At 65.5% G+C, this 225,539-nt stretch carries 214 protein-coding genes, 1 tRNA gene, 1 other RNA gene and 1 pseudogene (1 of these 217 running past the window's edge); 83 read left to right on the top strand and 134 right to left on the bottom strand.

The window, feature by feature from the left end; genetic code table 11:
* Positions 1–90: 90 nt before the first annotated feature.
* The 8 genes from E2I15_RS34315 to soxX all read right to left on the bottom strand — a co-directional run bounded on the left by E2I15_RS34315 (position 91) and on the right by soxX (position 6,112).
* Complete coding sequence (locus tag E2I15_RS34315; protein ID WP_137481432.1) at positions 91–1,131, bottom strand: MBL fold metallo-hydrolase; 1,041 nt, start codon at positions 1,129–1,131, stop codon at positions 91–93.
* 386 nt (positions 1,132–1,517) lie between these two features.
* Complete coding sequence (locus E2I15_RS34320; RefSeq protein ID WP_137481430.1) at positions 1,518–1,973, bottom strand: DsrE family protein; 456 nt, start codon at positions 1,971–1,973, stop codon at positions 1,518–1,520.
* The gene (gene soxB, locus E2I15_RS34325; protein WP_137481428.1) at positions 1,970–3,718 is read right to left on the bottom strand and encodes a thiosulfohydrolase SoxB; all 1,749 of its coding nucleotides are present in this window, start codon (positions 3,716–3,718) and stop codon (positions 1,970–1,972) included. Before soxB ends, E2I15_RS34320 begins: the two co-directional genes overlap by 4 nt.
* 34 nt (positions 3,719–3,752) lie before the next feature.
* Positions 3,753–4,067 carry a hypothetical protein gene (locus E2I15_RS34330; RefSeq protein ID WP_137481426.1) on the bottom strand — a complete coding sequence of 105 codons (315 nt, stop codon included), beginning with the start codon at positions 4,065–4,067 and terminating at the stop codon, positions 3,753–3,755.
* Positions 4,064–4,921, bottom strand: coding sequence for a sulfur oxidation c-type cytochrome SoxA (gene soxA / locus E2I15_RS34335; protein WP_137481424.1), 858 nt, complete (start codon positions 4,919–4,921; stop codon positions 4,064–4,066). Before soxA ends, E2I15_RS34330 begins: the two co-directional genes overlap by 4 nt.
* Complete coding sequence (gene soxZ, locus E2I15_RS34340; RefSeq protein ID WP_137481422.1) at positions 4,918–5,229, bottom strand: thiosulfate oxidation carrier complex protein SoxZ; 312 nt, start codon at positions 5,227–5,229, stop codon at positions 4,918–4,920. Before soxZ ends, soxA begins: the two co-directional genes overlap by 4 nt.
* Positions 5,230–5,300: 71 nt before the next feature.
* A complete protein-coding gene (gene soxY, locus E2I15_RS34345) occupies positions 5,301–5,795 on the bottom strand; it encodes a thiosulfate oxidation carrier protein SoxY (protein ID WP_137481420.1) in 495 nt (164 codons plus the stop codon).
* 32 nt (positions 5,796–5,827) lie between these two features.
* Entirely contained in the window at positions 5,828–6,112 is a 285-nt protein-coding gene (gene soxX / locus E2I15_RS34350) for a sulfur oxidation c-type cytochrome SoxX (protein WP_246668232.1), read from the bottom strand.
* Positions 6,113–6,526: 414 nt separating this feature from the next.
* On the opposite strand from soxX, the gene E2I15_RS34355 reads away from it, so the two are divergent.
* Positions 6,527–7,201, top strand: coding sequence for a DUF938 domain-containing protein (locus E2I15_RS34355; RefSeq protein ID WP_137481416.1), 675 nt, complete (start codon positions 6,527–6,529; stop codon positions 7,199–7,201).
* Between the two features lie 6 nt (positions 7,202–7,207).
* Here E2I15_RS34355 and E2I15_RS34360 read toward each other — a convergent pair whose 3' ends face one another.
* Positions 7,208–8,080, bottom strand: a complete 873-nt coding sequence (locus E2I15_RS34360; protein ID WP_137481414.1) for a protein-L-isoaspartate O-methyltransferase family protein — start codon at positions 8,078–8,080, stop codon at positions 7,208–7,210.
* An 87-nt stretch (positions 8,081–8,167) separates the two neighbouring features.
* On the opposite strand from E2I15_RS34360, the gene E2I15_RS34365 reads away from it, so the two are divergent.
* The 3 genes from E2I15_RS34365 (at position 8,168) to E2I15_RS34375 (ending at position 11,586) form a co-directional block, all read left to right on the top strand.
* The gene (locus tag E2I15_RS34365; RefSeq protein ID WP_137481413.1) at positions 8,168–8,659 is read left to right on the top strand and encodes a type II toxin-antitoxin system HicB family antitoxin; all 492 of its coding nucleotides are present in this window, start codon (positions 8,168–8,170) and stop codon (positions 8,657–8,659) included.
* A 293-nt stretch (positions 8,660–8,952) separates the two neighbouring features.
* A complete protein-coding gene (locus tag E2I15_RS34370; RefSeq protein ID WP_137481411.1) occupies positions 8,953–10,197 on the top strand; it encodes an MFS transporter in 1,245 nt (414 codons plus the stop codon).
* A gap of 171 nt (positions 10,198–10,368) precedes the next feature.
* A complete protein-coding gene (locus E2I15_RS34375; protein WP_137481409.1) occupies positions 10,369–11,586 on the top strand; it encodes an MFS transporter in 1,218 nt (405 codons plus the stop codon).
* Between the two features lie 268 nt (positions 11,587–11,854).
* Here the strand turns inward: E2I15_RS34375 and E2I15_RS34380 are convergent, their stop codons facing one another.
* On the bottom strand, positions 11,855–12,295 hold the full coding sequence (locus tag E2I15_RS34380; protein ID WP_137481407.1) for a helix-turn-helix domain-containing protein: 441 nt from the start codon (positions 12,293–12,295) through the stop codon (positions 11,855–11,857).
* A gap of 82 nt (positions 12,296–12,377) precedes the next feature.
* Here E2I15_RS34380 and E2I15_RS34385 point away from each other — a divergent pair, with 82 nt between their 5' ends.
* Both E2I15_RS34385 and E2I15_RS34390 read left to right on the top strand, forming a co-directional pair.
* Positions 12,378–13,241, top strand: coding sequence for a class I SAM-dependent methyltransferase (locus tag E2I15_RS34385; RefSeq protein ID WP_137481405.1), 864 nt, complete (start codon positions 12,378–12,380; stop codon positions 13,239–13,241).
* Positions 13,234–13,737 (top strand): DUF2938 domain-containing protein, encoded by a 504-nt coding sequence (locus tag E2I15_RS34390; protein WP_137481403.1) that lies wholly within the window; start codon positions 13,234–13,236, stop codon positions 13,735–13,737. Before E2I15_RS34385 ends, E2I15_RS34390 begins: the two co-directional genes overlap by 8 nt.
* 105 nt (positions 13,738–13,842) lie before the next feature.
* On the opposite strand, the gene E2I15_RS34395 is transcribed toward E2I15_RS34390, so the two are convergent.
* On the bottom strand, positions 13,843–14,337 hold the full coding sequence (locus E2I15_RS34395) for a VOC family protein (RefSeq protein WP_137481401.1): 495 nt from the start codon (positions 14,335–14,337) through the stop codon (positions 13,843–13,845).
* A gap of 134 nt (positions 14,338–14,471) precedes the next feature.
* Positions 14,472–15,017, bottom strand: a complete 546-nt coding sequence (locus E2I15_RS34400; RefSeq protein WP_137481399.1) for a carboxymuconolactone decarboxylase family protein — start codon at positions 15,015–15,017, stop codon at positions 14,472–14,474.
* 169 nt (positions 15,018–15,186) lie between these two features.
* Between E2I15_RS34400 and E2I15_RS34405 the strand changes: the two genes are divergently transcribed.
* A complete protein-coding gene (locus tag E2I15_RS34405) occupies positions 15,187–16,371 on the top strand; it encodes an acyl-CoA dehydrogenase family protein (protein ID WP_137481397.1) in 1,185 nt (394 codons plus the stop codon).
* 149 nt (positions 16,372–16,520) lie between these two features.
* A complete protein-coding gene (locus tag E2I15_RS34410; RefSeq protein WP_137481395.1) occupies positions 16,521–17,660 on the top strand; it encodes an acyl-CoA dehydrogenase family protein in 1,140 nt (379 codons plus the stop codon).
* 178 nt (positions 17,661–17,838) lie between these two features.
* Here the strand turns inward: E2I15_RS34410 and E2I15_RS34415 are convergent, their stop codons facing one another.
* The 9 genes from E2I15_RS34415 to E2I15_RS34455 all read right to left on the bottom strand — a co-directional run bounded on the left by E2I15_RS34415 (position 17,839) and on the right by E2I15_RS34455 (position 26,143).
* A complete protein-coding gene (locus tag E2I15_RS34415; RefSeq protein WP_137481393.1) occupies positions 17,839–18,876 on the bottom strand; it encodes an amino acid ABC transporter substrate-binding protein in 1,038 nt (345 codons plus the stop codon).
* 60 nt (positions 18,877–18,936) lie between these two features.
* The gene (locus tag E2I15_RS34420; RefSeq protein WP_137481391.1) at positions 18,937–19,530 is read right to left on the bottom strand and encodes a L,D-transpeptidase; all 594 of its coding nucleotides are present in this window, start codon (positions 19,528–19,530) and stop codon (positions 18,937–18,939) included.
* A 169-nt stretch (positions 19,531–19,699) separates the two neighbouring features.
* Positions 19,700–19,828: a hypothetical protein gene (locus E2I15_RS34425; protein ID WP_016848058.1), complete on the bottom strand. Its 129-nt coding sequence runs from the start codon at positions 19,826–19,828 to the stop codon at positions 19,700–19,702.
* Positions 19,829–19,917: 89 nt separating this feature from the next.
* Entirely contained in the window at positions 19,918–20,919 is a 1,002-nt protein-coding gene (gene cydB, locus E2I15_RS34430) for a cytochrome d ubiquinol oxidase subunit II (RefSeq protein WP_137481389.1), read from the bottom strand.
* Positions 20,916–22,322 carry a cytochrome ubiquinol oxidase subunit I gene (locus E2I15_RS34435; protein WP_137481387.1) on the bottom strand — a complete coding sequence of 469 codons (1,407 nt, stop codon included), beginning with the start codon at positions 22,320–22,322 and terminating at the stop codon, positions 20,916–20,918. Before E2I15_RS34435 ends, cydB begins: the two co-directional genes overlap by 4 nt.
* 191 nt (positions 22,323–22,513) lie before the next feature.
* Positions 22,514–23,092: a thioredoxin family protein gene (locus E2I15_RS34440; RefSeq protein ID WP_137481385.1), complete on the bottom strand. Its 579-nt coding sequence runs from the start codon at positions 23,090–23,092 to the stop codon at positions 22,514–22,516.
* 17 nt (positions 23,093–23,109) lie between these two features.
* The gene (locus E2I15_RS34445; protein ID WP_137481383.1) at positions 23,110–23,805 is read right to left on the bottom strand and encodes a cytochrome c biogenesis CcdA family protein; all 696 of its coding nucleotides are present in this window, start codon (positions 23,803–23,805) and stop codon (positions 23,110–23,112) included.
* A 412-nt stretch (positions 23,806–24,217) separates the two neighbouring features.
* Positions 24,218–24,829 carry a sigma-70 family RNA polymerase sigma factor gene (locus E2I15_RS34450; RefSeq protein ID WP_016848063.1) on the bottom strand — a complete coding sequence of 204 codons (612 nt, stop codon included), beginning with the start codon at positions 24,827–24,829 and terminating at the stop codon, positions 24,218–24,220.
* Positions 24,830–25,075: 246 nt separating this feature from the next.
* Complete coding sequence (locus E2I15_RS34455) at positions 25,076–26,143, bottom strand: acyltransferase family protein (RefSeq protein ID WP_137481381.1); 1,068 nt, start codon at positions 26,141–26,143, stop codon at positions 25,076–25,078.
* Positions 26,144–26,355: 212 nt separating this feature from the next.
* Between E2I15_RS34455 and hrpB the strand changes: the two genes are divergently transcribed.
* The 4 genes from hrpB to E2I15_RS34475 all read left to right on the top strand — a co-directional run bounded on the left by hrpB (position 26,356) and on the right by E2I15_RS34475 (position 32,878).
* The gene (gene hrpB, locus E2I15_RS34460) at positions 26,356–28,824 is read left to right on the top strand and encodes an ATP-dependent helicase HrpB (protein ID WP_155262734.1); all 2,469 of its coding nucleotides are present in this window, start codon (positions 26,356–26,358) and stop codon (positions 28,822–28,824) included.
* A gap of 244 nt (positions 28,825–29,068) precedes the next feature.
* Positions 29,069–30,520, top strand: coding sequence for an NCS1 family nucleobase:cation symporter-1 (locus E2I15_RS34465; protein ID WP_137481472.1), 1,452 nt, complete (start codon positions 29,069–29,071; stop codon positions 30,518–30,520).
* Positions 30,521–30,709: 189 nt separating this feature from the next.
* Positions 30,710–31,225: a TIGR02281 family clan AA aspartic protease gene (locus E2I15_RS34470; RefSeq protein WP_137481379.1), complete on the top strand. Its 516-nt coding sequence runs from the start codon at positions 30,710–30,712 to the stop codon at positions 31,223–31,225.
* A 153-nt stretch (positions 31,226–31,378) separates the two neighbouring features.
* Positions 31,379–32,878, top strand: a complete 1,500-nt coding sequence (locus tag E2I15_RS34475) for a phosphomannomutase/phosphoglucomutase (protein WP_137481377.1) — start codon at positions 31,379–31,381, stop codon at positions 32,876–32,878.
* Between the two features lie 120 nt (positions 32,879–32,998).
* Here E2I15_RS34475 and E2I15_RS34480 read toward each other — a convergent pair whose 3' ends face one another.
* The 6 genes from E2I15_RS34480 to E2I15_RS34505 form a co-directional block, all read right to left on the bottom strand.
* Positions 32,999–34,465, bottom strand: a complete 1,467-nt coding sequence (locus E2I15_RS34480) for a methyl-accepting chemotaxis protein (RefSeq protein WP_137481375.1) — start codon at positions 34,463–34,465, stop codon at positions 32,999–33,001.
* On the bottom strand, positions 34,446–34,757 hold the full coding sequence (locus tag E2I15_RS34485) for a hypothetical protein (protein ID WP_246668228.1): 312 nt from the start codon (positions 34,755–34,757) through the stop codon (positions 34,446–34,448). Before E2I15_RS34485 ends, E2I15_RS34480 begins: the two co-directional genes overlap by 20 nt.
* 164 nt (positions 34,758–34,921) lie before the next feature.
* Positions 34,922–35,422 (bottom strand): Lrp/AsnC family transcriptional regulator, encoded by a 501-nt coding sequence (locus E2I15_RS34490; RefSeq protein ID WP_016848075.1) that lies wholly within the window; start codon positions 35,420–35,422, stop codon positions 34,922–34,924.
* Between the two features lie 76 nt (positions 35,423–35,498).
* Positions 35,499–36,446 (bottom strand): sugar kinase, encoded by a 948-nt coding sequence (locus tag E2I15_RS34495; RefSeq protein ID WP_137481371.1) that lies wholly within the window; start codon positions 36,444–36,446, stop codon positions 35,499–35,501.
* 79 nt (positions 36,447–36,525) lie between these two features.
* Positions 36,526–37,476 (bottom strand): NAD(+) diphosphatase, encoded by a 951-nt coding sequence (gene nudC, locus E2I15_RS34500; protein WP_137481369.1) that lies wholly within the window; start codon positions 37,474–37,476, stop codon positions 36,526–36,528.
* 6 nt (positions 37,477–37,482) lie between these two features.
* Positions 37,483–37,902 (bottom strand): HIT domain-containing protein, encoded by a 420-nt coding sequence (locus E2I15_RS34505; RefSeq protein ID WP_028335945.1) that lies wholly within the window; start codon positions 37,900–37,902, stop codon positions 37,483–37,485.
* A 111-nt stretch (positions 37,903–38,013) separates the two neighbouring features.
* Here E2I15_RS34505 and ffs point away from each other — a divergent pair.
* The 4 genes from ffs (at position 38,014) to recR (ending at position 41,110) form a co-directional block, all read left to right on the top strand.
* Positions 38,014–38,110: signal recognition particle sRNA small type (ffs, locus tag E2I15_RS34510), an RNA gene on the top strand.
* A gap of 110 nt (positions 38,111–38,220) precedes the next feature.
* Positions 38,221–40,062 carry a DNA polymerase III subunit gamma/tau gene (locus E2I15_RS34515; RefSeq protein ID WP_137481367.1) on the top strand — a complete coding sequence of 614 codons (1,842 nt, stop codon included), beginning with the start codon at positions 38,221–38,223 and terminating at the stop codon, positions 40,060–40,062.
* 21 nt (positions 40,063–40,083) lie between these two features.
* Positions 40,084–40,404 carry a YbaB/EbfC family nucleoid-associated protein gene (locus E2I15_RS34520; protein ID WP_018269493.1) on the top strand — a complete coding sequence of 107 codons (321 nt, stop codon included), beginning with the start codon at positions 40,084–40,086 and terminating at the stop codon, positions 40,402–40,404.
* A gap of 100 nt (positions 40,405–40,504) precedes the next feature.
* Positions 40,505–41,110 (top strand): recombination mediator RecR, encoded by a 606-nt coding sequence (gene recR / locus E2I15_RS34525; protein ID WP_137481365.1) that lies wholly within the window; start codon positions 40,505–40,507, stop codon positions 41,108–41,110.
* Here the strand turns inward: recR and E2I15_RS39910 are convergent.
* Positions 41,107–41,220, bottom strand: coding sequence for a PEP-CTERM sorting domain-containing protein (locus E2I15_RS39910; RefSeq protein ID WP_137481363.1), 114 nt, complete (start codon positions 41,218–41,220; stop codon positions 41,107–41,109). The genes recR and E2I15_RS39910 overlap by 4 nt on opposite strands.
* Before the next feature lie 36 nt (positions 41,221–41,256).
* Between E2I15_RS39910 and E2I15_RS34535 the strand changes: the two genes are divergently transcribed.
* Entirely contained in the window at positions 41,257–41,700 is a 444-nt protein-coding gene (locus tag E2I15_RS34535) for a hypothetical protein (protein ID WP_246668227.1), read from the top strand.
* 21 nt (positions 41,701–41,721) lie between these two features.
* Positions 41,722–41,943 (top strand): annotated as a pseudogene (locus tag E2I15_RS38925) (IS481 family transposase); the annotation flags it as partial.
* Between the two features lie 40 nt (positions 41,944–41,983).
* Here the strand turns inward: E2I15_RS38925 and E2I15_RS34540 are convergent.
* The gene (locus E2I15_RS34540; RefSeq protein ID WP_137481361.1) at positions 41,984–43,354 is read right to left on the bottom strand and encodes an AmpG family muropeptide MFS transporter; all 1,371 of its coding nucleotides are present in this window, start codon (positions 43,352–43,354) and stop codon (positions 41,984–41,986) included.
* Between the two features lie 195 nt (positions 43,355–43,549).
* Positions 43,550–44,758, bottom strand: a complete 1,209-nt coding sequence (locus E2I15_RS34545) for a DNA recombination protein RmuC (RefSeq protein ID WP_137481360.1) — start codon at positions 44,756–44,758, stop codon at positions 43,550–43,552.
* A gap of 170 nt (positions 44,759–44,928) precedes the next feature.
* Here E2I15_RS34545 and def point away from each other — a divergent pair, with 170 nt between their 5' ends.
* From def to truA, 3 genes are all read left to right on the top strand, one after another.
* Complete coding sequence (gene def / locus E2I15_RS34550; protein WP_137481358.1) at positions 44,929–45,456, top strand: peptide deformylase; 528 nt, start codon at positions 44,929–44,931, stop codon at positions 45,454–45,456.
* A gap of 140 nt (positions 45,457–45,596) precedes the next feature.
* Complete coding sequence (fmt, locus tag E2I15_RS34555) at positions 45,597–46,532, top strand: methionyl-tRNA formyltransferase (RefSeq protein ID WP_137481356.1); 936 nt, start codon at positions 45,597–45,599, stop codon at positions 46,530–46,532.
* A gap of 108 nt (positions 46,533–46,640) precedes the next feature.
* Positions 46,641–47,378 (top strand): tRNA pseudouridine(38-40) synthase TruA, encoded by a 738-nt coding sequence (gene truA, locus E2I15_RS34560; RefSeq protein ID WP_170991671.1) that lies wholly within the window; start codon positions 46,641–46,643, stop codon positions 47,376–47,378.
* A gap of 142 nt (positions 47,379–47,520) precedes the next feature.
* On the opposite strand, the gene dapE is transcribed toward truA, so the two are convergent.
* The 11 genes from dapE to rpmH all read right to left on the bottom strand — a co-directional run bounded on the left by dapE (position 47,521) and on the right by rpmH (position 57,196).
* Positions 47,521–48,687: a succinyl-diaminopimelate desuccinylase gene (gene dapE / locus E2I15_RS34565; protein ID WP_137481353.1), complete on the bottom strand. Its 1,167-nt coding sequence runs from the start codon at positions 48,685–48,687 to the stop codon at positions 47,521–47,523.
* A 17-nt stretch (positions 48,688–48,704) separates the two neighbouring features.
* A complete protein-coding gene (locus E2I15_RS34570; protein WP_137481351.1) occupies positions 48,705–49,322 on the bottom strand; it encodes a DUF805 domain-containing protein in 618 nt (205 codons plus the stop codon).
* Between the two features lie 73 nt (positions 49,323–49,395).
* Positions 49,396–50,241: a 2,3,4,5-tetrahydropyridine-2,6-dicarboxylate N-succinyltransferase gene (gene dapD / locus E2I15_RS34575; protein ID WP_021079579.1), complete on the bottom strand. Its 846-nt coding sequence runs from the start codon at positions 50,239–50,241 to the stop codon at positions 49,396–49,398.
* A gap of 257 nt (positions 50,242–50,498) precedes the next feature.
* Complete coding sequence (locus E2I15_RS34580; RefSeq protein WP_137481349.1) at positions 50,499–51,179, bottom strand: pyrimidine 5'-nucleotidase; 681 nt, start codon at positions 51,177–51,179, stop codon at positions 50,499–50,501.
* Positions 51,180–51,369: 190 nt separating this feature from the next.
* A complete protein-coding gene (locus E2I15_RS34585) occupies positions 51,370–52,356 on the bottom strand; it encodes a DUF1036 domain-containing protein (RefSeq protein WP_137481468.1) in 987 nt (328 codons plus the stop codon).
* Positions 52,357–52,415: 59 nt separating this feature from the next.
* Positions 52,416–53,309, bottom strand: coding sequence for an acetylglutamate kinase (argB, locus tag E2I15_RS34590; protein ID WP_016848093.1), 894 nt, complete (start codon positions 53,307–53,309; stop codon positions 52,416–52,418).
* Positions 53,310–53,525: 216 nt separating this feature from the next.
* The gene (locus tag E2I15_RS34595) at positions 53,526–53,894 is read right to left on the bottom strand and encodes a DUF423 domain-containing protein (RefSeq protein ID WP_137481347.1); all 369 of its coding nucleotides are present in this window, start codon (positions 53,892–53,894) and stop codon (positions 53,526–53,528) included.
* Positions 53,894–54,544 carry a ribosome biogenesis GTP-binding protein YihA/YsxC gene (gene yihA / locus E2I15_RS34600; RefSeq protein ID WP_137481345.1) on the bottom strand — a complete coding sequence of 217 codons (651 nt, stop codon included), beginning with the start codon at positions 54,542–54,544 and terminating at the stop codon, positions 53,894–53,896. Before yihA ends, E2I15_RS34595 begins: the two co-directional genes overlap by 1 nt.
* Positions 54,545–54,719: 175 nt before the next feature.
* The gene (gene yidC, locus E2I15_RS34605) at positions 54,720–56,615 is read right to left on the bottom strand and encodes a membrane protein insertase YidC (RefSeq protein WP_137481343.1); all 1,896 of its coding nucleotides are present in this window, start codon (positions 56,613–56,615) and stop codon (positions 54,720–54,722) included.
* Positions 56,616–56,618: 3 nt separating this feature from the next.
* Entirely contained in the window at positions 56,619–57,029 is a 411-nt protein-coding gene (gene rnpA, locus E2I15_RS34610; RefSeq protein WP_137481341.1) for a ribonuclease P protein component, read from the bottom strand.
* A gap of 32 nt (positions 57,030–57,061) precedes the next feature.
* Positions 57,062–57,196: a 50S ribosomal protein L34 gene (gene rpmH / locus E2I15_RS34615; protein ID WP_008542748.1), complete on the bottom strand. Its 135-nt coding sequence runs from the start codon at positions 57,194–57,196 to the stop codon at positions 57,062–57,064.
* A gap of 363 nt (positions 57,197–57,559) precedes the next feature.
* Here rpmH and E2I15_RS34620 point away from each other — a divergent pair, with 363 nt between their 5' ends.
* Together E2I15_RS34620 and E2I15_RS34625 are read left to right on the top strand one after the other, a co-directional pair.
* A complete protein-coding gene (locus tag E2I15_RS34620; RefSeq protein ID WP_137481339.1) occupies positions 57,560–59,038 on the top strand; it encodes a sensor histidine kinase in 1,479 nt (492 codons plus the stop codon).
* A 152-nt stretch (positions 59,039–59,190) separates the two neighbouring features.
* A tRNA-Arg gene (locus E2I15_RS34625) sits at positions 59,191–59,267 on the top strand.
* A 47-nt stretch (positions 59,268–59,314) separates the two neighbouring features.
* On the opposite strand, the gene E2I15_RS34630 is transcribed toward E2I15_RS34625, so the two are convergent.
* On the bottom strand, positions 59,315–59,836 hold the full coding sequence (locus E2I15_RS34630) for a methyltransferase family protein (protein ID WP_137481466.1): 522 nt from the start codon (positions 59,834–59,836) through the stop codon (positions 59,315–59,317).
* Positions 59,837–60,436: 600 nt separating this feature from the next.
* Here E2I15_RS34630 and E2I15_RS34635 point away from each other — a divergent pair.
* The 3 genes from E2I15_RS34635 to E2I15_RS34645 are packed head-to-tail and all read left to right on the top strand — an operon-like array spanning position 60,437 to position 61,945.
* Positions 60,437–61,246: a sterol desaturase family protein gene (locus E2I15_RS34635; protein ID WP_137481337.1), complete on the top strand. Its 810-nt coding sequence runs from the start codon at positions 60,437–60,439 to the stop codon at positions 61,244–61,246.
* Complete coding sequence (locus tag E2I15_RS34640) at positions 61,233–61,520, top strand: DUF5658 family protein (RefSeq protein ID WP_244435841.1); 288 nt, start codon at positions 61,233–61,235, stop codon at positions 61,518–61,520. The genes E2I15_RS34635 and E2I15_RS34640 overlap by 14 nt, the downstream gene beginning before the upstream one ends.
* A 50-nt stretch (positions 61,521–61,570) precedes the next feature.
* Entirely contained in the window at positions 61,571–61,945 is a 375-nt protein-coding gene (locus E2I15_RS34645; protein WP_137481335.1) for a hypothetical protein, read from the top strand.
* Positions 61,946–62,061: 116 nt separating this feature from the next.
* Here the strand turns inward: E2I15_RS34645 and E2I15_RS34650 are convergent, their stop codons facing one another.
* The 6 genes from E2I15_RS34650 to E2I15_RS34675 all read right to left on the bottom strand — a co-directional run bounded on the left by E2I15_RS34650 (position 62,062) and on the right by E2I15_RS34675 (position 69,607).
* Positions 62,062–63,558: a sugar ABC transporter ATP-binding protein gene (locus tag E2I15_RS34650; RefSeq protein WP_137481333.1), complete on the bottom strand. Its 1,497-nt coding sequence runs from the start codon at positions 63,556–63,558 to the stop codon at positions 62,062–62,064.
* Positions 63,555–64,652 (bottom strand): SMP-30/gluconolactonase/LRE family protein, encoded by a 1,098-nt coding sequence (locus E2I15_RS34655; RefSeq protein WP_170991669.1) that lies wholly within the window; start codon positions 64,650–64,652, stop codon positions 63,555–63,557. The genes E2I15_RS34650 and E2I15_RS34655 overlap by 4 nt, the downstream gene beginning before the upstream one ends.
* Positions 64,649–66,772 (bottom strand): ABC transporter permease, encoded by a 2,124-nt coding sequence (locus E2I15_RS34660; protein ID WP_137481321.1) that lies wholly within the window; start codon positions 66,770–66,772, stop codon positions 64,649–64,651. Before E2I15_RS34660 ends, E2I15_RS34655 begins: the two co-directional genes overlap by 4 nt.
* Before the next feature lie 77 nt (positions 66,773–66,849).
* Positions 66,850–67,866: a sugar ABC transporter substrate-binding protein gene (locus E2I15_RS34665; protein WP_137481319.1), complete on the bottom strand. Its 1,017-nt coding sequence runs from the start codon at positions 67,864–67,866 to the stop codon at positions 66,850–66,852.
* 42 nt (positions 67,867–67,908) lie between these two features.
* The gene (locus tag E2I15_RS34670) at positions 67,909–68,880 is read right to left on the bottom strand and encodes an ABC transporter permease (protein WP_137481317.1); all 972 of its coding nucleotides are present in this window, start codon (positions 68,878–68,880) and stop codon (positions 67,909–67,911) included.
* A 19-nt stretch (positions 68,881–68,899) separates the two neighbouring features.
* Positions 68,900–69,607 (bottom strand): TetR/AcrR family transcriptional regulator, encoded by a 708-nt coding sequence (locus tag E2I15_RS34675; protein WP_155262750.1) that lies wholly within the window; start codon positions 69,605–69,607, stop codon positions 68,900–68,902.
* Between the two features lie 391 nt (positions 69,608–69,998).
* On the opposite strand from E2I15_RS34675, the gene E2I15_RS34680 reads away from it, so the two are divergent.
* Positions 69,999–70,175: an MJ0042-type zinc finger domain-containing protein gene (locus tag E2I15_RS34680; RefSeq protein WP_311986722.1), complete on the top strand. Its 177-nt coding sequence runs from the start codon at positions 69,999–70,001 to the stop codon at positions 70,173–70,175.
* Between the two features lie 93 nt (positions 70,176–70,268).
* Here the strand turns inward: E2I15_RS34680 and E2I15_RS34685 are convergent, their stop codons facing one another.
* The 5 genes from E2I15_RS34685 to E2I15_RS34705 all read right to left on the bottom strand — a co-directional run bounded on the left by E2I15_RS34685 (position 70,269) and on the right by E2I15_RS34705 (position 73,457).
* On the bottom strand, positions 70,269–71,507 hold the full coding sequence (locus E2I15_RS34685) for an MFS transporter (RefSeq protein ID WP_155262735.1): 1,239 nt from the start codon (positions 71,505–71,507) through the stop codon (positions 70,269–70,271).
* The gene (locus tag E2I15_RS34690) at positions 71,504–71,833 is read right to left on the bottom strand and encodes a hypothetical protein (RefSeq protein ID WP_016848133.1); all 330 of its coding nucleotides are present in this window, start codon (positions 71,831–71,833) and stop codon (positions 71,504–71,506) included. The genes E2I15_RS34685 and E2I15_RS34690 overlap by 4 nt, the downstream gene beginning before the upstream one ends.
* Complete coding sequence (locus E2I15_RS34695) at positions 71,820–72,422, bottom strand: isochorismatase family protein (RefSeq protein WP_137481311.1); 603 nt, start codon at positions 72,420–72,422, stop codon at positions 71,820–71,822. The genes E2I15_RS34690 and E2I15_RS34695 overlap by 14 nt, the downstream gene beginning before the upstream one ends.
* Before the next feature lie 41 nt (positions 72,423–72,463).
* Positions 72,464–72,916 carry a MarR family winged helix-turn-helix transcriptional regulator gene (locus E2I15_RS34700; protein WP_137481309.1) on the bottom strand — a complete coding sequence of 151 codons (453 nt, stop codon included), beginning with the start codon at positions 72,914–72,916 and terminating at the stop codon, positions 72,464–72,466.
* A gap of 226 nt (positions 72,917–73,142) precedes the next feature.
* Positions 73,143–73,457 carry a hypothetical protein gene (locus E2I15_RS34705; RefSeq protein WP_225161524.1) on the bottom strand — a complete coding sequence of 105 codons (315 nt, stop codon included), beginning with the start codon at positions 73,455–73,457 and terminating at the stop codon, positions 73,143–73,145.
* A 248-nt stretch (positions 73,458–73,705) separates the two neighbouring features.
* On the opposite strand from E2I15_RS34705, the gene E2I15_RS34710 reads away from it, so the two are divergent.
* The 9 genes from E2I15_RS34710 to E2I15_RS38930 all read left to right on the top strand — a co-directional run bounded on the left by E2I15_RS34710 (position 73,706) and on the right by E2I15_RS38930 (position 80,027).
* A complete protein-coding gene (locus E2I15_RS34710; protein WP_137481305.1) occupies positions 73,706–74,776 on the top strand; it encodes a sensor histidine kinase in 1,071 nt (356 codons plus the stop codon).
* A gap of 49 nt (positions 74,777–74,825) precedes the next feature.
* Positions 74,826–75,482 (top strand): response regulator transcription factor, encoded by a 657-nt coding sequence (locus E2I15_RS34715; protein ID WP_018269507.1) that lies wholly within the window; start codon positions 74,826–74,828, stop codon positions 75,480–75,482.
* A gap of 138 nt (positions 75,483–75,620) precedes the next feature.
* Positions 75,621–76,007 carry a hypothetical protein gene (locus E2I15_RS34720; RefSeq protein WP_245313978.1) on the top strand — a complete coding sequence of 129 codons (387 nt, stop codon included), beginning with the start codon at positions 75,621–75,623 and terminating at the stop codon, positions 76,005–76,007.
* Between the two features lies 1 nt (position 76,008).
* Positions 76,009–77,760, top strand: coding sequence for an OmpA family protein (locus E2I15_RS34725; RefSeq protein ID WP_170991668.1), 1,752 nt, complete (start codon positions 76,009–76,011; stop codon positions 77,758–77,760).
* Positions 77,760–78,260 carry a Rab family GTPase gene (locus E2I15_RS34730; RefSeq protein WP_137481301.1) on the top strand — a complete coding sequence of 167 codons (501 nt, stop codon included), beginning with the start codon at positions 77,760–77,762 and terminating at the stop codon, positions 78,258–78,260. Before E2I15_RS34725 ends, E2I15_RS34730 begins: the two co-directional genes overlap by 1 nt.
* A 283-nt stretch (positions 78,261–78,543) precedes the next feature.
* Positions 78,544–78,948, top strand: coding sequence for a DUF3597 domain-containing protein (locus E2I15_RS34735; protein WP_170991667.1), 405 nt, complete (start codon positions 78,544–78,546; stop codon positions 78,946–78,948).
* 78 nt (positions 78,949–79,026) lie between these two features.
* Positions 79,027–79,311, top strand: a complete 285-nt coding sequence (locus E2I15_RS34740; protein WP_137481299.1) for a hypothetical protein — start codon at positions 79,027–79,029, stop codon at positions 79,309–79,311.
* A gap of 78 nt (positions 79,312–79,389) precedes the next feature.
* On the top strand, positions 79,390–79,809 hold the full coding sequence (gene mscL / locus E2I15_RS34745) for a large conductance mechanosensitive channel protein MscL (RefSeq protein ID WP_028335905.1): 420 nt from the start codon (positions 79,390–79,392) through the stop codon (positions 79,807–79,809).
* Between the two features lie 50 nt (positions 79,810–79,859).
* On the top strand, positions 79,860–80,027 hold the full coding sequence (locus E2I15_RS38930) for a hypothetical protein (RefSeq protein WP_168857300.1): 168 nt from the start codon (positions 79,860–79,862) through the stop codon (positions 80,025–80,027).
* 45 nt (positions 80,028–80,072) lie between these two features.
* Here the strand turns inward: E2I15_RS38930 and E2I15_RS34750 are convergent, their stop codons facing one another.
* A complete protein-coding gene (locus tag E2I15_RS34750) occupies positions 80,073–80,891 on the bottom strand; it encodes a class I SAM-dependent methyltransferase (RefSeq protein WP_246668226.1) in 819 nt (272 codons plus the stop codon).
* A complete protein-coding gene (locus tag E2I15_RS34755) occupies positions 80,878–81,342 on the bottom strand; it encodes an Rrf2 family transcriptional regulator (protein ID WP_137481297.1) in 465 nt (154 codons plus the stop codon). The genes E2I15_RS34750 and E2I15_RS34755 overlap by 14 nt, the downstream gene beginning before the upstream one ends.
* Positions 81,343–81,495: 153 nt before the next feature.
* On the opposite strand from E2I15_RS34755, the gene E2I15_RS34760 reads away from it, so the two are divergent.
* Positions 81,496–83,583 carry a tetratricopeptide repeat protein gene (locus E2I15_RS34760; RefSeq protein ID WP_137481458.1) on the top strand — a complete coding sequence of 696 codons (2,088 nt, stop codon included), beginning with the start codon at positions 81,496–81,498 and terminating at the stop codon, positions 83,581–83,583.
* Between the two features lie 7 nt (positions 83,584–83,590).
* Here E2I15_RS34760 and E2I15_RS34765 read toward each other — a convergent pair whose 3' ends face one another.
* Positions 83,591–85,321 carry an ATP-dependent Clp protease adaptor ClpS gene (locus E2I15_RS34765; protein ID WP_137481295.1) on the bottom strand — a complete coding sequence of 577 codons (1,731 nt, stop codon included), beginning with the start codon at positions 85,319–85,321 and terminating at the stop codon, positions 83,591–83,593.
* Between the two features lie 315 nt (positions 85,322–85,636).
* On the opposite strand from E2I15_RS34765, the gene E2I15_RS34770 reads away from it, so the two are divergent.
* The 3 genes from E2I15_RS34770 to E2I15_RS34780 all read left to right on the top strand — a co-directional run bounded on the left by E2I15_RS34770 (position 85,637) and on the right by E2I15_RS34780 (position 90,164).
* On the top strand, positions 85,637–87,979 hold the full coding sequence (locus E2I15_RS34770) for a mechanosensitive ion channel family protein (protein WP_170991666.1): 2,343 nt from the start codon (positions 85,637–85,639) through the stop codon (positions 87,977–87,979).
* A 394-nt stretch (positions 87,980–88,373) separates the two neighbouring features.
* On the top strand, positions 88,374–89,474 hold the full coding sequence (locus tag E2I15_RS34775) for an LLM class flavin-dependent oxidoreductase (RefSeq protein WP_137481293.1): 1,101 nt from the start codon (positions 88,374–88,376) through the stop codon (positions 89,472–89,474).
* A 135-nt stretch (positions 89,475–89,609) separates the two neighbouring features.
* Positions 89,610–90,164, top strand: coding sequence for a flavin reductase family protein (locus tag E2I15_RS34780; protein WP_016847112.1), 555 nt, complete (start codon positions 89,610–89,612; stop codon positions 90,162–90,164).
* 226 nt (positions 90,165–90,390) lie between these two features.
* Here the strand turns inward: E2I15_RS34780 and E2I15_RS34785 are convergent, their stop codons facing one another.
* Positions 90,391–90,867: a hypothetical protein gene (locus E2I15_RS34785; RefSeq protein ID WP_137481292.1), complete on the bottom strand. Its 477-nt coding sequence runs from the start codon at positions 90,865–90,867 to the stop codon at positions 90,391–90,393.
* 440 nt (positions 90,868–91,307) lie between these two features.
* Between E2I15_RS34785 and E2I15_RS34790 the strand changes: the two genes are divergently transcribed.
* The gene (locus E2I15_RS34790; protein ID WP_137481290.1) at positions 91,308–92,063 is read left to right on the top strand and encodes an SDR family oxidoreductase; all 756 of its coding nucleotides are present in this window, start codon (positions 91,308–91,310) and stop codon (positions 92,061–92,063) included.
* 22 nt (positions 92,064–92,085) lie between these two features.
* Here E2I15_RS34790 and E2I15_RS34795 read toward each other — a convergent pair whose 3' ends face one another.
* From E2I15_RS34795 to radC, 5 genes are all read right to left on the bottom strand, one after another.
* Positions 92,086–92,490, bottom strand: a complete 405-nt coding sequence (locus tag E2I15_RS34795) for a hypothetical protein (protein WP_137481288.1) — start codon at positions 92,488–92,490, stop codon at positions 92,086–92,088.
* On the bottom strand, positions 92,490–94,073 hold the full coding sequence (locus tag E2I15_RS34800; RefSeq protein WP_246668225.1) for a tetratricopeptide repeat protein: 1,584 nt from the start codon (positions 94,071–94,073) through the stop codon (positions 92,490–92,492). The genes E2I15_RS34795 and E2I15_RS34800 overlap by 1 nt, the downstream gene beginning before the upstream one ends.
* Positions 94,074–94,156: 83 nt before the next feature.
* On the bottom strand, positions 94,157–96,022 hold the full coding sequence (locus E2I15_RS34805) for a sigma-54-dependent Fis family transcriptional regulator (RefSeq protein WP_137481286.1): 1,866 nt from the start codon (positions 96,020–96,022) through the stop codon (positions 94,157–94,159).
* A 163-nt stretch (positions 96,023–96,185) separates the two neighbouring features.
* The gene (gene glgX / locus E2I15_RS34810; protein ID WP_137481284.1) at positions 96,186–98,309 is read right to left on the bottom strand and encodes a glycogen debranching protein GlgX; all 2,124 of its coding nucleotides are present in this window, start codon (positions 98,307–98,309) and stop codon (positions 96,186–96,188) included.
* Between the two features lie 219 nt (positions 98,310–98,528).
* Positions 98,529–99,242 carry a RadC family protein gene (radC, locus tag E2I15_RS34815; protein ID WP_137481282.1) on the bottom strand — a complete coding sequence of 238 codons (714 nt, stop codon included), beginning with the start codon at positions 99,240–99,242 and terminating at the stop codon, positions 98,529–98,531.
* Between the two features lie 137 nt (positions 99,243–99,379).
* Between radC and E2I15_RS34820 the strand changes: the two genes are divergently transcribed.
* Entirely contained in the window at positions 99,380–100,099 is a 720-nt protein-coding gene (locus E2I15_RS34820) for a DNA-3-methyladenine glycosylase I (RefSeq protein ID WP_137481280.1), read from the top strand.
* A gap of 31 nt (positions 100,100–100,130) precedes the next feature.
* On the opposite strand, the gene map is transcribed toward E2I15_RS34820, so the two are convergent.
* Positions 100,131–100,955, bottom strand: a complete 825-nt coding sequence (map, locus tag E2I15_RS34825; RefSeq protein ID WP_137481278.1) for a type I methionyl aminopeptidase — start codon at positions 100,953–100,955, stop codon at positions 100,131–100,133.
* Between the two features lie 167 nt (positions 100,956–101,122).
* Positions 101,123–102,439, bottom strand: coding sequence for a mechanosensitive ion channel family protein (locus tag E2I15_RS34830; protein ID WP_170991665.1), 1,317 nt, complete (start codon positions 102,437–102,439; stop codon positions 101,123–101,125).
* A gap of 221 nt (positions 102,440–102,660) precedes the next feature.
* Here E2I15_RS34830 and E2I15_RS34835 point away from each other — a divergent pair, with 221 nt between their 5' ends.
* The gene (locus tag E2I15_RS34835; protein WP_137481276.1) at positions 102,661–104,454 is read left to right on the top strand and encodes a potassium/proton antiporter; all 1,794 of its coding nucleotides are present in this window, start codon (positions 102,661–102,663) and stop codon (positions 104,452–104,454) included.
* Between the two features lie 71 nt (positions 104,455–104,525).
* On the opposite strand, the gene E2I15_RS34840 is transcribed toward E2I15_RS34835, so the two are convergent.
* The 6 genes from E2I15_RS34840 to mepA form a co-directional block, all read right to left on the bottom strand.
* Complete coding sequence (locus tag E2I15_RS34840) at positions 104,526–105,761, bottom strand: hypothetical protein (RefSeq protein WP_155262736.1); 1,236 nt, start codon at positions 105,759–105,761, stop codon at positions 104,526–104,528.
* Positions 105,762–105,872: 111 nt separating this feature from the next.
* On the bottom strand, positions 105,873–106,544 hold the full coding sequence (gene modC / locus E2I15_RS34845) for a molybdenum ABC transporter ATP-binding protein (RefSeq protein WP_137481271.1): 672 nt from the start codon (positions 106,542–106,544) through the stop codon (positions 105,873–105,875).
* A gap of 2 nt (positions 106,545–106,546) precedes the next feature.
* A complete protein-coding gene (gene modB, locus E2I15_RS34850; protein WP_016843325.1) occupies positions 106,547–107,242 on the bottom strand; it encodes a molybdate ABC transporter permease subunit in 696 nt (231 codons plus the stop codon).
* 161 nt (positions 107,243–107,403) lie between these two features.
* A complete protein-coding gene (gene modA / locus E2I15_RS34855; protein ID WP_137481269.1) occupies positions 107,404–108,189 on the bottom strand; it encodes a molybdate ABC transporter substrate-binding protein in 786 nt (261 codons plus the stop codon).
* A gap of 190 nt (positions 108,190–108,379) precedes the next feature.
* Positions 108,380–108,889: a hypothetical protein gene (locus E2I15_RS34860; RefSeq protein ID WP_137481267.1), complete on the bottom strand. Its 510-nt coding sequence runs from the start codon at positions 108,887–108,889 to the stop codon at positions 108,380–108,382.
* Between the two features lie 131 nt (positions 108,890–109,020).
* Positions 109,021–109,983, bottom strand: a complete 963-nt coding sequence (gene mepA, locus E2I15_RS34865; protein WP_155262737.1) for a penicillin-insensitive murein endopeptidase — start codon at positions 109,981–109,983, stop codon at positions 109,021–109,023.
* A gap of 195 nt (positions 109,984–110,178) precedes the next feature.
* On the opposite strand from mepA, the gene E2I15_RS34870 reads away from it, so the two are divergent.
* Positions 110,179–110,616: a L,D-transpeptidase gene (locus E2I15_RS34870; RefSeq protein WP_246668224.1), complete on the top strand. Its 438-nt coding sequence runs from the start codon at positions 110,179–110,181 to the stop codon at positions 110,614–110,616.
* Between the two features lie 355 nt (positions 110,617–110,971).
* The gene (locus E2I15_RS34875; RefSeq protein WP_422109868.1) at positions 110,972–113,170 is read left to right on the top strand and encodes a sensor domain-containing protein; all 2,199 of its coding nucleotides are present in this window, start codon (positions 110,972–110,974) and stop codon (positions 113,168–113,170) included.
* Positions 113,171–113,279: 109 nt separating this feature from the next.
* Here the strand turns inward: E2I15_RS34875 and E2I15_RS34880 are convergent, their stop codons facing one another.
* The 8 genes from E2I15_RS34880 to lepA all read right to left on the bottom strand — a co-directional run bounded on the left by E2I15_RS34880 (position 113,280) and on the right by lepA (position 123,279).
* Positions 113,280–113,735: a DUF1801 domain-containing protein gene (locus E2I15_RS34880; protein WP_137481263.1), complete on the bottom strand. Its 456-nt coding sequence runs from the start codon at positions 113,733–113,735 to the stop codon at positions 113,280–113,282.
* A gap of 59 nt (positions 113,736–113,794) precedes the next feature.
* Complete coding sequence (locus tag E2I15_RS34885; protein ID WP_137481261.1) at positions 113,795–115,762, bottom strand: methyl-accepting chemotaxis protein; 1,968 nt, start codon at positions 115,760–115,762, stop codon at positions 113,795–113,797.
* A 127-nt stretch (positions 115,763–115,889) separates the two neighbouring features.
* The gene (locus tag E2I15_RS34890; RefSeq protein ID WP_137481260.1) at positions 115,890–116,807 is read right to left on the bottom strand and encodes an NADP-dependent oxidoreductase; all 918 of its coding nucleotides are present in this window, start codon (positions 116,805–116,807) and stop codon (positions 115,890–115,892) included.
* 374 nt (positions 116,808–117,181) lie between these two features.
* Positions 117,182–118,036, bottom strand: coding sequence for an SDR family NAD(P)-dependent oxidoreductase (locus tag E2I15_RS34895; protein ID WP_155262738.1), 855 nt, complete (start codon positions 118,034–118,036; stop codon positions 117,182–117,184).
* Between the two features lie 206 nt (positions 118,037–118,242).
* Positions 118,243–119,415, bottom strand: coding sequence for an acyl-CoA dehydrogenase family protein (locus tag E2I15_RS34900; protein WP_137481258.1), 1,173 nt, complete (start codon positions 119,413–119,415; stop codon positions 118,243–118,245).
* A 142-nt stretch (positions 119,416–119,557) separates the two neighbouring features.
* Positions 119,558–120,784, bottom strand: coding sequence for an MFS transporter (locus tag E2I15_RS34905; RefSeq protein WP_137481256.1), 1,227 nt, complete (start codon positions 120,782–120,784; stop codon positions 119,558–119,560).
* A gap of 250 nt (positions 120,785–121,034) precedes the next feature.
* Positions 121,035–121,367: a hypothetical protein gene (locus tag E2I15_RS34910; RefSeq protein WP_137481254.1), complete on the bottom strand. Its 333-nt coding sequence runs from the start codon at positions 121,365–121,367 to the stop codon at positions 121,035–121,037.
* A 100-nt stretch (positions 121,368–121,467) separates the two neighbouring features.
* Positions 121,468–123,279 carry a translation elongation factor 4 gene (gene lepA, locus E2I15_RS34915; RefSeq protein WP_028335871.1) on the bottom strand — a complete coding sequence of 604 codons (1,812 nt, stop codon included), beginning with the start codon at positions 123,277–123,279 and terminating at the stop codon, positions 121,468–121,470.
* A gap of 176 nt (positions 123,280–123,455) precedes the next feature.
* Here lepA and E2I15_RS39420 point away from each other — a divergent pair, with 176 nt between their 5' ends.
* Entirely contained in the window at positions 123,456–123,626 is a 171-nt protein-coding gene (locus tag E2I15_RS39420) for a M15 family metallopeptidase (protein ID WP_338134481.1), read from the top strand.
* A 215-nt stretch (positions 123,627–123,841) separates the two neighbouring features.
* The gene (locus tag E2I15_RS34925) at positions 123,842–125,455 is read left to right on the top strand and encodes a glycosyltransferase family 39 protein (protein WP_137481252.1); all 1,614 of its coding nucleotides are present in this window, start codon (positions 123,842–123,844) and stop codon (positions 125,453–125,455) included.
* Between the two features lie 148 nt (positions 125,456–125,603).
* Here E2I15_RS34925 and E2I15_RS34930 read toward each other — a convergent pair whose 3' ends face one another.
* From E2I15_RS34930 to E2I15_RS34950, 5 genes are all read right to left on the bottom strand, one after another.
* Positions 125,604–125,930 (bottom strand): HPr family phosphocarrier protein, encoded by a 327-nt coding sequence (locus E2I15_RS34930; RefSeq protein ID WP_137481250.1) that lies wholly within the window; start codon positions 125,928–125,930, stop codon positions 125,604–125,606.
* Positions 125,927–126,328 carry a PTS sugar transporter subunit IIA gene (locus E2I15_RS34935; RefSeq protein WP_021076632.1) on the bottom strand — a complete coding sequence of 134 codons (402 nt, stop codon included), beginning with the start codon at positions 126,326–126,328 and terminating at the stop codon, positions 125,927–125,929. Before E2I15_RS34935 ends, E2I15_RS34930 begins: the two co-directional genes overlap by 4 nt.
* Before the next feature lie 214 nt (positions 126,329–126,542).
* Positions 126,543–126,983 carry an HPr kinase/phosphorylase gene (locus tag E2I15_RS34940; RefSeq protein ID WP_137481248.1) on the bottom strand — a complete coding sequence of 147 codons (441 nt, stop codon included), beginning with the start codon at positions 126,981–126,983 and terminating at the stop codon, positions 126,543–126,545.
* Positions 126,980–128,788, bottom strand: a complete 1,809-nt coding sequence (locus E2I15_RS34945) for a sensor histidine kinase (RefSeq protein ID WP_137481246.1) — start codon at positions 128,786–128,788, stop codon at positions 126,980–126,982. The genes E2I15_RS34940 and E2I15_RS34945 overlap by 4 nt, the downstream gene beginning before the upstream one ends.
* 110 nt (positions 128,789–128,898) lie before the next feature.
* Entirely contained in the window at positions 128,899–129,600 is a 702-nt protein-coding gene (locus E2I15_RS34950; protein ID WP_016843287.1) for a response regulator transcription factor, read from the bottom strand.
* A 242-nt stretch (positions 129,601–129,842) separates the two neighbouring features.
* Here E2I15_RS34950 and E2I15_RS34955 point away from each other — a divergent pair, with 242 nt between their 5' ends.
* Positions 129,843–130,577 carry a HugZ family pyridoxamine 5'-phosphate oxidase gene (locus E2I15_RS34955; RefSeq protein ID WP_137481244.1) on the top strand — a complete coding sequence of 245 codons (735 nt, stop codon included), beginning with the start codon at positions 129,843–129,845 and terminating at the stop codon, positions 130,575–130,577.
* A gap of 513 nt (positions 130,578–131,090) precedes the next feature.
* Here the strand turns inward: E2I15_RS34955 and E2I15_RS34960 are convergent.
* The gene (locus tag E2I15_RS34960; protein WP_137481242.1) at positions 131,091–131,354 is read right to left on the bottom strand and encodes a hypothetical protein; all 264 of its coding nucleotides are present in this window, start codon (positions 131,352–131,354) and stop codon (positions 131,091–131,093) included.
* Positions 131,355–131,484: 130 nt separating this feature from the next.
* Between E2I15_RS34960 and E2I15_RS34965 the strand changes: the two genes are divergently transcribed.
* Positions 131,485–133,101 (top strand): phosphoenolpyruvate carboxykinase, encoded by a 1,617-nt coding sequence (locus E2I15_RS34965; RefSeq protein ID WP_137481240.1) that lies wholly within the window; start codon positions 131,485–131,487, stop codon positions 133,099–133,101.
* Positions 133,102–133,376: 275 nt separating this feature from the next.
* Here the strand turns inward: E2I15_RS34965 and rocF are convergent, their stop codons facing one another.
* The 3 genes from rocF to E2I15_RS34980 all read right to left on the bottom strand — a co-directional run bounded on the left by rocF (position 133,377) and on the right by E2I15_RS34980 (position 137,978).
* On the bottom strand, positions 133,377–134,354 hold the full coding sequence (gene rocF / locus E2I15_RS34970; protein ID WP_137481238.1) for an arginase: 978 nt from the start codon (positions 134,352–134,354) through the stop codon (positions 133,377–133,379).
* Positions 134,355–134,498: 144 nt separating this feature from the next.
* Complete coding sequence (locus E2I15_RS34975; protein ID WP_137481236.1) at positions 134,499–135,320, bottom strand: acyl-CoA thioesterase; 822 nt, start codon at positions 135,318–135,320, stop codon at positions 134,499–134,501.
* 114 nt (positions 135,321–135,434) lie between these two features.
* On the bottom strand, positions 135,435–137,978 hold the full coding sequence (locus E2I15_RS34980) for a glycogen/starch/alpha-glucan phosphorylase (RefSeq protein ID WP_422109867.1): 2,544 nt from the start codon (positions 137,976–137,978) through the stop codon (positions 135,435–135,437).
* A 269-nt stretch (positions 137,979–138,247) separates the two neighbouring features.
* On the opposite strand from E2I15_RS34980, the gene E2I15_RS34985 reads away from it, so the two are divergent.
* Positions 138,248–138,481 (top strand): hypothetical protein, encoded by a 234-nt coding sequence (locus E2I15_RS34985; RefSeq protein ID WP_137481234.1) that lies wholly within the window; start codon positions 138,248–138,250, stop codon positions 138,479–138,481.
* Positions 138,482–138,763: 282 nt separating this feature from the next.
* Here the strand turns inward: E2I15_RS34985 and E2I15_RS34990 are convergent, their stop codons facing one another.
* A complete protein-coding gene (locus E2I15_RS34990; protein WP_246668230.1) occupies positions 138,764–139,027 on the bottom strand; it encodes a GIY-YIG nuclease family protein in 264 nt (87 codons plus the stop codon).
* Positions 139,028–139,240: 213 nt separating this feature from the next.
* On the opposite strand from E2I15_RS34990, the gene E2I15_RS34995 reads away from it, so the two are divergent.
* Complete coding sequence (locus tag E2I15_RS34995; protein WP_016843277.1) at positions 139,241–139,672, top strand: hypothetical protein; 432 nt, start codon at positions 139,241–139,243, stop codon at positions 139,670–139,672.
* A gap of 21 nt (positions 139,673–139,693) precedes the next feature.
* Here E2I15_RS34995 and E2I15_RS35000 read toward each other — a convergent pair whose 3' ends face one another.
* Positions 139,694–140,491 (bottom strand): DUF2865 domain-containing protein, encoded by a 798-nt coding sequence (locus tag E2I15_RS35000; RefSeq protein ID WP_137481232.1) that lies wholly within the window; start codon positions 140,489–140,491, stop codon positions 139,694–139,696.
* 188 nt (positions 140,492–140,679) lie between these two features.
* A complete protein-coding gene (gene pyrE, locus E2I15_RS35005) occupies positions 140,680–141,243 on the bottom strand; it encodes an orotate phosphoribosyltransferase (protein ID WP_137481230.1) in 564 nt (187 codons plus the stop codon).
* Between the two features lie 214 nt (positions 141,244–141,457).
* Between pyrE and E2I15_RS35010 the strand changes: the two genes are divergently transcribed.
* A complete protein-coding gene (locus E2I15_RS35010; RefSeq protein WP_137481228.1) occupies positions 141,458–142,084 on the top strand; it encodes a glutathione S-transferase family protein in 627 nt (208 codons plus the stop codon).
* A gap of 112 nt (positions 142,085–142,196) precedes the next feature.
* Here the strand turns inward: E2I15_RS35010 and E2I15_RS35015 are convergent, their stop codons facing one another.
* The 6 genes from E2I15_RS35015 to E2I15_RS35040 all read right to left on the bottom strand — a co-directional run bounded on the left by E2I15_RS35015 (position 142,197) and on the right by E2I15_RS35040 (position 152,031).
* A complete protein-coding gene (locus E2I15_RS35015) occupies positions 142,197–142,832 on the bottom strand; it encodes a LysE family translocator (RefSeq protein ID WP_092078615.1) in 636 nt (211 codons plus the stop codon).
* A gap of 421 nt (positions 142,833–143,253) precedes the next feature.
* Positions 143,254–146,307 (bottom strand): DNA polymerase I, encoded by a 3,054-nt coding sequence (gene polA, locus E2I15_RS35020; protein WP_137481226.1) that lies wholly within the window; start codon positions 146,305–146,307, stop codon positions 143,254–143,256.
* 214 nt (positions 146,308–146,521) lie between these two features.
* Positions 146,522–147,259: a response regulator gene (locus tag E2I15_RS35025; RefSeq protein ID WP_069277603.1), complete on the bottom strand. Its 738-nt coding sequence runs from the start codon at positions 147,257–147,259 to the stop codon at positions 146,522–146,524.
* Positions 147,256–149,004, bottom strand: coding sequence for an ATP-binding response regulator (locus E2I15_RS35030; RefSeq protein WP_137481224.1), 1,749 nt, complete (start codon positions 149,002–149,004; stop codon positions 147,256–147,258). Before E2I15_RS35030 ends, E2I15_RS35025 begins: the two co-directional genes overlap by 4 nt.
* Positions 148,974–151,040, bottom strand: coding sequence for a sensor histidine kinase (locus E2I15_RS35035; protein WP_170991663.1), 2,067 nt, complete (start codon positions 151,038–151,040; stop codon positions 148,974–148,976). The genes E2I15_RS35030 and E2I15_RS35035 overlap by 31 nt, the downstream gene beginning before the upstream one ends.
* A gap of 34 nt (positions 151,041–151,074) precedes the next feature.
* Positions 151,075–152,031: a TRAP transporter substrate-binding protein gene (locus E2I15_RS35040; RefSeq protein ID WP_155262740.1), complete on the bottom strand. Its 957-nt coding sequence runs from the start codon at positions 152,029–152,031 to the stop codon at positions 151,075–151,077.
* Positions 152,032–152,259: 228 nt separating this feature from the next.
* On the opposite strand from E2I15_RS35040, the gene ugpB reads away from it, so the two are divergent.
* The 3 genes from ugpB to E2I15_RS35055 all read left to right on the top strand — a co-directional run bounded on the left by ugpB (position 152,260) and on the right by E2I15_RS35055 (position 156,285).
* Entirely contained in the window at positions 152,260–153,579 is a 1,320-nt protein-coding gene (gene ugpB / locus E2I15_RS35045; RefSeq protein ID WP_155262756.1) for a sn-glycerol-3-phosphate ABC transporter substrate-binding protein UgpB, read from the top strand.
* A gap of 191 nt (positions 153,580–153,770) precedes the next feature.
* A complete protein-coding gene (locus E2I15_RS35050; protein WP_137479768.1) occupies positions 153,771–154,910 on the top strand; it encodes an NHL repeat-containing protein in 1,140 nt (379 codons plus the stop codon).
* Positions 154,911–155,058: 148 nt separating this feature from the next.
* Positions 155,059–156,285, top strand: a complete 1,227-nt coding sequence (locus tag E2I15_RS35055; RefSeq protein WP_137479767.1) for an ABC transporter substrate-binding protein — start codon at positions 155,059–155,061, stop codon at positions 156,283–156,285.
* A gap of 194 nt (positions 156,286–156,479) precedes the next feature.
* On the opposite strand, the gene E2I15_RS35060 is transcribed toward E2I15_RS35055, so the two are convergent.
* The 10 genes from E2I15_RS35060 to E2I15_RS35105 all read right to left on the bottom strand — a co-directional run bounded on the left by E2I15_RS35060 (position 156,480) and on the right by E2I15_RS35105 (position 166,837).
* Positions 156,480–156,899: a hypothetical protein gene (locus tag E2I15_RS35060; protein ID WP_283810536.1), complete on the bottom strand. Its 420-nt coding sequence runs from the start codon at positions 156,897–156,899 to the stop codon at positions 156,480–156,482.
* A complete protein-coding gene (locus E2I15_RS35065; RefSeq protein ID WP_137479766.1) occupies positions 156,869–158,116 on the bottom strand; it encodes an MFS transporter in 1,248 nt (415 codons plus the stop codon). The genes E2I15_RS35060 and E2I15_RS35065 overlap by 31 nt, the downstream gene beginning before the upstream one ends.
* Entirely contained in the window at positions 158,113–159,495 is a 1,383-nt protein-coding gene (gene der, locus E2I15_RS35070; protein ID WP_137479765.1) for a ribosome biogenesis GTPase Der, read from the bottom strand. The genes E2I15_RS35065 and der overlap by 4 nt, the downstream gene beginning before the upstream one ends.
* Before the next feature lie 52 nt (positions 159,496–159,547).
* Positions 159,548–160,102 carry a hypothetical protein gene (locus tag E2I15_RS35075; protein ID WP_137479764.1) on the bottom strand — a complete coding sequence of 185 codons (555 nt, stop codon included), beginning with the start codon at positions 160,100–160,102 and terminating at the stop codon, positions 159,548–159,550.
* Between the two features lie 86 nt (positions 160,103–160,188).
* Positions 160,189–160,845: a tetratricopeptide repeat protein gene (locus E2I15_RS35080; RefSeq protein ID WP_016839891.1), complete on the bottom strand. Its 657-nt coding sequence runs from the start codon at positions 160,843–160,845 to the stop codon at positions 160,189–160,191.
* Between the two features lie 354 nt (positions 160,846–161,199).
* A complete protein-coding gene (locus E2I15_RS35085) occupies positions 161,200–162,810 on the bottom strand; it encodes a class I adenylate-forming enzyme family protein (protein WP_137479763.1) in 1,611 nt (536 codons plus the stop codon).
* A gap of 10 nt (positions 162,811–162,820) precedes the next feature.
* Positions 162,821–163,642, bottom strand: coding sequence for a 3-methyl-2-oxobutanoate hydroxymethyltransferase (panB, locus tag E2I15_RS35090; protein WP_137479762.1), 822 nt, complete (start codon positions 163,640–163,642; stop codon positions 162,821–162,823).
* Between the two features lie 2 nt (positions 163,643–163,644).
* Entirely contained in the window at positions 163,645–164,229 is a 585-nt protein-coding gene (locus tag E2I15_RS35095; protein WP_137479761.1) for an NnrU family protein, read from the bottom strand.
* 149 nt (positions 164,230–164,378) lie between these two features.
* Positions 164,379–164,990 (bottom strand): UCP034077 family protein, encoded by a 612-nt coding sequence (locus tag E2I15_RS35100; protein ID WP_137479760.1) that lies wholly within the window; start codon positions 164,988–164,990, stop codon positions 164,379–164,381.
* Between the two features lie 227 nt (positions 164,991–165,217).
* A complete protein-coding gene (locus E2I15_RS35105; RefSeq protein ID WP_018271257.1) occupies positions 165,218–166,837 on the bottom strand; it encodes a peptide chain release factor 3 in 1,620 nt (539 codons plus the stop codon).
* Positions 166,838–166,990: 153 nt separating this feature from the next.
* Here E2I15_RS35105 and sugE point away from each other — a divergent pair, with 153 nt between their 5' ends.
* The gene (gene sugE, locus E2I15_RS35110) at positions 166,991–167,305 is read left to right on the top strand and encodes a quaternary ammonium compound efflux SMR transporter SugE (RefSeq protein WP_137479759.1); all 315 of its coding nucleotides are present in this window, start codon (positions 166,991–166,993) and stop codon (positions 167,303–167,305) included.
* Between the two features lie 58 nt (positions 167,306–167,363).
* Here the strand turns inward: sugE and E2I15_RS35115 are convergent, their stop codons facing one another.
* The 7 genes from E2I15_RS35115 to E2I15_RS35145 form a co-directional block, all read right to left on the bottom strand.
* Positions 167,364–168,368, bottom strand: coding sequence for an inorganic phosphate transporter (locus E2I15_RS35115; RefSeq protein WP_137479758.1), 1,005 nt, complete (start codon positions 168,366–168,368; stop codon positions 167,364–167,366).
* A 13-nt stretch (positions 168,369–168,381) separates the two neighbouring features.
* Positions 168,382–169,026 (bottom strand): DUF47 domain-containing protein, encoded by a 645-nt coding sequence (locus E2I15_RS35120; RefSeq protein ID WP_057019846.1) that lies wholly within the window; start codon positions 169,024–169,026, stop codon positions 168,382–168,384.
* Between the two features lie 145 nt (positions 169,027–169,171).
* Positions 169,172–170,140, bottom strand: coding sequence for a branched-chain amino acid ABC transporter permease (locus E2I15_RS35125; protein WP_137479757.1), 969 nt, complete (start codon positions 170,138–170,140; stop codon positions 169,172–169,174).
* Between the two features lies 1 nt (position 170,141).
* Entirely contained in the window at positions 170,142–171,005 is an 864-nt protein-coding gene (locus E2I15_RS35130; protein WP_137479756.1) for a branched-chain amino acid ABC transporter permease, read from the bottom strand.
* A gap of 64 nt (positions 171,006–171,069) precedes the next feature.
* Positions 171,070–172,299, bottom strand: coding sequence for an ABC transporter substrate-binding protein (locus E2I15_RS35135; RefSeq protein ID WP_137479755.1), 1,230 nt, complete (start codon positions 172,297–172,299; stop codon positions 171,070–171,072).
* Positions 172,300–172,339: 40 nt separating this feature from the next.
* Positions 172,340–173,083, bottom strand: coding sequence for an ABC transporter ATP-binding protein (locus E2I15_RS35140; protein WP_137479754.1), 744 nt, complete (start codon positions 173,081–173,083; stop codon positions 172,340–172,342).
* Positions 173,076–173,831 carry an ABC transporter ATP-binding protein gene (locus E2I15_RS35145; RefSeq protein WP_137479753.1) on the bottom strand — a complete coding sequence of 252 codons (756 nt, stop codon included), beginning with the start codon at positions 173,829–173,831 and terminating at the stop codon, positions 173,076–173,078. The genes E2I15_RS35140 and E2I15_RS35145 overlap by 8 nt, the downstream gene beginning before the upstream one ends.
* Before the next feature lie 340 nt (positions 173,832–174,171).
* Here E2I15_RS35145 and E2I15_RS35150 point away from each other — a divergent pair, with 340 nt between their 5' ends.
* The gene (locus E2I15_RS35150; RefSeq protein WP_155262286.1) at positions 174,172–174,333 is read left to right on the top strand and encodes a hypothetical protein; all 162 of its coding nucleotides are present in this window, start codon (positions 174,172–174,174) and stop codon (positions 174,331–174,333) included.
* Between the two features lie 3 nt (positions 174,334–174,336).
* Complete coding sequence (locus tag E2I15_RS35155; protein WP_137479752.1) at positions 174,337–174,954, top strand: hypothetical protein; 618 nt, start codon at positions 174,337–174,339, stop codon at positions 174,952–174,954.
* Between the two features lie 45 nt (positions 174,955–174,999).
* On the opposite strand, the gene E2I15_RS35160 is transcribed toward E2I15_RS35155, so the two are convergent.
* From E2I15_RS35160 to E2I15_RS35170, 3 genes are all read right to left on the bottom strand, one after another.
* Positions 175,000–175,368, bottom strand: a complete 369-nt coding sequence (locus E2I15_RS35160; protein ID WP_137479751.1) for an ArsC family reductase — start codon at positions 175,366–175,368, stop codon at positions 175,000–175,002.
* A 277-nt stretch (positions 175,369–175,645) separates the two neighbouring features.
* Positions 175,646–176,155, bottom strand: a complete 510-nt coding sequence (locus tag E2I15_RS35165) for a cytochrome P460 family protein (protein WP_137479750.1) — start codon at positions 176,153–176,155, stop codon at positions 175,646–175,648.
* A 79-nt stretch (positions 176,156–176,234) separates the two neighbouring features.
* Complete coding sequence (locus tag E2I15_RS35170) at positions 176,235–177,275, bottom strand: alpha/beta fold hydrolase (protein ID WP_137479749.1); 1,041 nt, start codon at positions 177,273–177,275, stop codon at positions 176,235–176,237.
* Between the two features lie 265 nt (positions 177,276–177,540).
* Between E2I15_RS35170 and E2I15_RS35175 the strand changes: the two genes are divergently transcribed.
* From E2I15_RS35175 to E2I15_RS35185, 3 genes are all read left to right on the top strand, one after another.
* Positions 177,541–179,094 (top strand): winged helix-turn-helix domain-containing protein, encoded by a 1,554-nt coding sequence (locus E2I15_RS35175; RefSeq protein ID WP_137479748.1) that lies wholly within the window; start codon positions 177,541–177,543, stop codon positions 179,092–179,094.
* A 336-nt stretch (positions 179,095–179,430) separates the two neighbouring features.
* Positions 179,431–180,897 carry an amidase family protein gene (locus tag E2I15_RS35180; protein ID WP_137479747.1) on the top strand — a complete coding sequence of 489 codons (1,467 nt, stop codon included), beginning with the start codon at positions 179,431–179,433 and terminating at the stop codon, positions 180,895–180,897.
* A 47-nt stretch (positions 180,898–180,944) separates the two neighbouring features.
* Positions 180,945–181,526, top strand: coding sequence for a TetR/AcrR family transcriptional regulator (locus E2I15_RS35185; protein WP_137479746.1), 582 nt, complete (start codon positions 180,945–180,947; stop codon positions 181,524–181,526).
* Between the two features lie 33 nt (positions 181,527–181,559).
* On the opposite strand, the gene E2I15_RS35190 is transcribed toward E2I15_RS35185, so the two are convergent.
* Entirely contained in the window at positions 181,560–182,201 is a 642-nt protein-coding gene (locus tag E2I15_RS35190; RefSeq protein WP_137479745.1) for a glutathione S-transferase family protein, read from the bottom strand.
* Positions 182,202–182,672: 471 nt separating this feature from the next.
* Between E2I15_RS35190 and E2I15_RS35195 the strand changes: the two genes are divergently transcribed.
* Positions 182,673–183,032: a hypothetical protein gene (locus tag E2I15_RS35195; protein ID WP_137481110.1), complete on the top strand. Its 360-nt coding sequence runs from the start codon at positions 182,673–182,675 to the stop codon at positions 183,030–183,032.
* 95 nt (positions 183,033–183,127) lie between these two features.
* Here E2I15_RS35195 and E2I15_RS35200 read toward each other — a convergent pair whose 3' ends face one another.
* Positions 183,128–184,786 carry an FAD-binding dehydrogenase gene (locus tag E2I15_RS35200; protein WP_137481111.1) on the bottom strand — a complete coding sequence of 553 codons (1,659 nt, stop codon included), beginning with the start codon at positions 184,784–184,786 and terminating at the stop codon, positions 183,128–183,130.
* 278 nt (positions 184,787–185,064) lie between these two features.
* Between E2I15_RS35200 and E2I15_RS35205 the strand changes: the two genes are divergently transcribed.
* The 5 genes from E2I15_RS35205 to E2I15_RS35225 all read left to right on the top strand — a co-directional run bounded on the left by E2I15_RS35205 (position 185,065) and on the right by E2I15_RS35225 (position 189,375).
* Positions 185,065–185,532 (top strand): hypothetical protein, encoded by a 468-nt coding sequence (locus tag E2I15_RS35205; RefSeq protein ID WP_028334585.1) that lies wholly within the window; start codon positions 185,065–185,067, stop codon positions 185,530–185,532.
* Positions 185,533–185,742: 210 nt separating this feature from the next.
* A complete protein-coding gene (locus tag E2I15_RS39600) occupies positions 185,743–185,877 on the top strand; it encodes a hypothetical protein (protein WP_276486903.1) in 135 nt (44 codons plus the stop codon).
* A gap of 18 nt (positions 185,878–185,895) precedes the next feature.
* Positions 185,896–186,486, top strand: a complete 591-nt coding sequence (locus E2I15_RS35215) for an SCO family protein (protein ID WP_137481113.1) — start codon at positions 185,896–185,898, stop codon at positions 186,484–186,486.
* Positions 186,487–186,577: 91 nt separating this feature from the next.
* Positions 186,578–187,576, top strand: coding sequence for an ABC transporter substrate-binding protein (locus E2I15_RS35220; RefSeq protein WP_137481114.1), 999 nt, complete (start codon positions 186,578–186,580; stop codon positions 187,574–187,576).
* A gap of 158 nt (positions 187,577–187,734) precedes the next feature.
* Positions 187,735–189,375, top strand: a complete 1,641-nt coding sequence (locus E2I15_RS35225) for a lysine--tRNA ligase (RefSeq protein ID WP_137481116.1) — start codon at positions 187,735–187,737, stop codon at positions 189,373–189,375.
* A gap of 162 nt (positions 189,376–189,537) precedes the next feature.
* Here E2I15_RS35225 and E2I15_RS35230 read toward each other — a convergent pair whose 3' ends face one another.
* A complete protein-coding gene (locus E2I15_RS35230; protein ID WP_137481118.1) occupies positions 189,538–190,023 on the bottom strand; it encodes a cupin domain-containing protein in 486 nt (161 codons plus the stop codon).
* A 182-nt stretch (positions 190,024–190,205) separates the two neighbouring features.
* On the opposite strand from E2I15_RS35230, the gene E2I15_RS35235 reads away from it, so the two are divergent.
* Positions 190,206–190,991 carry a class II aldolase/adducin family protein gene (locus E2I15_RS35235; RefSeq protein WP_225642150.1) on the top strand — a complete coding sequence of 262 codons (786 nt, stop codon included), beginning with the start codon at positions 190,206–190,208 and terminating at the stop codon, positions 190,989–190,991.
* A gap of 179 nt (positions 190,992–191,170) precedes the next feature.
* Here E2I15_RS35235 and E2I15_RS35240 read toward each other — a convergent pair whose 3' ends face one another.
* Positions 191,171–191,824 carry a S24 family peptidase gene (locus E2I15_RS35240; protein ID WP_137481120.1) on the bottom strand — a complete coding sequence of 218 codons (654 nt, stop codon included), beginning with the start codon at positions 191,822–191,824 and terminating at the stop codon, positions 191,171–191,173.
* A 200-nt stretch (positions 191,825–192,024) separates the two neighbouring features.
* On the opposite strand from E2I15_RS35240, the gene E2I15_RS35245 reads away from it, so the two are divergent.
* Both E2I15_RS35245 and E2I15_RS35250 read left to right on the top strand, forming a co-directional pair.
* Positions 192,025–192,369 (top strand): DUF952 domain-containing protein, encoded by a 345-nt coding sequence (locus E2I15_RS35245; RefSeq protein ID WP_170991661.1) that lies wholly within the window; start codon positions 192,025–192,027, stop codon positions 192,367–192,369.
* Positions 192,366–193,463 (top strand): quinone-dependent dihydroorotate dehydrogenase, encoded by a 1,098-nt coding sequence (locus tag E2I15_RS35250; protein WP_137481122.1) that lies wholly within the window; start codon positions 192,366–192,368, stop codon positions 193,461–193,463. Before E2I15_RS35245 ends, E2I15_RS35250 begins: the two co-directional genes overlap by 4 nt.
* Positions 193,464–193,571: 108 nt before the next feature.
* Here E2I15_RS35250 and E2I15_RS35255 read toward each other — a convergent pair whose 3' ends face one another.
* The 7 genes from E2I15_RS35255 to E2I15_RS35285 form a co-directional block, all read right to left on the bottom strand.
* Positions 193,572–194,501 carry an IS3 family transposase gene (locus E2I15_RS35255; RefSeq protein WP_137484199.1) on the bottom strand — a complete coding sequence of 310 codons (930 nt, stop codon included), beginning with the start codon at positions 194,499–194,501 and terminating at the stop codon, positions 193,572–193,574.
* Positions 194,498–194,908 (bottom strand): helix-turn-helix domain-containing protein, encoded by a 411-nt coding sequence (locus E2I15_RS35260; RefSeq protein WP_137484197.1) that lies wholly within the window; start codon positions 194,906–194,908, stop codon positions 194,498–194,500. Before E2I15_RS35260 ends, E2I15_RS35255 begins: the two co-directional genes overlap by 4 nt.
* A 102-nt stretch (positions 194,909–195,010) precedes the next feature.
* On the bottom strand, positions 195,011–196,336 hold the full coding sequence (locus tag E2I15_RS35265; RefSeq protein WP_137482363.1) for an MATE family efflux transporter: 1,326 nt from the start codon (positions 196,334–196,336) through the stop codon (positions 195,011–195,013).
* A 114-nt stretch (positions 196,337–196,450) separates the two neighbouring features.
* Positions 196,451–197,185, bottom strand: a complete 735-nt coding sequence (locus E2I15_RS35270) for an MBL fold metallo-hydrolase (RefSeq protein ID WP_137482364.1) — start codon at positions 197,183–197,185, stop codon at positions 196,451–196,453.
* A gap of 22 nt (positions 197,186–197,207) precedes the next feature.
* Complete coding sequence (locus E2I15_RS35275; RefSeq protein ID WP_137482365.1) at positions 197,208–197,513, bottom strand: DUF6460 domain-containing protein; 306 nt, start codon at positions 197,511–197,513, stop codon at positions 197,208–197,210.
* Between the two features lie 191 nt (positions 197,514–197,704).
* Complete coding sequence (locus E2I15_RS35280) at positions 197,705–199,588, bottom strand: cisplatin damage response ATP-dependent DNA ligase (RefSeq protein ID WP_137482366.1); 1,884 nt, start codon at positions 199,586–199,588, stop codon at positions 197,705–197,707.
* Complete coding sequence (locus tag E2I15_RS35285; protein ID WP_137482367.1) at positions 199,585–200,643, bottom strand: ligase-associated DNA damage response exonuclease; 1,059 nt, start codon at positions 200,641–200,643, stop codon at positions 199,585–199,587. Before E2I15_RS35285 ends, E2I15_RS35280 begins: the two co-directional genes overlap by 4 nt.
* Positions 200,644–200,773: 130 nt before the next feature.
* Here E2I15_RS35285 and E2I15_RS35290 point away from each other — a divergent pair, with 130 nt between their 5' ends.
* From E2I15_RS35290 to pdeM, 4 genes are all read left to right on the top strand, one after another.
* Positions 200,774–201,700, top strand: a complete 927-nt coding sequence (locus E2I15_RS35290; RefSeq protein WP_137482368.1) for a methyltransferase domain-containing protein — start codon at positions 200,774–200,776, stop codon at positions 201,698–201,700.
* 171 nt (positions 201,701–201,871) lie between these two features.
* The gene (locus tag E2I15_RS35295) at positions 201,872–203,101 is read left to right on the top strand and encodes an ABC transporter substrate-binding protein (protein WP_137482369.1); all 1,230 of its coding nucleotides are present in this window, start codon (positions 201,872–201,874) and stop codon (positions 203,099–203,101) included.
* A gap of 110 nt (positions 203,102–203,211) precedes the next feature.
* On the top strand, positions 203,212–205,992 hold the full coding sequence (locus E2I15_RS35300; RefSeq protein WP_137482467.1) for a ligase-associated DNA damage response DEXH box helicase: 2,781 nt from the start codon (positions 203,212–203,214) through the stop codon (positions 205,990–205,992).
* Positions 205,993–206,055: 63 nt separating this feature from the next.
* Positions 206,056–206,727 (top strand): ligase-associated DNA damage response endonuclease PdeM, encoded by a 672-nt coding sequence (pdeM, locus tag E2I15_RS35305; protein ID WP_155262742.1) that lies wholly within the window; start codon positions 206,056–206,058, stop codon positions 206,725–206,727.
* A gap of 188 nt (positions 206,728–206,915) precedes the next feature.
* Here the strand turns inward: pdeM and E2I15_RS35310 are convergent, their stop codons facing one another.
* Positions 206,916–207,779: a LysR family transcriptional regulator gene (locus E2I15_RS35310; protein ID WP_137482468.1), complete on the bottom strand. Its 864-nt coding sequence runs from the start codon at positions 207,777–207,779 to the stop codon at positions 206,916–206,918.
* Positions 207,780–207,877: 98 nt separating this feature from the next.
* Between E2I15_RS35310 and E2I15_RS39915 the strand changes: the two genes are divergently transcribed.
* The 4 genes from E2I15_RS39915 to E2I15_RS35325 are packed head-to-tail and all read left to right on the top strand — an operon-like array spanning position 207,878 to position 210,949.
* Positions 207,878–208,099, top strand: a complete 222-nt coding sequence (locus tag E2I15_RS39915; RefSeq protein WP_481128106.1) for an EamA family transporter — start codon at positions 207,878–207,880, stop codon at positions 208,097–208,099.
* Between the two features lie 21 nt (positions 208,100–208,120).
* Entirely contained in the window at positions 208,121–208,804 is a 684-nt protein-coding gene (locus E2I15_RS35315; protein ID WP_481128107.1) for a DMT family transporter, read from the top strand.
* Positions 208,801–209,565 carry an MBL fold metallo-hydrolase gene (locus tag E2I15_RS35320; RefSeq protein ID WP_137482371.1) on the top strand — a complete coding sequence of 255 codons (765 nt, stop codon included), beginning with the start codon at positions 208,801–208,803 and terminating at the stop codon, positions 209,563–209,565. Before E2I15_RS35315 ends, E2I15_RS35320 begins: the two co-directional genes overlap by 4 nt.
* A 58-nt stretch (positions 209,566–209,623) precedes the next feature.
* Positions 209,624–210,949: an NRAMP family divalent metal transporter gene (locus tag E2I15_RS35325; protein ID WP_137482372.1), complete on the top strand. Its 1,326-nt coding sequence runs from the start codon at positions 209,624–209,626 to the stop codon at positions 210,947–210,949.
* A gap of 14 nt (positions 210,950–210,963) precedes the next feature.
* Here the strand turns inward: E2I15_RS35325 and E2I15_RS35330 are convergent, their stop codons facing one another.
* On the bottom strand, positions 210,964–211,548 hold the full coding sequence (locus E2I15_RS35330; protein WP_338134494.1) for an Lrp/AsnC family transcriptional regulator: 585 nt from the start codon (positions 211,546–211,548) through the stop codon (positions 210,964–210,966).
* Between the two features lie 54 nt (positions 211,549–211,602).
* Here E2I15_RS35330 and E2I15_RS35335 point away from each other — a divergent pair, with 54 nt between their 5' ends.
* Entirely contained in the window at positions 211,603–212,913 is a 1,311-nt protein-coding gene (locus E2I15_RS35335) for an aspartate aminotransferase family protein (RefSeq protein WP_170991713.1), read from the top strand.
* On the opposite strand, the gene E2I15_RS35340 is transcribed toward E2I15_RS35335, so the two are convergent.
* The 5 genes from E2I15_RS35340 to E2I15_RS35360 form a co-directional block, all read right to left on the bottom strand.
* Entirely contained in the window at positions 212,914–213,696 is a 783-nt protein-coding gene (locus E2I15_RS35340; RefSeq protein WP_137482374.1) for a TIGR02186 family protein, read from the bottom strand.
* Entirely contained in the window at positions 213,693–214,622 is a 930-nt protein-coding gene (locus E2I15_RS35345) for a sulfite exporter TauE/SafE family protein (protein ID WP_137482375.1), read from the bottom strand. Before E2I15_RS35345 ends, E2I15_RS35340 begins: the two co-directional genes overlap by 4 nt.
* Positions 214,623–214,888: 266 nt before the next feature.
* Positions 214,889–215,719 carry a COG3904 family protein gene (locus tag E2I15_RS35350; protein WP_137482376.1) on the bottom strand — a complete coding sequence of 277 codons (831 nt, stop codon included), beginning with the start codon at positions 215,717–215,719 and terminating at the stop codon, positions 214,889–214,891.
* A 114-nt stretch (positions 215,720–215,833) separates the two neighbouring features.
* Positions 215,834–219,340 carry a tetratricopeptide repeat protein gene (locus E2I15_RS35355; RefSeq protein WP_137482377.1) on the bottom strand — a complete coding sequence of 1,169 codons (3,507 nt, stop codon included), beginning with the start codon at positions 219,338–219,340 and terminating at the stop codon, positions 215,834–215,836.
* A 376-nt stretch (positions 219,341–219,716) separates the two neighbouring features.
* Positions 219,717–220,304 carry a PadR family transcriptional regulator gene (locus E2I15_RS35360; RefSeq protein WP_137482378.1) on the bottom strand — a complete coding sequence of 196 codons (588 nt, stop codon included), beginning with the start codon at positions 220,302–220,304 and terminating at the stop codon, positions 219,717–219,719.
* Between the two features lie 164 nt (positions 220,305–220,468).
* Between E2I15_RS35360 and E2I15_RS35365 the strand changes: the two genes are divergently transcribed.
* From E2I15_RS35365 to E2I15_RS35380, 4 genes are all read left to right on the top strand, one after another.
* The gene (locus tag E2I15_RS35365; RefSeq protein ID WP_137482379.1) at positions 220,469–220,885 is read left to right on the top strand and encodes a nuclear transport factor 2 family protein; all 417 of its coding nucleotides are present in this window, start codon (positions 220,469–220,471) and stop codon (positions 220,883–220,885) included.
* Positions 220,886–220,992: 107 nt separating this feature from the next.
* Positions 220,993–222,780 (top strand): acyl-CoA dehydrogenase C-terminal domain-containing protein, encoded by a 1,788-nt coding sequence (locus E2I15_RS35370; RefSeq protein ID WP_137482380.1) that lies wholly within the window; start codon positions 220,993–220,995, stop codon positions 222,778–222,780.
* Between the two features lie 117 nt (positions 222,781–222,897).
* The gene (locus E2I15_RS35375) at positions 222,898–224,106 is read left to right on the top strand and encodes an acetyl-CoA C-acetyltransferase (RefSeq protein WP_137482381.1); all 1,209 of its coding nucleotides are present in this window, start codon (positions 222,898–222,900) and stop codon (positions 224,104–224,106) included.
* A gap of 18 nt (positions 224,107–224,124) precedes the next feature.
* On the top strand, positions 224,125–225,539 hold the 5' portion of the coding sequence (locus tag E2I15_RS35380; protein ID WP_137482382.1) for a 3-hydroxyacyl-CoA dehydrogenase NAD-binding domain-containing protein. The gene runs 799 nt beyond the window's last position; the window shows 1,415 of its 2,214 coding nt (coding positions 1–1,415); the start codon lies at positions 224,125–224,127; the stop codon falls past the right edge of the window.

The raw sequence follows: 225,539 nt of genomic DNA on the forward strand, positions 1-225,539 counted from the left end.
TGATTATCGTGTCTCACATCAGGGGTGCAGTTCATTAATCCGCGGATCGGCTGATCCCGGATTGCGCGGCGCTTCGTCCGGACTACGGGGTCACCCCATCACCACGGGCCCGCCGGCCTTCTTCCAGGCGTCGATGCCGCCTTCGATATGCGCGGTGTTGATCAGTCCGGCTTTCTTCGCAGCGGCCACCGCCATCGCCGAACGCTCGCCGAAGGCGCAGAAGAACACCACGCGGCGGCCGGTTGCGGCCGCGACTTCGCGCAGCATGCCGCCGGGCTGCAGGGTGGCGCAAATCCCCGGATAGGGCGCGTGCAGCGCGCCCGCGAGCGTGCCGTGCTTGGCCCGCTCGCCGCTCTCGCGCAAATCGACCAGGAGGATATCGGGGCGGCCGAGGCTCGCGATGGCGTCGCGCGCGCTGAGGGAGAGGCCTTCCTTGGCGAGTTCGTCCTGGTGCAGGCCGACATGCATGTTGGCGGGCACCACGACATCCATCAGCTTCGGGTTCGGCAAATTGAGGTTGTTCATCAGCTCGACATAGTCGTCGATCGATTTGACCTGCAGCCGCGGATTGTAGCGCTTCTCCTCGCCGATGGTGGAGACGGTGTCGCCCTTATAGTCATGCGCAGGGAACACCATGGTCTCGTCGGGCAGCTTCAGCAGGCGGTTGAAGATCGAATCGTACTGCGCCCGCGCGCTGCCGTTCTGGAAATCGGTGCGGCCGGTGCCGCGGATCAGCAGCGTGTCGCCGGTGAAGACGCGGTCGCCCATCAGATAGCTGTAGGAATCGTCGGTGTGGCCGGGCGTGTACAGCGCCTCGAGGCAAAGGCCCTCGATCGTCACCTTGTCGCCGTCGGAGACGCGCATCGACACCACGTCGGCCTTGCTCTGCTCGCCCATGATGGTGATGCACTGGGTGCGGTCGCGCAGCTCGCCTAGGCCGGTGACGTGATCGGCGTGCAGGTGCGTATCGACGGCCTTGACCAGCCTGAGGTCGAGCTCCTGCAGCAGCTTGCAGTAGCGGTCGGCCTTCTCCAGCACCGGATCGAGGATCAATGCCTCGCCGCCGGCGCGGCTCGCGAGCAGATAGCTGTAGGTGCCGGATACGCTGTCGAAGAGCTGGCGAAAGATCATGACGGCTTACCTATTCTCCGAGCCGAGTCACATAAAGGATATTATTCCATAGATAGGGCCCGTTCAAAGCAATTCCATCCCCGTGCGACTCCCGTCCCGTCACCCCCGCGCAACGGCTTTGCCGTTGTCGCTGGAGGTGCTCGCGAAGCGAGCCTCGAAGCGTGGACGGCCCGAATCTTCCAGGAAAGGAACGGCGCCCGTGAAGACATCGGGGCCGTGCATCCTTTGAGACGCCGCTTCGCGGCTCCCCAGGATGACGGCTTCGATGGGTTTGGGCTGATGCGAGCTCTACGGCCGCACGAAACTCCGGCCCTGCTCCCGCAGCTCCATCAGTTGCACCACTCCCGATGGTACGATGGTGGCGTCGGGGACGACGGCGATTAGGGTTACGGACGGACCAGCGTGTATCCGTTCTCGGTGAGCAGCAAGATCTGCGCGACGCCGACCTGCACGGGGGTGGCGGCGGCGATATAGTCCGGCCGCTTGCCGCTGTCGCGCTCGATCGTGTCGACGGTGTTGAGGCAGATGTCGACCCGCGCGCCTTGCGCGACCAGGCTCTCGACCAGCGTGCGGTTCGGGTTGTCGGGCTTGAGCAGGTCGATGCCCGGGCCGAAGGCGACGATCTCGACCGCGACCTTGTCGGGATCGTAGTGCTTCATCAGATTGTTGGCGACGCTGATGACGAGGCCTTGCTTCCTCGGATCGTTGTCGGAGAGCTGCAGCACGACCTTGTGCTCGGCGAACGGCTTGTCCTGCAACGGCGCCAGCTGGGCGCGCGCGAGCGGTGTCGCCAGCGCGATCGCCGCAAGGCCGAGCGCAGCGATGAGCGCGCGGCGCATCATCCGTGCCTCGCGATGCCCGGGTTGTCCTCGACACCTTTCAGCGTGACGCCGGGCTCGTCGCGGTTCGGCGGCCGGCCGGAGCGCAGGTGCCTCGCGACGACATCCCAGATCGGCGCGCCGCTCTGCTGGTTGACGGAGGCCCAGCCTGCGACCTTGTAGTGCTTGCCGGCTTCGAGATGCCTGCCGTTGCCGAGCCTCAGCTCGGAAATGCGCTTGCCGACGGTCTCGCCGGGCGTGCAGGTGTAGGCGAGGCCGCCGACGCGGACCATATCGCCGCCCTGCTGATAATAGGGATCGACGTTGAACAGATTGTCGCAGACGTCTTCCAGCACATCCTTGATCTGGCTGCCGGTCATCGTGGCGACGTAGGTCTCCGGATAGGTGATCGCGGTTTCCGACAGCACGTCTTCCATGGTCAGCGGCTGGCCGGCGAGCGTGGTGATGCCCCAGCGGAAGCCCGGCGACAGCGCGATCTCGGCATCGAGCTCGTTCAGCAGCGCATCGCAGATCAACTGGTCGACGGTGCCGGAGAAATTGCCGCGGCGGTAGAGCAGCCGGTCGGCCGAGGCAAGCTTGCTGTTCCATTCGTCGGCATGCGGATCGCGCATCTTGTCGATCAGCGTCTGCATCGCAGGATCGGGCTTCAGCAGCTCGGCGAACACCGGCAGCAGCCGGTATCGAACGTTGGCGACCTTGCCCTTGGCAAGATCGAGATCGAGCACGCCGATGAACTTGCCGTTGGAGCCGGCATTGGTCACCAGCGTGACGCCGCCGGCATTGGTCACCGTGATCGGGATCGGGATCGCGTCGTGGGTGTGGCCGCCGAGAATGACGTCGATGCCGGTGACGCGGCTGGCGAGCTTGAGGTCGACATCCATGCCGTTATGCGACAGCAGGATCACCGCCTCGACCTTGTCGTTGTTGCGATGGCCGTCGACGAGCTTCTGCAGCTCCTCGTCGCGGATGCCGAACTTCCAGTCCGGCGTGAAGCGCTTCGGATGCGCGATCGGCACGTAGGGGAAGGCCTGGCCGATGATCGCAACGCGATGGCCGCCGATCTCCTTGATGAAGGACGGCTTGAACACCCGCCCCGAGGCCGGGTCGAACGCCTTGGCGTCGTTGAACGCGGCTTCCTCGGTCAGGAACACGTTCTGCGCCAGGAATTCGCCCTTGAAGCGGGAGAGGTTGTCGCGCAGCACCTGCTCGCCATAGGTGAATTCCCAGTGCCCGGTCATCGCCTCGATGCCGAGCAGATTGGCGGCCTCCACCATGTCGGCGCCGTTCATGGCGTTGGCGAGCCCTGAGCCCTGCCAGAGGTCGCCGCCGTCGAGCAGGATCGAACGCCTTTCGCCGACATCGGCGCGCAGCTTGTCGACCAGCGTCTTCAGGTGCGCGAAGCCGCCGAGCCGGCCGAAGCGGCCGGCGGCCTTCTCGAACTCGACGCAGGTGAAGGCATAGGCGTCGGCGCTGTCGGGCCGGATGCCGAAGCGGTCGAGGAACGCCTTGCCGACGAGATGGGGCGGCTGGCCGGCCATCGCGCCGACGCCGAGATTGACGCCGGGCTCGCGGAAGAACACCGGCTTCAGCTGCGCATGCGTGTCGGTCATGTGCAAGATGCGGGCGTTGCCGAACCGTTCGAGGTCGTAGACGCTGGCGGTGTCGGCGCTGCGGGCAAGGCGCGGCAGGCCGGCCGTCAGCGTTGCGGCGGCCGCAGCTTTCAGGAATTCCCGGCGGCGGATGATCATCATTCTCTCCGCGCGGCCCCTGGCCTGCGCGCTCTTAACGAACTTCCATGTCCTTCCAGCGTTCCTTTTCGCTGGTGGCCTGGAAGATCGAGGCCTTTGCCAGTACCTCGGCCTCCGTGGCCTTGGCGACTGCGGTGTCGAAATCACCAGCCTCACCGGCCTTTTTTGCGGCAGATAGCGTCGAGGCGGTGGTGGTCCACTGGTTGCGCAGGGCGCCTGCTTCCTTGTTGGCGGCCTCAGCCGCGGCATAGGCCGCCTTGTAGTCGGCCTCGGAGGCGGCGAGGGCGCCGGTCGCAGCTGCGACCAGCAGGGTCGATGCTGCGAGGACAGCTTTGATGGCCGTGCTCATGGCCGTGCTCCCGGCCCCGAAATCGGCAGGCCGTTGCTGACATAGGACAAATAGTATTCGAGGTTGCGGTACTCGTCGTCCTGCGGGTTGAGCGGCACGCCGCGGATCTGGCTGTTGCAGGTGGTGAAGCGGCGGCTGGTCGTGCCCATGCCGCTCCATTCCGAGCGGTAGATCGGCATCGCGTTCAGGATGCCGAGCGCCGGCGCCAGCACCTCGGCGCGGATCCGCTCGCCCGGGCTCTGGATGTGGCAGGTGGCGCAGGAGAAATTGAGCTGGCCGCGGCGGGTGTAGAAATATTCCTTGCCCTTCTGATAGGCCTCCAGCGCGCGCGGATCGTTCGGGATCTTGATGTCCATCGGCTTGCCGCGCGAGGTGAAGGCCATGTAGGCGGTGAGCGCTGCCATGTCGTCCTTCACATAGGAGAACGGCGCCTCGCCATTGGCTTCGCGGCAGCGGTTGAGCGCGAGCTCGAGCGTGACGACCTTGCCTTCCTTCTCGTCGAAATAAGGATAGTTCTGGCGGATGCCGATGCCCTTGTTCGGGAAGCAGTCGGCGTAGGTCTTGCCGTTCTTGAACGGCGTTGCGAACATCTCCTTGCCGGCTTCGAGCGAGAACTCGTAGGGCGGAAACTGCTCCTTCTCCTCCCACTGCCTGTGCAGGTCCTCATTCATCGAATAGGGACCGTTGACGAAATCCTCGAGCTTCAGCTTGGGGAATTTGCTGGTGAAGAATTTCTGGAACGCGGCCTTGTCGGCGGCGGGATCGACGCTGTCGGCCGCGCGCGCTGGTGCGCACGCCAGCAAGCCGAGCGCGAGCGCGGCTATCGTTGCACGGATTGCGAGGCGCCGCGTCATTGAATCTTCGCCGTGGTGGTGTCGGTCGCGCCCTTGTTGTCGACCCAGCTGACCTTCAGATCGTCGCCCTTCTTGCCGCCCTTGAAGGCGAACTTGACATAGGGGTCCTTGGAGACGCCGCCGCCCCAGTCGGCGACGAATACCGGCTTGCCGTCATATTCGAAGGTGAGCTGCTGGATGAAATGCGGCGGAATGATCTCGCCCTTGGCGTCCTTGACGAAGCCGGAATCCATCGGATGCTGGATCAGCGCCTGCACCTCGGTGGTGTCGCCGGTTGAGGTGGCGCGCACGCGAATGCTCGATGCCATCTGGTTTATCCTCATTGTTTGCGCATGATCTTGTCGGAAAACCGGTTCCCACTTTTCCGGATCATGCGTACTCAGCCGCCGCAGCCGCCGACGGTGACCTTGATTTCCTTCTTGGCGCTGTAGAGCTTGCCGCCGGCCTCGACGATCACGGTGACGTTGCTGGTCTTCGCCATCTTGATGCGGTTGGCGACGGTCGGCACCGTTCCGGCCGGAATCTTGTACGACGCCACCAGCGAGATCGGGTTCTCGCTCACCAGAAACGAGATCGAGGTGACATCGGCCAGCGTCGTGGTGGCGGAGATCGGCACCACCGCGCCGTTCTCGGCGATCTCCGGCGCGTCCATCTTGACCTTGTCCGACGGCTCGGCGGTCTTGCCATAGAGCGCCTTGATCGCGTCGGCCTCGGTCTTCTGCTTGAATGCGTCTTCGGGATATTTGTCGTTGGCGGCGGCGAGCGCCTGCGGCACGTCGAACGGAATGACGCCGAGGCCGATCAGCGCGGCGACGCCGGCGCCCTTCAGCACCATCCGGCGCGCCTTGAAAAATTCGCTGGTCGTGATGTTCATCGAAAAAATCTCCTCAAGCGACGGTCGCGGCGTCACAGCGTCTGCAGGAAGTCCACCACCGCGTCGATTTCCTTCTCGCTCAAAATCCGGTTTCGGCCGAACGGCGGCATCACCGTCTGCGGATTGCGCTTGGTCTCGTCGGTCACGATCGCGATCAGCTCGTCGCGGCTGTATTTGGCCTTCAGGCCAGTCAGCTCGGGGCCGATCGTGCCGGGCAGCTCGCCGCCCTTGATGACGTGGCAGGTCAGGCAATTGCCCTTGCCGCGGTCGAAGGCGAGCTTTTGTCCCTCGGCGGCGGATTGGGCCTGCGCGGCCATGGCGGTGCCTGCCAGCAGCGCCAGGACGAAGGCTGGCTTGGAGAAAGTGGCGATCAAGGACGTTTCCCGGGCTTCAATCTCGATGATCCCATCGCAATATAAAGAGTGGAAAGCACAAAGGCCATCGGCTGGCAACACGGAGAATAGGCGCGTTGCGGCGGGGTTAATGACAGGGCGGCGGTTCGTACGGATGATACCAGACCGTCATCCTGAGGTGCGAGCGTAGCGAGCCTCGAAGGATGAATCGGCCACCAGTCGGGCCGTCGACTCTTCGAGGCTCGCTCCGCTCGCGCCTCCAGCGACAAAGGCGGAGCCTTTGCGCGGGGGTGACGGGGAGGGAGCAACGGCGCTCTGTCGGTTCCGTTTTGCTCATCGTGGCTGCACAGTCTACATACGGCCAACAGGAGAAGCGCGGTGGCGGAATTCGTGGTGGAGTTCGGCAAGGACGGCCAGCCGGTCGAGGCCGACGGTCGGCTCGATGCGGCGGCGTTCCATCGCAACCATCAGCCGATCTGGACCGTCCTGAAGGACTACCTCGCCGGCCAGTCCGGCGACGTGCTGGAAGCCGGCAGCGGCACCGGCCAGCATGTCGTCTATTTCGCCGGTCAAACGCCCGACATCACCTGGTGGCCGAGCGACCTCCATGCGGCGCACCTGCGCAGCATCGAGGCCTGGCGCGTGCATGCCGGCCTCGCCAATATCCGGCCGCCGCAACCGATCGATCTGTCCGACCTTGCCTGGTCACCGGCGCCGTCGGACGGCAAAGGTCCGGACAGATTGCTCGCGATCTTCTGCGCCAATGTGATCCACATCGCGCCGTGGCGCGTCGCCGAGGGCCTGTTCGCCGGCGCCGCGCGGCACCTGCGCGCCGACGGCCGGCTGATCCTCTACGGCCCGTTCAAGCGCGGCGGCAAGCATACCGCGCTCAGCAATGCCGTATTCGACACGTCCTTGCGCGAACGCGACGCCGAATGGGGCGTGCGCGATATCGCCGATCTCGAGACACTGGCGGAAAGCGTCGGGCTGAAGCTTGACGGCAGCTTCGAAATGCCGGCCAACAACATGATTTTGGTTTTTGCCCGCAAGTAGCCGCGCTCAAGCGTAAGCCAGGCACCAGCCCGGCCCGCGCAGCCAGCAACGTTCGTCGGGGATCCCGGCATCGCGGTAGAGTCGCGTCACCTTCTGCCAGCCGCCGCGGGCGAAGGCTTCGGCCAACGTTTTTTCGGACGCCTCGTCCCGGCCGCCGTCGCACGGAATGATCGCGACCGGTGATATCCAGTCCGCTTGGTACTCTGCGCCCTCGCGCCGGATCCGGAACACGGCGCCGGAGCGCGCCACCTGCTCCGGCGCGCCACCCTTGAATCCCTCATCCGACGTCAGCGGCAGGATCAGGCGGCCGCCAGCGGCGAGCCCGTCGAGCCATCGTGTCGCAGGCCGGGTGCAGCCGGCGTTGACATAGATCACGTCGGCGGGCTCGAACGCGACCTGTGTGCCGTCGCCCTGGACGATCTCGACATTGGCGTAAGCGGCGAGATTGGCGCGAGCGTTTGCCGCAAGGTCCGGATCGTATTCGATGCCGCTGACGCGGCCGGACGGTCCGACCAGATGCGCGAGAATCCCCGTGCAGTAGCCGGTGCCCGTTCCGACATGCACCACGTGCTCGCCGGCGGCGGGTGCGGCCTGGTGCATGAGATAGGCATGCAGCGACGGCTGGCCGTTGTTGAGACGCCGCTCGGGGCGCAGGGCGACGAGATCGTTGGTGTAGAGATAGACCGGGTCGGCATCGGGCGTCGGCGCATAGTCGCGGCTCCACCAGCGCAGCATCATCCATGGTCCCGGCCCGACGAAGTCCTCGCGCGGAATGGCGGCGAACGCCTCCGTCAGCCGCGGATTGATGGTGTTGGCGGCGGCCAGGATCTGCCTGGCATAGGCCGCGCGGATGATGCGGAGTTCGGCTTGCGGGTCCATTGCCGCACGCTCCCCACGATGTCGGGTGTTGTGTGATTTGACACACCAGTGTGTGTGAAATAGCATACTCCGACGACGGAGGCCAGAATGAAGAGACGGCTTTATCCGGCCGTGCTGGAGCGCGGTCCGCGCGGCGCGTTCGGAGCGTGGTTTCCGGATTTTCCCGGCTGCGTTGCCGCGGGACGATCGCAGGAAGACGCGATCGAGCGCGCCGAGCACACGCTGGCGCAAACCGTCGACGGCTGGGTCGAGCAGGGCAAGCCATTGCCGGAGCCGACCCCGATCGAGCGCATCGTGGCGCCGAAGGGCTCGGACGTCGCCGCTTTCTTCATGGTCGGCGTCGATCCGCCCGACCCGTCCGAGCGCGTCAACGTCTATTTGCCGAAGAGCCTCATCACACGGATCGACAAGCATGCCGCCGGACTCGGCATGAGTCGTTCGAGCTTTTTCGGTTTCGCCGCGACGCTCGCGCTTGAATGGCACGTTCACAAGCCGCACCTCGTCGGGCCGCGCTCCAAGGTGCACAAGACCGGCGCGCTGCGCGCCGAGAAGCGGCCCGGCAAGAAGCCTGTGCGGTAGGTGGCGCGTGATGTAATATCTGTGACGTCGTCTTGGCGAAAGCCAGGACCGATTGCCACAAAAGCCGGTTGTTGCGCGCAGCTGGGGCCGCGATCCCTCTCACAACAAAACTCGGTGGCTATAGCTCTTGGCTTTCGCCAGGACGACGCCGGCGTGTGAGTATTCGGCGCGGCGATCTCGTGTGCGCCTCCTGCATGGCGTACGCCCGTTTGCGCCGGTTGATCGGCCTCGACCCGCTCTCCATAGTGCGCCCGATTGGAGGCTCCCGCCGGGGCTTCGAGGCGGGACCACCGATGATCGACGTGACAGCTGCGGAAGAGGCGAGCGATGACGCGCGGGCGCGCAGCAACGTGTGGCGGCTTGCGGCGGCGCAGGCGCTGACCGGCGCGAATTCGGCCGTGATCTTCGCCACCGGCTCGATCGTCGGCGCGACGCTGGCGCCCGACGTCTCGCTCGCGACGGTGCCGCTCTCGATGTATGTGCTCGGGCTTGCCGCCGGCACGCTGCCGACCGGCGCGATCTCGCGCGCCTATGGCAGGCGCGTCGCCTTCATCATCGGCACCTTCTGCGGCACGCTCGCCGGCGCGCTCGGCGCCTGGGCGATCCTGCACTCATCGTTCTGGCTGTTCTGCGGCGCGACCTTCCTCGGCGGGCTCTACGGCGCCGTCGCGCAGTCCTACCGCTTTGCCGCCGCCGATGGCGCGAGTGTCGCGTTCCGGCCCAAGGCGGTGTCCTGGGTGATGGCCGGCGGCGTGTTCGCCGGCGTGCTCGGGCCGCAGCTCGTGCAATGGACCATGGACATCTGGCCGCCCTATCTGTTCGCGTTCTCCTTCGTGATGCAGGCGCTGGTCGCACTGGTGGCGATGGCGGTGCTGTCGGGCGTCGACGCGCCGAAGCCTGCGGCTGCGGACCTGCCTGGCGGCCGCCCGCTGCTCGAGATCGCGAAGCAGCCGCGCTTCGTTGCCGCGGCGTTGTGCGGCGTGATCGCTTATCCGATGATGAATCTGGTGATGACCTCGGCGCCGCTCGCCATGAAGATGTGCGGGCTGTCGGTCAGCGATTCCAATTTCGGCATTCAATGGCACATCGTTGCGATGTACGGCCCGAGCTTCTTCACGGGCTCGCTGATCGCGCGGTTCGGCGCGCCCGTTATCGTCGCGCTCGGGCTAGCGCTCGAGGCGGTGGCCGCGATGATCGGACTGTCAGGCATCACTGCACCGCACTTCTGGGCGACGCTGTTCGTGCTCGGGATCGGCTGGAATTTCGCCTTTGTTGGCGCTTCCGCGCTGGTGCTGGAAACCCACCGGCCGCAGGAACGCAACAAGGTGCAGGCGTTCAACGATTTCCTCGTGTTCGGCATGATGGCGGTTGGCTCGTTCTCATCGGGCCAGTTGCTCGCGCATTACGGCTGGAACGCCGTCAACATGGTGGTGTTTCCGCCGGTGCTGCTCGGCCTTGCCGTGCTCTCGTTCGCTTCATTCGCCAAGCGACGTGCGAAATTGCGCGTGGTGGAAGAAATCCCGGACCCCAGCATCTGAACTTCCCGTTTGAGCATGGTCTTTTCGGAAAACCGCTTCGCACTTTTCCGGACCATGCTGCTGCCAATTGCTGACACTTCGATCAGTTTCGAAGTGACCGGCTTGCACGGCTCCTTACATCGTGAGAACGGATAATCCGGTCCTGACGATGTGAGAAGCAAGAGCAAGAAAATGGACGCATCTTCATCCACGCTGCCAGATGAATCCTCGCTTGGTTATGAGGGCTGGCGCATCGTCGTCGTCTGCTTCCTGCTTGCGACCTTCGGTTGGGGACTGGGCTTCTACGGCCAGAGCGTCTACGTCGCCGAGCTGCAGCGGCTGCACGGCTGGCCGGCGTCGCTGATCTCGTCGGGCACGACCTTCTTCTATCTGTTCGGCGCGGCGCTGGTTGCCTTCGTCAGCGAAGCGATCAAGGCGTTCGGCGCGCGCAGCTGCCTGATCGCCGGCACCTTCGCGATGGCGATCGCAGCCGTTGCGATCGGCGAGGTGCGCGAACCCTGGCAGCTCTACCTTGCCAATGCGCTGCTGGCGTTCGGCTGGGCCGGCACCAGCCTCGGCATCATCACCAACACGCTCGGCCTGTGGTTCGACAAGAAGCGCGGCATGGCGATCAGCCTGGCGCTGAACGGCGCGAGCTTCGGCGGCATCGTCGGCGTGCCGCTGCTGGTGGCGGGGATCGGCACCTTCGGCTTCTCCGGCGCGATGATCGCGGCCGCCCTGCTGCTGATCGTGGTGATGGTGCCGGTCATCCTGATCCTTGTCGGGCGGCCGCCGGCGCATCTGCACGCGGTCACGGCCGCGGCGGCGGCGGACGCGCCGTCGGCGACCCAGGTGCGGGCGCGAGCGCTGCGCGACATCCGTTTCCTCTCGGTCTCGATTGCCTTCGCGCTGGTGCTGTTCGCCCAGGTCGGCTTCATCGTGCATCTGATCGCCCACCTCGATCAGGTGATCGGCCGCGAGCGCGCGACGGTGGCGATGGCGCTCTTGACCGCGATGGCCGTGGTCGGCCGTGTCTCGTTCTCCTTCGTGATCGACCGGCTCAACCAGCGGCTGGCATCGGCGCTGTCCTTTGTCAGCCAGGCGATCGCGCTCGCCGTCATCATCAATGTGCACAATGACGTGGCGCAGATCGTCGCCTGCGCGCTGTTCGGCTTCTCGGTCGGCAATCTGATCACGCTGCCGGCGCTGATCGTGCAGCGCGAGTTCGATCCGCGTGCGTTCGGCGTGCTGGTCAGCCTGCTCACCGCGATCAACCAGATCACCTACGCCTTCGGCCCCGGCGTGGTCGGGCTGCTGCACGATCTCTCCGGCAGCTATTCGCTGCCGTTCTACGGCTGCATTGGCCTGGAGCTGATCGCGGCGGCGACGATCATGACGAAGGGGAAGTAGCTTTCCACCTCCCCTTGAAAAGGCGAGGTGGCTTTGCTCGCAGAGCAAAGCGGGTGGGGGTCTGCTCTCTCCACTTGCAGCAGAGCCTGCGGCCGACCCCCATCCCGACCTTCCCCCTTTCAGGGGGAGGGGAATAAAGACCTCTCGTAGCCTGTAGCCCGGATGAAGCAAAGCGTAATCCGGGGCTGCCTCAGCGAATGGTAGTCCCCGGATTTCGCGGAGCCTGTCATCGGGCGCGCGTTCGCGCGACCCGTTGGCTGCATCCGGGCTACGATCTTTTTCGCTGCGCCTTCCTCGCCTTCCTCGGCTCGCTGATCTTGCCGGCCGCCGCGACCCGGAGCAGGCGGCGGAAGGTCGGGCATTCCATGTGGCTCGGAGCCGGGCAGACGGCGGCATGGCGCAGGCCGTCGCGCATCGCGTTGAGCCTGCGGATGGTGCGGTCGAGCTCGTCGGCCTTGGCAGAAAGCATTTTCCGGTCGATGCGCGGTCTTCCATCGGGCGCGAACATCCTTGCGATCTCGTCGAGCGAGAAGCCGGAGGCGCGCCCGAGCGCGATCAGCGCCAGCCGGTCGAGCACCGCCGGATCGAACAGGCGGCGCAGCCCGCGCCGGCCATGCGAGGCGATCAGACCTTTCTCCTCATAGAAGCGCAAGGTCGAGGCGCGAACGCCCGACAGCTCCGCCACCTCCGCGATATCGATGTCCCGCATGGCCCTTGACCTCAAGTTCACTTGAACTGGCAGTATCCAGCCTATCGCTTGCCCGAGGCAAGCATCAACAAGGACGAGAATCATGGGTGTCGCACCGCAAGCCGGCGACGAGCAGGTCAAACTCTGGAACGGCGCCGCCGGCCGCGCCTGGGTCGAGACGCGCGACGTGCTCGAAGGGATGTTCAGGCCGCTTGAAGAGCTGCTCGTTCGAGCCGTGTCTGACGCCGGGGCTGGCGATGTGCTCGATATCGGTTGCGGCACGGGCGCCACGACCTTCGCCGTTGCCCGTGTGCTCGGCAGGCAAGGGCATTGCACCGGCATCGATATCTCCGAGCCGATGATCGCGGCGGCGCGCGCCCGCGCGGAGCGGGAAGGGCGGCCGGTCAGCTTCATCTGCGCCGATGCGCAGTCCTATCCGTTCGCGCCCGCGAGTTTCGACATGATCATCTCGCGCCTCGGGGTGATGTTCTTTGCCGATCCGGTGCAGGCTTTCGCCGATCTGCGCCGCGCGGCCCGGCCGGGTGCTGCGCTCCGCTTGATCGCGTGGCGCGGCGCCGCGGAAAATCCGTTCATGACGACGGCGGAACAGGCGGCGAAGCCGCTGCTGCCGGATCTTCCGGCGCGGCGTCCCGATGCGCCCGGGCAGTTCGGCTTCGCCGACCGGAAGCGGGTCGAAACGATCCTGGAGGATAGCGGCTGGGACGCGATCACGATCGATCCGGTCGATGTCGCCCTCGGCTTTCCGGCATCGCAGCTGACCCGCTATGTGAGTTGGCTCGGCCCGGTCGGGACGATGTTGCAGACGATGGAAGAGCCGCTTCGCACCCAGGTGATTGAGACCGTGCGCGGAGCCTTCGATCGTTACATCAACGGGAACGACATTTGCTTCACCGCGGCCTGCTGGATGGTCGCGGCACGAGCGCCGGCGGAGGCCGTGCATGGTTGACGCCGCGGAATTTGTCGCCAGCGCGGTGCTGATCGGGATCGGCGCAGCCGTCGTGATGGACATCTGGGGGGTGGTCCGCGCGCGCCTGCTTGGCATCCCTTCGCTGGATTATGCCCTGGTCGGCCGCTGGCTCGGCCATCTCGTATCCGGGCGCCTGCGCCACGACCGCATCGCCGCGTCACCACAGGTCGCGGGCGAACGGGTCATCGGATGGACCGCGCATTATCTGATCGGGATCGGCTTTGCCGGCGTGCTGCTTGCGATGTTCGGCCTCGATTGGGTGCGGCAGCCCAGCATCGCTCCGGCCCTGATGGTCGGGATCGGCAGCGTGGCCGCGCCGTTCCTGGTGATGCAGCCCGCGATGGGCGCCGGCATCGCCGCGAGCCGCACGCCCCGTCCATGGGCGGCGCGGCTGCAGAGCCTAGTGACGCATACCGTGTTCGGCTTTGGGCTCTATGTGGCCGGCTGGCTCGCGCACCTGTTCCTGAAACCGTAGCCCGGATGAAGCGAAGCGCAATCCGGGGACAGCGTCAACTTACTGCGCGAACCCCGGATTGCGCTGCGCTTCATCCGGGCTACAAGCTCCTTCCGGGCTACGGAATTACGCCGCCCGCTGCTCCAGCAATTCCTCAACGTCCAGCCGTCGCGTGAACATCGCGAGCTTGCCGTCCGCGCTGCGCGGCCATTCGGCCTCGGGGCGATCCCAATAGAGCTCGACGCCGTTCTCGTCGGGATCGCGCAAGTACAGCGCCTGGCTGACGCCGTGGTCGCTGGCACCGTCGAGCTGGATGCCGGCTGACAGCACCCGATGCAGCGCGTCGGCGAGCGCCGGGCGGGTCGGATAGAGGATGGCGGTGTGGAACAGGCCGGTGGTGCCCGGCGGCGGCGGATGGCCGCCCTTGCTTTCCCAGGTGTTGAGGCCGATGTGATGGTGATAGCCGCCGGCCGAGATGAAGGCCGCGTCCGTGCCCATGCGCTGCTGCAGCTCGAAGCCGAGCACGCCGCAATAGAAGCCGAGCGCCCGGTCGAGATCGGCCACCTTGAGGTGGACATGCCCGATCCGCGTGCCCGCGATGATGGGAGGATTCTGCGGCATGGTCCGGCTCCGTTCGGGTCAGCGCCCTGCATGACGGGCAAGGCTTCTGCCGTTGATATAGTCCGGATTTGCCGAGGACAGGGCGACCGATCCGGAAACGCAAGGTTTCCGGACGCGCCACGGTCGGCGGGGGCCTAGCAGAGCTCCGACAGCTCGCCGCCGGGCAGCTGGAACTCGAACGTGTTCAGCGTCATCGACACCATGGTGTAATAGCCGCAGAGGCCGATCACCTCGACCAGCCCGCGCTGGCTCAGCACCTCGACCGCCTCGTCATACAGCCCCTTCGGCAGGCCGTGACCTTCGTGCAGTGCCTTGGCGACGTCGTAGATCACCCTGGCCTTGGGATCGTCGAAGGTCGGCGTCCGGCGCACGCGAATGTCCTCGATGATCTTCGGATCGAGGCCGCCCTTCAGCGCCAGGCGCTTGTGGGCATACCATTCGTAATGCGCGGTCCAGTGCCGCGCGGTGACGAGGATCGCGATCTCCGACAGTTTTGGGGGAAAGACCGTGTCGAAGCGCAGCACCTCGCCGAGCCGCGTGGCGTGCCGTGCCATCTCCGGGCTGTTCAGCCAAGCCATCATCGGCGCCGGTGGCGCGCCGCGCTTGCCGGCGATCGACTCGTCGTAGATTTCCTTCTGGGCGGCGTTCATTTCGCTAGGCGAAAGCAGTTTCAGCCGCATGTCGGTTTCCTTTTGTTTTTCAAGCGTTACCCCATCTCGGCGATACACCCGATCGCGCGCAGTGAGTAGCGACGCCAGAGCATGGCGCGGCCGCGAGGCATATTGAATTCGGCGGCCGCGCAGGTCTAAGGTCGATTCCAATTCGACGATTTTTGACTGGAAACGCACCATGGCTGACCTCGAGAAATTCCGCGCAGAGACCCGCGCCTGGCTGGAGCAGAACTGTCCGGCGGAGATGCGCAAGCCGATGACCTCGGATGGCGACACCTTCTGGGGTGGCCGCAACACGAAATTCTCGTCTGAAGCGCAGCGCGTCTGGTTCGAGCGGATGCGCGACAAGGGCTGGACCGTGCCGCATTGGCCGAAGGAATATGGCGGCGGAGGCCTCGACGGCGAGGAGGCCAAGATCGTGCGCCAGGAGATGGCTGCGATTGGCGCGCGTCAGCCGTTGACCTCGTTCGGCATCTCGATGCTGGGACCGGCGCTGCTGAAATACGGCACCGAGGAGCAGAAGAAGGAACATCTGCCGAAGATCACCGCGGGCCTGATCCGCTGGTGCCAGGGCTATTCCGAGCCGAACGCCGGCTCCGACCTCGCCTCGCTGCAGACCCGCGCGGTTGGCGATGGCGACGACTACATCATCAACGGCCAGAAGATCTGGACGTCCTACGCCAACTACGCCGACTGGATCTTCTGCCTGGTGCGCACCGATCCGGCGGCCAAGAAGCATGACGGCATCAGTTTTATTCTCTTCGACATGACCTCGAAGGGCGTGTCCACAAAGCCGATCCTCCTGATCTCGGGCTATTCGCCGTTCTGCGAAACCTTCTTCGACAATGTCCGCGTGCCGAAGTCGCATGTCGTGGGATCAGTCAATCGCGGCTGGGATGTCGCGAAATACCTGCTGCAGCACGAGCGTGCGATGATCTCCGGTATGGGCGAGCGCGGCGTCGGCCGTCCGCTCGGCCAGATCGCCGCCGACTCGGTCGGTGCGGACGCGCAAGGCAAGCTCGATGACGCGCAGCTGCGCAGCCAGATCGCGAGCTTCGAGGTCGACGAGGCCGCGCTCGCCGCCGCCGCCGAGCGCGCGGTCGATCTCGCCAAGGCCGGACAATCGCATCCGGCGTTCTCCTCGGCGATGAAATATTACGGCACCGAGCTCAACAAGCGCCGCTACGAGATCCTGATGTCGGCCGGCGGCATCGACGCGCTGGAATGGGAGAGCGACCGCTCCAAAGGCGGCGCCCGCCCGCGCGCCTGGCTGCGCACCAAGGCCAATTCGATCGAGGGCGGCACCTCGGAGGTGATGCTCGGCATCGTCGCCAAGCGCATCCTCGATTTGCCGGGCGCGTGACGTTTTTAGTCGTCATGGCCGGGCTTGACCCGGCCATCCACGTCTTTGTCGCGGTTGTCCAAAGACGTGGATGCCCGGCACAAGGCCGGGCATGACGATACCTTGAAAATCGACTGAACGAACAACATCAGAGTTATCGGATCCATCCAATGGCCCTCGTCCTCACCGAAGAACAATCCATGCTGCGCGACAGTGCGCGCGGTCTCATCAGCGACAAGGCGCCGGTGGCGCATCTGCGCGGCCTGCGCGATGCCAAGGACGCCACCGGCTTCTCGCGCGACCTCTGGAAGACCTTTGCGGAGATGGGCTTCTCCGGCCTCCTGGTGCCGGACCAGTTCGGCGGCAGCGGGCTCGGCTGCGTCGAGGCCGGCATCGTCATGGAGGAGATCGGCCGCACCTTGATGCCGTCGCCGTTCCTCGCGACCTCGGTGCTCGCCGTCTCGGCGCTGTCGCGCGGCGGCAGCGAGGCGCAGAAGTCGCAGCATCTGCCCAAAATCGCCGACGGCTCGCTGCTGGCGGCGCTCGCGATCGACGAGGGCGCCAAGCATCGCCCGCTGCAGACGAAGTTGCAGGCCACGCGCTCCGGCAACGGCTTCAAGCTCTCGGGCGACAAGGCCTTCGTGGTCGACGGCCACACCGCCGATCTCTTGATCGTCGCCGCCCGCACGGCCGGCAACGCCGGCGACAAGAACGGGCTGACGCTGTTCCTGGTCGATCCGAAGGCCAAGGGGCTCGCGGTCGAGCGCACCGCGATGGTCGATTCGCACAACGCGGCGCGCATCGTGTTCGACAATGTCGAGGTCAACGCCGACAGCGTGCTCGGCGAGGTCGATCAGGGCTTTGGGCTGCTCGAGGGGGTGCTCAATATCGGCCGCGGCGCGGTGGCGTCCGAAATGGTCGGTCTCTCCGACGAAGTGTTCGGCCGCACCGTGGCCTATCTGAAGGAGCGCAAGCAGTTCGGCAAGGCGATCGGCGAATTCCAGGCGCTGCAGCACCGTGCCGCGCAGCTCTATATCGATATCGAGATCACCCGCGCCGCGGTGCTGAAGGCGTTGCAGGCGCTCGATACGGATGTCGACAAGGCCGCAACCGCGGTCGCGGTGGCAAAAGCCCGCGCCGGCACCACCGCGACGCTGGCCGTCCAGGAAGGCGTGCAGATGCATGGCGGCATGGGCATGACCGACCAGTTCGACATCGGCTTCTTCATGAAGCGCGCCCGGGTCTGCCAGGAGCTGTTCGGCGACAGCAATTTCCACACCGACCAGCTGGCGAGCGGCAAGGGGTACTGAGGCGCGTCGTCGTCGTCGCGCACCCTGTCATCCCCCGGCTCGATCTGGCGATCCAGTATCCCAGAGATGCCTGTGCCTTGAGCCGAGAAGCCGCGGCGTACTGGATCACCCGCTTTCGCGGGGGATGACAATTGAGAGTGCGGCGACAGCGGTGGTCTAGGCTAAGCCGCGCTGTGGATCAGCGGATCGGCGGCGCGTACTGGACGCCGCCGGCGTTCCAGAGCTGGTTCATGCCGCGCGGGATCTTCAGCTTGGAGTCGGCGCCGACGTTGCGGTCGTAGACTTCGCCGTAATTGCCGACATGGCGGATAATGCGCACCGCCCAGTCCTTGGTCAGGCCGAGATCCTCGCCATAGGCGCCCTCGGTGCCGACCAACCGCATCACCTCCGGCTTCTTCGACTTCAGCGCCTCGTCGATGTTCTTCGAGGTGATGCCGAGTTCTTCGGCGTTGATCATGGCGTACAGCGTCCACTTCACGATCATCATCCAGTCGTCGTCGCGCAAACGCACCACCGGCGCCAGCGGCTCCTTGGAGATGATGTCGGCGAGGATCGTGTGGTCGCTCGGCTTGGCGAGGTTGAGCCGCAGCGCATAGAGCTGCGAGGCGTCCGATGTCAGCGTATCGCACTGGCCGGAGTTGTAGGCCTTCACGACGTCGTCCAGCTTGTCGAACTTCATCTCCGTGTACTTCATGTTGTTGGCACGGAAATAGTCGGCGAGATTGAGCTGCGTCGTGGTGTTGGCCTGCACGCAGACCTTGCTGCCGTTCAGGTCGAGCGCGGAATCGATGTTGCGCGAGCGCGGCAGCATGAAGCCCTGGCCGTCATAATAGGCGACCGCGGGGAAATAGAGGTCGTAATTGGTCTCGCGCGACATGCTCCAGGTGGAGTTGCGCGAGAGGATGTCGACCTTGCGGTTCTGCAGCTCCTTGAACCGCTCGCTGGCGTCGAGCGGCACGAACTTCGCCTTCGACGGATCGTCGAAGATCGCCGACGCGACCGCGCGGCAGAAGTCGACGTCGAAGCCGGTCCAGTTGCCCTTGTCGTCCGGGATCGAGAAGCCCGGCAGGCCCTTGTTGACGCCGCACAGCACGTCGCCGCGACGGACGGTGCGCTTCAGCGTGCGGGTGTCGTAACGCTCATAGGTGATGGCGGCGGCCGCAACCAGCGCGGCGATCGCGAGCCCGATCGTCAGGCCGCCTCGAAATGTACGCATGGGTTCTCTCTCGCGAAGGATCGGGGGAAAAGCGGGACGGATATCGAAGCAGGCTGAAGGCTACAGTTCGGGCTTCTGCCGGATGATCACCTTGGTGCCGACGGGAACGCGATTGTAGAGATCGGCGACGTCGTTGTTGACCAGGCGGAAGCAGCCGGAGGACACGGCGGTGCCGATGGTGTCGGGCCGGTTGGTGCCGTGGATGCGGTAGACCGTGGTGCCGAGATACATCGCGCGCGCGCCGAGCGGATTGCCCGGGCCGCCCGCCATGAAGCGCGGCAGATAGGGCTGGCGCGCGATCATTTCCGGCGGCGGCACCCAGTCCGGCCACTCGGCCTTGCGGGTAATGCTCACCAGGCCCTGCCATTGAAAGCCTTCGCGGCCGACGCCGATACCGTAGCGGAGCGCACGGCCATTGCCCTGCACCAAATAAAGGTGGCGCTCGGCCGTCGCGACGATGATGGTGCCCGGCGCCTCGTTGGTCCGGTAATACACGACCTGCTTCTGCCATTCCGGGTCGAGCTCGTAGCTGTCGTCAGCAACAAGACCGGGCTCGTCGGCGTCCGGGCGGTTCTGGGCAAAACCCTGCGACGTCGACAGCACGAGCGCCCCCGTCGCGATCAACATCCAGACCAGGTGACGAAACTTCGTCATTGAAAGCTCTCCTTGTTGGCACGCGGCCAAATGGTTGCTCCACCCAAATCGCGCGAACATCAAATCTCAGTGACAGCTTGATGGCAAGTTTAGGGCGAGCCTTGATCTAGATCACTGTAATGGTTCTGTTTTTTATCGCGACGAATAGTCGACCGATGGGCCGGCCGCCTCATTTCGGCGCGATCCAGAGTCGCAAGGCGAACGAGATCAGCGCCACGGTACCGACGCCGCCGAGCCAGAGTGCCGCGAACCACAGCAGGCGCTGGCCGAGCGGCCGCTGATTCGGCGCGAGAGCCATTCCCGTTCCGATGGAATCGGAACGGGGCTCTCGATTCTCTTTTTGACGCGTTTTCTTAATCCACTTCGCTGGAGAACTCTCTGGCGGCATCAGTGGTATCCGTGGCCGGGACGCACCTTGCCGCGGAACACCCAATAGGCCCAGGCGGTGTAGCCGAGGATCAGCGGCACCAGGATCGAGACGCCGACCAGCATGAAGATCTGGCTGTTGGCAGGCGCCGCCGCCTGCCAGATCGTGATGCTCTGCGGCACGATGTACGGATACATGCTGATGCCAAGCCCGGCATAGGACAGCGCGAACAGCGCCAGCACCAGGAAGAACGGCTGGTGGTCGTTCTTGTCGCTGAGCGCGCGCAGCAGCAGCGCGGTGACGGCGGCGACCGCGATCGGCACCGGCGCGGTGAGGATGATGTTGGGCCAGGCGAACCAGCGCTGGGTATACTGCACGCTGAGGAACGGCGTCGCGATGCTGACGGCGCCGATCGCGCAGAGCATCGCGACCAACAGCATCCAGCTCAGGTGGTAGGCGCGGTCGCGCAGCTCGCCCTCGGTCTTCATCACCAGCCAGGTCGCTCCGAGCAGCGCGTAGCCGATCACCAGCGCGACGCCGGTCAGGACGCTGAACGGCGTCAGCCAATCCCACCAGCCGCCGGCGTACTGGCGTCCCTCGACATGGATGCCCTGCAGGATGGCGCCGAGCGCGATCCCCTGCGACAGCGTCGCGAGCAGCGAGCCGCCGGCGAAAGCGAGATCCCATTTGTTGCGCGCCTTCTGGGTCCGCCAGCGGAATTCGAAGGCGACGCCGCGGAACACGAGGCCGAGCAGCATCGCGATCATCGGCGTGTAGAGCGCCGGCATCAGCACGGCATAGGCCAGGGGAAACGCCGCCATCAAGCCGCCGCCGCCGAGCACCAGCCAGGTCTCGTTGCCGTCCCACACCGGCGCCACCGTATTCATGATGACGTCGCGGTCGGTCTTTTGCGGAAACAGCGGGAACAGGATGCCGAGGCCGAGATCGAAGCCGTCCATCACGACATAGACGAACACGGCAAAGGCGATGATGAAGGCCCAGATGATGGCGAGATCGATCATCGCGCGCCCTCCACGGCTGCACCTGCCGCCGGCGTGATGCCGGCCGCGCGGGCGGGAAGATCCTTCGTCGGGCCTTGCTCGCCGGGATGCGGCGGCTGCGCCATCAGCCGCAGGATGTAGATCACGCCCGCGGTGAACACGGCGAAATAGACGATGATGAAGGCGATCAGCGACGAGCCGACCGCCGGCGCTGCCAGCGGCGATACTGAGTCCGCCGTGCGCAGCAGGCCATAGACGGTGAACGGTTGCCGCCCGGTCTCGGTGGTGATCCAGCCGGCCAGCACCGCGATGAAGCCGGCGGGACCCATCAGGACGGCGAAGCGATGCAGCAGCGGCGACTGGTACATCATCCCCCGCCAGCGCATCAAGACGCTGAACAGGCCGAGCCCCATGATCAGGAAGCCGAGGCCGACCATGATGCGGAACGACCAGAAGGTGATCGGCACCGGCGGCCAGTTCTCGCGCGGCACGGTGTCGAGGCCGGCCAGCGGCGCGTCGAGCGAATGCTTCAGGATCAGCGACGACAGTTTCGGCACCTCGATCGCATACTTCACCTTCGCCTCACGCTGGTCGGGCCAGCCGAACAGGATCAGCGGCGCGCCGTCCTTGTGGCTCTGGTAATGGCCTTCCATCGCCATCACCTTGGCGGGCTGGTGCTCGAGCGTGTTGAGGCCGTGCTGGTCGCCGGCGAGGATCTGGATCGGCGCCACCAGCGTCGCCATCCACATCGCCATCGAGAACATCACGCGCGCTCCCGCCAGATGCTGGTCGCGGAGCAGATGCCAGGCACCGACCGCGCCGACCACGAGCGAGGTGGTGAGGTACGCCGCCAGCACCATGTGCACGAGGCGGTAGGGGAACGACGGATTGAAGATCACCTTGAGCCAGTCGGCGGCGACGAACTGGCCGTCGGCATTGACGGCGTGGCCGGTCGGTGTCTGCATCCAGGAATTGGCCGACAGAATCCAGAACGCCGAGATCAGCGTGCCGATCGCGACCATCAGCGTCGCCACGAAGTGCAGCCTGGGGCCGACGCGTTCGAGCCCGAACAGCATCACGCCAAGGAAGCCGGCTTCGAGGAAGAATGCGGTCAGGACCTCATAGGCCATCATCGGGCCGATCACCGGTCCGGTCTTGTCGGCAAAGGACGACCAGTTGGTGCCGAACTGGTAGGACATCACGATGCCCGAGACCACGCCCATGCCGAACGCGACCGCGAAGATCTTCAGCCAGTAATTGAACAGGTTGATGTAGACCTCGCGCCTGGTGGCAAGCCACAGCGCTTCCAGCACCGCGAGATAGCTCGCAAGCCCGATCGAGAACGCGGGAAACACGATGTGGAACGACATCGTGAAAGCGAATTGCGCGCGGGCGAGTACGACCGCATCCCAGCCTTCGAACATCAGGCACCATCCGTCGTCACAGTTGGCGTGGACCTTACCACGTCGGCTGTGACGACAAAGAGGGCGGATTGTCCGACTGAGGCGGATTGAGTTTTGGCTGGATCGGCTTGGCGCGGTCTCGGCTCACCTCTCCCCGTTGCGGAGAGGTGAGCTTTCGACGCCGTTCCAGCTCAACCTGATCTCATCAGGCTTTAGCTGTTGGCATTGAGCAGCCGCGCGACGGTGCGGTCGATCTCGTCGTATTGTCCCTCGCCGGCGTGCTGGAACACGATCTTGCCGTTCTGGTCGATGACGTATTGCGCCGGCCAATACTGGTTGCGGTAGGCGTTCCAGGTCTGCGAATTGTTGTCCTGCGCCACCGGATAGAGGATGCCGTGCCGCTTCAGCGCCGCCTGCACGTTGGAGGCCGAATGCTCGAACGGGAATTCCGGCGTGTGGACCCCGATCACGACGAGGCCGCGCTCCCGGTACTTTGAATAAAGCTGGGTGACGTGCGGCAGCGTGTTGACGCAGTTGACGCAGCCATAGGTCCAGAAATCCACCAGCACGACCTTGCCGCGCAGGTCGGCGAGCCTGAGCGGCTGCGAATTGAACCAGTTGCTGATGCCGACGAATTCGGGCGCGGTCTGGCTCTGTTCGGCGGTCATGGCGATCGCCCGCGGCACCGGCTGGGCCGGCGCGTCCCACTCGGTGCAGAGGCCGGGAATGACGGCGCCGCCGAGGCCAAGGCCCGCCACCAGAGCGGATACGGCAATCAAGCGCAGGGACATCGATATCTCCTTTGAGCTTACAGGCCGATCTGGCCGTTGGGATAGAACTGGGTCAGCCACGCCACGATCAGCGTGTCGTATTGCAGGTAGGACAGCGCGGCGAATGCGACGATCACGACGCCGAAGCCCTGCTGCAGGCGCGGCGCGATCCGCGCCATGCCGCGCACGCGCGTGGTGACGGCCTGTCCGCCATAGGCAATCGCAAGCATCGGGATCGCGGCGCCGATCGCGTAGGTGACGAGCTGAAGGCTCGCCCACGCCGTGTCCTTCGAGGTCGCGACGATGGTCAGGATCGAGCCGAGCACGGGGCCGGCGCACGGCGTCCACACCAGGCCGAGCGTAGAGCCGAGCACGAAGCCGCCGAAAAGGCTCTGCGACGGCGCCGCCTGACCGAGGCCGCCGGCCGCACCCGTGAGCCGTATCGCCAGCCACTCGAACGGCGCCGGCCAGATCATCAAGAGGCCGAAGCCCGCGAGCAGCACGGCCGCGCCGGTCCGCAGCACGTTCGGATCGAAATCGAAGGCGCGCGTGATCGCGCTCAGCAGCAGCGCCACCGCAGAGAATGACATCACGAAGCCGAGCGCGATCATCGCGGGCCGCGCCTTGCCGGTCTGGCCTATCGATACCCCAAGCAGGATCGGCAGCATCGGCAGGGTGCAAGGGGCGGCGACGGTGGCGACGCCGGCGAGCAGGGCAAGGGCAAGGCTGAGCATCGTCGTCCGTCCATCAGAAGTCCCGGCGCGCCAGAGGGCCGTGCCGGGTACGCCTGATGTTCTTCGCGAGGACGGTTTGGCCGTTACGGCGGACCGGTCGCGAGCCGCGTCACGTCTGTGTGAGACGAGGCGCGCTCGGCATCACGGTGCCGCGCCAAAAACAGAGCGACCCGGCTGGGGGGCATCCCGGCCGGGTCGTTGGAGGCTACTTGGGAGGTTAGAACGAAGAAGTATCGAAACCGGTTCAGTGAAATGGGGTTGGGATTGCGTCGTTGGATATGGGTATAGAGGTCGTGTTTTTCCGGGTGATGTCGTCGATTGTTTCAATTGTTTCGTCGCCTGGATTTTTCGGCTTCGTGGACAATTGCCTGAATCGCGCCGTCTCCAATCAAGCTGTTGAATTTGCTATCCTTTATGCGGCGACGCTGTCCACGCCTGCGCCCCGCAGGAGGTCGGCGAGCTGCTTGCGGGCATAGAACATGCGGGTCTTCACCGTGCTCTGTGGGATACCGATGATCTCGCCGGCCTCCTCGACCGACTTCTCATGGTAGTAGACTAGATTGATGATCTCGCGGTGGGCTGGCGACAGCTTGGCCACGCAGGCGCGCAGGATCTCGCTGGTGGTGGCGCGATCGAGCGAGGTTTCCGGCGTGTCGGCGCCGTCGGCGATCTCCAGCACGTCGTCCTGGTCGATGTCCTCATGCTTGCGCTGGCGCAGCGCGGTCAGCGCCTTGAAGCGGGCGATCGAGAGCAGCCAAGTCGAGACCTGCGAACGGCCCTCGAACTGGGCCGCGGTGCGCCAGACGTCCAGGAACACCTGGCTGACCAGATCCTCGGCCATGGTGGTGTCGCGCACCATGCGGAGCACGAAGCGGTAGACCCGGACGTTATGACGGGCATAGAGCGTGTGCATCGAGGTGCGGTCATTCTTGGCGATACGCGCGAGCAGCGTTTCATCCGAGGTCGCGCGAGCAGCGTCGATGTGCTTCGTGGCTGCAGCGTTGATGGCGATGACGTTCGGCATGACAGGCTCCCAGTTCGCCGTTGGGCGGCGGTTCGTTGGGAGAATTGTTAGTTACGACCCGTTTCCGGATGTCTGCGCGAAAAGCGGAAAATGGTTTCGTGAACGGGAGAATTGTTTCGTCGCCGGCCGGACGACGAAACATTCGGGACCAAAAGGCCAATAATTTCAATGTGTGGAAAATTCGAACGGCCGGATTCCCGCCGTCGGAACGAATCCGGCGGTCATGACTTCTGGCACTGTCGGGGCTTATTCGGCCGCCTGCAGGGAGGGCGTCGCCTTTTTCGGGGCAATCCAGAACGCATCGGGCCGCTCGAACAGGAAATCGGCCCGCGCCGCCAGCGCCAGCCGCCAGATCACGAGCGAACCGGCGACGCCGACCGCGGTCACGATCAGCGAGATCAGGCCGATGTCGTGGATGATGCCGAAGCGCAGCAGAAGGATGCGCGTCGCCGCCATCGGCAGGAAGAAGGCGAGATAGATCACGATCGAATGCTCGCCGCAGAAGCGCAGGAAGCCAAGCCAGTGCGCGCGAGCCAGCAGCGTACCGGTCACGATGATCGCGCAGGCGCCGGCAAAGCCGAGTGCAAGCGAGACGACCGGCCATTCGCTCACCTCGAGCGCAACCAGGCCGCCATTGATCAGCGTCCAGAGCCCAAGTCCGAACAGGGCCAGCGCAGGCCGCGCCCGCGCGCGGTCCGACAGCGCGAACACGTAATCGGCGAGAACGTAGCCGGTGTAGAAGTAGACGAAGCGGGAGCAGAATTCGTCGATCACGGTCCAGCCGGTCGCGACGTGCGCGGTCTCCAGCGCTGCCGCGATCAGCCAGATCACGAGCGGGTGGACATTGCGCGCGAGCTTGGTGACGACGAAGAAGATCGGCAGCAGATAGATGAACCACAGCGTGCCGAACGGCTCGATGAAGGACTCGAGGTATTGCAGCCCAACCTGGGCCCAGCCGGTCTCGGCGGCCAGCGACGGCGCCTTGAAGCCGAACTGGATCGTCACCCAGAGCACGTAGAAATAGGCGAAATGCATCACCTTGCGGTCGAGATAGGTGCGCCAGTCGCGATCGATCACGACCGACAGGAACAGGCCTGAGATCAGGAAGAAATCCGGCATCCGGAACGGCTTCGCGAACATCACGACATAATGCATGAAGCCGGTCTGCTCGGTGGCCTTCTCGACCCCCAGCACCGAATGCATCATCACGACCATGATGATGCAGATGCCCTTGGCATAGTCGACCCAATCGACGCGTCCGCTCGCGCGCGCGGCGGAACGATCTGTCGCAGCGGCTGTGCCGTTTGTGGTCATCTTTGTCCTGTTCCGGCGTGATCGTGCCTATCATCGGCCCGATCGGTTGCTTTCTCCTTTATTCATACAAATGATGTGCCGGCGAACCTGGGCCTTTCAGCGGGTTTCCCGTAGCCGGCGAATGGTCTAAGAGGCCGGGAAATCCAAGAGAAGAGACCGTTTGTTAACCATGGGACGCACCGGCCCGAGTGCCGCTGCGGTGATGAGAGTCCTTGCCTCGCCAATTCGATAGTCCGCTGCCGATCGACGCCGTGCTCGAGAAGCTCGACCGCACGCTCGAGGGGCACAACGCCGCAGTGCTGGTGGTGCCGCCGGGCGCCGGCAAGACCACGCGTGTGCCGCTGGCGTTGCTCGATGCACCCTGGGCCAAGGCTAAGAAGATCATCGTGCTGGAGCCGCGCCGCATCGCCGCGCGCGCCAGCGCCGAGCGGATGGCGAAGACGCTCGGCGAGCGTGCCGGCGAGACCGTCGGCTATCGCGTGCGCTTCGGCTCGAAGGTGTCGCGCGCGACGCGGATCGAGGTCGTCACCGAAGGCATCTTCTCGCGCCAGATCCTCGACGATCCCGAGCTGAACGGCGTCGCCGCGGTGCTGTTCGACGAATTCCACGAGCGCTCGCTCGATGCCGATCTCGGGCTGGCGCTGGCGCGCGACGCGCAGACCGGCCTGCGCGAGGACCTGCGGATCCTCGTGATGTCGGCGACGCTCGACGGCGCACGCGTCGGAAAACTGCTCGGCGACGCGCCGGTGGTCGAAAGCGAGGGGCGCGCCTTTCCGGTCGAGACCCGTTACGTCGGCCGCAAGGTCGACGCGCCGCTGGAGCGGCAGATGGCCGAGACGATCGCGTCCGCGCTGCGCGCCGATGCCGGCTCGGTGCTCGCCTTCCTGCCGGGCGCCGCCGAGATCCGCCGCACCCAGGCTTTTTTGGCCGAGCGCGTACACGACGCCGCGGTCGAGATCGTGCCGCTGTTCGGCGCGCTCGATGCCGCCGTGCAGGATCGCGCCATCGCGCCGGCGCCGAAGGGTAGGCGCAAGGTGGTGCTGGCGACCTCGATCGCCGAAACCTCGCTGACCATCGAGGGCGTCCGCATTGTGGTGGACTCCGGCCTCGCGCGGGTGCCGCGCTACGAGCCGGACATTGCATTGACGCGGCTCGAGACCGTGCGGGCCTCGCGCGCCGCGGTCGATCAGCGGCGCGGCCGTGCCGGCCGTATCGAGCCCGGCGTCTGCTACCGGCTCTGGGATGAGCCGCAGACGGCGTCGCTGCCGGCCTACACCGCGCCCGAAATCCTCTCCGCCGATCTGTCCTCGCTGGTGCTCGATCTCGCGCAATGGGGCGTCAGCGATCCCGCAGGCCTTGCCTTCCTCGATCCGCCGCCGGGGCCGGCGCTGAAGGAAGCCAGATCGCTGCTGTCAGAGCTCGGGGCGCTCGACGGCGATGGCCGCATTACAGAGGAAGGACAGAGCCTGCGCGCGCTGGCGCTGCCGCCGCGGCTGGCGCGCATGATCGTGGATTCCGCCCGCTTCGGTATGGGCGGGGAGGCGGCCGAGATCGCCGCGGTTCTGACCGAGCGCGGGCTCGGCGGCGACAATGTCGATCTCGACGTCAGGCTGGACCAGTTCCGCCGCGACCGTTCGCAGCGCGCATCGAGCGCCCGCAGCATGGCGGCGCGCTGGGCCGCGCAGGTGAAGTCGTCGGCCGGCGAAGCGAAGGGTCTCTCCACCGGCGTCATGCTGGCCTTCGCATTTCCGGATCGCGTCGCCAGGAACCGCGGCAATGGCAGCTTCGTGCTGGCCAATGGCCGCGGCGCCGCCGTCGAGCAGACCGCGACGCTGGCTCGGCTGCCCTATATCGCGGTTGCCGAACTGACCGGCACGGCCGCGAGCGGACGCATCCTGCTGGCGGCGCCGATCACCCCGGAGGAGATCGAGCAGCGCTTCGCCGACCAGATCGAGACCATGGAAGAGGTGACGTTCGACCGCGGCGCGATGGCGCTGCGCGCCCGCCGCAGGCGCTCGCTGCACGCGATCACGCTGTCGGAGGCACCGATGCCGCTGTCGCCCTCGGCCGAGACCGCGCGCATCTTCGCCGACGGCCTGATCGCTGCCGGGCTCGACCGGTTGCCGTGGTCGAAGCACTCCAAGCAATGGCGCGACCGCGTCATGTTCCTGCGCAAGGCCGAGGACGAGAGCTGGCCCGATCTGTCGGACGCAGCGCTCGCCGCGCGGGCGGACGACTGGCTGGTGCCGGCACTCTACGACAAGATCGCGCTGAAGGACCTGTCCGCCGGCGATCTGTCGGACGCGCTGATGGCGCTGCTGCCGTGGGAATTACGCGCGCGGCTCGATCGCGAGGCGCCGACGCATTTCGAGGCGCCGACCGGAACGCAGCTCGCGATCGATTACGAGGCCGAGCAGGGCCCCACCATTGCGGTGCGGCTGCAGGAGCTGTTCGGGCTCAACACCCATCCCTCGATCGCCAAGGGCGCGGTGCCGCTGGTTCTGGAACTGCTGTCGCCGGCGCAGCGGCCGGTGCAGGTGACGCGCGATCTGCCCGGTTTCTGGCGCGGCAGTTACGCCGCGGTGCGTTCCGACCTGCGCGGCCGCTATCCGCGCCATCCCTGGCCGGAAGATCCCGCCAGCGCGATGCCGACACGGCGGGTGAAACCGCGCGGGACCTGAAAGCCCTAGAGCAAACGGCATCTCGAGAATTGACACGAGTCCGTCATGGCCGGGCTCGTCCCGGCCATCCACGTCTTCCCCTGCTCGAGGGATGCATGGACGTGGATGCCCGGCACAAGGCCGGGCATGACGAACCGAATGTGCTTCTCGCGCTGGCGAGCGCCGGCAAACGGTGGTTAGATTTGCACGCTGGGATGGGATCACGGGCTCGCAGCTTGGGGAGGCCGCCTTGGAGATCAAGAATCTGGAGATCAAGAACGCATCGCCGTCGCTGTACAACGAAGACCTGGCGCCGGCCAGGGAACGCAACTGGGGCGCGTTCAGCATCTTCAACGTCTGGACCTCCGACGTCCACAGCCTCTGGGGCTATTATCTCGCCGCCAGCCTGTTCCTGCTCTGCGGCAGCTTCGTCAACTTCATCCTCGCAATCGGCGTCGGCTCGCTGGTGATCTTCGTGCTGATGAGCCTGATCGGCAATGCCGGCGTGAAGACCGGCGTGCCCTATCCGGTGCTGGCGCGCGCCTCGTTCGGGGTCTGGGGCGCCAACATTCCGGCGCTGGTCCGCGCCGTCGTGGCCTGCTTCTGGTACGGCGCGCAGACCGCGGCGGCCTCGGGTGCGATCGTCGCGCTGCTGACGCGCATCGACAGCTTCAAGGCGTTCCACCAGTCCAGCCATATGCTCGGCCATTCCACGCTCGAGGTGATCTGCTTCGTCGTGATCTGGGCGCTGCAACTGCTGATCATCCAGCGCGGCATGGAAACGGTGCGGCGCTTCCAGGACTGGGCGGGTCCTGCGGTATGGCTGATGATGCTGATCCTTGCGATCTATCTCTGCATCGCGGCCGGCGGCATCTCGCTCACCGCGCCGATCCCGCAGGATGTGCTGCTGGAGAAGACCAAGGAAGCCGGCGTGCCCGGCGTGCCGGGCTCTTTCCCGGCGCTCTGCGCCGTCGCCGCCACCTGGATCACCTATTTTGCCGCGCTCTATCTCAACTTCTGCGACTTCTCGCGCTACGCGCCCGACGTGAAAGCGCTGCGCAAGGGCAATATCTGGGGCCTGCCGGTCAATCTGATCCTGTTCTCGCTGGTCGCCGGCGTCACCACGATCGCAGCCTTCAACGTCTATCACGAGGTGCTGCTGCATCCCGACCAGATCTCGGCGAAGTTCGACTCTTGGTTCCTGGCGCTGCTCGCGGCGGTCACCTTCGCGGTGGCGACGCTCGGCATCAACGTGGTCGCCAATTTCGTCTCGCCGGCGTTCGATTTCTCCAACGTGTTTCCGCGCCATATCGACTTCAAGAAGGGCGGCTACATCGCGGCGCTGATCGCGCTCGCGCTGTATCCGTTCTCGCCCTGGGAGGGCAGCGCCGCCTCGTTCGTCGGACTGATCGGCGCGACCATGGGGCCGATCTTCGGGATCATGATGGTCGATTATTATTTGATCGCCAAAGGCCGCGTGAACGTGCCGGCGCTGTACCAGGAGGACGGCGAATATCGCTTCCAGAACGGCTGGAACGTCAGCGCGCTGATCGCGGCCGCGATCGGCGCCCTGTTCTCGTCGGTGCTGCCGAACTTCACTTCGATCCTGCCGGCCTGGTGGGCGGTCTATGGCTGGTTCTTCGGCGTCGGGATCGCGGGCGCGGTCTATTACGCACTGCGCGTTGCGATGCCGAGCCCGGTCGCTAGGACGGCCTGAAGGACGGTCTGAAAGACGGCGAATGGCTGCCCGGGCAGGCGGCCGATGTCATTCGGCCGCTTCTCTGGGCTCGCATTAACGCTTCGCTCATCCTTTTCGCCAAAATGGCAGGCTCGTGCCGCCGCCCTCGCTCGCGGCGGGGCGGGCGGCGTGGTGAAATTGCGTGTTCGGTTTTCCGAGTATGGTGTCATGCGTAACCTGATGATTTTCGCGGCCATCCTGATCGGGCTGGGCACCTTCATGGCCCAGATGGCCAGCAAGATGGCGCCCGCCGCCGCGACCACCACAAGGCAGACCGCTGCCCCCGCCGTCACGGTGGCGCAGGCCAATGCCGCCCGCACGCTCAGCATCGCGCCCGATCCGCGCGGTCATTTCGCGACCGACGGCCGCATCGACGGCCAGCGCATCAACTTCATGGTCGACACCGGCGCCTCCGTCGTGGCCCTGAACGAGACCTCCGCCGCGCGCTTCGGCCTGCGCCCGGTGCCGGGCGACTACACCTCGCGCGTCACCACCGCCAACGGCACCATCAAGGCGGCGCGCGCCCGCCTCGCGATGATCGAGATCGGCGGCCTCACCGTGCGCGACGTCGATGCGCTGGTGCTGCCGGACGAGGCCCTGTCGGAAAACCTGCTCGGCCTGTCCTTCCTGTCCAAGCTGAAGCGCTTCGAATACGCCAACGGCAAATTGTTGCTGGAGCAATAAATCCAGCCATTTTCGGGATAAAGGCGGTAGCCTCGTTGCCGCGATTTCTGCCGTAATTGTCGGTCACCAGCCCCAGTCTCTGCTTTCGCCCGGCCCGCGCATTCGCTAAAGGCTGCGACGATGTCTTTCTGCATACGACCATAAGGCCGATCCATGTTTCCGAAGCCGAAATCCGCGCTGGTCCCGAACACCTATGCCTTCGAATCCGAGCCGATGGTGAAGCCGACCGGGTTTCGCGAGTACGACGCGCGCTGGCTGTTCAACAAGGAAATCAACCTGATGGGCGTGCAGGCGCTGGGCATGGGGCTCGGCGCGCTGATTGCGGAGCTCGGCGTCCGCCAGGAGATCGTCACCGGTCACGATTTCCGCGGCTATTCCGCTTCGATCAAATACGCGCTGATCTCGGGCCTGATGGCGGCGGGCTGCAAGGTGCATGACATCGGGCTCGCGGTGACGCCGATGGCCTACTTCGCGCAGTTCGATCTCGACGTGCCCTGCGTCGCCATGGTCACCGCCTCGCATAACGACAATGGCTGGACCGGCGTCAAGATGGGCGCCAACCGCCCGCTCACCTTCGGCCCCGACGAGATGTCGCGGCTCAAAGAGATCGTGCTCAACGCCGAGTTCAAGAACAACGCCGGCGGCTCCTATCAATTCCACGAGAATTATCCGGCGCGCTACGTCGCCGACCTCACCAGCCGGCCGAAGCTGAAGCGCAGGCTGAAGGTCGTCGCGGCCTGCGGCAACGGCACCGCGGGCGCGTTCGCGCCGCAGGTGCTGGAGGCGATCGGCTGCGAGGTGATCCCGCTCGACGCCGAGCTCGATCACACCTTCCCGAAATACAATCCGAATCCGGAAGACATGGAGATGCTGCACGCGATCCGCGATGCGGTGCTGGCGCACAAGGCCGATGTCGGCCTCGGCTTCGACGGCGACGGCGACCGCTGCGGCGTGGTCGACAACACCGGCGAGGAGATTTTTGCCGACAAAGTCGGCGTCATGCTGGCGCGCGACATGTCGGCGATCAATGCCAACGCGCAGTTCGTCGTCGACGTGAAGTCGACCGGGCTGTTCGTGACCGATCCGGTGTTGCAGAAGCAGGGTGCAAAGACGGTCTACTGGAAGACCGGGCATTCCTACATGAAGCGGCGCACCAATGAGCTGGGCGCGCTCGCCGGCTTCGAGAAGTCGGGCCACTTCTTCTTCAACAAGCCGTTCGGCCGCGGTTATGACGACGGCCTGGTGTCGGCGATCGCGGTCTGCGAAATGCTCGATCGCGCCCCCGGCAGGTCGATGGCCGACCTGAAGGACGCGTTGCCGAAGACCTGGTCGTCGCCGACCATGTCGCCGCATTGCGCCGACGAGGCGAAGTACGGCGTCGTCGACGCCGTCGTGAAGCACTTCGAGGCGTTGCAGCAGCAGGGCGGGAAGGTCGCGGGCCAGAACATCCGCGACCTCGTCACCGTCAACGGCGTGCGCGTCACGGTCGAGGACGGCAGCTGGGGCCTGGTCCGCGCGTCCTCGAACAAGCCGGAGCTCGTGGTCGTGGTGGAAAGCCCGGTCAGCGAGCGGCGCATGCGCGACATGTTCGAGGCGATGGATGCCGTGCTGCGCACGCATCCCGAGGTCGGCGAATACAATCAGAAGATCTGAGCTGGGTGCTTGCCGATCGTCATTGCCGGGCTTGACCCGGCAATGCATCTTCGAACGACCCTTGTGAAGATCGATGGACATGCGGCTCAAGCCCGCGCGTGACCGTCGGTGTCCGCAGTTTCACGCCGCCCGCAGCGAGGCCAGGAAGCGGTCCAGCTCGGTCTTCAGCCATTCCGATTGCGACGACAGGCCGTTGGCTGCATCGAGCAGTTGTGCGGTCGCGCCGCCGGCCTGTTCGGAGGCGCGGTTGACGTTGAGGATGCCCTTGTTGACGTCCCGCGTGCGATCGGCGGCCTGCTGCAAATTGCTGGAGATCTCGCGGGTCGCCGCGCCCTGTTGATCGACGGCAGCCGCGATCTCGCCGGAGACCTGGTCGATCTCCGCGATGGTGGTGCCGATGCTCCCGATCGCGCTGACCGCCGCGCCGGTCGCGCTCTGGATGTCTTGGATCTGGGCCGAGATCTCCTCGGTCGCCCTGGCGGTCTGGTTGGCCAGTGCCTTGACCTCGCTCGCGACCACGGCGAATCCGCGGCCATGCTCGCCGGCGCGCGCCGCTTCGATGGTTGCGTTCAGGGCGAGCAGATTGGTCTGGCTGGCGATGCTCTGGATCAGCGTCACCACCTCGCCAATCTTCTGCGTGCCGGCGGCAAGGCCTTCGACGACGCTGTTGGTGCGGCGCGCCTCGTCGGCGGCCTTGGCGGCGATCCGCGCCGAGCGCGTCACCTGCTCGGCGATGCTGTTGATCGACGCCGTCAGCTCCTCGGTCGCGGACGCGACGGTTTCCACATTGCTCGACGCCAGCGTCGATGCCGAGGCGGCGGCGGTGGCCTGGCGAATGGTCTCCGCGTTGCTGCCGTTCATCGTCGTCGACAGGCCCTGCATCGCGCTCGCCGCCACCGCAACGGCCTCGACGACCTCGCCGATCTTGCGCTCGAAGCCTGAGGCGAGCTCGCGCCGCGCGACATCGCGATCATGCTTCGCTCGTTCGGCCTCGATCCGCTCGGCGTTGGCGCGCGCTTCGGCGGCGCCGGCGGCCTCGGCCTCCGCCGCCTTCCGCGCCGACGTCTCGAACAGTTCGGCAAGCGTGTGCGCGAGCCAGATCAGCACGCCGGCCTCGATCAGCAGGATCACGGCGTGGAGAACGACGCGACCGAGATCGGCGCCGCCGGGATAGATCGCGGCCGGCAGGATGAAATTCAGCGTCAGGTGGTGCAGGGCCACAGCCAAAGTGCCGGCGACGATCGGCCGATAGTCGCAATAGGCGACGAGGCACGCCAGCGCGGCGAAGAAATACATGTGCATGTCGACCTGCCAGCGGTGGCCGGCGAACTGGTAGACCAGCATCGAGACGCCGGCCATCAGGGCCACGGCAACGATCAGCTGCGTCGAAGCGCCGTTGCCCGACATGCGCCACGATATCGTCGCGGCGAGCGCCATTGCGACCATGAAGCCGGCCGGGATCAGCCAGTCGGTGTGCAGCGTCATGCCGACGATGACTGCGATCGGAACGTGCAGCCACAGCACCACGAGCAGGATCTTGCTGGCCGTCTCGCGCAGGGCGGCCATGTCATCGCCTTCGAAGGTCATCCCCAGCCCCCAGATCGTCATCCGCCCCGAAGCAGCCGGCGATCGCCTGCGGATCCATGGTCAGCAAGGCGCCGGCCTCGTACAGCCGGCTCAGCCCGCCACTTGGGTCAGGTCGCACCACCAGCAGGGCCGGGATCGCGGTCATCCGAACGATCGACGCATTGGCGGATGCGGCGGCCATCAGCGCGCGCTCGGCGCGCCACCATGGCGGAAAGGCCACGGCCACCACGTCGCTGCCCGCACGCACCTTTAGCGACAGCACTGCGACCACGATCCAGCTCGCAATCAGCAATGCAGCCGCGCCCAGCCAGGCAGGCGGTCGTTTCGCTGGGATGATCTCCCCCGGCTCCATCGCAGCAGAATACCGCTGCCGGCGCTAACTTCAGGTAAATGCAGAACCAGCGAACTACCTGAGAGCGTATCGATCGACGTCTCGTGCGGGATGTGCGGCGGCGCTTACGCCGCGGGCACCGGCAGCGCCGTCACCGACTTGATCTTCTCCATCGCGAAGCGCGAGGTGACGTTCTTCAGCGGCACGGCGCTGATCAGCTTCTTGTAGAACACGTCGTAGGCCTGCATGTCCGCGACCACGACGCGCAGCATGTAGTCGACGTCGCCGGCCATCCGGTAGAACTCCATCACCTCGGGCATGGCGCTGACGGCGTCGGCGAATTTGCGCAGCCAGGCTTCCGAATGGTCGGCGCTCTCGACCGAGACGAACACCGAAATCCCGAGGCCGATCTTGTTCTGGTCGACCAGCGCGACGCGGCGCAGGATCACGCCATCGGCCTCCAGCCGCTGGATGCGCTTCCAGCACGGCGTCGACGACAGTCCGACCCGGTCGCCGATCTCGGCGACGGAGAGCGACGCATCCTCCTGCAACACGGTCAGAATCTTGCGATCGATCGCGTCGAGGCGGCGGCTGTTGTCATGAAGCTGAATGGCGACATCGGTCATAGAAGAAAGTTCCATATGAAGGTTCAATCTCCCTCATATAGAGAAGAATCTTCCAAATCAAGCGATTCGTGGCCGCTCAGGCCGGCTTGGCATCGGCGTGCTGACCCAAAAACTCTTCAACTTCAGTACGTTGCGGTGCGGCATAAGCACCCCCGAAGCGGGTGCATTTCAGCGCTGCAGCGGCCGAGGCGAAGCGCAGCGCGTCGCGCAGCGGCTGTTTCTCGGTGATGGCGAGGGCGAATGCCCCGTGGAAGACGTCGCCGGCCCCGAGCGTGTCGACGGTATGGACCGGGAAGGCCGGCGTTTCCTCGAGCTCGCCGCTCTCGTTGAGCCAGATCGTGCCCATCGGCCCGCGGGTGCCGGCCAGGAAGGAGGGGGTGAGCTTGGCGAGCTTGTGCAGCGCCTGGCCGTCGTCGGTGACGTCGGCGGTCTCCTGTAGCGGCTCGCTGGAGAATACCAGATGGGACGAGGCGGTGAGCAGCCCCTCCCGCATCGACATCGCGCGGTCGACGTCGACCACCACCGGAATGCCGCGTTTGACCGCCTCCGCGCAAAGCTCGGTGCAGAACGGCGCGCAGCGGCTCTCGGTCAGGATCGCCGCGCAATCCTCCAGCAACAGCTCGGTCGGCGGCAGCTTGACCTTCCAGAGCTCCGGATCGCGGAAGGTGACGATGGTGCGCTCGCCGCTGTCATCGATCATGATCGCCGAGATGGGGGTGACCAGGTTCGGCATGTGGATCAGATGATTGGTCTCGATGCCTTCCTGGGCGAGCTTGTCGAAGATGTAGCGGCTCGAGGTCTCCTGCGAATCCCCCATCGGTCCGCAGATCGAAGCGCGCCCGCCCAGCCGGACGATGCCGATCGCGGCGTTCAGCGCATTGCCGCCGCAGATCTCGTCGAAATGCGTCGCGTTCTCCTTGGAGCCGCGCGCCGGGACGCTGACGCGGAAGGTCAGGTCGCGCACCGGCAGGCCGATGCAGAGGATGCGGGGCGGGACTTTCGGGGCGCCGTCCTGAAAATTCATGCGGGAATCCGTCGCAATGGTTCCGTTACTGCCAGACCTATTGTCCAGCTTTAATCGGCAGAACGATGTCCGGTTCCCGCTATTTGTCCAACGGGTTCTGGTGGTGCACCCAGCGGCCGAGCAGATGATGGGCAATCGCGAATGGATGCGGGCCGGCGAGCCCGTCGGGATGCTGGCGCTTCAGCATCAGCGACGCTTCGGCATGGTCGAACCAGCGCGCATCCTCCAGCTCGGTGCGGTCGACCACGATGTCCTCGTTGGTCGCGCGCGCGGTGCAGCCGATCATCAGCGATGACGGATAGGGCCAGGGCTGCGTCATGTAGTAATTGACGTCGGTGCAGCGGATGCCGGACTCCTCGAAAATCTCGCGCCGCACGGCGTCCTCGATGGTCTCGGCGGCTTCCACGAACCCGGCGAGGCAGGAATACATGCCGGGCATGAACTGCTTCTGCCGTCCGAGCAGCACCTTGTCGCCATACGTGACCAGCATGATCACGACCGGGTCGGTGCGCGGAAAGTGCTCGGCCTTGCAGCTCGGGCATTCGCGCTTCCAGCCGCCATCCTTCATCGCCGTGCGGGTGCCGCAGTTCGGACAGAAGCCGTGGCGCTGATGCCAGGTCACCATCGATTTCGCCATTGCGATGGCCGAGAGCTGCTCGGGCGGCACCACGCCCTGCATTGCCATGCCGCGCAATTCGGTGATCGCAACGTCGCTGCGCCCAAGGAGCTTCTCGGCCGCCTGCGGCGCGATCCCCATGCCGAAGATCGGCGCTGAATCCCGCAGCCCTAGGAAAATCGTGCCGGGATTGGCGCCAAAGCTGCGGGCTTCCTCCAGCGAGAGCAGTGCGCGGGCCCCGCCATCCTCCTGCTTCACGACCAGCGAGTCGCGATAGATCACATAGGCACGGGCTTCGCGGTGGCCTTCCAGCGCGAACAGCTTCTCGTCGTTGGTGCGCAGATGCGCGGCGCGGTCCAGCACGTGGGTGACAAAGGCCGGCTGGCCGAGCGGAAAGGAATCGAATGCGGACATTGAAATTCAACCCAACCAGATCTTGCGGCGAAGCGCGCTAATGAAATTCTGCACTTCCTCGGCGTCATGCGCCAGCGGCGGCATCACGCCCCAAACGGGACGCGGCCATGCAGCGTCGCTGGTGCGGCGCGCGATGACGTGGACGTGGAGCTGCGGGACGAGGTTGCCGAGGGCGGCGACATTCAGCTTGTCGCACTTGGTGACCTCTTTCAGGGCCCGCGAGACGCGGGTGATTTCCGTCATCAGCTGCGCCTGCTCGACCTCGTCGAGGTCGATGATCTCGACCGCGCCGTCGCGCCGCGGCACCAGCAGCAGCCACGGATAATGCGCATCCTTGATGACCAGCACCTTGCACAGCGGCAGGTCGCCGATGTCGATGGTGTCTTTCTTGAGCTGCGAATGCAGCGACCAGTTGGAGGCGGGCATGGGGGGCAAATAATGCCTTTCCGTGTTCCCGTACAAGTCCCACAAAGCCAGCCTTACAAAGCCGGGTCAGGCCGCTTGCTTTCCGGCGGTTTTGGCCCCAAATAGGGACCGGGAGATTGGCGGTGGACGAGCCACTCGCCAACCGGGTCAGGTCCGGAAGGAAGCAGCCCTAACGAGGTCCGGATCGGGTCGCTCGTCAGTCTCCTACCTGTTTTTCTGAGCGAATCGCGCTGGAATGGCGGTCTCCGCGCCCGGCGCTCGATTTTGGCTCCTATCCGCACGCCGGCTGCAAGAGAAATCCAAGTTGCGGATCGACGCATGAACGACGCTGGCGCCCCCTCCGATAAGCCCGACGGCGCAGGCCAGAGCGGCCTTGACCTTGGCGGCGCATCCGACGCCGCAAAACCCTACCGCGTTCTCGCCCGCAAATACCGCCCCTCCAGCTTCGAGGACCTGATCGGCCAGGAGGCCATGGTGCGCACGGTCTCGAACGCGTTCGAGACCGGGCGGATTCCGCAGGCCTGGATCCTGACCGGCGTCCGCGGGGTCGGCAAGACCACCACCGCGCGCATCCTCGCCCGCGCGCTGAACTACGCCAAGCCGGATGGCTCGGTGCAGGGGCCGACCATCCACATGCCCGACCTCGGCGTGCACTGCCAGGCGATCATGGAAAGCCGGCACATGGACGTGCTGGAGATGGACGCCGCCTCGCACACCGGCGTCGACGATGTCCGCCAGATCAACGACAGCGTGCGCTACGCGCCGGCCAGCGCGCGCTACAAGGTCTACATCATCGACGAAGTCCACATGCTGTCGACGGCGGCGTTCAACGCCTTCTTGAAGACGCTGGAGGAGCCGCCGGAGCACGCCAAGTTCGTGTTCGCCACCACCGAAATCCGCAAGGTTCCGATCACGGTGCTGTCGCGCTGCCAGCGCTTCGACCTGCGCCGCGTCGAAGCCGACGTGCTGATGAAGCATCTCGGCAATATCGCGGTTAGGGAAGGCGTCGAGGTCGAGCCCGAGGCGCTTGGCATCATCGCGCGCGCGGCCGAGGGATCGGTGCGCGATTCGCTGTCGCTGTTCGACCAGGCGATCGCGCATGCCGCGGGCAATGTGAAGGCCGACGCGGTCAGGCAGATGCTCGGCCTCGCCGACCGCACCCGTGTGATCGATCTGTTCGAACAGCTGGCGCGCGGCGATCTCGCCGGCGCCTTCGCCGAATTCCGCGCACAATATGACGTCGGCGCCGATCCGGTGGTGGTGCTGTCCGACCTGGCCGAGTTCGTCAATTTCGTCACCCGCGTGAAGGTCGTACCGGGGACGGCCGACAATGTCGCGTTCGGCGAGACCGAGCGGGTGCGGGCGCGTGAATTCGCCGCCAAGCTGTCGATGCGGGTGCTGTCGCGGATGTGGCAGATGCTGCTCAAGGGCATCGCCGAGGTGCAGACCGCGACGCGCCCGGCCGCGGCCGCCGAGATGGTGCTGGTGCGGATCGCCTATGTCGCCGATCTGCCGACGCCGGATGAGGCGATCCGGATGATCGAGCAGAATGGCGGCGGCGCTGCGCCCGCGGCGTCGGGCTCCGCCGCCTCGTCACCGTCGCGCGGCGCGCCGGCTTCGGCGATGGCGGCAATGCCTTCGGCGCCGGCGCGCGCGCCGCAGGCCGCACCGCGCGCCGATTTCGCCGCGCGCCCGCAGATGGCGGCGCCGGCCGCCGATGCCGCGCCGGCGCTCCGGATATCGAACTTTCCGCAGCTGATCGCGCTCGCCGGCGAGAAGCGCGACATCATGATGAAGAGTGCGCTGGAGGCCGATGTGCGGCTGGTGCGCATCGAGGACGGCCAGCTTGAGATCGCGCTCGAGCCGAAGGCGCAACGCGCGCTGGTCACCGATCTGTCGCGCAAGCTCGAACTATGGACCGGGCGGCGCTGGACCGTGATCATCTCCAACGAGGCCGGCCAGCCGACCGTGCGCTCGCAGAACGAACTGGCGCGCAGCGAGCATCAGCGCGCCGCCGAGGCCGATCCGCGCGTGCAGGAGGTGTTGGCGCGCTTTCCCGGCACCAAGGTGGTCGAGGTCCGCCGCCTTGCCGCCGAGGTTCCGGTCGCGGATGCGACCGGCGAGGACCCGATTGAAACTTCCGACAGCGACGACGATTGATCTGATCATAGGAACGCACGCATGGCTGATTTTCTCGGCATGATGAAGCAGGCAGCGCAGCTGCAATCCAAGATGCAGGAGATGCAGGAACAGCTCGGCAATGTCGAGGTCGAAGGCATCTCCGGCGGCGGCCTGGTCGCGGTGCGCATGACCGCCAAGATGGAAGTGAAGGGCATCAAGATCGATCCGTCGCTGATGAAGCCGGAGGAACGCGAGGTGCTCGAGGATCTCCTGGTCACCGCGCATGGCGATGCCCGCCGCAAGGCCGAGACCGCGATGCAGGAGAAGATGATGGCGCTCACCGGCGGGCTCGGCCTGCCGCCGGGATTTGGTCCGACTTAAAGCGCGGCGAGATCAAGATGAAGCATCTTCATGCTTTGGCTCTCTGTTTGAGCATGATCTTTTCGGAAAACCGCTTCACACTTTTCCGGATCATGCTCTAATGGCTGCAAGCGTCGCCGGCCCCGAGATTGAACGCCTGATCCAGTTGCTGGCGCGGCTGCCCGGGCTCGGGCCCCGTTCGGCGCGGCGCGCGGCGCTGCATTTGATCAAGAAGCGCGAAGCCCTGATGACGCCGCTGACATCAGCGCTGCAGGTGGCTATCGAGAAAATCCAGGTCTGCAAGACCTGCGGAAACATCGATACACAAAACCCCTGCACGGTGTGCACCGATCCGCGCCGCGATCCCTCGATCATCGTCGTGGTCGCAGATGTCGCCGACCTCTGGGCGCTGGAACGCGCCAATGCGACCAATGGCCGCTATCACGTGCTCGGCGCAACGCTCTCGCCGCTCGACGGCGTCGGTCCGCAGGATCTCACCATCGATCAGCTGGTGGCGCGCGCGCATGCGCCCGAGGTCAGCGAGATCATCCTGGCGCTCAATGCGACCGTCGATGGCCAGACCACCGCGCATTACATCACCGATCTCTTGTCGGAGGCCAATGTGCGGGTGACGCGGCTGGCGCATGGCGTGCCGGTCGGCGGAGAGCTTGATTACCTCGATGAAGGTACGCTATCGGCTGCGATGCGGCAGCGGACGTTGTTCTAGCGCGCGCTCGAGAGTCGGACGCGGCGGCGTTTGCCAAGCGATCCGTCACAAGTCGAAAAGATCGCACCGAAACAAAATGATAGGGTGGATGACGATTCGGGGACGGTCATCCACGCTCTGACGAATCAAGTACGGAACCACCGCAAATGACGACACACCGATTCGGCGTACGCTTGTTCGGCGTACGTTTGGGCTTTGCGCTTCTGGCGGCAACGTCCGCCGCGCCTTGCGCCATCGCGCAGCAGAGCGACGCGCCGCAGAAGCCCGGCAAGATCATTCATGCCGGCGACGTGCTGTCGGGGGAACTCGGCGTCATGAAGGTGCGCGATGCCAAGAACCGCGGCAAGCGCGTCGCGACCTACCAGATCACCAGCGAGCCGCGCCGCCTGCCGCCGCCGAACGGTCTGTGCAATCTCGAGACCGGGCCGGAAACCTTCCAGCTGATTCCGACCAACGACGCCCAGGCCGCGCAGCTCAAAAGCCTCTCCGGCAAGGAAATCTCGGTGAAGGTCGACGAGGTCGCCTGCGCCAAGGACGCCGGCGAGATGAGCGAAGCCATCGTCACCAAGTGGAGCGTGGTGGCGAAGTAGGGCGGTGCCGGCCCGCGTTCCGTGCGCAGAGTCTCATCGACGAGACCCTACATCCCCTTCAAGGGACGCTTCTGGAAGGTTCCCCAAGCCTTCGCCCGCGAGCGTCTTGCCATCCGTCCGCTCGATCGCGACGGCCATTACGGTATCTTCTTCGCCAGCTGGCAGGTCGCATCAATCGACTTGACCAACAACCAACCTGTCAGTGATGTGTCCGAACAGGTGTCAGCCATGTCTCCGGACTGAACATCAAGCCGGGTGATGACAGGGGAGCCGTGCCGCTGAGCTAAACCCTCACCGGCCCCAACTCGTCGAAATGCCCGCGCCGCTGCAGCCAGGCGAGCAGGATCAGGCTCGGGATCGCGACCAGCACGCAGATCACGAAGAACACCTGCCAGCCGACGGCCTTGGCGACATAGCCGGCGCCCGACGACAGATAGGTGCGGCCGACCGCCGCGAGCGCCGTCAGCAGCGCGTATTGGGTCGCGGTGTGCAGCGGATTGCGGCACAGCGCCGACAAATAGGCGACGAAGATCACGGTGCCGATCGCGCTGGTGAAGTTCTCCGCGGTGATCGCCAGCGCGAGCGCCCATTGATCGACGCCGACATGGGCGAGCCAGGAGAACGAGAGATTGGCGACCGCCTGCAGCACGCCGCCGATCCAGAGGCTGGTTGCGAGCGAGTAGCGCCGCGCCACGAAGCCGCCGGCAAAGCCGCCGATCAAGGTCGCGGCAAGGCCGACACCTTTCACGATCGCCGCGTAATCGACCTTGGAAAAGCCGATGTCGATCACGAACGGCGCGGTCATGGTGCCTGAAAACGCGTCGGTGAACTTGAACAGCACCACAAAGGCGAGCGCGGCGAAGGCGTCCTTGCGGCTGAGGAACTCGGAGAACGCGCCAATCGCGGCGTGAAACACGCGTTCGGCGGCGTTCTGCGCGTGGGTCGCCGCCTCCGCGCCCTTCGATTGCGCCGGCTCGGTCGCCGCCAGCGCGGTGACGATGCCGATCACGACCAGCGCGGCCATCACCACATAGCCCCACATCCAGGCCGACGGGCGCGCGAGGCCTGCGGACTCGAAGCCGCTGACGATGAACAGCGCGCCGGCGGTCGAGACCAGCATGCCGACGCGATAGGCCGCGACATAGGACGCCATGCCGGCGGCCTGCTCGCTTTCAGGCAGGCTTTCGACGCGGAAGGCATCGACCACGATGTCCTGCGTCGACGAGGCGGTTGCGACCAGCAGCGCGGCAAACGCCGCGAACCATGGCGAGCGCGCCGGATCGGCCAGCGCCAGCACCAGGATCGCCGCGATCAGCAGCAGCTGCGAGAACAGCAGCCAGCCGCGGCGGCGGCCGAACATCTGCGTGAACAGCGGCACGTGCAGCGCGTCGACCAGCGGCGCCCAGAGGAACTTCAGCGTGTAGGGCGTGCCGATCAGCGCCAGCAGCCCGATGGTGCCGAGATCGACCCCGGCCTCCTTCATCCAGACCTGCAGCGTCGAGCCCGACAGCGCCAGCGGCAGCCCCGAGGAGAAGCCGAGCAACAGCACGATCAGCACCCGCGGCTGCAGGTACACGGCAAAACTGTCGCGCCATGAGGTGGCGGCGGGGGGATTCTTTTCCGGTTGGGTCGCGGTCGCTTCGGGCGCGGTCATGCCCCCCTGTTAGCAGATTCGACCGCAGCTGCCTTGGCTCCCTCTCCCCGCCCTTTCGTGGGGAGAGGGTTGGGGTGAGGGGCTTTCTCGACGAATCATGACGGGCGCAATGTGCGAAAACTCCCTCTCACCCGAAATTCGCGCGACGCGCGAATTTCGACCTCTCCCCGCAAGCGGGGCGAGGTGACTTCGAGGCTACTCCCCCGCCTGCAGCTTGCGGGGGGCGGGGAACAGGTCGGACGTGCTGCCCTTGACGAAGCGGGGGACCTCGATCGGGGTCTCGGACTTGCTGAAGTCGAGTTCCTCGATGCGGCCGGCGCGTTTCTCGATCTTGTCGGCGGAGATCAGGATCTGCCTGACGTCCTCGTTCACCTGGCCGAAATGGGTCTGCAGCTTGAGCACGCGATCGCGCAGGCGGCCGAGGTCGTCACCCAAGTGCATCACCTCGTTGCGGATCTGGTCGGCGGCGTCGCGGATGCGGGCGTCCTTCAGGATTTGCTGCATCACCTGGATCGCCAGCATCAGCAGCGACGGCGACACCAGCACGACGCGGGCGCGATAGGCCTTCTGGATCACATCGTCGAAGCCGTCATGGATCTCGGCATAGACCGATTCCGACGGCACGAACATCAGCGCGGTGTCCTGGGTCTCGCCCGGGATCAGGTACTTCTCCGCGATGTCGCTGACATGCTTCAGCACGTCGGCGCGCAGCCGCTGGCTGGCGAATTTGCGTTCCTCGTCGCTGCGCGCATCGTGCAGCGCAGTCATGGCCTCGAGCGGGAATTTCGCGTCGATGCAAAGCGGGCGCTGGTCCGGCAGGAACACGACGCAGTCCGGCCGCTTGCCCGACGTCAGCGTGTACTGGAACTCGAACGAGCCCTTCGGCATGCCGTCCTGGACGATCGCCTCCATCCGCGCCTGGCCGAACGCGCCACGCGATTGCTTGTTGGCGAGCACGTCGCGCAGCGTCGTCACCTGGGTGGTGAGCTCGTTGAGGTTCTTGTGCGCGTGGTCGATGATGCCGAGCCGCTCGTGCAGCACGCGCAGCGAATCCATCGTGTTGCGGGTCGATTGCTCCATCGACTGGCCGACCCGGTGGGTCACCGAATCGAGCCGCTCGTTGACGGCCCGGGCCATCTCGGCCTGGCGGCCGACCAGCGCCTGCGCCATGGCGTCCACGCGTCCGGAGGATTCGCTCTGGGCCCGCAGCATGTCGGCAAGCCGCTCCTCCAGCTCGTCGGCGCGGATGGCCTGGGCCATCGCGAGTTCCGCGCCGCGCCGGCTGGCGCGGGCGATCACGACCGCAATGGCGAGCAGCAGGATCAGCGCCAGCGCCCCAAGGCCGATCAATGCGTCGGAGACACGGACCGGAAGCTCGCCAATCGTCAGGAGAATCTCGTTCATGCCGGCAGTTGTAGCCGATTCGCAGTCCGGCGCGAACGAAGAGGGAACGATTATGGCAAATGCATTCCTGATTTTCCGGGTTAATGCGGGATGAAGAAACGTGGTTAAGGTTGTCCTAACGGGTTCCTGAGCGCATTGACCCCATGAAGTCAGCAGCTTAAATCGCCGCCATGGCATTAAGAGAAATCATCATCCTGCCGGACAAGCAGTTGCGGCTGGTGTCGAAACCGATCGAAAAGGTGACGCTGGAGATCCGCAAGCTGGCCGACGACATGCTCGAGACCATGTATGACGCGCCCGGCATCGGGCTGGCGGCGATCCAGGTCGCGCAGCCGCTGCGGCTGATCACCATGGACCTCGCCAGGCGCGACGAGGACGGCGAGACCACGGCGAAGCCGCGGGTCTTCATCAATCCGGAGATCATTGCGCGTTCGGAAGAGCTGTCGGTGTACGAAGAGGGCTGCCTGTCGATCCCCGAATATTACGAGGAGGTCGAGCGCCCGGCGCGGGTACGCGTGCGATTCACCGATCTCGACGGCACGGTGCATGAGGAGGATGCGGAAGGCCTCTACGCCACCTGCATCCAGCACGAAATCGATCATCTCAACGGCGTGCTGTTCGTGGACTATCTGTCGAAACTGAAGCGCGACCGCGTCTTCAAGAAATTCGAGAAGGCCGCCAAGCGCGCGGCGGAGTGACCGTTGCATTTGTCCACCGTCACGCCCGGGCATGTCCCGGGCATCCACGTCTTCCTTTCTTCACGGCGCCAAGACGTGGATGGCCGGGACAAGCCCGGACATGACGGATAGTTTGGAGCCAGCGAGAGTAGTTTGATCTCATGCCTCTCCGCCTGATCTTCATGGGCACGCCCGATTTCGCGGTGCCGACGCTGCTGGAGCTCGTAGCCCATGGCCATGAGATCGTGGCGGTCTACACCCGCGCGCCGAAGCCGGGCGGGCGGCGTGGCCTGCAGCTGCAGCCGACGCCGGTCGAGCAGGAGGCGCGCCGCCTTGGCATTCCCGTGCTGACGCCGAAGACCCTCAAAACGCCGGAAGCGCTCGAGGAGTTTCGCGCGCATGACGCGGATGCCGCCGTCGTCGTCGCCTATGGCATGATCCTGCCGCAGGCCATTCTCGACGCGCCCAGGCTCGGCTGCTTCAACCTGCATGCCTCGCTCTTGCCGCGCTGGCGCGGCGCCGCGCCGATCAACCGCGCCATCATGGCCGGCGATGCCGAGAGCGGCGTGATGGTGATGAAGATGGATGTCGGCCTCGACACCGGCGACGTCGCGATGGCCGAGCGGCTGCCGATCTCGGACGGCATGACGGCATCCGATCTGCACGACGCGCTGGCGCCGCTCGGTGCCGACCTGATGGTGCGCGCGATGGCGGCGCTCGGGCGCGGCGGCTTGCAGCTGACGAAGCAGAGCGCGGACGGCGTGACCTATGCGGCCAAGATCGAGAAGGCCGAGGCGCGGATCGACTGGACACAGCCGGCGCGTGCGGTGCTGCGGCACATTCACGGGCTCTCGCCGTTTCCCGGCGCCTGGTGCGAACTTGCAGGCGAGGGCGAGCCGGTGCGGCTGAAGATCCTGCGCTGCGAGCTGGCCAGGGGTTCGGGCGCATCGGGCGATGTGCTCGACGACAACTTTGCGATCGCCTGCGGCGACGGTGCGATCCGGATCCTCGAACTGCAGCGCGCCGGCAAGGCGCCGATGAAGGCAGCGGACTTTTTGCGCGGCACGCCGCTAAAGCCGCCTGCGCGGGTCTTGTGAGATTGTCATGCGCGCGCTTGACCCGCGCATCTATCTCGAAACGGCCTTTTCGGAAGACGATGGATTGCCGGGTCAAGCCCGGCAATGACAGCAAAACCAGATGGAACGATGCCGCGCTACAAGCTCACCATCGAATATGACGGCACGCCGTTCTCCGGCTGGCAAATCCAGGACACCGCGCCGACCGTGCAGGGCGCGCTGGAGGCGGCGGTCAAGGCGATCTGCGGCGAGGACGTGCGCGTCCATGGCGCCGGGCGTACCGATGCCGGCGTGCATGCGCGCGGCCAGGTCGCGCATTGCGACATCGCCAAGCATTTTCCGCCCGGCCGCTTTCGCGACGGGCTGAACGCGCATCTGCGGCCCAATCCGATCGGCGTGCTCGCGGCTGACATCGTGCCCGATGATTTCGAGGCGCGGTTCTCGGCGACCAAGCGGCATTATCTCTATCGTATCACCAACACGCGCGCGAACCTAGCGCTCGACATCGGCCGCGTCTGGCGCGTGCCGCGCGCGCTCGATGCCGGCGCGATGCGCGCTGCCGCGCAGTGCCTGCTCGGCAAGCACGATTTCACCACCTTCCGCGACACCGAGTGCCAGGCCAGGTCGCCGGAGAAGACGCTCGATCAGCTCGACGTCACGCGCGAGGGCAGTGCCATCAACATCATGACGTCGGCACGCTCGTTCCTGCACAGCCAGGTGCGCTCGATGGTCGGCTCGCTGGTCTGGGTCGGCGAGGGCCGCTGGAGTGCCGACGATCTCTCCGCGGCGCTCGCCGCCCGCGACCGCGCGGCCTGCGGCCCCGTGGCACCGCCGGACGGGCTCTATCTGATGCGGGTGGATTACTAGACGGTCTGAATAATCTCGTAGGGTGGGTAGAGCGAATCGATACCCATCGTCGCTATATCTGGTGCGGGTGGATTAAGAGCGGCCCCAACCCCTACTGTGCATGGGGTTGTTTTCGATGTTTTTGTCCAGCCGAGCGGCTGGATCACGCGAAATACCTGTCCAGCACGCCCCGGTATATCCGCGTCAGCTTCTCGAGATCGGCCACCGGCGTGCGCTCGTCGACCTGGTGCATGGTCTGGCCGACCAGGCCGAATTCGATCACCGGGCAATAGCTCGAGATGAAGCGCGCGTCCGACGTGCCGCCGGAGGTCGAGAGCTCCGGCCTGCGGCCGGTGACCTCCTCGATCGCGGCGACCGCGAGGTCGGTGAACGGACCGGGCTGGGTGACGAACACGTTGGAGTTCGACGGCATCCAATCGATATGAGCGCGGATCCGGTTGCCGCAGGCTTTGGCCAGCCGCTCATCGACCAGTTGCCGCAGGCTCTCTTGGGTGTGGTTGTCGTTGTAGCGGATGTTGAACTTCGCCCGCGCCTGGCCGGGGATCACGTTGCTGGCGGTGTTGCCGACATCGACCGTGGTGAATTCGAGGTTGCTGGCCTGGAATTGCGCGCTGCCGTGATCGAGCGGCTCCTCGCTCAGCGCCATGATCAGCCGCGAGATATCCGGCACCGGATTGGAGGCGCGGTGCGGATAGGCGACGTGGCCCTGCACGCCGTCGACGACCAGCGTGCCGGATTGCGAGCCGCGCCGGCCGATCTTGATCATGTCGCCCAGCACCTCGACATTCGAGGGCTCGCCGAGCACGCAATGATCGAATTTTTCGCCTCGCTCGGCGCACCATTTCAACAGCTTGACGGTACCGTTGATCGAGACGTCCTCCTCGTCGCCGGTGATCAGGAAGGAGATCGAGCCGTTGCCATTCTCTTGAGGCTTGCCGCCATGGTCCTGCAGATATTGCAGCACAGCGGCGACGCTGCAGGCGATGCCGCCCTTCATGTCGACGGCGCCGCGGCCGTAGAGATAGCCGTCCTTGACCTCGCCGGAGAACGCGCCGAGCGTCCACGCCGCTTCATCGCCGGGCGGCACCACGTCGGTGTGGCCGGCGAAGGTGATATGCGGCGCCGAAGAACCGATGCGCGCATAGAGGTTGTCGATATCGGCGGTGCCGGGCTCGGAGAAGGTCACGCGGTGAACCTCGAAGCCGGCGGTTTTCAGCAGGTTTTCGAGAACGCCAAGCGCGCCGGCGTCGGCCGGGGTGACGGAGGGGCAGCGAACCAGATCGCGGGCAATCGAGACGGCATCACTCATGCGCCTCGCTTAACACGTCACACGGCGGGTGGACCAGCTTTGTGCGGCACGATATCGAGCTCGCTCTGCTGATCCCAGCCCTGCGTGGAGCGCGACCCGCTGTCGCGGCCGCGACCGCGGCTCACATGGGTTTTGCCCAACGGATTGGGACCGTAGCGATTGGGGTAAGAGGTGCCGGGCAGAAAGGCGAGCTCGATGAAGCCCCAGATGTAGAGCACGAAGACGATCAGACCCGCAGCCACCACCCAATAGGATTCATCGGGAAGCCGGTCCGAGAACTGGCTCATGAGACCCGGAATTGCGAAGAACGGCACCATCCACCAGCCGCTCTTGTCGCGGTCGTGCAGGCGCTTGATCGAGACAGCGACATAGACCCAAACGAACAAGAACGTTCCGCAGGCCTTGACCAGCAATGCCGGCAATCCGGCCCAGCTCAGCGATCTGTAGCTGTCGGGGTCGAAGGCCCGGAAGATGTCGTCGACATTGAAGCTGAACCCGTTCTTGCCGCCGAGGCCGGCCGAGACCACCAGTAAAGCCAGGAACATCATCCAGCAGACGATGATCAGCCCTGCGAGCCAGAATTTGGCCCGGTTGACGCGGCCCTTGAAGCCGAACAGGTAGTTGGCCCAGTCCATGAAAATAAACTCCGGGCTGCGGCAATTCTTCGCGGCCCGGAGATATGTCGGCGTCGGATCGGAATTGGTTCGATCAGTCCCGCAGCAGCTCGTTGATGCTGGTCTTGGCGCGGGTGCGCTCGTCGACCCGCTTGACGATCACGGCGCAGGCGGTGGCAGGTCCCGGCTGGCCGTTCTTCAGCGGCTTGGCCGGCAGGGTGCCGGGCACCACGACGGCATATTCCGGGACCTCGCCGACGAAGATTTCGCCGGTCTCGCGGTCGACGATCTTGGTCGAGGCGCCGAGGAACACGCCCATCGACAGCACCGCGCCCTTGCGCACGATCACGCCCTCGGCGACCTCCGAGCGCGCGCCGATGAAGCAGTCGTCCTCGACGATCACCGGCTCGGCCTGCAGCGGCTCGAGCACCCCGCCGATGCCGACGCCGCCGGAGATGTGCACGCGCTTGCCGATCTGGGCGCAGGAGCCGACCGTCGACCAGGTGTCGATCATGGTGGCTTCATCGACATAGGCGCCGAGATTGACGAAGGAGGGCATCAGCACGACGTTGCGGGCGATGAAGGCCGAGCGACGCACGATCGCGCCCGGCACGGCGCGGAAGCCGGCGTCGCGGAAACGGTTCTCGCCCCAGCCCTCGAACTTCGACGGCACCTTGTCCCACCACGACGCCTTGCCCGGGCCGCCCGCGATCTGGCCCATGTCGTTGAGGCGGAACGACAGCAGCACGGCCTTCTTCAGCCACTGATTGACCTTCCACTTGCCGCTCGCCTCGCGCTCGGCGACGCGTGCCTCGCCCTTGTCGAGCAGCTCCAGCGCGTGGTCGACCGCCTCGCGGACCTCGCCCTTGGTCGAGGTCGAAATGCCTTCGCGGGCGTCGAACGCGGTGTTGACGGTGGTTTCGAGGGCGGACAGCGACATCGGGACAATCCTTGGGCGTATCGGGATTATGACGGGAATTTTGCGGGGCTTTTTCGGAATTTGGGGCAGGAGAGTCAAGGCAAACTCATCTCCCGGCGAGCGGTCCCTCTTTCTTCCGTCGTCCCGGCGAAGGCCGGGATCCATAACCACAAATCTCGGTTGGGTTGCGCGCTGTGGCCCCAGCGTGCCTCGTCACTAACATTCGGGACAATGGGTCCGGCTTTCGCCGGGACGACGCGTGTTGAGAGGCTACGGCTTCAGCCGTGCAAGAAGCCGGTGAGATCGTCCGTGACGTGGTCGACATAAGCGGCGTCGCGGCCTTCGAGCTCCCAGGTCTCGCGCACCACCTCCTGGCTGCCGTCGGGCACGACCAGCACGGTGGTCATGCCGAGCTCATGCGGCACCACCAAATTGCGCGCGAGGTCCTCGAACATCGCGGCCTTCGCCGGATCGACGTCGTGGAGCCTGAGGAACTTCTGGTAGGTCTGCGGCGCCGGCTTCGGCTCGAGATCGGCGGCGATGATGTCGAACACGCCATCGAAATGGTTGCTGATGCCGAGCCGCCCCAGCACCGCGTCGACATGGTCGACCGAGCCGTTGGTCAGGATCAGCTTGCGCCCCGGCAGTTTTGCGATCGCGGCGCCCATCGCCGGATTGGGTTGTAGCGGCGAGTGGTCGATCTTGTGCACATAAGCGAGATAGTCGTCGGCCTGCACGCCGTGCTCGGTCATCATGCCGCGCATCGTGGTACCGTAGCGCAGATAGTAGTCCTTCTGCAGCCGCCGTGCTTCCTCGGGCGAGATTTTCAGCCAGTTGCCGACGAACTCGCCGATCCGCGCATCGACCTGCTGCCACAGGTTGACGTGATGCGGGTACAGCGTGTTGTCGAGGTCGAACACCCAGGTCTCGACATGGCCGAAGCTGCGGGAGGTTTTCATTGTGGCTCTCCACCGGTCAGCGTAAACGTCGTCCCGCCCTCCGCCGTCGTCCCGACGAACGGCAGGACCCATACCGCGGAATCTATCAATGTGGCACGATGCTCGTCGTTCTTCGCCAAACGCAGTCTTGTGGTAATGGGTCCCGGCCTTCGCCGGGACGACAGTGATGTTTGTGGCGCCATTGTCTTCATCACGGCATCGCAAAGCGCAGTGTCTTGCCGCCGCTGGTCATGTCGACGGTGGTGAAGCCGAGCGCGGCGAGGCCGCGGGTGTTGCAGTCGCCCTGTTCGTTGATCTCGAACTTGCTGTCGCGGGTGCAGAGCTGGACCCCGCCGCCCCAGTTCAGCGGCTTGTCCTTGATGCGGATGGCCCGGTTGTCGTTGTCGACGGCTTCGGCAAACGAATAGATCTGCTTCGGCGTGCCTGACACGTCGGGATGCAGGCACTTGCCGGGGTCGATGCGATACCAGCCGCGGCTGGTCACCACCTTGCCGTCGCCGGTTGCAACCGCGGCCATCACCTTGTGCGGCGTGTCGTTGCACCAGGTCAGCCCCGATGGCGACGGCTTCTGCACAGCATCGATCATGATGGCGAAGAAATTCGGCGACTGCACGATGTCGCTGGCGAGCCCACGGCTCTTCAGGAACGCCGACAGCGCACTCTGGGTCTTCGGCCCGTCGACGCCGTCGATCGGCGCCGCATCGTAGCCCGCGATCACCAAGAGGCGCTGGATTCCGGCGAGGCGCGCCTGCTCGTCGTCATATTCGCTGTCTTCGGCGAGATAGGCGACCAGGTTGCCGTCGTCGGTCTTCGTCGGCGTGATCTGGGTGAATTGCGCGGGCATCTGGCCGGAGCGGCATTGCCGCGCGGCGGCGATCACGAAATTGTCCTGAGCCACGCAGAGTGTGTCGGTGCCGTTCTGCGGGATCGGCGAGGCGCCATAGACGCCGAGCGCCCGCGCATTGAGCAGCACGCGGTCGGCGGTCAGCGCGCCCTGCACCACGACCCGGCAGGTCGCGGGATCGATCCGGAACCAGCCGCGTGTCGCGGTGGCGGCCTTGTCGTCGATGCCGATCGCGGCCTCGATCACATAGCTCATGCGGTTGCAGAGCTTGAGGTCGGCATGCGCCGGCGCCGACGAGAACAGGAACGACACCAGCGCGGCCGGCAGCGCCATCGCGAGCCGCGCCGCCGGCGACCGGCGAGGGATCCTCGCCGTGTGTCCCGCGTCTGCCATTACTTATGGATCAGCGTGCCGGTGCCTTGGTTGGTGAAGAGCTCGAGCAGCACCGCGTGCTGCGTCTTGCCGTCGATGATCACGACGCCCTGCACGCCCTGTTCGAGCGCGTAGATGCAGGTCTCGACCTTCGGGATCATGCCGCCGGAAATCGTGCCGTCGGCGATCAGCTTGCGGGCTTCCTTGATCGACAGGTCCGGAATCAGCTTCTTGGACTTGTCGAGCACGCCCGGTACGTCGGTCAGCAGCAGCAGGCGCTTGGCCTTCAGCGCGCCCGCGATCGCGCCGGCGAAGGTATCGGCGTTGATGTTCAGGGTCTGGCCGTCCTGCGAGGTCGCGAGCGGCGCCAGCACCGGGATCAGCTCATAGCCGATCAGCTGATTGAGCAGCGTGAGGTCGACCTTTTCGGGATCGCCGACGAAGCCGAGGTCGATGGCCTTCTCGATGTTGGAATCCGGATCGACCATGGTACGCGTCGTCTTCGACGCCTTCACCATGTTGCCGTCTTTGCCGGACAGGCCCACGGCCTTGCCGCCGGCTTCGTTGATATAGCCGACGATCTGCTTGTTGACCGAGCCAGCCAGCACCATCTCGACGATCTCGATGGTCGCGGCGTCGGTGATGCGCAGGCCGGCGGCGAATTCCGACTGGATGCCGAGGCGCTTCAGCATGGTCGCGATCTGCGGCCCGCCGCCATGCACGACCACCGGATTGATCGCGGTCTGCTCGAGCAGCACGATGTCGCGCGCGAACGCCTTTGCGGTGTCCTCGGCGCCCATGGCATGGCCGCCATATTTGATGACGATGGTTTCCTCGTCATATTCCTGCATGTGCGGCAGCGCCTCGGACAGGATGCGGGCCTGATCGAGCGGGCTGATGTGCTGGTCGGTCATGGGGCTGTCTCGTCGTCAGCGGAGGGGTGGCGCGGTTCTATCTGATTGCCGGGCAGGGCGCAAAGCGGGAGAGGTATTCGCTCGTATCTGTAGCCCGGATGGAGCGAAGCGCAATCCGGGAATCGTGCCGCGGCTGCAGTCCCGGATTTCACGGAGCCTGTCATCGGGCGCGCATTCGCGCGACCCGTTGGCTCCATCCGGGCTACAAGTTACCATTCACTGCTTCGGCCACACCGCCGCGACCGCCAGTACCAGCCAGCTCAGGATCAACAGCGTTCCGCCGGTCGGCGCGGCCATCGGAAACAATCCATGGCCGGCATATTGGCGCAGCACGAGCTCGCCGGCGAACAATGACGCCGCGATGACGAACCCGGCCGACGCCACGATGGCGAGCTTCGCATGGATGATCGCGCGATCCGCGACCGCGATGGTCGCGACTACGGCGGGTGCATGGAACAGCAGCATTGAGGACGCCGCCGCCAGCCGCGTGGCGTCAGGCAGATGGGCCGCGGCCGCCGCCAGCATCACGCCGCAGGCGCCCATGATGGCAGCAAGGCCGATCAGGAGGCGGGATGCGCCGCTCATCAGCGCCGTTCCTCGATCAGGCGCACCATGGCGGCACGCAGCTCCGGCATGCCGCCGCCGGTGCGCGACGAGGTCACCAGCACTTCTGGGAAGGCGGCGGGATGTTTTGCGAGCGTTGCCGACGTGTCGGCGATGACGGTCTTGAGTTCGCCGGCCTTCACCTGGTCGGCCTTGGTCAGCACGACCTGGTAGCTGACCGCGGACTTGTCCAGCGTCTTCAGCACGTCGAGATCGACGTCCTTGATGCCGTGGCGCGCGTCGATCAGCACATAGACCCGCGCCAGCGTCGCGCGCCCGAGCAGGAATTTGTGGATCAGCGCCGTCCATGACGCCACCTTGGTCTTCGGCGCCGAGGCGTAGCCGTAGCCGGGCATGTCGACCAGGCGGAAGCCCGCCCTCTCCGGCCCCTCGAAGAAGATCAGCTCCTGGGTTCGCCCCGGCGTGTGCGAGGTGCGCGCCAGGTTGCTGCGGCCGGTCAATGCGTTGATCAGGCTCGACTTGCCGACATTGGAGCGACCGGCAAAGGCGACCTCGAGGCCGGCCATCGGCGGCAGCGTCTCGATCGAGGGCGAAGCCCAGATGAAGCGCCAGTCGCCGGCGAACAGCTTTCGCCCTTGTTCGATCAGCGCCGCATCGGATTCGGTGCTCATGCGAAGGATTCCATTTCGTCGCGGCCAGGCAAAGGTCCAGGCGGGTCCTTGGGGTAGGACGACCCAGCCGTCCAGGTCAACGTCCAGAGCCGCGGTTCTGGCCGCCCTCCAATACGTCGATGCCCGGCACAAGGCCGGGCATGACATGGTGACGAAGCGCCGTTGCTGGAAGCAGCTACGTCGCCTTCTTGGTCTCAGTCGTCACGCTTTTTTTTTGAAACGTCGCCTTCAGATTGTCGAACAGCTCTACCTTCACGCCGTTGCGCCGCATGATGTAGCTCTGCTGCAGCACCGACAGCAGGTTGTTCCAGGCCCAGTAGATCACGAGACCCGCCGGGAAGCCTGCCAGCATGAAGGTGAAGATCAGCGGCATCCAGTCGAAGATCATCTTCTGGGTCGGATCCGGCGGCGCCGGGTTGAGCTTCATCTGGACCCACATCGTGATGCCCATGATGATCGGCCAGATGCCCATCACCAGATAGGAGCCGAAATGCGGTCCGAGCAGCGCGATCGGATCGAACGGAATGAGGCCGAACAGCGTGAACAGATTGGTCGGATCGGGCGCCGAGAGGTCCTTGATCCAGCCGAAGAACGGCGCGTGCCGCATTTCGATGGTGATGAACAGCACCTTGTAGAGCGAGAAGAACACCGGGATCTGCAAGGCGACGGGAAGACAGCCCGCGATCGGGTTGATCTTCTCCTTCTTGTAGATCTCCATCATCTCCTGCTGCTGCTTCACGCGGTCGTCAGGATAGCGTTCCTTCAGCGCCTGCAGCTGCGGCTGCACCGACTTCATCTTCGCCATCGAGGCGTAGGACTTGTTGGCGAGCGGGAAGAACAGCAGCTTCACGATCACGGTCACCAAGAGGATCGCGATGCCGAAATTGCCGACCAGGCGATAGAACCAGTCGAGCGCCAGGAACATCGGCTTGGTGATGAAGTAGAAGTGGCCCCAGTCGATCAGGAGATCGAAATGGTTGAGGCCGAGCTGCTTGTTGTAGCCGCCGAAGCCGACCAGCGGGAAGTTGAGGCCGACCGTGGCGGCCTCCTTCGCGCCGGCGAACAGCCGCGCGTTGGCAACGCCGGTGCCGCCGATCGGAATGGTCTGCGCGCCTAGCATGTAGTCGGTCTGGTAGCGCTTGTCGCCGGTCGTGAAGCGGGCGCTTTCGAGCGTTGCGGTGGTCTCCGGCAGCAGCGCCGCGGCCCAGTATTTGTCGGTGATGCCGAGCCAGCCGTCGGTGACCTTCGTGAACACGATGCCGCGCGAATTTCCGCCGGTCGAGGTCTTGGCCTCGTCGATGTTCTTGTAGCTGAATTCCTGCAGGCCGTGTTCGCCGAGATAGCCGATCGGGCCTTCGTGCAGAATCGCGTAGCCGGAGACCGGCGGCTTGCCGCCGCGCGAGATCAGACCGAACGGATACAGCGTCACCGGCGCGCTGCCTTGATTGATGACCTCGTCCTTGATGGAGAACAGGTAGCGATCGTCGATCGAGATGGTGCGGCGGAAGGTCAGGCCCTGGCCGTTCTCGTATTTCAGAATCACCGGGGTGCTCGGCGACAGGCTGTTCGATCCCTCCTGCTGCCAGACGGTTTCGGCGTTCGGCGTCTTCACCGAGGAGCCGTTCGCGGTCAGCCACAGGAACTCGGCATAATAAGGCTCGGCCGTGCCCGACGGTGAAAGCAGCACGACAGCGGGCGATTTCGGATCGACCGTCTCACGGAACTGAACCAGCGAGAGGTCGTCGATCCGGGCGCCCTTCAGCGCGATGCTGCCGGTGACGCGCGGGGTCTCGATCTTGATGCGCGGGCCTGAGGCAAGCACCGTCTCGCGGCTCGCGACCGGAGCGTCAGCAGCAGGCGCGCCGGGGGCCGGAGAGGGGGTCGCCGAGGTTCCGGGAGCGGCGCCGGGAGCAGCACCCGGAGTTGCCTGCGGCGCCGGCTTCTGCAACTCCGCCTGGCGCTGCGCCTCGCGCTGCTTCTCCATCTGCGGCACATTGTAGAAGTATTGCCAGGCGATCAGGACGAGGCCGGACAGAATGACGGCAAGGATCGTGTTGCGGTTGTCGGACATCTCTTAGGGTCTCGTCATTCCATTCGGATTGGGCGCGCTTTTGTTACCCGCCTTGTTGGTACCCGTCTTGTCGGTAGCCGTCTTGGGCGCAGGCCGGTCGAGGCGGCGCAGCGCCGACCGCAGGTCGTCAAGCATGGTCGCAAAGTCGCGGGTCAGCGCGTCACGACGGCCCACTAGCACATAATCATGGTGCGGCCGCATGAATACGGCGTCGACTTGTCTCATCACTTCGCGAAGCCGGCGGCGGATGCGGTTGCGCTCGGTCGCGGTACCGTTCTTCTTGGTGACGGTATAGCCGACGCGGATCGGGCCCTGATCGTCGCGGCGGCGGCCCTGCAGCACAAAAGCTGCGGTATTCGCCCGTGCGCCATTGGCAACGGCGAGGAAATCCGCCCGCTGCCTCAGCCGATCCATAATGGGTATCTCCGGAGAGGAGACGTCCGGGCTCAGGCGCTCAGGCGCTTGCGGCCACGCGCGCGGCGCGCAGCGAGGACCTTACGGCCGCCGGCCGTGGCGAGACGGGCGCGGAAGCCGTGACGGCGCTTGCGCACCAGTTTGCTGGGTTGATAAGTCCGCTTCACGGGTAATTCTCCGCTGACCGGGCAATTTGCCGTTGTATTGAGATGGAGTCCGGTGATGCTGGCGGGCCCAAACGAGCCGTTCACGGCCCCAATGAGCCGCCCCCGGTCAAGAACCGGGCCATCGCGGACAGTTGGCGCGGCTTATAAGGGAGTGCCCTGTTTTCGTCAATGTCACAGGGCGTCGCAAAAAGGCTTCTTCGAAACGTCGCAATTGGGGCGAATATATCTGATTTGGCGGGGTATTTGACGGTATGGAGACGCTCTGGGCGTTCCGGGAACCGTCGACATTAGCGATCCGTAATTTGACCGGCTTGGGGGCCGGGCCGCATCCTCCGACCCCTAAGCCAAACAAGGCCTTATCTTGTGGCTCTAACTGACGATCAGGCGACCGCGCAGAAGCAGCGGCCCAAGCCGTCCCCCCGGCTGGGGCTGTCGGGCAAGCTTTTGCTGCTGACGATTCCCCTGGTGATGATCGCCGGGCTCCTGATCTACGTCCCGGCCATCGCCAACTTCCGGATGAACCGGCTCAATGACCGCCTGGCCGCCGCCAATACCGCGGCGCTGGTGCTCGACGCCGCCCCGTCCGGCCTGGTGCCGGATTCGCTGGCGCGCCAGATCCTGACCAGCATCGGCGCCCGTGCCGTCGCCATCAAATTGGGACAGCAGCGCCGGCTGCTCGCCAGCGCCGACCTGCCGGCCGCGATCGACCATGACGTCGACATGCGGACCATGACGGTGTGGTCGGCGATCGTCGATGCCTTCGAGATCATGTTGGAGCACGGCGACCAGACCATCCGCGTGGTCGGACCCGCGCCGGGCCAGGCGCAATTCATCGAGGTCGTGATCGACGAGAAGCCGCTGCGGCAGGCCATGTACCGTTTCTCGCGCAACGTCCTGGTCGTCGCGCTGTTGATTGCCGGCCTGACCGCCGGCCTGGTCTATCTGGCGCTGCATTATTTGTTCGTGCGCCCGATGCGGCGGCTGACCGCGAGCCTGGTCGGCTTCCACGAGAATCCGGAGAGTTCGGCGCGAATCATCGTGCCGAGCCAGCGCGGCGACGAGATCGGCGTTGCCGAGCGCGAGCTGTCGGACATGCAGCGCGACCTCGTCTCGATGCTGCATCAGAAGAGCCGGCTTGCCGCGCTCGGGCTCGCCGTCTCCAAGATCAACCATGATCTGCGCAATCTGCTGGCGTCCTCGCAATTGCTGTCGGACCAGCTCGCCAGCGTGCCCGACCCGCGGGTGCAGCGCTTTGCGCCGAAATTGTTGCGCTCGCTCGAGCGCGCCATCGCCTTCTGCCAGTCGACACTCTCTTATGGCCGCGCGCAGGAGGCGGCGCCTGATCGCCGCGTGATCATGGTGGAGCCTGCGGTTGCCGAGGTACGGGAGTCGGCCGGGCTCGCGACCGATGTCTCGATCACCTGGATCAGCGCGATCGAGCGCGGCCTGACCATCGACGCCGACCCGGACCAGCTGTTCCGCGTGCTGCTCAACCTGGTGCGCAACGCGGCGCAGGCGCTGGAAAGCCGGCCGGCCAGCGACGGCGGCGCGCAGCAGATCCGCATCACCGGTCGCCGCGAGGGGACGGTCGCGATCATCGAGGTCTCCGACACCGGTCCCGGCGTGCCGGCCAAGGCGCGCGAGCATCTGTTCGAGGCGTTCCAGACCTCCGGGCGCCCCGGCGGCAGCGGACTCGGCCTTGCGATTGCCGCCGAGCTGATCCGGGCTCACGGCGGCCACATCCACCTGGTCGAGGGCACCATCGGCGCCACCTTCCGGATCTCGATCCCGGATCGCCCGGTGGAACTGCTGTCGGTCCGCAGCGAGCGCGCGAGGGCCTGAGGCCGTTCCGGTATTCCGGGGCGGCTAAAGCCGGGCCGGAAATTGGCGTTTCCAGACCTTGCCAACTGGACCCGGAGCCTGTAGCTAGAGCGCTCTTTCGCGACGTTCCGGGGCTCCCGGAGCCATGCGGCCTCAAGCCCACCCGCGAAAATGCGCCCGTAGCTCAGCTGGATAGAGCATCAGACTACGAATCTGAGGGTCGGACGTTCGAATCGTTCCGGGCGCGCCATTTCACGACGGGCACGATACCACACCCCTCCCGCGGCGGCGTCCGCGTCACGGATGATTCCGGGGTCGTGCGGCTCGCCAGGGCGTGAGCCGCGGAATCCAGCGCGGGACATTGGTCCGAAAGTCCTCGTACTGTGCGCCAAATGTCTGCTTGAGCGTTGGTTCTTCGTACACCAAGACGAAGACGTGGAAAAAGAGCCAGAGCAGCGCGGCATACCAGAGGAGGCGCCAATCGCCGAATAAAAGTGCTTGACCAAAAATGACAGCAGCGACCCCGACGTAAATCGGATTTCGCACGTAGCGATAGAGACCCGTGACCACCAGCTTCTGTGTCGGCGCGATCGGGGCTGGCGTTCCCAGCCCCTGCAGTGCAAACCGCGCGAACGAATCCAAAACTCCGGGCACTCCGGCAATGATCAACATAAGTCCGATGGCGCGGGTCAGTTCAAAGCCGAAAAAAGCCGGCCGGAACTCCCAATGTGTGATCCACCATGGGACGAACCCCGCCAGCACCAAGGGCGCGACGACGAAGAATAGGGCGGAGCCCAATACCGCGATCATTTTCGGCATGGCACCTTCTTCCCGGCCCGTCGCAAGGTTAGCGCAGCCATGTCCGGTCAGCGCGTTCACCGGAAGGACGCGGTGGTCCCATCCAAAATCCGGGTGATCATCATAGCGGCATCGGCGGCTCACGTGCACCCTGGGCAGCGGTCGAGCGAAATTGAACGTTGCATCATAGGGGCACAGCGAACGAGTAGTGCCCATCTTCATCGACCGTGGCGCGCCATTTTCCGATTGCAGCAAATCCGGACCGGCGTCGCTCAGATGGATGAGACGGTCGCTTGGTGCTGAAGCGCGGTTGCGTTGTCACCGTCCGCGGAGAGCCAACGCGCAATTCGGCATTGACCGAAGCAAATCCCGACCAATTCCCTTGCTGTCCGACGGTATGATCGGTGCGTTCGCTTCAGCTGGCCGTCGCCGCACCGGATCGGAGGCAGGCCCGGAAAAATCCCGCGCGGGTCGGAATCGGGCCCAACGCGAGGGGCCGCCCCGTAAAAACCCTGCTTGCTCCCGCCGGAACGTTGAGAAAAAATAAGCTTTTTTAGCTTATAGGCGCAGGAATGTTTTTATTCTTATTGTCTGTCCCTTTGAACCGGCGAGTCATCCCTCATGAAGAGTGACATCGCAAACGCCGTATTTTATGCGGCCGTATTTCTGGGCATCGTCTACACCAGTCGCATCCTGGAAAAAAGATGGCCGATCGCGGACGTTCCCTACGGCGAGTTTCGCGATGACTGGCTCGCGGTGATCGTGAGCCTCGGGTTGTCGTCCATGCTCGCTCCGATCGCGGCGATCAGCGCGGGCAAAATCGCGAGCTATACCGGTCTCGGTTGGATCAAGCTGCCGACCGACGGCTACTGGTGGTACGTCTCCCTCGCAATCATCGTGGTCGCATTCGATCTCTACAAGTACGCATACCATCGCCTGCAACATGCGATCCCCTTTCTATGGGCGATGCATTCCTTCCATCACAGCGCGAACGGCGTGACGTTCATTACCGGCGGCCGGCATTTCTGGCTGGAGCGGGTGTTGTCCGACGCCTTTCTTCCGATCATGGCGATTCTGTTCCGCATCCCGCCGGACATGGTGATAGCGGTGGGATTCATCTTCTTCATGCCCGATGCATGTGCCCATCTCAACGTCCGGATTCCGCTCGGTCGGTATGTGACATGGATCAACAATCCGCAATGGCACCGGATCCATCATTCGGTGCTTCCCGAGCACAGGGACAAAAACTTCGCTGCCTGCTTTCCGCTCCTCGACATTCTGTTCGGCACGGCCTGGATACCGAAGCCGGACGAATATCCTGCAACGGGCCTCGTGCCTGCCGAGCGCGTGGACATCATCAATAGTGTGATCTGGCCAATCCGGCATCTTCGGCATTACTGGCATCGGGAGTCTCGGAATGAATTGGGTTAAGGGTCTTTTGGTGCTCCTCGCCCTGCTGCTGGGTTACGCCGACCTCGTGTCGACGAATGTGATCCTGAGTCTCGGATTGGGTGAGTTGAACCCGTTCATGCATCTGGCGCAGACATGGTTCGGTGTATGGTGGCTGGTGCCCAAGCTTGGACTGACGTTCGTGGTCACGTGGCTGCTTTGGCGGAGCAACAACGTCTACAACATCGCTCTCGTCGTCGCCTTCTGCTCCACGCCTGTCCTGAACAATCTCGTCATCATCGCGGGCACGAACTGAATCAATCCCTTCGCCGGTTGCCGCAACTGGCGAAGTCAGGAGGATCAGTGATGTCGGACAGGTTCGTCGTCGCCTGCATGGTCTGGTGTACCCTGATCCTGGGTGCTCCGGGGGCGAGCGTGCACGCGCAGACGCCGTCGAGCTGCAAGGAGCCGCAAACCGGCACCAGCCGCGTCCCGATGCTGTCGCCGCCGCTTGCCAATGTGGTGACGGGCACGGGACGGCTGCAATTCTACTCGGCGCCGAATCTGCACTGTCCGATCCGCGGGGTGTTCGTCATTCCGAATGACGCACTGATCGCCTATGCGCAAACCATGGATGGCTGGTCGTCGGTGATGTACCTCAATCCGGGGACGGGCAACGACGTCTCGGGTTGGGTGAGGTCGGCGAGGCTGAAGGTGACTGGAACGGTCGGACCGAAGTAGCACGCGACCTGGATCGCAACAGGCGGGCGGCTGCCCCCGCGCCACACCGCTTGAGCGTTGTCTGCACGAATGCGCTGTGTGCGGCGAGCCGGCCGCGACGCGTGCCGCTGTGGCGATCAGTGAATCGCCGCGTACATGATCTTCTCCTCGGTGGCTTCGAGCGCGGAGAATTCCTCGACCACCTTGCCCTGGCGCGACACCAGGATGCGGTCGGACAGCGCCATGATCTCGGGCAGATAGGACGAGATCACCACCACCGCCTTGCCCTCGTCGGCGAGTTGGTTGATCAGCTCGTGGATCTCGACGATGGCGCCGACGTCGACGCCGCGGGTCGGTTCGTCGAAGATGATCAGCTCGGGCTCCTGCACCAGCGATTTGGCGATCACCACCTTCTGCTGGTTGCCGCCCGACAGCTCGACCACCTTGGCCTCGTCGCCGATGGCGCGAACCTTGAGGCGCTGGGTCCAGGTCTTGCCGACCGAATTGGTCTCGCGCCGCGACAACATCATGCGCCCCCCGGGAAACTTGGAAAGCAGACCGAGATAGATGTTGCGGGCGATCGAGGCGGTCTCGAAGAAGCCCTCGACCTTGCGATCCTCGGTCACATAGGCGATGCCGGCCTTGACCGCCGGCGCCGGCACCCGGTAGCGCACCGGCTTGTCGTGCAGCAGGATCTCGCCGCCGTGGAAGAAGTCGCGCTTCAGCACGCCGGATACGATCTTGAAGGTCTCGGTGCGGCCCGCGCCGACCAGGCCGAACACGCCGGTGATCTGCCCGGCAAACACCGATAGCGAATTGTTCTTCACCATCGGCGCCATCTTGAGGTTTTGCACCGTGAGCACGCGCGCGCCGGCCGGCCGGACGCTGGTCTTCCGCGCGCCATAGAGCGTGTTGGAGAGGTCGCGCCCGACCATCGCCTGCACGATCGCCGCGCGGTCGAACTTTGCGGCATCGTCGGTGACGACGTGCTTGCCGTCGCGCAGCACGGTGATGCGGTCGGCGAGCAACAGAGCCTCTTCCAGCGCGTGCGAGATGAAGACGATCGAGACGCCTCGCTTTTTGAGGTCGCGGACGAGGTCGAAGAAATACTTCTTCTCTTCCGGCGTCAGCGACGCGGTCGGCTCGTCGAAGATGATGACCTTGGCTTTGTGCAGGACCGCGCGCGCGATCTCCACCATCTGCTTCTTGGCGGCGCCGAGCCCGCTGACGGTCGCGGTCGGCGTCACGTCGAAATTCAGCGATTGTAGGAATTGCTGGGCGGCGATGTAGATGCCGCGCAGCCGGTTGTAGAATTTTTCCTGCCCGAGAAACAGGTTTTGCGCGACCGTCATGGTCGGCACCAGGCTGTTCTCCTGGAACACCATGGCGATGCCGAGATTGCGCGCCTCGAGCGGCGTGCGCGGTGCGACCTCCGCGCCGTCGACACTCATGCCGCCCGAGGTCAGGGTCACGACGCCGGCCATCACCTTGGTCAGCGTCGACTTGCCGGCGCCGTTCTCGCCGACCAGCGCATGGATCTCGCCGCGGCGCAACTCGAAGTCGACGCCCTCGATGGCGGGGACGCCGGCGTAGAGCTTGGTGGCCTTGCGCAGGGAAAGCACGGTGTCGCTCATGAGCCGACCTCCTCGGCGAGTCCGGCGAGGGGCAGTTTCAGCACGCGGCCCGGTCCCTTGGCGATCAGCACAAGGTCGCCGCCCAGCTCGAGCGCCGCGACGATGCCGTGATTGATGCCGTCGACCCGGCTGTGCAGCGAGTACTTCGGCTTGGCGTCCTCGCTCAGCCGGATGACGAGGCCATAGGAGCGCGGCGGCGCCCACGGCTTGATCACGCCCATCGTCTTGATGTGGGCGCCTTGCATCGGCTCCTTGAACGAGAAGCCCGAGCGCAGCCGCGGCGCCACCCAATAGGCCGGGTCGATCTCGGCCATCATGCGGCGCCGGTAGGCCGGCTCGCGCAACACGAATTCGATCAGCTGGGTGCGTGCGGTGAACGCCGTGAGCCAATAGCCTCCGCCCGCGGCCTTCGACAGCCGCGACGGATAGACGGGCAGGTGGCCGAGCACGACCTGCGGCGGCCTGCCATCCGCAACCAGCACGAGACGATGCCGCCAGCTCTCGCTGACCAGCACGCCGTCGCCGCGCGCGCAGGCGCCGAAGGCGTAGCCGAGCTTCGACGCCAGCGGCTGCACCGACCTGGTCCTGGGATCGAGCCGGAACACGCGGCCGCTCCGGTTCAGCTCCATCAGGTCGCGCGCCCAATCATCGATGCCGCAGCTCGCCGAGCCGTCGGTCGCCATCAGGGTCCCGTCGCCGGCCTCCGTCAGCGCGTTGATCGCGTTAAAGGCGGCGTCGCTGAACGTCATGCTCGGCTCGGCCGACGAGGGATTGGTATAGAGCCGCACCTCGCGGCCGCCGAGCGCGACCGCGATGCCGCCGCCGGTGAGTGCGCAGAGCGCCGAAATCGGCTGCTCGAAGCTGCGCAGCTCCGTCGCTCCGCCGCCGTCGAGGCGCAGCAGACGCCGGCCGTCGGCGACATAGAGGTTGCGGCCATCGGTTGCGAGATCCTCGGGCGACTCGCACTCCAGCAAGGTTGTCGCCGTCTCCAGCTTTTGATTCGGCTTGAGCGCGCCGTCGAACGACGGCACCGTGATGGTGGCCTCGCCGCGGCCGAGAAAGCGGTTGGCGAATTCCCTGACGGCCGCAATCACGACGCATTCCCCCAGCGCTTGTCATACTGCACGAAGTTCGGGTCCGCGTTCTCCAACTTGTAGCGGCCGATCCGGTTGTTCATGATACCGCCGAGATAGAGATAGCCGCGATGCTCGCGCATCGAGGTGATCATCGGATGGTTTTCGCCGCGCAGGTCCCAGAACGATTCGAGGATCTTGCCCTGCTCGTTGAACTTGACCACGCAGCCGGTGTTGATATTCGGGAACAGCCATTCGTCGACCGGGACGCGCTTGGCCATGCGGCGGCGGAAGCCCGGCATCTTCCAGGCGAGGTCGAGCGAGGGGCTGCGCATGCCGACCAGCGCCAGCCAGTAATTGCCGTCGGAGGCGAGGTTGATGTTGTCGGGGTAGCCCGGCAGATTGTCCATCACCACCTCGACCTGGCCTTTCTTCGGCCCCGCGAACCACAGCCGCTTGATCGAGCAGCCGAAGGTCTCGGCGAACAGGATCGACACCCCGTCGCTGGCGACGCAGATGCCGTTGGGGAATTTGAGGCCGCGCAGCGCCGTATGCGTGGCGCCGGTCTTGGTGTCGTAGCAGATGATGCGGCCGTTGCCGCGGGCCTCGAGGCCGTCGATCGGCCATTCGTCCATCTCGTAGCGCACGGTGGCTTCCGAGAAGAAGATCAGGCCGTCGTCGGTGATGTCGAGGTCGTCGGCCAGCCGCAAGCGGCTGTCGTCGTTCACCGAATGCATGCTGCGGTTGGTCTCGTCGGTCGCCTTCTCCACGGTGCCGTCGGGCGCGATGCGGTAAAGGCCCATGCCGCCGATGCAGACATAGAGATTGTCCTGACGGTCGAACGCCATGCCGAGCGGCTGACCGCCGATATGGGCGAACACCTCCATGCGCTGATAGTCCGGCGCGAAGAAGCGCATGATGTCGCCATGGCGCGAGCCGGCGTAGAGATTGTCGTTGCGATCGAGGATCACGTCCTCCGGCGCCTCGATGCGGCCGAGACCGATCAGCTCGACGTCGCGCAGCTTGTCGTTCTGCTCGAACGGGCCGCCCTGGCCGATCTCGGTCGGTGGAGGCGGCGGCAACGCGTGATAGGTCGGCGCGACATAGACCTTGCTGATGATGCGGGTGCGGTTCTTCTGCCAGCGGATGTCGACCATCGCGGCGACCAGCAGGATACCGGCGAGCGCCATGCGGTTGATGCCGCCGCGTGCATTGAGCGTGGTGAGGCCGTTGGTGATCAGGAGCACGATCAGCACGCCGACCAGCGATTTGGCGACCGAGCCCTTGCCGCCGCCGAGCGTGATGCCGCCCAGCACGGTCGCGGTCAGCACGATCACCTCGAGGCCGACGCCGATGTCGCCGCCGACAGTGCCGAGCCGAGCCGCGAAGAACAGCGCGGCGATGCTGGTCAGCACGCCGCTTGCGACATAGCAGAGCGCGATGGTGCGGCGGACCGGAATGCCGGAATTGTAGGCCGAACGGCGCGAGCCGCCGATCGCGGTGATGTGCCAGCCCGGGCGCAGCCGCGTCATGAAGATATGGCCGAAGATCGCGATCGCGATGTAGACCAAGGCGACGCTCGGAATGCCGAACACGTCGCCGCCGCCGATGAAATTCCAGGACGGGATGTCGGGAAAGGCCGCGGCGATCGAATTGGAGTAGCGCTGGATCAAGAGATCGAACGCCGAGCGGTAGATGATCAAGGTGATCAGCGTGGTGATGAAGGCGCGTAGCCGCAGATATCCGATCAGCACGCCGTTGACGGCGCCGAGCAGTGCGCCGCAGACGAGGGTGGCGACCACCACCGCGGGAACCGGCCAGTTCAGCACGTCGAGCAGGTAGAGCGCGCAGAAATCCGTCAGCGCGAAGATCGAGCCGACCGACAGATCGATGCCGCCGACGATGACGACCAGCGCCATGCCGAGGCCGATGAAGCCGATCTCGCCGGCCTGCCGCGCGGTGTCGGCGAGGCTCGACGGCGACAGGAAGTGATCGATGGACCGGCTGAGCGCGAAGCCGACAATCAAGAGCAGGATCACCGGAATTGCGGTCTCGGTCCAACGCTTGGACAGGATCTCGCCGAGGAGATGATCCGGCCAATAGCGGTAACGCAGGCTCGTCAGGGTGTCGCGCATCGGCATTCCAGCAAGGCGTTCGATGTGGGAAGATCGACGTCCCGGGGTGAGATCGCCCGGGACGTCGAGCGGGAATGGCCGGACTATTTCTTCAGGTCACTGAGATTCCAGCACGCGGTCTGGCTGTCCGCGTTCTCCTTGGTGATCGGGATCAGCGTCGTGTACTCCGAACCCTTGATCGAGCCGGCCTTGGCGCCCGACGACAGCAGCCATTTGATCGTGCCGGCCATCTGCGCGGCCTGGGTCGGCACGTCGTAGCTCATGTTGAGATCGAACGCGCCGGACTTCACCAGCTCGCAGGCGCCCTTGCGCTCGCCGCCGCCGGAGGTCGCGACGAAGACCTTGCCGGTCAGCCCGGCTTCCTTCACCGCAGCAGCGGTGCCGATGTCCATGCCGTCCCAGAAGCCGACGATGCCGCAAAGATCAGGATTCTGCTTCAGCACGGTCTGGGTGATCGCCTTGGCCTTCGCGGCGTCCCAGTCGGCCGCCTGGCTCGAGACCACCTTGATCTCCGGATGCTTGGCAAGCACGTTCTCGACGCCCTTGAGCGTGTAGGCGCTGGCGGCCGCCGAGAGCGCGCCCTGCACGATGGCGATCTTGTTCGACTTGCCCTGGCAGGCCTTCACCACCGCCTCGGTGTCCCGCTCGCCGATCTCGATCCAGTTGGCGCCGACAAAGGCCGAAGAGCGATAGGCCGACCCCATGTTGATCTGGATGACGTAGATGCCTTCGTTCTCGGCGCGTTGCAGCAACTTGGCGTAGGTCTGCACGTCCGGATTGTGGATCACCATCACGGCCGGCTTCTCCGAGATCAGCGAGGTCACTGCCTGCGCGCCGGCGTTGGTGTTCCAGTTGGGATCGCGGATCTCGAACTTCACGCCGAAGGGCTCGAGCTCCTTCTTCATGCCGGCGTACCAGCCTTCGGTGAGGTCGAAGTTCATGGCGACCGGAACGTAGGCCACCGTCTTGCCGGCGAGGGCTTCCCTGAACGGCTTCTGGAACGGCTCGTCCAGGCCCTGCTGGGCCAGAGCCGGGGCGGCGATGGCTGCAAGCCCGAGCGCCGCGGCGATCACCTTTGCAGTCCTGACAGCGTATTGCATTGCTTCCTCCTTGGTCGTGATTGAATGTTCTTGTGGCCTGGTTCAGATGTCGCCCTGCTGTGCCGTTTCTTCGTTGCGCGGATTCAGGAACGAATCCGTGATGACGGCGAGCAGCAGGACGACACCCTTGACGAGGTTTTGTCCGGCGTAGGAGATGTCCATGATGGTCATGCCGTTCAGCATGGTGCCGATCAGCAGCGTTCCGATGATGACGTTGAGCACGCCGCCGCGGCCGCCCGACAGGCCGATGCCGCCGAGCACGACGACGAGGATGACGTCGTAGATCAAGGTCGAATTGAAGATGCGGGTCGGCATCGAATTGACCGATGCCGCCATCACCAGGCCCGCGAAGCAGCCGATCAGCGCCGCGACGACATATTGCAGCACGATGATCGGGCGCGACGGGATGCCGGTGACGCGGGCCGCGTAGGGATTATCGCCGATCGCGTAGATATAGGCGCCCCAGCGCGTCTGGCGCAGCAGGAACGCGACCACGACGCAGGCGATCGCGAACATTACGATCGAGGTCGGGATGCCTGATATGGTGCCCTGTCCGAGCCGCTCGAAGCCCTTCATGCCGTCGCTCCACTGCACGACGTCGAGCTGAAACAGCGCGGCCTGCCCGAGGCCGGCGAGCAGCAGGCCGGTCGCCAGCGTCGCAAACAGCGAAGGGACCTCGGCATAGGCGATCAGCCAGCCATTGACCACGCCGAAGGCGATCGTGAGCAGCACGGCCGTCACCAGCGCGGTCGGCAGCGAGTGGCCGTTCTGCACCATCTGCAGCACGAGCCCCGGCGGCACCGCGAGGGCTGCGATCAGCGAGATGTCGATGCCGCGCCCGATCACGACGATCGCCATCGCCAGCCCGAGGATGCCGAGCACCGCGACGTTCTGCAGCAGCGTCAGCATGTTCTCCGGCGTCAGGAAGCCGCGCAGGAAAATCGAGAACGCCAGGAACAGCACGGCAAAGACGGCGAAGACGATCTCCTGTTGATTGAATCGCAATCGCTTCATTGCCTGGTCCTTCCTGCTTCTACGGGTGCGCCGTCGGTCTGGCTCTCGTGCGGGAGCCGGTCGCGGCGCGGCCGGGCCGCGGCCTGCCGGCGACCGCGGCGTCCACGAACGCGCCGACGGAGTTGATGTAGGCCTCGATCGAAGTGCCGCGTCTGCGGTACTTCGCACGCTTGACGTACCAGTCCTGCAGCAGCGGCTTGATCAGCGATGCCGTCAGCGTGACCTGGTCGATCGCGAAGACGCCGCCGGCGACGCCCTGTTTGAGGACGCCGGCGATGATCTTCTCGGTCATCACCTCCATCTCGATGGCGCGCTGGCGTTCTGCCGGCGGAAACGACTTCGCCTCCATGAAGCAGAACACGAACCAGGGCTGCATCGCCTCGCTCATCCGGACATGGGTCGCGATGATCCAGTGCAGATGCTTGCGCGCATCCTGCTTCACGTCGGCGGGCGGCGAGTTGAGGACCTCCGCCACCGTCTCGGCGACCTCGCCGAGAATCATCGACAGCAGCGTCGGCTTGCTGTCGAAGTACGTATAAAGGCCGCCCATGCTGAGGCCCGAGGCCTCCGCGAGCTGGCGTAGCGTGGTGGCGTGAAAGCCGTGCTTGTTGGAAAGCGTGAGCGTGGCGCCGATGATGCGCGTGAGATTCGGAACGGCGAGATGGGTTTTCTGGACCCGGATGGAATCGCGATGACGTTCGAGGATGCGTGCGCAAAGCACGTCCATCGCGAACGCATTCGCCGTCCCCGGTCGCTGACGCGCGAGACCCACGTTGCCTCCCTGGCTATGCTCCCGGACCATTTCATTTTGTTGCTGGTCCGGGCTGGGCTTTACGCCCTTGCCTAATTCCTAGCCCACGAAATGGCGCTCGGAAAAGGGGGATGATGAAATTTTCTGAGAGAGCGCTCGCTCGTTTTTTTTTGGCCCGCCGCGTTGCCAAGCTTGGGCTCGGCGCCGTTCCGGCCATCGTCGGGAACTTTTTGCGCTGAAAGCACAGCAAAAATTCCCGGTGCTCTGGTCGACCGGCATGCCGGTTAGACGGCCGTCACATTCCGATGATGGGCGTGTGGGAAGCTCAAGAGCGCAACGGCTTGCTGATTCGATGCGAAAATCTGACGTGACCTGCCCACACTGCCAGGCCGGCTATCGCCGGATCGAATTGACGTCGAAGGGCGGCGTCGCGGGTGAGTTTCGCTGCCTGGTGTGCGACCACATCATCGAGCTGATGGATGGTTCGACCGATGTCGCCTTTCGGCTGACCGTGCAGCCGGGCAAGCCGTCCTACGCGTACTAGCGCTTTTGGTTCGCGTGACGGACACGCGTCCAAACGCAGAGTAGGAGCGCTGGTCGGTGGCAGCCCCGATCAACGCTGCTGCGGCAGGTTGACCTAGCTCCTTCGCGCCTCCTGGCTGCGGCGCTCGGCTTCGCCGCCTGGTCGGGACAGCATGCCGAGGGCAACGATCGCCGCGGCAAAGCCGGCGGCGGCGCCGACGCCGAGTGCCCAGCGCGGGCCGAGGTGATCGGCGACCCAGCCGACGATCGGTGCGCCGATCGGCGTACCGCCGAGCGCCACGCCGAGCCGCAGCGCCATCACCCGTCCGCGCATCGCGGGCTCGGTCGAGAGCTGCATCAGCGCGTTCGAGGTGTTGGTGACGGTCAGCGCAGCGACGCCGATCACGACCAGTGCCGCCGCAAACAGCCAATAGCTCGGCGCCAATGCGGCGAGCGTGCAGCCCAGCCCGAAGATCGCGGCGCCCAGCATCAACGAGCCGAAGCGCGGCTCCTCGCGGCTCGCGGCCAGCAGCGCGCCCGACATCGTTCCGAGCGCCATCATCGACGACAGCAGGCCGAAGCCGCGCGCATCGGTGTGGAACACGCCAACCGCCATGGTCGAGATGAAGATCGGAAAGTTCAGTCCGAAGGTCCCGATCAGGAACAGCATGATCAGCGTCGCCCTGAGATCGGGCCGGGACCACACATAATGAAAGCCCTGCATCACGCTGCCCTTGGTGCGATGGGCGCGCGCGTTCGGGCGCAGCTCGGAGGTGCGCAGCAGGGTCAGCGACGTCAGCACCGCCAGGAACGATGCGCCGTTGAACAGGAATGCCCAGCCGGTGCCGACGGAGGCGATGATGAGGCCAGCGACGGCCGGGCCGATCATGCGCGCGGCGTTGAACGAGGTCGAATTCAGTGCGATCGCATTCGACAAATTGGTATCGCTGACCAGCTCGGCGACGAAGGTCTGCCGCACCGGGGCATCGAGCGCTGCCGCGCAGCCGAACAGGAACGCGAAGGTGTAGACGTGCCAGAGCTGCACCAGCCCGGTGACGGTGAGAATGCCGAGGATGAGTGCAAGCGCGCCCATCGTCGCCTGAGTCGCCATCAATAGCTTGCGTTGGTTGAAATGATCGGCGGCAAAGCCGGTCCACGGCATCAATAATAGTTGTGGCCCGAATTGCAGCGCCATCACGATGCCGACCGCGGACGCGCTGTGATTTGTCAGCTGGGTGAGAACGAGCCAGTCCTGCGCTGCGCGCTGCATCCAGGTGCCGATGTTGGACACCAGCGCGCCGGCCGTCCAGACCCGGTAGTTGAAGCTCGCGAGCGATCGAAATACGCGTCTCATGTTCTCTGAGGTTCATTCCCGCCGTGAAACCGCCCGAACCGCCGCGCGAGGAACAGGCCGATCAGCAGACCGCCGAGACCGAGCGCGGCGACATCGCTGGTGGTTCGCAAGCCGAAGTCGCCGACGCGGCAGACGAGGAGATATCCGACCGCGAGGTTGAAGAAGCCCCACACGATGTTGACGGTCGATGAGGAAAGGCCTTCGCCGGGCGGCTTGGCGAACGGGCTCTGGAACGCTTCGCCCATCATGCCGGCGACGACGTGCGGGATCGCATTGGTGAGGAAGGCGCCGCCGAAGAAATAGGCGACGAGATCAAGCCAGTTCATGCGCGTTGGTCCTTTCAAGCAGATCGATGATCGCCTGCGTCGAGCCGGTTTCGCCGAGCCGCGGGAACACGTGGTCGATGCTGTAGGCATGCGCATTCGGCCGCGCGTCGGTCATGGCGTCGATCGCGAGCGTGACGTTGAAGCCCGCTTCATAGGCCTGTCTTGCCGTCGATTCGACGCCGCCGGCGGTAGCGACGCCGGCGATCACGACTTGCGTGACGCCGCGAGCTCTCAGCAGGCTTTCGAGGTCGGTGCTGGCAAATGCGCCTCGCGTTCGCTTGGTCACCGCGATGTCGCTGGGCTGTCGGTCGAGCTCCGGAATGAGATCGGTCCATCCGTCGGGAAGCGGGCCGCCAAATGGATTTCCAGATGGATGTCCTTGGCGCGCCGCCTGCTCGGTTCGTCCAGGCGAGCTGCCGTCGACATTGACCAGTGCGACCGGCAGCCCGCGGCGCCGGAACGCAGCGCCAAGCGCGGCGGCACGAGCCACGATGTCGCCGATCGGATGGGCGAAGGGCCAGCCCATGAGGCCGCTTTGTAGATCGATGACGATCAATGCGGTGATCGGATCGAGCGTCGTCAGGGCCATGGTCGTTACCTTTCTCGCAAGCTGTCGCGGCGCAGCCGGCCTCAATCCTCGACCAGCCGCTTCAGCAAGCCGACGGCGGCGGCGAGCTCGTCCTGCTCCCGCGCCGACAGCCGCGCGGCGATGGTGCGCGATAGCCAGTCCTGCCGCGCGGCGCGGCCGCTGCGCAGCCGCTCGCGGCAGCTGTCGGTGAGCGACATGATGGTCTGCCGGCCGTCGTCCGGATCCGGCGCGCCGCGGACCAGGCCCGCAGCCTCGAGCGCCGATATCGCCGAACTCATCGACTGCGGACGCATGCCCTCCGATCGCGCCAGGCTGGACACGGTCGCGGGGCCGTCTTTTTCGAGGCGAAGCAGCACCGCGACCTGGGAAGGCGGCAGATCCTCGCGCTGCCCCTGCTCGCGAAGCCGCCGCTTCAGCGTTCCAATCAACAGGCGAAGATCTTCGGCCAGCGCGGATGTGCGCGCCGAGCCGGGTCGGGCCGGTGCATTGCTCATGCCGGACCGGATAGCACATATGAAGGTAAACTGTAAAGATTATCTTCGCAGTTTATCTGCATACGTGTGTCCTGCTGCAGCCGGCCAGCTGGTCCGACGCTGCTCGCGGCCGGCATCGGCGCGGCACGCGAGTGCATCCGCGTGCGTGTGACGCCGGGCCGAGGCTCAGCGGAGAAAATGAAATGGACGGCAGGGGCTTCGAGCGCCTCAGCGCAATGGCGCGCGCTCACTCGGGCGCAGCGTCGCTGCTTGCCGCGGCCTCGTACATCTCGCGCGCGCGCCTGGTTACGGCCGCATAGCGCGCCGTGGCGCTGAGGCTCATCAAGCCGGCGCGTACCAATCCGAGAATGGCACGTCGGGAGTGGAACGGTCCGGTCTTGCTCGCGGCATATCCGCGCGGATAGAGCTGCAGGCGGCCGGCGAGCGCTTCCTGCAACGCCATCTTCTGGGTTGCGCTCAGGCGCCGGCGCCGCGCGGGTTTGCTTGCTTCCGCCAGCATGCGCAGCTCGATGCCCGACGGTTTCCGTGGTGCGCCCTTCATTGTCAGCTCACATTCCGGCCGACTGGCGCGACCTTCCGCGAGGCCCGGCGCCCGGCCGGCATCGCCATGGACGCCGGCATGTGGCACATCATGGCTTGCGCTGTTGCTCATTCGTGAGACAGAACCGCATTTCGAGCAGCGGCGGCATCTGACGAAGGTCAGGACCGGTTGTGACGAAAGTCATATTCGTTTGCGACCGCTGCCGGCTTACGCCAGAGTGGGCTGCTCGCTGAGCTGATGGGCAACGCATGATCGATCTGAGCGCGGATTTGCTTGCGGCCGCAGAAGCCGACGTCATCGGTCTCGCCGTCATCGGCGCCGATCGAAGCATGCAGCGGAAGATCGGCCGGCTGGTCGAATGGCTTCCCGCAACCGGCGTCGATTGCTGCGAGTGTGTGTTGCTGGTCGGCATGGAGGCCGAGTTGGCGGCGCTTGCCCAAGGCCAGCGGGACATGATTGCGTTGGCCGGTGTGCGTGGCGCGTCGCCTGACATCACGCAGCCGATGACGGCGGTCGTGCTGTGGAACGGTGCGCAGTCGCATTACTTCGTCATCGCCATGCCGGATTTTGCCGGCCGTCAGGTCGAAACGCTGCTCGGCAGCGAGCGCCGCGCCCGGCGCCTGATGGAGCAGCAGCTCGAGGCGGCGAGCGCTGAGGTGCGCTTTGCCTCGCTGGCGCGGACGCGGCTTCGGCTGGCGCGCGATCTGCACGATACGCTGGTGCACTCGATCGTCGCGCTGCTGACCCAGATTCGGCTGATCCGGCATTATCTGTCGGCCGATCCCGCCCGTGTGGCGGACAGCCTGGCGACCGCTGAAGATGCGGCCGCGAGCGGCCTTTCGCGCGCCCGCGAAGCCATCGATCGCCTGCGCACGCCCGACGATCTGAAGCTTGATCCCGATGTCGAGGGGCTGCTCAGCGACTTCGCCGCACGCAGCGGCGTCAGGGTGTCGATCCAGATCGACGAAGCGGCGCGCCCCGGCTTGCGCGACTGCGGCCTGACGGTTCAGCGCATTCTCAGCGAGGCGCTGCGCAACGTTCAGACGCATGCGCAGGCGCGCCGCGTCTCCTTTCACGCCTTCGACGAACCGGCCGCGGTCGGCCGCAAGCTGATTGTCGAGATCCGCGACGATGGCCGCGGCTTCGATCCCGCGGTCCCGACTCCAGGACATTTCGGATTGATTGGAATGGCCGAATTTGCTGAACTTGTCGGCGGAAGCTGCGCGGTGGAGAGCGCGCCCGGGCAAGGAACGCTGGTCCGGATCTCGCTCCCCGTGGCGGTGCCGCCGGCAGCGTCTGCCGGCGTGCTGGCCGATTGAATTCGTTGCCGCGCATTCAACGCGTTTTCGAGAGGATGACGGAAAGCCCGTGAGCAGAATCGAGAAGATACGGGTGCTGATCGCCGAGGATCAGACCCTGATCAGGGAAGGTATCGCCACGCTGCTTGCCCAGCAGAACGACGATTTCGAGATCCTTCCCGGCGCGGCCGATGGCGAGCAGGCCATCGAATTCGCGCGGCGCTATCGGCCGGATGTCATCCTGATGGATTTGCAGATGCCGCGGGTCGACGGCATCGCCGCGACCCAGCGGATTCTCCGCGAATTGCCGCAGACCCATATCGTGGTGCTGACGACGTTCGAGACCAACGATCTGATCTTCGAGGCGGTGAGCGCAGGCGCCAAGGCGTATCTCCTGAAGGACGCCAGGATGGAGGAGATCGCCTCGACGATCCGCGCGGTGATCAACGGCCAGTCCGGGCTTTCGCCCAGCGTCGCCGCGCGCATCCTCGACGAGTTCAAGCGGCTGCGCGGCCCGCGCGTCTCGGCGAAGCTGCCGGTTCGTGACGGGCTGACGGCGCGGGAGAATGAAATTCTTACGCTGATCGTCGAGGGCAAGAGCAACACCGAGATCGGCGAGCAGCTGCATTTGGCGGAAGGAACCGTGAAGAACTATGTCAGCACGATTCTGGAAAAATGCCAGGTCAAGAACCGTACAGAACTCGCAATAAAGGCAATAACTTACTAGAAATAATTAGCCGCGATCGCACACCACGCGGTTGATCCGGCTGAGATTGCTCGCCTTTCTCTGGGCCGCGCCCGCAAAATTGGCTATAGGGTTGTTTCGGATTTGCTTTTTGACACCGCAGGTCCGGATTGCGCAGCTATGAGTAAGCGGGAAATGACCATGAAGGGTATCGAGCGCCAGACCAAAGGTACGGACGGACCGGCGGACGCTCCGGCGGCCGGCAACGGCGTGGATCCGGCAGCGCACGGCATGGCGGCGATCGATCAGGTTCGCGACCTGCTGTTCGGCGGCGCGCAACGCTCGCTCGAGACCAACCTCTCGGGCCTGCGCGAGGAGATGCAGGCATCGCTCAAGCAGATGCAGGCGGACTTCACCAACGAGCTCACCGCGCTGTCTGCGCGGCTCTCCGACCTCGAGCGTGATACCGAGCAGAAGCGGCTCGACTCGCTGAAGGATGTCGGCGCGGCGATCACCCAGCTCGGCTCGGTCATCAGCGGATTGGGATCCGGCCGCACGGGCAAATAGCATGGCAGCTGCTGCCGGCCAGAACCGCGAGATCGAGCAGCTCAAGACATTGCTGTTTCAGCCCGAGGCGACGCGTCTGACGTCGCTGGAGGCCGACCTCGACTCGCTGCAGCGCTACGTCGGCAACGCCGACCGCCTGGAGACGGCAACCGCAGGCATCCTGGTCGAGGCGCTGGAGCGCGCCGAGGTCAACCGGCCGCGCGAGCTCGCCAGCGCGATTGCGCCGGTCGTGGTCTCGGCGATCCGCAGCGAGATCAAGAATTCGCGCGAGCAGATGATCGAGGCGCTCTATCCGATCGTCGGCCGGCTGGTCAGCGCCGCTGTGGCGAATTCGTTCAGGGAGCTGGTTGCCTCGCTCGAGCAGCGCATCAATGCGTTGACCTCGGCGCAATTGTGGGTCGGCCGCGTCAAGTCGCTGGTGACGGGACGCCCGATCAGCGAATTCGTGCTCGCAGATCAGCCGCCACAGATCAACCGGCTCCTGATCATCGAACGCGGCAATGGCCGCCTGATCGCGGACTGGAAGCGCGATGCGACCGCCGACGAACGCGCCGACCTGCTCAGCGCGATGGTCGCGGCGATCCTGGAGTTCTCGGTGCAGGCGCTGGCCGGCGAAGGCAATCTGCAGACGCTCGATTTCGGCGGACGGCAGCTCGCGCTGCGCGCCTCGCCGCGCTTCATCCTGGCGGCGGAGTGCCTGGGGCCGTTGCGGCCCGCCGACAATGCCAGGATCAACTCACTGTTCTTCGATGCGATCGAGCGCATCGACCGTGGCGCGGATTGCGACGGTCCGATGCTGGCGTCGCTGGCAGCCGCGATCGAGACCGACGATACGCCGCCCAGGATCGCGAGCCGGCGCGGCAAGGTGATCCTGTTCGCCTTGCTCGCGGCAGTGGCCGCGCTGTTGCTCTGGCTTGCCGCGACGTCGGTGACGCGCGGTCTTGTGGAGCGGCGGACCCATGCGGCGCTGGAACAGCTCGCCACAAAGCAGCCATTGCTGGCCTCGTTCCCGCTGCGGCTTGACTTCGATCACGGCGGCCGAAGCGTGGCCGTTTCAGGCATCGAACCGAGCCAGCTGGAGACCGCGCCGTTGATCGATGCGCTCGCCGCGGCCGCGGCACCGTACAAGATCGTCAACCGCATCGGTCTGGTGTCCGCACCGGAGCAAATCGCGGCATCGCAGGCCGGCATCGCGGGCCTGCAGCAGAGCCTGACGCGCCTGCAGGCGAGCCTCGACCAGATGCGCGAGGCGATCGGTGCGCAAGCGAAGTCGGGCGACCAGAAATATGCCGCCCTGAGCGAGCAATATGACAAGCTCGGCGAGCAGTACGCCAAGCTGGGCGAGCAATACGCGAAGCTGCAAGCCGTCGTCGATGGCCCGACGGCGCGGCTCGACCGCTTCATCGCCACGACCGCGATCTTCTTCGCGAACAATTCGGACGAAGTTCTCGACAACGACCAGGCCGAGCAGCAGCTGCGCGAGCTCGCCGGACTAATGGCGCACAACGATCTCAGGCTGCGCATCGTCGGCTATGCCGATCAGAGCGGCACGGAGGGCACCAACCGGACGCTGGCGCGCAAGCGGGCCGAGCAGGTCCAGCGCAGGCTAACCGCGCTGGGGGTCGATCCGTCGCGGCTGATTTTGGTTTCGCGCGCGGCGACGATGCCGATCACCGACCGGGTCGACGCCACCGTCGGCGGCAATCGCCGCGTAGCGTTCGAGACGGTCTATCGAGGCGAAGTGGCCCGCTGATGCTCACCGCAAAAGTCATGCTGCTCGGCGATATGGGGGTCGGCAAGACGTCGATCCTCTATCGGCTGATCTACAACCGGTTCGAGGGCCAGTACAAATCGACGCTGGGCGTCGAGATCCTGAGCCACGACGTGGTGCCGGCGGATGGCAGCGATCCGATGCGCCTTGTGCTGTGGGACACCGACGGCGATTTCGGCACGCAGATCTTCGACACCGTCTATGTCACCGGCGCATCCGCCGCCATCATCGTGTCCGACGTCACGCGGCCGCAGACGGTGACCCGCATGGTCGAATTGGTCCGCGGCTTCGAGGAGCGCTTCCCCGGCCGACCCTACCGGGCGCTGCTGAACAAGATCGATCTGCCGGAAGCCGCGGGCAGCGCGGGCGCGATTGCCGAGCTCGCCAGGTCGAGCGTCAAATCGGTCAGCGCCAAGACCGGCGTCGGCATTGCCGAGAGCTTTGCCGAACTCGCCCAGATGATCCGCCGCCGCCAGCTCTAGTTAGCGACAACGCACACACGTCTGTGTCAGCCGTCCCGACTTCTCGGGGCTGGCGAATCGGGCCGGGACGGCTGACTTCATCGCACGTGGGGCGTACGATGAATGGCTCGCGCGCGGCCGCAAAAGGCCCGCACGCTTTCCCCGCCAACAGCACCACGCCGTCCCACACTCCGATAGTGACGATGGTCATCTTCCGCTCGGCCAAAGGCCTGCCTATCGTCCGCCCCGTCACTGGAAACAGCCACGGGACGAACGGTGTCTCGGGCGCATGGAGCGAGAGATCGTGAGCATTTTTGGAAGCATCATGGGTGCAATCTTCGGCCACGGCGCCCAGGCCAAGACCGCTGAGAGCACGACGGCGGCAGCGCCCGGCGCAGCGCCATCGGCGTCGACTTCTGCATCCGCTGCGTCCGGCACCCCGGCGGCACAAACCGTCGACGTCGCCGCGATCGTCGACAAGGCGGCCGCTGCGACCGGCGAGAAGCTCGACTGGCGCAGCTCGATCGTCGACCTGATGAAGGCGCTCCGTCTCGACAGCAGCCTTGCGGCGCGCAAGGAGCTCGCGAAGGAGCTGCACTACACCGGCGACACCAGCAACACCGCCACCATGAATGTCTGGCTGCATCAGCAGGTGATGGCCAAGCTCGCCGCCAATGGCGGCAAGCTGCCGGACGACATCAAGACTTGACGTCTTGCCTCCAGCCGTGCGCGGCGCTCGCGTCCCGCACGGCTCCGATCGATGTGTATTGCGTGAGGAGCAGCTGCGATGATCTCATCTCATCCTGCCATCATGAACCGGCAGCGGCCTGCCATGCTGCGGTTGGGCGCTGCGCTTGCTGCGGGAATTGGATTCGTCGCGCTGGCGCTCGGCTTCCATGTTGCCAACGCCCGCGCGGATAATTCCGGTGACGAGCCGCGGCCGGAAAATACGAATGTGCAGCGCGCCGCGCAGAACCCGCCGCCGGCGCGGGTCATCCTGCCGGCGCCGTGGGAGCAGGCCGCGCCCGCGCGGCCGGTCGCCGCGCCCGCGAAGCCGGCCAATCGCAAATAGTCTTTCGTCCCCTTGTAGCGGCCGGCGATCCAGTCGCCGCGCCGTGCCATCGCATTCAGTTGGAAAACAGGAGATCACATGCTGAAGGAATTCAGGGAGTTCGCCATGAAAGGCAACGTCGTCGATCTCGCCGTCGGCGTGATCATCGGCGCGGCATTCGGCGCGATCGTCTCGTCGATGGTGGCCGATATCATCATGCCGATCATCGGCGCCGTCAGCGGCGGGCTCGACTTCTCGAACTATTTCACTGCGCTGTCGAAGTCGGTGACGGCGACCAACCTTGCCGATGCCAAGAAGCAGGGTGCGGTGCTGGCCTGGGGCAACTTCCTGACCCTGACGCTCAACTTCCTGATCGTCGCCTTCGTGCTGTTCATCGTGGTCCGCCTGATGAACCAGCTCAAGCGCGAAGCGCCCGCGGCGCCGGCCGAGCCGCCGAAGCCGACCAAAGATCAGGAGCTGCTCACCGAGATCCGCGATCTCCTCAAGTCGCGCGCGTAGCAATCGCTGCGAATGCCACTGCGTACAGCCCCCAGCTCTGGAGCCTAGCCATGCCAGATCAGGTCAAGCTGCCCCGAAAATTGTCGCAAGAGCCCGGTGGTGCGGAGCCGTTACGGCCGAGCCACAGGCGAGTGATCGAGGAGCTTGATCGCTGGGCCAACAGCCCCGGCCTGCAGCCGCCGAGCGATGAAGAAAAGCCGGACGACGACAAGCGCTAGCGCCGGCAGGAGACCGCATACGTAGTCGGATCACGCCAGCTGCGGTCAAGCCCGCCGGGCCGTCGCGATCAGCGCGGTCGACGGAATCGCGAAGCTGTCGCCGACTCGCCCCCGCTCGATCTCGCTCCGGAATGCGCGCGCGACTGCGGCGCTCTGATCGGCATCGAGCCCGCTCCAGTGCGGCATGAACTCGAACAATCTGTCGATGTCGCCGGGATTGGCGACATTGAGCTTGAAGTCGTGGGTGATCTCGGCAATCGCCGGATCGGAGAAGCCGGCGGCGACGAGCGCAGCGGCGAGGCGGCCGGGATCGGCGAGCTCGGCGAGGCCCGTGCAGGGCATCGGCGTGACGTTGTCGGGATAGAGCCGCCGGATGATCTGCGAGAGCAAGAGATGCACGGCGGCGCCATCGGCGCTTTTCCAGACCGCAATCGCCGCCGATCCGCCTGATCGCGTCACCCGCGCCATCTCGCAGAGGCCGGCGCGCCAGTCCGGAAACAGCATCACGCCGAACACCGACACTGCCGCATCGAAGGCGGCATCCGGCAGATCCAGTGCCTGGCCGTCCATCTGCCGCGCTTCGATATTCGCCGCACCATGCGCGCGGACCCGCGCCACCATGCCGGCGGAGAAGTCGATCGCGGTGACCTCGGCGCCGGTGCGGGCGGCGGCGAGCGCAGCGGCGCCCGTGCCGGTGGCGACGTCGAGCACCTTCGATGCGGGGCCGATCGGCAGCGTTGCAACCGCGGCGTCGGCGAACAATGTCGTGAACGGCTGCGACTGCGCCTCATAGGCGGCAACCATTTTGTCCCAGTGCGCGGGATCGTTGTACGGCAGAGGCTTCGCCTGCTTACTTGACTGCATGAATCTGGTCCTCGAGGCTTTGCTTGTGTTTGGCGAGCCGGCGCTTGAAATCCCTCGCGAGCGCATCGAGCGTCACGGCGCCGAGCCGCTTCAGGAACAGCGCCTCGACCTCGCGAAACGTGTCTCCGAGCGCGTCGTTGACGGCCTGTTCGACCAGGCAGCCGGGATTTTCCGAGCGATGGCCCATCGCGACGATCGTGGGCGCGCCGACCGCGCGGTAGATGTCGCCAAGCGTGATGTCGGCGGGATCGCGCGCCAGCGTCCAGCCGCCGCCATGGCCCTTCTCCGAATGTACCAAACCCTGCTCGCGCAGCCCCGCCATCACGCGGCGCACCACCACCGGGTTGGTGGCCATCGCCTGTGCAAGTTGCTCCGACGTGACCGGCTCGCCGGCCCCGATCATGTGGAGCAGACCATGCAGGACGCTGGACAGACGGCTATCGCGGATCATGTAACTTGATATGTTACATGATCCGGCGGCCGTCAAGGGGGCGATGCGGTTGCCGCGCCAACTTCGCGTGCCGGATTTCGCTGCGCCGCCCGTTTAATCCGCATCGGGGTCTTTGGCAGGGGCGGTATCGTGGGCAGTGTGGCGGTCGATCGGATGTTGCGGGATGCGGTGGCGCATTACGGCGCGGGCCGCGCGGCGGAGGCCGGCACGCTGTGCGGCGACATCCTCACCGCCGATCCCGACCACGTTCTGGCGCTGCATCTGTCCGCCGTCATCGCCTTCGTGACCGATCGTGCCGCGGAAGGCGCGCTGCTGCTGAACCGGGTCTTCAACCTCGATCCGGATCATGCACCGGCGTTCGCCACACTCGGCGACGCGCTCGCCGTGAAGGGCGAGCACGAAGGCGCGGCGGCGGCGTTTCGGCGCGGCGTCATGCTACGGCCGGACGATGCCGGCCTGCACATCAAGCTCGGCGTTGCGCTATGCGATCTGTCGCGCTTCGACGAAGCCGAGGTCGCGTTCCGGCGCGCGATTGCGCTCGATGGCGGCCTGACGCGGGCGCGGTTCAACCTCGCCGTCGCGCTGGCCGGGCAGCAGCGGCCGGTCGAGGCGGAACAGGCCTATCGCGAGGTGATCGCGCGCGACCCGGTCTATCGGGGCGTCTGGCTCAACCTCGGCAATGTGTTGACCGATCAGAAAAGGCACGAAGCGGCCGCCACGGCCTATCGCCGCGGACTTGCCGCGGATCGCGACAATGCCGGGCTGCACTGCGGCCTTGGCGTGGCGCTCTATCGCCAGGGCCTGCTGGAGGATGCGATCCTGCACTACCGCCGTGCGATCGCGCTCGATCCCGACAACATCGCGCCGCAGCGCCTGCTGGCCATGGTGCTGCACGAGGCGGGCGAACGCGAGGAGGCTATCCGCTTCTATCGGCAAGTCTCGGCCCGCGACCCGTCCGATCACGTCATCCTCAACAATCTCGGCGCCTGCCTGTTCGAGCTCGGACAGGTCGACGACGCCATCGCCTGCGCCGAGCTCGCGCTGGCGCTGAAGCCGGACTACGCCGCCGCGCACACCAATCTCGGGATCATCTTCGAGGCGCAGAACCTGGTCGAGGCCGCGGTCGCCGCGCATCGGCGCGCCATCGAGCTCGAGCCGCTCTATACCAAGGGCCACGCGAATCTCGCGGTCGCGTTGCGCAATGCCGGCGAGATCGATGCGGCGCTCGTCGCGTCGCGCCAGGCCATCGCGCTCGATCCCGAGCAGCCACTGGCGCACTACAACCACGCGCATTTCCTGCTGATGAACGGCGAGTTCCAGGAGGGCTTTGAGGAGTATCAGTGGCGCCGCAAGACCAGGATGCTCAGCGACGGCGATCCCGTGTTCGACGAGCAGGAATGGCAGGGCGAGCCGCTCGCTGGACGTACGCTGCTGCTGTTTGCCGAATATGGACTCGGTGACGCCATCAATTTCGTCCGCTATGTGCCGATGCTGGCGGGCAAAGGCGGCCGGATCATTCTGCAGGTGCAGCCGGCGCTGGTCGCGCTGCTGCGGCCGATGCTGCCCGATGTCGCGGTGTTCGCGCGCGGCGAGCCGCTGCCGCCGTTCGATCTGCAGCTGCCGCTTCTCAGCCTGCCGCGGATCTTCCGCACCACCGTTAAGACCATACCCGCAGCGATATCCTATCTGCGGGCAGATGCCGGCAAGCTCGCGCGCTGGCGCGAGGCGCTCGCCGGCGTGACTGCGCTGAAGGTCGGCGTGGTCTGGGCCGGCAATCCCAGGCACAAGGGCGACCGCCAGCGCTCGCTGCCGGCGGACGCCGTGCTGCCGCGGCTGGTCACATCAGGCGTGCAGCTCTACAGCCTGCAGAAGGAGCCGCGGCCCGACGATGCTCCGGTGATGCGGGGCCTTGCCGCCGACATCATCGACCTCGCGCCGATGCTCGGCGATTTCGCCGACACCGCGGCGGCCGTCTGCGCGCTCGATCTCGTCATCGCCGTCGACACCTCGGTGGCGCATCTCGCCGGTGCGCTCGGCCGCCCGGTCTGGATGCTGTGTCCTTACGCGCTCGACTGGCGCTGGCTGCGCGACCGCGCCGACACGCCCTGGTATCCGACCATGCGGCTGTTTCGCCAGGACAAGCCGCAGGCCTGGGAGGGCGTGCTGACGCGGGCATCGGACGAACTCGCGCGTGCCGCGGCCGGCGAGCGCGCGCTGTTGCTGCCGGCAGCGGCGAAGTGATCGGCCATCACCCAGCACTCATCCCCTGCGCGCCGCCGAGCAGCTTCACGTTGAGCCGGCCGCCGTCGAACAGCATCTCGTTCAGCGCTCCGTCGACGTCGTCAGCGGTGACATCCTGGCCTCCCGCGCGGGCGATGCTGGCCTGCGCGACGCGGCGCATCAGCTCCTTGATGAAGGCGGCGCTGACGCCGGCGGTGCGCTGCACCGCTTCGTCGACGATCGGCTGCTCCAGCGGCAGGCCTTTGCCGTACAGCCGGATCAGCTTGCCGCGTCCGGTCTCGTCGGGCAGCGGCACCTCGATGGCCTGGTCGATGCGGCCGGGCCGGCCGGCCAGCGCGCCTTCCAGCTCTTCCGGCCGATTGGTGGTTAGCACGAACAGGATGTCGCAATCCTCCTTCAGGCCGTCCATCTCGTTGAGCAGCTTGTTGAGCAGGGATTCCTCGCACGGTCCGCCCATCTCCTCGCGGTCGCGCGCGATCAAATCGACATCCTCGATCACGACCATGGTTGGCTGCAGCAGCCGCGCGAGGCTCATATAGGCGCCGAGCAGGCCGACCTGCTCGGCGGTGATGATCAGCGTTGTGTGGTTTGGCAGGTTGGTGGCGAGATAGCGGATGGTGTGGGTCTTGCCGGTGCCGGGCGGGCCGTAGAGCAGGATGCCCTTGCGGGTCGACTGGCCGAGCCCGCGCAACAGATCGCGGCTCTCGACAAAGCCGAGCACGTTGCGGTCGAGCAACCGCAGTGTCCGTTCCGGCAGGATGACGTCATCGCGCGCAACCGTCGGCAGGCGATGCACGGTCACGCCGCGGGCGCGGCCACGATAGTCCGCGGCATCTTCCAGCGACAGGATCTTGCCGCGATAGGACCGTGCCGCATGCACGGCAGCTTCCAGCTCGGCAAAAGTCCGCTGCACCAGGGTGTTTCCGGCCGCGCCCGCGGGCACCGCGAGCTCAATCCGCAAGCCCGGCTCGCCCTGATAATCACGATGGTAGCTGAGCAGCACCGCGTAGCGCAGCTCCTCGGTCTGGCACAGCCACAATCCGTTGGTCAGGCATTGCACCGACTCGGGCTCGCCGACGTCGATATCGTAATATTGCGGCGGCGCGATCGGCGGCGCATTGCGGCTGTTCTCCATCAGCGCGGCTATCGTGAGGGTCTCATAGCGGTGTTGCTCATGAAGGCCGAAGAAATGGATCGGCGCATCGAACAATCTGTCGATCGCGATCTGAACGTCTGCACGCATGTGACCGGGAAACTGCCGCGACCGGGTCATGATCTGGTTGCGTGGCGTCCCGGCAAAATGCCAATCGAGCGCCATGAAGGCATATCTGAACTCTTCGCTCGGCAGTTTTTCCGAGCTCGCCCGCGCGGCGATCAGGCAGTTGCCGCACAGGCAGACTGTCCTGCGGATGAGAAAAACGTCGGTCACGGGTTCCAGCGCGCCACAGAGGTCGCACGGCCGCGCCGCTTCTGCGGCTGCGGGCGTGATCAGCAATGGATGACCATTGCTATCAATCAGGTGCTGGGCGGACTCGAGCAGCGCCTTGGCCACCGTCGCGGGATAGGGGCCGCATGCGAATCCGTTCTGGGCCTCGATCCGCGCGGTGATGGCAACCGCTTCTTTCCGGGATTTGCCGAATACCGTGCGTAACAGGTTACGCATGAATTCCAGCGGCGTCCTGTCGTCATCATGAAAGAAGAGCCGCACCGGACCGTCGTCGCTAAACACGTCGTGCATGAGACCCCCGAAAATGCAATTCGGAACAAAAGAACAAAATAAGAACATCACGGCGGCTCCTGCGCGTCAAGCGAAAGATTCTGCCGTCTCACCCCTGACGTGTAGCGAGCCGATCGGCCGGGAACGCGCATTGGAAGTGTAAACGCGGCTCAACGCCTGTGTCGATTGTGTTGCGGCAAATGCCAAGAGATGGCCGTCACAGCGGCAAACTTCCGACACACCATCGGGGCGAAAAGGAGTATCCGACATGGCGCGAGCGCGAGAGCAGATTCCTCCCAAGGGTCTGCGGTCGCGCAGTTATTTTATGAGGCCCTCGTGTCGCACAAACTTCGCCTTGCGCTGCTTCTCGTCTTCACTTTGTTCGTCTCTCCCGCGCTGGCCCAGCCGGCCGCCAAGCCGGCGCCGCCGCAACCCGTTACCAGCGACGCGCTGACGCCCGAGCAGGCGAAACGTGCGCTCGAGACGCTGCAGGACGACAAGAAGCGCGGCGAGATCATCAACACGCTGCGCGCCATCGCCAATGCCTCACCGCAGGCGGCCGCCGCGGAGCCGGCGCCGGAGCAGCATTCGCCGATCCCGCTCACCGCCGACAGCCTCGGCGCACAGCTGCTGCTGATGGTGTCCGAGCAGGTCGGCGAGATGTCGCGCGAGGTCGCCGACGTCGCGCGCACGCTGACGCATTTCCCGGCGTTCTATTACTGGTTCGTGCGCACTGCCAACGATCCGGTCGCCTATGGCCTCTTGATCGATATCGCCTGGAAGCTGGCGCTGGTGTTCGGTTGCGCGCTGGCCGCCGAATGGGTGGTGTTCCGCCTGATCAAGCGGCCGGTCGCGTTCCTGGAAGCGCGGCTGCCGCAGACCGCACGCGTGCCGGTGCAGACGCTCGCCAGCGTCGATCCGCCGTCGTCGGTTGCCGACGTCACGCCGGCGCCCGAGTTGCAGCGGCGCCGGCTCAGCCTGGCGCGGGCCTGGCAGTCGCTGGTCCGGCTGCCCTTCGTGCTTGGGCGCCTTTTGCTCGAATTGCTGCCGGTGGTCGTGTTCGGCGGCATCGCCACCGCGCTGCTCGGCACCGAGATCGGCGATCAATCGACCACGCGGCTGGTGATCCTTGCCGTCGTCAACGCCTATGTGTTCTCGCGCGTCTTGATCTGCGCGGTGCGCGCGCTGGCAGGGCCGTTCGGCCTGTTCCGCGTCCGTGCCGAGACTGCGGCCTATATCGAGATCTGGGCCCGGCGCATCGTCGCCGTCGGCGTCTCGGGTATCGCCTTTGCCAATGTCGCGCTGCTGCTCGGGCTGCATCGCGCCGGCTATGCCGCGCTGATCCGGCTCGTGATGCTGGTGGTGCATCTGTTCGTCGTCGTCATCATCCTGCAGTGCCGCCGCCAGGTCGCCGACGTCATCCGCGCGCCGGCCGATCGCACTGGGCTTGCGGCGCGAACGCGCAACCGTCTCGCGGCGCTCTGGCATGTGCTGGCGATCGCGCTCGACCTCGCGCTGTGGGCGGTGTGGGCGCTCAACATCCGCAACGGCTATTCGCTGCTGCTGCAATATTTCGTCGGCACCATCGCGGTGCTCCTGGTGACCCGCCTCGTCACCATGGTGGTGCTGAGCCTGATCGATCGCGGCTTTCGCATCAGCCCGGAGCTGATCCAGCGCTTCCCGGGGCTCGAGACCCGCGCCAACCGCTATCTGCCGCTGCTGCGCAAGGTGGTCACGGCAGTGATCGCCTTCATTGGCTTCGTCGCGCTGCTCGAGGTCTGGGGCGTCGACGCCATCGTCTGGTTCTATGGCGGCCAGATCGGAAGCCGCCTGATCTCGGCGCTTGTGACGATCGGGATCGCCGCGCTGGCCGCGGCCGTGATCTGGGAAGTCGCCAATGCATTGATGGACCGGCAGATCGACACGCTGTCGCGCGAGGGGCATTACGCCCGCGCCGCGCGCCTGCGCACCTTCCAGCCGATGCTGCGCACCGCGCTGTTCTGCATGATCGTTGCGGTGGTCGGCCTCACCGCGCTCAGCGAGATCGGCGTCAATGTCGCGCCGCTGCTCGCCGGCGCCGGCATCGTCGGCATCGCGATCGGCTTCGGTTCGCAGAAGCTGGTGCAGGATCTCATCACCGGGTTGTTCCTCTTGATCGAGAACACCGTCCAGGTCGGTGACAACGTCACGGTGTCGGGCCTGTCGGGCGTGGTCGAGAACGTTTCGATCCGCACCATGCGGCTGCGCGCCGGCGATGGCTCGGTGCACGTCGTGCCGTTCAGCGCGGTGACGACGATCACCAACTCCAGCCGCGGCGCCGGCAATGCCGCGGTCAGCGTCAACGTGTCCTATAAGGAGGACACCGACCGCGCCGGCGAGGTGCTGAAGGACATCGTCGCCCAGATGCGCCAGGAGACGGCGTATCGCGCATTCATTCGAGGCGACCTCGAATTGTGGGGCGTCGACAAGGTCGACGGCTCGGTCGTGACCATCGTCGGCCAGATCCGCTGCACCGATAGCGGCCGCTGGGCGGTGCAACGCGAGTTCAACCGCCGCATGAAACGGCGCTTCCAGGAGGAGGGCATCGAGATCGCCTCGATGGGCCAGACCATCCTGATGCAGCTTCCTGCACCCTCCGAACCCGATACCAACGCCCAGCCGCGCCGCGCGGCGGGTTAGATGTTGCTTCACCTCTCCCGCTTGCGGGGGAGGTCGGATCGCATCGAAGATGCGGTCCGGGTGGGGGGTCTCTCCACGATATCTCTCGCGGAGAGAGCCCCACCCCAACCCTCCCCCGCAAGCGGGAGAGGGAGTCCGGTCCCTTCGCGGTGGGCCTGCGCCTTAACCTGATCGCGGCATTGCGGCCGTCTCATCGCTGCGACACCGTCTCGCGACGTTGAGACGGCAAGGGCGTCGCTGAGCTCGAGGTATGGCTCATAGTTGGCCGAAAACACCGCCGTTCCCAGCCCTTCCCTGCGATTTCCGCGCTGGCACAGCGCTTGCTCAACGCATCTTCGAATGCGCGGCAAGACGCATTGCATGACTGAACCCAACGCGAAGGAAGGAAACGCATATGGAGCTTGGCTACTTCACCATGCCCTCGCACCCGCCGGAGTGCGGATTGAAGGAGGGCCACGACTGGGACCTGCAGACGCTGCGCTGGCTTGACGAACTCGGCTACCAGGAAGCCTGGATCGGCGAGCATCACACCGCGCCGTGGGAGCCGCACCCGTCGCCCGATCTGCTGGTGGCGCAGGCGCTGCTGCAGACCAAGAATCTGCGCATCGGGCCCGGCGGCTTCCTGCTGCCGTATCATCATCCCGCCGAACTTGCGAACCGCGTCGCGATGCTCGATCATCTCTCGAACGGGCGCCTCAACTTCGGCGTCGCGGCCTCCGGCCTGCCGAGCGACTGGGCGATGTTCAATGTCGACGGCATGTCGGGACAGAACCGCGACATGACCCGCGAGGCGCTCGAGATCATCCTGAAGATGTGGTCCGAGCCGGCCCCCTGGACGCACAAGGGCAAATATTGGACGGTGAGCAAGCCGGACACGATGTTCGACTTCCTCAAGCCGCACATCAAGCCTCAGCAAGCGCCGCATCCGCCGATCGGCGTCGCCGGCCTGTCGAAGAACTCCGACACGCTGAAGCTGGCCGGCGAGCGCGGCTTCATCCCGATGAGCCTCAACCTCAACCCGGCCTATGTCGGCAGCCACTGGGATTCGGTCGAGGCCGGCGCGGCCAAGACCGGCCGCAAGCCGAGCCGCAAGGACTGGCGGCTGGTGCGCGAGGTGTTCGTCGCGGACACCGACGAGGAGGCGTGGAAGCTCTCGACCGGCGACATGATGGGCCGGATGATGAGCGAGTACTTCCTGCCGCTGCTCGGCCATTTCGGCTTCAAGGACTACCTGAAGCACGCGCCCGACGTGCCTGACAGCGACGTCACCGTCGAATATTGCGCGCGCCGGAATTGGATCGTCGGCTCGCCCGCGACGGTCACCGAGAAGATCGAGAAGATCTACCGGGAGGTCGGCGGCTTCGGGGTCCTGTGCGTGTTCGGCTTCGACTACAAGCACAAGCCGAAAGCCTGGCGGCACTCGCTGGAGCTGCTCAAGAACGAGGTGATGCCGCGGCTGAAGCATCTCGGCGCCGAGTTCGAGAAGGCTGCATGACAGCTGCGCGGGGTGCGGGGCTTGCCTCGCACCCCGCCTCGCATATCTTGAACGAAGTGTTTTTTACCGAAGCATGATCCGGAGAAGTGCAAAGCGGTTTTCCGGGCAGGATCATGCTCAAACAGGGCTTGCGGCATGACGGTCGACGCACAGAGTTTCAAGCAGGCGATGCGCCATTGCGCGGGCGCCGTCGCGCTGGTGACGGTCGGCTCGGAGACCGGGCAGCGCACCGGCCTGACCGTGACCTCGGCCTGCTCGCTGTCGGACAATCCGCCCTCGGTCCTGGTCTGCGTTAACCGTAACGCCAGCGCGCACCAGCGCATCCGCGAGGAGCGCCATTTCGTCATCAACTTCCTGAACGAGGACCACGCGCTGCTGGCGCTGACCTTCTCCGGCCAGAAGGGCGTCAACGGTGACGACCGTTTTGCGTTTGGGCGCTGGACCACCGGCGCCACCGGCGCCCCGGTGCTGGAGGATGCCGTCGCGGCGTTCGACTGCGTGCTGGCGCAGGAGCTCGAGACCAAGACCCATTCGATCTTCATCGGCGAGGTCCAGCACGTCCGAGCCGCGACCACGGTCGACCCGCTGATCTATCTGCGCAGCGGCTTCCAGAGCGTGCGCAACATCCATGATCCGGTCGAGCTCGGCGACCTCGACGCGCGGCGTGTCAGCTGGAACGAGTTTTCGTAACGGATTGATCAAATCGGCGATCGATTGGTTCGCTGCGACACTCTTTGCACTCGTCATGCCCGGCCATGACGAAGATAGAATGCGAATTCGCCAACCATTCAGCCCAATCGTCAACGCCTGACCTTCCCGTGCAGCGTGGGCCCGGCGCGGCCATGCGACCGCTGGCCGGGCCAACGCTCATGTGGGGCGTCGCTGTCCTTGCCGTGGTCCCGTGGACGCTGCGCAGCTATGACCCCGGCGTTCTCACGACCAGTTTGATGTTCAGGAGATTGACCCCCTTGAACGGGTTCGGCGCGCTTTCGATCGTTCCTGTGCCCGTCGCATTCGCATAGGCGCCCGTGCCCGAAAGGATCGTATATTCGCCGTTTGATTTTCCGTCCTTGATCGCGCCGGTGTAACGCGCGGTGATCGCGCCTTCCTCGAACGTGTAAGTGCTGTAACCGTAATAGGAGCCCGAGCCCTTCAGCATGTCTCCTGAATGGACGAACTCCTTCACCCCGATATGGCCATCACTGAAGACGGCGACACCAAAGAACTTGCCGGAAACGACCGTCTGCCCTTCGACGTTTGCTGCCTCGATGACCTTGACGTCGACAGGCTTGGTGACGAGCTTGAACTCGAGCACCTTCTCACCCGCTAACGCGGTCGACCCCGCAACGACGATTGCCACGCTGGAAACGAAAAAGGTGATAAAATTCCGCATAGACTCCTCCTGCGTTTGCTGAAATCAAATCAAGGAGTGCACAGCGGGCTAAACGTCATGCCCAGCATTTGCGTTGCAGCACGAAAGAGAGCCCGCGGTAATATCCCGGCAGCGGCCGAAGCTTTCGGTACCCCAGCACGCTGGCTGGAACGCACGCATTAGTTTACGCGACGGTAGAAGGTTCAGCAAGCGTAGCCATCGACGGCTCGTGCGCATGACAGGTTCCGCGACATCAGAACACCCGTGGCGTGCTATAGTGTGCATGCGAGAGAGCCCGAGCAGGGAGCGCGAACTCATCAGTCCTTCTCCCCGCTGCCGTGGTCGGCCGCGCGCGCGGCAACCATCGAAGTTGCGGCGGATCGACATACCCATGACGATTGCCGGCGGTGAATCCGGCAAGCATGTCTCGAGAAACCTCGTCACCGACAAGGAGTGTCACCATGAAGATCGTTGTGATCGGCGGTACCGGACTGATCGGCTCCAAGACCGTTGCCATTCTGCGCCAGCGCGGCCATGACGTCGTCGCTGCCTCGCCGAAAAACGGCATCAATGCGATCACCGGCGAGGGGCTGAAGGAGGCGCTGGCCGGCGCGGCCGTCGTGATCGACCTCGCCAATTCGCCCTCGTTCGAGGACAAGGCGGTGATGGCTTTCTTCGAGACCTCCGGCCGCAACCTGCTGGCGGCGGAGAAGCCGGCCGGCGTCAAGCACCATGTCGCGCTGTCGATCGTCGGCACTGACCGCACGCCCGAGAACGGCTACTTCCGCGCCAAGGTGGCGCAGGAGAAGCTGATCGAGGCATCCGGGATTGCCTACACCATCATCCGCGCGACCCAGTTCATGGAATTCGTCGGCGCGATCGCCGATGCGAGCGCAGTCGGAAACACGGTCAGGCTTTCGCCCGGCCTGTTCCAGCCGATCGCGGCGGAGGACGTGTCGGCGCTCGTCGCCGATATCGCGCTCGAGCCGCCGCGCAACGGCATCGTCGAGATCGCAGGTCCCGACCGCGCGCCGTTCAACGAGATCGTGGCGCGCTACCTGAAGGCAAAAGGCGACCCGCGCGAGGTGGTCAAAGACCCTGACGCGCTTTACTGGGGCGGCCGGGTCGAGCAGCACTCGCTGGTGCCGCTCGGCGAGGCGCGCCTCGGCCGCATCGATCTGAACGAATGGCTGCGCCGCTCGCAGACCGCAGCCTGACTGAAAAGCCTGACGGTATCAGCTATTTGAGCCACACCAGCAGCGGGACGGGCGCGCGTCCTTCGCAGGACAGCGTGCCCTCGTAATTGCGTGTCTTGCGGGCGCTGTAGGTGCAGGGCGCGCCGTCCAGCACCAGCTCGGCCGTGACCTGCGAATCCGCACCCGTGATTTGCAGCTTGATCTCTCCGGCGCGTTCGTCCGGTCCGTCCTGGGTGCAGATGCCCACATGCTTCATCTTGAGCGGTCCGGAGAACTGCCTCGGCGCTCCCGGCGCGCTTTCGGTGAGATGTCCGGTCAGCTCCCATTCGCCGAGCACGCCGGCCTGGCCGAGGATCTCCATCGCACTGAGCGGCGGGGTATGGCTAAGCGATAGCGCAACGGCGCCAAGCAGCGCCACACCACCGCTGCGCCATGTCGTCCGTGGCATCACAGCTTGCTTCCGGTCGTCTGGCGCAATTCGATCAGCTCCGGCCGCGACAGATCGGCATCCGCGGTGAGCCGGGCAATCTGATCAGCGCATTCCCGGGTCTTGGCCTGATCGCCGGCCGCCTTGGCGCTCTTGATCATGCCGAGATAGGTCGCCAGCCGGTTGGGCTCCTTCTTGAGCACGGCCTCGTAGGCGGCGAGCGCCTCCCTGGCCATGCCGCGATCGAGCAGCATCGCGGCGTAGAGCTCGCGCGCCGGCGCGAGCGGTCCCGGGGTGACGGGATGCTTCTCGGTCTTGTCTTCCGCCTCCGCGGCGGCGTTCATCGCGCCGAGCGCCTCGTCGTACTTGCCGTCCGCGTACAGCACCCAGGCGCTCGCGATCTGCTGCTGGATGTCGACGATGTTGGACCAGTAGGCGTCCTTGGCGTCCTTCAACTTGTCGCGCAGCTCGACCAGCTTGGCGACATCGGCCTTGGCGGCGGCGGGGTCACCGGAGCGCGCGGCGCCGACCGCGCGGGCGAAATAGGTGATCGCATCCGCATAGGCGTATTTGGTCGGATGCACTTCAAGCGCGGCGGCACCCTTCCAGTCGCCACGTTCGAAGACATAGCGGGCCTGGCTTGCCGCCACCGCGAAGGGGCCTGCGAACCGGTCGAGCTTGAACTGGAGCTTGCCGAGCTCGTCGATCACCGCACGCGCCTCCTTGTCCTGGCCGAGCTGCAGATAGGCATAGACCAGATAGTCCATCGCGTGCGCCTGGTCCTGCTGCTCACCGTCTTCCTTGGCGATGCGCGCGGATTCCCTGTTCGAGGCGATCGACTCCTTCCAGTAGCCGACGCGCGTGAAGATGTGCGACGGCATGTGCTGGGCATGCGGCGCGTGTTCGGCGATCTTGGCATAGCGCATCGCCGCGGGGAGGCCCTTCGCCGCGAGCGCCGGATAGTCGTAGAGATGGATCAGATAGTGGGCGATGCCGGGGTGCTCGGGCTGGCGCGTGAAGATCGGTTCGAGCAGCGCCGCGCCCTTCAGCTGGTTGGCATAGGTCTTGTCGGCCGGGGAGGCCGCGACGTTGAGCGTGATCGCATAGGCGATCTGCGCCTCGTCGTCGTCGGCATAGTGCGTCGCGACCTGCTCTTCGGCCGCGAGGAATCGCTGCACGCGGGTGCGGTGATCGACCTTGTCGTAGTCGACATACATTGCCGCGATCGCATCGATGTATTCCCGCTCGCGCGGGGTGCCGGCATTCAGCGCCTGGCCTTTTTTTGCAGCTTCAAGCCCGAGCGGAAGGTTTTCCGGCGGCGGTGGGGCGTGCGGATTGTAGAGATAGCTGAGCGCGATCCCCCAATAGGCGATGGCGCATTGCGGGTCGACCTCCAGCACCTCCTCGAAGGTGCGTCGCGACGCGCTGTACCAGAACGAATGCTGATACAGCATGCCGCGATCGAACAGCTCCTGCGCTTCAGGCTTGCAGGATGTTACAAAATGGACCTTGCCCAATCGTTGCTCAGTAGAATCCGAGGCGGCAGGCTGCGAAATGGTCGCGGCAATGAGGCCAACGACCACAGCGAGGGGAAACCGTGTCATGGGACCCGCTCCGTGGCGTTGAAGGCGAAAGCCGTACGATATCACCTTTCCCGTACCGCCGGAACAGCGGCAGCCGTTCTGGTCTAGCTGTCCAGCGCGATCCCTAACGCCTTGATCTTCCGGTACAACGTCGCGCGGCTGAGCCCGAGCGCCCTGGCCGCGCTCGTCACTCTTCCGTCATTGGCGCGTAATGCATCGACGATCGCGGCGCGTTCGCTCGCTGCGTGATCGGCCTCCGCACCGCGTGCGCTGAACGGCGGCAGATCGAGATCCGCTTCGGTGATGACGCTATCCTCCGCGGTGGCGCCGGCGAGCCGCAGCACGTGGCGAAGCTGGCGCATGTTGCCGGGGAACGGATAGGCCATCAGCTGCGCCCAGGCGTCGGCCGCGATGCGGCAGTGCGATGCTTCCTCGTCGGCGATCTGCGCGATGACGTCCTTGCGGTCGGCGCGCTCGCGCAACGCGGGCAGGCGAATCTCCATGCCGCGGAGCCGGTAATACAGATCGGAGCGGAAGCTGCCGTCCCCCGCCATCCGCGCCAGATCACGGTGCGTGGCGCTGATCAGGCGGATGTCGACGGCGACAGGCTTCAGCGCGCCGAGCGGCCAGACCTCGCGGTTTTCCAGTACGCGCAGCAGCCGGGTCTGCAGCGAAAGCGGCATGTCGCCGATCTCGTCGAGGAACAGCGTCCCGCCGGAGGCCTGCACGATCAGCCCCTTCGATCCCTCGCGCCGCGCGCCGGTAAAGGCGCCGGCCTCGTAGCCGAACAGCTCGGCATCGATCAGGCTCTCCGGCATCGCCGCGCAGTTCAGCGCGACATAGTTGCGGCCGGCGCGGTTGCTCGCGGCATGGATGGCGCGCGCGAACACGTCCTTGCCGGCGCCGGTCTCGCCGTGCAGGAGGATCGGCAGATCGAGATTGCCGACCGCCATCAGCCGCTTCACGCCCTTGATCAGCACGGGATCGCGGCCCGCCAGCCTGTGCAGGCCGGAAAACTGTCCCGCCGGTTTTTCGCGCGGCGGTGTGGATGGTAGACGCGGCGAACGCGCCCGCACCGGCGGCGCCAAATGGCCGCGTCCCCACGGCGTGCCGTCGGCGCGGCGCAGCGCGACCTGCTCGTCCGCGACCCGCGTCGCGCGATCGTCGAGTTGAATGAGATGCGACAGGTCGATGCCGTCCTCGAGCATCGCGTCGGTCAGGCCGAATGCGGCGCGCGCGGTGCGGCAGGCGCCGACCACGCGGCGGTCGTCGTCATAGGCCAGCATGCCGTGCCCGTCGCCGGGCAGCATCGCGATCCAGGAGGCGCGGTAGCGCCGGCGGAAGAACGACTGCTCGATCCGCCGCGTCGCCTCCGTGGTGACGGCGAGCGCCAGTTCATGCGCGCTGCGGCCGAGGTCGCTGCGGCACGAGGTGATGTTGACGGCGCCGGCGAGCCGCCCGGCATGGTCGAACAGCGGCGACACCGCGCAGGTGAACATGTGCCACTGCTCGCGGAAATGCTCGTCGCCATGCACCAGGATCGGCCGCTGCTCGGCGAGCGCGGTGCCGAGCCCGTTGGTGCCCTCGAACGTCTCGGCGAAGTTCGAGCCGGTGTAGATCTTCCATTCCAGGAACATCCGCGCGTAGTCGCCCCCGGGCAGCCGGCTCACCAGCATGGTGGCGTTGGGATCGGCGAGGTTGACGCAGTAGCCGGAGTCGTGGAGCACGCGGGCGAGGTCCTCGAGCTCGGGAATCGCGACCTGGATCAAATCCTCCATCGGCTCGGCGAGGTGGCGGACCTCGGCCTCGGTCAGGGTCTGCGGCGGCCCGCGCCGGGCCGGATCGAGATTGTGATTGACGAGGCAGCGCCGCCAGGACGCGGCAATCCGCGTCTCGGTGTCGACGCCGGCCACCTGGTTGGCCGCCGACAAAACACGGGCGACGTGATTTGAGGCCGAAAGATTGGCCATCCAGAGGTCTCCACCCCTCATTTTCCGAGAAGTCTGGCAGTCCGCGGCCGAATGTCAATTGGCCGACGGGGGCGCGGGGCGGGAGCGTTTGGGGACAGTAGCGTTATCCGGGGTGCTCTAGCCGGGATGATCCAGTCCCGGATTGTGCTGCGCTGCATCCGGGCTACGGGGATGACTTGACCTCACCGGCCGTGAAGAGCACGAACGAGCGTCCCGTCGCCTTGTACCTGCCGTCGAACGCAAACTGCGCGCCCGCCGGCTCTTCCGGCGTGTTGGTATCGAGCAGCAGCGACCAGTGCGCGCCGGCTGACGTCGGCGGCAGCTTGAAGTCGACCTCGTCCTCATAGCTGTTGAGGATGACAAGCACGGTGTCGTCCTCGCCCGCGCGCGCGATCGCGGTCTTGCGGGCGCGGCCATCGAGCACGACGCCGAAGCATTTGATCCAGCCGGTGGTCCAGTCGACCTGCGTCATCTCTGTGCCTGAGCTGCCGATCCAGACCACGTCGCGGATCTCGAGTTGCGGATCGCGATCGCCGGAGAGGAAGCGGCTGCGGCGCAGGATCGGATAGTCGCGCCGCAGCTTGATCATCCGCTTTGTGAAGGCGAGCAGCGTCGCGGCGTCGTCGGAAAAATTCCAGTCGAACCACGAGATGTCGTTGTCCTGGCAATACGCATTGTTGTTGCCGCGCTGGGTGCGGCCGAACTCGTCGCCGCCGAGCAGCATCGGCGTGCCCTGCGAGGCCAGCAGCGTCGCCAGCATGTTGCGCTTCTGCCGTTCGCGCAAAGTGCGGATATCCGGATTGTCGGTCGGGCCCTCGGCGCCGCAATTCCAGGAATGGTTGTCCGACGAGCCGTCATTGTTGTGCTCGCCGTTGGCCTCATTGTGCTTGTTGTTGTAGCTCGCCCAGTCGTTGAGCGTGAAGCCGTCATGGGCGGTGATGAAGTTGACGCTGGCCCAGGTGCGGCGGCCCTCGCGGTTGAACACGTCGTGCGAGCCGAGCAGCCGCGGCGCCAGGCTGCCAGGCGCCGCCTCGCCGCGCCAGAAATCGCGCACGACGTTGCGGTACTTGTCGTTCCATTCCGCCCAGCCGGCCGGGAAGCCGCCGACCTGGTAGCCGCCGGGGCCGCAGTCCCAGGGCTCGGCGATCAGCTTGACGGTCGCGAGCAGCGGGTCCTGGTTCATCGCCTTCAGGAAGCCGGACTGCTCGTCGAAGCCGTAGACCTCGCGCGCCAGGATGGTGCCGAGGTCGAAGCGGAAGCCGTCGACATGCATGTGGCCGGCCCAGTAGCGCAGGCTGTCCATCACCATCTGGATCACCCGCGGATGCGACAGGTTCACCGTGTTGCCGGTGCCGGTGTCGTTGATGTAGTAGCGCCGCTTGTCGGGCAGCAGCCGGTAATAGCTCGCATTGTCGATGCCCTTGAACGACAGCGTCGGGCCGCGCTCATTGCCTTCGGCGGTGTGGTTGTAGACGACGTCGAGGATCACCTCGAGCCCGGCGCCATGCAGCCGCGACACCATCTCCTTGAATTCGCGCAGGCTGTTCGGCACGTCGGCGGCGTAGCGCGGATCCGGCGCGAAGAAGCCGATGGTGTTGTAGCCCCAGTAATTGGTGAGGCGCTTGTCGAGCAGGTTGCTGTCGTTGATGAAGGAATGCACCGGCAGCAGCTCGACCGAGGTGATGCCGAGCGCCTTGAGATGGTCGATCGCGGCGTTCGAGCCGAAGCCGGCATAGGTGCCGCGCAAATGTTCGTCGACGCCCGGATGTTGTTTGGTAAAGCCCTTGACGTGGGTCTCGTAGACCACGGTCTCGTCCCAATGCACGTCCTGCCGCTGCGCTTCCTGGACCCAGTCGAAATTGGGGTCGACCACCACGCATTTCGGCATGAACGGCGCGCTGTCGCGCTCGTCGAAGGTGAGGTCGTCGCCGCTCTCCATCTTGTAGCCGAACACCGCCGGATTCCACGTCAGGCTGCCGGCATGGGCGCAGGCGTAGGGATCGAGCAGCAGCTTGTTCGGATTGAAGCGGTGACCGCCGTCCGGCTGGTAGGGCCCGTAAACGCGATAGCCGTAGAACGTCCCCGGCTGCACGCCGTTGATGAAGCCGTGAAACACCTGGTCGGTATATTCGGGCAGCTCGAAGCGGTGCGTCTCGCGCTCGCCGTCGAACAGGCAGACCTCGACCTTGGTGGCGTTGGCGGAAAACACCGCGAAGTTGGTGCCGTGGCCGCTCCAGTGGGCCCCCAGCGGATAGGGCAGCCCTTCCTCAATGACGTAATCGGACATCGGTCCCCCAAAGCCCCTGACAGGCCGTCAGATCAATCTGCAACAAACGCCGCCGCGCGGAAAACGTTGCATGGGTCATTTTAGGAGAGTTTGCCCCTGGCCTGTGTGACGGTTCAAACGCGGCGTCGCGTCATTCGAGGCATACGAAGCGGATGTGTGACTCACAGCGCGCGCAACAGATTCGCTGTCGTTCCGGCGAAGGCGTTGCGAACACCTCCCTCAAATCAGCCGCATGCCCTTGAAGCTGGTATGCCCGTTCTTGCCGACGATGATGTGGTCATGCACGGCGATCCCGAGCGGCTTGGCGATGTCGACGATGGCTTTCGTCATCTGGATGTCGGCCTGCGACGGCGTCGGGTCGCCGGACGGATGGTTGTGCACCAGGATCAGCGCGGTGGCGGACAATTCCAGCGCGCGCTTGATCACCTCGCGCGGATAGACCGGGGTGTGATCGACGGTGCCGGTCTGCTGCACCTCGTCGGCGATCAGCTGGTTGCGCTTGTCGAGGAACAGCAGGCGGAACTGCTCCTTGTCGGCGAACGCCATGCCGGTGCGGCAATACTCGATGACGTCGTTCCAGGACGACAACGCGATGTTGCGCCTGATCTCGCCCTTGGCGATCCGGCCGGCGGCGGCGGCGAGCAGCTTGAGCTGGTTGATCGAGGCATCCTTGACGCCCTCGACCTCGCGCAGCCGCGCCACCGGCGCGTGCACCACCTCGGCGAAGGAGCCGAACTTCTTGATCAGGGCCTTGGCCAACGGCTTGGTGTCGCGGCGCGGGATGGCGGCGAACAGCGCCATCTCCAAGAGCTCGTAGTCGGTCAGCGCGTCGGGGCCGGCCGCATAGAACCGCTCGCGCAGCCGTTCGCGATGGCCGTGATAATGCGGCGTCTCGCTGGCTTCATCGTCGCTGGTATCGGGCTTGGCGGGCATCGGCCACAACCATGCCGTGCTGGCCACATTTTGCAAGGGCCGATGCTGGAGGGGCGATGCCGCTCCGGTTTGCCACGACGCGACCGGCGAATTACCGTTGGCGACAACGGTTCGAGAGCAAAGAAGGGGAGGGCGGCGTGACATCGTTCAAGGTGATCCGCTCGCGCGCCGAGAAGCGCAAGGGCGGGCCAAAGGCGCTGGAGAAGCTGTTGCGGCCGCCAGCGGGCGCCAAGGCGCTGGCAAAGCTCGGCGACGACCGCGTGCTGGCCGAGATGACCAGGCGCGTGTTCTGCGCGGGCTTTGCCTGGAGCGTGATCGACGCCAAATGGCCGGGCTTCGAGGAGGCGTTCCTCGGCTTTCAGCCCGCCAAGCTCGCCTTCAAGCCCGACGAATTCTGGGAGAAGCTCGTCAGCGACGCCAGGATCGTGCGCAACGGCGCCAAGATCATGTCGGTGCGCGACAACGGCCGCTTCGTGCAGGAGATCGCGCGCGAGCATGGCAGCTTCGGCAAATTCCTGAGCGCCTGGCCGTCATCGGACGAGGTCGGACTGCTGGAGCTATTGGCGAAGCGCGGCAGCCGGCTCGGCGGCAACACCGGACAGATGCTGCTGCGTTTCCTCGGTTGGGACGGCTTCGTCACCTCGCGCGACGTCGTCGCCTGCCTGCGCGACGCCGGTCTCGATATCGCCGAGGAGGTCAAGTCGAAGCGCGATCTCGCTAGGGTGCAGGCGCAGTTCAACGCCTGGGCGGAGGAGACCGGGCTGTCCTATCTGCATCTGTCGCGGATCTGCGCGATGTCGATCGGAGAAAACCATACTCCCGAGGAGATCATCGAGCGCACGCGGAGCGACTACTGAACTTGCCGAGGATGACTGGACCTGAACCCGACTACACCTGAACCCACGGCTTCTCGCCATGGCGCTCGGACAGCGTGAAGATCTCGACGCCGTCGGCGGTGACGCCGACCGAGTGCTCGAACTGCGCCGACAGCGAGCGGTCGCGGGTCACTGCGGTCCAGCCGTCGGACAGGATCTTCACATGCGGCTTGCCGAGATTGATCATCGGCTCGATGGTGAAGAACATGCCGGGCTTCAGCGGCGCGCCTTCGCCGGGGCGGCCGATGTGGATGATGTTCGGCTCGTCGTGGAACAGGCGGCCGAGGCCGTGGCCGCAGAAGTCGCGCACCACGCTCATGCCCTGCGGTTCGACATAGCTCTGGATGGCATGGCCGATATCGCCGGTGGTGGCGCCGGGCTTCACCGCGGCAATGCCGCGCATCATCGCCTCATAGGTCACCTCGATCAGCCGCTCGGCCTTCCGCGCGATGGCGCCGATCGCATACATGCGGCTGGAGTCGCCGTACCAGCCGTCGACGATGAAGGTGACGTCGACATTGACGATGTCGCCTTCCTTCAACGGCCGGTCGCCCGGCATGCCGTGGCAGACCACGTGATTGATCGAGGTGCAGGTCGAGTAGCGATAGCCGCGATACATCAGCGTCGCCGGATAGGCGCCGTGGTCGAAGGCAAACTTGCGGACGAACTCGTCGATGACGGAAGTCGGGATGCCCGGCTTGACGATGTCGGTGAGCGCATCGAGGCATTTCGACACCAGCGCGCCCGCCCTGCGCATGCCGGCAAAGCCGCTCGGTCCGTGCAGCTTGATCTGGCCGGTCTTGCGAAGGGAGGTGTCGGTGGCGTCGATATAGCTCATGGGCGGGCTGTTTCTGCGGGCAAGGGGCTGATTTCAAGCCCTAATTTAATGATCGTCGCGCCCGACGCAAGCCAAGCTTGGGCATGGGGACATGTCCAAACGGCTTGATTTCCGGGCACAATTCGGAACAGCGGCCGCCGGTCCTGCAAAAAGATCGCGCTCAAGCGTCAGTTGGAGACCTCGACCACGCTCTCGACCGGCAGCGCGCCGCCGCGGATGCGGAGTTCCCGCACCGGGTAGGGCACGCGGATGCCCTGCTGCTTGAAGGCGTCCCACAGCGCCAGCATGACGTCGCTCTTCACATTGTCCATGCCGTCGGGGTCGGCGATCCAGAAGGTCAGCGAGAACTTCATGCCGAGCTCGGCGAATTCGGTGAGGATGCAATTCGGCGGCTTGCCTTTGAGCGCGCGGGCGTGGGCCGCGGCGGTATCGATCGCGAGCTTGCAGACCAGCTTCGGATCGGCGTCGTAATTGACGGCGAAAGCGATCTTCACCAGCGTATTCTTGTCGGTGTAGGTCCAGTTGGTGACCTTCTGCGTCACCAGGTCCTCGTTCGGGATCAGGAATTCGCGGCCGTCGCCAGCGGCGACCGAGATGTAGCGGGTTTTCATCGCGCTGATGCGGCCCTGGCTGTCGCCGATGGTGACGAGGTCGCCCGGCTTCACCGACTTGTCGACCAGCAGGATGATGCCCGAGATGAAGTTGGCGACGATCTTCTGCAGGCCGAAACCGATGCCGACGCCGACGGCGCCGGACAGCACCGCCAGCGCCGACAGATTGATCCCGACCGCGCTCAAGGCAATGGCGACCGCGACCACCATCAGGCCGATGCGAATGATCTTGACCAACAACACCTGGATCGACGGGGTCAGGTCGGTCGATCGGGTGATCTGGCCGTCGATGAAATTGCTGGCGATATTGCTCAGCCACAGCGCCACGATCAGCAGCGCGCCGGCCTTGATCAGCAGCAGCGGCGTCAGCCGCAGACCGCCCACCACGACGGCGAACGAATCCAGCATCTCGGCGGCCCAGTCGAGCTGCCCGATGATGCTGAGGGCGGCGACCACCCAGGCCGCGATCGAGACCAGTTTGACGATGAAGGCGTTGTCGATCACCGAGGTGACGAGGCGGATCACCAGCCAGGCCAGCGCCAGTTTGGCGGAGACCGCGATCAGATAGCTGCGGCTTGGCCAGGTCGCGTGCCACATCACGACGCGCGAGATGATCATCAGGACCGCGAACACGGCGGTGGAGGCGCTCTTCACCATCACGCGGGCGAAGTGCCGGAGCGGCAGCGGCCAGCGCATCGCCAGCGACGCCATGTCGACCCGCGCATGAATGGCGGTATCGGCGGCGTAGGCGAGGCCGGCGGCGGCGAGGATGATGCCGAACTGCAGATAGAACCAGGGCGAGGCGACCTCGGCGCCGACCGAGCGCGCCGCCATTTGGATCGATTCCAGGACGTCCTTCAGGCTCATGTCCATCGGCAAATTCTCAACTTGCAGTGCGGGTCAGGCCAAGGTGATTCGAATGCCCGGCGAGAATCCCACAAAGGCGCTCACGCGACCATCGATACAACACAGTGTCGGGGCGACCTAGTGCTGATGAGACCGGGCACATTGCCGCTCATGTCAGAAATCGGTTGGCGTCCCAGTGTGGCGACGATAAGGATGCAATTGCAAGTATTTGAGACCTCCGAAGGCGCATGGCTTCCCTCGACTCCGTCAGTATAGCGATCCTGCTCGGCGCGGTGCTGGTGATGGCCGGCATCCTGTCGAGCCTGCTGGCCTTGCGGTTCGGCGCCCCCTTGCTGCTGGTGTTCTTGCTGGTCGGCATGCTGGCGGGCGATTCCGGCCCCGGCCGGCTGCAGTTCGACGATGTCCGCACCACCTATCTGGTCGGCTCGGTGGCGCTGGCGCTGATCCTGTTCGACGGCGGATTGAAGACGCGGTTTGCCAGCATCCGCACCGTGCTGGCGCCCTCGATGATGCTGGCGACCGCCGGCGTGCTGTTGACCGCGCTGATCACGGCGCCGGTCGCCCGCTTTGTGCTCGACCTCAACTGGACCGAGTCATTGCTGGTCGGCGCCGTCGTGGCCTCGACCGACGCCGCGGCGGTGTTCCTCTTGGTGCACACCCAGGGCCTGCGCCTGCGCCCGCGCGTCGGTGCGACGCTGGAGGCGGAATCCGGCACCAACGATCCGTTCGCGATCTTCCTCACCTTGATGCTGGTCGAGTTCATCTCGATCGGCCAGAGCTCCGCCTCGCACATCGCGCTGGAGTTCATCCGGGAGGCCGTGTTCGGCGCCATCATCGGGGTGATCGGCGGCCGGCTGGTGGTGATCGCGCTGAACTATGTGGCGCTGCCGCAGGGCCTGCATGCGCCGTTCGTCACCACAGCGGCGCTGGTGATCTTCGGCGGCTCGCAGATCGTGCATGCCTCGGGATTCCTCGCGGTCTATCTCGCCGGGATCATCATCGGCAACCGGCCGACCCGCGCGCATAATTCGGTGGTGACGTTCCTCGACGCCGCGACCTGGCTGGCTCAGATCGTGATGTTCGTGCTGCTCGGCCTCCTGGTCTCGCCGCATCGCCTGCTCTCCAGCGCCGGCGGCGCCGTACTGGTGGCGTTCGCGCTGATGCTGGTGGCGCGGCCGCTGGCGGTCCTGATCTGCCTCGCACCGTTCAAGTTCAACTGGCGGGAGAAGGTCTTTATCGCCTGGACCGGGCTGCGCGGCGCGGTCGCGATCTTCCTCGCCTCGATCCCGATGCTGGTCGGCCTGTCGAAGGCCTATCTTTATTTCGACGTCGCCTTCGTCGTCGTCATCATCTCGCTGCTGTTGCAGGGCTGGACGCTGGCGCCGGCGGCGCGGCGGCTGCATGTCGCGCTGCCGCGCGCCGAACGCGGCCCGCGCCGCGTCGAGCTCGATCTGCCCGGCCAGCTCGAGCAGCAGCTGGTCGGCTATCCGGTGCGGCCGAAGAGCCTGTACTTCCGCCGCGGGCTGATCCCGTCCTGGTCGAAGCCGACGCTGGTCATCCGCGAGGAGCGGATCCTGACGCCGACCGAAGCCGATCCGGTCGCGCCCGGTGACTACATCTACTTGCTGGCGCCGCCGGAGCGCGCCGAGGCGCTCGACCGCTTCTTCGTCGACATGGCGCCGTCGAGCACGCCCGATCCGCATCTGCTCGGCGACTTCATGGTGTCGGCGGAGCATACGCTCGGCGAGCTCGCCGAGATCTACGGCGTCAAGGTCGACGAGCACCAGGCCAAGCTGACGCTCGCCGACTATTTCGACGTCAATCTCGACCGCGCGCCGAAGGAAGGGGCCGAACTGGCGCTCGACGAGATCGTGCTGGTGGCGCGCAGCATCAGCGGCGGCCGCGTCAACGTGGTCGGCCTGCGCCTGCCGGAGGAAGAGGAAAAGGTCGCACCGCAAACGCGGATGCAGCTCGTCAAGCGCAAGCTCGCCGACATCTGGGCGTCGGTGGCGGGCGTCTAGACTAGAGCGTTTTCGAGCGAAGTGGATACCGGTTCGCGTGAAGAAAACGCGTCAGAACAAGACCGGCGCCGTTACGTCTTGCGCAGGAAGTTCGAATCCGGGGCGAACTTCTTGATCATGTCGGACAGCCCGTCGTCGGCCGGCGGACCGGATGAGCCCTTGGACGCTGCATCCGGCTTGGGCTCGCCCTTGATTTTCTGACCGGAAATCTCGGCCAGCGCCGCGAGCAGCGTCTCGTCGAGATGATCGGCAGGTGTCTTCGCAGGTGGTGTCTTCGCAGGTGGTGTCTTCGAAGGTGGTGCCGGTGGAGGGGCAGGCGCGACGCTACGAATCTCGGGCTCGCGTTTCGCCGGCGACGGCGCGGGCTCCAGCGCCGGCTTGAGGGTGTCCTTGGCGTCCGCCCGCCGGACCGCGGCCTCGTTGACGGCGGCGATCAGCGATGCTTCGAGATCGGCGGGCGTGTCGGCCGGCATCGGCGGCGGTGCCGCCGCTGGCATTGGCGGCGGCGAGGCTGGCATCGGCGGCGGCTCGGCGGGCTTCGCGTCCCGGGGGGCGCGACCGAATAGCGGTTGCCGCTGGCCCGCGGCTTGCGGCCGGCTGTCGGTTGCCTCGCCGGGCTCCTTGTTAAGCTCCTTGGCAGGCTTGAAGAGACCCGCGCGTTCGGCGGCGATCCTGGCGGAAGCCTCCTCGACTGTGGCGAGCAGGGACGCTTCGAGGGCGTCTGCGCGATTGCTTGGCGAAGTCGCCGGCTTGGCGGCAGGGGCGGTCACCGGCTTTGGCCCCGGCCGAGGCGGCAGCGGCGGTGGCCGCGATGCTTCGACTGGTGCGGGCGGCGGCGGGATCGGCTGACCGTCCCGGGCGCGCGCGATGATGCCGTCGACGATCGCGCCCAGGCGGTTCTTGTCGGGAGCGGGGAGGTAGCTGCCCGCCAGTTCGTCGACATATTGCGGGCCGTAATCGGCGAGCACATCGGCGATCTGGGCGAGGTCAGGATCACTCTCGACCAGCCGTCGCCACGCCTCGCGGTCGTAGGGCGCGTCGTTGTTCTTGTCGGGCCCGGCTGGCCGGCGGGGCGGCCGCTGAGGGCCGGCGTTCTCGCCTGGGACCGGCTGGAGGGTCGGGGGCTGCAGCCCGTCGCTGAGATGAGGCGGGGTAAATCCCGAGGCGGCGGCCGGCACGGCAGCATCGGCCGGACGCCGGCCCCGCTCGGCGACCTGCAGCGCGATCAGGCCGACGCCCATCAGCAGGAAGCCGAGCGCGGCCCACGAAATCGTGGCGCACAGCAGCCCGCCGATCAGCAGCAACACCCAGCCAGTCAGTCGCACAATTCACCTTTCCCCATGCCCGATCGGACGTCTCGACGCGGGCCTAGCAGACAAGATTGGCTATCTTATGCCGACTTTCGGAAAAACGGCCAGCTACGCGCCCGCCGTCAGCACCTTGACACCACCGAACGCGGTCACCTGGCCGCGGCGCAGCATCACGATCTGGGTGGCGAGCTGGCGCAGTTCGGCCGCGTCGTGGCTGACATAGACCATCGGGACGCCGGCCTCGTCGCGCAGCCGGACCAGATAGGGCAGGATCTCGAGCTTGCGGCTTTCGTCGAGCGCGCCCAGCGGCTCGTCGAGCAGCAGCAGCCGCGGCTTGGACAGCAGCGCCCGGCCGAGCGCGACGCGCTGGCGCTCGCCGCCGGAGAGCTTTCCGGGGCGGCGGTCGAGCAGGGCGCCGATGTCGAGCAGGTCGACGACGCGCCGGTGTTGGGCGGGATCCTCGGTGAGGCCGTTCATGCGGCGGCCGTAGTCGAGGTTCTGGCGGACATCGAGATGCGGAAACAGCCGCGCGTCCTGGAACACGTAACCGATGCGGCGGCGCCAGGTCGGGACGTGGACGCCGGTCGCGGTATCGTCGAGGATCTCGCCGTCGATCACGATGCTGCCGCGGTCAGGACGCAACAGCCCCGCGATGGTGTTGATCAGCGAGGTCTTGCCGGAGCCGGACGCGCCGAACAGGCCGGTGACGCGGCCCTCGCTGGTGAACGAGGCCGCAAGCGAGAACTCGCCGAGCTGCTTTTTGATGTCGACGCGCAGCATGGCTATTGCCCGTGCAGGCGCGCGGTGGCGCGACGCGCGAACACTTCAGCCGCGACCAGTGCGCCGACCGCGAGCACGATCGAGATGATCACGAGCCGCGCGGCGGCGGTGTCGCCATCCGGCGTCTGGATCAGCGAATAGATCGCCGACGAAATGGTCTGGGTCTCGCCGGGAATGTTGGAGACGAAGGTGATGGTCGCGCCGAACTCGCCGATCGCCTTGGCAAAACCGAGCACCATGCCGGCCAGCACGCCCGGCAGCGCCAGCGGCAGCGTCACGGTTGCGAACACCCGCCAGGGCGCGGCGCCGAGTGTCTCGGCCGCCTGCTCGAGGCGGCGGTCGACCGCCTCGATCGAGAGACGGATCGGCCGCACCAGAAGCGGAAACGACATCACGCCGCAGGCGAGCGCAGCGCCGGTCCAGCGGAACGCGAACACGATGCCGAGATGGTCGGCCAGCCAGCCGCCGACCAGGCCGCGCTTGCCGAAGGTCAGCAGCAGCAGATAGCCGGTGACGACGGGCGGCAGCACCAGCGGCAGATGCACGGCGGCATCGAGCAGAGACTTGCCCCAGAAATCGCGCCGCGCCAGCAGCCAGGCGAGCGCTACTCCGAACGGGGTCGCCACCAGTGTTGCGACGACGGCGACCCGCAGCGACAGCAGGATCGCCGTCCATTCGGCCGGCGAGATCTCAAACACTAGCGTCTGTTCCCGAAGTTCGTATGCAAGTGCGGCTCCTCAGTTACGAACTTCGGGAACAGACACCAGTAAGAGTCAATAGGCCAGTGCCGCTGATCGATTTGACGTTCCTCACGGTGCGCGCGGCTATCTGGAGGAACGTCAAATCGGCGGCGCTGGGCTTACGTCGTCGGGCTGATCAGGAACTTGAAGCCGTACTTCTCGAGGATCGTCTTCGCTGTCGAGGAGCGCAGGAAGGCGAGATAGTCGGCGGTCTCCGGCTTCGCGGTCGTGGTCGCCGCGACCGGATAGATGATGGCCGGATGGGTATCGGCCGGGAAGGTGCCGACGATCTTGACGCCCGGCTCGACCTTGGCGTCGGTCGAGTAGACGATGCCGAGCACGGCTTCGCCGCGTGCCACCAGCGTCAACGCGGCGCGGACGCTCTCGGCCATCGCGAATTTCGGCTCGGCGGCCTGCCAGGCGCCGAGCTTCTCCAGCGCGGCCTTGGCGTATTTGCCGACCGGCACCGCCTTGACGTCGCCGGTTGCGATCCTGCCGTCGCCGGCGAGCTTGGCGAGATCGAAGCCGGCTCCGATGTTGACGTTGTCGATCTTGGAATCCTTCGGCGCGATCAGCACGATCGAGTTGCCGAGCAGGTTCACCCGCGTCTGCTCATTGATGTTCTTCTGCTTGATCGCATAGTCCATCCAGTCGGTGTCGGCGGAGACGAACACGTCGGCCGGCGCGCCCTGCTCGATCTGTTTTGCCAATGCCGAGCTCGCGGCATAGCTGGCCGTGATCTTGACGCCGGTCTTGGCGGTATAGGCTGCATCGATGTCGTCGAGCGCGTTCTTCATCGAGGCGGCGGCAAAGACGGTGAGCGTCTTGTCCTCGGCGCTCGCGGGCGAATGCATCGCGCCGAGCAGGATGACGAAAGCGGCGAAAAGTCCGGCAAGTCGTGACATGGAAAGCGCTCCGTGCGAGTTCGCGCGCGAACCGGCGCGCAAATCAGGCGTTGGGTGAGGTCTGGCCTGCGACGGACGGAAGCGCTGTTCCGCTGGTCCCCGACGGACTTACGGTCCTCAGGGATATCGCACTGCAAACATAGCAGATTGAGGCTTGCGGTAAAGGCGACCCTTTGACTAACGGATCGTCCTATTCATCCGACGGCTGGATCGCGATCGACAGCGAGTTCTCTTTCGAGCCGCTGACCTGCACCACGAAGGGGCTGGCGGCGAGGTCATATTTCACGGTCTTGCGGATACCGTCGCAATCGGTCGCGCCACTGAACGCCTTGGGCTTCAGGAAATGCCCGTCCTGCACTAGGTCGACCCAGGCTCCGGCCGACAGGCTGACGGTATAGAGCCCGGCCTTCGGCGCGGCCTTGAAGCTGGTGAAGCCGGCGAAGGTGCCTTCCTTCGGCGCGCGCTCCGGCGGGGTCGGCAATCTGGCGTCGCCGGGGGCCACCAGCGCCAGCGTGATCGCGGTCGCCGGCAGCGCGGTCTGCTCGCTTCCCGATACGACCTTGGCACGATCGAACGCGGTCAGCGCGGCGCGTGCGCGCTCGATCGACCATTTGAACTTGTCACAGCCGCTCGGCTCCTCCGCCGCGAAAGCGGGAGCCGAGACGAGCAACAGCGATGCGGCGAGGAGCGATTTGCGCATGTCCGGTCCATTCATGATGACGGATAAAATAGATCAGCCGCCCCGATCCATCGCCCGAACGCGCTTACGGCGCGACGGCACGAGATCATATCGCAGTTCGAGCCGGCCGGCATAGCCGCCTGACGAAGATGTTATTGCCCTGGCAGCTGCTGTTTGGCGTCGGGGGCGTTCAGCACCGTCCTGCAGTCCGCCGGCATCTGCGCCAGCGTCATCGGCGGGCGGGGTTTCGGCGGCTTCGGCGGAGGCTTCGGATGCAGCACCGAATCCTTGAACCAGAAGGCGAGATCGGACGGCTTGCAGCCTTCGCCCTCCGCTTGCGGCTTCTGTCCCTCGCAGGCGGGGCTGCCGGGCGGACATCGCATGCGAATGTGGAAGTGGTAGTCGTGGCCCCACCACGGCCGGATCTTCGACAGCCAGCCGCGATCGCCCTTGGCCTCGCGGCACAGCGCCTTCTTGATCGCCGGATTGACGAAGATGCGCTGCACCGCCGGCTCCCGCGCCGCGTCCCGGATGACCAGCACGTGGCCCGGCGTGAAGACGCGCGGATCGATGTCGAGCCGGTCGTCGCGCACCATCATCACCGCCGACATCTCCTCGCGGTCCTCGCGCGACAATTTGCGATCGGGCATCGGCGTCAGCCAGATGTCGGCGTCGAGCCCGATCTGGTGGCTGGCATGACCGGAGAGCGCGGGGCCGCCGCGCGGCTGGCCGATATCGCCGACCAGGATGCCCGGCCAGCCGGCGTCCTTGTGCGCGTTGGCCGCCAGCCGCTTCAGCAGCGCGATCATGTTGGGGTGACCCCAGTAGCGGTTGCGCGACAAGCGCATCACCTGCCAGGTGTCGCCGTTGAGCGGCATCTGCGCGGCGCCGGCGAGACAACCCTTGGTATAGCCGCCGATCGACCGGGTCGGCAGCGCCGCCGGCAGCACCTTGCGCGCGAACAGCTGCTTCGCCCCGATCTTTGGATCGTCAGGGTTGGCGAGCGGCGGCAAGGGCTGCGGATTGAGCGAGCCCCTGTCCTGCGCCCGCGCGGAGATGGTACAGGCGACGAGGGCCGAGATCAGGAGCGGGAACAGACGCAGGCGGGGTGTCATTCGGATCACTCTGTCGGCGCAAGGCTAGCATGGATTCGGAGCAGGCGGACCGCGCTTTCATCCCATTCGCTTGATCGCCCACAGGGTGGATTAAGATTACCCGCGGCTTCCAGGCTCCGATGCGAGCCACGCCACTTTACAAGCGCACGTTGTGGGCGACATCATGTCCGCAATAATTTCAGGGTAGGCGTTGTTGTGACAAGCGTATCGTGCGTACGGCCGGCATTTGCCGCCGCGATAGCTGCGTCGATATTGGCGCTCTCCCCGGCGCGGGCCGACGTCGTCGTTCACATCGATAAATCATCGCAGCGCATGGCGGTCAGCGTCGACGGCGCGAGACGCTACAACTGGCCGGTGTCGACCGGCCGCCGCGGCTATGGCACGCCGAGCGGAGTGTTCCGCCCGCAGATGCTGGCGCGCCGCTGGTACTCGAAGAAGTACTATAACTCGCCGATGCCGCATTCGATCTTCTTCCATCGCGGTTTTGCCATCCACGGAACATACGAACTCACGCGCCTTGGCGGGCCGGCCTCGCATGGCTGCGTGCGCCTGCATCCCTCGCACGCCGCAATGCTCTATGGGCTGGTCGAGCGCAACGGCCGCGGCGGCACGCGGATCGAGATCACCAACTAAGGCATGATCCGGCAAAAATGCGAAGGCAGGCGCACCGCGGCTTAACCGCACGATAACCCTGCCGCACGCTGACAAACATTGGTGCGCTTGAAGCGTCTTCGGCGCATTCATTGTGCAATCGCGCGCCGGTTTACGCTTCCTTCACCAAGCGCGGGTGCTTTCATGCTGCGAATCTGTGCCGTGCGCCGCCGGCGCACCGGAAACGAACTCGCGCCCGGCGTGAATTCGCCTGCAAAGCAGGCATGCAAGAGCTTCTCAGGCAGCGCAGCTACTCGCCAAGAGATACCAATTTTTCAGAGACTTATCGCAGATATATCGCCGAACTGGAATGCGCGTGGGGCGTGCGATACCGATGATGCGGCCGAAGAAAAACACCAAGAAACCGAACCAGGCCAAACTGTCCCGTCCTCGGGGACGCCGGCCCACACCGATGCCGAAAGTGTCGGGCAGATCGCGCCGCCCCGCGATCGAGATCGGCGAACTGGTGCGCCAGCGCGCGCAGGCCGAGGCCGCGATCGCCGAAGCGCGCAAATCCAACGCGCGGCTGCGCGAGGCGATCGACATCCTGCCGCAAGGCATCGTGTTCCTGGACCACGAAGGCCGTTACACCCTCTGGAACAAGAAATACTCGGAAATCTACAAGCGCAGCTCCGACCTGTTCGAGCACGGCGCGCGTCTCGAGGACACCATCCGCATCGGCGTCGCGCGCGGCGACTATCCCGAGGCTGCCGGCCGCGAGGAGGAGTGGATCGCCGAGCGGCTCAAGAAGATGTACCAACCGGGCGAGCGGCACGAGCAGGTGCTGGCCGACGGCCGCGTGGTGCTGATCGAGGAGCGGCTGACCTCGGATGGCGGCATCGTCGGCCTGCGCGTCGACATCACCGAACTGAAGCAGCGCGAGGCGTCGTTTCGTCTGCTGTTCGACGGGAATCCGGTGCCGATGATCCTGTGCGCGCTCGATGGCGAGCGGATCCTCGCGGTCAACGACGCCGCGATCGCGCATTACGGCTATGTCCGGGCCGAATTCGAGCGGATGACGATCAGGAGCCTGCAGGCGTTCGATGCCGAGCTGCCCTGGGCGGCGGGCCGCAGCAGCGACGAGCAGGCGGCGCGGACCTGGAAGCACGTGCGCGCCGACGGCACGTTGATCGACCTTGCGATCTATTCGCGCCAGCTGATGCATGGCGACCAGCCGGCGATGCTGCTCGCGCTGATGGACATCACCGAACGCAAGCGCGCCGAGGCGCGGCTCGCCTTCATGGCCCAGCACGACAGCCTGACCGGTCTGCCCAACCGCAATCTGCTGCGCCAGCAGATGGACGAGATGCTGCAGCACACCCGCCGCTCCACCGACAAGGTCGCGGTGCTGATGCTGGGCCTCGACAATTTCAAGGCGGTCAACGAGACCCTCGGTCACGGCATCGGCGACAAGCTGCTGCGTGCCGTCGCAAAGCGGCTGCGCTCGACGCTGCGCGAGCAAGATGCGCTGGCCCGTCTCAACTCCGATGAGTTCACCATCGTGCAGGGCGGCGTGATGCGGCCCGAGGACGCGGTGTTGCTGGCGCGGCGGATCTTGGACGCGATCGGCGAGCCCTATCTGCTCGAGGGGCATTCGGTGGTGATCGGCGCAAGCATCGGGATCGCGATGTCGCCCGGTGACGGCGAGGATTCCGAAAAGCTCCTGAAGAGCGCCGACATGGCCTTGTCGCGCGCCAAGAGCGAATTCCGCGGCACCTTCTCCTTCTTCGAGGCGGAGATGGACGCGCGCGCCCAAAGCCGCCGCAAGATCGAGATCGACCTGCGCGATGCGATCCAGAACGAAGGCCTGCGGCCCTATTACCAGCCGCTGGTCGACCTTGCGACCGGGCGCATCACCGGCTTCGAGGCGTTGGTGCGCTGGCCGCATCCGGAGCGCGGCATGATTTCGCCGGGCGAGTTCATCCCGGTGGCCGAGGAGACCGGGTTGATCAATCCGCTGGGCAGCCTGATGCTGCATCGTGCCTGCATGGACGCGGCGCAATGGCCGGATGACGTGCGCGTTGCGGTCAATCTGTCGCCGCTGCAATTTCGCACCGGCAATCTGCTGGCGCTGGTCACCGACGCGCTGCGGCAATCCGGCTTGCCGGCGCGGCGGCTCGAGCTCGAAATCACCGAGACGCTGCTGCTCGAAAAGAGCAGCCAGGTGCTGGCGACGCTGCATGCGCTGCGTGCGCTCGGGGTGCGGATGTCGATGGACGATTTCGGCACCGGCTATTCGAGCCTCAGCTATCTGCGCAGCTTCCCGTTCGACAAGATCAAGATCGACCAATCGTTCGTGCGCGACCTCGGCGCGAACCCCGACGCGCAGGCGATCGTGCGTTCGATCGTCAGTCTCGGCATCGGGCTCGGCGTCACCATCACCGCCGAGGGCGTCGAGACCGAGGCGGAGTTGAGCTGCCTGCGCGCCGAGGGCTGCCACGAGGGCCAGGGCTTTCTGTTCAGCCGCGCCCGGCCGAACGCCGAGGTCATCAGCCTGCTGAAGGCGCAGCGCGTCGCGACGGCGCTGGTGGCGTAGGCTGGACCGTTGCCACAGCGTCATTGCGAGCAGCGGAGCGACGAAGCAATCCATCGCCCCGCATGCGCGGAGGCATGGATTGCTTCGCTTCGCTCGCGATGACGGCGAACTATTTGACCGCGCCGGCCTTACGCTTCAGATGATAGGTCAGCGCCAGCGCAACGCAGTGGCGTAGCGCGGGCTCCGGGAGCTTGCCGGCGACGTCGAGCAGGATCGCGCGGTTGCCGCTGTAGCTGAGCTCGGGATAGAGCTCGCGAAAGGTCTCGACCAGATTGGTCTGGCAGTGGAAGTAGACCGCGACCTGGTCGGCGGCCGGTTTGACCTGATCGATGCGGACCGTGCTGCCGCTGCCGGTCTCCGGCGTCAGGTAGCTCGGCTGGCTCCATTTCAGCGTCTCTTCCAGCGCGCCGACGCCCTTGGTCGCCTTCGCGGTCTCGAAGATCAGGCGCCGCAGCGCCAGCAGCTTGGCCTTTACCGGGGCAGGGTAGGCGTCGAACAGCGCAGCTGCCGGTTTCGCGTGCGACCGTGATGCCGCCTTGCTCGTCGATGTTGCCGGCCTGCGCATGATGGGCTCCGCGAGGAGGACGTACCCACGTCTGTCTACCACAGATAGACCGCCGCCGCTCAGGCCGCGTTGCGCAGCCCGGCGAGGAACGTGTCGACGCTGTGCGACAGCGCGGCGGCGTGATCGCCGAGCTGGCCGGAGGCATCCAGCACATTGCCGGTGAGGGCCCGCGACTGGCCGGCGGCCTCGCTCGCGCCCGCGATATTGGCGGAGACCTCGACGGTCCCGGTGGACGCCTGCTGCACGCTGCGGGCAATCTCTCGCGTCGCCGAGTCCTGCTGCTCGACGGCGGCCGCGATCGCGGTGGCGATACCGGATATCTCGCGGATGGTGCCGCTGATGTTGCCGATCGCGCTGACGCAGTTGCCGGTGGCGGACTGGATCGCGCCGACCTGGCCGGCAATCTCCTCGGTCGCCTTCGCGGTCTGGCTCGCCAGATCCTTGACCTCGGCGGCGACCACGGCAAAGCCGCGACCGGCCTCGCCGGCGCGCGCGGCCTCGATGGTGGCGTTGAGGGCCAGCAGATTGGTCTGGCTCGCGATCGCGCTGATCAGGCGCAGCACGTCGCCGATCTTCTCTGCCGATGCGGCGAGGCTCGTCACCATCTCGGTGGTCTCCATGGCCTTGGTCACGGCGCTGTCGGCGACGCGGCTGGAATGGGTGACCTGGCGGCCGATCTCGGTGATCGAGGACGCCAGCTCCTCGGTCGCGGCGGCGACCGCGTTGACGCTGGCCGACGCCTCCTCGGATGCGGCGGCCGCCGCCGAGGTCCGTTCGGAGGCGCCGTTGACGCTGGCCGTGATCTCGCCCGCGACGCGCTGCATGTCGCCCGAGGACCGTGCGACGGCGGCGACCATGCCCTTGACGTCGGCTTCGAAACGATCGGCCATCTGCCGCTGCAAGGCCTGCTTGTCGGCCTCCGCCTTCACCTTGTCGGCTTCCTGCGCCTCGCGCAGCGAGGAGGTCTCGACCATGCTGCGGCGGAACACGTCGACCGCCTTCGCCATGGTGCCGAGCTCGTCGCGGCGCTCGCTGCCGGGTATCGTGACGCTGGTGTCGCCGCTGGACAGGCGGTTCATGACCGCGGTGATCGCGGCGAGCGGCCGCGACAGGCCGCGGCCGAGCAGGAACGCGAGCAGCACGGCGGCTGCCATGATCGCGACCACGCCGAGGATCAGATTGCGCTGCGCGCTCGCCGCGGCGGCTTCATAGTCGCTGGTGTCCTTGACGATCTCGAGCACGGCGACCGGCTCGCCGGCATAGTTCTTGATCTGGCCGAGATAGAGCTCCACCGCATGGCCGTCGAGAACAGCGTCGCGCAGCAGCGCCGCACCGTTCATCACGCGCTTGAGTTCGTCCTGGGTCGCGACCACGGTATCGCCGAAGGTCGAGGACAGCCGCCTGAAGCTCTGGCCGTCGAAGGAATGCACCGCGAGGTCGATGCCGAAGCGCTTCTTGGCGCGGTCGACGAATTCCTTGCCGAAGGCGGCGCCGACGTCGACATTGGCCAGTGTCTTGCCGTCATGCACGATCGGGGTCATGCCGAAGATCGACAGCGCCTCGCGGCCGGGCTCGACGCCGACGATCGGCTTGCCGGTCCTGTTCGATTCCACCACCGTCGTGCGCCGCGTCGAGGCGTCGTCGCCGAGTGTCTTCGGCGCATGGACCCGGTAGAAGCTGGTCGCCGGGGGCTGCCAGAACGAGATCAGCGGGATGCCCTGCGCCTTCATCGACGCCCAGGAGGCGCCGAGCAACTTGCCGAGGCCGTCGCGGTCGCCCTTGGCGATGGCGTCCTCGACCGGCGGCAGGGCGGCGATGACCGCCGAGACCGCGAGCGCGGCGCGCCCCTCGTAGTCGATCGCTGCAATCACGCTGTCATATTGCAGCTTGAGCTGCTGATCGAGCGCGAGCCGGGTCAGCGCCCGCTGCTGGCTGATGGAGAAGCCGCCGAGGATGGCGCAGGCGACCGCGACGGTCAGTGAAATCGCCAGGATCAGGCGGGCGGCAATCGATCGAAGCGTGAACATGGGACCAGCGAAAACTCCAGGCATTAGCGCCGTCCGCAAGGTCTCAGAAAAAGCTTAACAACCGGATGTTGCGCCGCCGGTATTCGCGCGACGACCATAGCCGCCAGTGCCTACTTTCGTATGTCGTTCAGGGGCGAACGCGGATGATCGTATTCCCCTTGCGTCGCCCGGTCGGATTCAAGGCAGCGACAGCCTCGTCGAGGGGCGAGACTTTGCCGATGTTCGTCCGCAGCCGCCCGTCCCGCACCCGCTGGACGATCTCACCCAGTTGGGAACGATCGGACTCGACGACGAAGTCGACCGCCAGGCCGTCGGAGGGTCGCGCCTCGGCCGGCCCAACGATTGTCACCAGTGTTCCTCCGCCTTGAATCAGTTTCACCGACCGCTTCTGGATTTCACCGCCAATGACGTCGAACACAAGATCGACCTTACCGACGTCCTCAAGGGCGTCGTTGTCGAGATCGACGAACTCGTTCGCGCCGAAGTCGAGCACGGTCTGACGGTCGGCGGACCGCCCGGAGCCGATCACATACGCGCCGGCCTCTCGCGCAAGTTGTGTCACCATCGACCCGACTGCGCCGGCCGCGCCATGTGCGAGGACGCGCTGCCCCGCCTGAAGGCGGCCGTGCTGGAATAACCCTTGCCATGCCGTCAGGCCCGAGACCGGAAGGCTTGCGCCCATTGTGAAGTCGACGTCGCCCGGAAGCGGAGCGAGGTTGCGTGCCTCGATCGCCACATACTCGGCCAGCGTGCCGTCGCGATACCAGTCCGCCAGACCGAATACCCGCTGTCCCACCGACAGCCCGGTGGTACCATATCCGAGAGCGGTGACCACTCCGGCCAGCTCGTGCCCCGGGATCGACGGTGTTCGGTCGCGATCGAGGCGATCGGTCCAGGTCGAGGGCCACGCCAGCTCAGTCGGGACAAATCCCGACGCATAAACCTGAACGACGACGTCGTTGATCGCTGCCTGCGGCTCCGGCCGGTCCACCAGCTTCATCCCGGCCGTTCCCGCGGCCTGGTCCGTTACAACGATCGCCTTCATGGGAATTACTCCTCTGTTCTCGTCTGTTCGGTGGAACTGTTGCAGGGCGCGTGGATGCGCCGGCTATCCAGAAACTGCCAGGGCAGTTCGGTCGCTCAGTACAAGCGAATAGATGCGCTGCGGCTGCTCATAAAACAGGACCAAGATTGCGAATTCTGGCTGTACCAAGCGCGACGGCTGCCCTCAGCGAGCTCAATGCGCTGCCGTACCGCTGAAATTCCGCGCAGTCGACGGAACCCCTGGATTGCGCGGGCCGCCAGGTTCGGTCGCGATCGATGCCTCTTGATCCATCCCGGATATGGCGCGACGACCGGCAACATCGTCTCAGCGCCATGGCCGAACAACGACGATCAGGCCGGCGGAAGTCCGAGTGCTCAACGTTTCGGGTTGCGCCCGCGGATGTGGTCGAAGCCTTGCTTGATTGCCGCGAAGCGCGCTTCGACCAACGGCTCAAATTCGAGGTCGGTGAAGATATACGGCCAGTCGTTTTCGACGCCTTCGCGGACGAGTTCACCGACATAGAAGGGATCGATGCCCTGAGAGACGCGTTCCCGGATCAGATTGATCCGCTCGGCAAGCGGGCCCGAAGTCGGCATGGCACGAACCGCCCCCTCGAAGCGCTTGGGGAGGTTGCGTCCTGAGTTTACGATTTGAGTGCGGATGAACCCCGGACACAGCACCGATACGCCAATCCCGCGGGGCGCGAGTTCGGGTCGCAGTCCCTCGGACAGCGCGACCACGCCATACTTTGAAACGTTGTATGCAGTGCTCCCCCCGGAAATAAGCCCAGCGAGCGAGGCTGTGGAGACGATGTGTCCACCCTCGCCATGCTGCTCTATCAACGGCCCGAAAATCTCGATCCCCCAAATGGTCGCCATCAGGTTGACGCCCAGGGTCCAATTCCACGACGCGTCGGTCCAGGTGCCATAGGGCCCACCGCCGCCGACGCCCGCATTGTTGACGAGGATGTGCACCTTGCCGTAGCGGGCAGTCGTGGCTTCTGCGGCGGCCTCGAGTTCGGCTTTGAGTGAGACGTCCGCTTTCACGCCGTCGGCATCGACGTTGGTGAGTCTCAGTTGCTCGAGTGCCGCGGACAATGCCGCCTCCTCAATATCGCAAAGCATGACTTTCGCCCCCGCCTGGGCAAAAGCGGTCGCGATCCCCAGTCCGATGCCTGATGCGGCACCGGTCACGAACGCGGTTTTTCCAGCGAGGTCCTTCACGCGCATTCTCCCCTCTGCAAGCGGGCGCCATCGTCCCAGAACGCCAAGTGTCACAGGACGCCATATGACCGGACTTTCCAGCGATTGGGAAGTGTGCGGGACGTCCGCTCCTGTGCCAAAACCGACATGCCGTGGTCACCCGGCGATAGCCGGTTTTAGGGGTAGAGCCGACATCGCGGATTTATGAGCACGCGCCCTGGTTCAATCCGACTTCATCGCGCTGTCGGTGGTGCGGAGAGATCGCCCGCCAAAATCGCCTTGCCGGCGTCCTCATATTGGGTGTCGCGGGCCTGGATCTGCTGCGCGATTGCGTGCATGTCGCGAAACCGCCGCTCGAATGGATTTTTCGCGAACACCGCCGTTGCGCCCGACATGTGATAGGCGGTGTCGACCACCGCTGCCGACTGGTGGATGGTCCAGGTCGAGGCGATGCGGATCGCGACGCGATGCGCCTCGGTGATGGGATCGCCGTTGGCGAGATCCCGCCAGACCTCGTTGGCCGTCGCGTACAGATAGGCGCGCGCGGCGCGCACGCTCGCCTCGGTGCGGCCGATCTGGCCTTGCACGGCATTGTTGTCGCGCATCGCCTTGAGGCCTTGCGGGGTCTTGCCGCGGGCAAGCTCGGTCGCCGCATCCAGCATGGCGCGCGCGACGCCGAGCGAGGTGGCGGCAAAGCCCATGCTGAACACCATGTTGGTGGAGAGCTTGTAGAGCGGGCCGCCCTCGCGGCACGCGGCGGGATCGTCGCGCAGCGCGGCGAATTTTTCGGGGATGAAGAGATTGTCGACCGAGTAGGAATCGGTGCCGGTGCCCTTCAGGCCGATTACGTCCCAGACGTCGTACATGGTAGCTGACGACATCGGAAACAGGATGGTGCGGATCTCCGGCGAACCGTCCGCCCTCTTGCGCGGTGAACCGTCGGCCTCGACGACGCGGACATGGGCGCCGAGCCAGCTCGCCTGTCGCGAGCCCGAGGCGAAATCCCAGCGTGCGCTGGCGCGGTAGCCGCCGGGCTCGGCGCGCACCTCATGGGCGATCGCGCCCCAAGCCAGAATGCCGGGCGCGGTGTTGAAGATCTCGTTGGCGGCATCGGGCTCGAGATAGGCCGCGGTCATGGCGCAGACGCTGCACTGGCCGAGGCACCAGGCGGTCGAGGCGTCGGCCTTGGCGATCTCCTCCTGCATCTGCATGAAGGCGTCCAGCGTCGCCTCGGCGCCGCCGAAGCGCTTCGGCAGCAGCGCGCGATACAGTCCGTTCTCGACCAGCGCCGCGGTGACGGATGGCGTCAGCCGTCGTGTCCGCTCGATCTCGTCGGCTTCGCTTGTGATCAGCGGCGCCAGCGCGCGCGCCCGCTCGACAAGGTCTACTCCCTGCGGCTTGTTCATGCGTGTCCTCGGCGCCTTCTGTCATTCTTGTTGGGCGGGTGCGTGATGGTGACGCATCCGGCAGAGGAGGGCAAGGCGGGACGGCGCCGATGCAGATCAGCCATCCGCCGCCGGCGCGCGCGAACGACGAACGCTGCCGCGCTCAGGCAGCAGCGCGGCCGAGATCGAGCGACGGCTGGCGCTTGGTGGAAAAACTCAGCGCCACCGCAACCGCGGCGAGACCGATCGCGAAGGAACCGGCGTGCAGCCACGTATAGCCGTGGAACGTGTCGAACACGTAACCGCCGGCCCATGGCCCGAGCGCCATGCCGAGGCTCGCGAAGGCCGACACCGCGCCGAACACCGTGCCCATGATCCGCGCGCCGAAGAACTCGCGCACCAGCACGGCGTAGAGCGGCATCACCCCGCCATAGGCGAGGCCGAACACGACAGACAGCGCGTAGAACTCGCCGAGTTGCGCCACCGCGAGATAGGTCGCGATCGACAGCGCCTGCACCAGGAGGCCGCCGACCAGCACCGGCTTGGCGCCGAGCCGGTCGGCGAGCACGCCGAGCAGCAGCCGGCCGCCGAGCCCGGAGAAGCCGGCGAGGCTGTAGACCGTGACCGCGGTCAGCGGCGCGATGCCGCACACCATGGCGTAGGACACCATGTGGAAGATCGGCCCCGAATGCGCCGCGCAGCAGGCGAAATGCGCCAGCGCCAGCGTGATGAATTGCAGCGTGCGCAGCGCCTGTGCCGCGGTCCATTCGATTTGCGGCGCGTTCGCGGCGGTCGGGATTGCGACGTCCGTTCCCTGCGGCGCCGGACGCACCAGGAACGACGCGGGGATCAGCAGCGCCCATGCGGCGATGCCGATGACGAGCATCGCGAAGCGCCAGTCATAGGCCGTGATCAGCCAGCTTGCCGACGGCGCGACGGTCAGCGGCGACACGCCCATGCCGGCCGACACCAGCGCGACGGCGAGGCTGCGATGCTTGTCGATCCAGGCGCTGGCGAGCGCCATCATCGGCGCATAGAAGCTGCCGGCCGCGATTCCGATCAGCACGCCGAAGCAGAGCTGGAATTGCCACAGGCTCTGCGCCTGGCTTGCCGTCACGAGGCCAAGCCCGAGCAGCAGGCTGCCGGCCAGCACCACGACGCGGGTACCGAAGCGGTCGGACAGCGCGCCCCAGGCGAACGCCGCAATACCCATGCAGAGGAAATCCAGCGTCGCCGCCGCCGAGATGCCGGCGCGCGACCAGCCCATCGCATCCGAGATCGGCTGCAGGAACACCGCGAGCGACAGCATGGTGCCGAAGCCGACGCAAGTCATCAGCGCGCCCGCGCCGACGACGACCCAGCCATAATCGAACCGAGCGGCCTTGCTCATGCATTTCCCCGGCGCTGTTGTTTGTTGTGGTGCGCGCGGGGAAGATGGTGGCCTATCCGAGGTCCAGGGGCAACATGACGGGCAACATGCCTCTCATTCCGGGATCAGCGGATTGTGAGTTGCGTGCGCAGGATGTCGCAGCGAGGCGCGGCTAAAGCGCGATGAGAATCGGGTTGAATCATCGCGCTTTAGCTTCTTGTTTGAGCATGATCTTTTCGGAAAATCGCGTCACACTTTTCCGGATCATGCTCTACCCGCACTGCCAGGCCCGCCCGATCGGCGTCCAGGTCCAGCACGGTCCGAAACTGCCGCCATTGTAGCGGCCGCGATAGAATCCGGGGCGGCCGAAATAGTACCAATCCCCGCCGTACCAATATTGCGGCGAATAGTCCGGGTAGCCGCGGGCGGCGCCGCCCGGGCCGAACACCGGAATGGTCTCGTTGGGCGGCTGCCGGTAGCCAGGCAGGAAGCCATAGCCGTGCCAGCGCGTGCTGCCATGCCGCTTCTTCGAGGAGGCGGCCGAGCTCAGGTCCGGCTGCAGCAGTGCGAGGATGACGATCAGGAGGGACAGGATGCGCAACATGATCGCAGTCTAGTCGGAGCGCGATGCAGTGGCGATTCAAATCATGGTGCGTTTTGTTGCTGGGACAAGATTGCGCAACAGTCGCGCCGGCGGCGTCGCCTCAGCTGTCCACCTTGAGCGCGGCGATGAAGGCTTCCTGCGGGATGTCGACCTTGCCGAACTGCCGCATCTTCTTCTTGCCTTCCTTCTGCTTCTCCAGAAGCTTGCGTTTGCGCGTGATGTCGCCGCCGTAGCACTTCGCGGTGACGTCCTTGCGCAGCGCGCGCACGGTCTCGCGCGCGATCACCTTGCCGCCGATCGCCGCCTGGATCGGAATCTGGAACATGTGCGGCGGGATCAGCTCCTTCATCTTCTCGACCATGGCGCGGCCGCGGCCTTCGGCGCGGGTGCGATGCACCAGCATCGACAGCGCGTCGACCGGCTCGGCGTTGACCAGGATCTGCATCTTCACCAGGTCGGCCGGCTTGTAGTCGGTCAGATGATAGTCGAACGAGGCGTAGCCCTTGGAGACCGACTTCAGGCGATCGTAGAAATCGAACACCACCTCGTTGAGCGGCAGGTCGTATTTCACCATCGCGCGGGAGCCGACATAAGTGAGCTCCTTCTGCGAGCCGCGACGGTCCTGGCACAGCTTCAAGACGCTGCCGAGATATTCGTCGGGGGTGAGGATCGTCGCCTCGATCCACGGCTCTTCGATCTCGGCGATCTTGACCACGTCGGGCATGTCGACCGGGTTGTGGATCTCGAGCTCGGTGCCGTCGGTCAGCTTCATCTTGTAGATGACGCTCGGCGCGGTCGCGATCAGATTGAGGTCGAATTCGCGCGACAGCCGCTCCTGGATGATTTCCAGATGCAACAGGCCGAGGAAGCCGCAGCGGAAGCCGAAGCCGAGCGCGGCGGAAGTTTCCATCTCGTAGGAGAAGCTGGCGTCGTTCAGCCGCAGCTTGCCCATCGCCGCGCGGAGCGTTTCGAAGTCGTTGGCGTCGACCGGGAACAGGCCGCAGAACACGACCGGAATCGCCGGCTTGAAGCCCGGCAGCATCTCGCTGATCGGTTTCTTGTCATCGGTGATGGTGTCGCCGACGCGGGTGTCGGCGACTTCCTTGATCGCCGCGGTGATGAAGCCGATCTCGCCGGGGCCGAGCTCCTCGACCTGCTCCATCTTCGGCGTGAAGAAGCCGACGCGTTCGATGTCGTAGGCGGCGCCGGTGCCCATCATGCGGATGCGCTGGCCTTTCTTCATCACGCCGTCGACGACGCGGATCAGGACGACCACGCCGAGATAGACGTCGTACCAGCTGTCGACCAGCAGCGCCTTCAGGGTCGCGTCGCGGTCGCCCTTCGGCGGCGGCAGGCGGGTGACGATCGCTTCCAGCACGTCGGGCACGCCGACGCCGGTCTTGGCCGAGATCATCACGGCGTCGGACGCATCGATGCCGATCACGTCCTCGATCTGCTGCTTGACCTTCTCGGGCTCGGCGGCCGGCAGGTCGACCTTGTTCAGGACCGGCACGATCTCGTGATTGTTGTCGAGCGCCTGATAGACATTGGCGAGCGTCTGCGCCTCGACGCCTTGGCTGGCGTCGACCACGAGCAGGGAACCCTCGCAGGCCGCCAGCGACCGCGAGACCTCGTAGGCGAAGTCGACATGGCCGGGCGTGTCCATCAGGTTGAAGATGTAGTCCTTGCCGTCCTTGGCGCGGTAGTTCAGCCGGACGGTCTGCGCCTTGATGGTGATGCCGCGCTCGCGCTCGATATCCATCGAATCGAGCACCTGCTCCTTGCCCGCCATTTCGCGATCCGACAGGCCGCCCGTCATCTGGATCAGGCGGTCGGCAAGGGTCGATTTGCCATGGTCGATATGGGCGACGATGGAGAAGTTGCGGATGTTCGAAATCGGGGCAGTTGTCATGGGCGCGGGATAGCATCCGCACCCCCGCGCGGGCAACCAAATTGCGGTATTTTGCAGGGGTGTGACGGCGAATCACGGCGGCGTTTCCAGCAGGGTCGCCGTGATCGATTTTCTGGCCTGTTCCTGCCGGGTGCGGCGGCCCGAAAATCGTCTTTCGCGTTGCCGACACCGGACGGATGAGGAGGCACGGCCACGCCGCCGCCATCGACCTCAACCTAAGGGTTTCGGATCACTGGCTGTGGGCCGGCAAGGGCAAGACCATCCCCTGGAAGAACCGGATGCCGCGCGAGATCGTCGACATCCTCGAGCGCCACGGATTCATCTGGGGCGGCAAGTGGTGTCACTGAGATACCATGCATTTCGAGTCCCGGCCCGGACTTCCCTGAAAGTGAAGCCGCTGGCTGGAGGTGTTCTCACGCCAAGCTGATTTCACTGGTCACAAAAACGCGCTAAAGCGCGCTGAAATGCAGATGAGCACTCGTCGTGCTTCCGCTTCCATTCGGGCATGATCCTTCCGGGAAACCGCTTCCCACTTTTCCGGGGCATGCCTCAGGCACAGGCCATGTCGACCGCCTCCACGCTCCCCACCGCCCGGCGCACCAACCGCAAGCTGACGATCCGGCGGATCGCCGCCTGGGTCGCCTCGCGCGCCACCGATCCCAGGACGAGCCTGTGGTTCGTGATCGGCTTCGCACTGGTTCATGCGGTGCTGTGGACGCTGATCCTGGTCAAGCTCAAGGCCGCACAGGACATCCATATGGATGTTGCGGAAGCCTATGCCTGGGGCCAGCGCTTCCTGCTCGGCTATGGCAAGCACCCGCCGCTGTCGGGCTGGATCGCCGGGGTCTGGTTCAGGATTTTTCCCGTCACCAACTGGTCGACCTATGCGCTTGCGATGACGACGGTCAGCTTCGCGCTGGTGGTGTGCTGGCTGATCGCGCTGCGCGTCGTCGATCGCCGCCGCGCCTTCTTCATGGTGGTGATGCTCGCGCTCTACCCGATCTTCAATTTCAAGGGCTTCAAATACAACGCCGATCTCGCGCAGCTGGTGCCGCTGCCGCTGCTGGTGCTGGCCTATCTGAACGCGTTCGAGAAGCGCAGCTTCAAATCGGGTCTCTGGCTCGGCTTTGCCGGCATGCTGGCGCTGATGACCAAATACTGGGTGGTGACGATGATCGGCGCCGTCGGGCTGGCCGCTCTGATCCATCCGCAACGGACGCAATTCCTGCGCTCGCCGGCGCCATGGGTTGCGATCGGCACGATGGCGGTGGCGATGATTCCGCATCTGGTGTGGCTGGAGGAGGTGGACTTCGTGCCGTTCACCTATGCCGGCGACGTCTACGCGCTGTCGAGCCGCGCACTCAACGTCCAGCTCGTGGTCGGCTATGTCATGCACAATCTCGGGCTGCTCGCGATTCCCGTCGTGCTGGGCCTCGTGGCGCTGCTGCTGGGCTCGGTGCCGTGGCGGCCGTCGGACGTGCTGGCGCGGATCTGGTCGCGCGGACCCAATCCGGCCGTCAATCTTCCGCAGGCACTGAACGTCTGGATCATCCAGCTGATCGTTGCGATCGGCCCGTCGCTCGGCGCGCTGGCGTTCACCGTCTATATCAAGACCGATTGGGGCATCCCGCTGTTCTTCCTGGTGCCGCTTGCGCTGGTCGCGATCCCCTCGCTTCGTTTCCCGCGCATGGCACTGTTCTCGATATCAGCGATCTGGTTCGTGGCCACGATCGTCACGTTGATCGCCGCGCCCAGCATCGCGACGCAGGAGATCGCGTCCAACCATGTCGGCGGTTCGACCTACGCCGCGCGCTCCGAGCTCGCGCGCGAGCTGACCCAGACCTGGCAGGATAGATTCCATTCGCGCTGGGCCGTGGTCGTCGCGCGGTCCGATATCGGCGAGCCGATGACGTTCTACAGTCCGGACCATCCGGCGTCGCTGGTGCCGGGCGAAGCCTGGTCGTCGGGGCTGACGTCGCTCGACGAGGCCAAGCGTCTCGGCTTCATCGGCGTCTGCGACACCACCGATCCGGTGTTCCTGAAGCCCTGCGAGGCGTGGATGGCGGAGCACGCCAAGGATGCCGAGCCGCTAGTGATGACCACCATGCGCTTCTTCAATGGCCATCCCGGTCCGTCGACGGTGTGGAAGGTCTATCTGGTGCCGCCGGCTAAGTAGTCATTGCCGGACATCAGCGCCGTCATCCTGAGGTGCGAGCCTCGAAGGATGAATCGGCCACAGTCGGGCCGTTGACCTTCGAGACGCGCGCGATGCGCGCTCCTCAGGGTGACGGTGATAGCCTGGCGTAGTGGCGGACGAGCGCGCCTTACGTGCCTTCCTCGTTGAACTTGCTGGCGACGAGTTCGGCGATGGCGTCGAGCGCCTGCTGCGCTTCCTCGCCCTTGGCTGAGACCACGACCGTGGTGCCGGGCCCGGCGGCGAGCATCATCAGGCCCATGATCGAGGTGCCGCCGACGGTCTCGGTGCCGCGGGTGACCCAGATCTCGGCGTTGAAGCGCTCGACCAGCTGGACGAACTTGGCCGATGCCCGCGCATGCAGGCCGCGCTTGTTGACGATCAGAAGCTCACGGGAGATGGCGCCCGCTGGCACGCCCGGGCCGACCTGGTTTTCGCCCGGGGCCTCGTCGCTCATTTGCCTGCGAGAACGCGGCTGGCGATGGTGACGTATTTGCGGCCGGCTTCCTGGGCCATCGCGATCGCGTCGGGCAGCGAACGCTCCTCGCGAACCTTGGCAAGCTTGACCAGCATGGGAAGGTTGATGCCTGCGAGCACTTCCACCTTCGGGCGGCTCATGCAGGAGATCGCAAGGTTGGACGGCGTGCCGCCAAACATGTCGGTGAGGATCGCAACGCCGTCGCCGCTATCGACGCGGTTCACCGCCTCGATGATGTCGCTTCGACAGAGATCGGAATCGTCCTCGGCCCCGATCGTAATCGCTTCAATTTGTTTCTGCGGACCCATGACGTGTTCGAGCGCCGCTCTGAACTCGTCGGCAAGGCGCCCATGGGTCACCAGCACTAGACCAATCATCGGAAACTCCTCGCGGGCGCCCTTTGGTGCACCGCACGAACGCGCCACTTTGACCATCCAGAGGCCCTGCGCAAGAGGGCATCTTGGCTAGTCTCCCGGTTCCTGGCGGTAGAGAGGGGAGGCTGCGCCGGCAAAATCCGACGCGATAGTGGATGTGATATGGTTACCAATTCCCTTCCCACAATTGGCCGCAAGATTACGGGAACATGAACTTTCAGGTTGTCGTCAGCGCAGCGACAACCAGCGGCAGGGGTTGAAAGCCGATGCCGACGGGAATTCGCGGTATTGAAGCACCATTAAGGCGAATCGTGAGCGCCTCCGGCGGCGGCAGCCGCTCGGCGTCGTCAGCGGCGAGGTCGACGATCAGCCCCACCACGGCCTCACTTGCGAACGGACAATGGCGGATTCCGAGGCCTCGGATCTCGATCAGACCAGCCAATTGCTGGACCGGACGAACCCACAATTGTTCGTCGGCTGTGTCGAGATGGACACGGTCATCCCCCACCAAAATGGCCGGCGGAAGCGCTCCGGTGCGCCCGGCGAGAATCAGGTCGAAGGCGAGACGCGACTTGCCGGAGCCCGACGGGCCGCGGATCAGCACCGCACGCTCGCCGACCAGAACGGCGGATGCGTGCACGCTCGAATTGTTGCTCATAGCGTCGGCAGCCTGACCACGAAACGCGCGCCGGCGATGGTGGGCTTGCCGTCTGCGTCCGCAGGGCCGAGGCGGTTCTCGGCCCAGATGCGTCCGCCATGCGCTTCGATGATCTGCTTGGAGATCGAAAGCCCGAGGCCGGAGTTCTGGCCAAAACCCTGGTGCGGCCGGTCGGTGTAGAAGCGCTCGAAGATCCGCTCCAGTGCGTCCTCGCCGATGCCGGGCCCGTCATCATCGACCACGATCTCGACCTCGCCGCGGCTGCGGCGGCAGACGATGCGCACCTTGTCGCCCGGCTTGGAGAATGATTGCGCGTTCGACAGCAGGTTCGAGATTACCTGGCCGAGCCGTGAATCATGGCCGGGCACCGAGAGCGTATCGGTCGGTCCGCGGCCCTCGAAGCGGGCTTCGACGACGACGTCGTGGCCGAGCCTTGTCTCGTTGGCGACGCCGGTCAGCGTCGTCAGCAGCCGCCGCAGATCGACCGGCGCCATGTCCTGGCGCTGCAATTCGGCATCGAGCCGGCTGGCGTCGGAGATGTCGGAGATCAGGCGGTCGAGCCGCCTGACATCATGCTCGATCACGGCGAGCAGCCGCGCGCGGCTGTTCTCGTTGCGCGCCAAAGGAAGCGTCTCGACCGCGGAGCGCAGCGAAGTCAGCGGGTTCTTCAGCTCATGGGCGACGTCGGCGGCGAACATCTCGATCGCCTCGATGCGGCTGTAGAGCGCGTTGGTCATGTCGCGCAGCGCGCCGGAGAGATGGCCGATCTCGTCGCGGCGTCCCGTGAAGTCGGGAATCTCGACGCGGGTCTGGATGCGGTGGCGGACGCGCTCGGCGCCATCGGCGAGCCGCCGCACCGGGCCCGCGATCGTGCTTGCCAACAGCAGCGACAGCATGATCATGACGGCGGAGGCGACGCCGCCGATCTTGAGGATGGCGAGGCGCTCGGACATCACCAGCTGGTCGATGTCGTCGCCTTGCGTCGTCAGCATCAATGCACCGCGCACGGCGCGGAAATGCTGCACCGGGACAGCGACCGACACGATGATCGCGCCGCGTTCGGTGACGCGCACGGCGCTGCCCTTCATGCCTTCGAGCGATTGCGCGACTTCGGAATAGCCCCTGCCGCCTTCGGGACCGAGCTCGCGGTAGATCGGCAGGTCGCCGCGGTTGAGCCAGGTCTTGATCGTGGCCTTGGTCTTCTCATAGAGCGACGGCTTATCCGACGGCGGCGGCAGCTCCATGCGAAGCACGTCGCCGCGCGCGAACAGATTGCGGCTGTCGAGGATCAGGCCGCCATCGCGGTCGAAGATGCGGGCCCGCGTCTTGGTCGGTGCGATCAGGCGCCGCAGGACCGGCGCGACCCGCTCCGGATTGATCGGGAAATCCGCCGATTCGTCCGGCTGGCCATAACTCTCGCCGGGCTTGAGGTCGAGCAGGCGATCGGGATCGATGGTGACGGTATTGCCTTCGACGGTCGCCGACGCCGCGATCGCCTCCGAGATGATCTCGGCATAGACCAAGAGGCTCTGCGTGCGCGCCTCGATCAGGCCGGCGCGGAACTGCGAGAGATAGAGGATGCTCGCGACCAGCGCGACGAGGCCGGCAAGGTTGAGCGAGACGATGCGGCGCGTCAGACTCGAGAACGACAGCGCGAAAAAGAACTGACCGGCGCGGCGCAGCCAGCCGAGCGGACGGCGCCAGCCCTTGTCCTGCGCCAAATCTTCGGCAACGGCGTCCTGATCGAGGAGCTGCGACGCGTCCTCGGTATTCAGGCCTTGCTCGAGCTGCGTTCGATCAAGCACTGGCAAAGCTGCCGGTTGGTATGGATGTCGTCCCGCGAAGCAATCGTTCGCCCGAGCTTACCCCAGCCGTGCGGAGCCTGTCAGTTAACAAGCCGCCCGGGAAGCGCAGATCAGGCTTCCTTGAAGCGATAGCCGACGCCGTACAGCGTCTCGATCATCTCGAAGTCGTCGTCGACCACCTTGAACTTCTTGCGCAGCCGCTTGATGTGGCTGTCGATGGTGCGGTCGTCGACATAGACCTGGTCGTCATAGGCCGCGTCCATCAGCGCGTTGCGGCTCTTCACGACGCCGGGGCGGGTGGCGAGCGCCTGCAGGATCAGGAATTCGGTGACGGTGAGCGTCACCGGCTCGTTCTTCCAGGTGCAGGTGTGGCGCTCCGGATCCATCCGCAGCAGGCCGCGGTCCAGGGCGCGGGCGTCCGGCTCCTTCGGCGCGGCGGTCGGATCCTTCGGCTGGCCGCGGCGGAGCACGGCCTTGACCCGTTCGACCAGCAGGCGCTGCGAGAACGGCTTGCGGATGAAATCGTCGGCGCCCATTTTCAGGCCGAACAATTCGTCGATCTCCTCGTCCTTCGAGGTGAGGAAGATCACCGGCAGGTCGGACTTCTGGCGCAGCCGGCGCAGCGTTTCCATGCCGTCCATGCGTGGCATCTTGATATCGAGGATCGCAAGGTCGGGCGGCGACGTGCGAAACCCATCCAGCGCCGACGCACCGTCCGTGTAGGTCATGATGCGATAGCCTTCGGCTTCGAGCGCGATCGAAACCGAAGTGAGAATGTTGCGGTCGTCGTCGACCAGGGCGATTGTGGGCATGTGCTGCTTTCACAATTGAGAGTGGCTTAGACGGCGGGCACTCTGGCGACGCGCCGTAGAATTGGGCTTCGAACGCGGTCAACGAGCAATGCAAGCTGGGCTGAAGTGTGACCGAGTTCCGCAAAAATCCGCTTCTGCGACCCACGCGATGGGTCCCCATATAGCACCCTTAGACCATGAGAAAAGGCCCTTTTTTCATAGGGAACCCGCCCGATTCGCCCATAAACTGACCCGATAGGCCCATGCGACCGACCGCCGACTTCGATCCTGCCCACCTTGCCCGCTCGCTGCTCCGCCGCAGCCGCCAGGGCGCCCTCGCCACGTTGATGGCCGGCACCGGCGATCCCTATTGCTCGCTGGTCAATCTGGCCAGCCATCCCGACGGCTCGCCGATCCTGCTGATTTCCCGGCTGGCGCTGCATACCAAGAACATCCTGGCCGACAGCCGGGTGTCGCTGATGCTGGACGAGCGCGCCGAGGGCGATCCGCTGGAGGGCGCCCGGATCATGCTGGCCGGTCAGGCGGAGGAGGTCACGGAGGCCGGGCGGGAGCTTGTCCGAAGGCGCTATATCGGTGCCCATCCGTCAGCGGAAGCCTTTGTGGAATTTAAGGATTTTTCGTTCTTCCGGATCAAGCCAAGCGGCGCCCATCTGGTCGCCGGGTTCGGCCGCATCGTCGACCTCAAACCCGCGCAATTCCTGACCGATCTCGGGGGCGCCGAGGAACTGCTCGAAGCCGAGCCCGGCGCGGTGGCGCATATGAACGAGGATCACCGCGAGGCCATGAATCTTTACGCGACGCGGCTGCTCGGCGCGGAAAGTGCCGACTGGCTATGCACCGGCTGCGATCCGGACGGCATGGACCTGCAGGCCGGCCGCGACACGTTGCGGCTGGATTTCCCCGAGCGCGTCACCACCGGCACCGGGCTGCGCAAGATGCTGGTGCGGCTCGCCAGCGAGGCCCGCGCCAAGGGATAGCAAGGGACAGAAGAAAGACCCGTCCGCACGGCGGCGCTGCAGCCGCGCCGAGGCATGGTGTCGCATGGCTGCGGCGGTGCGCTTGCGCGGTCGCCGGGGCGAGGCGTCCTTCAACCGCGCGTCGTTTCCAGTCTGCGCGGATTTGACAGCGCGATCATTTCGCGCCGGCATGTCGGTGTGCACGCAAGAATGCTTGGCGCTGCTGCATCGGAAAATCAGCCGGACCGCGATCACCACCGCGACGCCGCGCACGCGCGACCGCGCTGATTGCGTTATCACCGATCGCCAGGATCAGCGATCGTCTCGCCGTCGAAATCCCATGCGTTGCGGAACATTCGCCTCAGTTGAGCATTGATACCATCGGGCTTCGACGAAGGCGTTGTTGAGCGCAATCGAAACTGCTCGTTCAGCAGCTCACACCTGCAGCTCAATGCCGATCAGGCGGTGCCGCGTGCAACACGATAGTGGTCATGCTCGGCTCTGCAGCGCTGCGTCAATGCGCGGCGGCTCATCTCAACGATACATCCTCAGCGCGAATGCATGCCCGGCATTCTCCGCGCCGTTCGCCTCGATCGGCGACGGCGTTGCCCGCCGGCTGGCACTTTTTGTGCATCGCAAAGCTTCGTGCGCGGCGGGAAAGGCGACGAAACGTCGCCCGACTGCCGGGAAAACAACGAGAAAACGAAAACGAGGCGAAAGGGTTTCGCGCTGCGGTATTTGCGCCAGATGATGGGCCTGCCTTGGAATCAGCCAAAAGCCGTTCGATTGGCTTGGCAAGCCCGGCGATCCCCACTATTAGGTCGCCGGACCGAGGCCGAGAGGCTATATTCTGATCACGGTCACCGCGGCGGAGCGCGACTAGCGATATTCGCGCGAACAAGGATACGCGGGTTCGAGGAGGTTCTTCGTGCAAGAGACGGGCGTGCATAACGGTGCCTTCGGCGCCGACAAATTCGGCTTAAAAAATCTCAAGGGCGTGCATTGGAATTATGGCGCACCTCAGCTTTACGAGCATTCGCTGCGTAATGGCGAGGCGGTGCTGTCGGCCGATGGCGCGCTTTGCGCGGACACCGGTGTCTTCACCGGCCGCAGTCCGAAGGACAAGTTCACGGTCCGCGACGGCCTGACCGACAAGAGCATGTGGTGGGCCGGCAACCAGTCGATCACCTCGGAGCAGTTCGCCGCGCTCCATGCCGACTTCCTGAAGCATGCCGAAGGCATGACGCTGTTCGCGCAGGATCTTTACGGCGGCGCCGATCCGAAGCATCGCATCAAGACCCGCGTCTTCACCGAGCTTGCCTGGCACTCGCTGTTCATCCGCACGCTGCTGATCCGCCCCGAGGCGTCGGAGCTCGCGAGCTTCGTGCCCGAACTCACGATCATCGACCTGCCGAGCTTCCGCGCCGATCCGAAGCGTCACGGCTGCAAGTCGGAGAACGTCGTCGCGATCGATTTCGCCCGCAAGATCGTCCTGATCGGCGGCTCGCAATATGCCGGCGAGATGAAGAAGAGCGTGTTCACCACGCTGAACTTCTATTTGCCCGAGAAGGGCGTGATGCCGATGCACTGCTCGGCCAATGTCGGCTCCGACGGCGACACCGCGATCTTCTTCGGCCTGTCCGGCACCGGCAAGACCACGCTCTCGGCCGATCCCAAGCGCACGCTGATCGGCGATGACGAGCATGGCTGGAGCGAGGACGGCGTCTTCAATTTCGAAGGCGGCTGCTACGCCAAATGCATCAAGCTGTCGGGCGAAGCCGAGCCGGAAATCTACGCCGCCAGCAAGCGCTTTGGCGCGGTGCTGGAAAACGTCGTGCTCGGCGCCAACGATCGCGTACCCGATTTCGACGACGGCTCGAAGACCGAGAACACCCGCTCGGCCTATCCGCTCGATTTCATCCCGAACGCCTCGCGCACCGGCTGCGCGCCGCATCCGAAGAACGTCGTGATGCTCGCCGCCGACGCCTTCGGCGTGATGCCGCCGATCGCCAAGCTGACGCCGGCGCAGGCGATGTATCACTTCCTGTCCGGCTACACCGCGAAGGTCGCCGGCACCGAGCGCGGCCTCGGCAACGAGCCGCAGCCGGAATTCTCCACCTGCTTCGGTTCGCCGTTCCTGCCGCGCGATCCGTCGGTTTACGGCAACATGCTGCGCGAACTGATCGCCAAGCACAATGTCGATTGCTGGCTGGTCAACACCGGCTGGACCGGCGGCAAGTACGGCACCGGCCGTCGCATGCCGATCAAGGTGACCCGCGCGCTGCTCACCGCCGCGCTGAACGGCTCGCTCCGCAACGCCGACTTCCGCACCGACAGGTATTTCGGCTTCGCGGTGCCGACCTCGCTGCCGGGCGTCGAGCCGCACATCCTCGATCCGATCAAGACCTGGGCCGACAAGGTCGAGTTCGACAAGACCGCGCGTGCGCTGGTCGGCATGTTCCAGAAGAACTTCGCCAAGTTCGAAGCGCAGGTCGACGCCGAAGTCCGCGCCGCCGCGCCGGAAGTGAAGCTGGCGGCGGAGTAATTCGCTCGCGCCGATCTTCGCGATTTGAAAAGGCGGCCCTCGTGGCCGCCTTTTTGTTTTTCGACGTCATCAGCGAAGCGTGCACCTTGTCCATCCGTCAAGCTGAGCAGCGAACGGCGCCACATACTCCACCGTCGTCCCGGCGAAGGCCGGGAGACCCATACTCCGCAGCGGGTGTTGTGAATGGGACTCGTCGTTCCGACGTCGCGCAACAATGACCATCGGTGGTTATGGGTCCCGGCCTTCGCCGGGACGACATCGAGTGTGTTGCTTCGCTACTCCCCCATCTCCGGCAGCACCGCGTTGCTCGGCGTCTGCCGGTCGGTGATCTGCAGGCCGAACAGGCTGCCGATCAATTCGACCGCGACGCGCGCGGTGCGGCCGCGCTCGTCGAGGAAGGGGTTGAGCTCGACGATGTCGAGCGAGCGCACCAGCCCGGAATCGTGCAGCAGCTCCATGATGAGATGGGCTTCCCGATAGGTCGCGCCGCCCGGCACCGTGGTGCCGACGCCGGGCGCCACCGCCGGATCGAGGAAGTCGACATCGAACGAGACGTGCAGCACGCCGTTCTTCGCCCTGACGCGTTCGATGACGCGGCGCGTGAGCACCGCGACGCCGAACTCGTCGATCTGGCGCATGTCCGCGATCGACACATTGCGCTGCCGCAGCAGCTTGCGCTCCAGCGGATCGACCGAGCGGGTGCCGATCAGGTCGAGCTGATCGGGTGGGATCGAGGCGCGCGGCAGCCCGCCGAGCAAATCGTCGAGACCAGGCTCGCCGCACAGGAACGCGGCCGACATGCCGTGCATGTTGCCGGTGATGGTGGTGGCCGGCGTGTTGTAGTCGGCATGCGCGTCGACCCACAGCGCAAACAGCGGCCGGCCCTTTTCCTGCCAGTAGCGCGCGACGCCGTTGATCGACCCCATCGACAATGAGTGATCGCCGCCCATGAAGATCGGGATCGCGCCGGAATGCGCCAGCCAATAGGCGCGCTCGGAGAGCGCGCGGGTCCAGGTCTTCACCTCGTCATAGAACCTGGTGTTGGCCGGCACCGGGCCGTCGGCGATCACCTGGGGGATCGCAAGGTTGCCGTGGTCGTCGACCTGGAAGTCGAGCTGCTCGAGCAGGCGCGCGATGCCCGCGGTGCGCAGCGCGTCCGGCCCCATCAGCGGGCCGGCCTGCGACGCGCCGATCTCGATGGGAACGCCGAGCAGGGCGATGCGCGAGGGCTTTGAAGTGCCGGCTTCGGACATGCAGCAGTGCTCCCAAAGGTGTGGAACAGAAGCGACGTGCCAATGTTCCCTCAACCCTTGAAATAGGCAATGCGGTCGTCACAGACCAATGTGGATATTTGTCTACGGCTCCACGCGAGCCGGTGGCCGATCCGCTCGAAACGCCTACGCCTTGAAATAAGCGATCTGCGTCGTGGTCGCGAGCAGCCGGCCGGAGGGCGACCACAATTCGCCGTGTTGGTCGCCGTAGCTCTTGTGGAAGGTCTTGGCGTCGGCTGTGGCGAGCACGCGGGTGGTATCCTCCGCATCCAGGTCGGCCGCGTCGGCGTGGAAATAGGTCGTCAGCGACACGGTGCCGAACGGCACCAGCTCGTGCCTTGCGTGGAAGACGCGGCCGAAGAACGCGTCCGACATCGACATCAGCGACAGCGCATCGAGCTTGCGCGGCACACGGTCGGCGATCCAGAGTTTTGAGTAGGGGCTCGATAGCTGCTGCGCGGCGCCGCCGCCGGCGAACTTCGGCTCGCCCTCGGCGAAGCGGAAATCGTACTGGTTGGCCCAGGTCATCTTGAGCTTCGGAAAGGACCGCAGCTGTTCGAAAGACACGGCGCCGGGAAACCCGGCCGGCTGGTGCGACCAGGACGGGCGGCGCTCGGCGAACACGGCCGTCGCCAGCGTCGCGACCTCGCCGCCGCCCTGCGTCATCTCGACCGACCAGTGCTGGCTCGAGCGGTTGGCCTTGACCAGGCGGACATCGAGATCGAACGCGCCCTCGGCGACCGGCGCACAGTAGTTGACCGTCAGCGCCAGCGGATCGCCCGCGCGCTGCGGGTGCTGCATCAGTGCGCGCAGGATCGTCGCGGCCGTGCAGCCGCCGAACGGGCCGACGAACGCCCAGTAGTCCGGACTGGTCCGTCCCTGCCAGCGGCTGTCGCCGGCGGTCACGGCGGTGGCTTCATCGAAAAGGTGCGGGGTCTTGGTGAGCATGCAGATCTTTCAGTATCGACTGGCGTCAGGAGCAATGACGTCCGTCATGCAATATCGCGAGCAACGGCGCGGAATTCAATGACGTCGGGCGTAATCGATTTCCGCGTCCCGGGATTATGCCTTCGCCTCGCGCTGGTTGCCGAGTTGCGGCGAGGCGCCCGGATGCACCGGCACGTGCCAGATGTCCTCGGCATATTCGCGGATGGTGCGGTCGGAGGAGAACCACGCCATGCGCGCGACGTTGAGGATCGAGGCGCGGGTCCAGGCGGAAGGCACGCGCCAGCGGGCGTCGATGCCGCGCTGCGCGTCGTAATAGGAATCGAAATCGGCCGAGACCATGTAGTGATCGAGGTAGCGCAGCGCGTGCCCGATCGAGGCGAAGCGGGCGGCATCGCCGGGCGAGAACTCGCCGCTCTCGATGGCGCGGATCGCGCGCTCGAGCCGCTGCGATTTGCGGATCACGTCGCTGGCGTCGAGCCCCTGCTTGCGGCGGACCATGACGTCGCCGGCCTCGAGGCCGAAGATCGCGATGTTCTCCTCGCCGACATTGTCGCGGATCTCGATATTGGCACCGTCGAGCGTGCCGATCGTCAGTGCGCCGTTCAGCGCGAGCTTCATGTTGCCGGTGCCGGAGGCCTCCATGCCGGCGGTCGAGATCTGCTCGGAGAGATCGGCGGCCGGAATGATCACCTCGGCGAGGCTGACATTGTAGTCGGCGAGGAAGGCGACCTTCAGCCTGCCGCCGAGCGATGGGTCGTTATTGACGACCTCGGCGACGTCGTTGATCAGCTTGATGATCAGCTTGGCGTAGCGGTAGCTTGCGGCGGCCTTGCCGGCGAAGATTTTCACGCGCGGCACCCAGTCGCGCTGCGGCTCGTCCTTCATCGCGTGGTACAGCGCGATCGTCTCCAGGATGTTGAGCAGCTGCCGCTTGTATTCGTGGATGCGCTTGATCTGCACGTCGAACAGCGCCGACGGGTCGACCTGGATGTGGTTGCGCTCGCGGATCAGCCGCGCCAGCGCCAGCTTGTTGTGATGCTTGACGTCGCGGAAGCGCTTCTGGAATTCCAGATCGCTCGAATGGGTCTCGAGCCGCTCGAGCAGCGAGAAGTCGTCGAGCACGGCCTCGCCGCAGGTCTCGCGCAGCAGCGCGGTCAGCCGCGGGTTGGCCAGCATCAGCCAGCGGCGGAAGGTGATGCCGTTGGTCTTGTTGGTGATGCGCGACGGATAGAGATGGTGCAGGTCGTGGAACACGGTCTCCTTCATCAGGTCGGAATGCATCGCGGAGACGCCGTTGATGCGGTGCGAGCCGACGAAGGCGAGTTGGCCCATCCGCACCCGGCGGCCGCTGCGCTCGTCGATCAGCGAGACCGAGGCGCGGTATTCGATGTCGCCGGGGAAGCGTTCCTCAGCGAGCGCGAGATGGGCCACATTGATGCGGTAGATGATCTCGAGATGCCGCGGCAGCAGCCGCTCGAACAATTCGACCGGCCAGGTCTCGAGCGCCTCCGGCAGCAGCGTGTGGTTGGTGTAGGACAGCGTCGCGACCGTGATCTTCCAGGCCTCGTCCCAGCGGAAATTGTGCAGGTCGACCAGGATGCGCATCAGCTCGGTGACCGCAAGGCTCGGATGGGTGTCGTTGAGCTGCACCGCCGCCTTCTGTGCGAGGTTGCGCAGGCCGCCGTCGGAGGCGAGATGCCGCTTCACGAGATCCTGCAACGAGGCCGAGACGAAGAAATATTCCTGGCGCAGCCGCAGCTCGCGCCCCGCCGCGCTCTCGTCGTTCGGATACAGGAATTTGCAGATCGCTTCCGCGCGCGCCTGCTCGGCGCTGGCCGAGACGTAGTCGCCGGTGTTGAAGACGTCGAGCTGGAGCGGATCGGGCGCATGCGCCGACCACAGCCGCAGCGCGTTGACGTGCTGGCCGCGCCAGCCGACGATCGGCGTGTCGTAGGCCATGGCCTCGACGGTTTCCGCCGGGTGCCAGGTGGCGCGGTCGCGGCCGCGGTCGTCGACATGCTCGACATGGCCGCCGAAGTGAACGTTGTAGACCACCTCCGGCCGCTGGAATTCCCAGGGATTGCCGAAGGCGAGCCACTCGTCGGGATATTCCTGCTGCCAGCCATGGTTCATGATCTGGCGGAACAGGCCGAAATCGTAGCGGATGCCGTAGCCGGTTGCGGGGATCGCCAGCGTCGCCATGCTCTCCATGAAGCAGGCCGCAAGCCGTCCGAGGCCGCCATTGCCGAGCGCCGCATCCGGCTCGCATTTGCGCAGGTCCGAGAGATCGACGCCGAGGTCGCCGAGCGCCGCCTCGAACAGCGGCAGCAATCCCATATTGTTGAGCGCGTCGGTGAACAGGCGGCCGATCAGGAACTCGAGCGAGAGATAGTAGACGCGCTTGGCGCCGGCGTCGTAGCTTTGCTTCTCGGCCGTCAGCCAGTGGTGCACGATGCGGTCCCGCAGCGTCAGCGCCGCGGCCTTGTACCAGTCGCGTCTGGTCGCAACGGTGGCGTCCTTGCCGATCGCAAGCCGGAGCTTGGCGAGGATCGCGCTCTTGATCTCGGTCAGCGCCAGCTCATCGATCGGCTGGTTCAATGCCGGGTAGTTTGCCTGTTCCTGCAACGCGCCCAATCCCTGCCGTTCAAACCGGAACATGATGCGATGATGCGCGTCATGACCCCATCTCATTGGTGGAGCATGGTTCCCCCGGGAAATTCCGGTTCCGCAGCCTTCCGATCATGCTCCAGCGCAATGATACCCGCGTTGCATGGCAATCGAAACCGTCAGGGACGATGCCATACACAGCGCTGCCGTGATTTTATGCAAGGACCGGGCCGCTTCGGGAACTTCCGGACCAGCCGTCATGGGTGCTACGATGGCCTGTAAAAGCCGGGATTTCGCGACAATCGACCGGAGGATGCGTGATGAGACTCTTGATCGAGATCGCGGCCGCGGCGTTGCTGGTGGTGTGCATCACGGCGACCAGCGCAGCCGAGGCGGGCGGCAAACCGGGTCGCAGCGCCGACGGCTTGAGCTGCGGCTTCAGTGTTACTCAGAACGCATCACCGGCCGCGCGCTGCGCCGCCATCAAGCGGCAATGCGGCGGCAAGTTCTACGCAAATGCCTGCGGCGACAAACTGCTCTCGGCAGCGAATTGAGCGGCCGCGCAACGCGCCTTCGCGCCCAATCGGAACACCGTGGTGATACGGATTTTCAGGGCTTAACGGAGCCTTTACAAACGCAGCTGTCGCTCGTGGGGCGGGCACATTTTTCAGCTCCGACGCATTTCATTCCGAAGCCATTTTCAACGGGCCGCTGACCTGCTCAGCGGCCCGAATTGCTTTGCGGGCAGGCATGCACGGCGAACGCTTTATCATGGGGTATAGGTAGTCACCGCAATTCGTCGCCCCGGCGAAGGCCGGGGCCCATAACCACAGCCGTTAGAGAAGATGGGACAGGTCGCCCCACTCCGGATTGTCTTGCTCGATCAGGCGAATCTTCCAGTCGCGGCGCCATTCCTTCAGCGCTTTTTCCCGTGCGATCGCCTCCTGTGGTGAAGCGTAGACCTCCACGTAAACCAGTCGTGTGACGCCGTACTTCTTGACGAACTGTGAGCCGCGTCCAGGGCGATGAAGCGCAAGCCGATTGCCAATACCGTTGGTGACGCCGACATAGAGCGTCCCATGGCGGCGGCTCGCGAGAATCTAGACGTAATAGACTGCGGCATTCATTTCAGGGCACCGATCACGTGAGATGTCCGATCGCGGTGGTTATGGGCCCCGGCCTTCGCCGGGGCGACGTTCATTAATGTGATCAGAACGAATTAAGAACACTTTAGCAAGTCTTTGATATATCATTGTGATTCGGCGCCTGCGCCGACACAATATCTATGGTCTCCCAGTCTCCGCGAGGACTACATGTCCACCATCGCCTTTGATCAATTCGCTCTGACCCGGATTGCCGATTTCGCGCGGTCGCTGTCGCGGCTGCACCAAGCCTCGCGGCGCCAGCCGATCGATGACGACCAGCTCGATCGCGAGTTCAACGCGGTCTGCATGTCGATCTGGGGCTACACCACGGACGATTTCAGCGACGAGCTGTTCTCGGACGAGGACCACGCCTGGCTCGATTCGCTCGATGAAGCGCATGCGCGGATCTTCGCCGGCGAGCAGGGTTATGATCTCGTCGACGATCACGGCATGCTGACGGACTGGTGGGGCTATTGCTGGATGATCCTCGCCGAGAAGCGCGGCATCCTCAATCCGGAGAACCGCGCGGCCGCGCGGGCCGCGATCGAGGAGAAATACATGGCCGCGCCGAACGTGATCGGCGTGATCGTGGCGCGCTGATAGGCGCTCAACTCGAAGCCGTCAGTTCGCCTCGGCCCGCTTGGCGGGCTTCGCGGCGTTGCCCTTCGGCGCAACAGACGACGGCGCCGACGGCGCGACATCGCTTCTGGTTTCCGGCAGCGGCGCATCGCCCGCGATCTCGGCGCTGACGGGGGCGACCTTCATCTCGCCGAGCCGCGCGCGGACTGCCGAGGTCAATCCGGGATAGGAGGCGACCGGCGTGAAGTCGAACGACTGCTCGTTGCCGACACGGATGCCGGTGTAGGCGACGAGGCCGTCGGTGGTCGCGATCACGTCGCCGGCACGCAGCGAGGCATCGAGCGCGAGGTCGACCGGCGCGAGCCCCGCCGGGTCGCGGCCGTTGCAGGTGCAGTCGGCGCGCAGCGCCTTGCGATAGGCGAAAGCGTTCTCGCTGTCGGCGTAGCGCTCACCCGTGGCCGAGGCGGAGCTGTCGATATGGCTGCCGTAATAGACCTTGGTCGCGCTCGCCGGGCAGAAGGCCTGGCAAAGCTGCGCCGGCGTGGCGTTGCCGCGCATCGTCAGCGGAAAATATTTGCCGTCGCAGCTGCGTACGCAATATGCCGGTCCGGAACCGGCCACGCGCGGCGCCGAGATGGGGGCGGACGGCTGCCGTTCCGCCTGCTGGTTGAGGCCGAACGGGTCGGCGAAGAAATTGGCTTGCGGCGGCGCCTGCCGGCCCTGCTGCTTCTGGGAACCGCCGAAGAAGAAGTCGAACAGCCCTTCGGCCGACACAGGCGCGGGCACTACCAGGATGGAACCCGCAAAGGCTGCGGCGGCAAGCATCACGCGGCGCCGCATGCGCCGATCATTCAACTCTGTACGCAACGCCAACTCCACCCGACGCGCCACGCCGCGGCGACAAGGTGCCCCGGCGGACTCACCATAGTGCGGGATGGTAAACGAGCGATTGATTGAGGGTGACGGCGTCACATGAAACGCGCACCGCGCGGCGATACGCGACGACGGGAGATAGCCGCGAAAGAGCCTCAGTCCTTCAGGAACTCGCCCGCCTTGTACAGCGCGCGGAACGGCAAGCCGGCTTCGGAAAACGTCTCGGTCGCGCCTTCCTCCCGGTCGACCATGGTGAAGACCAGCGCGATCTCGCCGCCGGCCTCGCGCACGGCTTCCACCGCCTTCAGCGCCGAGCCGCCTGTCGTGGTGACGTCCTCGACGATCACGATGCGCTTGCCCGCAAGGCTCTCGCCCTTCGCGAGCCCTTCGACGGAAAGCTTCGCGCCATGCTCCTTCGGCTTCTTGCGCACGAAGAACGCCGCGATCGGGTGGCCCTTCAGCCAGGACAGCTGCGCGATCGCGCCGGCGAGCGGCACCGCGCCCATCTCGAGCCCGCCGACGAAGTCGAGCTTGTCGTCCTTCAGCGCTTCATAGGTGAGCTCGGCGAGCAGCGCCGCGCCCTCGGGATCGAGCATCGTCGGCTTCAGGTTGAAATAGAAGTCGCTCTTGCGGCCCGACGCCAGCGTGATCTCGCCGCGGCCGAACGAACGCTTGCGGATGATCTCGGCGAGGCGGGCGCGGGAGGCTGATTTGGACAAAGACTTTTTCCCTTGAGGGTTTGAGGCGGGCGGCAATCTATCCACGCTTACCGGCACATTCCAGCGTGGAAATCGGGCCGTCAACAGTGCCCAAGCCGCGATTTCCGCGGGCGTGCTTTCCGGAAAGCGCGGTTGTGCGGCCGTTCCGTTCCCCGTAAGCAGGCGCCAAACACTCGGCCAAACACTTGCCCAAACACTTGCACGGGAAGCGGAAATGACCATCGAGCTGCACACCTGGAACACCCCCAACGGCCGCAAGATCTCGGTCGCGCTGGAGGAAATGGGCCTGCCCTACAAGGTGATCCCGGTGAACATCAGCAAGGGCGAACAGATGGCGCCCGCCTTCCTTGCGATCAGCCCGAACAACAAGATCCCGGCGATCGTCGATCCGGGTGGGCCGGGCGGCAAGCCGGTCAGCATTTTCGAGTCCGGCGCGATCCTGCTCTATCTCGGCGAGAAGACCGGCAAATTCCTGCCGAAACCGCTCGCGGAGCGGATTCCGGTCTATGAGTGGCTGATGTGGCAGATGGGCGGCTTCGGCCCGATGCCGGGCCAGGTGCACCATTTCATCGCGCTGGAGAACGAGCAGGACCGCGCCTACGGCCTGAAGCGCTACATGGCCGAGACGCGGCGACTCTACGGCGTGCTGGATCGCCGGCTTGATGGGCGCGAATTCGTCGCCGGCGATCTCTCGGTCGCCGATTTCGCCATCCTCGGCTGGGCCTGGCGCCATCCGCGCCACAAGGTCGACCTGGCCGACTTCCCCAACGTCAAGCGCTGGTACGAGACGCTGATGGCCCGCCCCGCGACGAGGCGGGGAATGGACGCGAAGCTGGATTGATTGGGTGTGTCATTGCCGGGCTTGACCCGGCAATCCATCCTCTTCGCAAGACCCTTTGGTTGCCGCCCCGCTTGAGCGGGCGATGGTCAAGCCCGCGCACGACGAGTCGGGCTCACGCCCTTCGCGCCTCGAGTGCCATCTTCATCGCCAGCCCCGCCAGCACCGTGCCCATCAGCCAGCGCTGCACCAATAGCCAGGTCGGGCGGGTGCCGAGGAACACCGCGATCGAACCGGCGGCCAGCGCGATCATCGCGTTGACGCTGACGCTGATCACGATCTGGATCGAGCCGAGCGCGAGCGACTGCGTCAGGACGCTGCCGCCGGCGGGATCGATGAACTGCGGCAGCAGCGCCAGATAGAGCATGGCGATCTTCGGGTTCAAAAGATTGGTGACAAAGCCCATCGCGAACAATTTGCGCGGGCCGTCGACCTTCAGCGCCTTGACCTGGAACGGCGAGCGGCCGCCGGGCTTCAACGCCTGCCACGCCAGCCAGAGCAGATAGCCCGCGCCGGCAAAGCGCAGCGCGTCATAGGCGTAGGGAATCGCAAACAGCAATGCGGTGATGCCGAACGCCGCGCACAGCATGTAGAACACGAAGCCGAGCGCCACGCCGCCGAGCGAGACGATGCCTGCGGCCGGCCCCTGCGTGATCGAGCGCGAGATCAGATAGATCATGTTCGGCCCCGGCGTCAGCACCATGCCGAGGCAGATGAGCGCAAAGCCGAGCAGAGCGGATGTGTGGGGCATGTTTGGTCTCGCGAGGGATACGCACACTTCTAGCGTGTTGTCCGTCGCGCGGCCATGCTGGAATTGCTCTCGGAGCAATGTGGCCTGAGCGGCGGTGGTAGTGCGACAATCTCGGCCGGAACGGCTGATCGCATACGGCCAGTAAGGCGAGCACATCGGTCAGGCTCCCTCTCCCCTTGCGGGAGAGGGTGGGGCGAGGGGTTAGCCCCGGGCGAGATAATTGATGGACGCGCGGCTCGTGCAATATCGAACCGCGCGTCAGCGAAACTCATGTTGAGAGCACGTCGTGTAATACCCCTCTCCCCAACCCTCCCCCGCAAGGGGGGAGGGAGCCCGTCTGCCGGTGCTCACCTTACTTGCACGGAGATAGCGTCACTTCACCAATGAGCAGCCACCGTCCGCGAGCCCCGCTCCTGAAACCCTAATGCGCCTCGTCCCAATTGTTCGCCGCGCGGGCATCGACCTGCAGCGGCAGCGACAGGATCACCGCCGGGAACGGCGCGTCCTGCATCACCTTCTGCACCACCGGCAGCGTCGCCGCGACCTCGTCGTCCGGCACCTCGAAGATCAGTTCGTCATGCACCTGCAAAAGCATCTGCGCCGAGAGCTTCTTCTCGGCGAGCGCGTCCTCGACGCGGATCATGGCGCGGCGGATGATGTCGGCCGCGGTGCCCTGCAGGCGCGCATTGATCGCGGCGCGTTCGTTGAAGGCGCGCACCGAGGCGTTGGAGGCCTTGATGTCGGGGTAGTAGCACTTGCGCCCGAACAGCGTCGTCACATAGCCGTTGCGGCGGCAGAAATCCTTGGTCTCGTCCATATAGGCGCGGATGCCCGGGAAGCGCTCGAAGTATTTCTTGATGTAGGCCGAGGCCTCTTCGCGCGCGATGCCGAGCTGGTTGGCGAGACCGAACGCCGAGATGCCGTAGATGATGCCGAAATTGATCGCCTTGGCGCGGCGGCGCACCTCGCTCGGCATGTCCTTGATCGGCACGCCGAACATTTCGGAGGCGGTCATGGCGTGAATGTCGAGCCCGTCGCGGAAGGCCTGGCGCAGCACCGGCACGTCGGCGATCTCGGCGAGCAGCCGCAATTCGATCTGGGAGTAGTCGGCCGACACCAGCTTGTGGCCGGGCGTTGCGATGAAGGCGCGGCGGATCTTGCGGCCGTCCTCGGTACGAACCGGGATGTTCTGCAGGTTCGGCTCGTTCGACGACAGCCGGCCCGTGGTGGTCGCGGCCAGCGCGTAGGTGGTATGGACGCGATGGGTCTGCGGATTGACGTAGGTCGGCAGCGCGTCGGTGTAGGTCGATTTCAGCTTCGAGACCTGGCGCCACTCCAGGATCTTCTTCGGGAATTCGTGGCCCTGCTCGGCGAGCTCGTCGAGCACCTGCGCGGTGGTCGACCACGCGCCGGTCTTGGTCTTGCTGCCGCCGGGCAATCCCATCTTGCCGAAGATGATGTCGCCGATCTGCTTCGGACTGCCGACATTGACCGGCTCGCCGGCGATCTCCTGGATCTCGGCCTCGACGCGCGCCGCGGTCTGGGCGAAATCGCCCGACAGCCGCGACAGCACCTGGCGATCGATCGAGATGCCGCGCCGCTCCATCCGCGCCAGCACCGAGACCAGCGGCCGCTCCAGCGTCTCGTACACCGTCGCCATCCGCTCGGCTACGAGACGCGGCTTCAGCACCCGCCACAGCCGCAGGATCACGTCGGCGCTTTCGGCCGCATACTCGCTGGCCTTGTCGATCGTGACCTGATCGAAGGTCAGCTTGCCCTTGCCGCTGCCGACGAGGCCGCCATAGTTGACGACGGCGTGGCCGAACCAGCGCTCGGCGAGCGCCTCCAGCGCATGCGAGCCGCGGCCGGCATCGAGCGCGTAGCTCATCAGCTGCGCATCGTCGATGTTGCGCAGCGTGATTCCGTGCTGCGCCAGCATCACCGAGGTGAACTTGACGTCGAAGCCGACCTTCTGGATGCCGACGGACTCCAGCAGCGGCTTGAGCGCCGCCAGCGCCTCGGCCGTCTTGATCTGGCCGGGCGCGAGGCCGGCATCGAACAGGCCGGCACCGCCGCCGGCCTGCCGGTGAGTGAGCGGGACGTAACACGCATCGTTCGGCGCCAGCGCCAGTGCAAGGCCCGCGAGCTCGCCCTGCATCGGGTCGATCGATTCCGACATCGCCTCGATCGCGACGTAGCCGGTGTCGGGCACGCGGGCGATGAAGGCGTCGAGCTGCTCGAGGCTGCCGATCGCCTGATACGCCTTGCGGTCGAAGCCGGTCTTGCGGATCGCCTCGCCACGGGCCTCGGCCAGCGTCGCCGGCGTGCCCTTCAGGCTCGAGTTCTTGTCGTCACGCGCGCCGGTCGGCTTGGCTTTCGGCAGCGGTGCCGCGGCCGATGTCGGCGCGTCTCCGGGCGCCGGCGTCACATCCGACGGCGGCAATGGCGAGAACACGCTCGCGCCGCTCTTGTTACCGGGATCGGCATCGACATTGGCCGGGTCGATCTGCGCGTAGTCGGCGACGCGGCGGGTGAGGGTGGTGAACTCCATCGCCTTGAGGAAGGCGATCAGCCGGCGCGAGTCGGGCTCGTGCACGGCGAGGTCGTCGAGCGGCACTTCGAGATCGACCTTGTCGTCGAGCAGCACCAGCTGGCGCGAGATGCGCGCCTTCTCGGCGTTCTCGAGCAGCGCCTCGCGCCGCTTCGGCTGCTTGATCTCGCCCGCGCGGAACAGCAGCTGATCGAGGTCGCCATATTCGATGATCAGCTGCGCTGCGGTCTTGATGCCGATGCCGGGCACGCCGGGCACGTTGTCGGTGGAATCGCCGGCCAGTGCCTGCACCTCGACCACCTTCTCCGGCGGCACGCCGAACTTCTCGATCACCTCGTCGCGGCCGATGCGGCGATCCTTCATCGTGTCGTACATCACGACCTTGTCGTTGACGAGCTGCATCAGATCCTTGTCCGATGACACGATCGTCGTGGTCGCGCCGCGCTCGCTGGCGAGCCGCGCATAGGTCGCGATCAGATCGTCGGCCTCGAAGCCGACCTGTTCGAGGCAGGGCAGTTCGAAGGCGCGCACCGCCTCGCGGATCAGCGCGAATTGCGGGATCAAATCGTCGGGCGCCGGCGGCCGGTGCGCCTTGTAGTCGGGATAGAGCTTGTTGCGGAACGTGATCTCCGACTTGTCGAACACGATCGCCAGATGCGTCGGCCGGTTGTCCTCGGGCATGTCGCGCAACAGCTTCCACAGCATGTTGCAGAAGCCGAGCACGGCGTTGACCTGCAGCCCGTCGGATTTGCGGTTCAGCGGCGGCAGCGCGTGGTAGGCGCGGAAGATGTAGGACGAGCCGTCGACCAGGAAGACATGGTCGCCCTTCGCCGCGGGCCTGGCAGCGACAGGCTTGGCGGCAACGGGCTTGGGGGCGGTCTTCGATGCGGGCTTGGCGGGGGCTTTGGAGGCTGTTTTCGGCATGGCCGAAACTTAGGGATTTTTGCGCGGATTGACAGCCTTTGTGTCGCTGAATCCGCCCGTGCCACACAACGAATTCGTCGTCCCGGCGAAGGCCGGGACCCATAGCCACAGGAGAGGGTTATTTGACGATTGTCGCGCCGCTTGCCTCTTACGACCGCCGCGGCGTATGGATCCCGGCCCCCGTGCGCAATTGCGCACTAGGCCGGGACGACAATCACGCCTTGTCCCCGGTCGGCGAGAACAGGTAGCCGCCGCCGCGGATGGTGCGGATCACCGACGGCTTGGTCGGGTCGAATTCGATCTTGCGGCGGATGCGCATGATGCGCAGGTCGACGGCACGGTCGAAGGCTTCCGCGTCGCGCGCATTGGCGAGTTCCAGGAGCCGCTCGCGCGACAGGACCCGCTTCGGGTTGGCCGCGAACACCTTCAGGAGGCCGAATTCGGAGGCCGTCAGCGGATGCTCGTTGCCCTCGTCGTCGCGCAGCGCCTGGGCCTCGAGATCGAGCCATTTGGTGCCGAACCGCACCAGCTGCTCCTTTTCGGCCTTCGCGCCCGCCGGTTCCGGCGCCGCCGTTTTCGCCGGCCCGCTCCGCCGCAGCACCGAGCGGATGCGCGCCATCAACTCGCGCAATTCGCAAGGCTTGGCCACATAGTCGTCGGCGCCGAGCTCCAGCCCGACCACCCGGTCGATCGGGCTGGCAGTAGCTGTCAGCATGATGACGGGGACGTTGATCTTGCTCTTGAGGTCGCGGATGATCGACAGCCCGTCTTCCTCGGGCATGTTGAGGTCCAGCACCACGAGATCGGGCGTGCAGCCCTCGATCTCCTTGCGCAGGCTCTTGCCGCCGTCGCACAGCGTCACGCCGAAGCCGTGCATCTTGAGGTAATCGCCGACCATTTCGCGGGCCGGTGCCTCATCGTCCACGATGAAGATATGCGGGTTCTGGCTCATGATGTCTCTGTCGCCGGCAGTGTAACCGTAAAGGTCGACCCCTGTCCGGGGCCCGGGCTCTGCGCGGTCACATGGCCGCCATGCATGTCGATGATGCGCTTGACGATGGAGAGGCCGAGCCCGGTCGAGCTCTCGCCCGCGGTCGGCTTGGCCGACAGCCGCTGGAACCGGCCGAACAGCCGCCCGAGATCCTCGGGGCTGAGGCCGGGACCCTGGTCGACGATCCGGATCACGGTGTCGTCGCCCTCATGGCTGACCGTGACCGTGATCTTGCCGCCGATCGGCGAGTACTTGATGGCGTTGCTGACGAGGTTGTCGATCGCCTCGCGGATCCGGTCGGCGTCGCACATCGTGACGAATTGCTGCGGCCCCGAGACCGAGATGCTCTGCTGCTTGTTGACCGCCGAGGGCAAATTGGCCTCGGTGACCTCGTTGACCAGGGCCGCGACGTCGACCGGCTCGCGGCGGATGGTGATGTCGAACGCATCGGCCATCGCGTCCGAGATCAGATGGTCGACCATCGAGGTCAGCCGCTTGGTGGCGTCCCGGATGTGCTCGACCTGCGACGTGACGTTTTCCTTCGGCGAGCCGGCGCCGATCAGTTCGGTCAGCATCTCGGTGCGGCCGAGGATGACGCCGAGCGGGTTCTTCAGATCGTGGGCGACGGTGCCGAGGATCTCGTTCTTGAAGCCGTTGGCGCGCTGCAGCCGCAGCCACTGCGCCGAGAGCCGCCGGTTGGCCTGCATCAACGCGCGGGTGCGCTGCGCGACGCGGTCCTCGAGCTGGGTGTTGGCCTCGTGCAGCTGCTGGTAGAGGATCACATTGTCGAACGCGATCGACAGCCGGCTCGAAAAGATCTCGACGAGCGCACGGTCGGTGTCGGAGAGCTGGCGCTCGGCCTGCAGCAGCACCACGACCTCGCGGCCGCTGCCGGTGCGCGAATAGAGCACGCTGCGGTGGTCGGCGAACTCGTTCTTGCGGCGCTGGAATGCTTCCTCCACCATGTGCCGCAGGTCCGGATCGAGCGCCTTAGACGAGGTGGTGCCGATGAAGCGGCTGTAGCAGCCCGAGCAGGCCAGCACCGAGAAATCGGACGCGGCCGCGTTGCCGTCGTCGCGCAGCACCAGGATCCCCGCGCAATCGACATTGAGCAGCGAGGCGAGTTGCGTCAGCACGCCCTCGGCCAGCCGCTGCATCGACTTGAAATCGTACAGCGTCGAGGCCGCGTCGATGATGATCTCGAGCCCGCGCCGCGTCTGCACCATGCGCTCGAGCTGCTGGTAGCTGCGCAGCGCGGCGGTCAGCGACGTGAACAGCTTGTCGGCGGTGAGCTCGGTCTTCGCCTTGTAGTCGTTGATGTCGTATTGCACGATGACGCGCCGTTCCGGCGCCTGGCCGGGCTGGCCGGTGCGCAGGATGATGCGCACGGTCTCGTTCTTGATCTCGTTGCGGATGAACTCGACGAGCTCGAGGCCGGCGACGTCGGTCTCCATGATGACGTCGAGCAGCACGGCTGCGATGTCGGGGTTGTCCCGCATCAGCGTGCGGCCTTCGGCCGCAGAGTATGCCGAGAGGATCTCCAGCGTCGAACCGTTCAGGTTGTAGTCGCTCAGAGCGAAGCGGGTGCCTTCATGGACGGCGTGATCGTCGTCGATGACGGCGATCTTCCATTTGCGGGCCGACGAGTCCTCCGGGGGGCTCTCGGTATCGTCGATCAGTTGGAGGACATCGTCCTGTTCGGCCATTGACTGGTTCCGTCGGCTGCTGCGTCAGTGATCGTGGGCTCGCCCTTGGCTGCCCCCTTGGCGACCCTGGGCATGATAATGCGAAAAGTGGTGCCTTGTCCTACCCTTGACTCCAGCATCATGCGTCCGCCGAGCTGCTGGGTGACGAGGTTATAGACGATGTGGAGGCCGAGGCCCGTACCACCTTCGTTGCGGCGCGTCGTAAAGAACGGGTCGAACGCCTGCCGCTGCACGTCCGGCGTCATGCCCGCCCCGTCGTCCGCGAAAATGATCTCGACATCGTCGGCGCCGCGCCCGCGCGCCGAGATGGTGATGGTGCCGGAGCGGCCATCGGCAAAGGCATGATTGACGGCGTTGAGGAAAAGATTGGTTAAGATCTGCCCATAGGCGCCGGGATAACCGTCGATCAGGAGCCCCTCGGGCACATCGACCGACAGCGCGATCGCGGCCTTCTTCAGCACCGGCCGCAGGCTCGCCACGATCTGGTCGGTGGATTCGCTCAAGGCGAACTGGCGGCGCTCGGCATGCGAGCGATCGACGGCGACCTGCTTGAACGACTGGATCAGCTCGCCGGCGCGCTGCAGGTTCGCGACCAGTTGCTGCGATGCGTCACGCGAGGCGCGCACGAACTCGTCGAGCTTGGAGCGGCGTAGCGGCTCGGTCTTCAGGTCGTTCTCGAACATCTCGCTGCGGCGGGCGAAGCTCGAGGCCACCGTCAGGCTGATGCCGATCGGATTGTTGACCTCGTGGGCGACGCCGGCAACGAGGCCGCCGAGCGCGGCGAGACGCTCGGCATCGATCAGGTTCTGCTGCGCGGTATTGAGCTCGAGCAGCGCGCTTTCGGCCTCCTCCTTGGCGGTGCGCAGCTCGTCCTCGGTCTTGCGCTTGGCGATCGCGTTTTCACGGAACACTTCGACCGCACGCGCCATGGCGCCGACCTCGTCCTTGGCCGAGGTGCCCTGCACCGGCCGGTCGAGGTCCCCCGAGGTGATGGTGCGCATCGCGGCCATGATCTGCGCCAGCGGCAGGCGGATCGACAGCGCGATCATGACGCCGGCCGACATGATGACACCGAGGAAGATCACGGCAATCGACAGCACCCGGCGCGAGATCGAGGTCAGCGTCTTGTCGAACGTCTCCTGCGCCTTCTGCTCGCGCTGGCGCATCTTCACCGAGAGATCGTCGATCGCGCCGATCGCATCGGCCTGGCTGGCGTCGATCGAGTTGCGCAGCAGATCGGTGCGGTTGGTGAGCTGCTCGCTGAGCTTGCCGAGCCCGTCGCGCAGCTCGGCGGTCTTGACCTTGAGCCGCGCCAGCGCCATCCGCTGCAGATCGTTTTCGGCCAGATCGGTCATGACGGGAATCGTCTTCTCGATCGTATCGATGTTGCGGCGGGCTTCCTCGGCCGACGAGGAGGCCAGCGAGAGATAGTAGGCGTTGGCGGCGACCAGCAGCGAGGTGAACGCTTCGCGCGACTTGCCGAGCGCGGGCCAGATCAGTGCATCGCGATGGCCGGTTGCGCCCTCGATGATCGAATAGAGCCCGGCCATGTCCTTGGTCGGCGACAGCACCTGCTCATCATAGGTCTTGGCGATCCTGGTCTGCACGGTGCGCAGTTCGCCGAAGCCGTCGAGGAAGCGGCTGGTGACGCGCTCCAGCTCCTCGACCGAGCCGGACAGCATCGGGTCGGTCGAGGCCCGGTTGGTCAGCGTGCCGAGCACGGCCTCGCGGAGCAGCAGGATTTCCGCGAACAGGTCCGGGCTCGGCTGGTTGATGTAGCGATGGATCAGGTTCTGCAGGCGGCTGGTCTCGCTTTCGAGCTTGGCCAGGATCTTGTCGGATTCCCGCACCTGGCGGACATCCTCCCAGGCCGAGCCGAGCACCTTCGAGCCGTTCCAGATCAGCACCGCCAGCACGATCACGACCGCGGAGTTGAGCAGGGCGATCGAAAGGATGCGCCAGCGGATCGGCACCGCACGCAGCAGCTGGACGATGCGGATACGGCCCTGCGGCCCGAAGGCCGCCGGCCGTCGCATCGTCCCGTCCTGCTTTGCTGCGTCCAAGATCCGGTTACTCCATGTTGCGGATGCGTTCGATCAGCGCTGATATCGCAGGATCGCGCGCGGCCCTGGCGTAGATGCCGGCCATTGCAGCTTCGAACGGCTTGCGGTCGATGTCGGTCACGATCTCGACGCCCGCCAGCTCCGCCTGCTTGCGCGAGCGCTCCTCGAGCTCCCGCCACCTCCCGCGCATGTAGACGCTGGAGCGCTGCGCAGCCTCGCGGAAGATCGCCTGCTCCTCCGGCGAGAGGCTGGCCCAGGCCTTTTGCGACATCAGCAGCACGTCCGGACTGAACGTGTGTTGGGTCAACGTGTAGTAGCGGGCGTGTTTGTAGTGACCGGTGGTGACGAAGGACGCCCAGTTGTTCTCGGCGCCGTCGATCAGCCCGGTGGCGAATCCGGTCAGTACCTGGCCGTAGGGCATCTGGACCGGCTGGGCGCCGAGCGCGCGCATCACGTCCGACATCCGTTCGGATTGCTGCACGCGCAACCGCAGTCCCTTGACGTCGTCGAGCGAATGGACCGGGTGGACGCTGTTATAGATCGAGCGGGCGCCGGAATCGTAGAAGGCAAGCCCGACGAAGCCGTGAGCTCCGAGACTGTTCAGGATCTCGCTGCCGATCGGTCCATCCAGCACGTTCTGCAGGTGTTCGGGCGATCGAAACAGGAACGGCATTGCCAGCACGTTGACCGACGGCACCATTGTCCCGATCAGCGCGACATTGGTCCGGTTCAGGTCGATGGCGCCGGCCCGGGTCTGCTCCAGCGTCTCCTTTTCCTCACCGAGCTGGCGGGAATGGAAGACCACGATGCGGTGCCGGCCGGCGGTGCGTTCGGCGATCAGGCGGTCCATGTAATTCAGCGCCTGGACGGTCGGATAGTCCTCGTTCTGGGTATCGGCGGTACGGAATTCGCGCGCGAAAGCGCTCGCCGGGACCGCTGCCCATGACAGCGCGACGGCAAGCATCGTTATCCGCGAAAGGCCGGCGCGGCGGTACACAGGCTACAATTCCCCTTGTGATTTGTGTCCAGGGCGGGAAGAAAAGGTTCAACGCATTTTTAGCAGAATGGCGCTGGTTCGCCATCGGCCAAACGTTAAATCCGCGCTGCAACCTGCGGTGTCGGTTGAATCTGCGGTTGTGGCGCCTTATCAGGGCGTATTGGCATCCGGGACCGGCTCGTCGTGAAGTTCGTTTTGAAGCACGCCTTGAAGCTCTTGCACCTCGTCGTCGCGGCTCTTCTGCTTGTGTCGCCGGCGCGAGCGGCCACCGAGATCATGTGGTGGCACGCGATGTCGGGCGAGCTCGGCAAGCAGCTCGAGAAGCTTGCCGCCGATTTCAACGCCTCGCAATCCGACTACCGGATCGTGCCCGCCTACAAGGGCAACTATACCGAGACCGTCACCGCGGCGATCTTCGCCTTCCGCTCGCGCAGCCAGCCGGCGATCGTACAGGTCAACGAGATCGCGACCGCAACCATGATGGCGGCCCGCGGCGCGATCTATCCGGTGTTCGAGCTGATGCGCGATCAATCCGAGGCATTCGCGCCGTCGGCCTATCTGCCCGCAGTGGCCGGCTACTATGCCGATGTCGACGGCAACATGCTGTCGTTCCCCTTCAACGCCTCGACGCCGATCCTCTACTACAACAAGGATATGTTCCGGTCCGCCGGGCTCGATCCGGGTGTGCCGCCGAGGACCTGGCCGGAGCTCGGTGTCGTGGCCAAGCGGCTGCGCGCGGCGGGCGCGATGTGCGGCGTGACCACGTCGTGGCCGTCCTGGATCAATGTCGAGAACTTCTCCGCCTTCCACAATCTGCCGATCGCAACCAAGGCCAACGGGTTTTCCGGGCTCGACGCGCAGCTGATCTTCAACAATCCGCTGGTGGTGCGCCACATCGCGCAGCTCGCGCAATGGCAGGCCGACAAGAGCTTCGACTACAGCGGCCGCGGGCAGGCGGCCGAGCCGCGCTTCCAGAAAGGCGAATGCGGCATCTTCATCGGCTCGTCGGGTACGCGCGCCGACATCAAGGCAAATTCCAAATTCGAGGTCGGCTACGGCATGATGCCGTACGAACCCGACGTGCAGGGCGCGCCGCAGAACTCGATCATCGGCGGCGCGACGCTGTGGGTGCTGCGCGACCGGCCGCGCGCCGAATATGCCGGCGTGGCGAAGTTCTTCGCCCATCTGTCGCGGCCGGAGGTGCAGGCCGCCTGGCACCAGAACACGGGCTACCTGCCGATCACCCGCGCCGCGTTCGATCTGACCCGCGCGCGGGGTTTCTACGATCGCAATCCCGGCGCCTCGATCTCGATCGAGGAGGTGACGCTGAAGCCGCCGACCGATAACTCCAAGGGCATCCGCCTCGGCTCGTTCGTCCTGATCCGCGACGTGATCGAGGAGGAGCTCGAGCAGGTGTTCGCCGGCAAGCGTTCGGCGCAGGCCGCGATGGACAATGCCGTCGAGCGCGGCAACCGCCTCTTGCGCCAGTTCGAGCGCGCCAATCCCGACCGGTGAGCATGCAATCACGTAGCCCGGATGCAGCGAAGCGTAATCCGGGATTCTGTGCCGCCCCGGAGACCGGCCCCGGATTTCGCTTCGCTGCATCCGGGCTACGCACCTCCTTGCGATTGACTCGCTTCCCGCCTCACGATTGACTGCGCTCCCAAGCGGAACAGCCCGCCAAGAAAAATCTCGGGAGGCAACCAATGACGCCGACGTTCAATCGCGCGCGCTCCATTCTGTCCGGATTGTTTCTCTCCGCCTGCATCGCATCATCGGCCCTTCTCACTCTGCACGCGCCCGCCGGGGCCGGCGACGTCCCGACCTTCGCGGTCGACGCGTCCTGGCCAAAGCCGCTGCCGAACAACTGGATCCTCGGCCAGGTCGGCGGCATCACGGTGGATTGGCAGGGCCATATCTGGATGATCCACCGGCCGCGCTCGCTGACCGACGACGAGAAGGGCGCGAGTCTCAATCCGCCACGCTCAAAATGCTGCGTCTCGGCGCCGCCGGTGCTCGAATTCGACGCTGACGGCAATCTGCTGCGGTCCTGGGGCGGCCCGGGTGACGGCTATGAGTGGGTTGGCCGCGAGCACGGCATCGAGGTCGACGAGCGCGGCTTCGTCTGGATCGGCGGCAATGCCGACAATGACAATGCGATCCTCAAGTTCACCCTCGACGGCAAGTTCGTCGCGCAGATCGGCTCGATCGCGCCGAGCAAGGGCAGCAACGACACCACCCAGCTCGGCAAGCCCGCCGAGACCGCGATCGACAAGGAGGCCAACGAGATCTACGTCGCCGACGGTTACGGCAACCGGCGCGTCATCGTGTTCGATGCCACTACCGGCGCCTACAAGCGGCACTGGGGCGCCTATGGCAACAAGCCCGATGACGCCAAGCAGCCGCCCTACGATCCGAAGGCGCAGGTCGCGCAGCAGTTCGGCAATCCGGTGCACTGCGTGAAGATCGCCAATGACGGACTGGTCTATGTCTGCGACCGCATCAACAACCGCATCCAGGTGTTCAGGAAGGACGGCAGCTTCGTGAAGGAGTTCTTCTTCGAGAAGAGCACGCTCGGCAACGGCGCGGTGTGGGACATCGCGCTGTGGTCCGATCCCAAGCAGACCTACCTGCTCTCCGCCGACGGCGAGAACAACGAGATCCGCATCATCAGGCGTGACGACGGCGCGGTGGTCGGCAGCTTCGGCCGCAACGGCCGCAACGCCGGGCAATTCCACTGGGTGCACGCGCTTGCGGTCGACGCCCAGGGCAACGTCTATACCGCCGAGGTCGACACCGGAAAGCGGATCCAGAAATTCAGGCTGACCTCGGACGCACTCAAATAAGCAGCATGCGGGATGACGGTTCGACGCAGTTCATGCGGCTTTATACGGATTGCCGCCTCCCCCGGGAAAGGGTAAGCGGGAACCTGAGCGACCGGCAAAAAGGCTCCGCAAGAGGGCTGCCCGAGCTTTAGACAGTGGAGGGAATTTCATGACAACGACGTTTGCGCGGCGCTGCGCCGCGCTTCTTGCTTGCGCTGCACTCGGCTTCTCAACCTCTGCGTTCGCGCAGGACAAGACCGTCAAGATCGGCGTGCTGAACGATATGTCGAGCCTCTATGCCGACATCGGCGGACCGAACTCGGTGGTCGCGATCAAGATGGCCGTCGAGGATTCCGGCCTGCTCAAGAAGGGCTGGAAGATCGACGTCCTGAGTGGCGACCACCAGAACAAGCCCGACGTCGGCGTCAACATCGCTCGGCAGTGGGTCGACAACGAGAAGGTCGATGCGATCGCCGACACGCCGAACTCCGGCGTGGCGCTTGCGGTCAACAACCTCGCCAAGGAGAAGAACATCGTCCTGCTGAATTCGGGCGCAGCGACCGCCGACCTCACCGGCAAGGCCTGCACGCCGAACACGATTTCATATACCTACGACACCTACATGCTGGCCAACGGCACCGGCAAGGCACTGACGAAGGCCGGCGGCGACACCTGGTTCTTCCTGACGGCCGACTATGCATTCGGCCACGCGCTTGAGCGCGACACCACCGCGGTCGTCAACGGCAATGGCGGCAAGGTGCTCGGAAGCGTCAAGCATCCGATCAACACCGCCGATTTCTCGTCGTTCCTGCTGCAGGCACAATCGTCCAAGGCCAAGGTGGTCGGCCTCGCCAATGCCGGCGGCGACACCACCAATGCGATCAAGCAGGCGGCCGAATTCGGCATCGTTTCCGGCGGCCAAAAGCTCGCGGCGCTACTGCTGTTCATCAACGACGTGCATTCGCTCGGGTTGAAGACCGCGCAAGGCCTGACGTTCACCGAATCCTTCTACTGGGACATGAACGACCAGACCCGCGCCTGGTCGAAGCGGTTCGCCGCTTTGGCCAGCAAGAACGCGATGCCGTCGATGACCCAGGCCGGCAACTACGCGATGGTGCTGCACTATCTCAAGGCGATGGAAGCGCTCGGCGGCAATCCGCATGACGGCGCCAAGGTCGTCGCCAAGATGAAGGAATTGCCGACCGACGACCCGCTGTTCGGCAAGGGCCCGCTGCGCGCCGACGGCCGGCGCCTGATTCCGGCCTATCTGTTCGAGGTGAAGAAGCCCGAAGAGTCCAAATACCCGTGGGACTATTACAAGCTGATCGCCACCATCGCGCCGGAAGACGCCGCGAAGCCGCTTGAGGCCAGCGACTGTCCGCTGGTGAAGAAGTGACCGCGTAGCGGTCATTCCGGGCGCGCAACGCGCGAACCTCAGGGGCGAGTGCGCCCCGGAGAATCTCGAGATTCCGGGTTCGATGCTGCGCATCGCCCCGCAATGACTTTTTGCATCTTCTTACTTCGATCCAACGCCGCCAAGCGATCCATATTCCGCTTGGGCGGCGTTGAGCTTTCGGCAGCGCCGAAAATTCAGCCGCGCTTGTGCGCCGATGCCGGCTTTGTGGCCGGTGCAGGCCGCGGCGATGCCGCGCGTGCCGCCGTCGTCCTGGACAGCTTTGTTGTCTCGGTCGCACCCTGCTCCATCGCGGTCCACTTGCTGTCGTCGAGCAATCGCGCGAACAGGCGGTCGCGCTCCGCCTCGGTCAGCGACAACATGCCGAACAACGAGCTCAGCAGCAGCCCCCGCGCCGCCGCCCAGCGCAGCAGCGCGAGATCGGGATCCCTCGCCTCGGCCTTCATCAGCGCGACCTTCTTGATGTCGACATCGCGCGGCATCGCCATCAATTCGGGATTCTCGTTCATCGCGACGGAATAGAGCGTCTCGTGGTGGATCCGTTCGGCGAGCGGCTTTGCCAGCCCTAGGCTTTCTTCGCCGCCGTCGCGCGCCAGGCGATGGCGAGCGCGAGCAGCAGCAGCGCGCCGGCCAAATAGAACGGCGCGCCGGGCAGCTTCACCGGCACGTTGTCGCCGATGAAATACGCGAAGATCAGCGTGAACAGGAACGGGCCGATCAATTCCGACATGCTCTGCACGCTCGATGTCGCGCCCTGCAGCTGGCCCTGCTGGTCGGCGGCGACGAGCTGCGTCGTCAGCGCCTGCGTCGCAGCGCCCGAGAGGCCCCACAGCGCCATCACGGGAATGCCGATCCAGAACAGCTGGCCGGTCGGCGCGACGCCGAAGATCACGAAGCCCAGGGCGCCGCAGACAAGGCCGAGGAACAGCGCGTTGCGCTCGCCGAGGCGCTGCACGATCGGGCCGATCGCCGCGCCCTGCACGATCATGCCGCAGAGGCCGACCAGCGCCAGCGTCGCACCGACGGCGCCGGTGTCCCAGCCATAGCGATAGGTGGCGTAGAGCACGAACACCGAGGGCAGCACGACATGCGCGAGCTGGCCGAAGAACGTCGCCAGCGACAGGCCGGCGAGCGTCCGGTTCGAGCGCAGAAAATGCAGCGCGCCGATCGGATTGGCGCTCTTCCATTTGAACGGCGCGCGCCGCTCCACGGGCAGCGATTCCGGCAGGATGAGCAGGCCGTAGAGCCCGTTGACGAAGCTCAGACCCGCCGCCGCCCAGAACGGCAGCCGCGGATCGATCTCGCCGAGCAGGCCGCCGAGCGCCGGTCCGAGGATGAAGCCGGCGCCGAACGCGACGCCGATCTTGCCGAACATCGCGGCGCGCTGCTCCGGCGCGGTGACGTCGGCGATATAGGCGAACACGGTCGAGATGCTCGACGAGGTGATGCCCGAGATCGCCCGCCCGATGAACAGCCAGATCAGGTTCGGCGCCAGCGCCATCAGCACATAGTCGGCGGCGAGACCGAAATTCGACAGCAGCACCACCGGCCGGCGGCCGAAGCGATCGGACAGTGCGCCGAGGATCGGCGAGCAGACGAACTGCATCAAGGCCCAGATCGAGCCGAACACGCCGAAGATGCGCGCCGCGTTGGCGGTGTCGTTGTTGACGAAGCCCTCGATCAGCTTGGGCAGGATCGGGATGATGATCCCGATCGCGAGCATGTCGAGCAGCAGGGTGATGAAGATGAAGATCACCGCGCCGCTGCGCGGTTGCGCTTCAGCAACCGTGTCGCTCTCCCCCCCTTCGCTCACGACGGCCGTTTGCGCTTGTGTGCGAACGGATTGGCCTTCTCGCGCAGCGTGATTCTAACAGGCGTGCCCGGCAGATCGAAGGTCTCGCGCAGCGAGTTGATGAGGTAACGCAGATAGGATCGCGGGATCGCGTCGGCGCGCGAGCAGAACAGCACGAAGCTCGGCGGGCGCGCCTTCACCTGCGTGATGTAGTTCAGCTTCAGCCTGCGGCCCGAGACCGCCGGCGGCGGGTTGGCCTGGATCGCCTGCTCGAACCAGCGATTGAGCGCCGAGGTCGGCAAGCGCCGGTTCCAGACCGCATAGGCCTCCTGGATCGCCGTCATCAGGCGGTCGATGCCCTCGCCCATCAGGCCGGAGACGGCGACGATCGGCGCGCCCTTGACCTGCGGCAGCCAGTGGTCGGCATCGGTGCGCAGTTGCGAGATCTGGTTGGGTTTGCGCTCGACGAGGTCCCATTTGTTGACCGCGAGCACGATGGCGCGGCCTTCGCGCTCGATCAGGTCGGCGATGCGCAGGTCCTGCTCCTCGAACTTGTTCTGCGCGTCCATCATCATCACGACGACTTCGGCAAAGCGCACCGCGCGCAACGCGTCGGCGACCGAGAGCTTCTCCAGTTTCTCCTCGATCCGCGAGCGGCGGCGCAGGCCGGCGGTGTCGAACACCCGGAACTGGCGGCCCTGCCAAGTGATCTCGACCGCGATGGAATCGCGCGTGGTGCCGGCCTCGGGACTGGTCAGCAGCCGCTCCTCGCCGAGCAGATGGTTGATCAACGTCGACTTGCCGGCATTCGGCCGGCCGACGATGGCGACGCGGATCGGGCGCTGCGCGGCCTCCTCCTCCGAGATGTCCTCGTCATCCTCGAGCTCGTCGTCTTGCTCCGGTGTCTCCGGCACCAGCGCGCTCAGCGCCTCGTGGAGGTCGCCCATGCCCTCGCCATGCTCGGCCGAGATCTGGACGGGATCGCCGAGCCCGAGCGCGTAGGATTCCATCGCGCCGATCTCGCCATGCTTGCCCTCGGCCTTGTTGGCGACCAGCACCACCGGCTTGTTGGCCTTTCGCGCGAAGTCGGCGAAGGCACGATCGGTCGGCGTCAGGCCGACGCGGGCGTCGATCACGAACATCAGGGCGTCGGCGAGCTCGATCGCAGTTTCGGTCTGCTCCTGCATCCGCGCCGTCAGCGAGCCCTTGGCGCCTTCGTCGAGGCCCGCAGTATCGATGATGGTGAAGTCGAGGTCGTAGAGCTTGGCCTGGCCCTCGCGTCGGTCACGTGTCACGCCGGGCTCGTCGTCGACCAGCGCAAGCTTCTGGCCGACCAGCCGGTTGAACAGCGTCGACTTTCCGACATTGGGCCGGCCGATAATGGCGATGGTAAAAGACATGGATCATCCAGGCGCCGCGTCGCGGCGCGCGTCAATGAATTGAAGCAGGAGCCTAGCGGCTAAATCCGCCGCTCGGTAGCGGTGCGGGGAAGGCGCCGCCGGATTGTTGCGTGGTCTGGGTCTGCTGGGCCGGCGCCGCGGGCTGCGCCTGCTGATCGTCGGCGGGTGGCGCGGTGGTGCGGCGGCGGACGATCTTCTTCGGCTTCGGCTCCGGCGGCAGCGCGGCGGGCGCGCCCTCCTCGGCTGCGGCATCGGGCGCAGCCGCCTGATCTGCGGCCGGCGCTGCCCTGCCCTTGGCGTGCTTCTTGGCGCCCTTCGGCGGCTCCGGCGGCGGGGCCGGCTGGGCGGCGGCTGCCGCGGCGTTCTGCTGATCGAGCTGTTCCTGCTGCGAGCCCTTGTACAATTCCTTCGGCACGCCCTGCTCGAGGCCGGGCACGCCTTCGGGGAATACCGGCTTGCGGTCGCCCTGAAGCTTCTTCTTGGTATCGAGGAAGTCGAGCAGGTCGCTCGGATCGAAATTGGACATGCCGCCACCGCCGCAACCCGCCAGCACGCTGCAAAGCGCTGTCAGTACTGCGGCTGCGATCAGGCGTTGCGAGCGGCGCATGGTCGATCTCTCACTCAAACTCGGGTTTTGTCTGGGCATGATCCGATCGGAAAACCGGTTCCCACTTTTCCGGATCATGCCTCAAGTCAGCTTTTCGCGACCGGCGGCAACAAGGCCTGCAGCGCCTCGGCGCGCGAGCGCATGCTCGGCGGCGTCTCGCCGTCATTGGCAATCTGGTCGAGCCACTGCCGCGCGGCGGTGGCATCGTTGGCGCGCCAGGCCGACAGCGCCAGCAGCTCGCGCGCGGAATGGCGGAACGTCGAGTCCTTCGCCGTTGCCGTCGCCTCCAGCCGTTGCAGCATGTTCGGATAGGTGGTGGTCTCCATCAGGATCTGCGCGGCGCGGATCCGCGCCAGGTCCTGCTCGGGACCGCCGACGCTGCGGTCGGCTGCGATCTCGTCGTAGAGCTTCGCGGCAGCCGGCTGATCGCGGGTCGCGACCTCTGCGGCCATGCGCAGCCGCGCCAGGTTGCGGTAACCCGACGGCGCCTTGGTGATGAGGGCGGCAAAGGCGGCCTCGGCCTCGGCGTGCTTGTTTTGATCGGACAGTTCGACGGCGCGGTCGAACGCCGCGCCGGCCTCGGCGGCCTTCCTGGCCTCGAGATACTGGTAGCCGCGCCAGCCACCGACGCCCGCAACGATCAAGATCGCCAGGGCGATGATAAAGAGCGAGTACTTGTCCCACAGCTTCTTGAGCTGATCGCGACGGACTTCCTCGTCGACTTCGTCAAATAATTCAGACACTTAAGGCTATCCCATCCCCTCGGGACCGCTGCCATCGGTGGGGCCCAGCCCCTACCCGATCCCCACATCGCGGCGGCGTTACCCTAATGGTGTGGCGGAGGCAAGGCAAAGCGAGGCGGATCAAAGCGTTAACGGGGGACGTTTGCAGCGGCATACGACAGCGGCCGGCTCCCTCTCCCGCTTGCGGGGGAGGGTTGGGCTGGGGAGTCTCCACGAGTCGGATCAATGAAAGTGTCCCTGTGCGAAGAGAGCCCCTACCCGGATCGCATCCGACGATGCGATCCGACCTAAGAGCGAGCTACGCTCGTCTCGACCCCGCAAGCGGGGAGGTGCACCGCACCGAGTTCGTGGATGCTACGTCGACGCCCGCTGCGCCCCTGCTGATAGGCTCTCGCGCAGCTGCCGCTTGATCACCTTGCCGTTGGCGTTGCGCGGCAGCGGCACTGATGTCAGCGCCATGGTCTCCGGCACCTTGTAGTCGGAGAGCCGCCCGGCGCACCAGGCGCGCAGGCTCTCCGCATTCACGTCGGTGCGGGTCACGATCACGGCGTGCACGCGCTCGCCGAGCACCGGGCACGGTTTGGCGATGATCGCGCTCTCGACCACGGCGGGATGGCCGGCCAGGACGGACTCGACCTCGGCGGAATAGATCTTCAGTCCGCCGCGGTTGATCATGTCCTTCTGGCGGTCGAACACGCGGACGAAGTTCGCCGCGTCGATCGAACCGAGATCACCGGAATGCCAGAAGCCGGCCGTAAAACTCTCGGCGGTCGCGTTCGGATTGTTCCAGTAGCCCTTGATGACCGAGGCGCTGCGGATCCAGAGCTCGCCGATCTCGCCGCGTGGCAGTTCGCGGCCGTCGGCGCCCATCACGACGATCTCGGCGCCGGGGCACGGCAGGCCGACGCTGTCGATATGGGCGGCGGTCAGTTCGCCCGGCATCAGCGTCGAGGGCGACGTGGTCTCGGTCGCGCCGTAGCAATTCGCAAGCTTCAGCCCGGGAATCTTGGCGTCGAGTTTTTCGATGGTTGCGACCGGCATCGGCGCGCCGCCGAAGCCGCCGATCCGCCAGCTCGACAGGTCGTAGCTGTCGAAATCCGGCTGCATCAGGCAGAGATTGTACATCGCCGGCACCATCACCGTGTAGGTGACGCGCTCGCGCGCCGCGACCTTCAGATATTCCGAGGCCTTGAACTCCGGCATGATGATCAGTGCGCCGGCGCAGCGCGCCATCGTCGTGATGTTGGCGACCGCGCCGGTGACATGCGCGAGCGGCACCGCGGCGATCGAGCGATCGGCCCTGGTCAGCTTCAGGCACGAGGCGAACACCATCGAGGAGTGGATGATGTTGCAATGCGCGAGCATGGCGCCCTTCGGCCGGCCCGTGGTGCCCGAGGTGTAGAGGATCATCGCGGTGTCCTCTTCCCTCACCTGTGCCGGTGCCTGGGCCGGAGCGTTGTCGGCGAGGCCAGCGAATTGCGACGCGCCGCCGTCGCTGACGGAAATGCGATGCTTGAGACCGGGAATGTCGGCGGCATCGGGGATGCGATCCGCGAGCGTGGCTTCATGGACCAGAAGCGTCGCGCCGCAATCGTTCAGCACATAGGCGATCTCGGGCTTCTGCTGGCGCGTCGAGAGCAGCACCGTGACCAGCCCGGCATGCGCGGCGGCGAACATCATCAGCACGAATTCGATGCGGTTGCCGAGCAGGATCGCGACGCGGTCGCCGGGCGCAAGGCCGAGTTTTGCAAAGCCCGCCGCGACCTTGGCCGATTTCTCCGCGACCTCGCGCCAGCTCAGCCGCGTCGCGCCGCAGACCAGCGCCTCGCCGTCGCCGTTCTGCGCAACGGCGTCCGCGATCATCGCCCACAGGCTGCCGGGCCGTTCCGGAAAAGCCGGCACGACGCGGTCGCCGAAGCGCGGCTCGAGCCGCATCGGCGGAATTGCGTGCTGCGACCAGTCCATGTCTGCCCCGTCAGCTCTTCTTCATGCCGTAGACGTGCTCCGGCCCCGGGAAGGCGCGGCTCTTCACGTCGCGCGCATAGCCAGCGACCGCCTCCTCGATCGCGGGGCCGAGATTGCCGTAGCGGCGTACGAATTTCGGCGCGCGCGACGACAGGCCGAGCATGTCCTCCAGCACCAGCACCTGGCCGTCGCAGGCCGCGCTGGCGCCGATACCGATGGTGGGAACGGCGATCGCTTGCGTGATCTTGCGCGCCAGCGGCTCGGCGACCGCCTCGACCACGATCGAGAACGCGCCCGCCTCCGCGATAGCCCTGGCGTCGTTCTCGATCGGCGCCCAGTTCTCCTCCTCGCGCCCCTGCGCGCGGAACGAGCCGAGCGTGTTGATCGATTGCGGCGTCAGCCCGATATGACCCATCACCGGAATGCCGCGCTCGGACAGGAACGCCACCGTCTCGGCCATCCGCACGCCGCCCTCGAGCTTGACCGCGCCGCACAGCGTCTCCTTCATGATCCGCACCGCCGACCGGAACGCCTGCTCCTTCGACTCTTCATAGGAGCCGAATGGCATGTCGACCACGACCAGCGCAGCTTGCGAGCCGCGCATCACCGCGCGGCCCTGTAGGATCATCATGTTGAGCGTGACCGGCACCGTGGTCTCGAATCCATGCATCACGTTGCCGAGGGAGTCGCCGACCAGGATGGCGTCGCAATGCTTGTCGAGCAGCGCCGCGGTGTGCGCATGGTACGACGTCAGCATCACGATCGGCTCGCCGTTCTTGCGGGCGCGGAGATCGGGCGCGGTCTTGCGCTTGATGGCGGATTGAACAGACATAGTCAGGCTCCCATGACAGGCACGCCGATCACGACCGGGTGGAACGCAAACGCCAGCGCCAGATAGACGATGACACCGACCGCAATCGCGATCAGGTCGTTGGTTGGGCCCCCCACCGGAATCGGCGGCGCGCCGGCATCCGCGCGGCGCTTCAGCGAGATGCGGTCATAGACCGCCCAACCGAGAAACGAGCCGAACAGGATGATCGAGCCGAGATCGCCATTGGCGAGCAGATGCGCGAACGCCCACAGCTTGACGCCGGCGAGCATCGGATGCTTCAGCGTGGTGTAGATGCGGCCGCGGAGATAGGAGGCGACGACCAGGATGACGGCGGGCAGCATCAGCGCCACCGCGATGTGCTTGAACGCTGTCGGCGGCGTCCAGACGTCGATCCATCCGGTCGCGCGATAATGCGCAAAGCCCCAGATGATCAGCACGAGCCCGGCCGCGGAGGCGAGCGAATAGGCGATCTTGTAGACGCCCTCGCCCATCGCCTTGATCAGGCCGGCGCGCATCTCGCGCAGGCTGGACAGCACATGGACGCCGAGGAACAGCACGAGACCCAGGATCATGACGAGCAGTCCCACGATGTTCCTCCCCTGATCGATCAATGCCCTCGCGTATCACCTTCGCCGGGCGGGTGGCAATGCGTCAGCCACGCGCTCCGTCATTCCGGGATGACCCGCAGGGCCGGGCCCGGAATCTCGAGGTAAAGCGCGCCCCGGAACGACGTGTCTCACGGCTTGTCGGCCGATTTGGCCAGCTCGCGGTTGTCGACATAGCGGATCATGATCGGCCGGCCGGCCAGCGCCCCGCCCAATCCGCCGGTGAATTTCAGCGGCAGGCAGGCATCCAGCGAGGCATTGATCGCATTGAGGTAGGTGGTGCGGGTGTCGGCCGGGATGCCGCGCGTCGAAAATGTCAGGCGCGGCGCGCCGATCATCTCGCCGGTCCGCTTGAAGCTGAAGCGCACCGACATCTGCATGCCCTCGCGCGCGTCGTCCGGCGGTGGCGGCGCCCAGCAGGCGCGCAGCGCGGCGAAGAGATCGCCGATGGTATCGAGATCATGATCCGGCTTGCGGTACTTCTCGGCCTGATCCTGCGGTGGCACGGTCAGGATCGTGAGCTGGAGATTTTCGCCGTACGGATAATCGATCTCGGGCAGGCATGGCCCGTGGTTGAACACGCTGCAATAGGATGGGATGCAGGGCCCGCTGTCGAGCACGCTGCAGGGCGTGTGCGCGAACGGCACCGGGTTGGTCTGATGCCGCTGCCGCGCGGAGGCAGCGCCCGCGAGCGCAAAGGCCAGCACGGCAAAAGCGAGGCAGATGACGACGCGTCGGAGCATGCAGGCGAACCCGGATTGCGCTCCGGGGAAAATGGTGCCGCAGCCGGACCGCGGCAAGCGGGGCCGCGTTCACGTCCTCGCGCTTTTATCGCCATCACCGCACTGTCTGTCATCGCCCCGCTCGACCGGGCGATCCCGTATTCGAGAGACCGCTGTGATTGACCGCTAAGGCCGCGGCGTACCGGGTCCCCGGGTCCAGCCGGGGGACGACACCGAGTCTGCGGAGGCTACGCCTTCTTCTTCACGTCCTTGACGTTGGAGAAGGTGATGCCCTCGGCGCGCTCACGGGTGTAGCCGAGATAGAACTCGTTCTTGGCCATGAACACGGGATCACCGTCGACGTCGTCGGCGATGCCGGAATTGTTGGCGGCGATGAACGCGTCGAGCTGCTTGCGGTCGTCGGACGAGATCCAGCGCGCCAGCGAGAATTCAGAGATCTCGAACTCGACCGGCAGCGAATATTCCGCATCGAGCCGCGCCTTCAGCACGTCGAGCTGCAGCGGGCCGACCACGCCGACCAGCGCCGGCGCGCCGTCGCGCGGGCGGAACACCTGCACGACGCCCTCCTCCGACATCTGCTGCAAGGCTTCCTTCAGCTTCTTCGCCTTCATCGCATCGGTCAGCCGGACGCGGCGGACGATTTCCGGCGCGAAGCTCGGCACGCCGACAAAGGTCAGATCCTCGCCCTCGGTCAGGGTGTCGCCGATCCGCAGCGTGCCGTGGTTCGGAATGCCGACGACGTCGCCGGCAAAGGCCTCGTCGGCGACCGAGCGGTCCTGCGCGAAGAAGAACTGCGGGCTCGACAGGCTCATGTTCTTGCCGGTGCGCACCAGCTTGGCCTTCATACCGCGGCTGAGCTTGCCCGAGCACAGCCGGGCGAAGGCGATGCGGTCGCGGTGGTTCGGATCCATGTTGGCCTGGATCTTGAACACGAATGCGCTCATGCGCGGCTCCGATGCCTCGACCTTGCGCAAATCCGAGTCCTGCGCGCGCGGCGCCGGCGCGAACTTGCCGAGGCCTTCCAGCAGATCGCCGACACCGAAATTGCGCAGCGCGCTGCCGAAATAGACCGGCGTCAGATGGCCTTCGCGGAACGCCGCGAGCTCGAACGGCTTGCAGGCTTCCGAGGCCAGCGCGAGCTCGTCCTTGACCTCGGCGACGTCGAGATTGGGGTTGCGCTTGCCGAGATCGGCGATGTCGATCTGCTCGGTGGCGCCGGTCTTGGCGCCGCCGCCCTCCAGCAGCCGCACGCCGCCATTGACGACGTCATAGGTGCCGAGGAAGTCGCGGCCGCGGCCGACCGGCCAGGTCATCGGCGTGGTGTCGAGCGCCAGCGTCTTCTCGATCTCGTCCAGAAGCTCGAAGGTGTCGCGGCTCTCGCGGTCCATCTTGTTGATGAAGGTGATGATCGGGATGTCGCGCAGCCGGCACACCTCGAACAGCTTTCGGGTGCGCGCCTCGATGCCTTTCGCGGCGTCGATCACCATGACCGCGGAATCGACCGCGGTCAGCGTGCGGTAGGTATCTTCCGAAAAGTCCTCGTGGCCCGGCGTGTCCAGCAGGTTGAACACGAGGTCGTTGAACTCGAAGGTCATCACCGAAGTGACGACCGAGATGCCGCGCTCGCGCTCGATCTTCATCCAGTCCGAGCGCGTGTTGCGCCGCTCGCCCTTGGCCTTGACCTGGCCCGCGAGATTGATGGCGCCGCCGAACAGCAGCAGCTTTTCCGTCAGCGTGGTCTTGCCGGCGTCCGGGTGCGAGATGATCGCGAAGGTGCGCCGTCGCGCCACTTCCTCTGAAAGCGGCGAGCGGGACGGCGATTCGGCTGAAACTGAAATGTCGGACATGGCGGGGCATTTGGCAGGGAAAACGGGCGCAATCAAGGGCGTTTTGTCGCAATGCGGAACGGCCGCACCGTCCCCATATAGGCACCGGAAGGACGACCTTCTCCTCACCATACCATTCGCGGGGACGACCCTGCCTTTTCTGGAGGGTTCGTGATGGCTTGGACCATTCTGTTCACCGCTGGCCTGCTCGAGATCGGCTGGGCGATCGGGCTGAAATATACAGAAGGTTTCTCGCGGCTGGTGCCGTCGGTGCTGACGCTGGCGGCGATGGCCGGCAGCGTGATCCTGCTTGGCCTCGCGCTCAAGACGCTGCCGATTGGAACCGCCTATGCAGTCTGGACCGGGATCGGCGCGGTCGGCACCGCGGCGCTCGGCATCATCCTGCTCGGCGAACCCGCGACCGCGATGCGGCTGGCCAGCATCGGGCTGATCGTGTCCGGCATCGTCGGGCTGAAGCTGGTCGGCTGATGACTTCCTTGGGGCGCGTTTTCTTAACACGAACCGGCTTCCGCTTCGCTCGAAAACGCTACCTCAGAATCTGCACCGCCCAATAGCTCGCGGCTGCGACCGCGGCCGACGCCGGGATCGTGATCACCCAGGCGTAGACGATCGAGCTCGCTACATTCCAGCGCACGGCGGAGAGCCGCCGTGCCGCGCCGACGCCGACGATGGCGCCGGTGATGGTGTGTGTGGTCGATACGGGAACCCCGAGATAGGTCGCCATGAACAGCGTCGCGGCGCCGCCGGTTTCGGCGCAAAAACCCTGCATCGGCGTCAGCTTGGTGATCCGCAGCCCCATGGTGCGGACGATCCGCCAGCCGCCCATCAAGGTGCCCAGCGCCATCGCGCTCTGGCAGGCCAGCACCACCCAGAACGGAATCTCGAAGGTGTCGCCGAGATGGCCCTGCGAATAGAGCAGCACGGCGATGATGCCCATGGTCTTCTGCGCGTCGTTGCCGCCATGGCCGAGCGAATAGAGCGACGCCGAGGCGAATTGCAGGATGCGGAAGGCGCGATCGACCGCGAACGGCGTCGAGCGCACCGAGAGCCAGGACACGATCGCGACCAGCACCAGCGCCAGCAGGAAGCCGACCAGCGGCGACAGCACGATCGCGAGCAACGTCTTGGAGAGCCCGCTCCACACCGCCGCCGAAATGCCCGCCTTCGCCATGCCGGCGCCGACCAGGCCGCCGATCAGCGCGTGCGAGCTCGACGACGGAATGCCCAGCGCCCAGGTGATCACGTTCCAGACGATCGCGCCGACCAGCGCGGCGAAGATCACGGTCGCATCCACCACCGACGGCTCGATGATCCCGGTGCCGATGGTATTGGCAACGTGCAGGCCGAACACCAGGAACGCGACGAAGTTGAAGAACGCCGCCCAGAACACCGCATATTGCGGCCGCAGCACGCGGGTCGAGACGATGGTCGCGATCGAGTTCGCGGCGTCGTGCAGGCCGTTCAGGAAGTCGAACAGCAGCGCGACCGCGATCAGGATGGTCAGAATCGGAAGACCCAGCGTGGCGTCCACGTGAACGACTCCGCTACACTTGCTCGATCACGATCGAGTTGATCTCGTTGGCGACGTCGTCGAAGCGGTCAGCCACTTTCTCGAGATGATCGTAGATCTCCGCGCCGACGATGTAGTCCATCGTGTTGGCGTCGCGGTGCTTCAGGAACAGCTCCTTGAGCCCGATATCCTGGAGATCGTCGACCCGGCCCTCGAGCTTGGTCAGCTCCTCGGTGATCTGGGTCAGCATCGAGACGTTGTGGCCGATCGACTGCAACAGGGGCAGCGCGCGGCCGACCAGATTGGCACATTCGACGATCAGGCCGCCCATCTCGCGCATCGGCGGCTCGAACTCGCGCACCTCGAACAGCATGACCGCCTTTGCGGTCGCCTGCATCTGGTCGACCGCGTCGTCCATCGAGGTGATCAGGTTCTTGATATCGCCGCGATCGAACGGGGTGATGAAGGTGCGGCGAACCGCGGTCAGGACCTCGCGGGTGACGCTATCGGCGTCGTTCTCGAACTGATTGACGCGCTGGCAAAAGACGGGTGTCTCCTCCCCGCCCTTCAGCATGTCCTGCAACGCCAATGCGCACTGCACCGAGGTCCGGGCGTGGCGGGCGAACAGGTCGAAAAAGCGCTCTTCCTTGGGCAGGAAAGCGCGAAACCACCGCAGCATGTCTCAGTTCCATCGTTCCGGGGCAGCCCTTTTAGCGGCTGTCACAGAACTGTCATAGAGCATCTGGCGGGGAAAGCATCGGGATCGACCGCCCAAACGGGCGGTCGTCCACCGCTATGTCGGCCGAAAATCGCCGAGACCTGCCCTACAGCGACCGCCGCAACAGGTGGGCCAGCTCGCCGACCAGGCCGCGCCGGAACAGCAGCACGCAGGCCACGAAGATCACGCCCTGGATCACCGTCACCCACTGGCCGAAACCGGCGAGATATTGCTGCATGGCGATGATCACGAAGGCGCCGACCACCGGGCCGAAGATGGTGCCGAGACCGCCGACCAGCGTCATCAGCACGATTTCACCGGACATCGACCAGTGCACGTCGGTGAGCGAGGCATTCTGCGCCACGAACACCTTCAGCGAGCCGGCAAAGCCCGCCAGCGTGCCCGACAGGATGAAGGCGAGCAGCTTGTACTGGTCGGTCTTGTAGCCGAGCGATATCGCCCGCGGCTCGTTCTCGCGGATCGACTTCAGCACCTCGCCGAACGGCGAGTTGATGGTGCGGTAGATCAGCAGGAAGCCGGCGAGGAAGCCGACCAGCACGACGTAATAGAGCACCATCGGCTTCGACAGGTCGAAGATCCCGAGCAGGTGGCCCTGCGGGATGCCCTGGATGCCGTCCTCACCATGGGTGAACGGCGCCTGCAGGTAGATGAAGTAGAGCAGCTGCGACAGCGCCAGCGTGATCATCGAGAAATAGATGCCCTGCCGCTTGATCGAGATGTAGCCGGTGGCGAGGCCGAGCAAGGCCGCGGCCGCGGTGCCGACCAGGATGCCGAGTTCGGGCGACAGTCCCCACACCTTCAGCGCGTGCGCCGAGACGTAACCGGCGGTGCCGAGGAACATCGCGTGGCCGAACGACAGCAGGCCGCCATAGCCGATCAGGAGGTTGAAGGCGCAGGCGAGCAGCGCGAAGCACAGCGCCTGCATGACGAAGAACGGATAGATCCCCGTCCACGGCACGATCGCCAGCAGCAGCGCCATCGCAGCGAATACGATCATCTCGTCGCGCATCGCGCGCGGCGTGATCGGAAGTGTATCGTCGGTCAATGCTGACATATCAAGCCGCCCGTCCCGTCAGTCCCGTTGGCTTCACCAGCAACACCACCACCATCAGGACAAACACCACGGTGTTGGAGGCCTCGGGATAAAAATACTTGGTCAGTCCCTCGATCACGCCGAGCGCGAAGCCGGTGATGATCGATCCCATGATCGAGCCCATGCCGCCGATCACGACCACCGCGAACACCACGATGATGAGATCGGCGCCCATCAGCGGGCGGACCTGGTTGATCGGCGCCGACAGCACGCCGGCGAGCGCGGCAAGACCGACGCCGAGCCCGTAGGTCAGCGTGATCATGCGCGGCACGTTGATGCCGAACGCGCGCACCAGCGTCGGATTCTCGGTCGCGGCGCGCAGATAGGCGCCGAGCTGCGTCTTCTCGATCAGGAACCAGGTCGCAAGGCACACCACGAGCGAGAAGACGACGACCCAGCCGCGATAGACGGGTAAGAACATGAAGCCGAGATTGACGCCGCCCTTGAGCTGATCCGGGATCGAGTAAGGCAGGCCCGAGGAGCCGAAATAGTTCTGGAACACGCCCTGCACGATCAGCGCGATGCCGAAGGTCAGCAGCAGTCCGTAGAGATGGTCGAGGCCGGTCAGCCATTGCAGCATGGTCCGCTCCAGGATCATGCCGAAGATGCCGACCACGACGGGTGCGATGATCAGCGCCCACCAGTAATTGATGCCGCCCAGGTTGAGCAGGAAATACGCCACGAAGGCGCCCATCATGTAGAGCGCGCCATGCGCGAAATTGATGATGTTGAGCATGCCGAAGATGACGGCGAGCCCCAGACTGAGCAGCGCGTAGAACGAGCCGTTGATCAGTCCCACCAGAAGCTGTGCGTAGAGAGCCTGCATCGAATGAGCTTTCGCTGGATAGATGAAGCCCGCCGGCCACGCCCATGGCCGGCGGGCATGATCGTCACTTCTTCAGAAGCGGGCAGGTGCTCTTGTCGAGCGGCGTGAAGGCCTGGTTGCCCGGCACGGTGCCGACCAGCTTGTAGAAGTCCCACGGTCCCTTGGACTCCGAGGGCTTCTTCACTTCGAACAGATAGGCGTCGTGGGTGACGCGGCCATTGGCCTCGACCTCGCCCTTGCCGAACAGCGGATCGTCGGTCGGGATCGTCTTCATCTTCGCGACCACCTTGGCACCGTCATGCGGATTGCCGCCGAGCGCTTCCAGCGCCTTGAAGTAATGCGTGAGGCCCGCATAGACGCCGGCCTGCACCATGGTCGGGGGCGCGCTGTTCTTCATCCGCTCCGAGAAGCGCTTGGAGAAGGCGCGGGTCTTGTCGTTGAGGTCCCAGTAGAACGTCTCGGTGAAGTTGAGGCCCTGCGCGGTCTCGAGCCCGATCGCCTTGACGTCGGTGAGGAACAGCAGCAGCGCCGCGAGCTTCTGGCCGCCCTTGACGATGCCGAACTCGGCCGCCTGCTTGATCGAGTTGGTGGTGTCGCCTCCGGCATTGGCAAGGCCGATGATCTTGGCCTTGGAGGCCTGCGCCTGCAGCAGGAAGGAGGAGAAGTCAGCGGTGTTGAGCGGATGCTTGACGCCGCCGACCACCTTGCCGCCATTGGCGGTGACGACGGCCGTGGTGTCGCGCTCGAGCGCCGCGCCGAACGCGTAATCGGCGGTCAGGAAGAACCAGGTGTCCCCGCCCGCCTTCACCAGCGCCTGGCCGGTGGCGTGGGCGAGCATGTAGGTGTCGTAGGTCCAGTGCACGGTATTCGGCGAGCACTGCGCGTTGGTGAGATCCGAAGTGGCGGCGCCCGAATTGATGTAGACGCCGTTCTTTTCCTTCACGACGTTGTTGACCGCGAGCGCGACGCCGGAATTCGGCACGTCGGCGATGGTGTCGACCTTGTCGACGTCGAACCACTGGCGGGCGATAGTGGTGCCGATATCCGGCTTGTTCTGGTGGTCGCCGGAGATCACGTCGATGGTCCAGCCCTTCGCCTTCAGGCCGGAATCCTCGACCGCCATCTGCGCCGCCAGCACCGAGCCGGGACCGGCGAGGTCGGCGTAAAGGCCGGACTGATCGGACAACACGCCGATCTTGACCGTCTTGTCGAGCTTTTCCTGGGCGGAGGCGACGCTTGCAGCCGAGAGCACCATCGCGGTGCCGAGCAGGAGCGCGGAAACCTTGTTCTTCATGTCGTATTCCCTCGTCTTAAATTTTCTGGTTCTGGCGATATCAGACGCCGAGATAGGTATGGAGCTTGTCCATGTTGGCCGACAGCTCGGAATTGGCGAAGCCGTCGATCACCTTGCCGTGCTCGACAATGTAGTAGCGGTCCGCGACGGTCGAGGCGAAACGGAAATTCTGTTCGACCAACAGGATGGTGAAACCCTGCGACTTCAGGCGCGCAATGGTGTGCCCGATCTGCTGAATGATGACCGGCGCCAACCCTTCGGTCGGCTCGTCCAGCATCAGGAAGCGCGCGCCGGTCCGCAGGATGCGCGCGATCGCCAGCATCTGCTGCTCGCCGCCCGAGAGCTTGGTGCCCTGGCTGGTGAGGCGCTCCTTCAGGTTGGGAAACAGCGTGAAGATCTGGTCGAGCGACAGGCCGCCCGGGCGCACCACCGGCGGCAGCAGCAGGTTCTCGCGCACGTCGAGGCTGGCGAAAATGCCGCGCTCCTCGGGACAGAATGCGATGCCGAGCCGCGCGATCCTGTCCGAGGTGGCGCGGATGATTTCCTGATTGTCGAAGCGGATCGAGCCGGAGCGCTTGCCGATGACGCCCATCACCGACTTCAACGTGGTGGTCTTGCCGGCGCCGTTGCGGCCGAGCAGCGTCACCACCTCGCCGGCCTTCACGTTGAAATTGATGCCGTGAAGGATGTGGGATTCGCCGTACCAGGCCTGCAAATCCTTGACCGTCAGCACGTCGGCGCCGGCCGCAGCCACGGGCTTCTCCGCCAGTTTTGCCTCAGCCATGACCCGCTCCCAGATAGGCTTCCTTCACGCGCTCGTCCTTGGAGAGGTCGGCGTAGTTGCCCTCCGCCAGCACCTGCCCGCGCGTCAGCACGGTGATGATGTCGGAGAGATTGGCCACCACCGAGAGGTTATGTTCGACCATCAGGATGGTGTATTTCGCGGAGATCCGCTTGATCAGCGCCGCGATCTTGTCGATGTCCTCGTGGCCCATGCCGGCCATCGGCTCGTCGAGCAGCATCATCTCGGGGTCGAGCGCGAGCGTCGTTGCAATTTCAAGTGCGCGCTTGCGGCCGTACGGCATCTCGACCGCCGGCGTGTTGGCGAATTCGCTCAAGCCGACGTCGTTCAGGAGTTCGCGGGCGCGCGGATTGAAGCGGTCGAGCACGCTTTTCGAACGCCAGAAATCGAACGACGAACCGTGTTGCCGCTGCAGCGCCACGCGAACGTTCTCGAGCGCGGTCAGATGCGGAAATACCGCCGAAATCTGAAACGAACGGACCAGCCCGAGCCGCGCAACGTCGGCCGGCGGCATCGCGGTGATGTCGTGGCCCTTGTAGCGAATCTGGCCTGCCGACGGCTTCAGGAATTTGGTCAGCAGATTGAAACAGGTCGTCTTGCCGGCGCCGTTCGGCCCGATCAACGCATGGATACTGCCCCGACGCACTTTCAACGCGACGTCGCGAACGGCGAAGAAACCCGCGAATTCCTTGGTCAATCCGCTGGTTTCGAGGATGAACTCATCGGCCAAATAGATTCCCCCATCCGCCATCGCTGCGAAGCCCCTCGCCCGCGTGGCCAGCTTTTTTCGTGTCCGACAGGCGTCCGATCCGTCTTGGAAACCGTCCGGGGCCCGTCGCCTCCGGGCCGGAATATGCCGTCATCTGCGGCAGTTACGCAAGGTGCAAAGCTGTGCAGTGCGGCATCCGCGTGACCGGTTCCGGTTGATCCTTAGTCGAATGGCATTTCGGCGCGCTTTGCGCCTCGGGAAAGCGGTCGTTAACGGTGTTTTGCTCCGGACTCCCGCTTTCATAGAATATTTGCGCCTCTCGCCGAAGCTCCGGGCCATTGCATGATGAATGGCTAGAGCCTTGCATTTCGAGCGCGCCAGTTCTTCGGTCGTCAAGTCGATCCCGCAACGTGATTTCCCCGGCACGTGGCTGCGACTTTATGCCCGCAGCCAAACCATCCCGCACATCGATGAACTTGTCCCCGGCCGCATCCCGTTCGGGGATGTGCTCGAACTCGGCTAGCCGATGCAATTCAGAAGCGCCGATCCATCGGTGGTCAAATCGATCACGCAGCGTGTGCTGCTGAACGCCTGGCTGCGCGCGCTGCGCATGCCGGACGCGGTTCCCCTGGTGTGCGACTTCCATACCGAGGGCAGCGCCGACGAGCGCGCCGACATGATGAGCTTTGACGTGATCGGCAGCGGCGAGGCCGCGCGTTTCCTGATCACGCAGGAAGGCGCGAGGTTGACCACGGCCTATGGCAACGAGCACGTCGAACCGCGACAGCGCACCAACCGTTATCTCGATGACGCGATCGGCCCGGAGCGCTACGCCGGCGTCATCCTGTCCTATCGCGCCTGCCTGGCGCGCAAGCGCCCGACCTACACCGTTGCGGAGGTCACCGACGCCGACGGCAAGGAGGTCTCCTATGAACGGCTGCTCTTGCCGTTCGGACGCGGCGATACCGTCGAACACATCGTCGGCTCCTACAAGGCGATCAGCATCGAGGGCCGCTTTCGGCTGCACAATCTGATGGGCGTGGCTGCGAAGTCGGCCCCTGTGGTCACGGAGCGGGCCGTGATCGACCGCAGGTTCGTGCCCGCAGATCGTCCGGCGAGCCATGATTCAGTCGAGCTGATCTAGACGCGTTGCTTCACGCGAAGCGCTCATCCCATCGCTGGAAGCGCCTCAGCCCTTCTTGCGCGCCTTTGCCGGCACTTCCTTGGCATAGATGTCCGGCTTGAAGCCGACGACGCGCTTGCCCCCGAGATCGAGCACCGGGCGCTTGATCATCGACGGCTGCTCGGCCATCAGCGCCAGCGCCTTGCGTTCGTTCAACCCTTCCTTGTCGGCATCGGGCAGCTTCTTGAAGGTCGTGCCGGCGCGGTTGAGCAGCGCTTCCCAGCCGACCTCCTCGCTCCACTGCTTGAGCTTGTCCTTGGCGATCCCGGCGGTCTTGTAGTCGTGGAAGTCGTAGGCGACGCCGTGATCGTCGAGCCAGGCCCGCGCCTTCTTCATGGTGTCGCAGTTCTTGATGCCGTAGATGGTGATGGTCAAAGCCGTTCCCCGCATGCGATTGCGGCGGGGAAACTAGCGCCGCTGTCACCGCAACGCCAGATCAGACCGCACGAGGATGTGAAGAAGGCGTAGTGCCCATACTCGGTGTCGTCCCCCGGCTCGACCGGGGACGCAGTACGCCGCGGCATCTCCGAATCTCACAGCCGCCTCTGGAATACTGGATCGCCCGGTCCATGTGCGCGATTGCACACAGGCCGGGCGATGACAGCGGGGTTATGGCGAGAAAAAGCAGTCTCCACACCGATAATGCCGGCGCTCAATGCGCATAGCGCGTGAAGACGAAATCGTGATCGCTGGCGTGCGCCTCGTGGCAGGCGAAACAGGTCTCGTGCTGCGCGGCATCGACCGGCTTGCCGTCGATGAAGCGACCAAAACCCCAGCCGCCGGTCGCGGCATATCTGGCGGCGTCCTTGACCATGACCTGGACCGTGGTCGCAGGCCCCGTGATGAAGGCGCCGTCGAGGCCCGCAACCGGCTTGCGCTTCCAGGCCAGCTTGACCAGCACGGTGCCGTCGGGGAAACGCGCGGCGCCGTCCTGATAGGCCTTCACGGCGGTCGCGTTGCCGAGCACGCTGCGCAACTCGTCGAGCCCGGTCTCCTCGCCGACCGCGATCAGCTTCCAGTCGCGATAGCCGCCTGGAATTTTCACGCCGAAGATCGGCGACGCCGGTGCCGCGTCATCGGCATGCCCGACGGCGAACGGCAATGACGCGCTGATGCAGGCTGCCGCGATCGCGGCAGCTGCCCATTTCACAACCTGTCTCATGATCCCTGATCCGCGCTCTCGATTCTTGTTTGACGCGTTTTCTTCACGCGAACCGGTATCCACTTCGCTCGAAAACGCTCTAGACCTTGCTGACGTCGATGATGGCCTGGGTGAAGGCCTCCGGCGCTTCCTGCGGCAGATTGTGGCCGATGCCGCCGGGCAGCTGGCGATGCTCGTAATGCCCGGAGAACTTCTTGGCGTAGGCCGCGGGCTCCGGATGCGGCGCGCCGTTGGCATCGCCCTCCATCGTGATGGTCGGGATCGCGATGACCGGCGCCTGGGCCAGCGTCTTCTCGAACGCATCGTACTTCGCCTCGCCCTCGGCGAGCCCGAGCCGCCAGCGATAATTGTGGATCACGATATCGACATGATCAGGGTTTTCGAACGCGGCCGCGCTGCGGTCGTAGGTGGCGTCGTCGAACTTCCACTGCGGCGACGCCAGCTGCCAGATCAGCTTGTTGAAATCGTGCCGGTTCTTGGCATAGCCCTCACGGCCGCGCTCGGTCGCGAAATAGAACTGGTACCACCATTGCAGCTCGGCCTTCGGCGGCAGCGGCATCTTGCCAGCGGCCTGGCTGCCGATCAGGTAGCCGCTCACCGAGACCATGGCCTTGCAGCGCTCGGGCCAGAGCACCGCCATGATGTTGGCGGTGCGCGCGCCCCAATCATAGCCGCCGAGCACAGCCTTCTCGATCTTCAGCGCGTCCATCAGCGCGATGATGTCGGCTGAGACCGCGACCGGCTGGCCGCTGCGCATGGTGTCGCCGGAGAGGAAGCGCGTGGTGCCATAGCCGCGCAGATGCGGCACGATCACGCGGTAGCCGGCCTCGGCCAGCGCCGGCGCGACGTCGGCATAGCTGTGGATGTCGTAGGGCCAGCCGTGCAGCAGGATCACCGCGGGACCGGACGCAGGCCCCATCTCGACATAGCCGGTATCGAGCACGCCGGCATTGATCTGCTTGACGGGACCGATCGAGGTGTGGGCGCCGGCCTTGATCGCGGGCAGTGCCGGCTTGGACTGGGCCTGAGCCGAACCGATGAAGCCGAGCCTGGAAGCGGCAAGGATCCCGCCGGCGATGCCGAGGAAGCGGCGGCGTTGCTGATTGATGGATTGGGACATGGCGATCTCCTGCGTCTGGTGTCGGGATGGACTATTGCAGAGACCGCCCCCGTCCGCTTTCAGAGGACGTGGACTTGTCCTTCAGACCGTCGTGATTTTGGCTCCGGGCCGCCTGTGCTAGAGCGTTTTCAAGCGAAGTGGACACCGGTTCGCGTGAAGAAAACGCGTCAAAATAAGAATCTAGAGCTCCGTTCCGATTCCATCGAAACGGAAAAGGCTCTAGGTTCCGCCCCGCATTCAGCCGCCGGCCGCCGGACTATCGAATTTGACTTACCATTTCAACGACTTGACCCTCGATTCCGAGCGCCGCGAACTGCGCCGTGGCGATGCCCTGCTAGCCGTCGAGCCGCAGGTCTTCGACCTCATCGAGTTCCTGATCCGCGCCCGTGATCGGGTGGTCAGCCGCGATGAGGTGCTGGCCGCCGTCTGGCACGGCCGGATCGTCTCGGAAGCGACGCTGAGCAGCCGGATCAACGCCGCGCGGACCGCGATCGGCGACAATGGCGAGGAGCAGCGGCTGATCCGCACCCTGCCCCGCAAGGGTCTCCGCTTTGTCGGCGATGTCAGGGAGGACACCGCGCACGATCGTCCGGTTGCAGACAGTGCCGGCCCGCCGCGGCCGAGCGAGGGCCCGTCGATCGCGGTGCTGCCCTTCACCAATATGAGCGGCGATCCCGAGCAGGATTATTTCGCCGACGGCATCGCCGAGGACATCACCACCGCGCTCGCGCGTTGCAGCCGTCTCACCGTGATCGCGCGCAACTCCGCCTTCACCTACAAGGGCAAGGCGGTCGACATCCGCCAGGTCGGGCGCGATCTCGGCGTCGGCTATGTGCTCGAGGGCAGCGTCCGCCGCGGCGGCGATCGGCTGCGCATCACCGGACAGCTGATCGACGCCACTTCCGGCGCGCATCTGTGGGCCGACCGCTTCGACGGCGCGGCCACCGACGTGTTCGACCTGCAGGACCGCATCACCGAGAACGTGGTCGGCGCCATCGAGCCGACCTTGCTCGTCGCGGAGGCCGAGCGGGTACGCGCCGCGCCGCCGGACAGGCTCGACGCCTACGACCTGCTGCTGCGCGCCTACAGCCTGCGTTACGAGTTCACGCCCGAGAGCATGGAAGCGGCGCTCGACTGCCTCGACCAGGCGCTGGCGCTCGACCCGTCCTACGCGCCGGCGCTGGCGGCCTCCGCCTATTGTCATGCGATGCGCCATGTCCAGGGCTGGCTGAAGCCGAACGATGCTTACCGCGAACGCGCGGTCGCGCAGGCCTGGCGCGCGGTCGAGCTCGCGCCTGGTGATCCGCAGGTGTTGTGGATGGCGGCGTTCGCGATCTGGAACATGGCCGACGAGATCGAGCCCGCGCGCGACCTGTTCGAGCGCTCGCTGGCAATCAACCCGAACTCGGCGATGGCGCTGGTGCTCGGCGGCTGGATCGAGGCGATGCGCGGCAATCAGCAAGCCGGCCGTGCCATGATCGAGCGCGCGCAACGGTTGAACCCGCGCGACCCGCGCGGCTGGTTCGCCGCCGCGGCGCTGGCGATCTGCGCGGTGCTCGACCGGAATTTCCCTGAGGCGGTGATGTGGGCCGACAAGGCGCTGGCGCAGAACCGCCGCTTCGCGGTGGCGCTGCGCGTGCTGATCGTCGCGCTGGTGAAGACCGGCGACAACGCACGCGCGGCCCAGATCGCGCGCGAGCTGCTCAAGGTGGACCCGGAGTTCACGATCTCCGGATTCCTGTCGCGGATTCCGTTTCCGGTGGAGGAGATGTCCGCAACCTATCGTGAGACGCTCAAGGCGGCCGGCGTCCCGGACTGACGCCGCCCGGAGGGCGCGACGACCATTCACCCGTGGTACGCCGCGCGACCTGCCTGGCAGCTTCGGCGTGATGGTCAGCGTCGACGGGGGCGGTCGGGCCCGAAAGCAGACGCATTATGCTGACGTTGGGTTCTGCCAGTTTGACCCAAAGCGGACGTCTTCTCCCGATGATTGACGGCTCACCACCCGGTCAACACCTCACGCTCATGTGTCCAGAGAACGCAGACACCTCTATTGAATTACGATCGTAATTTAATATTATGATCGTAATGGCATCGAGCTGAACCGCTGTTGAGCGGCTGCGGAATGCCGCAACAGGCTCTTTGCGAGGACTTCATGGACGACACCAGCACCGTTTCAGGTCGTAGCGAACCACGAGAATTAGTGGATCCTTCGTCGCTGGGACTAGCAGCGGCTGCAGCAGCCATTCGTGAAGGCCATATCACATCCGAAGCGTACACAGCGGCGCTGCTGCTTCGCGCCCGGACGCTTGCCGAACTCAACAGCTTCATCACCATCGACGAGGCGGCCGTGTTGGCGGCCGCAAGAGATGCGGACAAGGCACGGGCTGCCGGATCGGCGGCTCCGCTACTCGGTGTCCCGCTCGGGGTGAAAGACAGTTATCTGACGAAAGGGCTGCCTACGAGCCTAGGTCTCGATAGCCTTGCTCGCTTCGTGCCGCGCGAGGATGCGGACGCTGTCCGCGCCATCAAGGGTGCGGGTGCCTTGGTCTTCGGGAAGAACAACCTCGTCGAGATGTCTTACGGCTTGACCGGTCACAACGCACGTTACGGCCAAGTGAGGAATCCGCACGCAAGAGATCGCGTTGCGGGCGGCTCCTCAAGCGGCTCCGCCGCGTCTGTCGCCGCAGGCCTCGTTCCCGCGTCGTTGGGCGGTGATACCGTCGGGTCGATCCGGGTGCCCGCATCCTTCTGTGGGGTCGTGGGATTCAAGCCAACGACCGGACGTTGGCCGCGCAACGGCGTTGCTCCGATCTCCCATACGCTCGACACGACGGGTGCATTCGCCCGAAGCGTCGAGGACTGCATCTTGTTGGATCAGGTCGTGACGGGTGAACAAACTGCCGAGTCCTCCGACGACGGCAACGATCTGAAAGGAGCTCGACTGGCCTTCGCGCCCCGGCAATTCCTCGATCTGGTGGACTCGGAGGTCGAGATCCGGTTCCGCGAGGCGGTTCGGCAGCTACGGGACGCCGGCGCCGAGGTTATTGAGGTCGACCTTGGTGACGATTTCAACGCTCTCATCCAAGCTGCGACATGGGGCATCTTCGCTCACGAGACGATGGGCGCGATTTCGGATTTCCTTCGTCGTCACGACATTCCGATCACGTTCGAGGCGATCTACGACGGGCTTAAGCCCCAACTTCGGCAAGCATGGGGGCACATCGTCCTGCCCGGCGGCGCAGGCGCTGTCTCAGCAAAGGCCTATCAGACTGCGCTCAACGTGAGCCGGCCTGAAATCCAGCGCCGTCTCGACAGGGCGTTCGTCACTGACGGAGCGCAGGTCATTCTGCAACCAACCACACCATGCCCCGCGCCCCTGATCGAAGAACAGGCGACCGTCCGTGTTGCGGGACAGGACGTCAGCTACCTCGCCTTGGCGAACCACACCGTGTCGGCGAGCAGCGTGGGGCTGCCGGGTATCAGTCTTCCCGTCGGCCGCTCTCGCGCTGGGCTACCGCTTGGCCTTGAACTTGACGCTTCGATAGGTAGCGACCAGACGCTTTTGGTCCTTGCCCACAAGATCGAAGGCGTTTTGGGCGCCAAGGCGACCGCAATCTAGCGTCGTGCCCTATGGTAGCTGCGCGTCATTAGTGGAGTTGGGAGGAGATGCGTTTCGAGAAAGGTCACAAGTTGTCGACAAGACGGCACATTGTCGATGTGGCATCGAAGTGCATGCGCCGGCACGGCATCTCCGCGACAGGGGTTGCGGCGATTATGGGCGAGGCCGGCCTGACCAAAGGGGCTTTCTCTCCGCACTTCCAGTCGAAGGAGGTGCTTGTTCGCGAGGCGCTGGCTTTGGCACTGGGCGGTCAGCAGCATCGCCTTGATGAAGATCGGCTCAATGGCCTCGACCTTGAAGGCGCGGTTCGTGGATACCTGAACCGCGCTCACCTCGAAACCCCTGCGGACGGTTGCCCCTCCGCGGCGTTGCTTCCCGAAATCGCGCGCCAGCCCCTGTCCATCAGGCAAGACTACGAGAAGGCACTGCGAAGGTACGTTGCGACTTTGGCCGCGCTACTTTCCGGCACAGATTCTGTAGAAAAACACCGGCGCGCGACGGCCATCTTCGGGCTCATGGTGGGCACCCTGCAGTTTGCGCGGGCCGTGCCCGACGCTAACGAAGCGCAGAAGATCTTGGATGGCGGCGTTGAGGCTGCATTGCAGTTGGCGCGAACTCCATCACCTTAACGTCGGAAAGAACGTCGAGACTCAGTTCGGGCACTACAATCCCGGTGATCTCGCCGCCCAGGCCTTGGTGGCCTGGCAGCTTTCCATCGCTCGGAGGTAGGCGGGGCGTGCCGTCGTGCGGGCGAGATAGTCCCGCTCGGTCGGACCGGGGACGTAGTTGCCGGTTCGCAGGCCGAGCAGGAGGGCGTAGCTCACCGAGATATCGGCAGCAGTGAATCGGTCGCCGGCGAGATAGGGGCAGTCCGCGAGGCGGCGGATAACCAACCCCAGCCGGCCCTCGAAGGTCTCGATAGCCCAGCAGGTAACCCGGGCATCTCGCTCGGCTGCGGGCGCCAGTTGGCGACCGACGATGACGGCGTTCATCGGCCCGGCGAGCCCGGCCTCGCCCAAATGGAGAAATTGCAGATAGGAAGCGAAGGCGGGATCATCAGGGGCGACGGCAAGCGCGCCTGAGCCGTGGCGCGCGAGCAGGTACTCGAGGATCGCGATCGATTCGACCATGATCGTCTCGCCGTCCTGCAGTACGGGAATGAAGCCGGCAGGGTTGATGGCGAGGAAATCGCGATCCTTCTCGGCTGCGAGCAGATCGACCGGGCGCAGCCGATAAGCCAATCCCAGTTCCTCGAGCAGCCAAACGACGCGGAAGCCGCGACCTTCGCCATAGACGGTGAGCATGGTTGAGCGCTCCTGGATCGGGCTGGATGTACGAACTCGCAGAGGTAAGCCGGTCGCGCAACAGTCTGGCGATGGCGCATGATGCACTCAAGGCTTGGCGCATATTCGTCATCCTGCGGTGCAGGCCCATCCCACTTCACGGGTCGACGACCTCAGCTGCGGCCGCGAACAAGGTGCCTTCCCTCTCCCGCCTGCGACGTGGAAGCGTCAGTTGCAGAGGCCCGCAAATGCCATCTGCGACAGCATTGGGACGATGGATGCGCAATTTCGGAATATTAGAAGAATACCCCTGAGTTGCCCGACGTGTCAAGTTGCCTGGTCGAACGCCGGCCACCGCCGGCTCCTTTGCATGGGGTTGTTTTCGATATTTTGGCGGCGACTGCTGCGGCGGTCCCACAATTTCGCCGGAACCTTAAGCAAGCAAAGCCCGTTGTCGCGGGATGTTGGGGGCAATCAACACAAGGAATACGCATGCGCATCCGCATCTCTACGGCATCCATCATCGCTGCGGCACTCTCGCTTGGAACACCTGCTTGGGCGCAGGTGCAGGGAACGCAACCGAAGGCGATGCCGCAGGCTCAATCGGACCAGCCGACCGCCATCCGGAGCATACAGGTCGTGGACATCAAGGAACTCAAGCCCGACGCCCGGTCGAAGGTCGAGGCTGTCGTCGCAAAGGCAAGCGAAGACGACCTGCGGAACCTTCGCGGTTCCATCGACGCGTCCGAAGAAGCAGTATCCGCGCTGAAGGCGAAAGGCCTCAGCTCGGCACAAGTCGTCGCGGTCAATCTCACCAACGGCATCCTGACGCTTTTCACCAAGACGGTCTGAACAAATTCGCAGCCCGAAGAATTCGGACTCAGCAAATTGAGGCCCGCCGGCTCTCGCCTGCGGGCCTCAACGCTCGCATCAGGGAAAGGCGCGCCCTAGTTGACCGCCTTCGCTGCCGCGCGCCCCGCATTGCGGCCCGAGAACAGGCAGCCGCCGAGGAACGTGCCTTCCAGCGAGCGATAGCCGTGCACGCCGCCACCGCCGAAGCCGGCGGCTTCGCCGGCCGCGTAGAGCCCGCGGATGATCTGGTGGTCGTTGCCGAACACGCGCGAATCGAGGTCGGTCTCGAACCCGCCGAGCGTCTTGCGGGTGAGAATATTGAGCTTCACCGCGATCAGCGGGCCGTGCTCGGGATCGAGGATGCGGTGCGGCTTCGCGGTGCGGATCAGCCTGTCGCCGATATAGCGCCGCGCATTGTGCAGGTTCATCACCTGCGCATCCTTGACATAGGGGTTGGTGATCTCGCGGTCGCGCGCCTCGATCTGCGCCTTGATGGCGTCAAGCTGCAACAGATCGTTGCCTGCGAGCTTGTTCATGGCACTGATGAGATCGGCGAGATTGTCGCGCACGATGAAGTCGGCGCCGTGCTGCTTGAACGCCTCCACCGGCGCCGGCGCGCCCTTGTTGGTGGCGCGCTTGATCGTCATGCGCCAGCTCTTGCCGGTGAGGTCGGGGTTCTGCTCGGAGCCGGACAGCGCAAACTCCTTCTTGATGATGCTCTGGGTCAGGATGAACCACGAATAATCGTAGCCGGTGCTCATGATGTACTGCAGTTGCCCGAGCGTGTCGGAGCCTGGGAACAGCGGCGCCGGCAGCCGCTTGCCTGACGCGTCGAACCACAGCGACGACGGTCCCGGCAGGATCCGGATGCCGTGACGCGGCCAGATCGGGTTCCAGTTCCGGATGCCCTCGACATAGTGCCACATGCGATCGCGGTTGATCAGCCGCCCGCCCGCCGCCTCGGTGATCCCGATCATGCGGCCGTCGACATGCTCGGGCACGCCGGAGATCATGAATTTGGGCGGCTCGCCGAGCCGCTTCGGCCAGTTCTGCCGCACCAAGTCATGATTGCCGCCGATGCCGCCGGACGCGACGATCACGGCTTGCGCGCGGAAGGAGAAATCGCCGACGACGTTGCGCGAGGAACTCTTGCCGCGCTCGACTGAGGTCGGTTCCAGGATCACGCCGCTGACGCCGTCGACCGCACCGTTGCTGACGCTGAGCGCATCGACGCGGTGGCGGAACTTGAATATCAGCCGTCCGCTCTTCCCGGCCTCGCGCGCGCGGCGCTCGAACGGCTCGACGATGCCGGGGCCGGTGCCCCAGGTGACGTGGAAGCGCGGCACCGAATTGCCGTGGCCCATCGCGTCGTAACCGCCGCGCTCGGCCCAGCCGACCACCGGGAAGATGCGATGGCCCATGGCGCGCAGCCAGTCGCGTTTCTCGCCCGCCGCGAATGCGACATAGGCTTCAGCCCATTTGCGCGGCCAGTAATCCTCCTCGCGATCGAAACCGGCGGTGCCCGTCCAGTCCTGCAGAGCGAGATCGGCGGAATCCCTGATGCCGAGCCGGCGCTGCTCGGGCGAATCGACTAGGAACAGGCCACCAAACGACCAGAAGGCCTGGCCGCCGATGCTCTGTTCCCCTTCCTGGTCGAGCACGATGACGCGCTTGCCTGCGTCGGCAATCTCGGTTGCGGCGACGAGACCGGCAAGCCCCGCGCCAATCACGATCACATCTGCTTCCTCAGCCATGTTTGAGTCCCCCGGTCCCACCGGGATTCAAGACCGCCTCATTGCGCGTGGTCAACGCCAAATGGACCTTGCCTGTGGCGGCGAGGCACCAAATGGTTGCGGCAAGCTGTTCCAGTTTGGGACCTTTCCCCGTCCCACTGCAGCGTGCGCGCAACACCCAATTTGAATTTGTTTTGACCGGCTTCGCTCGTCTGGACAAAAATACGCGCGCGCAACACGCTCACGATTGTCTTGCATCACAGACCAAACAGATTCGGTTTCGACTGGGGCTGGCCAAAATGAAGTTGATGACGGGGTTGCTCGCTGCGGTTCTCCTGCTGGCGGGAATGGGGGTGTCTCAAGCTGTAGTCAGGATCGCCGATGATCGCGGCGGCAAGATCGGCGTCTATGTCGACAGGTATCAGGACCTGCGGACTTCGGGCGAAACGGTCATCATCGACGGGCTGTGCGCCTCGGCCTGCACCATCGTGCTCGGCAAGGTTCCTCACGACCGGATTTGTGTGACCTCGCACGCCAGCCTCGGCTTCCACGCAGCCTGGGACTACGGCGACAACGGCCGCCCGGTCCCCAATCCCGAAGCCACCCATATGCTGTACCTGATGTATCCGCCGGCGGTACGCAGATGGATTTCGGAGCGTGGTGGCCTGACCCGGCGCATGATCTTCCTGCGCGGCAAGCAACTGCAGGCGCTGTACAAGCCGTGCTACCTCAACGCCCAAGCCTCGGCGCCGAAGCCCGCGCACTAAGCTCCGGCTGCTTCGCTGTTTGACGCTGTTCGGCCATTGGCCTGGGTATACGCCGGGGGTATGGACCAGCAGGTTGCGGAATGGCTCGCCATCATTTGACGGCCTGCGAGCGCCATTGCGCTTGCTGCCTGCCGGAACCCGCCTTATCTCAACCTCATGGTTCAGCCGATCTCCACCCGATCCGAGCTCGTAGCGGCTCCGCAGGGCCGGGTGGCGTCTGCAATCCTGTGGGGTGCGGCCGGCATCGGCGGATTGGCCCTGCTTGCCGCCGCCGCGCTCTGGTTCCACTACGGGACCGCGGTGTTTTTCGAAATGATCACCGCCGGCATCTCCGCCTGCTTCTGACAAGGACGCCTTCGCATCATGCCCCGGACCACGCGCCCATTGGTGATCTTCGCTGCCTTTGCGGGCAGTCTGGCGGTCGGCTTGCTCCTCATGCTGTGGGCGATCGGCGGCTTGCGCACCGTTGCCGCGCCGGCCGCGATCGGCGGGCCGTTCCAGCTCACCGACCAGGCCGGCCAGACCGTCACCGACAAGAACCTCCAGGGCAAGCCGACCCTGATTTTCTTCGGATTCACCCATTGCCCGGACATCTGTCCGACCTCGCTGTTCGAGATCTCGGAGGTCCTGAAGGCGATGGGCAAGGACGCCGATCGGGTGAATGCCTATTTCGTCTCGGTCGATCCGGAACGCGACACCGCCACCGCGATGAAGGATTACCTGTCGAGTTTCGATCCGCACCTCAAGGGTCTGACCGGCGACCCCGCCGCGATCGCCAAGGTGCTGTCGAGCTATCGTGTCTACGCCAAGAAAGTGCCGCTGAAGGATGGCGACTACACGATGGATCACACCGCGCTGATCTATCTGATGGACCGCGACGGTCATTTCGTCGCGCCGTTCAATCTGAAACGGACGCCGGAAGAGGCAGCGGCCGATCTCAAACGGTACCTCTGATCGCCAATTCCGGCTCAGAATTAACCCAATCGGCGCTCGCTTCAGGCGCCGATTCGGCTATAAGCCGTTCAATTTCCTGAAATTGCCGGTTATGCCAAATCCGTCTGTCCAGCCCTTTGCCGTCCGTTCGCGCCAGCGTCGCCTGGCCGCGGGCATGATCGCGGCTGCCTTGCTGGCCGTGGCGGGTCCTGCGATCGGGCAGACGCCTGCAGCGCAACCGCCGGCGGCGAAGACGGCCCCCGCACAAGCGGCGCCCGCGACACCTTCGGCGCCTGCCGCCCCGTCGGCCCCGACCCTGCCGCCCAAGGCCGCCACCGAGGCCGCGCCGCAGGCGGTGCCGGGCTTCTGGGACCCGCGGCGCCGGCCGGACCGCCCGGACCTGTCGCGCCTCACCGTGATCCGCTTCCTGACCGAGACCGACTATCCGCCGTTCAATTTCACCGGTCCCGACGGCAATCCGGCCGGTTTCAACGTCGACCTGGCGCGTTCGCTCTGCGACGAGATCAAGGTCACCTGCACCATCCAGATGCGCCGCTTCGAAACCCTGATCGATGCCCTGGCGACCAACCGTGGCGATGCCATCATCGCCTCGATGGCCGTGACGCCGCAGCTGCGCGCCAAGGTCGACTTCACCGATCCCTATTACCGCGCGCCTGCACGCTTCGTGTCGCGCCGCGACAACGTGATGCCGGAAATCCGCCCGGAATATATCGAGGGCAAGAAGGTCGGCGTCATCGGCGGGACCTCGCACGAGGCCTACCTCAAGGCGATGTTCACCGACGCCGAGATCCATTCCTATCCGGATAACGACACGCTGCGCGCGGCGCTGCGCCGCGGCGAGGTCGACTTCATCTTCGGCGATGCGATCTCGCTCGCGTTCTGGATCAACGGCACCGATTCCGCCGAATGCTGCGCCTTCTCCGGCGGTCCCTTTGTCGAGAGCCGGTATTTCGGCGAGGGCGTCGGCATCGCGGTCCGCAAGGGCAACGATCTGCTTCGGCAGTCGCTGAACTGGGCGCTGTTCCGGATCTGGGAAAAAGGCCGCTTCACCGATCTGTGGCTGCGCTATTTCTCGGTCAGCCCGTTCTGAGTTGGTCACTCCGGGATGGTCCGTGGGACCAGCCCGGAATCTCGAGATTCCGGGTTCGATGCTGCGCATCGCCCCGGAATGACGACAAACTTCCCGTCGTTTTGCATTTTGCCGCGAAAGCGTTAGTTTTCGCGGCCTTTTTGGAGAGAACCTGAGGAATGTCCGTGATTGATCTTGCTGCCAACCCGAGCGACCTGCGGGCGCTCGCCGAACAATCCAACGCCTGGCCGTTCGAGCAGGCGAAAGCGATTGTGGCGCGGCTGAAGAAAAATCCCAAGGACGAGGTGCTGTTCGAGACCGGCTACGGCCCGTCGGGCCTGCCGCATATCGGCACTTTCGGCGAGGTCGCGCGCACCACGATGGTGCGCCACGCCTTCCGCGTGCTCACCGAGGACAAGATCAAGACCCGCCTGCTCGCCTTCTCCGACGACATGGACGGCCTGCGCAAGGTGCCGGACAACGTGCCCAACAAGGAGCTGCTGGAGCAGCATCTTGGCAAGCCGCTGACCAAGGTGCCCGATCCGTTCGGCACCCATCCGAGCTTCGGCCAGCACAACAATGCGCGGTTGCGCGCCTTTCTCGACCAGTTCGGCTTCGATTACGAGTTCGCGAGTTCGACCGAGTACTACACCTCCGGCCGCTTCGATGCCGCGCTGCTGCGCATGCTGGAGCGGATCGAGAAGGTGATGGCGATCATGCTGCCGTCGCTGCGCGAGGAGCGCGCGGCGAGCTACTCGCCGTTCCTGCCGATCTGTCCGCGCACCGGCCTCGTGCTCTATGTGCCGGTGACGGCGCATGACGCCAAGGCCGGCACGATCTCGTACGAAGATCCCGATACCAAGGAGACCGTCACGGTTCCCGTCACCGGCGGCCGCTGCAAGCTGCAATGGAAGCCGGACTGGGCGATGCGCTGGTACGCCCTCGGCGTCGACTATGAAATGGCCGGCAAGGACCTGATCGACTCGGTGAAGCTGTCGGGCAAGATCTGCTCGGCGCTCGGCGGCACGCCGCCGGAAGGTTTCAACTACGAACTGTTCCTCGACGAGAAGGGCCAGAAGATCTCGAAGTCGAAGGGTAACGGCCTGACCATCGACGAATGGCTGCGCTACGCCTCGCCGGAGTCGCTGTCGCTGTTCATGTATCGCGAGCCCAAGGCGGCGAAGCGGCTCTATTTCGACGTCATCCCGCGCAATGTCGACGACTACCAGCAATTCCTCGATGGCTTCACGCGGCAGGAAGCGCGGCAGCAGCTGCAAAATCCGGTCTGGCACATCCATTCCGGCAAGCCGCCGCAGGCCGACATGCCGGTCACCTTCCAGCTGCTGCTGACGCTGGTGTCATCGTCGAACGCGGAGAATGCCGAGACGTTGTGGGGCTTCATCGGCCGCTACCGGCCTGGCGTGACGCCGCAGACCCATCCGAAGCTCGACGCGATGGTCGGCTACGCCATCAACTACTATCGCGACTTCGTGGCGCCGACCAAGCAATTCCGCGAGCCGACCGACGGCGAGCGCGCCGCGCTGCAGGACCTGCGCGATGCGCTCGCCAACATGCCGGCTGACGCGACCGCGGAAGACATCCAGAACGTGGTCTATGAGATCGGCCGCCGCGAGCCGTTCCTCGATACGGTCAAGAAGGGCAAGGACGGCCGTCCCGGCGTCTCGCTCGACTGGTTCAACATGCTCTACCAGGTGCTGCTCGGCCAGGAGAAGGGCCCGCGCTTCGGCTCCTTCGTCGCGGTCTACGGCGTGCAGAACGCGGTCAACATGATCGACGGCGCGCTGGCGCGGTCGTCGTAGCTTGAAGCGGGGCGGGCAAGACGCGTCCATGCGCTGTGCCCACCCTGCAGCGGTTGCTATTACGAAAAAATGTAGCCCGGATGAAGCGCAGCGAAATCCGGGAATCTCGCCGCTGGCACGGCTTGCCCCGGATTGCGCTGCGCTCCATCCGGGCTACGGCTGCTACAGCGGCTCGCCCTTCTTGGTCGTGAACTTGTATGCGCCATCGGCCCCCAGCACGGCGTGCATGTCGACGTCGGGATAGCTGATCTCGTCGCCGGCCGTGCGGTCTCCGACCACCAGCAGCTTGACGTCCTTCTCGGTGCGGTTGATGAAACGGTGCGCGTCACCGGTGCCTGCGGGGAAGCCGGCGCACATGCCTGCTGTCAGGACCTGTGCGCCGCCATTGGTCTCCATCACCACTTCGCCATCCAGGACATAGACGAACTCGTCCTGGCGCGAATGGGCGTGGCGAAACGACGATTGGCCGCCCGGAACGATCCGCGTCAAAATGACGCCGAAGTTCGTCAAGCCGGCATGATCGCCGAGCCGGCGGTTGTAACGCATCTGGTTGGCAGCGCGGTGTGGCGGCGGGATGCTGGTGGTGTTGTTCTCGGCGACCATATTTGGATCAAAAGCCGGAAGTTTTGGTCTGGCGTCGTCGGTCATTGCAGTCTGTCCGGTGTCGTGTGCGTCGCAGCGCATCATCACATAATGGTGGCGAGCCCGCAAAATTCGGATAGCAGGCCATCGGCAATTTCACCGGAGCCTGGCGCCGGATTGCGCTACAGTCGTATCGATAAAATCAGCACGGCCTCCGCCGAGAGGCCGGCACGGATGGGAGCATGCGCATGCAGTTCAGGGTTTCGCCGACATCGCTGCAGGACAGTTCGAGCGCCGAGGAATGGCAGGCGCGGGTCGATCTCGCGGCGGCACATCGGCTCGCTTACATCCACGGCTTTTCGGAAGGTATTTTCAACCATCTCACCCTCGTGGTGCCCGGCCGCACCGACCGCTACTACCAGATCCCGTTCGGCATGCATTGGTCGGAGGTGACAGCATCCTCCTTCATGGAGGTCGGCATCGACGATGCCGAGGTGAAGCGCGGCGAGGGCGAGGTCGAGCGCTCCTGCTATTGCATTCATGCGCCGATCCACAAGGCGCTGCCGCAAGCCAAGGCCGTGTTCCACACCCACATGCCGTATGCGAGCGCGCTGACGCGGCTCGAGGATCCGCGCATCAAGGAGATCGGACAGACCGAGGTCGGTCTGTCGGAAGCGATTGCCTATGACGATCTCTACACCGGCCCCGCGCTCGATCCCGAGGAAGGCGCACGGCTCGCCAGGGTGATCGGCAACAAGACCATCCTGTTCATGGCCAATCATGGCATCTCGACCGTCGGCGAGACGGTCGCCGATGCCTACGACCGGCTCTATTACATCGAACGCGCCGCGCAAGTGCAGATCTACGCGATGTGGACGCAGCAGCCGCTCAAGCAATTGCCGCAGCATGTGGTGGAAAAGACCAAGCGCGATTTCCGCGACGACCACCTCTACAACGGCCCGTCCCCGGCGCAGCGGCATTTCGATGCGCTGAAGCGGATGCTGGATCGCAAGGAGCCGGACTACGCGACGTAAGGCTGGCAGCGCCGCAAATTTCACCGTCGTCCGGGCGAAAGCCGGGAGGGGACCCATAACCACAGGGGCATGTTGTCGAATCAGCTGTGGCCCAGCTCGCCCAAGCACAATCAGTGGTGGTTTTGGGTCCCGGGTCGCGCTTCGCTTGCCCGGGACGACGTCGGTATTTACGTGCCCGGCTACTGGCTCGCCCAAACCACGCGTGCGATCCACGCGACCTCTTCGGCATCGAGCATGCGGTTGGGGTGCTCCGGATTGAGCGATCCGAGTTCCAGCATCTTGGCGGTGCGGCGTCTCAATTCCTTCACCATCACCTCGCCGCCGGTGGTGCGCACCACCACGCGGTCGCCGCGGCGGATCGCGGTCGCCGGTGACACCACGATGATGTCACCTTCGCGATAGGCCGGCTTCATCGAGTCGCCCTCGATCTCCAGCGCATAGGCGTGCTCGTCGGTGGTCGCCGGCAGCGCCACTTCGTCCCAGCCCTTGCCGGCGGGAAAGCCGCTGTCGTCGAAATAGCCGCCGGCGCCGGCCTGCGCGAAGCCGATCAGCGGCACCGACTGTCCGCCGCGCGCGCCATCGCCGAGCAACTGCACGAAGGTCTCCATGCTGGCATTGCTCGCCGCCAGCGCCTTGGAGAGCGACTCGGTCGAGGGCCAGCGCTCGCGTCCGTCGCCAGTCACGCGCTTGGACTTGTTGAAGGTGGTGGGGTCGAGTCCGGACTGCTTGGCAAGGCCGGACGGCGACAGGCCGGCGCGTTCGGCGAGCCGGTCGAGCGCGGCCCAGACCTGCGCGTGGGTCAGCGGTCGGGCGGCTTTGGACTGTTTGGCCATCGAGGATATCCCGGATGGTAGGAATTATTGCCTGAAACTTGGCGTTTTCGCAAATCTGTCGGCCGATGTGTCCCGGCACCGCTTGAGTTGCGCCGCCGCCGCCGATACGGTCCCTCGCTCGCCAGATGGCGTCTGGGGCATTTCCCCTCAAATCCGGATAAAACCCCAAGAGACTCAAGGACAAAAGGGAAGGCCGGCCCGTGCCGATGATCTACAAAATCACCCCCGCTTCGGCCTGGCGCGAGGCCGAGCGGCAGGGCGTGTACCGGGGCAGTGCCGACGACCAACGCGACGGCTTTATCCATTTTTCCACCGCCTTCCAGGTGGCCGAGACCGCGCGCAAGCACTACCACGGGCAGACCGGCCTGTTCCTGGTCGCGGTCGATGCCGATGCGCTGGGCGATGCCCTGCGCTGGGAGCGGTCGCGCAATGACGAGCTGTTCCCGCATCTCTATGGCGATCTCGACCTCGGCGCGGTCATCGAGATCCTCGACCTGCGCGCGCGCTCCGACGGTGGCCACGACGTTCCGGAGCTCAAGCCGTGATCCGTGCCTTCGACGCCTTCTCGCTGCCGCTGCTGCGCTGGTTCGATCCCGAGGATGCCCATCGCATGGCGATCCAGGGCCTGAAGCTGCTGCCGCCGATCCGGCAGCGGCCGGATGACCCCAAGCTCGCGGTGCGCGCCTTCGGACTCAACTTTCCAAACCCGATCGGCATGGCGGCCGGTTTTGACAAGAGCGCCGAGGTGCCCGACGCGCTGCTGCGGCTCGGCTTCGGCTTTGTCGAGATCGGCTCGGTCACGCCGAAGCCGCAAGGCGGCAATCCGCGGCCGCGGCTGTTTCGCCTGGAGCGCGACGAGGCCGTCATCAACCGCATGGGCTTCAACAATGACGGCGCGGAAGCCGTGCTGCGGCGGCTCGCCGCGCGCGCCAGCGCCGGCGGCATTGTCGGGGTCAATGTCGGGGCCAACAAGGATTCGTCGGACCGCGCCGCCGACTATGTGAAGCTGATCGAGACCTTTGCGCCGGTCGCGAGCTATTTCACCGTCAACGTCTCCTCGCCGAACACGCCCGGCTTGCGCAATCTGCAGCAATCGGCCGCGCTCGACGATCTGCTGGCGCGGGTCATCGACACCCGCGAGCGCGTGCGCAAGAACGCCGGCGATTCGCCGGTCCTGCTAAAGATCGCGCCCGACCTCAGCCTTGCCGAACTCGACGACGTCGTGCACATCGCCCGCTCGCGGCGCGTCGACGGCATGATCGTCGCCAACACCACGCTGGCGCGTCCCTCGACCTTGCGCGAGGAGAATCGCGCCAAGGAGCAGGGCGGCCTGTCGGGCCGTCCGCTGTTCCGGCTGTCGACGCGGATGGTGGCCGAGACCTATGTCCGCGTCGAAGGCGCGTTTCCGCTGATCGGCGTCGGTGGCATCGATAGCGGCGGCGCCGCACTGACCAAGATCCGCGCCGGGGCCAGCCTGATCCAGCTCTATTCCTCGCTGGTCTACAAGGGCATCGGTCTCGTCGACGACATCAAGCGCGATCTGTCCTCGACCCTGCTGCGCACCGGCCGCGACTCGCTATCGGAAATCGTCGGCGCCGATGCGGCGACGATTACCGCCGAGGACTGGCCGGTGAGGTAGGTGTCTGTAGGTTAAGGCTGTAGCCCGTAGCCCGGATGGAGCGAAGCGAAATCCGGGGACTTGTGCAGCGGCGAGACTGAACTGCACCCCTGATGTGAGACACGATAATCAGGGACAGGTGCCGAGCGCCTGAGGCGGCGGGGCGGGTTGATGGGTTAGGGCCGCATGGCGGGGCTGCTGCGCAGCAGCCCCGCCATGCGGTAGATTTGTTTCGAACTCGGCTGGCGGCCGGTAAGCCAAAGCCGAGTGCAGCCGCTGACGATTGTATACCTGTTCGATGAAGGCGCCGATCGCATTTCTCGCCTGCTGCGCATCGCGATAGGTCTGGCCGTTGACCTCCTCTTGCTTGAGGGTCTTCATGAAGCTCTCCGCTCTGGCGTTGTCGTAGGGATTGCCGACCCGGCTCATGCTCGGGGCGACGTCGTGCTGCTGGAGCAATTCGGTGTAGTCGCTACAGGCGTATTGGATACCCCGGTCGGAGTGATGGATCAGGCTGCCGGGCCTCGGTTGGCGCGCCGCCAGCGCCATGGAGAGTGCCGCGATCGCCAGGCGCGCCTCTAGGTGCGTCTCCAAGGCCCAGCCGACGACACGCCGGCTGAAGGCATCGAGCACGATGGCGAGATAGGCGAACTCCTCCTGCAGGCGGATGTAGGTGATGTCCGCCACCCAGAGCTGATCGAGGCCACTCGGCACCATACCGCGGGCCAGGTTCGGTACCACCCGCCACGGGTGGCGCGAGTCGGTCGTAACAGGCACGAACGGCTGCTGCCGCAGGCACAGCAGATTATCCTCTCTCATCAGGCGAAGCACGCGCTTGCGGTTGACCACAAAGCCTTCGCGGCGCAGCTGCGCGGCGATCCGGCGATAGCCGTAATGCCTATAGGCAAGCGCCAGCCGCTGGATTGCGTCCCGCACGCCGGTTTCCTCGGCACGTGGGGCGCAAGCCGCCCAATGTCGGTAGTAACCGGCCCGGCTGACGCCAGCCAGGGCGCACATCCGTTCGATCGTCAGTTCGCCTTGCCGCGGGGGGATCGTCATCGCCTGGATGACCTCGTAGACCCCGTCACGCCAGGCCCGCTGCTCGGCCGGCGTGCTTCCTTGACCCGCCGCAAGGCTTGCCGAAAAAAATCCAGTTCAATCTGCTGCTGGCCGATCTTGCGCTCGAGTTCGGCAATCCGCTCCGGCGCGCCCGGGTCGGCCGCCGCAATATCGCGCGCACGCTTCCTCACTGCTGCTGGAACAACCGCTTCGCCCTTGCGGGGGCGACCCAGCGGCCGCAGCGCTGCCGCCCCGCCTGCACGAAACAGATCGCGCCAAGCGTAGAGATCCTTGCGCAGCACCTTCAGCTCGTCTGAAAGCGCCCTTATCCGCTCGCCCGCCAGAATGCGGCGAACCGCCTCAAGCTTGAACTCTCGGCTGAAAACACGGGGTGATTTGTTGGGCATTCGTTCTCCGTTAGAGAACTGTCCCTAATTTCCCGTGTCTCACTTTTGGGGGGCACTCCAGACTGTCCCGGATTGCGCTTCGCTCCATCCGGGCTACGAATGCTACACAGTCTTGAACGTCTTCCTGAGCAGCGCCGGATAGCGCAGGCCCTGCAGGCCGCCGCGTGCGACGTAGAAGCCGAGCAGCGCGATCCACAGTCCGGTGTTGCCGAACGAGCTGAGCGCCCACCAGGTGGCGAGGAAGATCGCGAGCGAGGCCAGCATCAGATTGCGCATCTCGCGCGCCCAGGTGGCGCCGACATAGATGCCGTCGAAGCCGAACGCGAACACGCCGGGCAGGGGTGCCAGGATCACGAAGGGCAGGAACGCGCGCGCATAGCGGCGCACGTCGTCGCTGGTCGTCATCAGGTTGATCAGCGCCGGTCCGAACAGCGCGAACAACACCGATACAACCAGCGCAAAGCCCATGCCCCACAGCAGCACGAGCCGGGTCGAATCGGAAAAGCCGCGCGCGTCGCGCGCGCCGAAGGCACGGCCGCACAGCTGCTGGGCGGCATTGGCGAGACCGTCGAGGAAGAAGGCGCTGACCAGCAGGAAATTGTTCAGCACCGAATTCGCCGCCAGCGTCACGTCGCCCTCGCGCGCGCCCTTGGCGGTGAAAAACAGGAACACGACGATCAGCGCCGCGGTGCGGACCATGATGTCGCGATTGACCGCCAGCATGCGCATCAGCTTGGCGCGGTCGAACAGCGTGGCCGCGGGAACGGCAAAGCCGCCTTGCGAGATCCGCCACGCCACGACAATGCCGGCGGCGAAACCGGCGGTCTCGGCGAGCACGGCGGCGATCGCGGCACCGGCAATGCCGGCGCCGTAGACCTGCACCAGGAGCACGGTCGCGGCCATGTTGATCAAATTGATCACGATCTGCAGCGCCAGCGCCAGATTGGCGCGGGCCTGACCGACCAGCCAGCCCAGGATGACGTAATTGGCGAGCGCCAGCGGCGCCGACCAGATCCGGATCATGAAATAGCTCTTGGCCGCGCGCGTGACGCCCTCGCTGCCGCCCATCAGCTGGAACGTGACCGCGGCGAGCGGCACCTGCAGCGCGATCAGCGCCGCGCCGATCAGGCCGGCGACGATGAAGCCGCGCACCAGGATCGCGGCATATTCCTTGATTTCGCCGGCGCCCTGCGCCTGCGCGGTGAAGGCCAGCGTGCTCATGCGCAGGAAGGCGAACAGCCAGAACAGGCAGTCGAAGATCACCGAGGCCATCGCCACCCCGCCGAGCAGCGCGGCGTCGTCGAGCCGGCCGATCGCGGTGGTCGAGACGATGCCGATCAGCGGCGTGGTCAGGTTGGCGACCATCGCGGGGCCGGCGATGGCGAACACCTGGCGCGTCGTGATCTTCGGGTGGATGGGTGCGTGCATGGCTACAATTGCGAGGAATATGCGTTTCTATCGCGACATCCGTCGCGCGACCATGCCGGAATTGTTCTCAGAGCAATGCGGTGGCGGAGGGGCAGCGGGTAAGGCATTGCATGGTCAGAGCACCACGACCATGCCGTCGCTCGCTGCCGTGTAGGGCAGGGCGTCGACGCGGCCGAGCATGTCGTCGCTCATATGGGTCAGCACCACGCGCTTGGCGTTGATGGCCGGCAAATGCGCTTCCAGTGTCTTCAGGCTGAGATGGTTCTTGACCATTTTGTCGTACATGTAGGCTTCAGCGATGAAGAGGTCGGCGTCCTGTGCCGCCGGGATCAGCGCGTCGGTCCATTCGGTGTCGGCGCTGTAGCTGATGACGCGGCCTTCCGCCCCGACACGATAGGCCAGGTGTGGCCCGCCGGATTCGCCATGCACGACGGGGAAGGGCGTGACGGTCACCTCGCCGAAACTGCACGTTTCGCGCGGCGCCAGCGTGACGACGGACAGATCGAAGCGTTGTTTGGTTTTGGAGGAATGTTCGAACATCACCTCCATCACCGCAGGCAGTTTCGTTTCGATGCCTTGCGGTCCGGCAATCACCAGCGGCCGGGTGCGGCGGGAGAACTGCGCATCGAGCAGGAAGAACGGCAGGCCGGCAAAATGGTCGCCGTGGAAATGCGTGATCAGGATCAGGTCGATTGCGTCGCGGTCGATCTCGAGCCGTTTCATCGCCGGGAGCGACGAGGCGCCGCAATCGATCAGGAAATTGCTGCGCGCACCGCTGACGTGGAAACAGGTGTTGAAGCGGCCGCCGGAGCCGAATGCATCGCCGCAGCCGACAAATCGCAATTGCATCGGCTGCGCACTCTCCTTGGGATCAGCGGCCGCGCGGCGCGCCGAACAGCCGCGACAACAGCCAGATCGGAATCACGATGACGGCGCCGAGCAGGAAGTAGCGCCAGGCCCAGTTGATCGCGTCGAAGCCGAAATCCCAGATGCTCTGGAACAGCCGGCGGATGCTGTAGAGGATGTTCCATGGATCGAGGCCGATCGCGGCGAGCACGACACCGACCAGAATCGACAGCAGAATCAACCGGAACGCCACGGAGAGCGGCGATCCGCCGAGAAAGCGGTACAGGCCGTCACTGTGGCCGGCCGGCAAGTCCCGGATGTCGTTTGGCATTGCTCTCTCCAATAGCGTTTTCGCGCGAAGGCATCGGTTCGCGTGAAGAAAACGCGTCAAAACAAAACCTGGACCTCGATTCTGATCCCATCAGAACCGAGGTCTAACGGAATCGCCCGCATTATAGGTCACGGCGGTGCACATGGGAAACCCGCGCGCCGCGATCAATGGCTGCCATGCGCGCCTCGGATTTAACTTCCTGTCATGGAGATTAACATCCGTTCAAGCGTCTCCAGCCGGTCGGCTTCGCGCGGCGGCTTGTCCCAGCGCAGGCGGCTGATCCGGGGGAAGCGCATGGCGACGCCGGACTTGTGACGCGGCGAGCGCTGCAAGCCCTCGAAGGCGACCTCCAGCACCAGCCCCCGATCCGGCTCATGCACGACATGGCGGACCGGGCCGAACTTCTCGGTGGTGTTGCGGCGGACGAAGCGGTCGATGTGCAACAGCTCCTCGTCGGTGAAGCCGAAATAGGCCTTGCCGACCGGCACCAGCTCGTCGCCATCATCGCGACGGGTCCAGACGCCGAACGTATAGTCGGAGTAGTAGGACGAGCGCTTGCCGTGGCCGCGCTGGGCATACATCAGCACGGCGTCGATGATGTGCGGATCGCGCTTCCACTTCCACCACGGACCTTTCGGCCGCCCGGGCAGATAGGGCGCGTCGCGCCGCTTCAGCATCACGCCCTCGACCGCGTCGGCATCGTCGCCGGCGCCGGCGCTCTTGGGATCGGCGCGCGCCGCGGCCAGCTCTTCCCAGCTGGCGAACGGGACGGTCGGCGACAGATCGATGCGCGGATCGTTCAGCTTGGCGACGAAGGCTTCGAGATGCGCGCGGCGTTCGGTGAAGGGCAGCTCGCGCAAATCGCTCTCGTCGTCGCCGAGCAGGTCGTAGGCGCGCAGGTGGATCGGAAATTCCTTGATCAGCTTCGGCGAAACGACCTTGCGGTTCAGCCGCTGCTGCAGCACGTTGAAGGTCTGCACGCGGCCGTCGCGCAGTACCAGCAACTCGCCGTCGATCGCGCCGGGCAGGTGCAGCGACGGCGCGAGATCCGGAAAGCTGCCGGTGATATCCTCGCCGGTGCGCGAATAGAGCCGCGCCTGGACGTGGCCGCGCGCATCGCGGCCGGACACCGCCTGCACCCGGATGCCGTCCCATTTCCATTCCGCGCTGAAATCGGCGGCGTCGAGATTGGCGAAATCGCTGCCCTCGATCGCATGCGCCAGCATCATCGGGCGGAACGGCGCCGGGTCGCGGTTGACCGGTTTGTCGCCGCGGCCCTCGAGCCAGGCGAACAGGTCGAGATAGGGCGGCGACAGGCCGGGCCACAGCAGCTCGATCTCGTGCGGGTCCTTGTCGCCGAGCGCCGCCGCCGCGGTCTTCGCCAGCCGCGCCGAGATCCCGATCCGCATCGCGCCGGTGACGAGCTTCAAGAGCGCCCAGCGCCCGGTCTCGTCGAGCTCATCCAGCCAGCGCGCCAGCTGCGCCGGCAGCTCGGCCTTGCCGAGCGTGCGCAACGTGGTGACGACGTCGGTGAGGGTCGGAGGAGGCGGGTTGTTGTGGGTGCGGAGGTCGCGATCGTTGCGCGAGAGCAGATCATCGCTGACGTCTCGCCCGCGGTACCCCTCTCCCTCACCCTCCCCCGCAAGGGGGGAGGGAACCCATCCACTGGTGCGTCCCTCACCCAAGTCAGTCACCTCGTTATCGCCGTGGGGTGAGCAAGACGGTTGGGCGCCCTCCCCCCTTGCGGGGGAGGGGCGGGGAGAGGGGTGGCCCAGGAATGACTCGTTGCGAGATGCACCAGTCGCCTTCGGCCACATCAGCGCGACCGTCTCCGAGAGGTCGCCGACGTAATCATAGGAATAGCCGAACAGCACCGGGTCGGCGCGCTCGGTGATCAGGTCGCGGATCAGCCCAGGCTTGGCGTGCTTGAACGACAGCGCGCCGGTCAGCGCCGCCAGCGCGTAGCCGCGGTCGGGGTCCTCGGTCTCGCGGAAATAGGCCACCAGCAGCTTGATCTTGTTGTTGCGGCCGGGCTCGTAGGCGAGGCGGTCGAGCAGCTCGGCAAAGCGGTTCATGTCTCTGCCTCGCCGGCGGGCTGGACCTCGCCGGTCAGTGCGGCCGCCTCGCCTTCGTCCTCGTCGCCATAGCCGACCAGATCGAGCGGCCGCGCGGCAAGGCCCTTGGTCTTGCACCAATGCACCAGCGCATCTTCCTGGCCGTGGGTGACCCAGATCTCGCCGGCGCCGGTCGCCGCGATCGTCGCCGTCAGCCCGTCCCAGTCCGCATGATCTGATATCACCAGCGGCAGCTCGACGCCGCCTTGCCGGGCTCGGGCGCGCACCCGCATCCAGCCCGAGGCGAATGCGGTGACCGGATCGGGAAAGCGGCGCGTCCAGACATCGGATGTCGCGCTTGGCGGCGCCAGCGTGATGGTGCCGGCAAGCTCGGCTTTCTTCATGCCGCGCGCGGGCCGGAGCTCGCCGAGCGCAATGCCGCGCTCCTGATAGTAATAGGTGATCTTCTCCATCGCGCCATGCAGGTAGATGGGCGCGTCGTAGCCGGCCTCGCGCAGCAGCGCGATCACACGCTGCGCCTTGCCGAGCGAGTAGGCGCCGACCAGATGCGCACGCTCCGGAAACAATTTGACCGACGCCAGCAGCTTGTTCACTTCGCCGGCGGCATCGCCATGGCGGAACACCGGCAATCCAAACGTCGCCTCTGATATGAAGACGTCGCAGGGCACCAGCTCGAACGGCGCGCAGGTCGGGTCGCGCGCATCCTTGTAGTCGCCGGAGGCGACGATGCGGGTGTCCTTGCAGGTCACCGATATCTGGGCGGAGCCCAGCACATGGCCGGCGGGATGAAACGTCACCGTGACGTCGCCGAGCCTGATTTCCTCGCCATAGGCGATCGCCTGCACAGAGCCAGCGAAACTCTCGCCATAGCGCAGCCGCATCATGTCGAGCGTTTCCTGGGTCGCGAGCACAGCGCCATGGCCCGCCCGCGCATGGTCGGAATGGCCATGGGTGATCAGCGCCCGCTCGACCGGCCTGACAGGATCGATGTGGAAGCCGCCGGGCTTGCAGCAAAGCCCGGCCGGGACGGGCATCAGGATGTCTTGCGGGCGCATCGTCCCTATATAGGCGCTCGATCCGCGATGTTTAGCCGGATCCGCGGGCTTGACCCGTGCATCCATCTTCGGAAAAAGTCCGTGCTTTGATGGATGGCCGGACCCGGCCGAGATTGGTTCCTTAAAGCGAATGGCCCCCCGCCTGTTTCTGTCCTCCGGCGACCTCGTCGCCGACCGCCGCTACGAGTTCGCGCGCGACCTGCAATTGAAGGGCGATCTGCCGGCTGCCGCCGAGCTGCTCGAACAGGCGATCGAGCTGGTGCCGAAATTCCCGTCGGCCTGGTACACGCTGGGCAAGATCCGCCTGGAGCTCGGCCAGCGCGAGGCCGCGATCATGGCGTTCCGCGGCGCGCGCGACGCCGATCCCGAAGACCGTCATGGCGCCGGCCTTCACCTGATGCAGCTCGGCGTCGAGGCCGTCAGCGCGATGCCGCCGGGCTATGTGCAGACGCTGTTCGATCAATATGCGCCGCGCTTCGAGGCCGCGCTGGTCGGCGATCTCGGCTATCGCGGCCCGGCGCTGCTGTTCAAGGCGGTGCTGTCGGTGCGTGCGGGCGCAAAGCAGCCGGCCTTCTTCAAGCGTGCGATCGATCTCGGCTGCGGCACCGGGCTGGCGGCCGGTGCGTTCGTCCGGCATGTCGATCACTTCATCGGCATCGACCTGTCGCCGCGCATGATCGACAAGGCGCGCGCAACCGGGCTCTATGCCGAGCTCGAGGTCGACGACATGTTGAAAGCCGTTTCGGCCAAGCGCGAGGCCAGCGCCGAATTGATCCTGGCTGCGGATGCAATGGTCTATGTCGCCGATCTTGCGCCGGTGCTCGCCGAGGCCAGCCGTGTGCTGGTGGCGGGCGGCGTGCTCGCCTTCACGACCGAGACCCATGACGGCGAAGGTGTCATCCTCGGCGAAGGGCTGCGCTACGCGCACAGCGCAGCTTACGTACGTGCCTCCGTCGCTGGCGCGGGGCTGACGCTGGCGCTGCTCGACGATCTCTCGGCGCGCAATGAAGACAATATCCCGGCACCCGGACTCGTCGCCGTCGCCATCAAGCCGTGACGCTCTCTTCCCTTCTCCCACAAGGGAGAAGGGAAGAGGCAGCCTCACACTCCCCAACTTGAGTCTACATGCTACGCATTTGCCGTGACGCGGCATTGCGCCGCAAAGTCATGACTTCACGCTTGCCCGGCGCGAGGCGGAATGCGAGAGCTTTTCGCCTCAGGGAGAGAAATGATGAAAAAACACACACGGCGCGAATTCGGCGCCACTGCATTGTCTGTGATCGCCGCGTCCGTGCTGCCTGCGCCCTTCGTCCGCGCCTCCGACAAGAAGTACGATCCGGGTGCGAGCGATACCGAGATCAAGCTTGGCCAGACCGTGCCGCATTCCGGTCCCGGCTCGCTTTATGGTGTGCTGGGGCGCGTCGGCGAAGCCTATTTCCAGATGCTGAACGACAAGGGCGGCATCAACGGCCGCAAGGTGAAATTCCTCACCATGGACGATGCCTACAGCGCGCCGAAATGCGTCGAGGCGACGCGCCGCCTGGTCGAGCAGGAGGAGGTGCTGGCGCTCTATGGTTCGCTCGGCACCGCGCCGCAGACCTCCGTGCACAAATACCTCAACTCCAAGGGCGTTCCCCAACTGCTGTTGAACACCGGCGCCTCGAAGTGGAACGACCCGAAGAATTTCAAATGGACCATGGCGGGCCTGCCGCTCTATCCGACCGAGGCGCGCATCCTCGCCAAGCACGTCGTCAGCGTGAAGCCGAACGCCAAGGTCGGCATCCTCTACCAGAACGATGATTTCGGCCGCGACTTCCTGGGGCCCTTCAAGAAGGTGCTGGCCGATGCCGGCGGCAAGGCACAGGTGATCATGGAGCAGACCTATGATCTCACCGATCCGACGGTCGATTCGCAGCTCATCAATCTCTCGAAGTCGGGCGCCGACGTCTTCTACAACATCACCACCGGCAAGGCGACGTCGCAGTCGATCCGCAAGGTGACCGAGCTCGGCTGGAAGCCGCTGCAATTGCTGTCGGCGGGCTCGACCGGTCGCTCGATCCTGAGCGCCGCGGGCCTCGAGAACGCCAAGGACATCGTCGCGATCCGCTACAACAAGGAAGTCGGCGTGCCGCGCTATGAGAAGGATCCGGACGTGGTCGCGTTCGAGGAGCTGCGCAAGAAGTACCTGCCGAACATCGACCCCGACAACACCATCGCCTTCGCCGGCTACGGGCAGGCGGCGACGATGGGCGAAATCCTGCGCCGCTGCGGCGACGACCTGACCCGCGCCAACGTGCTGAAGCACGCCACCACGCTCGCCGGTTTCCACTCGCCCTATTTCCTTGATGGCATCAATTACAGCTATACGCCCGACGATTACACGCCGATGAAGACGCTCTATGTCTCGATCTTCAACGGCAGGGATTGGGAGCTCTCCGGCCAGCCGATGACGGAGTAGGGGTGGGGCAAACTCCGTTTCGCCGGGACGACGTGGGGGGCCGCCTCGTGCCACCTGCCGCCATTCGGTCCGCCCTCGACGAAACCGCCTGAACCACCTACCTCTTGGGCGTGTCGACGCTCGATCTCTTCTCCGTTCCGCCGTCGGAAACGGCCGATCTCCTGCCGCGCCGGTTTCGCGACTGGTTTGCTTCACGCGGCTGGTCGCCGCGCGAGCATCAGCTCGCGCTGCTGGCGAAAGCGCGCGAGCAACGCTCGGCGCTGCTGATCGCGCCCACCGGAGCAGGCAAGACGCTGGCGGGGTTCTTGCCGACGCTGGTGGAGTTGAGTGGCGATAGCGAGGAGAGAGAGGGAGAGCTCGTGTCGCGTACTCGATCGCCACGTCCCCCCTTGCGGGGAAGGTCGACGCCCTCTGACGCGCAATTGCGCGTCGGGGGGCGGCGGGAGAGGGGTACGCGGCTTGCTCCGAACGATACGGCTCACCCCTCTCCCCAACCCTCTCCCGCAAGGGGGGAGGAAGCCCTACCAGCGAACGCCGTTGAGCCAAGAAAAAATCTCATCTCCACTGGCCGGAGTGTTCGCCGCAGCGGCGGGCTGCACACGCTCTACATCTCGCCGCTGAAAGCGCTCGCGGTTGACATCGCGCGCAATCTGGAGACGCCGGTCGCCGAGATGGGGCTGCCGATCAGGATCGAGACCCGCACCGGCGACACGCCGGTGTCGCGGCGGCAGCGGCAGCGGCGCTATCCGCCGGACATCCTGCTCACTACGCCGGAGCAGCTGGCGCTGCTGCTGGCCTCCGACGACGCGCCTTATCTGTTTTCCTCGTTGAAGCGCATCGTGCTCGACGAGCTGCATGCGCTCGTCACCTCCAAGCGCGGCGATCTGCTGTCGCTCGGACTTGCGCGGCTCTGGACCATCGCGCCGCAGATCCGTGCCATTGGCCTCTCGGCGACGGTCGCCGAGCCCGAACAACTCGCGCGTTTCCTGGTGCCGCAGCCGGGCGGCGAGACTACGTCCGCCGACGTCGTCACCGCCGGCGGCGCCGCGCCGCCGGTGGTCGAGATGCTCGACACGCGGGAGCGGCTGCCGTGGTCCGGCCACAGCGCACGCCACGCGCTGTCCGAGGTCTACGAGCTGATCAAGCGCAACAAGACCACGCTGGTGTTCGTCAACACCCGCAGCCAGGCTGAGATGCTGTTTCAGGATCTCTGGCGCATGAATGACGACGGGCTGGCAATCGCGCTGCATCACGGCTCGCTCGACGTCGCGCAGCGCCGCAAGGTCGAGGACGCGATGGCCGCCGGAAGACTGCGCGGCGTGGTCTGCACCTCCTCGCTCGATCTCGGCGTCGACTGGGGCGATGTCGACCTCGTCATCAATATCGGCGCGCCGAAAGGCTCGTCGCGGCTGATGCAGCGGATCGGCCGCGCCAACCACCGCTTCGACGAGGCCTCGCGCGCCGTGCTGGTGCCGGCCAACCGCTTCGAGGTGCTGGAATGCCGTGTCGCGATCGACGCGATCGCGGAGAATGCGCAGGACACGCCGCCGCTGCGCTCGGGCGCGCTCGATGTGCTGGCCCAGCACGTGCTCGGCTGCGCCTGCGGCAAGCCGTTCCTGTCCGATGAGCTTTTCGCCGAGGTCAGGACCGCAGCACCGTATGCCTCGCTGTCGCGGACGGATTTCGACGATGTCATCGATTTCGTCGCCACCGGCGGCTACGCGCTGAAGACCTATGAGCGTTTCGCGCGCATCAAGCAGGATAAGCAGGGCCGCTGGCGCGTTACCAATCCGAAGGTGCGGCAGAGCTATCGCCTCAACGTCGGCACCATCGTCGAGGAGACCATGCTGAAGGTGCGGCTGGTGCGCTCGCGCGCCGGCGGCCAAGGGAAAAGCGGTGGTTCGACCGGCGCGATCGCGCGCGGCGGCCGGATGCTCGGCGAGATCGAGGAGGTCTTCATCGAGGGTCTCGTGCCCGGCGACACTTTTGTCTTTGGCGGTGAGGTGGTGCGCTACGAGGCCTTGGTTGAAGACCAGGTCTATGTCTCCCGCGCCAATGATAAAGATGCAAAAGTGCCGTCCTACATGGGCGGCAAGTTTCCGCTGTCGACCTATCTCGCCGAACGCGTCCGCAAATTGCTCGACAACAGCCGTGCCTGGAACGCGCTGCCGGACCAGGTGCACGACTGGTTGTCGCTGCAGCGAAAATTCTCGCGTGTGCCTGCGGCGCGCGAGCTCTTGGTCGAGACCTTTCCGCGCGGCGGCAGCCATTATCTGGTCTGCTATCCCTTCGAGGGCCGGCTCGCGCATCAGACGCTCGGCATGCTGCTGACGCGCCGGCTGGAGCGCGCCCGCGCTCGTCCGCTCGGCTTCGTCGCCAACGAATATGCGCTCGCGGTCTGGGGCGTCGGCGATCTCTCCTTCATGATCCGGCACGGCAAGCTCGATCTCAACGCGCTGTTCGATCCCGACATGCTCGGCGACGATCTCGAGGCATGGCTCGCGGAATCCGCGCTGATGAAACGCACCTTCCGCAACTGCGCCATCATCTCCGGGCTGATTGCGCGCCGCTTCACCGACGAGGAGAAGTCGCGTCGCCAGGTGCTGTTCTCGACCGACCTGATCTATGACGTTTTGCGAAAACATCAGGCCGATCACGTGCTGCTGCGCGCCGCGCGCGGCGACGCCGCCACGGGATTGCTCGATCTTCGCCGCCTCAGCGACATGCTTTCGCGCATCCGCGGCCGAATCACCCACAAGGACCTCGACCACGTTTCTCCGCTTGCCGTCCCCGCGCTGCTGGAAATCGGCCGCGAGTCAGTTTATGGCGAAGCATCCGACGAGCTCCTGGCCGAGGCGGCCGAGGAACTCGTGCGGGAGGCGACGACGTAATACTGGCACTGTGGGGAACAGGACGTGACGGCAAGCGCGCTAGCTTTGCGAGACGGTGACGACATGCGCGTTTCGAGGGTCACGGTGGCGGATGTCGGATTCGTGGCGGATTTCTCCGGCGCGCTGTTCTGGGAAGCGCAGAGCCTGCTGGTGGTGTCCGACCTGCATCTGGAAAAAGGCTCGAGCTTCGCCAGCCGCGGCGTGCTGCTGCCGCCCTACGACACGGTCGCGACGTTGAGCCGGCTCGCCGCTGTCATCGCGCGACACGATCCGCGGCAGGTGATCGCGCTCGGCGACAGCTTTCACGATCGCGATGCGCATGCGCGCCTGTCGGAGCCGGATCGCGAGGCGCTCGCGGCCTTGCAGCTGCGGCGCAACTGGATTTGGATCTCGGGCAACCACGATCCGGCGCTGCCGTCCGATCTCGGCGGCGTGGTCGCGACCGAGGTCGCGATCGGTCCGATCGTGTTCCGCCATGAGCCGACCGGCGCAGCTGGTGAGATCGCCGGCCATCTGCACCCGAAGGCCCGCGTGCCGACCCGCGGCCGCTCGATCGAGCGCCGTTGTTTCGCTTCCGATGGCGAGCGTGCGGTGATGCCGGCGTTCGGCGCCTACACCGGCGGCTTGAGCATCCGCGACGCCGCATTCACACGGATTTTCGGATCGCCCGGCTTCATGGCCCATGTGCTCGGCGACAACCGCGTCCACGCGTTCGTCGCGTCGCGGTGTTATTGAGGATCACGCGCGCCCTGCCACACACTCAGTGTCGTCCCGGGCAAGCGCAGCGCGACCCGGGACCCCATAACCACCGATGGTCGTTGCTGCGCGACGCTGGGGCCACAGCTTGCTTCAGCAACACAACCCTATGGTTATGGGTCCGGCTTTCGCCGGGACGACAGCAGAGATTGTTGCGCGACCGCGCCCTACGCCGCCTTGGCCTGCACGCTCTCGCAATACTCCGCGAGCCTGTCCGCCAGCCGCAGGGTCGCCGGGCTGGCTTCGGGGGCGGCGACGAGGGCGACCTCGGTGCGATCGATCGGCGCAAAGCCGTCCTTTGCGGTCAGCACGCGATGCTCGGGCTGGATCGACATTTCCGACAGGATGCTGAGCCCGAGGCCCGCGGCGACCGCGGCCTGGATGCCGGCGAGGCTGGAGGAGGTGTAGGCCATGTGCCAGTTGCGGCCGGCGCTCTCCAGCGCATGGATGGCGCGGGCGCGGTAGAGACAGCCCGAGGCGAAACCGATCAGCGGAACCGAGCCGGCCGTCGTAGCGCGCGGGTGGCTCTTGCTGGTGACCCAGTGCACGCGTTCAGGCCACACCGCGATGCCGCCCTTCTCATTGGCGGCGCGCTTGATCAGCGCGAGATCGAGATCGCCGCGTTCGAGATCGCGGTACAGGAACAGGCTCTGGCCGGAGCGCACGTCGAGCCGCAAGTTCGGATGGCTGCGCGCGAAAGTGGCGAGCAGCTTTGTCAGCCGATAGGCGGCAAAATCCTCGGTGATGCCGATCCGGATCGCGCCTTCGCTGCCGGGCCGCGAGAGCACGTCGCGGGCCTCTTCGGCGAGTGACAATAGCCGCCGCGCATAGGTCAACAGCCGCTCGCCGGCTTCGGTCGGGGTGACGTCCCTGCCGCTGCGGATCAAGAGCGGCTGGCCGACATCCTCCTCCAGGCGCTTGATCTGCTGGCTCACCGTCGACTGCGTGCGATGGACACGCTCTCCGGCGCGGGTGAAGCCGCCGGCATCGACCACCGAGACGAAACTGCGCAGCAGCTCCAGGTCGAGCATCGCAGCCTTCATTCATAAATCAACTGCATACCAGTCTATCATTTAATTTCCAAATATCAAGGCGCGGGCCTAGATCATGGCTGAAGGAGAATTCGCTCATGTCCGCCGCAACCTCGATGGCCGCCCCCCGCGCCCGCTTCAACACCCTGCCGCTGCTGATCGCCCTGTTCTGTCTGCTCTGGAGCTACGCGTTCGTCGCCGGCAAGATCGGCGTCACCGATTGCCCGCCGCTGATCCTGCTCGCCGCGCGGTTTTCGCTCGCCGGGGTTCTGATCCTCGCCATCTCCTGGCTGCGCCGCGACCAATGGGATCTCACCTAGCGCGATGCGGCGGTGTTTGCCGTGCTCGGCGTCGCCAACAATGCGCTCTATCTCGGCCTCGGCTATACCGGCCTGAAGACCGTCTCCGCCGGGCTTGGCGCGCTGATCGTCTCGGCCAATCCGGTGTTCACTGCCATGCTGGCGGCGCTGTTCCTCGGCGAGAGCATGACCTTGCGCAAGGTGATTGGTCTCGTGCTCGGCATCGTCGGCGTTGCCTTGATCGTCTGGCATCGCATGTCGGTCGGTTCGGACAGCGCGCATGGCATCCTGTTCACGCTGGCCTCGCTGGCCTCGATCGTCGCCGGCACCGTGCTGTTCAAGCTGCTGGCGCCGAAGGGCAGCCTGTGGATCGGCAACGGCATCCAGAACATTGCCGGCGGCCTTGCCGTGATGCCGTTCGCCTTCGCGCTCTCCAGCGTCAGCGACATCGTGCCCAGCATCCGTCTTGCCGGCGCCTTCGCCTTCCTCGTGCTCGGCGGCTCGATCCTCGCCTATCTGCTCTGGTTTCATCTCCTGAAAGTGTGTGGCGCGACCGCCGCCAGCGCCTATCACTTCCTGATGCCGCCGCTCGGCATGCTGTTCGCCTATCTCGTGCTCGGCGAGCATGTCGAATTTCGCGACCTGGTCGGGATCGTTCCGGTCGCGCTCGGCATTTACCTGGTGACCCGCCCGGCGGCCGCCGCGGCCAACAGGAGTATGACGTGAGCATCACCATCACGCTGATCGGAGGCCCCACCGCCCTGATCGAGATCGACGGGTTCCGCCTGCTCACCGATCCGACCTTCGATGCGCCCGGCGAGTATCAGCTGCCGCATGTGAAGCTGGAGAAGCTGACGGGTCCCGCGCTCGGCGCGCGCGATGTCGGCGCAATCGATGCCGTGCTGCTGAGCCACGACCAGCATTCCGACAATCTCGACCATTCGGGCCGGGATTTCCTTAAAGGCACGAAGCGCGTGCTGACGACGGAGGCCGGCGCGAGGCGGCTCGGCGGCAACGCCGAGGGCTTTGCGCCCTGGGCCTCGACCGAGTTGCAGAAGGGGGGCCGGACGCTCACGGTCACCGCGACGCCGGCGCGGCACGGACCGGCCGGGATCGAGCCGTTGTCCGGCGACGTCATCGGTTTCGTGGTCGAGCCGGCCAAGCCCGGCCGTCCGGTCTATGTCAGCGGCGACACCACCTGGTTCGACGGCGTCGCCGAGGTCGCGCGGCGCTTCGACTGCGGCGTGGTGCTGCCGTTCGCCGGCGCGGCGCAAACCCGCGGCCCCTTCCATCTCACCATGGACACCAACGACACGATCGAGACCGCGCGCGCCTTTGCGGACGCGGTGATCGTGCCGGTTCATACCGACGGCTGGGCGCATTTCCGGCAGAGCGCGAGCGACCTGCGCGCGAGCTTCGATACGCTCGGCTTCGGCCGCCGTCTGCGCATCCTCGAGCCCGGCATCGCCACGGTCATCGAGCCGTAGGCTTCATCCCAGGAACCTTGCCGGGATCCGGCCCGTTGTCAGACGGCTGGAACAGGACATGACGCGGCAAGGGACAATCTCGCCACACGACAATCAAGACGATGCGCCGGCGGTCCAGCCCCGGCGCCTGCCGTTCAGCCGCGTCCTGAAGACGCTCGGACCCGGGCTGATCACCGGCGCGTCCGACGACGACCCTTCGGGGATCGGCACCTACAGCCAGGCCGGCGCGCAACTCGGCTACGGCATTGGCTGGACCATGCTGCTGACGTTTCCGCTGATGAGCGCGATCCAGGAGATCTCGGCGCGGGTGGGGCGCGTCACAGGCCATGGCATCGCGGGCAATGTATGCCGGCATTATCCAGGCTGGCTGCTCGCCGTCGTGGTGACGCTGCTGTCGATTGCCAACACCATCAACATCGCGGCCGACCTCTCGGCCATGGCCGATGCCACAAAGCTCCTGATCGGCGGCCCGGCCATTCTCTATGTGGTGCTGTTCGGCGTGACCTCGGTGGCCGCGCAGATCTTCATGAACTACCGGCGCTACGTCGCGATCCTGAAATGGCTGACGCTCAGCCTGTTCGCCTATGTCGCGGCGCTTGCCTTTGCCAAGGTGTCGTGGACGGAGGCCCTGGCCGGCGTGCTGCTGCCGCACATCAGCTGGAGCGCCGACTATTTCACGACCGTCGTTGCGATCCTCGGCACCACGATCTCGCCCTATCTGTTCTTCTGGCAGGCCTCGCAGGAGGCGGAGGAGCAGCGGGTCGATGTCACCAAGCATCCGCTGATCGAGCGGCATTACGGCGCCCGGCGCGAATTCTCGCGCATCCGTGCCGACACCATCACCGGCATGGCATTCTCGAACTTGATCGCATTGTCGATCATCGTCACCGCCGCCGCATCGCTGCATGCCGCCGGCAAGACCGATATCCAGACCTCGGCGCAGGCCGCCGAGGCGCTGCGCCCGATCGCCGGGCCGCTTGCCGAGGTGATCTTCGCGCTCGGCGTCGTCGGCACCGGCCTTCTGGCGATCCCGGTGCTCGCGGGCGCGACGGCCTATGCGGTCGGTGAGGGCCGGCGATGGCGGGTTGGGCTGACGCGCAGGCCGAAGGAGGCGATCGCGTTCTATTCGGTGCTGGCGCTGTCGGGCGGCATCGGCATCGCGCTCAACTTCACGCCGATCGATCCGATCGCGGCGCTGTACTGGAGTGCGGTCGTCAACGGCGTGCTCGCGGTGCCCGTGATGGTGCTGCTGATGTTCATGGCCCGCCGCCGGGATGTCATGGACCGCTTTGTGGTCGGCGGCTGGCTGTACTGGCTCGGCTGGCTCTCGACCGCCGCGATGGCGCTCAGCGTGATCGCGATGGGGATCGGCTTCCTGCTGTAGCTCGTTCGAACTCCTCAACCCTCGCCGAACAGCGAGCTGTCGATCTTGGTCGTCGATTTGACCTTTCGCAGGATGATCGTCGTGCGGTAACTCGCGATGTCGGTGTCCGGATGCATGAGGCGGTCGAGGATGAAGGATTGATAACGCGCCAGGTCGGAGGACACGATCCGTAGCGAGTAATCCCAATCGCCGGCAATCATGCAACATTCGACGACCTCCGGAAGGTCAATCACCTTCCTCTCGAAGCGTGCGAAGGATTCCCTGTTCTGTTGCTTGAGACGGACCTCGACGATCACGTCGAACCCGAGTCCAACCCGCAGCGGGTCCACCAGCGCCACATAGCAATTGATGACGCCGGCCTCCTCGAGGGTGCGAACGCGTCGCATGCAGGGGGCAGACGAGAGGCCGATCCGTTCGGCCAGCTCGAGATTTGTGATGCGCCCTTCGACCTGCAGCACGTCGAGGATTTTTCGGTCGATCTCGTCGATCACGATCGCGGTTCCCATTTCTTTCGCATTTTCCATCTTTTGCGCAATTGATTGCAGAAGAAGGGATGAAATGCATCTCAAATCGCAATGTCTTTGCCGTCGTGCGCGCATAAGATGTGGTGCGCGGGTTCTTTGGTCGCTGCGACCGAGCAGCAAGGGGCGGGCATGGCCGGAAACGACGACAAATCCTTTTGGGATCGCGCGCGGCGGCACCTCATTCGCTATGGCGGGACGTTCGCTCCCGTCATCATCGAGCGCGCCTCCGGATCCTTCGTCTATGACGCCGATGGCCGAGCCATCCTGGATTTCACGTCCGGGCAGATGAGCGCCGTGCTCGGTCACGGTCACCCGGAGATCGTCCAGACCATCAGCGAGCATGCCGAACGGCTCGACCATCTCTTCAGCGGCATGCTGACGCGCCCGGTCGTCGCGCTGGCCGAACGGCTCGCGGGCCTGCTGCCACCGGGGCTTGATCGCGTCATGCTGCTCAGCACCGGTGGCGAGTCGAACGAAGCTGCGATCAAGATGGCCAAGCTCGCCACCGGCGGCTTCGAGACCGTCGCGTTCGCACAGTCCTGGCACGGCATGACGTCTGGTGCGGCCGGAACGACCTATTCGGCCGGCCGCAGGGGCTATGGTCCCGCGCCGGTCGGCTCGCTCGCGATCCCGACGCCGAACCCCTATCGCCCGCGCTTCGGCAACGCGGCCGACTGGCGGGCCGAACTGGCCTACGCCTTCGATCTGATCGATCGCCAATCGACCGGCTCGCTCGCCTGCATGATCGCCGAGCCGATCCTCAGCTCCGGCGGGCTGATCGACCTCCCTGAAGGCTACCTTGCCGAACTGAAGGAATTGTGCCGGGCACGCGGCATGCTGCTGATCGTCGACGAAGCACAGACCGGCCTCGGCCGAACCGGTGCCATGTTCGCTTTCGAGCGCGACGGGGCCGTGCCTGACATCCTGACTTTGTCGAAGACGCTCGGTGCCGGCCTGCCTCTGGCTGCGGTCATCACCTCCGCCGAGATCGAAGAGCGCTGTCACGAACGCGGTTTCCTGTTCTACACGACGCATGTGTCGGACCCGATGCCGGCCGCGGTCGGTCTGAAGGTCATCGAGATCATCCTGCGCGACAGATTGGTCGAGCGCGCCAGGATAGCGGGCGCGCGGCTGAGGGATGGGCTCCTCGCACTTCAGAACCGGTTCGAATGCATCGGTGACGTGCGCGGCAGGGGGCTGATGCAGGGCATCGAGATCGTGCGCGACCGTTACAGCAAGGAGCCTGACGAAGCGCTCGGAACGCGTGTCTCTCAGCGCTGCATGCAGCTTGGACTGAGCACCAACATCGTTCAGTTGCCCGGCATGGGCAGTGTGCTCCGCATCGCCCCGCCGCTAACGATCAGCGACGACGAGATCGACCTTGGCCTCGCGATCCTCGGCGACGCGTTCGAAAGCGCGTTGCAAAGCAGGGCTGGCTAATCAATCCTTGCGGAACACGATCGAGGCCATCCAGCCCGTCATCAGTGCCATGAACGCGGTGATCAGCCCGTAGACAAAGCCGTTCTGCCGCGCGGTGGTGGCGACGAATTGCTCGAAGCCGACCTTGACGATCTCGAACGCGGTCTCGGCCTTGGTCACCAGTGCGCCGTCGGAAAACAGCTTGATCTCGACATTATAGGTGCCAATCGGCACCTGCGCGGGCAGCGGAATGCCGGTGCGGAACAGGGTCGGCGTCAGGAACGTCACCGCCGAGGTCGCCTCACGGTACAGCCCGTGCTCGGAGCGCAGCCGCACGAAGGCGCTGCGGAACGGGTCGTTCGGCACCACGTCGGCATAGTCGGGCCCGACCCGCTGCATCAGCAGCACATTGTTGAGCCCGAGCTGCTGCCGCCGCTGCACCTCGGGCGAGGCGATCTGGTCGAACCGGCGATTGGAAAACAGCGCGAGATAGCCCGGCACCTGCAGGAACTGGCGCGAGTCGGTGTTGATCCAGATGCCGAATTTGCGCTCCTTGCGCCGCGTGACCATGTCGGCGCGCGGGCCGGACACCGTGACGACGAGGTCGTAGTTCGTGCGGTTTGACGGCGTCTTGTCGTCTTTCTCGACCGAGCCGAACAGCACCAGCTCGCCGCCGGAATAGTTCGGCGTCACTGTGACGCGGTGGTTGGAGACCGACACGATCAGCCGCTCGGCATGAGCGGGCGCGGCCGCCAGGCTGGCGACGGCGAGGCCGATGATCGCGAGCGCCGTGCGCAGCCTCATGGCGGGGCTCCGCCGGTTTCGCGGATGCTGAACAGGTCCTGCGGCCGGATAACCAGCTCCACCGCAAAGCGGATGCCGACCGCGAGCACGAGCAGGCCGAGCAGCAGGCGCAGATGCTCGCCGCGGATCTTCTGGCCGGCGCGGGCGCCGAACTGCGCGCCGGTGACGCCGCCGACCATCAGGATCAGTGCCAGCACGGCGTCGACCAGATGGTTGGTCGCCGCGTGCAGCATGGTCGCGAACACCATGGTGACGAGGGTGAGCACCATCGAGGTGCCGATCACGGTCGAGGTCGGGACCCGCAGCACATAGATCATCAGCGGCACCAGGATGAAGCCGCCGCCGATCCCCATCACCGCGCCGATGAAGCCGATCGCGAGCCCGACCACGACCACCGGGATGACGGAGAGGTAGATCTTGGAGCGCTTGAAGCGCAGCTTCAGCGGCAGGCCGTGGATCCAGCCATGGCTACCGGGCTTGCGCAGGGTGACGGGGCGGCCGCCGCGGGCGCGCAGCATCGCGCGCAGGCCTTCCCAGAACATCAGCCCGCCGACCGTCGTCAGCAGGATGACGTAGGACAGCGCGATCATCAGGTCGAGCTGGCCGAGCGAGCGGAGGAAGGTGAAGGTCCACACCCCGAGCGTGGTGCCGAGCGTGCCTCCGACCAGGAGCACCGCCGCCAGCAGCGGGTCGATCGCACGTCTGCGCCAATAGGAAATGGCACCGGAGAACGAGGAGGCCGCGATGTGGCTGGCGACCGAGGCGACCGCGACCGCGGGCGCGATGCCGACGAAGATCAGCAGCGGGGTCATCAGGAAGCCGCCGCCGATCCCGAACATGCCGGAGACGAATCCAACCGCCGCGCCCATCGCCAGGATGAGGAAGACATTGACCGGAATGTCGGCGATCGGGAGGTAGAGCTGCACGCGCGTCGCTTCTTGTCGGTTCGCCGCGAGTTCGGCGCAAGGCCGCATCACGGCGTGATGTCGTTCTGGTCGGGCATTCTCCGGCTGAACGAATCCGGTCGGCGCGCAAGACGCAGGCGGACGCGGGTCGATTGCCGCGTTCTTGCATAACCGAATTTGGCGGGGGGGGGGACTAAAGTTTCCGCCCCGGGTGGCATTTTTCGCCGCACGTGGCGGCTCGGCTGCGGACGTGGTTGATAATTCAGATTAATAGCAGCGGCGGCTGATCAGGGCTGGTCGACTGGCGTGGTAATGAGGTTCATCGCAAGCGCCTCTCTCGCGCCCAGCCAGCGGATGTCCGAGGTCTGCGACATCGCCTCGACGATTCGGGACGAGATACCCATCTTTCTCATGTAACTGAGCACGATGCCCTGCGAGCGCTGAGCTTCGGCCACGGGATCATCGCCTGGCTTGCTCATGGTAAAGCGATGCACGCCCAGCCTGGAGCCCGCGATGCCATAGCGCGTTTCGCCACCGGCATAGACCAGAACGCAGGCGCTGGCGCAGGCAGCGGCACGCAAATTTCCCGATGCATCTGATGTCGCCACCGCGGTGACGAGCCGGCGGGCCCGAATGACTTCACCCATGATGGCAGCCTGATCCAACGCGCCGCCCGGCGATGACAGCAGCACGACGTCATCGGGTGACAATCGCGCCTCGTCGAGCCGATCGCGGAACCAGATCGCGCTGGCCGAGCCGATCCTGCCGCTGATCGCAAGCGCGCGCCGTTTAGATCCGTCGATGACGACACCGGGAATGACCGACGACGTCATGGTCGCGGCGACGTAGCTCTCGCGCCAGACATCCCAGGCACCCGGCTCCGAAAGCTCGCGATAGGCGCGGATCGCAACGCCGGACAGCAGCAGGACGAAGATGGTCACCGACCAGATCGAGGGTCCGAAGAGGCCACCCGAATTGGTGGCGCTGGGTGCGACAGGCGGCGGAGTCTGGCGAGGTGCGCCAAACGGAGAAGGTTGCTGGCGCGGCGGCGCGACGCGGGGACCGGTCGGCGACGAACGGTGGCCCGTTCCTTCATCCTGACGATCGTCGACGGACAAGCCTGACCCTCCGGAACGCGAGCGCAACTGGCGCGGGACTGCGCGCCTGTCTACACGGCGGTGGGGCAGAGGTGCAAGACAGCGGCGGCGCCAGGCGCCGCAGCTGCTACTATCTTAGTGAACGGGAGCGGCCAGCGCCGCCGTCCGCTTCGACGGCGGCTTGACCGATTTCGCCGCCGCGGGCTGCGCGGGGGCGCCGTCCCAGCCACCGGCCGGGGCCGGCACATTGACCGCATCGCTCGGCTGCGGTTCGGGGGTAAAGGTCTGGATCGCAAGCTTCGCGGCGGCGAGCGACTGCGGGTCGAGCCGCTTGGCGATATCGTCGCGTTTGTGGCCGGCGTCGGCGTCGCCCTGCGCGGCCGCGAGGCTGAACCACTTGAAGGACTCGGCGAGGTTCTGTTCGACACCGATGCCGCGGGCATAGAGGATGCCGAGATTGACCTGGCTGTCGGCAACGCCGCGATCGGCCGCCTTGCGGAACCACTGCGCGGCGCTCTTGTAGTCGGCGCCCTTGCCGCCGCCATCGGCGTCGAGCACGGCGAGATTGTGCATCGCCTTGGCGTTGCCGCGCTCGGCGGCCTGCACATAGTAGCGTCGCGCCACTTCGAAGTCGCGCTTCACGCTGAGGCCCTTCTCGTAGAAGGTGCCGAGCCGGAACATCGCGGGCACCACGCCGGCCTGCGCCGCGCGGGCATACCATTTGGCGGCTTCGTCGACATTGGCGGTCACGCCCTTGCCTTCGGCATAGCGGACGCCGACCTCGTAGGCCGCAGCCGCATCGCCCTTGATCGCGGCGCTGCGCAGCGCCGGACCGCCGATCGCCTCGGGCAGCTTCTCGCCGGCCGGAATCTGGATCGTGGCGAGCTTGCCGCCGAGCGGCGGTGCGGTCGGAATCGTGCCGGTGACGTCATTGGCGGCGGCTGTTGGCGCCGCGGCCGGCTCAGGCGCGGCGGGTGCGGGCACGGTTGCCGGTGGGATCGTCACCTGCGCGCTGTCGAGCGTGTTCGGCGCCGGCGTGTTGTTGGACTGGCGCCCGAGCGGGGTCGGCGAGGTCATTGACGGCCCGGGCACTGACGACCCGGGCACGCCGGACGGTGCAGCCGGTGCGGGGGCTGCGGAATTCTCGGCGGGCGGCTGCATGGGCGGCGTGGCCGGCTCGCTGTGCTCGATCGCCGGCATCTGTGGCGCGGAGCTGGTGTCGAGCAGGTTCATCGCCATCTTGGCGGTCGAGAGCAGGATCACGACCACGCTCGCGCCGACCAGCAGCGAACGGATCTTGGAGGTGATGGTCGAAGGCTGCGCTTCGGGCGCGCCGGCCGCGGCCGTGCCGGCCTTGGCGGCAGCTGCCTTCGCGGCCTTGTCGGCCTTCTCCTTGGCCTTGGCTGCAGCCTTGCTCGCGGCGCGCGCCGCCTTCTCGTTGACGGGTTGCGCGGCGGCGGCCTGCGCGGCGCGGCGCGCGGCGGCGATGAAGCTCGATGTCGAGACCGGCTCCTTCTTGCCGGCGGGAAGATCGCTGATCGCGCGCTCGGAATCCGCGATCCGCTCCGACGGCGAAGCGACGCGGCCGGAGGGGCGCGTACCCGGTTCGAGCGGATGATCCGGTGGCAGTTCCGGCGCGATCGCGGCGCGTGCGGACGCCGCATGCGGCTCGAGGATCTCGCTGATCGCGCGCGGCGGCAGCGGCGGCGGCGGACTCTCGATCGGCTGCGCGGCATGGAATTCGCGCGGCGCGGACATGAAGTGCTCCTGCGCCAGCGCAGGATTGGGCAATTCGGGCCTGTACGATTCAGGCTTGTATGCTTCGGTTTTGGGCTGCGACATCGCCGCGCGCGGCATCTCCATCCGCGGAGCTTCCATCCGCGACTCGGCCGGCGCGGGAGCAGGCGGCGGCGCGGTGCGCACCGTACGCAGATCGTTCTCGATCATCGCGAGACGATCGACGACATGGCCGAGCGTGTTGTGAACGGTCTCCAGCGAATCCTGGGTGCGGCGGTCGGTCTCCGACTGGCTGAAGCGGATGTCGGACAGCTCGCGCTTCACCAGGTCGACGATGCCGCTGTCCATCATCGGCTGCGGCGAGGAGGTATTGAAGTTGCGGGCGGCGTCGGCCAGCGAGGCGATGTGGGCGTGCTGTGCCTCGAGGTGCCGCATGATGTCATGCAGCCCTTCCTCGACTCGGCCGAGATTGCCGGAGCGCTGGTCGGCGGACTCCAGGCGCTCGAGCAGATAGGAGACACGCTGCTCGAGATGGGTGAATGCCGACGAACTGTCGTTGCCGACCTGCAGGCGGTCGATCCGCTCCGACAGCGAGCGCAGGGCGCCTTCGATGGCATCGGTGTTGTCGTAGCCGGCCGGCCGCTCGCGGGTCTCCAGCGTCGAGGCCAATGCGGCAATGCGCTGCTCGATCCCGGCGAAGGCATCGCCATGGCTCTCGGCGCGCGACATCTGCGACAACTGGTCGACCTTCGCGGCCAGCGCATGCACGTCCGCGGACAGCTGCAGCAGCGCGTCGTTGGAGGCGACGTTGGAGACGATGGCGCGCAGCGCGGCGATCGCGCTCTCGAGCTGATGCACCGTCGACGGATCGTCGTTGGCGCGCAGGATCATGTCGAGCTTGGCGCCGAGATTGCGGATCGCCTCGTCGTAGCCGGTGAGCTGCTCGGCGGGCGTCAGCGTGCGCAGCGCCTCGCGGATTTCCGACAGCGCGCGTTCGATGCCGGCGATCGCCTGGCCCTGGCCGTTGCGGCCCTCCTGGCGGAGCTCATCGATCCGGTGATGCAGCGAGCGGATCTCGTTCTCGATCGACTCGATCGCCCGGCGCGGCATCGCCTCGGTGATGGCCTGGCGGATTTCCGCAAGCTCGCCGCGGAAAGCCGCGATCGATTGTTCGATATGGTCGGGCCGCTGCAGCGCCTCGATCTGGCTCGTGATCTTGAGCAGATGACGCTCGAGCGAGGAGAAGTCGGGCCCGGCCGGCGTAGCCGGTGGCGGCGGATAGGCGGCCATCGGCGGCGCGCTGCGCGGCGGCATCTGGCGGTGCGCTGATACATCGAGCTCGTTCTGGCGCGCGGCGATCTCCGCGATCGCGGAATCGAACGAGGCCGGGCTCAGCGGCGGCGAGGGGCGATAGACCTGGGCCGCGGCGCGCTCGACCGCCTCCGCCTGGCGCAGCCTCTCCTCCAGTTGCCGGTCATGCATCTGCGACTCACGCTGCATCTGCGATTCACGCATCGGCTGCGGCTCGCGCGCCGGCTGCGGCCGCGAAATCTGCGACAGCCGGGCATCGAGGCGCGAAATCGCGTCGTTAAGCTGCCGCGCGACGGCGGGCTGGCCGCGCGACACTTCGGCGCGCACCGCTTCGGCGCGCGTCACGGGCTTTGCAATCTGTTCGATCTGGCGGGTGATGGCGTCGAGCCGCTGGTGGATATCGGCGACCTCGCGGCTTTCCCGGCTCGGCATCGGCTGCCGCTGCTCCATGCGCCAATCCGGCGGGCTCGGTTCGCCGACGGTGGAGTTGAGCCAGTCGTTGAGCGACATGCCGGCGCGGCGCGCAGCCGCCTCGGCCCTTTCGCGGACGGAGGGATCGATGCCGTCAACACTCCACGATACGCGCGAATTCATGATTCCGTCCGGTCCCGACTCCGGCGCTACACCCTGCGCCCGCAGCCTCCCCGCGCATTCCCGTTAAGAGACAATCGAATTCTGCGCTGGGCGTCTGCCTCAGCTGCTGACTTTTTCCCGTCACGGTAAATAACGGGTTAAGGAATGCGGCCGACGGGCTCTAAAGTTAGGGAATCCGGGAACCTGTTGCGCCGGATCAGGACAGCGACAGCGACTTGTGTTGCCGCCGAACTTCTCCTTCCCCCTGAAAGGGGAAAGGTCCGGATGGGGGTTCTGCCCCAGGCGACGCTGTATGTGGAGAGAGCGGATCCCCACCCGCTTTGCTCTGCGAAAAAAGCAACCTCCCCCTTTTCAAGGGGAGGTTGGAGATTTGTTTCTAGCCGTTGCTCTCGCGCTTGCCGTCGTCGAGCGGCAAGACGTTGCTGCGGCCGGACATCGCCGACAGCGCGTCGAGCGCCTCCTCGCACCACTCCACCACCATGCGCTCATGGCGCATCCCGAGGCGCAGGCTGAGCATCTTGCCAACGTCGGCCGGTGGCGCGGTGCCGTCGGGAAAGCGCTTGTTGAGCAGGCGCTCGTAGCGCTCATAGCGGTCGCGGTGATGCTCCAGCCGCGCCATCAGGTCGGTGCGCAGCGGCTCGATCTCGACGCAATCGAGCGCATAGAGCCGGACCAAAAGGTCGTCCTTGATCGAGGGCGGAACGCTCGGTCGCGCCGCCCAGTGCTTCAGCGCCGCGCGGCCCTCGGCCGTCAGCGTGTAGACCAGCTTGTTGGGCTTGCCCGACTGCACCACCTCGCGGCCCTGGACGTGACCCTTGTCGCGCAGCCGCGAGAGCTCGCGGTAGATCTGCTGGTGGTCGGCCTTCCAGAAGAAGCCGATCGAGGCGTCGAATGTCTTGGCGAGTTCATAGCCCGTCATCGGACGTTCCGTGAGGCATGCGAGGATTGCGTCACCGAGTGCCAACGCCCACCTCCATCTCAGTTCCCAGGAAGACCATTCTCAAGTTCGCTTGACTTTATGCGTTACTGTGCATATGCGTCAATATGCATATGGTGATCGGCGTGCCGCCCTGTCAGGCGCGCCGGTGGTTCAGGCTTTTCTTAAACCCCGCCGCAGGAGACGTCCGAATGAGCAAGCCGGGCCTCGACAAGTGGTACGCCTACATGAAGTCCCACGACACCGCCGCTTTGTGGGATCTGCTGCATCCCGACGCGGTGTTCGAAAGCCCGGTCGTGCACACGCCGCAGCACGGCCGTGACATCACCTTCAAATATCTCACCAGCGCCGCCAAGGTGCTCGGCGGTCCGACCTTCAAGTATCTCGGCGAGTGGCGCAATGACGCCGGCGCGGTGCTCGAATTCGAGAACGAGATCGACGGCATCAAGCTCAACGGCGTCGACATCATCACATTCGATGGTGACGGCCGGATCACGCATTTCAAGGTGATGGTGCGTCCGCTCAAGGCGATCAACCTGCTGCATCGGATGATGGGCGAGGAGTTGATGAAGCAAAGCGGCGCAACGTCGCAATCACAGTCGCGATAGCATCTGCCGCGGACCTCCGGAACCGGATAAGGTCCGCTCCAACAAACCCAAGGATACGCTGCGCAGCGTCCGTCGACATGCGGCCACGTGCCAGCCGGGAGACCAGCATGCCAGCCTACAAAGCCCCCGTCGAAGACGTCAGCTTCCTGCTCAACGACGTTTTCCAGATCGACCGCTACGGCAATCTTCCCGGCTTCACCGATGCGTCGGCCGATGTGCGCGAGGCGATCCTCGGCGAGGCCGCCAAGCTCAGCGAAGAGGTGCTGCAGCCGCTCAATCGCACAGGCGATCTCGAAGGCTGCAAGCGCAATGACGACGGCAGCGTCACGACGCCGAAGGGCTTCAAGGACGCCTTCAAGCAGGTCGCCGAAGGCGGCTGGCTCGGCCTGTCGGCGCCGACGGAATTTGGCGGTCAGGGCCTGCCGGTGACGCTCTCGCAGGCGGTCAACGAATTTCAGATCTCCGCCAACATGGCATTCTCGATGTATGGCGGGCTGACCATGGGCGCGACCGCGGCGCTGCTGGTGCACGGCACCCCCGAGCAGAAGCAGACCTACGTGCCGAAGATGGTCGCGGGCGAGTGGACCGGCACCATGAACCTGACCGAGCCGCATTGCGGCACCGATCTCGGCCTGCTCCGCACCAAGGCGGTGCGCCAGGCCGACGGCAGCTTCAAGATCACCGGCACCAAGATCTTCATCTCCGCCGGCGAGCACGACCTCACTGAGAACATCATCCATCTCGTGCTGGCGCGCATCGAAGGCGCGCCGGCTGGCATCAAGGGCGTCTCGCTGTTCGTGGTGCCGAAGGTGCTGGTCAATGCCGACGGCTCGCTCGGGGCGCGCAACGGCGTCAGCTGCGGCTCGATTGAGCACAAGATGGGCATCCACGGCAATTCCACCTGTGTGATGAACTACGACAACGCCACGGGCTGGCTGATCGGCGAAGAGAACAAGGGCATGCAGGGCATGTTCGTGATGATGAACGAGGCCCGCCTCGGCGTCGCCGTGCAGGGCCTCGCGCAGTCCGAGGTCGCCTATCAGAACGCGGTCGCCTATGCCCGCGAGCGCCTGCAGGGCCGCTCGCTGACCGGTGCCAAGGAGCCCGAGAAGCCGGCCGATCCGATCATCGTGCACCCCGACGTGCGCCGCACCCTGCTCACCATCCGCGCCTTCAACGAGGCGGCGCGCGCCATGGTGGTGTGGACCGCGCTGAAGAGCGACGTCGCGCACCGCTCCAACGACGCTGGGGATCGCCAGGCCGCCGACGATCACATGGGCCTGATGACGCCGGTGCTGAAGGGCGTCCTGACCGACACCGGGTTCGCCAACACGGTCTCGGCGCAACAGATGTTCGGCGGCCACGGCTACATCGCCGAGCACGGCATGGAGCAGTTCGTGCGCGATGCGCGCATCGCGATGATCTATGAGGGCGCCAACGGCATCCAGGCGCTGGACCTGGTCGGCCGCAAGCTGCCGCGCGATGGCGGCCGCGCCGCGATGGCGTTCTTCGGCGAGGTCGGCGCCTTCGCCAAGGAGCATGGTGCCGACGAGGCGATGAAGCCGTTCATCACCCCGCTCTCCACCGCGCTCGGCCATCTGCAGCAGGCCACCGGCTGGCTGATGCAGAACGCGCTGACCAAGCCCGACAATGCCGGCGCCGCCGCGACCGACTACATGAAATTGTTCGGCCTCGTCGCGCTCGGCTATATGTGGGCGAAGATGGCCAAGGTGGCGCAGGACAAGGCCGCCGCCGGCGCTACGCCTTACCTCAACACCAAGCTCGTGACGGGCCGCTTCTTCATGGAGAAGCTGCTGCCGGAGACCGCCGTGCATCTGGCCCGGATCCAGAGCGGCAGCGCAACCACGATGGAACTGGCCGCGGAAGCGTTCTGAAGCGTTTTCCAGCGAAGTGGAGACCGGTCAACAAGAAAGCCTTGAAAATTGCCGCCGCACCGCTGCGGCGGCGGGTCCTTCCGTATATATTATGATCCTCATATCAAGGAGGGCGTCATGCCTGAGGCATACATCTACGATCACGTTCGTACCCCGCGCGGCCGCGGCAAGGCCGACGGTGCGCTGCACGAGGTCACCGCGCTGGCGCTCGCCACGGTGCCGCTGAAGTCGCTCAAGGAGCGCAACAATCTTCCCGCGGACTCCGTCGACGACGTCGTGCTCGGCGTGGTCGATCCGGTCGGCGAGGCCGGTTCCGACATCGCCCGCTTCGCCGCGCTGAACGCCGGCCTCGGCGAGAAGGTGCCGGGCGTGCAGATCAGCCGCTTCTGCGCCTCCGGCCTCGATGCCGTGAACTTCGCCGCAGCCCAGATCATGAGCGGCCAGCATGAGCTCGTGATCGGCGGCGGCGCGGAATCGATGAGCCGCGTCGGCATCGGCGCCTCCGGCGGCGCCTGGCCGATGGATCCCTCGATGGCGGTGCCGGCCTATTTCATGCCGCAGGGCATCTCGGCCGATCTGATCGCGACCAAATACGGTTTTTCGCGCGACGATGTCGACGCTTATGCGGTGCAGAGCCAGCAGCGCGCGGCTAAGGCCTGGGACGAGGGGCGCTTCGGCAAGTCGGTGGTGCCGGTCAAGGACGTCAACGGCCTGACCATTCTCGCCAAGGACGAGCACATGCGCCCGACCACGACGATGCAGTCGCTGGCTCAGCTGCAGCCTTCATTCGCGGCGATGGCGGCGATGGCCGGCTTCGACGCGGTGGCGATCCAGTCGCATCCCGAGGTCGAAAAGGTCAATTACGTGCATCACGCCGGCAATTCCTCCGGCATCGTCGACGGCTCCGGCGCCGTCCTGCTCGGCAGCAAGGAGGCGGGCGCCAAGCATGGCCTGAAGCCGCGGGCGAAAATCCGCGCCTTCGCCAATATCGGCTCGGAGCCCGCGATGATGCTGACCGGCCCGGTCGACGTCACCGAAAAGCTGTTCGAGCGCTCCGGCATGAAGAAGTCGGACATCGACCTGTTCGAGCTCAACGAGGCCTTCGCCTCGGTGGTGCTGCGCTACATCCAGGCGTTCGACATCGACAACGCCAAGATCAACGTCAATGGCGGCGCGATCGCGCTCGGCCATCCGTTAGGGGCGACCGGCGCGATGATCCTCGGCACCGTGCTCGACGAGCTCGAGCGCACCAACAAGGAAACCGCGCTGGTGACGCTGTGCATCGGCGGCGGCATGGGCACCGCCACCATCATCGAGCGCGTCTGAGGCGAGGGAGCGAGCAATATGGCTTACAAGAATTTCAAGTTCGAAGTCGACGCCGACGGCATTGCGCTCGTCACCTGGGACATCCCTGATCGTTCGATGAACGTGTTCGACGAGCTCTCGACCCAGGAGATCGACGAGATCATCAAGCAGACGACCGGCGATGCCGCGATCAAGGGCGTCGTGATCACCTCGGCCAAGGAGGCGTTCTGCGCCGGCGCCGACCTCTCGATGCTGGAGGGCATGAACCGCAGCTACGCGCAGCTTTTCCAGGCGAAGGGCGAGGAAGCGGCGAACCAGATGCTGTTCGAGCAGAGCCGCCGGATGTCGCAGTCGTTCCGCGCGATCGAGACCTCGGGCAAGCCGTGGGTCGCCGCGATCAACGGCCTTGCGCTCGGCGGCGGCTTCGAGATCACGCTGGCCTGCCACTACCGCGTCGCGGCTGAGAACCCCAAGACTCGCCTCGGCCTGCCCGAGATCAAGGTCGGCCTGTTCCCCGGCGCCGGCGGCACCCAGCGCGTGCCGCGTCTCGTGCAGCCGGCGGACGCGATGCAATTGCTGCTCAAGGGCGAGGCGGTCAACCTGACCCGCGCCAAGGCGCTCAACCTGATTCACGCCGTGGTGCCCGCGGCCGATCTGATCAAGGCCGCCAAGGACTGGATCAAGGGCGGCGGCAAGGCGGTCGCGCCGTGGGACGAGAAGGGCTTCAAGCTGCCCGGCGGCCCCGTCTTCTCCAAGATGGGCATGCAGATGTTCCCGGCCGGCAACGCGATCTACCGCCGCGAGACCTACGACAACTATCCGGCCGCGCGCGCCATCATGAGCTGCGTCTATGAGGGCCTGCAGCTGCCGATCGACGCTGCATTGCGCGTCGAGTCGCGCTATTTCACCAAGGTGCTGCGCTCGAAGGAAGCGGCGGCGATGATCCGCTCGCTGTTCCTGTCGATGCAGGAACTGAACAAGGGCGCCCGCCGCCCTGCGGGCGTGCCGCCGACCAAGGTGAAGAAGCTCGCCGTGATCGGCGCCGGCTTCATGGGCGCCAGCGTCGGCTATGTCTCGGCGCAGGCCGGCATCGACGTCGTGCTGGTCGATCGCGACCAGGAAAGCGCCGACAAGGGCAAGGGCCACGCCAAGACCGTGGTCGACGGCCTGATCGCCAAGGGACGGATGAAGCAGGACGCGGCCGATGCCATCCTGGCGCGGATTTCGGCCACGGCCGACTACAACGTGATCGCAGACTGCGACCTCGTCATCGAGGCCGTGTTCGAAGACCGCAAGGTCAAGGCTGACACCTATGCCAAGGCGCAGCCGCTGCTCAAGGAGGGCGCGATCTTCGCCTCCAACACCTCGACCTTGCCGATCAATTCGCTGGCCGAGGAGTTCAAGGACCAGGGCAAGTTCATCGGCATCCACTTCTTCTCGCCGGTCGAGAAGAT

Origin of the sequence: Bradyrhizobium sp. BR2003, assembly GCF_009720285.1 — a bacterium.
In the GTDB taxonomy this organism is placed as follows: Bacteria; Pseudomonadota; Alphaproteobacteria; order Rhizobiales; family Xanthobacteraceae; genus Bradyrhizobium; species Bradyrhizobium elkanii.

Excerpts from the sequence above, each read along its gene's own strand:
- E2I15_RS34315 (WP_137481432.1), bottom strand. The coding sequence starts at position 1,131 with ATGATCTTTCGCCAGCTCTTCGACAGCGTATCCGGCACCTACAGCTAT.
- E2I15_RS34320 (WP_137481430.1), bottom strand. The coding sequence starts at position 1,973 with ATGATGCGCCGCGCGCTCATCGCTGCGCTCGGCCTTGCGGCGATCGCG.
- soxB (WP_137481428.1), bottom strand. The coding sequence starts at position 3,718 with ATGATCATCCGCCGCCGGGAATTCCTGAAAGCTGCGGCCGCCGCAACG.
- E2I15_RS34330 (WP_137481426.1), bottom strand. The coding sequence starts at position 4,067 with ATGAGCACGGCCATCAAAGCTGTCCTCGCAGCATCGACCCTGCTGGTC.
- soxA (WP_137481424.1), bottom strand. The coding sequence starts at position 4,921 with ATGACGCGGCGCCTCGCAATCCGTGCAACGATAGCCGCGCTCGCGCTC.
- soxZ (WP_137481422.1), bottom strand. The coding sequence starts at position 5,229 with ATGGCATCGAGCATTCGCGTGCGCGCCACCTCAACCGGCGACACCACC.
- soxY (WP_137481420.1), bottom strand. The coding sequence starts at position 5,795 with ATGAACATCACGACCAGCGAATTTTTCAAGGCGCGCCGGATGGTGCTG.
- soxX (WP_246668232.1), bottom strand. The coding sequence starts at position 6,112 with ATGGCCGCGCAGGCCCAATCCGCCGCCGAGGGACAAAAGCTCGCCTTC.
- E2I15_RS34360 (WP_137481414.1), bottom strand. The coding sequence starts at position 8,080 with ATGGACCCGCAAGCCGAACTCCGCATCATCCGCGCGGCCTATGCCAGG.
- E2I15_RS34365 (WP_137481413.1), top strand. The coding sequence starts at position 8,168 with ATGAAGAGACGGCTTTATCCGGCCGTGCTGGAGCGCGGTCCGCGCGGC.
- E2I15_RS34370 (WP_137481411.1), top strand. The coding sequence starts at position 8,953 with ATGATCGACGTGACAGCTGCGGAAGAGGCGAGCGATGACGCGCGGGCG.
- E2I15_RS34375 (WP_137481409.1), top strand. The coding sequence starts at position 10,369 with ATGGACGCATCTTCATCCACGCTGCCAGATGAATCCTCGCTTGGTTAT.
- E2I15_RS34380 (WP_137481407.1), bottom strand. The coding sequence starts at position 12,295 with ATGCGGGACATCGATATCGCGGAGGTGGCGGAGCTGTCGGGCGTTCGC.
- E2I15_RS34385 (WP_137481405.1), top strand. The coding sequence starts at position 12,378 with ATGGGTGTCGCACCGCAAGCCGGCGACGAGCAGGTCAAACTCTGGAAC.
- E2I15_RS34390 (WP_137481403.1), top strand. The coding sequence starts at position 13,234 with ATGGTTGACGCCGCGGAATTTGTCGCCAGCGCGGTGCTGATCGGGATC.
- E2I15_RS34395 (WP_137481401.1), bottom strand. The coding sequence starts at position 14,337 with ATGCCGCAGAATCCTCCCATCATCGCGGGCACGCGGATCGGGCATGTC.
- E2I15_RS34400 (WP_137481399.1), bottom strand. The coding sequence starts at position 15,017 with ATGCGGCTGAAACTGCTTTCGCCTAGCGAAATGAACGCCGCCCAGAAG.
- E2I15_RS34405 (WP_137481397.1), top strand. The coding sequence starts at position 15,187 with ATGGCTGACCTCGAGAAATTCCGCGCAGAGACCCGCGCCTGGCTGGAG.
- E2I15_RS34410 (WP_137481395.1), top strand. The coding sequence starts at position 16,521 with ATGGCCCTCGTCCTCACCGAAGAACAATCCATGCTGCGCGACAGTGCG.
- E2I15_RS34415 (WP_137481393.1), bottom strand. The coding sequence starts at position 18,876 with ATGCGTACATTTCGAGGCGGCCTGACGATCGGGCTCGCGATCGCCGCG.
- E2I15_RS34420 (WP_137481391.1), bottom strand. The coding sequence starts at position 19,530 with ATGACGAAGTTTCGTCACCTGGTCTGGATGTTGATCGCGACGGGGGCG.
- E2I15_RS34425 (WP_016848058.1), bottom strand. The coding sequence starts at position 19,828 with ATGGCTCTCGCGCCGAATCAGCGGCCGCTCGGCCAGCGCCTGCTGTGG.
- cydB (WP_137481389.1), bottom strand. The coding sequence starts at position 20,919 with ATGATCGATCTCGCCATCATCTGGGCCTTCATCATCGCCTTTGCCGTG.
- E2I15_RS34435 (WP_137481387.1), bottom strand. The coding sequence starts at position 22,322 with ATGTTCGAAGGCTGGGATGCGGTCGTACTCGCCCGCGCGCAATTCGCT.
- E2I15_RS34440 (WP_137481385.1), bottom strand. The coding sequence starts at position 23,092 with ATGTCCCTGCGCTTGATTGCCGTATCCGCTCTGGTGGCGGGCCTTGGC.
- E2I15_RS34445 (WP_137481383.1), bottom strand. The coding sequence starts at position 23,805 with ATGCTCAGCCTTGCCCTTGCCCTGCTCGCCGGCGTCGCCACCGTCGCC.
- E2I15_RS34450 (WP_016848063.1), bottom strand. The coding sequence starts at position 24,829 with ATGCCGAACGTCATCGCCATCAACGCTGCAGCCACGAAGCACATCGAC.
- E2I15_RS34455 (WP_137481381.1), bottom strand. The coding sequence starts at position 26,143 with ATGACCACAAACGGCACAGCCGCTGCGACAGATCGTTCCGCCGCGCGC.
- E2I15_RS34470 (WP_137481379.1), top strand. The coding sequence starts at position 30,710 with ATGCGTAACCTGATGATTTTCGCGGCCATCCTGATCGGGCTGGGCACC.
- E2I15_RS34475 (WP_137481377.1), top strand. The coding sequence starts at position 31,379 with ATGTTTCCGAAGCCGAAATCCGCGCTGGTCCCGAACACCTATGCCTTC.
- E2I15_RS34480 (WP_137481375.1), bottom strand. The coding sequence starts at position 34,465 with ATGACCTTCGAAGGCGATGACATGGCCGCCCTGCGCGAGACGGCCAGC.
- E2I15_RS34490 (WP_016848075.1), bottom strand. The coding sequence starts at position 35,422 with ATGACCGATGTCGCCATTCAGCTTCATGACAACAGCCGCCGCCTCGAC.
- E2I15_RS34495 (WP_137481371.1), bottom strand. The coding sequence starts at position 36,446 with ATGAATTTTCAGGACGGCGCCCCGAAAGTCCCGCCCCGCATCCTCTGC.
- nudC (WP_137481369.1), bottom strand. The coding sequence starts at position 37,476 with ATGTCCGCATTCGATTCCTTTCCGCTCGGCCAGCCGGCCTTTGTCACC.
- E2I15_RS34505 (WP_028335945.1), bottom strand. The coding sequence starts at position 37,902 with ATGCCCGCCTCCAACTGGTCGCTGCATTCGCAGCTCAAGAAAGACACC.
- E2I15_RS34515 (WP_137481367.1), top strand. The coding sequence starts at position 38,221 with ATGAACGACGCTGGCGCCCCCTCCGATAAGCCCGACGGCGCAGGCCAG.
- E2I15_RS34520 (WP_018269493.1), top strand. The coding sequence starts at position 40,084 with ATGGCTGATTTTCTCGGCATGATGAAGCAGGCAGCGCAGCTGCAATCC.
- recR (WP_137481365.1), top strand. The coding sequence starts at position 40,505 with ATGGCTGCAAGCGTCGCCGGCCCCGAGATTGAACGCCTGATCCAGTTG.
- E2I15_RS39910 (WP_137481363.1), bottom strand. The coding sequence starts at position 41,220 with ATGACCGTCCCCGAATCGTCATCCACCCTATCATTTTGTTTCGGTGCG.
- E2I15_RS34535 (WP_246668227.1), top strand. The coding sequence starts at position 41,257 with ATGACGACACACCGATTCGGCGTACGCTTGTTCGGCGTACGTTTGGGC.
- E2I15_RS34540 (WP_137481361.1), bottom strand. The coding sequence starts at position 43,354 with ATGACCGCGCCCGAAGCGACCGCGACCCAACCGGAAAAGAATCCCCCC.
- E2I15_RS34545 (WP_137481360.1), bottom strand. The coding sequence starts at position 44,758 with ATGAACGAGATTCTCCTGACGATTGGCGAGCTTCCGGTCCGTGTCTCC.
- def (WP_137481358.1), top strand. The coding sequence starts at position 44,929 with ATGGCATTAAGAGAAATCATCATCCTGCCGGACAAGCAGTTGCGGCTG.
- fmt (WP_137481356.1), top strand. The coding sequence starts at position 45,597 with ATGCCTCTCCGCCTGATCTTCATGGGCACGCCCGATTTCGCGGTGCCG.
- truA (WP_170991671.1), top strand. The coding sequence starts at position 46,641 with ATGCCGCGCTACAAGCTCACCATCGAATATGACGGCACGCCGTTCTCC.
- dapE (WP_137481353.1), bottom strand. The coding sequence starts at position 48,687 with ATGAGTGATGCCGTCTCGATTGCCCGCGATCTGGTTCGCTGCCCCTCC.
- E2I15_RS34570 (WP_137481351.1), bottom strand. The coding sequence starts at position 49,322 with ATGGACTGGGCCAACTACCTGTTCGGCTTCAAGGGCCGCGTCAACCGG.
- dapD (WP_021079579.1), bottom strand. The coding sequence starts at position 50,241 with ATGTCGCTGTCCGCCCTCGAAACCACCGTCAACACCGCGTTCGACGCC.
- E2I15_RS34580 (WP_137481349.1), bottom strand. The coding sequence starts at position 51,179 with ATGAAAACCTCCCGCAGCTTCGGCCATGTCGAGACCTGGGTGTTCGAC.
- E2I15_RS34585 (WP_137481468.1), bottom strand. The coding sequence starts at position 52,356 with ATGGCGCTGCCGGCCGCGCTGGTGTCGTTCCTGTTCTCGTCGGCGCCG.
- argB (WP_016848093.1), bottom strand. The coding sequence starts at position 53,309 with ATGACCGACCAGCACATCAGCCCGCTCGATCAGGCCCGCATCCTGTCC.
- E2I15_RS34595 (WP_137481347.1), bottom strand. The coding sequence starts at position 53,894 with ATGAGCGGCGCATCCCGCCTCCTGATCGGCCTTGCTGCCATCATGGGC.
- yihA (WP_137481345.1), bottom strand. The coding sequence starts at position 54,544 with ATGAGCACCGAATCCGATGCGGCGCTGATCGAACAAGGGCGAAAGCTG.
- yidC (WP_137481343.1), bottom strand. The coding sequence starts at position 56,615 with ATGTCCGACAACCGCAACACGATCCTTGCCGTCATTCTGTCCGGCCTC.
- rnpA (WP_137481341.1), bottom strand. The coding sequence starts at position 57,029 with ATGGATCGGCTGAGGCAGCGGGCGGATTTCCTCGCCGTTGCCAATGGC.
- E2I15_RS34630 (WP_137481466.1), bottom strand. The coding sequence starts at position 59,836 with ATGCCGAAAATGATCGCGGTATTGGGCTCCGCCCTATTCTTCGTCGTC.
- E2I15_RS34635 (WP_137481337.1), top strand. The coding sequence starts at position 60,437 with ATGAAGAGTGACATCGCAAACGCCGTATTTTATGCGGCCGTATTTCTG.
- E2I15_RS34640 (WP_244435841.1), top strand. The coding sequence starts at position 61,233 with ATGAATTGGGTTAAGGGTCTTTTGGTGCTCCTCGCCCTGCTGCTGGGT.
- E2I15_RS34645 (WP_137481335.1), top strand. The coding sequence starts at position 61,571 with ATGTCGGACAGGTTCGTCGTCGCCTGCATGGTCTGGTGTACCCTGATC.
- E2I15_RS34650 (WP_137481333.1), bottom strand. The coding sequence starts at position 63,558 with ATGAGCGACACCGTGCTTTCCCTGCGCAAGGCCACCAAGCTCTACGCC.
- E2I15_RS34660 (WP_137481321.1), bottom strand. The coding sequence starts at position 66,772 with ATGCCGATGCGCGACACCCTGACGAGCCTGCGTTACCGCTATTGGCCG.
- E2I15_RS34665 (WP_137481319.1), bottom strand. The coding sequence starts at position 67,866 with ATGCAATACGCTGTCAGGACTGCAAAGGTGATCGCCGCGGCGCTCGGG.
- E2I15_RS34670 (WP_137481317.1), bottom strand. The coding sequence starts at position 68,880 with ATGAAGCGATTGCGATTCAATCAACAGGAGATCGTCTTCGCCGTCTTT.
- E2I15_RS34675 (WP_155262750.1), bottom strand. The coding sequence starts at position 69,607 with ATGGACGTGCTTTGCGCACGCATCCTCGAACGTCATCGCGATTCCATC.
- E2I15_RS34685 (WP_155262735.1), bottom strand. The coding sequence starts at position 71,507 with ATGAGACGCGTATTTCGATCGCTCGCGAGCTTCAACTACCGGGTCTGG.
- E2I15_RS34690 (WP_016848133.1), bottom strand. The coding sequence starts at position 71,833 with ATGAACTGGCTTGATCTCGTCGCCTATTTCTTCGGCGGCGCCTTCCTC.
- E2I15_RS34695 (WP_137481311.1), bottom strand. The coding sequence starts at position 72,422 with ATGGCCCTGACGACGCTCGATCCGATCACCGCATTGATCGTCATCGAT.
- E2I15_RS34700 (WP_137481309.1), bottom strand. The coding sequence starts at position 72,916 with ATGAGCAATGCACCGGCCCGACCCGGCTCGGCGCGCACATCCGCGCTG.
- E2I15_RS34705 (WP_225161524.1), bottom strand. The coding sequence starts at position 73,457 with ATGAAGGGCGCACCACGGAAACCGTCGGGCATCGAGCTGCGCATGCTG.
- E2I15_RS34710 (WP_137481305.1), top strand. The coding sequence starts at position 73,706 with ATGATCGATCTGAGCGCGGATTTGCTTGCGGCCGCAGAAGCCGACGTC.
- E2I15_RS34720 (WP_245313978.1), top strand. The coding sequence starts at position 75,621 with ATGAGTAAGCGGGAAATGACCATGAAGGGTATCGAGCGCCAGACCAAA.
- E2I15_RS34725 (WP_170991668.1), top strand. The coding sequence starts at position 76,009 with ATGGCAGCTGCTGCCGGCCAGAACCGCGAGATCGAGCAGCTCAAGACA.
- E2I15_RS34730 (WP_137481301.1), top strand. The coding sequence starts at position 77,760 with ATGCTCACCGCAAAAGTCATGCTGCTCGGCGATATGGGGGTCGGCAAG.
- E2I15_RS34740 (WP_137481299.1), top strand. The coding sequence starts at position 79,027 with ATGATCTCATCTCATCCTGCCATCATGAACCGGCAGCGGCCTGCCATG.
- mscL (WP_028335905.1), top strand. The coding sequence starts at position 79,390 with ATGCTGAAGGAATTCAGGGAGTTCGCCATGAAAGGCAACGTCGTCGAT.
- E2I15_RS38930 (WP_168857300.1), top strand. The coding sequence starts at position 79,860 with ATGCCAGATCAGGTCAAGCTGCCCCGAAAATTGTCGCAAGAGCCCGGT.
- E2I15_RS34750 (WP_246668226.1), bottom strand. The coding sequence starts at position 80,891 with ATGCAGTCAAGTAAGCAGGCGAAGCCTCTGCCGTACAACGATCCCGCG.
- E2I15_RS34755 (WP_137481297.1), bottom strand. The coding sequence starts at position 81,342 with ATGATCCGCGATAGCCGTCTGTCCAGCGTCCTGCATGGTCTGCTCCAC.
- E2I15_RS34760 (WP_137481458.1), top strand. The coding sequence starts at position 81,496 with ATGTTGCGGGATGCGGTGGCGCATTACGGCGCGGGCCGCGCGGCGGAG.
- E2I15_RS34765 (WP_137481295.1), bottom strand. The coding sequence starts at position 85,321 with ATGCACGACGTGTTTAGCGACGACGGTCCGGTGCGGCTCTTCTTTCAT.
- E2I15_RS34775 (WP_137481293.1), top strand. The coding sequence starts at position 88,374 with ATGGAGCTTGGCTACTTCACCATGCCCTCGCACCCGCCGGAGTGCGGA.
- E2I15_RS34780 (WP_016847112.1), top strand. The coding sequence starts at position 89,610 with ATGACGGTCGACGCACAGAGTTTCAAGCAGGCGATGCGCCATTGCGCG.
- E2I15_RS34785 (WP_137481292.1), bottom strand. The coding sequence starts at position 90,867 with ATGCGGAATTTTATCACCTTTTTCGTTTCCAGCGTGGCAATCGTCGTT.
- E2I15_RS34790 (WP_137481290.1), top strand. The coding sequence starts at position 91,308 with ATGAAGATCGTTGTGATCGGCGGTACCGGACTGATCGGCTCCAAGACC.
- E2I15_RS34795 (WP_137481288.1), bottom strand. The coding sequence starts at position 92,490 with ATGCCACGGACGACATGGCGCAGCGGTGGTGTGGCGCTGCTTGGCGCC.
- E2I15_RS34800 (WP_246668225.1), bottom strand. The coding sequence starts at position 94,073 with ATGACACGGTTTCCCCTCGCTGTGGTCGTTGGCCTCATTGCCGCGACC.
- E2I15_RS34805 (WP_137481286.1), bottom strand. The coding sequence starts at position 96,022 with ATGGCCAATCTTTCGGCCTCAAATCACGTCGCCCGTGTTTTGTCGGCG.
- glgX (WP_137481284.1), bottom strand. The coding sequence starts at position 98,309 with ATGTCCGATTACGTCATTGAGGAAGGGCTGCCCTATCCGCTGGGGGCC.
- radC (WP_137481282.1), bottom strand. The coding sequence starts at position 99,242 with ATGCCCGCCAAGCCCGATACCAGCGACGATGAAGCCAGCGAGACGCCG.
- map (WP_137481278.1), bottom strand. The coding sequence starts at position 100,955 with ATGAGCTATATCGACGCCACCGACACCTCCCTTCGCAAGACCGGCCAG.
- E2I15_RS34830 (WP_170991665.1), bottom strand. The coding sequence starts at position 102,439 with ATGGACATGAGCCTGAAGGACGTCCTGGAATCGATCCAAATGGCGGCG.
- E2I15_RS34835 (WP_137481276.1), top strand. The coding sequence starts at position 102,661 with ATGGCTTCCCTCGACTCCGTCAGTATAGCGATCCTGCTCGGCGCGGTG.
- modC (WP_137481271.1), bottom strand. The coding sequence starts at position 106,544 with ATGCTGCGCGTCGACATCAAAAAGCAGCTCGGCGAGTTCTCGCTTGCG.
- modA (WP_137481269.1), bottom strand. The coding sequence starts at position 108,189 with ATGTCACGACTTGCCGGACTTTTCGCCGCTTTCGTCATCCTGCTCGGC.
- E2I15_RS34860 (WP_137481267.1), bottom strand. The coding sequence starts at position 108,889 with ATGCGCAAATCGCTCCTCGCCGCATCGCTGTTGCTCGTCTCGGCTCCC.
- mepA (WP_155262737.1), bottom strand. The coding sequence starts at position 109,983 with ATGACACCCCGCCTGCGTCTGTTCCCGCTCCTGATCTCGGCCCTCGTC.
- E2I15_RS34875 (WP_422109868.1), top strand. The coding sequence starts at position 110,972 with ATGCGGCCGAAGAAAAACACCAAGAAACCGAACCAGGCCAAACTGTCC.
- E2I15_RS34880 (WP_137481263.1), bottom strand. The coding sequence starts at position 113,735 with ATGCGCAGGCCGGCAACATCGACGAGCAAGGCGGCATCACGGTCGCAC.
- E2I15_RS34885 (WP_137481261.1), bottom strand. The coding sequence starts at position 115,762 with ATGTTCACGCTTCGATCGATTGCCGCCCGCCTGATCCTGGCGATTTCA.
- E2I15_RS34890 (WP_137481260.1), bottom strand. The coding sequence starts at position 116,807 with ATGAAGGCGATCGTTGTAACGGACCAGGCCGCGGGAACGGCCGGGATG.
- E2I15_RS34895 (WP_155262738.1), bottom strand. The coding sequence starts at position 118,036 with ATGCGCGTGAAGGACCTCGCTGGAAAAACCGCGTTCGTGACCGGTGCC.
- E2I15_RS34900 (WP_137481258.1), bottom strand. The coding sequence starts at position 119,415 with ATGAACAAGCCGCAGGGAGTAGACCTTGTCGAGCGGGCGCGCGCGCTG.
- E2I15_RS34905 (WP_137481256.1), bottom strand. The coding sequence starts at position 120,784 with ATGAGCAAGGCCGCTCGGTTCGATTATGGCTGGGTCGTCGTCGGCGCG.
- E2I15_RS34910 (WP_137481254.1), bottom strand. The coding sequence starts at position 121,367 with ATGTTGCGCATCCTGTCCCTCCTGATCGTCATCCTCGCACTGCTGCAG.
- lepA (WP_028335871.1), bottom strand. The coding sequence starts at position 123,279 with ATGACAACTGCCCCGATTTCGAACATCCGCAACTTCTCCATCGTCGCC.
- E2I15_RS39420 (WP_338134481.1), top strand. The coding sequence starts at position 123,456 with ATGAGGAGGCACGGCCACGCCGCCGCCATCGACCTCAACCTAAGGGTT.
- E2I15_RS34925 (WP_137481252.1), top strand. The coding sequence starts at position 123,842 with ATGTCGACCGCCTCCACGCTCCCCACCGCCCGGCGCACCAACCGCAAG.
- E2I15_RS34930 (WP_137481250.1), bottom strand. The coding sequence starts at position 125,930 with ATGAGCGACGAGGCCCCGGGCGAAAACCAGGTCGGCCCGGGCGTGCCA.
- E2I15_RS34935 (WP_021076632.1), bottom strand. The coding sequence starts at position 126,328 with ATGATTGGTCTAGTGCTGGTGACCCATGGGCGCCTTGCCGACGAGTTC.
- E2I15_RS34940 (WP_137481248.1), bottom strand. The coding sequence starts at position 126,983 with ATGAGCAACAATTCGAGCGTGCACGCATCCGCCGTTCTGGTCGGCGAG.
- E2I15_RS34950 (WP_016843287.1), bottom strand. The coding sequence starts at position 129,600 with ATGCCCACAATCGCCCTGGTCGACGACGACCGCAACATTCTCACTTCG.
- E2I15_RS34955 (WP_137481244.1), top strand. The coding sequence starts at position 129,843 with ATGCGACCGACCGCCGACTTCGATCCTGCCCACCTTGCCCGCTCGCTG.
- rocF (WP_137481238.1), bottom strand. The coding sequence starts at position 134,354 with ATGTCCGAAGCCGGCACTTCAAAGCCCTCGCGCATCGCCCTGCTCGGC.
- E2I15_RS34975 (WP_137481236.1), bottom strand. The coding sequence starts at position 135,320 with ATGCTCACCAAGACCCCGCACCTTTTCGATGAAGCCACCGCCGTGACC.
- E2I15_RS34980 (WP_422109867.1), bottom strand. The coding sequence starts at position 137,978 with ATGTTCCGGTTTGAACGGCAGGGATTGGGCGCGTTGCAGGAACAGGCA.
- E2I15_RS34985 (WP_137481234.1), top strand. The coding sequence starts at position 138,248 with ATGAGACTCTTGATCGAGATCGCGGCCGCGGCGTTGCTGGTGGTGTGC.
- E2I15_RS34995 (WP_016843277.1), top strand. The coding sequence starts at position 139,241 with ATGTCCACCATCGCCTTTGATCAATTCGCTCTGACCCGGATTGCCGAT.
- E2I15_RS35000 (WP_137481232.1), bottom strand. The coding sequence starts at position 140,491 with ATGCGGCGCCGCGTGATGCTTGCCGCCGCAGCCTTTGCGGGTTCCATC.
- E2I15_RS35010 (WP_137481228.1), top strand. The coding sequence starts at position 141,458 with ATGACCATCGAGCTGCACACCTGGAACACCCCCAACGGCCGCAAGATC.
- E2I15_RS35015 (WP_092078615.1), bottom strand. The coding sequence starts at position 142,832 with ATGCCCCACACATCCGCTCTGCTCGGCTTTGCGCTCATCTGCCTCGGC.
- polA (WP_137481226.1), bottom strand. The coding sequence starts at position 146,307 with ATGCCGAAAACAGCCTCCAAAGCCCCCGCCAAGCCCGCATCGAAGACC.
- E2I15_RS35025 (WP_069277603.1), bottom strand. The coding sequence starts at position 147,259 with ATGAGCCAGAACCCGCATATCTTCATCGTGGACGATGAGGCACCGGCC.
- E2I15_RS35030 (WP_137481224.1), bottom strand. The coding sequence starts at position 149,004 with ATGGCCGAACAGGACGATGTCCTCCAACTGATCGACGATACCGAGAGC.
- E2I15_RS35035 (WP_170991663.1), bottom strand. The coding sequence starts at position 151,040 with ATGCGACGGCCGGCGGCCTTCGGGCCGCAGGGCCGTATCCGCATCGTC.
- E2I15_RS35040 (WP_155262740.1), bottom strand. The coding sequence starts at position 152,031 with ATGCTTGCCGTCGCGCTGTCATGGGCAGCGGTCCCGGCGAGCGCTTTC.
- E2I15_RS35050 (WP_137479768.1), top strand. The coding sequence starts at position 153,771 with ATGACGCCGACGTTCAATCGCGCGCGCTCCATTCTGTCCGGATTGTTT.
- E2I15_RS35055 (WP_137479767.1), top strand. The coding sequence starts at position 155,059 with ATGACAACGACGTTTGCGCGGCGCTGCGCCGCGCTTCTTGCTTGCGCT.
- der (WP_137479765.1), bottom strand. The coding sequence starts at position 159,495 with ATGTCTTTTACCATCGCCATTATCGGCCGGCCCAATGTCGGAAAGTCG.
- E2I15_RS35075 (WP_137479764.1), bottom strand. The coding sequence starts at position 160,102 with ATGCGCCGCTCGCAACGCCTGATCGCAGCCGCAGTACTGACAGCGCTT.
- E2I15_RS35085 (WP_137479763.1), bottom strand. The coding sequence starts at position 162,810 with ATGGACTGGTCGCAGCACGCAATTCCGCCGATGCGGCTCGAGCCGCGC.
- panB (WP_137479762.1), bottom strand. The coding sequence starts at position 163,642 with ATGTCTGTTCAATCCGCCATCAAGCGCAAGACCGCGCCCGATCTCCGC.
- E2I15_RS35100 (WP_137479760.1), bottom strand. The coding sequence starts at position 164,990 with ATGCTCCGACGCGTCGTCATCTGCCTCGCTTTTGCCGTGCTGGCCTTT.
- E2I15_RS35105 (WP_018271257.1), bottom strand. The coding sequence starts at position 166,837 with ATGTCCGACATTTCAGTTTCAGCCGAATCGCCGTCCCGCTCGCCGCTT.
- sugE (WP_137479759.1), top strand. The coding sequence starts at position 166,991 with ATGGCTTGGACCATTCTGTTCACCGCTGGCCTGCTCGAGATCGGCTGG.
- E2I15_RS35120 (WP_057019846.1), bottom strand. The coding sequence starts at position 169,026 with ATGCTGCGGTGGTTTCGCGCTTTCCTGCCCAAGGAAGAGCGCTTTTTC.
- E2I15_RS35125 (WP_137479757.1), bottom strand. The coding sequence starts at position 170,140 with ATGTCAGCATTGACCGACGATACACTTCCGATCACGCCGCGCGCGATG.
- E2I15_RS35130 (WP_137479756.1), bottom strand. The coding sequence starts at position 171,005 with ATGCAGGCTCTCTACGCACAGCTTCTGGTGGGACTGATCAACGGCTCG.
- E2I15_RS35135 (WP_137479755.1), bottom strand. The coding sequence starts at position 172,299 with ATGAAGAACAAGGTTTCCGCGCTCCTGCTCGGCACCGCGATGGTGCTC.
- E2I15_RS35140 (WP_137479754.1), bottom strand. The coding sequence starts at position 173,083 with ATGGCTGAGGCAAAACTGGCGGAGAAGCCCGTGGCTGCGGCCGGCGCC.
- E2I15_RS35155 (WP_137479752.1), top strand. The coding sequence starts at position 174,337 with ATGCAATTCAGAAGCGCCGATCCATCGGTGGTCAAATCGATCACGCAG.
- E2I15_RS35165 (WP_137479750.1), bottom strand. The coding sequence starts at position 176,155 with ATGAGACAGGTTGTGAAATGGGCAGCTGCCGCGATCGCGGCAGCCTGC.
- E2I15_RS35170 (WP_137479749.1), bottom strand. The coding sequence starts at position 177,275 with ATGTCCCAATCCATCAATCAGCAACGCCGCCGCTTCCTCGGCATCGCC.
- E2I15_RS35180 (WP_137479747.1), top strand. The coding sequence starts at position 179,431 with ATGGACGACACCAGCACCGTTTCAGGTCGTAGCGAACCACGAGAATTA.
- E2I15_RS35185 (WP_137479746.1), top strand. The coding sequence starts at position 180,945 with ATGCGTTTCGAGAAAGGTCACAAGTTGTCGACAAGACGGCACATTGTC.
- E2I15_RS35190 (WP_137479745.1), bottom strand. The coding sequence starts at position 182,201 with ATGCTCACCGTCTATGGCGAAGGTCGCGGCTTCCGCGTCGTTTGGCTG.
- E2I15_RS35195 (WP_137481110.1), top strand. The coding sequence starts at position 182,673 with ATGCGCATCCGCATCTCTACGGCATCCATCATCGCTGCGGCACTCTCG.
- E2I15_RS35200 (WP_137481111.1), bottom strand. The coding sequence starts at position 184,786 with ATGGCTGAGGAAGCAGATGTGATCGTGATTGGCGCGGGGCTTGCCGGT.
- E2I15_RS35205 (WP_028334585.1), top strand. The coding sequence starts at position 185,065 with ATGAAGTTGATGACGGGGTTGCTCGCTGCGGTTCTCCTGCTGGCGGGA.
- E2I15_RS35215 (WP_137481113.1), top strand. The coding sequence starts at position 185,896 with ATGCCCCGGACCACGCGCCCATTGGTGATCTTCGCTGCCTTTGCGGGC.
- E2I15_RS35220 (WP_137481114.1), top strand. The coding sequence starts at position 186,578 with ATGCCAAATCCGTCTGTCCAGCCCTTTGCCGTCCGTTCGCGCCAGCGT.
- E2I15_RS35225 (WP_137481116.1), top strand. The coding sequence starts at position 187,735 with ATGTCCGTGATTGATCTTGCTGCCAACCCGAGCGACCTGCGGGCGCTC.
- E2I15_RS35230 (WP_137481118.1), bottom strand. The coding sequence starts at position 190,023 with ATGACCGACGACGCCAGACCAAAACTTCCGGCTTTTGATCCAAATATG.
- E2I15_RS35235 (WP_225642150.1), top strand. The coding sequence starts at position 190,206 with ATGCAGTTCAGGGTTTCGCCGACATCGCTGCAGGACAGTTCGAGCGCC.
- E2I15_RS35240 (WP_137481120.1), bottom strand. The coding sequence starts at position 191,824 with ATGGCCAAACAGTCCAAAGCCGCCCGACCGCTGACCCACGCGCAGGTC.
- E2I15_RS35255 (WP_137484199.1), bottom strand. The coding sequence starts at position 194,501 with ATGACGATCCCCCCGCGGCAAGGCGAACTGACGATCGAACGGATGTGC.
- E2I15_RS35260 (WP_137484197.1), bottom strand. The coding sequence starts at position 194,908 with ATGCCCAACAAATCACCCCGTGTTTTCAGCCGAGAGTTCAAGCTTGAG.
- E2I15_RS35265 (WP_137482363.1), bottom strand. The coding sequence starts at position 196,336 with ATGCACGCACCCATCCACCCGAAGATCACGACGCGCCAGGTGTTCGCC.
- E2I15_RS35270 (WP_137482364.1), bottom strand. The coding sequence starts at position 197,185 with ATGCAATTGCGATTTGTCGGCTGCGGCGATGCATTCGGCTCCGGCGGC.
- E2I15_RS35275 (WP_137482365.1), bottom strand. The coding sequence starts at position 197,513 with ATGCCAAACGACATCCGGGACTTGCCGGCCGGCCACAGTGACGGCCTG.
- E2I15_RS35280 (WP_137482366.1), bottom strand. The coding sequence starts at position 199,588 with ATGAACCGCTTTGCCGAGCTGCTCGACCGCCTCGCCTACGAGCCCGGC.
- E2I15_RS35285 (WP_137482367.1), bottom strand. The coding sequence starts at position 200,643 with ATGCGCCCGCAAGACATCCTGATGCCCGTCCCGGCCGGGCTTTGCTGC.
- E2I15_RS35290 (WP_137482368.1), top strand. The coding sequence starts at position 200,774 with ATGGCCCCCCGCCTGTTTCTGTCCTCCGGCGACCTCGTCGCCGACCGC.
- E2I15_RS35295 (WP_137482369.1), top strand. The coding sequence starts at position 201,872 with ATGATGAAAAAACACACACGGCGCGAATTCGGCGCCACTGCATTGTCT.
- pdeM (WP_155262742.1), top strand. The coding sequence starts at position 206,056 with ATGCGCGTTTCGAGGGTCACGGTGGCGGATGTCGGATTCGTGGCGGAT.
- E2I15_RS35310 (WP_137482468.1), bottom strand. The coding sequence starts at position 207,779 with ATGCTCGACCTGGAGCTGCTGCGCAGTTTCGTCTCGGTGGTCGATGCC.
- E2I15_RS39915 (WP_481128106.1), top strand. The coding sequence starts at position 207,878 with ATGTCCGCCGCAACCTCGATGGCCGCCCCCCGCGCCCGCTTCAACACC.
- E2I15_RS35325 (WP_137482372.1), top strand. The coding sequence starts at position 209,624 with ATGACGCGGCAAGGGACAATCTCGCCACACGACAATCAAGACGATGCG.
- E2I15_RS35330 (WP_338134494.1), bottom strand. The coding sequence starts at position 211,548 with ATGCGCGCACGACGGCAAAGACATTGCGATTTGAGATGCATTTCATCC.
- E2I15_RS35335 (WP_170991713.1), top strand. The coding sequence starts at position 211,603 with ATGGCCGGAAACGACGACAAATCCTTTTGGGATCGCGCGCGGCGGCAC.
- E2I15_RS35340 (WP_137482374.1), bottom strand. The coding sequence starts at position 213,696 with ATGAGGCTGCGCACGGCGCTCGCGATCATCGGCCTCGCCGTCGCCAGC.
- E2I15_RS35355 (WP_137482377.1), bottom strand. The coding sequence starts at position 219,340 with ATGAATTCGCGCGTATCGTGGAGTGTTGACGGCATCGATCCCTCCGTC.
- E2I15_RS35365 (WP_137482379.1), top strand. The coding sequence starts at position 220,469 with ATGAGCAAGCCGGGCCTCGACAAGTGGTACGCCTACATGAAGTCCCAC.
- E2I15_RS35370 (WP_137482380.1), top strand. The coding sequence starts at position 220,993 with ATGCCAGCCTACAAAGCCCCCGTCGAAGACGTCAGCTTCCTGCTCAAC.
- E2I15_RS35375 (WP_137482381.1), top strand. The coding sequence starts at position 222,898 with ATGCCTGAGGCATACATCTACGATCACGTTCGTACCCCGCGCGGCCGC.